Annotated in this window: 188 protein-coding genes, 6 tRNA genes, 5 pseudogenes and 1 other annotated feature (1 of these 200 only partly in view); of the genes and pseudogenes, 101 read left to right on the forward strand and 98 right to left on the reverse strand. The window is 55.9% G+C overall.

Features of this window, described 5'->3' with window-relative positions; translation table 11 throughout:
- A protein-coding gene (locus IM303_RS09005; RefSeq protein WP_045630889.1) for a LysR family transcriptional regulator crosses the window boundary here: on the reverse strand, positions 1 to 27 show its beginning. Its footprint begins 909 nt before the window's first position; 27 of the gene's 936 nt are visible here — the first part of the coding sequence; the start codon lies at positions 25 to 27; the stop codon falls past the left edge of the window.
- Between the two features lie 109 nt (positions 28 to 136).
- Between IM303_RS09005 and IM303_RS09010 the strand changes: the two genes are divergently transcribed.
- The 8 genes from IM303_RS09010 (at position 137) to IM303_RS09045 (ending at position 8,323) form a co-directional block, all read left to right on the forward strand.
- Positions 137 to 1,162: an NAD(P)-dependent alcohol dehydrogenase gene (locus tag IM303_RS09010; RefSeq protein WP_049001546.1), complete on the forward strand. Its 1,026-nt coding sequence runs from the start codon at positions 137 to 139 to the stop codon at positions 1,160 to 1,162.
- A 115-nt stretch (positions 1,163 to 1,277) separates the two neighbouring features.
- On the forward strand, positions 1,278 to 2,087 hold the full coding sequence (gene yidA / locus IM303_RS09015; protein ID WP_049001544.1) for a sugar-phosphatase: 810 nt from the start codon (positions 1,278 to 1,280) through the stop codon (positions 2,085 to 2,087).
- Between the two features lie 228 nt (positions 2,088 to 2,315).
- Positions 2,316 to 3,005, forward strand: coding sequence for a D-galactonate utilization transcriptional regulator DgoR (gene dgoR / locus IM303_RS09020; protein WP_003861109.1), 690 nt, complete (start codon positions 2,316 to 2,318; stop codon positions 3,003 to 3,005).
- Positions 3,002 to 3,880, forward strand: coding sequence for a 2-dehydro-3-deoxygalactonokinase (locus IM303_RS09025; RefSeq protein ID WP_192971856.1), 879 nt, complete (start codon positions 3,002 to 3,004; stop codon positions 3,878 to 3,880). The genes dgoR and IM303_RS09025 overlap by 4 nt, the downstream gene beginning before the upstream one ends.
- Complete coding sequence (locus IM303_RS09030) at positions 3,864 to 4,481, forward strand: 2-dehydro-3-deoxy-6-phosphogalactonate aldolase (RefSeq protein ID WP_028014939.1); 618 nt, start codon at positions 3,864 to 3,866, stop codon at positions 4,479 to 4,481. The genes IM303_RS09025 and IM303_RS09030 overlap by 17 nt, the downstream gene beginning before the upstream one ends.
- Positions 4,478 to 5,626 (forward strand): galactonate dehydratase, encoded by a 1,149-nt coding sequence (dgoD, locus tag IM303_RS09035; protein WP_028014940.1) that lies wholly within the window; start codon positions 4,478 to 4,480, stop codon positions 5,624 to 5,626. The genes IM303_RS09030 and dgoD overlap by 4 nt, the downstream gene beginning before the upstream one ends.
- A gap of 78 nt (positions 5,627 to 5,704) precedes the next feature.
- Positions 5,705 to 7,042, forward strand: coding sequence for an MFS transporter (locus IM303_RS09040; RefSeq protein WP_080351061.1), 1,338 nt, complete (start codon positions 5,705 to 5,707; stop codon positions 7,040 to 7,042).
- Positions 7,043 to 7,093: 51 nt separating this feature from the next.
- Positions 7,094 to 8,323, forward strand: coding sequence for a DUF3748 domain-containing protein (locus tag IM303_RS09045; protein WP_075206637.1), 1,230 nt, complete (start codon positions 7,094 to 7,096; stop codon positions 8,321 to 8,323).
- On the opposite strand, the gene IM303_RS09050 is transcribed toward IM303_RS09045, so the two are convergent.
- Positions 8,320 to 8,652 carry a YceK/YidQ family lipoprotein gene (locus tag IM303_RS09050; RefSeq protein WP_014881914.1) on the reverse strand — a complete coding sequence of 111 codons (333 nt, stop codon included), beginning with the start codon at positions 8,650 to 8,652 and terminating at the stop codon, positions 8,320 to 8,322. The genes IM303_RS09045 and IM303_RS09050 overlap by 4 nt on opposite strands.
- A 250-nt stretch (positions 8,653 to 8,902) precedes the next feature.
- Positions 8,903 to 8,974, forward strand: a sequence feature (ROSE (Repression Of Heat Shock gene Expression) occurs in the 5'-region of heat shock genes and acts as an RNA thermometer to modulate expression.).
- Between IM303_RS09050 and ibpA the strand changes: the two genes are divergently transcribed.
- The 3 genes from ibpA to IM303_RS09065 all read left to right on the forward strand — a co-directional run bounded on the left by ibpA (position 8,968) and on the right by IM303_RS09065 (position 11,734).
- Complete coding sequence (gene ibpA / locus IM303_RS09055) at positions 8,968 to 9,378, forward strand: small heat shock chaperone IbpA (RefSeq protein ID WP_008500162.1); 411 nt, start codon at positions 8,968 to 8,970, stop codon at positions 9,376 to 9,378. (Overlaps the previous feature by 7 nt.)
- 136 nt (positions 9,379 to 9,514) lie before the next feature.
- Positions 9,515 to 9,943: a small heat shock chaperone IbpB gene (gene ibpB, locus IM303_RS09060; RefSeq protein ID WP_048999173.1), complete on the forward strand. Its 429-nt coding sequence runs from the start codon at positions 9,515 to 9,517 to the stop codon at positions 9,941 to 9,943.
- A 129-nt stretch (positions 9,944 to 10,072) separates the two neighbouring features.
- A complete protein-coding gene (locus tag IM303_RS09065; protein ID WP_048999172.1) occupies positions 10,073 to 11,734 on the forward strand; it encodes a putative transporter in 1,662 nt (553 codons plus the stop codon).
- Here the strand turns inward: IM303_RS09065 and IM303_RS09070 are convergent.
- Complete coding sequence (locus IM303_RS09070; protein ID WP_028014945.1) at positions 11,702 to 12,448, reverse strand: GntR family transcriptional regulator; 747 nt, start codon at positions 12,446 to 12,448, stop codon at positions 11,702 to 11,704. The two genes, IM303_RS09065 and IM303_RS09070, sit on opposite strands and share 33 nt — an antisense overlap.
- A 221-nt stretch (positions 12,449 to 12,669) precedes the next feature.
- Here IM303_RS09070 and IM303_RS09075 point away from each other — a divergent pair, with 221 nt between their 5' ends.
- From IM303_RS09075 to IM303_RS09090, 4 genes are all read left to right on the forward strand, one after another.
- A complete protein-coding gene (locus IM303_RS09075; RefSeq protein WP_192987411.1) occupies positions 12,670 to 14,292 on the forward strand; it encodes an alpha-glucoside-specific PTS transporter subunit IIBC in 1,623 nt (540 codons plus the stop codon).
- A complete protein-coding gene (locus tag IM303_RS09080) occupies positions 14,289 to 15,611 on the forward strand; it encodes a 6-phospho-alpha-glucosidase (protein ID WP_045260840.1) in 1,323 nt (440 codons plus the stop codon). Before IM303_RS09075 ends, IM303_RS09080 begins: the two co-directional genes overlap by 4 nt.
- A gap of 92 nt (positions 15,612 to 15,703) precedes the next feature.
- Positions 15,704 to 16,051: a YidH family protein gene (locus IM303_RS09085; protein ID WP_063155237.1), complete on the forward strand. Its 348-nt coding sequence runs from the start codon at positions 15,704 to 15,706 to the stop codon at positions 16,049 to 16,051.
- Positions 16,041 to 16,388 (forward strand): DUF202 domain-containing protein, encoded by a 348-nt coding sequence (locus IM303_RS09090; RefSeq protein ID WP_023309822.1) that lies wholly within the window; start codon positions 16,041 to 16,043, stop codon positions 16,386 to 16,388. The genes IM303_RS09085 and IM303_RS09090 overlap by 11 nt, the downstream gene beginning before the upstream one ends.
- Before the next feature lie 17 nt (positions 16,389 to 16,405).
- Here the strand turns inward: IM303_RS09090 and dsdA are convergent, their stop codons facing one another.
- Positions 16,406 to 17,692, reverse strand: coding sequence for a D-serine ammonia-lyase (gene dsdA / locus IM303_RS09095; RefSeq protein ID WP_193359839.1), 1,287 nt, complete (start codon positions 17,690 to 17,692; stop codon positions 16,406 to 16,408).
- Between the two features lie 17 nt (positions 17,693 to 17,709).
- Positions 17,710 to 19,047, reverse strand: a complete 1,338-nt coding sequence (dsdX, locus tag IM303_RS09100) for a D-serine transporter DsdX (protein WP_193359840.1) — start codon at positions 19,045 to 19,047, stop codon at positions 17,710 to 17,712.
- Between the two features lie 203 nt (positions 19,048 to 19,250).
- Between dsdX and dsdC the strand changes: the two genes are divergently transcribed.
- Both dsdC and IM303_RS09110 read left to right on the forward strand, forming a co-directional pair.
- Positions 19,251 to 20,177, forward strand: a complete 927-nt coding sequence (gene dsdC, locus IM303_RS09105; protein WP_048999167.1) for a DNA-binding transcriptional regulator DsdC — start codon at positions 19,251 to 19,253, stop codon at positions 20,175 to 20,177.
- An 84-nt stretch (positions 20,178 to 20,261) separates the two neighbouring features.
- Positions 20,262 to 21,350: a glycoside hydrolase family 5 protein gene (locus IM303_RS09110; RefSeq protein WP_048999166.1), complete on the forward strand. Its 1,089-nt coding sequence runs from the start codon at positions 20,262 to 20,264 to the stop codon at positions 21,348 to 21,350.
- Here IM303_RS09110 and emrD read toward each other — a convergent pair.
- The 4 genes from emrD to tisB all read right to left on the reverse strand — a co-directional run bounded on the left by emrD (position 21,253) and on the right by tisB (position 24,109).
- Positions 21,253 to 22,437: a multidrug efflux MFS transporter EmrD gene (gene emrD / locus IM303_RS09115; protein WP_039024559.1), complete on the reverse strand. Its 1,185-nt coding sequence runs from the start codon at positions 22,435 to 22,437 to the stop codon at positions 21,253 to 21,255. The genes IM303_RS09110 and emrD overlap by 98 nt on opposite strands.
- A gap of 175 nt (positions 22,438 to 22,612) precedes the next feature.
- Positions 22,613 to 23,446: an EamA family transporter gene (locus IM303_RS09120; protein ID WP_048999165.1), complete on the reverse strand. Its 834-nt coding sequence runs from the start codon at positions 23,444 to 23,446 to the stop codon at positions 22,613 to 22,615.
- Between the two features lie 62 nt (positions 23,447 to 23,508).
- Complete coding sequence (locus tag IM303_RS09125) at positions 23,509 to 23,955, reverse strand: GNAT family N-acetyltransferase (RefSeq protein ID WP_028014956.1); 447 nt, start codon at positions 23,953 to 23,955, stop codon at positions 23,509 to 23,511.
- A gap of 64 nt (positions 23,956 to 24,019) precedes the next feature.
- The gene (gene tisB, locus IM303_RS09130) at positions 24,020 to 24,109 is read right to left on the reverse strand and encodes a type I toxin-antitoxin system toxin TisB (RefSeq protein ID WP_045260836.1); all 90 of its coding nucleotides are present in this window, start codon (positions 24,107 to 24,109) and stop codon (positions 24,020 to 24,022) included.
- Between the two features lie 488 nt (positions 24,110 to 24,597).
- Here tisB and IM303_RS09135 point away from each other — a divergent pair, with 488 nt between their 5' ends.
- The 9 genes from IM303_RS09135 (at position 24,598) to uhpT (ending at position 32,664) form a co-directional block, all read left to right on the forward strand.
- Entirely contained in the window at positions 24,598 to 24,912 is a 315-nt protein-coding gene (locus IM303_RS09135; protein WP_048961381.1) for a type II toxin-antitoxin system HigB family toxin, read from the forward strand.
- The gene (locus IM303_RS09140; RefSeq protein ID WP_127334638.1) at positions 24,909 to 25,328 is read left to right on the forward strand and encodes a type II toxin-antitoxin system HigA family antitoxin; all 420 of its coding nucleotides are present in this window, start codon (positions 24,909 to 24,911) and stop codon (positions 25,326 to 25,328) included. The genes IM303_RS09135 and IM303_RS09140 overlap by 4 nt, the downstream gene beginning before the upstream one ends.
- Before the next feature lie 146 nt (positions 25,329 to 25,474).
- The gene (gene ivbL / locus IM303_RS09145; RefSeq protein ID WP_057979964.1) at positions 25,475 to 25,573 is read left to right on the forward strand and encodes an ilvB operon leader peptide IvbL; all 99 of its coding nucleotides are present in this window, start codon (positions 25,475 to 25,477) and stop codon (positions 25,571 to 25,573) included.
- A gap of 106 nt (positions 25,574 to 25,679) precedes the next feature.
- Positions 25,680 to 27,368, forward strand: a complete 1,689-nt coding sequence (gene ilvB, locus IM303_RS09150) for an acetolactate synthase large subunit (RefSeq protein WP_192971849.1) — start codon at positions 25,680 to 25,682, stop codon at positions 27,366 to 27,368.
- 3 nt (positions 27,369 to 27,371) lie between these two features.
- Complete coding sequence (ilvN, locus tag IM303_RS09155) at positions 27,372 to 27,659, forward strand: acetolactate synthase small subunit (RefSeq protein ID WP_028014960.1); 288 nt, start codon at positions 27,372 to 27,374, stop codon at positions 27,657 to 27,659.
- 82 nt (positions 27,660 to 27,741) lie between these two features.
- Positions 27,742 to 28,335, forward strand: a complete 594-nt coding sequence (gene uhpA, locus IM303_RS09160; RefSeq protein ID WP_041911714.1) for a transcriptional regulator UhpA — start codon at positions 27,742 to 27,744, stop codon at positions 28,333 to 28,335.
- Complete coding sequence (gene uhpB / locus IM303_RS09165) at positions 28,332 to 29,837, forward strand: signal transduction histidine-protein kinase/phosphatase UhpB (RefSeq protein ID WP_192971848.1); 1,506 nt, start codon at positions 28,332 to 28,334, stop codon at positions 29,835 to 29,837. Before uhpA ends, uhpB begins: the two co-directional genes overlap by 4 nt.
- Entirely contained in the window at positions 29,830 to 31,140 is a 1,311-nt protein-coding gene (locus tag IM303_RS09170; RefSeq protein WP_041911712.1) for an MFS transporter, read from the forward strand. Before uhpB ends, IM303_RS09170 begins: the two co-directional genes overlap by 8 nt.
- Positions 31,141 to 31,272: 132 nt before the next feature.
- A complete protein-coding gene (gene uhpT / locus IM303_RS09175; protein WP_192987400.1) occupies positions 31,273 to 32,664 on the forward strand; it encodes a hexose-6-phosphate:phosphate antiporter in 1,392 nt (463 codons plus the stop codon).
- Positions 32,665 to 32,723: 59 nt separating this feature from the next.
- On the opposite strand, the gene IM303_RS09180 is transcribed toward uhpT, so the two are convergent.
- The 3 genes from IM303_RS09180 to IM303_RS09190 are packed head-to-tail and all read right to left on the reverse strand — an operon-like array spanning position 32,724 to position 37,534.
- A complete protein-coding gene (locus IM303_RS09180) occupies positions 32,724 to 33,794 on the reverse strand; it encodes a DUF6708 domain-containing protein (RefSeq protein WP_193359841.1) in 1,071 nt (356 codons plus the stop codon).
- Positions 33,787 to 34,890, reverse strand: coding sequence for a DUF6708 domain-containing protein (locus tag IM303_RS09185; RefSeq protein WP_192971846.1), 1,104 nt, complete (start codon positions 34,888 to 34,890; stop codon positions 33,787 to 33,789). Before IM303_RS09185 ends, IM303_RS09180 begins: the two co-directional genes overlap by 8 nt.
- Position 34,891: 1 nt before the next feature.
- Positions 34,892 to 37,534 carry a T6SS effector BTH_I2691 family protein gene (locus IM303_RS09190; RefSeq protein WP_192987395.1) on the reverse strand — a complete coding sequence of 881 codons (2,643 nt, stop codon included), beginning with the start codon at positions 37,532 to 37,534 and terminating at the stop codon, positions 34,892 to 34,894.
- Between the two features lie 324 nt (positions 37,535 to 37,858).
- On the opposite strand from IM303_RS09190, the gene IM303_RS09195 reads away from it, so the two are divergent.
- On the forward strand, positions 37,859 to 38,311 hold the full coding sequence (locus IM303_RS09195; RefSeq protein ID WP_045260830.1) for a DUF1198 domain-containing protein: 453 nt from the start codon (positions 37,859 to 37,861) through the stop codon (positions 38,309 to 38,311).
- Here the strand turns inward: IM303_RS09195 and IM303_RS09200 are convergent.
- Positions 38,308 to 39,228, reverse strand: a complete 921-nt coding sequence (locus IM303_RS09200; protein WP_049000249.1) for a LysR family transcriptional regulator — start codon at positions 39,226 to 39,228, stop codon at positions 38,308 to 38,310. The two genes, IM303_RS09195 and IM303_RS09200, sit on opposite strands and share 4 nt — an antisense overlap.
- Positions 39,229 to 39,415: 187 nt before the next feature.
- Here IM303_RS09200 and IM303_RS09205 point away from each other — a divergent pair, with 187 nt between their 5' ends.
- Genes IM303_RS09205 through IM303_RS09240 form a run of 8 tightly spaced genes read left to right on the forward strand, consistent with a single transcriptional unit; the run spans position 39,416 to position 45,340 of the window.
- Positions 39,416 to 40,027, forward strand: coding sequence for a hypothetical protein (locus IM303_RS09205; RefSeq protein ID WP_049000250.1), 612 nt, complete (start codon positions 39,416 to 39,418; stop codon positions 40,025 to 40,027).
- A 10-nt stretch (positions 40,028 to 40,037) separates the two neighbouring features.
- A complete protein-coding gene (locus IM303_RS09210) occupies positions 40,038 to 40,814 on the forward strand; it encodes an AfsA-related hotdog domain-containing protein (protein WP_028014968.1) in 777 nt (258 codons plus the stop codon).
- Positions 40,807 to 41,640: a hypothetical protein gene (locus IM303_RS09215; protein ID WP_049000252.1), complete on the forward strand. Its 834-nt coding sequence runs from the start codon at positions 40,807 to 40,809 to the stop codon at positions 41,638 to 41,640. Before IM303_RS09210 ends, IM303_RS09215 begins: the two co-directional genes overlap by 8 nt.
- Positions 41,641 to 41,647: 7 nt before the next feature.
- Complete coding sequence (locus IM303_RS09220) at positions 41,648 to 41,872, forward strand: 2-hydroxymuconate tautomerase (RefSeq protein WP_041911708.1); 225 nt, start codon at positions 41,648 to 41,650, stop codon at positions 41,870 to 41,872.
- A 3-nt stretch (positions 41,873 to 41,875) separates the two neighbouring features.
- Positions 41,876 to 42,526 (forward strand): HAD family phosphatase, encoded by a 651-nt coding sequence (locus IM303_RS09225; RefSeq protein WP_059357167.1) that lies wholly within the window; start codon positions 41,876 to 41,878, stop codon positions 42,524 to 42,526.
- A 21-nt stretch (positions 42,527 to 42,547) separates the two neighbouring features.
- Positions 42,548 to 43,768, forward strand: coding sequence for an MFS transporter (locus IM303_RS09230; protein ID WP_041911706.1), 1,221 nt, complete (start codon positions 42,548 to 42,550; stop codon positions 43,766 to 43,768).
- Entirely contained in the window at positions 43,755 to 44,168 is a 414-nt protein-coding gene (locus IM303_RS09235; protein WP_106105267.1) for a carboxymuconolactone decarboxylase family protein, read from the forward strand. The genes IM303_RS09230 and IM303_RS09235 overlap by 14 nt, the downstream gene beginning before the upstream one ends.
- On the forward strand, positions 44,165 to 45,340 hold the full coding sequence (locus IM303_RS09240; protein WP_193359842.1) for an acetyl-CoA C-acetyltransferase: 1,176 nt from the start codon (positions 44,165 to 44,167) through the stop codon (positions 45,338 to 45,340). Before IM303_RS09235 ends, IM303_RS09240 begins: the two co-directional genes overlap by 4 nt.
- Before the next feature lie 62 nt (positions 45,341 to 45,402).
- Here the strand turns inward: IM303_RS09240 and IM303_RS09245 are convergent, their stop codons facing one another.
- Entirely contained in the window at positions 45,403 to 46,401 is a 999-nt protein-coding gene (locus IM303_RS09245) for an aldo/keto reductase (RefSeq protein ID WP_049000259.1), read from the reverse strand.
- A 207-nt stretch (positions 46,402 to 46,608) separates the two neighbouring features.
- Here IM303_RS09245 and nepI point away from each other — a divergent pair, with 207 nt between their 5' ends.
- On the forward strand, positions 46,609 to 47,799 hold the full coding sequence (gene nepI, locus IM303_RS09250) for a purine ribonucleoside efflux pump NepI (protein ID WP_049000261.1): 1,191 nt from the start codon (positions 46,609 to 46,611) through the stop codon (positions 47,797 to 47,799).
- A 48-nt stretch (positions 47,800 to 47,847) separates the two neighbouring features.
- On the opposite strand, the gene IM303_RS09255 is transcribed toward nepI, so the two are convergent.
- The 6 genes from IM303_RS09255 to IM303_RS09280 all read right to left on the reverse strand — a co-directional run bounded on the left by IM303_RS09255 (position 47,848) and on the right by IM303_RS09280 (position 53,772).
- Positions 47,848 to 48,753: an EamA family transporter gene (locus IM303_RS09255; protein ID WP_028014977.1), complete on the reverse strand. Its 906-nt coding sequence runs from the start codon at positions 48,751 to 48,753 to the stop codon at positions 47,848 to 47,850.
- A 147-nt stretch (positions 48,754 to 48,900) separates the two neighbouring features.
- The gene (locus IM303_RS09260) at positions 48,901 to 50,280 is read right to left on the reverse strand and encodes a carbohydrate porin (RefSeq protein WP_049000263.1); all 1,380 of its coding nucleotides are present in this window, start codon (positions 50,278 to 50,280) and stop codon (positions 48,901 to 48,903) included.
- Between the two features lie 138 nt (positions 50,281 to 50,418).
- The gene (locus tag IM303_RS09265) at positions 50,419 to 50,721 is read right to left on the reverse strand and encodes a PTS lactose/cellobiose transporter subunit IIA (protein ID WP_028014979.1); all 303 of its coding nucleotides are present in this window, start codon (positions 50,719 to 50,721) and stop codon (positions 50,419 to 50,421) included.
- Positions 50,722 to 50,726: 5 nt separating this feature from the next.
- On the reverse strand, positions 50,727 to 52,103 hold the full coding sequence (locus IM303_RS09270) for a glycoside hydrolase family 1 protein (protein ID WP_192971842.1): 1,377 nt from the start codon (positions 52,101 to 52,103) through the stop codon (positions 50,727 to 50,729).
- 17 nt (positions 52,104 to 52,120) lie between these two features.
- Positions 52,121 to 53,446: a PTS sugar transporter subunit IIC gene (locus IM303_RS09275; protein WP_028014981.1), complete on the reverse strand. Its 1,326-nt coding sequence runs from the start codon at positions 53,444 to 53,446 to the stop codon at positions 52,121 to 52,123.
- An 11-nt stretch (positions 53,447 to 53,457) separates the two neighbouring features.
- Positions 53,458 to 53,772 carry a PTS sugar transporter subunit IIB gene (locus tag IM303_RS09280; protein ID WP_014830072.1) on the reverse strand — a complete coding sequence of 105 codons (315 nt, stop codon included), beginning with the start codon at positions 53,770 to 53,772 and terminating at the stop codon, positions 53,458 to 53,460.
- A gap of 293 nt (positions 53,773 to 54,065) precedes the next feature.
- Between IM303_RS09280 and IM303_RS09285 the strand changes: the two genes are divergently transcribed.
- The gene (locus IM303_RS09285; RefSeq protein WP_049000269.1) at positions 54,066 to 55,016 is read left to right on the forward strand and encodes a LacI family DNA-binding transcriptional regulator; all 951 of its coding nucleotides are present in this window, start codon (positions 54,066 to 54,068) and stop codon (positions 55,014 to 55,016) included.
- Positions 55,017 to 55,060: 44 nt separating this feature from the next.
- Here IM303_RS09285 and IM303_RS09290 read toward each other — a convergent pair whose 3' ends face one another.
- The 5 genes from IM303_RS09290 to IM303_RS09310 form a co-directional block, all read right to left on the reverse strand.
- Positions 55,061 to 55,357: a YicS family protein gene (locus tag IM303_RS09290; protein ID WP_032661999.1), complete on the reverse strand. Its 297-nt coding sequence runs from the start codon at positions 55,355 to 55,357 to the stop codon at positions 55,061 to 55,063.
- Between the two features lie 121 nt (positions 55,358 to 55,478).
- The gene (locus IM303_RS09295; RefSeq protein WP_193359843.1) at positions 55,479 to 56,843 is read right to left on the reverse strand and encodes an efflux transporter outer membrane subunit; all 1,365 of its coding nucleotides are present in this window, start codon (positions 56,841 to 56,843) and stop codon (positions 55,479 to 55,481) included.
- Positions 56,843 to 59,953: an efflux RND transporter permease subunit gene (locus IM303_RS09300; RefSeq protein ID WP_049000275.1), complete on the reverse strand. Its 3,111-nt coding sequence runs from the start codon at positions 59,951 to 59,953 to the stop codon at positions 56,843 to 56,845. The genes IM303_RS09295 and IM303_RS09300 overlap by 1 nt, the downstream gene beginning before the upstream one ends.
- Positions 59,953 to 61,074: an efflux RND transporter periplasmic adaptor subunit gene (locus tag IM303_RS09305; protein ID WP_049000277.1), complete on the reverse strand. Its 1,122-nt coding sequence runs from the start codon at positions 61,072 to 61,074 to the stop codon at positions 59,953 to 59,955. The genes IM303_RS09300 and IM303_RS09305 overlap by 1 nt, the downstream gene beginning before the upstream one ends.
- A 148-nt stretch (positions 61,075 to 61,222) precedes the next feature.
- Positions 61,223 to 61,792: a TetR/AcrR family transcriptional regulator gene (locus IM303_RS09310; RefSeq protein ID WP_048959756.1), complete on the reverse strand. Its 570-nt coding sequence runs from the start codon at positions 61,790 to 61,792 to the stop codon at positions 61,223 to 61,225.
- 186 nt (positions 61,793 to 61,978) lie between these two features.
- On the opposite strand from IM303_RS09310, the gene IM303_RS09315 reads away from it, so the two are divergent.
- The 5 genes from IM303_RS09315 to IM303_RS09335 all read left to right on the forward strand — a co-directional run bounded on the left by IM303_RS09315 (position 61,979) and on the right by IM303_RS09335 (position 65,798).
- Positions 61,979 to 62,398: a GNAT family N-acetyltransferase gene (locus IM303_RS09315; RefSeq protein WP_041911691.1), complete on the forward strand. Its 420-nt coding sequence runs from the start codon at positions 61,979 to 61,981 to the stop codon at positions 62,396 to 62,398.
- A 147-nt stretch (positions 62,399 to 62,545) separates the two neighbouring features.
- Positions 62,546 to 63,346: a lipoprotein NlpA gene (nlpA, locus tag IM303_RS09320; RefSeq protein ID WP_028014989.1), complete on the forward strand. Its 801-nt coding sequence runs from the start codon at positions 62,546 to 62,548 to the stop codon at positions 63,344 to 63,346.
- Between the two features lie 122 nt (positions 63,347 to 63,468).
- A complete protein-coding gene (locus IM303_RS09325) occupies positions 63,469 to 64,248 on the forward strand; it encodes an MBL fold metallo-hydrolase (protein WP_041911690.1) in 780 nt (259 codons plus the stop codon).
- Between the two features lie 26 nt (positions 64,249 to 64,274).
- Positions 64,275 to 65,234: a GlxA family transcriptional regulator gene (locus IM303_RS09330; RefSeq protein ID WP_049000282.1), complete on the forward strand. Its 960-nt coding sequence runs from the start codon at positions 64,275 to 64,277 to the stop codon at positions 65,232 to 65,234.
- Between the two features lie 234 nt (positions 65,235 to 65,468).
- Entirely contained in the window at positions 65,469 to 65,798 is a 330-nt protein-coding gene (locus IM303_RS09335) for a hypothetical protein (protein ID WP_049000283.1), read from the forward strand.
- Here IM303_RS09335 and IM303_RS09340 read toward each other — a convergent pair.
- The 5 genes from IM303_RS09340 to IM303_RS09360 all read right to left on the reverse strand — a co-directional run bounded on the left by IM303_RS09340 (position 65,776) and on the right by IM303_RS09360 (position 70,296).
- A complete protein-coding gene (locus IM303_RS09340; protein ID WP_041911687.1) occupies positions 65,776 to 66,579 on the reverse strand; it encodes a DUF4225 domain-containing protein in 804 nt (267 codons plus the stop codon). The two genes, IM303_RS09335 and IM303_RS09340, sit on opposite strands and share 23 nt — an antisense overlap.
- A 186-nt stretch (positions 66,580 to 66,765) precedes the next feature.
- Complete coding sequence (locus IM303_RS09345; protein WP_193359844.1) at positions 66,766 to 67,854, reverse strand: AAA family ATPase; 1,089 nt, start codon at positions 67,852 to 67,854, stop codon at positions 66,766 to 66,768.
- Between the two features lie 144 nt (positions 67,855 to 67,998).
- Positions 67,999 to 68,958, reverse strand: coding sequence for a DUF523 and DUF1722 domain-containing protein (locus tag IM303_RS09350; RefSeq protein WP_193359845.1), 960 nt, complete (start codon positions 68,956 to 68,958; stop codon positions 67,999 to 68,001).
- A gap of 102 nt (positions 68,959 to 69,060) precedes the next feature.
- Positions 69,061 to 69,471, reverse strand: a complete 411-nt coding sequence (gene uraH / locus IM303_RS09355) for a hydroxyisourate hydrolase (RefSeq protein ID WP_028014995.1) — start codon at positions 69,469 to 69,471, stop codon at positions 69,061 to 69,063.
- A gap of 99 nt (positions 69,472 to 69,570) precedes the next feature.
- The gene (locus IM303_RS09360; protein WP_192971835.1) at positions 69,571 to 70,296 is read right to left on the reverse strand and encodes a MerR family transcriptional regulator; all 726 of its coding nucleotides are present in this window, start codon (positions 70,294 to 70,296) and stop codon (positions 69,571 to 69,573) included.
- Positions 70,297 to 70,413: 117 nt separating this feature from the next.
- Between IM303_RS09360 and IM303_RS09365 the strand changes: the two genes are divergently transcribed.
- The 3 genes and pseudogenes from IM303_RS09365 (at position 70,414) to IM303_RS09375 (ending at position 71,640) form a co-directional block, all read left to right on the forward strand.
- Entirely contained in the window at positions 70,414 to 70,938 is a 525-nt protein-coding gene (locus IM303_RS09365; protein ID WP_028014997.1) for a lipocalin family protein, read from the forward strand.
- A gap of 113 nt (positions 70,939 to 71,051) precedes the next feature.
- Positions 71,052 to 71,165 (forward strand): annotated as a pseudogene (locus tag IM303_RS09370) (class I SAM-dependent methyltransferase); the annotation flags it as partial.
- Between the two features lie 31 nt (positions 71,166 to 71,196).
- Entirely contained in the window at positions 71,197 to 71,640 is a 444-nt protein-coding gene (locus tag IM303_RS09375; protein ID WP_028014998.1) for an acetyltransferase, read from the forward strand.
- A gap of 33 nt (positions 71,641 to 71,673) precedes the next feature.
- Here the strand turns inward: IM303_RS09375 and IM303_RS09380 are convergent, their stop codons facing one another.
- The 4 genes and pseudogenes from IM303_RS09380 to IM303_RS09395 form a co-directional block, all read right to left on the reverse strand.
- A complete protein-coding gene (locus tag IM303_RS09380; protein ID WP_227014141.1) occupies positions 71,674 to 72,258 on the reverse strand; it encodes a hypothetical protein in 585 nt (194 codons plus the stop codon).
- Positions 72,259 to 72,268: 10 nt separating this feature from the next.
- Positions 72,269 to 72,748, reverse strand: a complete 480-nt coding sequence (locus IM303_RS09385; RefSeq protein WP_041911682.1) for a type VI secretion system tube protein Hcp — start codon at positions 72,746 to 72,748, stop codon at positions 72,269 to 72,271.
- A gap of 211 nt (positions 72,749 to 72,959) precedes the next feature.
- Positions 72,960 to 73,655, reverse strand: coding sequence for a hypothetical protein (locus tag IM303_RS09390; RefSeq protein WP_193359846.1), 696 nt, complete (start codon positions 73,653 to 73,655; stop codon positions 72,960 to 72,962).
- Between the two features lie 417 nt (positions 73,656 to 74,072).
- A pseudogene (locus tag IM303_RS09395) lies at positions 74,073 to 74,338 on the reverse strand (SymE family type I addiction module toxin).
- Between the two features lie 128 nt (positions 74,339 to 74,466).
- On the opposite strand from IM303_RS09395, the gene IM303_RS09400 reads away from it, so the two are divergent.
- Positions 74,467 to 74,628: a YlcI/YnfO family protein gene (locus tag IM303_RS09400; RefSeq protein WP_192971831.1), complete on the forward strand. Its 162-nt coding sequence runs from the start codon at positions 74,467 to 74,469 to the stop codon at positions 74,626 to 74,628.
- A 478-nt stretch (positions 74,629 to 75,106) separates the two neighbouring features.
- Here the strand turns inward: IM303_RS09400 and IM303_RS09405 are convergent.
- Positions 75,107 to 75,201 (reverse strand) — tRNA-Sec (locus IM303_RS09405).
- 289 nt (positions 75,202 to 75,490) lie between these two features.
- On the opposite strand from IM303_RS09405, the gene IM303_RS09410 reads away from it, so the two are divergent.
- Positions 75,491 to 76,882, forward strand: a complete 1,392-nt coding sequence (locus IM303_RS09410) for a glycoside-pentoside-hexuronide family transporter (protein WP_193359847.1) — start codon at positions 75,491 to 75,493, stop codon at positions 76,880 to 76,882.
- A gap of 12 nt (positions 76,883 to 76,894) precedes the next feature.
- The gene (gene yicI, locus IM303_RS09415; RefSeq protein WP_193359848.1) at positions 76,895 to 79,213 is read left to right on the forward strand and encodes an alpha-xylosidase; all 2,319 of its coding nucleotides are present in this window, start codon (positions 76,895 to 76,897) and stop codon (positions 79,211 to 79,213) included.
- A gap of 110 nt (positions 79,214 to 79,323) precedes the next feature.
- Here the strand turns inward: yicI and IM303_RS09420 are convergent, their stop codons facing one another.
- A complete protein-coding gene (locus tag IM303_RS09420) occupies positions 79,324 to 81,012 on the reverse strand; it encodes an AsmA family protein (RefSeq protein WP_192971828.1) in 1,689 nt (562 codons plus the stop codon).
- A 119-nt stretch (positions 81,013 to 81,131) separates the two neighbouring features.
- Positions 81,132 to 82,523 (reverse strand): xanthine/proton symporter XanP, encoded by a 1,392-nt coding sequence (xanP, locus tag IM303_RS09425; RefSeq protein ID WP_014881972.1) that lies wholly within the window; start codon positions 82,521 to 82,523, stop codon positions 81,132 to 81,134.
- A 225-nt stretch (positions 82,524 to 82,748) separates the two neighbouring features.
- On the opposite strand from xanP, the gene gltS reads away from it, so the two are divergent.
- Entirely contained in the window at positions 82,749 to 83,951 is a 1,203-nt protein-coding gene (gltS, locus tag IM303_RS09430) for a sodium/glutamate symporter (RefSeq protein ID WP_047366905.1), read from the forward strand.
- A 2-nt stretch (positions 83,952 to 83,953) separates the two neighbouring features.
- Here gltS and recG read toward each other — a convergent pair whose 3' ends face one another.
- Genes recG through gmk form a run of 5 tightly spaced genes read right to left on the reverse strand, consistent with a single transcriptional unit; the run spans position 83,954 to position 89,820 of the window.
- A complete protein-coding gene (recG, locus tag IM303_RS09435; RefSeq protein WP_049001227.1) occupies positions 83,954 to 86,035 on the reverse strand; it encodes an ATP-dependent DNA helicase RecG in 2,082 nt (693 codons plus the stop codon).
- Positions 86,036 to 86,038: 3 nt separating this feature from the next.
- Positions 86,039 to 86,728 (reverse strand): tRNA (guanosine(18)-2'-O)-methyltransferase TrmH, encoded by a 690-nt coding sequence (gene trmH / locus IM303_RS09440; RefSeq protein WP_028015010.1) that lies wholly within the window; start codon positions 86,726 to 86,728, stop codon positions 86,039 to 86,041.
- Between the two features lie 4 nt (positions 86,729 to 86,732).
- Positions 86,733 to 88,847 carry a bifunctional GTP diphosphokinase/guanosine-3',5'-bis pyrophosphate 3'-pyrophosphohydrolase gene (gene spoT / locus IM303_RS09445; RefSeq protein ID WP_045630233.1) on the reverse strand — a complete coding sequence of 705 codons (2,115 nt, stop codon included), beginning with the start codon at positions 88,845 to 88,847 and terminating at the stop codon, positions 86,733 to 86,735.
- Between the two features lie 19 nt (positions 88,848 to 88,866).
- Positions 88,867 to 89,142, reverse strand: coding sequence for a DNA-directed RNA polymerase subunit omega (rpoZ, locus tag IM303_RS09450; RefSeq protein WP_000135058.1), 276 nt, complete (start codon positions 89,140 to 89,142; stop codon positions 88,867 to 88,869).
- A gap of 54 nt (positions 89,143 to 89,196) precedes the next feature.
- A complete protein-coding gene (gene gmk, locus IM303_RS09455) occupies positions 89,197 to 89,820 on the reverse strand; it encodes a guanylate kinase (protein WP_010426438.1) in 624 nt (207 codons plus the stop codon).
- Between the two features lie 251 nt (positions 89,821 to 90,071).
- Between gmk and ligB the strand changes: the two genes are divergently transcribed.
- Entirely contained in the window at positions 90,072 to 91,742 is a 1,671-nt protein-coding gene (ligB, locus tag IM303_RS09460) for an NAD-dependent DNA ligase LigB (RefSeq protein WP_049001232.1), read from the forward strand.
- Positions 91,743 to 91,744: 2 nt separating this feature from the next.
- Here ligB and IM303_RS09465 read toward each other — a convergent pair whose 3' ends face one another.
- A complete protein-coding gene (locus IM303_RS09465; RefSeq protein ID WP_023334014.1) occupies positions 91,745 to 92,362 on the reverse strand; it encodes a trimeric intracellular cation channel family protein in 618 nt (205 codons plus the stop codon).
- 206 nt (positions 92,363 to 92,568) lie between these two features.
- A complete protein-coding gene (locus IM303_RS09470) occupies positions 92,569 to 93,432 on the reverse strand; it encodes a YicC/YloC family endoribonuclease (protein ID WP_193359849.1) in 864 nt (287 codons plus the stop codon).
- Between the two features lie 125 nt (positions 93,433 to 93,557).
- Here IM303_RS09470 and rph point away from each other — a divergent pair, with 125 nt between their 5' ends.
- Positions 93,558 to 94,274 carry a ribonuclease PH gene (rph, locus tag IM303_RS09475; RefSeq protein ID WP_010426431.1) on the forward strand — a complete coding sequence of 239 codons (717 nt, stop codon included), beginning with the start codon at positions 93,558 to 93,560 and terminating at the stop codon, positions 94,272 to 94,274.
- A 68-nt stretch (positions 94,275 to 94,342) separates the two neighbouring features.
- Positions 94,343 to 94,984 carry an orotate phosphoribosyltransferase gene (gene pyrE, locus IM303_RS09480; RefSeq protein WP_041911672.1) on the forward strand — a complete coding sequence of 214 codons (642 nt, stop codon included), beginning with the start codon at positions 94,343 to 94,345 and terminating at the stop codon, positions 94,982 to 94,984.
- Between the two features lie 41 nt (positions 94,985 to 95,025).
- Here pyrE and slmA read toward each other — a convergent pair whose 3' ends face one another.
- From slmA to coaBC, 3 genes are all read right to left on the reverse strand, one after another.
- Positions 95,026 to 95,622 carry a nucleoid occlusion factor SlmA gene (slmA, locus tag IM303_RS09485; RefSeq protein WP_028015015.1) on the reverse strand — a complete coding sequence of 199 codons (597 nt, stop codon included), beginning with the start codon at positions 95,620 to 95,622 and terminating at the stop codon, positions 95,026 to 95,028.
- Positions 95,623 to 95,740: 118 nt separating this feature from the next.
- Positions 95,741 to 96,199 carry a dUTP diphosphatase gene (dut, locus tag IM303_RS09490; protein ID WP_015570042.1) on the reverse strand — a complete coding sequence of 153 codons (459 nt, stop codon included), beginning with the start codon at positions 96,197 to 96,199 and terminating at the stop codon, positions 95,741 to 95,743.
- Positions 96,177 to 97,388: a bifunctional phosphopantothenoylcysteine decarboxylase/phosphopantothenate--cysteine ligase CoaBC gene (gene coaBC / locus IM303_RS09495; protein WP_028015016.1), complete on the reverse strand. Its 1,212-nt coding sequence runs from the start codon at positions 97,386 to 97,388 to the stop codon at positions 96,177 to 96,179. The genes dut and coaBC overlap by 23 nt, the downstream gene beginning before the upstream one ends.
- Before the next feature lie 173 nt (positions 97,389 to 97,561).
- Here coaBC and radC point away from each other — a divergent pair, with 173 nt between their 5' ends.
- From radC to mutM, 4 genes are all read left to right on the forward strand, one after another.
- The gene (radC, locus tag IM303_RS09500; RefSeq protein ID WP_028015017.1) at positions 97,562 to 98,227 is read left to right on the forward strand and encodes a DNA repair protein RadC; all 666 of its coding nucleotides are present in this window, start codon (positions 97,562 to 97,564) and stop codon (positions 98,225 to 98,227) included.
- Between the two features lie 218 nt (positions 98,228 to 98,445).
- On the forward strand, positions 98,446 to 98,682 hold the full coding sequence (rpmB, locus tag IM303_RS09505) for a 50S ribosomal protein L28 (protein ID WP_002436699.1): 237 nt from the start codon (positions 98,446 to 98,448) through the stop codon (positions 98,680 to 98,682).
- Between the two features lie 22 nt (positions 98,683 to 98,704).
- Positions 98,705 to 98,872, forward strand: a complete 168-nt coding sequence (gene rpmG, locus IM303_RS09510) for a 50S ribosomal protein L33 (RefSeq protein ID WP_003024094.1) — start codon at positions 98,705 to 98,707, stop codon at positions 98,870 to 98,872.
- Between the two features lie 72 nt (positions 98,873 to 98,944).
- Positions 98,945 to 99,754, forward strand: coding sequence for a bifunctional DNA-formamidopyrimidine glycosylase/DNA-(apurinic or apyrimidinic site) lyase (mutM, locus tag IM303_RS09515; protein WP_028015018.1), 810 nt, complete (start codon positions 98,945 to 98,947; stop codon positions 99,752 to 99,754).
- Between the two features lie 2 nt (positions 99,755 to 99,756).
- Here the strand turns inward: mutM and coaD are convergent, their stop codons facing one another.
- The 7 genes from coaD to rfaQ all read right to left on the reverse strand — a co-directional run bounded on the left by coaD (position 99,757) and on the right by rfaQ (position 106,649).
- Positions 99,757 to 100,236, reverse strand: a complete 480-nt coding sequence (gene coaD, locus IM303_RS09520) for a pantetheine-phosphate adenylyltransferase (protein ID WP_045260067.1) — start codon at positions 100,234 to 100,236, stop codon at positions 99,757 to 99,759.
- 3 nt (positions 100,237 to 100,239) lie between these two features.
- The gene (locus IM303_RS09525; RefSeq protein WP_041911668.1) at positions 100,240 to 101,010 is read right to left on the reverse strand and encodes a glycosyltransferase family 2 protein; all 771 of its coding nucleotides are present in this window, start codon (positions 101,008 to 101,010) and stop codon (positions 100,240 to 100,242) included.
- Complete coding sequence (gene waaA, locus IM303_RS09530) at positions 101,010 to 102,284, reverse strand: lipid IV(A) 3-deoxy-D-manno-octulosonic acid transferase (RefSeq protein ID WP_028015020.1); 1,275 nt, start codon at positions 102,282 to 102,284, stop codon at positions 101,010 to 101,012. The genes IM303_RS09525 and waaA overlap by 1 nt, the downstream gene beginning before the upstream one ends.
- 66 nt (positions 102,285 to 102,350) lie before the next feature.
- Positions 102,351 to 103,340 (reverse strand): glycosyltransferase, encoded by a 990-nt coding sequence (locus IM303_RS09535; RefSeq protein WP_049001243.1) that lies wholly within the window; start codon positions 103,338 to 103,340, stop codon positions 102,351 to 102,353.
- Between the two features lie 11 nt (positions 103,341 to 103,351).
- On the reverse strand, positions 103,352 to 104,452 hold the full coding sequence (locus tag IM303_RS09540) for a glycosyltransferase (protein ID WP_041911667.1): 1,101 nt from the start codon (positions 104,450 to 104,452) through the stop codon (positions 103,352 to 103,354).
- A gap of 2 nt (positions 104,453 to 104,454) precedes the next feature.
- Positions 104,455 to 105,582 carry a glycosyltransferase family 4 protein gene (locus IM303_RS09545; protein ID WP_049001245.1) on the reverse strand — a complete coding sequence of 376 codons (1,128 nt, stop codon included), beginning with the start codon at positions 105,580 to 105,582 and terminating at the stop codon, positions 104,455 to 104,457.
- Positions 105,579 to 106,649, reverse strand: a complete 1,071-nt coding sequence (gene rfaQ / locus IM303_RS09550) for a putative lipopolysaccharide heptosyltransferase III (RefSeq protein WP_049001246.1) — start codon at positions 106,647 to 106,649, stop codon at positions 105,579 to 105,581. Before rfaQ ends, IM303_RS09545 begins: the two co-directional genes overlap by 4 nt.
- 150 nt (positions 106,650 to 106,799) lie before the next feature.
- Between rfaQ and IM303_RS09555 the strand changes: the two genes are divergently transcribed.
- On the forward strand, positions 106,800 to 107,756 hold the full coding sequence (locus IM303_RS09555; protein ID WP_049001249.1) for a polysaccharide deacetylase family protein: 957 nt from the start codon (positions 106,800 to 106,802) through the stop codon (positions 107,754 to 107,756).
- A 24-nt stretch (positions 107,757 to 107,780) separates the two neighbouring features.
- Here IM303_RS09555 and IM303_RS09560 read toward each other — a convergent pair whose 3' ends face one another.
- The 6 genes from IM303_RS09560 to rfaD are packed head-to-tail and all read right to left on the reverse strand — an operon-like array spanning position 107,781 to position 113,969.
- On the reverse strand, positions 107,781 to 108,995 hold the full coding sequence (locus IM303_RS09560) for an O-antigen ligase (protein ID WP_193359850.1): 1,215 nt from the start codon (positions 108,993 to 108,995) through the stop codon (positions 107,781 to 107,783).
- Positions 108,983 to 109,891, reverse strand: coding sequence for a glycosyltransferase family 2 protein (locus tag IM303_RS09565; RefSeq protein ID WP_049001253.1), 909 nt, complete (start codon positions 109,889 to 109,891; stop codon positions 108,983 to 108,985). Before IM303_RS09565 ends, IM303_RS09560 begins: the two co-directional genes overlap by 13 nt.
- Positions 109,892 to 109,896: 5 nt before the next feature.
- Positions 109,897 to 110,997, reverse strand: a complete 1,101-nt coding sequence (locus IM303_RS09570; RefSeq protein WP_049001255.1) for a glycosyltransferase family 9 protein — start codon at positions 110,995 to 110,997, stop codon at positions 109,897 to 109,899.
- A gap of 3 nt (positions 110,998 to 111,000) precedes the next feature.
- The gene (gene rfaC, locus IM303_RS09575; protein ID WP_049001258.1) at positions 111,001 to 111,984 is read right to left on the reverse strand and encodes a lipopolysaccharide heptosyltransferase RfaC; all 984 of its coding nucleotides are present in this window, start codon (positions 111,982 to 111,984) and stop codon (positions 111,001 to 111,003) included.
- Positions 111,985 to 111,987: 3 nt separating this feature from the next.
- On the reverse strand, positions 111,988 to 113,034 hold the full coding sequence (gene rfaF / locus IM303_RS09580) for an ADP-heptose--LPS heptosyltransferase RfaF (RefSeq protein ID WP_049001260.1): 1,047 nt from the start codon (positions 113,032 to 113,034) through the stop codon (positions 111,988 to 111,990).
- Between the two features lie 2 nt (positions 113,035 to 113,036).
- Complete coding sequence (gene rfaD, locus IM303_RS09585; protein WP_041911658.1) at positions 113,037 to 113,969, reverse strand: ADP-glyceromanno-heptose 6-epimerase; 933 nt, start codon at positions 113,967 to 113,969, stop codon at positions 113,037 to 113,039.
- Positions 113,970 to 114,184: 215 nt separating this feature from the next.
- Here rfaD and kbl point away from each other — a divergent pair, with 215 nt between their 5' ends.
- Positions 114,185 to 115,381 (forward strand): glycine C-acetyltransferase, encoded by a 1,197-nt coding sequence (gene kbl, locus IM303_RS09590; protein ID WP_045260056.1) that lies wholly within the window; start codon positions 114,185 to 114,187, stop codon positions 115,379 to 115,381.
- 9 nt (positions 115,382 to 115,390) lie between these two features.
- Positions 115,391 to 116,419, forward strand: coding sequence for an L-threonine 3-dehydrogenase (gene tdh, locus IM303_RS09595; RefSeq protein WP_006812404.1), 1,029 nt, complete (start codon positions 115,391 to 115,393; stop codon positions 116,417 to 116,419).
- Between the two features lie 26 nt (positions 116,420 to 116,445).
- On the opposite strand, the gene IM303_RS09600 is transcribed toward tdh, so the two are convergent.
- Genes IM303_RS09600 through gpmM form a run of 5 tightly spaced genes read right to left on the reverse strand, consistent with a single transcriptional unit; the run spans position 116,446 to position 122,393 of the window.
- Positions 116,446 to 117,360, reverse strand: a complete 915-nt coding sequence (locus IM303_RS09600) for a hypothetical protein (protein ID WP_045260055.1) — start codon at positions 117,358 to 117,360, stop codon at positions 116,446 to 116,448.
- A 15-nt stretch (positions 117,361 to 117,375) separates the two neighbouring features.
- The gene (locus IM303_RS09605) at positions 117,376 to 118,581 is read right to left on the reverse strand and encodes a glycosyltransferase (protein ID WP_047363319.1); all 1,206 of its coding nucleotides are present in this window, start codon (positions 118,579 to 118,581) and stop codon (positions 117,376 to 117,378) included.
- A 20-nt stretch (positions 118,582 to 118,601) separates the two neighbouring features.
- Complete coding sequence (locus tag IM303_RS09610) at positions 118,602 to 119,552, reverse strand: divergent polysaccharide deacetylase family protein (protein WP_047363321.1); 951 nt, start codon at positions 119,550 to 119,552, stop codon at positions 118,602 to 118,604.
- Between the two features lie 3 nt (positions 119,553 to 119,555).
- The gene (gene envC / locus IM303_RS09615; RefSeq protein WP_231940812.1) at positions 119,556 to 120,815 is read right to left on the reverse strand and encodes a murein hydrolase activator EnvC; all 1,260 of its coding nucleotides are present in this window, start codon (positions 120,813 to 120,815) and stop codon (positions 119,556 to 119,558) included.
- A gap of 33 nt (positions 120,816 to 120,848) precedes the next feature.
- Complete coding sequence (gene gpmM, locus IM303_RS09620) at positions 120,849 to 122,393, reverse strand: 2,3-bisphosphoglycerate-independent phosphoglycerate mutase (RefSeq protein ID WP_193359851.1); 1,545 nt, start codon at positions 122,391 to 122,393, stop codon at positions 120,849 to 120,851.
- Between the two features lie 246 nt (positions 122,394 to 122,639).
- Here gpmM and IM303_RS09625 point away from each other — a divergent pair, with 246 nt between their 5' ends.
- The 5 genes from IM303_RS09625 to cysE all read left to right on the forward strand — a co-directional run bounded on the left by IM303_RS09625 (position 122,640) and on the right by cysE (position 125,749).
- Positions 122,640 to 123,071 carry a rhodanese-like domain-containing protein gene (locus tag IM303_RS09625; protein WP_014882007.1) on the forward strand — a complete coding sequence of 144 codons (432 nt, stop codon included), beginning with the start codon at positions 122,640 to 122,642 and terminating at the stop codon, positions 123,069 to 123,071.
- Positions 123,072 to 123,082: 11 nt separating this feature from the next.
- A complete protein-coding gene (gene grxC / locus IM303_RS09630) occupies positions 123,083 to 123,334 on the forward strand; it encodes a glutaredoxin 3 (RefSeq protein WP_028015037.1) in 252 nt (83 codons plus the stop codon).
- Positions 123,335 to 123,366: 32 nt separating this feature from the next.
- Positions 123,367 to 123,834 carry a protein-export chaperone SecB gene (gene secB, locus IM303_RS09635; protein ID WP_003860835.1) on the forward strand — a complete coding sequence of 156 codons (468 nt, stop codon included), beginning with the start codon at positions 123,367 to 123,369 and terminating at the stop codon, positions 123,832 to 123,834.
- Positions 123,834 to 124,853 (forward strand): NAD(P)H-dependent glycerol-3-phosphate dehydrogenase, encoded by a 1,020-nt coding sequence (gene gpsA / locus IM303_RS09640; protein ID WP_045630251.1) that lies wholly within the window; start codon positions 123,834 to 123,836, stop codon positions 124,851 to 124,853. The genes secB and gpsA overlap by 1 nt, the downstream gene beginning before the upstream one ends.
- 74 nt (positions 124,854 to 124,927) lie before the next feature.
- Positions 124,928 to 125,749 (forward strand): serine O-acetyltransferase, encoded by an 822-nt coding sequence (cysE, locus tag IM303_RS09645; RefSeq protein ID WP_008502718.1) that lies wholly within the window; start codon positions 124,928 to 124,930, stop codon positions 125,747 to 125,749.
- Here the strand turns inward: cysE and trmL are convergent.
- The 9 genes from trmL to IM303_RS09690 all read right to left on the reverse strand — a co-directional run bounded on the left by trmL (position 125,746) and on the right by IM303_RS09690 (position 135,832).
- On the reverse strand, positions 125,746 to 126,219 hold the full coding sequence (trmL, locus tag IM303_RS09650) for a tRNA (uridine(34)/cytosine(34)/5-carboxymethylaminomethyluridine(34)-2'-O)-methyltransferase TrmL (protein WP_028015039.1): 474 nt from the start codon (positions 126,217 to 126,219) through the stop codon (positions 125,746 to 125,748). The genes cysE and trmL overlap by 4 nt on opposite strands.
- 45 nt (positions 126,220 to 126,264) lie before the next feature.
- Positions 126,265 to 127,605, reverse strand: coding sequence for an aromatic acid/H+ symport family MFS transporter (locus tag IM303_RS09655; RefSeq protein ID WP_028015040.1), 1,341 nt, complete (start codon positions 127,603 to 127,605; stop codon positions 126,265 to 126,267).
- Between the two features lie 180 nt (positions 127,606 to 127,785).
- Entirely contained in the window at positions 127,786 to 128,973 is a 1,188-nt protein-coding gene (gene lldD, locus IM303_RS09660; protein ID WP_049001275.1) for an FMN-dependent L-lactate dehydrogenase LldD, read from the reverse strand.
- Positions 128,970 to 129,743, reverse strand: coding sequence for a transcriptional regulator LldR (gene lldR, locus IM303_RS09665; RefSeq protein ID WP_049001277.1), 774 nt, complete (start codon positions 129,741 to 129,743; stop codon positions 128,970 to 128,972). The genes lldD and lldR overlap by 4 nt, the downstream gene beginning before the upstream one ends.
- Complete coding sequence (gene lldP, locus IM303_RS09670) at positions 129,740 to 131,395, reverse strand: L-lactate permease (protein WP_049001280.1); 1,656 nt, start codon at positions 131,393 to 131,395, stop codon at positions 129,740 to 129,742. Before lldP ends, lldR begins: the two co-directional genes overlap by 4 nt.
- Before the next feature lie 271 nt (positions 131,396 to 131,666).
- Positions 131,667 to 132,029 carry a YibL family ribosome-associated protein gene (locus IM303_RS09675; protein ID WP_193359852.1) on the reverse strand — a complete coding sequence of 121 codons (363 nt, stop codon included), beginning with the start codon at positions 132,027 to 132,029 and terminating at the stop codon, positions 131,667 to 131,669.
- Between the two features lie 57 nt (positions 132,030 to 132,086).
- Positions 132,087 to 132,677, reverse strand: a complete 591-nt coding sequence (gene mtlR / locus IM303_RS09680; protein ID WP_028015045.1) for a mannitol operon repressor MtlR — start codon at positions 132,675 to 132,677, stop codon at positions 132,087 to 132,089.
- On the reverse strand, positions 132,674 to 133,822 hold the full coding sequence (mtlD, locus tag IM303_RS09685; protein WP_045630257.1) for a mannitol-1-phosphate 5-dehydrogenase: 1,149 nt from the start codon (positions 133,820 to 133,822) through the stop codon (positions 132,674 to 132,676). Before mtlD ends, mtlR begins: the two co-directional genes overlap by 4 nt.
- A gap of 102 nt (positions 133,823 to 133,924) precedes the next feature.
- A complete protein-coding gene (locus tag IM303_RS09690) occupies positions 133,925 to 135,832 on the reverse strand; it encodes a PTS mannitol transporter subunit IICBA (RefSeq protein ID WP_028015047.1) in 1,908 nt (635 codons plus the stop codon).
- A 634-nt stretch (positions 135,833 to 136,466) separates the two neighbouring features.
- Here IM303_RS09690 and IM303_RS09695 point away from each other — a divergent pair.
- From IM303_RS09695 to selB, 5 genes are all read left to right on the forward strand, one after another.
- Positions 136,467 to 136,823: a DUF3302 domain-containing protein gene (locus IM303_RS09695; protein WP_028015048.1), complete on the forward strand. Its 357-nt coding sequence runs from the start codon at positions 136,467 to 136,469 to the stop codon at positions 136,821 to 136,823.
- Positions 136,824 to 136,825: 2 nt separating this feature from the next.
- Positions 136,826 to 137,962, forward strand: a complete 1,137-nt coding sequence (locus IM303_RS09700) for an HlyD family secretion protein (protein WP_028015049.1) — start codon at positions 136,826 to 136,828, stop codon at positions 137,960 to 137,962.
- A 90-nt stretch (positions 137,963 to 138,052) separates the two neighbouring features.
- Positions 138,053 to 138,661 carry a glutathione S-transferase gene (locus IM303_RS09705; protein ID WP_193051585.1) on the forward strand — a complete coding sequence of 203 codons (609 nt, stop codon included), beginning with the start codon at positions 138,053 to 138,055 and terminating at the stop codon, positions 138,659 to 138,661.
- 103 nt (positions 138,662 to 138,764) lie between these two features.
- The gene (gene selA / locus IM303_RS09710; protein WP_193359853.1) at positions 138,765 to 140,150 is read left to right on the forward strand and encodes an L-seryl-tRNA(Sec) selenium transferase; all 1,386 of its coding nucleotides are present in this window, start codon (positions 138,765 to 138,767) and stop codon (positions 140,148 to 140,150) included.
- The gene (selB, locus tag IM303_RS09715; RefSeq protein WP_045630261.1) at positions 140,147 to 141,985 is read left to right on the forward strand and encodes a selenocysteine-specific translation elongation factor; all 1,839 of its coding nucleotides are present in this window, start codon (positions 140,147 to 140,149) and stop codon (positions 141,983 to 141,985) included. Before selA ends, selB begins: the two co-directional genes overlap by 4 nt.
- Before the next feature lie 3 nt (positions 141,986 to 141,988).
- On the opposite strand, the gene IM303_RS09720 is transcribed toward selB, so the two are convergent.
- Positions 141,989 to 142,873 (reverse strand): ROK family protein, encoded by an 885-nt coding sequence (locus IM303_RS09720; protein ID WP_192987362.1) that lies wholly within the window; start codon positions 142,871 to 142,873, stop codon positions 141,989 to 141,991.
- A gap of 165 nt (positions 142,874 to 143,038) precedes the next feature.
- Between IM303_RS09720 and aldB the strand changes: the two genes are divergently transcribed.
- Positions 143,039 to 144,577, forward strand: coding sequence for an aldehyde dehydrogenase AldB (aldB, locus tag IM303_RS09725; protein WP_041911639.1), 1,539 nt, complete (start codon positions 143,039 to 143,041; stop codon positions 144,575 to 144,577).
- Here the strand turns inward: aldB and IM303_RS09730 are convergent.
- Positions 144,574 to 145,539, reverse strand: a complete 966-nt coding sequence (locus tag IM303_RS09730; protein WP_059357123.1) for a LysR family transcriptional regulator — start codon at positions 145,537 to 145,539, stop codon at positions 144,574 to 144,576. The genes aldB and IM303_RS09730 overlap by 4 nt on opposite strands.
- A gap of 117 nt (positions 145,540 to 145,656) precedes the next feature.
- Here IM303_RS09730 and IM303_RS09735 point away from each other — a divergent pair, with 117 nt between their 5' ends.
- The 3 genes from IM303_RS09735 (at position 145,657) to IM303_RS09745 (ending at position 147,211) form a co-directional block, all read left to right on the forward strand.
- A complete protein-coding gene (locus IM303_RS09735; RefSeq protein WP_193359854.1) occupies positions 145,657 to 146,397 on the forward strand; it encodes a MipA/OmpV family protein in 741 nt (246 codons plus the stop codon).
- Positions 146,398 to 146,606: 209 nt separating this feature from the next.
- Positions 146,607 to 146,792 (forward strand): type II toxin-antitoxin system HicA family toxin, encoded by a 186-nt coding sequence (locus IM303_RS09740; protein ID WP_041911637.1) that lies wholly within the window; start codon positions 146,607 to 146,609, stop codon positions 146,790 to 146,792.
- Between the two features lie 14 nt (positions 146,793 to 146,806).
- Positions 146,807 to 147,211 (forward strand): type II toxin-antitoxin system HicB family antitoxin, encoded by a 405-nt coding sequence (locus IM303_RS09745; protein ID WP_045260040.1) that lies wholly within the window; start codon positions 146,807 to 146,809, stop codon positions 147,209 to 147,211.
- A 43-nt stretch (positions 147,212 to 147,254) separates the two neighbouring features.
- On the opposite strand, the gene IM303_RS09750 is transcribed toward IM303_RS09745, so the two are convergent.
- Together IM303_RS09750 and IM303_RS09755 are read right to left on the reverse strand one after the other, a co-directional pair.
- Positions 147,255 to 149,204, reverse strand: coding sequence for a glycoside hydrolase family 127 protein (locus tag IM303_RS09750; protein WP_193359855.1), 1,950 nt, complete (start codon positions 149,202 to 149,204; stop codon positions 147,255 to 147,257).
- Between the two features lie 10 nt (positions 149,205 to 149,214).
- Complete coding sequence (locus tag IM303_RS09755) at positions 149,215 to 150,615, reverse strand: MFS transporter (protein ID WP_062935829.1); 1,401 nt, start codon at positions 150,613 to 150,615, stop codon at positions 149,215 to 149,217.
- A 225-nt stretch (positions 150,616 to 150,840) separates the two neighbouring features.
- Here IM303_RS09755 and IM303_RS09760 point away from each other — a divergent pair, with 225 nt between their 5' ends.
- Positions 150,841 to 151,659, forward strand: coding sequence for an AraC family transcriptional regulator (locus IM303_RS09760; protein ID WP_126300642.1), 819 nt, complete (start codon positions 150,841 to 150,843; stop codon positions 151,657 to 151,659).
- On the opposite strand, the pseudogene IM303_RS09765 reads toward IM303_RS09760, so the two are convergent.
- Positions 151,660 to 152,084 (reverse strand): annotated as a pseudogene (locus IM303_RS09765) (class II aldolase/adducin family protein); the annotation flags it as partial. It abuts the gene before it with no gap.
- On the opposite strand from IM303_RS09765, the pseudogene IM303_RS09770 reads away from it, so the two are divergent.
- Positions 152,064 to 152,204 (forward strand): annotated as a pseudogene (locus tag IM303_RS09770) (IclR family transcriptional regulator C-terminal domain-containing protein); the annotation flags it as partial. The pseudogenes IM303_RS09765 and IM303_RS09770 sit on opposite strands and share 21 nt — an antisense overlap.
- Before the next feature lie 4 nt (positions 152,205 to 152,208).
- Here IM303_RS09770 and avtA read toward each other — a convergent pair.
- Positions 152,209 to 153,465, reverse strand: coding sequence for a valine--pyruvate transaminase (gene avtA / locus IM303_RS09775; RefSeq protein WP_193359856.1), 1,257 nt, complete (start codon positions 153,463 to 153,465; stop codon positions 152,209 to 152,211).
- Positions 153,466 to 153,665: 200 nt separating this feature from the next.
- Positions 153,666 to 155,696, reverse strand: a complete 2,031-nt coding sequence (locus IM303_RS09780; RefSeq protein WP_193359857.1) for an alpha-amylase — start codon at positions 155,694 to 155,696, stop codon at positions 153,666 to 153,668.
- 314 nt (positions 155,697 to 156,010) lie between these two features.
- Here IM303_RS09780 and IM303_RS09785 point away from each other — a divergent pair, with 314 nt between their 5' ends.
- Positions 156,011 to 156,835: a protein bax gene (locus tag IM303_RS09785; RefSeq protein WP_045630274.1), complete on the forward strand. Its 825-nt coding sequence runs from the start codon at positions 156,011 to 156,013 to the stop codon at positions 156,833 to 156,835.
- A 38-nt stretch (positions 156,836 to 156,873) separates the two neighbouring features.
- Here IM303_RS09785 and xylR read toward each other — a convergent pair whose 3' ends face one another.
- From xylR to xylF, 4 genes are all read right to left on the reverse strand, one after another.
- Entirely contained in the window at positions 156,874 to 158,052 is a 1,179-nt protein-coding gene (gene xylR / locus IM303_RS09790) for a D-xylose utilization transcriptional activator XylR (protein WP_041911622.1), read from the reverse strand.
- A 33-nt stretch (positions 158,053 to 158,085) separates the two neighbouring features.
- On the reverse strand, positions 158,086 to 159,267 hold the full coding sequence (gene xylH / locus IM303_RS09795; protein WP_041911621.1) for a xylose ABC transporter permease XylH: 1,182 nt from the start codon (positions 159,265 to 159,267) through the stop codon (positions 158,086 to 158,088).
- Complete coding sequence (locus tag IM303_RS09800; RefSeq protein WP_192971805.1) at positions 159,245 to 160,786, reverse strand: xylose ABC transporter ATP-binding protein; 1,542 nt, start codon at positions 160,784 to 160,786, stop codon at positions 159,245 to 159,247. The genes xylH and IM303_RS09800 overlap by 23 nt, the downstream gene beginning before the upstream one ends.
- 72 nt (positions 160,787 to 160,858) lie before the next feature.
- On the reverse strand, positions 160,859 to 161,851 hold the full coding sequence (xylF, locus tag IM303_RS09805; protein WP_028015068.1) for a D-xylose ABC transporter substrate-binding protein: 993 nt from the start codon (positions 161,849 to 161,851) through the stop codon (positions 160,859 to 160,861).
- A 371-nt stretch (positions 161,852 to 162,222) separates the two neighbouring features.
- Here xylF and xylA point away from each other — a divergent pair, with 371 nt between their 5' ends.
- The 4 genes from xylA (at position 162,223) to IM303_RS09825 (ending at position 166,624) form a co-directional block, all read left to right on the forward strand.
- On the forward strand, positions 162,223 to 163,545 hold the full coding sequence (xylA, locus tag IM303_RS09810; RefSeq protein WP_088204493.1) for a xylose isomerase: 1,323 nt from the start codon (positions 162,223 to 162,225) through the stop codon (positions 163,543 to 163,545).
- A 61-nt stretch (positions 163,546 to 163,606) separates the two neighbouring features.
- Positions 163,607 to 165,061: a xylulokinase gene (gene xylB, locus IM303_RS09815; RefSeq protein ID WP_193359858.1), complete on the forward strand. Its 1,455-nt coding sequence runs from the start codon at positions 163,607 to 163,609 to the stop codon at positions 165,059 to 165,061.
- A 103-nt stretch (positions 165,062 to 165,164) separates the two neighbouring features.
- Positions 165,165 to 165,704: an isochorismatase family protein gene (locus IM303_RS09820; protein ID WP_028015071.1), complete on the forward strand. Its 540-nt coding sequence runs from the start codon at positions 165,165 to 165,167 to the stop codon at positions 165,702 to 165,704.
- A complete protein-coding gene (locus IM303_RS09825; RefSeq protein ID WP_193359859.1) occupies positions 165,704 to 166,624 on the forward strand; it encodes a GlxA family transcriptional regulator in 921 nt (306 codons plus the stop codon). Before IM303_RS09820 ends, IM303_RS09825 begins: the two co-directional genes overlap by 1 nt.
- On the opposite strand, the gene IM303_RS09830 is transcribed toward IM303_RS09825, so the two are convergent.
- Positions 166,617 to 167,612: an acyltransferase gene (locus IM303_RS09830; protein ID WP_193359860.1), complete on the reverse strand. Its 996-nt coding sequence runs from the start codon at positions 167,610 to 167,612 to the stop codon at positions 166,617 to 166,619. The genes IM303_RS09825 and IM303_RS09830 overlap by 8 nt on opposite strands.
- 182 nt (positions 167,613 to 167,794) lie before the next feature.
- On the opposite strand from IM303_RS09830, the gene IM303_RS09835 reads away from it, so the two are divergent.
- The 3 genes from IM303_RS09835 to glyS all read left to right on the forward strand — a co-directional run bounded on the left by IM303_RS09835 (position 167,795) and on the right by glyS (position 171,251).
- Entirely contained in the window at positions 167,795 to 168,100 is a 306-nt protein-coding gene (locus IM303_RS09835; protein WP_060572020.1) for a YsaB family lipoprotein, read from the forward strand.
- Between the two features lie 160 nt (positions 168,101 to 168,260).
- A complete protein-coding gene (glyQ, locus tag IM303_RS09840; protein ID WP_003860141.1) occupies positions 168,261 to 169,172 on the forward strand; it encodes a glycine--tRNA ligase subunit alpha in 912 nt (303 codons plus the stop codon).
- Between the two features lie 9 nt (positions 169,173 to 169,181).
- A complete protein-coding gene (gene glyS, locus IM303_RS09845; protein ID WP_028015075.1) occupies positions 169,182 to 171,251 on the forward strand; it encodes a glycine--tRNA ligase subunit beta in 2,070 nt (689 codons plus the stop codon).
- A 93-nt stretch (positions 171,252 to 171,344) separates the two neighbouring features.
- On the opposite strand, the gene IM303_RS09850 is transcribed toward glyS, so the two are convergent.
- A complete protein-coding gene (locus IM303_RS09850; RefSeq protein ID WP_285894856.1) occupies positions 171,345 to 171,755 on the reverse strand; it encodes a hypothetical protein in 411 nt (136 codons plus the stop codon).
- Positions 171,683 to 171,907 (reverse strand): annotated as a pseudogene (locus IM303_RS22340) (hypothetical protein); the annotation flags it as partial. The gene IM303_RS09850 and the pseudogene IM303_RS22340, both read right to left, overlap by 73 nt.
- A 795-nt stretch (positions 171,908 to 172,702) precedes the next feature.
- Between IM303_RS22340 and IM303_RS09860 the strand changes: the two are divergent.
- On the forward strand, positions 172,703 to 174,322 hold the full coding sequence (locus IM303_RS09860) for an ABC-F family ATP-binding cassette domain-containing protein (protein WP_192987344.1): 1,620 nt from the start codon (positions 172,703 to 172,705) through the stop codon (positions 174,320 to 174,322).
- 38 nt (positions 174,323 to 174,360) lie between these two features.
- Here the strand turns inward: IM303_RS09860 and IM303_RS09865 are convergent, their stop codons facing one another.
- Positions 174,361 to 174,648 carry an HTH-type transcriptional regulator gene (locus IM303_RS09865; protein WP_028015078.1) on the reverse strand — a complete coding sequence of 96 codons (288 nt, stop codon included), beginning with the start codon at positions 174,646 to 174,648 and terminating at the stop codon, positions 174,361 to 174,363.
- Positions 174,649 to 174,979: 331 nt separating this feature from the next.
- Here IM303_RS09865 and IM303_RS09870 point away from each other — a divergent pair, with 331 nt between their 5' ends.
- Positions 174,980 to 175,690 carry a DUF3053 domain-containing protein gene (locus IM303_RS09870; RefSeq protein WP_045260020.1) on the forward strand — a complete coding sequence of 237 codons (711 nt, stop codon included), beginning with the start codon at positions 174,980 to 174,982 and terminating at the stop codon, positions 175,688 to 175,690.
- A gap of 246 nt (positions 175,691 to 175,936) precedes the next feature.
- On the forward strand, positions 175,937 to 176,149 hold the full coding sequence (gene cspA / locus IM303_RS09875; RefSeq protein ID WP_003860775.1) for an RNA chaperone/antiterminator CspA: 213 nt from the start codon (positions 175,937 to 175,939) through the stop codon (positions 176,147 to 176,149).
- Between the two features lie 58 nt (positions 176,150 to 176,207).
- On the opposite strand, the gene ghrB is transcribed toward cspA, so the two are convergent.
- From ghrB to IM303_RS09905, 6 genes are all read right to left on the reverse strand, one after another.
- Entirely contained in the window at positions 176,208 to 177,182 is a 975-nt protein-coding gene (gene ghrB / locus IM303_RS09880; RefSeq protein WP_047366950.1) for a glyoxylate/hydroxypyruvate reductase GhrB, read from the reverse strand.
- Positions 177,183 to 177,208: 26 nt separating this feature from the next.
- The gene (locus IM303_RS09885; RefSeq protein WP_047366951.1) at positions 177,209 to 178,489 is read right to left on the reverse strand and encodes an MFS transporter; all 1,281 of its coding nucleotides are present in this window, start codon (positions 178,487 to 178,489) and stop codon (positions 177,209 to 177,211) included.
- 117 nt (positions 178,490 to 178,606) lie between these two features.
- Positions 178,607 to 179,545 carry a sugar kinase gene (locus tag IM303_RS09890; protein ID WP_193359861.1) on the reverse strand — a complete coding sequence of 313 codons (939 nt, stop codon included), beginning with the start codon at positions 179,543 to 179,545 and terminating at the stop codon, positions 178,607 to 178,609.
- Positions 179,546 to 179,548: 3 nt separating this feature from the next.
- Positions 179,549 to 180,298 (reverse strand): sugar phosphate isomerase/epimerase, encoded by a 750-nt coding sequence (locus IM303_RS09895; RefSeq protein WP_047363373.1) that lies wholly within the window; start codon positions 180,296 to 180,298, stop codon positions 179,549 to 179,551.
- A 103-nt stretch (positions 180,299 to 180,401) separates the two neighbouring features.
- Entirely contained in the window at positions 180,402 to 181,418 is a 1,017-nt protein-coding gene (locus IM303_RS09900) for a LacI family DNA-binding transcriptional regulator (RefSeq protein ID WP_192987342.1), read from the reverse strand.
- 114 nt (positions 181,419 to 181,532) lie between these two features.
- Entirely contained in the window at positions 181,533 to 182,195 is a 663-nt protein-coding gene (locus IM303_RS09905; RefSeq protein ID WP_008502762.1) for an OmpA family lipoprotein, read from the reverse strand.
- Between the two features lie 211 nt (positions 182,196 to 182,406).
- On the opposite strand from IM303_RS09905, the gene IM303_RS09910 reads away from it, so the two are divergent.
- The gene (locus IM303_RS09910) at positions 182,407 to 184,686 is read left to right on the forward strand and encodes a molybdopterin guanine dinucleotide-containing S/N-oxide reductase (protein ID WP_248111291.1); all 2,280 of its coding nucleotides are present in this window, start codon (positions 182,407 to 182,409) and stop codon (positions 184,684 to 184,686) included.
- Here the strand turns inward: IM303_RS09910 and IM303_RS09915 are convergent.
- Positions 184,649 to 185,095 (reverse strand): N-acetyltransferase, encoded by a 447-nt coding sequence (locus IM303_RS09915; protein ID WP_041911602.1) that lies wholly within the window; start codon positions 185,093 to 185,095, stop codon positions 184,649 to 184,651. The two genes, IM303_RS09910 and IM303_RS09915, sit on opposite strands and share 38 nt — an antisense overlap.
- Positions 185,073 to 185,654, reverse strand: a complete 582-nt coding sequence (gene tag, locus IM303_RS09920) for a DNA-3-methyladenine glycosylase I (protein WP_028015087.1) — start codon at positions 185,652 to 185,654, stop codon at positions 185,073 to 185,075. The genes IM303_RS09915 and tag overlap by 23 nt, the downstream gene beginning before the upstream one ends.
- A gap of 160 nt (positions 185,655 to 185,814) precedes the next feature.
- Between tag and IM303_RS09925 the strand changes: the two genes are divergently transcribed.
- The 9 genes from IM303_RS09925 to dppF all read left to right on the forward strand — a co-directional run bounded on the left by IM303_RS09925 (position 185,815) and on the right by dppF (position 196,237).
- Positions 185,815 to 186,357 carry a lipase gene (locus tag IM303_RS09925; protein WP_192971796.1) on the forward strand — a complete coding sequence of 181 codons (543 nt, stop codon included), beginning with the start codon at positions 185,815 to 185,817 and terminating at the stop codon, positions 186,355 to 186,357.
- A gap of 236 nt (positions 186,358 to 186,593) precedes the next feature.
- Positions 186,594 to 187,796, forward strand: coding sequence for an MFS transporter (locus IM303_RS09930; protein ID WP_041911599.1), 1,203 nt, complete (start codon positions 186,594 to 186,596; stop codon positions 187,794 to 187,796).
- A gap of 237 nt (positions 187,797 to 188,033) precedes the next feature.
- Positions 188,034 to 189,728, forward strand: a complete 1,695-nt coding sequence (gene eptB, locus IM303_RS09935) for a kdo(2)-lipid A phosphoethanolamine 7''-transferase (protein WP_028015090.1) — start codon at positions 188,034 to 188,036, stop codon at positions 189,726 to 189,728.
- A 91-nt stretch (positions 189,729 to 189,819) separates the two neighbouring features.
- Positions 189,820 to 189,896, forward strand: a tRNA-Pro gene (locus IM303_RS09940).
- Between the two features lie 620 nt (positions 189,897 to 190,516).
- Positions 190,517 to 192,124, forward strand: a complete 1,608-nt coding sequence (gene dppA / locus IM303_RS09945) for a dipeptide ABC transporter periplasmic-binding protein DppA (protein WP_028015091.1) — start codon at positions 190,517 to 190,519, stop codon at positions 192,122 to 192,124.
- Between the two features lie 177 nt (positions 192,125 to 192,301).
- On the forward strand, positions 192,302 to 193,321 hold the full coding sequence (dppB, locus tag IM303_RS09950) for a dipeptide ABC transporter permease DppB (protein WP_028015092.1): 1,020 nt from the start codon (positions 192,302 to 192,304) through the stop codon (positions 193,319 to 193,321).
- A gap of 9 nt (positions 193,322 to 193,330) precedes the next feature.
- Entirely contained in the window at positions 193,331 to 194,233 is a 903-nt protein-coding gene (gene dppC, locus IM303_RS09955) for a dipeptide ABC transporter permease DppC (RefSeq protein WP_028015093.1), read from the forward strand.
- Positions 194,234 to 194,243: 10 nt separating this feature from the next.
- Entirely contained in the window at positions 194,244 to 195,227 is a 984-nt protein-coding gene (gene dppD, locus IM303_RS09960; RefSeq protein WP_041911597.1) for a dipeptide ABC transporter ATP-binding protein, read from the forward strand.
- Complete coding sequence (gene dppF / locus IM303_RS09965) at positions 195,224 to 196,237, forward strand: dipeptide ABC transporter ATP-binding subunit DppF (protein ID WP_048960888.1); 1,014 nt, start codon at positions 195,224 to 195,226, stop codon at positions 196,235 to 196,237. The genes dppD and dppF overlap by 4 nt, the downstream gene beginning before the upstream one ends.
- Before the next feature lie 44 nt (positions 196,238 to 196,281).
- On the opposite strand, the gene coaA is transcribed toward dppF, so the two are convergent.
- Positions 196,282 to 197,232, reverse strand: coding sequence for a type I pantothenate kinase (gene coaA, locus IM303_RS09970; protein ID WP_032644951.1), 951 nt, complete (start codon positions 197,230 to 197,232; stop codon positions 196,282 to 196,284).
- A 317-nt stretch (positions 197,233 to 197,549) separates the two neighbouring features.
- On the opposite strand from coaA, the gene IM303_RS09975 reads away from it, so the two are divergent.
- From IM303_RS09975 to IM303_RS09995, 5 genes are all read left to right on the forward strand, one after another.
- Positions 197,550 to 197,625: transfer RNA gene (locus IM303_RS09975), tRNA-Thr, on the forward strand.
- A gap of 8 nt (positions 197,626 to 197,633) precedes the next feature.
- Positions 197,634 to 197,718, forward strand: a tRNA-Tyr gene (locus IM303_RS09980).
- A gap of 117 nt (positions 197,719 to 197,835) precedes the next feature.
- Positions 197,836 to 197,910: transfer RNA gene (locus tag IM303_RS09985), tRNA-Gly, on the forward strand.
- 6 nt (positions 197,911 to 197,916) lie between these two features.
- A tRNA-Thr gene (locus tag IM303_RS09990) sits at positions 197,917 to 197,992 on the forward strand.
- 118 nt (positions 197,993 to 198,110) lie between these two features.
- The coding region (locus IM303_RS09995; protein WP_193359862.1) for a GTP-binding protein at positions 198,111 to 198,734 on the forward strand (624 nt) is incomplete at its 3' end.

A 198,734-nucleotide genomic window follows, 5' to 3' on the forward strand; every position in this document is an offset into this window, starting at 1 on the left:
AGGAATATCTTTCAGCGTATCGGTCACGGTTTGTATCCATTCAGGCGTCAATGAAGAGAAAACTTATCGCCACTGGTGACGAGGAGTCAACGGTAGACTGTCATTACTGAAGCTTATCTGATGGCAGGAGAAAAAAATGACAGAGACAATGCAGCGCTGGTCAATGAACGCCCTCGGGCGCGAGAATCTCAAACTCATTCATGAATCGGTTCCACAGCCAGGCCCCGGTGAGGTTCGCGTACGGGTAAATGCCGTTGCGCTCAACTATCGCGATAAAATGGTCATCGAAGGCACGATGCCGATTCCGCTTTCCTTCCCGTTCACTCCGGCGTCTGACATGGCGGGCGTGGTGGACAGCGTAGGTGAAGGTGTCACGCGTTTCAAACCCGGCGCTCGCGTCATTTCAACCTTCTTCCCGGAGTGGATCGACGGCAAGCCGCAGGCAGACGCGCGTGATTTGCCCTACAAAACGTCCGGCGGCTATTTCCAGGGCATGCTGGCCGAATATGTGGTTGTAAATGAAAACGCGCTGGTGGCCTCTCCGGAAACTCTGAATGACGCAGAGGCCAGCACGTTATCCTGCGCAGGGCTTACCGCCTGGTTCGCGCTGGTGGAGCGGGGTCAGCTCCGCGCCGGGCAATCGGTGCTGGTACAGGGGACGGGCGGCGTGGCGATTTTCGCCCTGCAAATTGCAAAAGCGCACGGCGCAGAGGTTATTGTCACGTCCGGGAGCGATGAAAAGCTGGCGCTCGCCAAAAAACTGGGCGCCAGTCAGGGCGTCAACCGCCTGAAAAGTGACTGGGCTGAAGAAGCATTGGCGCTGACTCAGGATCGCGGCATCGACCATATTATCGAAACCGTAGGTGGGGAAAACCTGAAGCATTCCCTGCGTGCCGTTGCCGTTCACGGGCGTATCTCCGTCATTGGCGTGCTGGCCGGGACTGACATTTCACTGCCTGCTGGTGAGCTGCTGCTGAAATCCCCCGTCATTCAGGGGATTGGCGTGGGACACCGCCGGGCGCTGGAGGATTTCGTCCGCGCTGTTGACGTCACGGGACTGAAGCCGGTGATTGAGCATCGCTACCGTTTTAACGAGCTTGAACAGGCCCTTGAACATCTGGATCGCGGCGCATTCGGTAAAATCGTTCTCATCCGCGAGTAAGTCGTCGTTCCCCGGGATAAGCGTAAAAGGGGTGTTTCTGTTGCGCAATGTAGCTCTATTTTTGTGTGCTTAATCGCGTTAGCATGAGGTAGCACTCATTTATCCCGGGGAACTCATGGCTATCAAACTCATTGCAATCGATATGGACGGCACGCTGCTGCTGCCAGACCACACTATCTCTCCTGCCGTTAAAAACGCGATCGCCGCCGCACGAGCGAAGGGCGTGAATGTGGTTCTGACCACGGGGCGTCCATATGCGGGCGTACACAGCTACCTGAAAGAGCTGCACATGAATCAGCCGGGCGATTACTGCATCACCTATAACGGCGCGCTGGTGCAGAAAGCCGCAGACGGCAGCACGGTTGCGCAAACTGCGCTGAGCTATGATGACTACCTGTTCCTCGAAAAACTGTCCCGTGAAGTGGGCTCCCACTTCCACGCGCTCGATCGCAATACGCTCTACACCGCCAACCGCGATATCAGCTACTACACGGTGCATGAATCCTACGTTGCGACCATTCCGCTGGTATTCTGTGAAGCCGAGAAAATGGATCCGGCGACGCAGTTCCTGAAGGTGATGATGATCGACGAGCCGGAGATCCTGGATAAAGCCATCGCGCGCATTCCGGCGGAGGTAAAAGAGAAGTACACCGTGCTGAAAAGTGCGCCGTACTTCCTCGAAATCCTCGATAAACGCGTCAATAAGGGCACCGGCGTGAAATCACTTGCTGATGCGTTAGGGATTAAGCAGGAAGAAATCATGGCGCTCGGCGACCAGGAAAACGACATCGCGATGATTGAATTCGCGGGCGTTGGCGTGGCAATGGATAACGCCATTCCTTCGGTGAAAGAGGTGGCTGATTTCGTCACCAAATCCAACCTGGAAGACGGCGTTGCCTACGCGATCGAAAAGTTTGTGCTGTAGTAACGCTTATTTTCAATCATCAGCCCCGGTTATCAACCGGGGCTTTTTTTGCCCTGAATTTATCGAATTGTTCTTTTTGTGATCTTGATTGTAGTACAACATTAATTGATTGTACTACATTGTCACCACGGCAAAGACGAATGGCCTCACGTTTGTACTGCAAAAGTGAGGCGAAATTCAGCGGTCGCGGTAAAGTAGTGATGGACATACAGAGCACAAGGACTCTCCATGACACTCAATAAAACCGATCGCATCGTTATTACGTTGGGCACCCAGATTGTGGGCGGTAAATACGTTCCCGGTTCGCCGCTCCCCGCAGAGGCTGAACTGTGCGAGGAGTTTGAAACCTCGCGCAACATCATCCGGGAAGTGTTCCGCTCGCTGATGGCGAAGCGGCTGATTGAAATGAAGCGCTATCGCGGCGCGTTTGTTGCTCCGCGCAACCAGTGGAACTACCTCGATACCGACGTGCTGCAGTGGGTGCTGGAAAACGACTACGACCCGCGGCTTATCGGCGCGATGAGTGAAGTTCGAAACCTGGTGGAGCCGGCAATTGCGCGCTGGGCGGCGGAACGCGCGACCTCCGGTGATTTGGCCCAGATTGAATCGGCTTTAAACGACATGATCGCCAATAACCAGAACCGGGAGGCGTTCAACGAGGCGGACATTCGCTACCACGAAGCGGTGCTGCAGTCGGTGCATAACCCGGTTTTACAGCAGCTTAGCGTGGCGATCAGCTCGCTACAGCGAGCGGTATTTGAACGTACCTGGATGGGTGATGAGGCCAACATGCCAAAAACTCTCCAGGAACATAAAGCGCTGTTCGATGCGATACGGCATCAGGACGGCGATGCGGCAGAGCAGGCGGCGCTTACCATGATTGCCAGCTCGACACGAAGGCTGAAGGAAATCACATGACATCTCGCTACATCGCAATTGACTGGGGATCGACCAATCTGCGCGCCTGGCTTTATCAGGGCGAGCAGTGCCTGGAGAGCAGGCAATCAGAAGCAGGCGTGACGCGCCTGAACGGTAAATCCCCCGAGGCGGTGTTAGCAGAGGTCACACAAAACTGGCGCGACAGCGCCACGCCGGTGGTAATGGCGGGAATGGTGGGCAGTAACGTAGGCTGGAAAATTGCACCTTATCTGCCGGTTCCCGCCCATTTCTCTGCTATTGGCGAGCAGTTAACGTCCGTTGGCGACAATATCTGGATTATTCCCGGTTTGAGCGTCTCTCGCGACGATAACCACAACGTGATGCGCGGCGAAGAGACGCAGCTGCTTGGCGCGCGCGCTCTCTCTCCTTCTTCTGTCTACGTCATGCCCGGCACGCACTGTAAGTGGGTCCAGGCTGACGCTGAGCAAATCCACGAATTTCGCACCGTAATGACCGGCGAGCTGCACCATTTGCTGCTCAACCATTCGCTGGTCGGGGCCGGTTTACCTGAGCAGGAATCCTCGTCAGAGGCGTTTGCCGCCGGGCTTGAACGTGGGATCGCCTCCCCTGATGTGTTGCCGCAGCTTTTTGAGGTTCGCGCCTCGCACGTGCTGGGACTTCTCCCGCGCGAGCAGGTCAGCGAGTTTCTCTCCGGCCTGCTGATTGGCGCAGAGGTCGCCAGCATGCGTGAGTTCATCGCGCACGAGCAGGCCATTACGATTGTCGCAGGCGCATCGCTAACGTCGCGCTACGAACAGGCATTTCGCGCCGTTGGGCGTGATGTTTCGACGGTATCCGGCGACACGGCATTTCAGGCAGGAATAAGGAGCATCGCTCATGCAGTGGCAAACTGATCTTCCCCTTATCGCGATTTTGCGCGGCATCACGCCCGATGAGGCGTTAGACCACGTCGGCGCGGTTATCGACGCCGGATTCGACGCGGTAGAAATCCCGCTCAACTCGCCCGACTGGGAAAAAAGCATTCCGGCCGTGGTGGAGGTTTTCGGCGATAAGGCGCTGATTGGCGCAGGCACCGTGTTACAGCCTGAGCAGGTCGATCGGCTGGCAACGATGGGCTGCAGGCTTATCGTCACGCCGAATATTCAGCCTGAGGTGATCCGCCGCGCGGTGGGTTACGGCATGACGGTCTGCCCGGGCTGCGCCACCGCCACGGAAGCCTTTACTGCCCTTGATGCGGGCGCGCAGTCGCTCAAAATTTTCCCGTCATCGGCTTTTGGACCGGACTACATCAAGGCGTTGAAAGCGGTATTGCCCGCCAGCGTGCCGGTCTTTGCCGTGGGCGGCGTAACGCCAGAAAACCTGGGCCAGTGGATGAGCGCTGGCTGTGTGGGCGCAGGGTTGGGTAGCGATCTTTATCGTGCCGGACAGTCCGTGGAACGTACCGCACAGCAGGCGGCAGCATTTGTGAAAGCGTATCGAGAGGCAGTGAAATGAAAATAACCAAACTCACCACGTACCGTTTACCCCCGCGCTGGATGTTCCTGAAAATCGAAACCGATGAAGGGGTTGTAGGCTGGGGCGAACCGGTGATTGAAGGGCGCGCGCGCACCGTTGAAGCGGCAGTACACGAGCTGGGCGAATACCTGATTGGTCAGGATCCGGCGCGCATTAACGACCTGTGGCAGGTGATGTACCGCGCGGGCTTCTACCGCGGTGGTCCGATCCTGATGAGCGCCATCGCCGGTATCGACCAGGCGCTGTGGGATATCAAAGGTAAAGTGCTTAACGCGCCGGTATGGCAGCTTATGGGCGGCTTGGTGCGCGACAAAATCAAAGCCTACAGCTGGGTGGGCGGCGACCGCCCTGCGGAAGTGATCGACGGCATCACGCAGTTGCGCAATATCGGCTTTGACACCTTCAAGCTCAACGGCTGCGAAGAGATGGGCGTTATCGACAATTCGCGTGCGGTAGACCGGGCGGTCAATACCGTGGCGCAAATTCGTGAAGCCTTCGGCAACGAGATTGAGTTTGGCCTGGATTTCCACGGCCGCGTCAGCGCGCCGATGGCCAAAGTGCTGATCAAAGAGCTGGAGCCGTATCGCCCGCTGTTTATCGAAGAGCCGGTGCTGGCCGAGCAGGCGGAGTACTATCCGAAGCTGGCTGAACAGACCCACATTCCTATCGCGGCGGGTGAACGTATGTTCTCGCGCTTCGAGTTTAAACGCGTACTTGAAGCGGGCGGCATAGCGATCCTGCAGCCGGACCTTTCTCATGCGGGCGGCATCACCGAATGCTACAAAATTGCCGGGATGGCAGAAGCTTACGATGTGGCGCTGGCGCCGCACTGCCCGCTCGGCCCAATCGCGCTGGCGGCCTGCCTGCACGTCGACTTCGTCTCCCGCAATGCGGTGTTCCAGGAACAGAGCATGGGGATTCACTATAACAAGGGCGCGGAACTGCTCGATTTTGTGAAAAATAAAGAAGACTTCTGCATGGAAGGCGGTTTCTTTAAACCGCTTACGAAGCCGGGCCTTGGCGTGGAAATTGACGAAGCTAAAGTCATTGAGCTGAGTAAGAATGCGCCGGACTGGCGAAACCCGCTGTGGCGTCATGAGGACGGCAGCGTAGCGGAATGGTAATCGCCATCCCGTAGACCCGGTAAGCCTCCGGGCAAAAATCATACATACAAAAATATAACCCTCTGTAAATTACAGGGCATGGTGAGCGGCTTCGCTATGCCCAAAATCTGGAGACAGATTGCGATGGATATTCCAGTTACCGCTACAAAAATCGGGCGTCGCCGCTACCTGACGCTGATGATGATCTTTATTACCGTGGTCATTTGCTATGTTGACCGCGCCAACCTTGCCGTGGCATCGGCCCATATTCAGGAAGAGTTTGGCATCACCAAAGCGGAAATGGGCTACGTCTTCTCGGCGTTTGCCTGGTTGTATACCTTATGCCAGATCCCCGGCGGCTGGTTTCTTGACCGCGTGGGTTCACGTCTGACCTACTTTATCGCCATATTAGGCTGGTCCGTGGCGACCCTATTCCAGGGCTTCGCCACCGGGCTGATATCGCTGATTGGCCTGCGTGCCATCACCGGGGTTTTCGAAGCGCCCGCGTTTCCGACCAACAACCGTATGGTGACCAGCTGGTTCCCGGAACATGAGCGCGCGTCCGCCGTTGGTTTTTACACCTCTGGCCAGTTTGTCGGCCTGGCGTTCCTGACGCCGCTGCTGATCTGGATCCAGGAGCTGCTGAGCTGGCACTGGGTGTTCATCGTCACCGGCGGGATTGGCATTATCTGGTCGTTAATCTGGTTCAAGGTCTACCAGCCGCCGCGTCTGACCAAAAGTATCACCAGGGCCGAGCTGGACTACATCCGCGACGGTGGCGGTCTGGTGGATGGTGATGCGCCGGTGAAAAAAGAGGCGCGCCAGCCGCTGACCAAAGCGGACTGGAAGCTGGTCTTCCACCGTAAGCTGGTGGGCGTTTATCTGGGTCAGTTCGCGGTTACTTCTACGCTGTGGTTCTTCCTCACTTGGTTCCCGAACTACCTGACCCAGGAAAAGGGGATCGCGGCGCTAAAGGCGGGCTTTATGACCACCGTGCCGTTCCTCGCCGCATTTTTCGGCGTGCTGCTCTCCGGCTGGCTGGCCGATAAGCTGGTGAAAAAAGGATACTCGCTGGGCGTGGCGCGTAAAACGCCGATTATCTGCGGCTTGCTGATCTCAACCTGTATCATGGGTGCCAACTACACCAACGATCCGGTGTGGATTATGGCCCTGATGGCGGTGGCGTTCTTTGGTAACGGTTTCGCCTCTATCACCTGGTCGCTGGTGTCGTCCCTTGCGCCGATGCGGCTGATTGGCCTTACCGGCGGTGTGTTCAACTTTGTCGGCGGACTGGGCGGGATCACCGTACCGCTGGTTATCGGCTACCTGGCGCAGGACTACGGCTTCGGCCCGGCGCTGGTCTACATCTCTGCCGTGGCGCTGATCGGGGCACTCTCCTACATCCTGCTGGTGGGCGATGTGAAACGAGTAGGCTAATCCCTGCGGATGTTTTACCCTGATGCACTCACCGTGCATCAGGGTATCCTCATGAAACAAATCACCTTCGCTTCCCGCAACCACCAGCTGACCAACATCAATACCTGGACGCCGGACAGCCAGTGGCTGGTCTACGACGTGCGCCCGTCAGGCGCGTCATTTACCGGCGAAACCATTGAGCAGGTCAACGTCGTTACGGGTGAGGTGGAGGTGGTCTATCGCGCCACTGACGGCGCGCATGTCGGCGTGGTGACCGTTCATCCGGCACTGGACAAATACGTCTTTATCCACGGTCCGAAAAACCCGGATGCTGACTGGCACTACGATTTTCATCATCGTCAGGGTGTGATTGCGCATCACGGTCAGGTGAGCAACCTGGACGCGATGGATATCACCGCGCCTTATACCGCAGGCGCGCTGCGCGGCGGCAGCCACGTGCACGTCTTCAGCCCGAACGGGCTGCTCGTCAGCTTTACCTATAACGACCATGTTTTACATGAGCGCGATCCGAAGCTCGATTTACGCAACGTCGGCGTGGCGGCACCGTTTGGCCCGGTGAACCCGCAGGGGAACCATCCACGGGAATATTCAGGCACGTTCTGGAGCGTGCTGGTCAGCCGCACAACGCCCAACCCGCAACCGGACAGTGATGAAATCAACCGCGCCTACGAAGAGGGCTGGGTGGGCAACAACAGGCTGGCATTTATCGGCGACACCCTCTCCGCGCAGGGCGAAAAAGTGCCTGAACTGTTTATTGTTAACCTGCCAGAAGACGAGCAGGGCTGGAAACGAGCGGGCGATGCGCCGCTGCAGGGCACCCCAGACACCCTGCCAGCGCCGCCTGCCGGGGTGAAGCAGCGTCGTCTGACCTTTACCCACCAGAGGGCTTACCCGGGTCTGGTGAACGTGCCGCGTCACTGGGTGCGCAGTAACCCCCAGGGGACGCAAATCGCGTTTCTGATGCGGGATGATAACGGCATTGTGCAGCTGTGGCTGATCTCTCCTGAGGGCGGCGAGCCGCGCCAGTTGACGCGCACCGGGAGCGGTATTCAGTCTGCGTTTAACTGGCACCCTTCCGGGAACATGCTGGGATTTGTGCTTGAAAACCGAATCGCCTGCTGTGACGCGAAGACTGGAGAAGTGACGTTTTTGACGTCCGATCACGGCAATCCGCCGTCTGCTGATGCGGTCGTGTTTTCCCCGGACGGGCGCTTTATTGCGTGGATGCAAGAGACGGGCGGTTTCCGTCAGCTTTGGGTAACGGAAACCGCGAAGGACTAGCGCGGCGGCATCTCGGCGGGCGGGATAACGGCGTTTGTCGCCAGATTTTCCTGCTCGCTTTTCTCTACCCGTGAGCGCACGGAATCGTCTTTACGGAATACATCCCACGGCAGCAGAAGCGTATCCGCCACTGCTGTAAAGGGCATATCCAGGATAACCAGGGATTTGGTGCCCCAGTTCGTATCGTCATCGGAGATCATCGCCGCGCTGGCGCGCGTCCCCGGATATGTTCCTTCTTTACCGCCGGTGTGAGACATCACGCTCGAACACCCGCAAAGTAAAACCACCCCGCTGAACGTCGTCAGCTTTATCAGAACATTTTTCATCATCACTCAGTCATCGTTAATGGCACTGCATAGACCTGCAACTCAGGGTTATAGCGAGCCTTATCCGAAATGAATAGCCCGATAACCCCGCACTGTGGCAGCCATCGCAATTTAACCCTTTGTGCTGTTGTCCCAGAGTCTATGCGACAACCAGCAAAGTGCAAAAAAATCTCGATTAAATAGTCTTGAAAAGCCCGGTTCCAGACCCATTTTAAGAATGTGACCCGATAACGAACACGCCTGATGGGTGCTCGGGGGCGCAAAGGCCTGTCCATGGTGGAAGGCTACAATTTCTCGCTGATTTCAGGAGTATTATCTATGCGTAACTTCGATCTTTCTCCGCTATACCGTTCTGCAATTGGTTTTGACCGCCTGTTTAACCATTTAGAAAATAACCAAAGCCAGAGCAACGGCTACCCTCCATACAATGTTGAGCTGGTTGACGAAAACCACTACCGCATCGCCATTGCCGTCGCCGGTTTTGCAGAAAACGAGCTGGAAATCACCGCGCAGGACAACCTGCTGGTGGTGAAAGGTTCCCATACGGCCGAGCAGAAAGAACGTACCTACCTTTATCAGGGCATCGCCGAGCGCAACTTTGAACGCAAGTTCCAGTTAGCCGAGAACATTCACGTTAAAGGCGCGAACCTGGTTAACGGCCTGCTGTTTATCGAACTGGAACGCGTGATTCCGGAAGAGAAAAAACCGCGCCGTATCGAAATTAACTAATTACGCGGGTCGCGCGAGCGGCCCACCCGGACTTGCTTGCCGTAACGGGAGCATATGCGAATCCATCAGGATTTGCAGGAACAACTGTGCACAAAATTAAACTGTGCCGAACTCGCTTCTCAGAAGGAGATTTAGTATGCGTAACTACGATTTATCCCCCCTGATGCGTCAGTGGATTGGTTTTGACAAACTGGCTAATGCCCTGCAAAGCACCACCGAGCAACAGACATTTCCGCCGTACAACATTGAAAAAAGCGACGATAACCACTATCGCATCACCCTTGCGCTGGCCGGGTTCCGCCAGGAAGATCTGGATATCCAGCTTGAAGGCGCGCGCCTGACCGTGAAGGGTACGCCGGAAAAACAAGAGACCGAAACCCGGTGGCTGCATCAGGGTCTGGTTAATCAGCCGTTTAGCCTGAGCTTTACCCTGGCAGACCATATGGAAGTGTCCGGTGCGACGTTTACCAACGGGCTGCTGCATATCGACCTTATCCGTAACGTGCCGGAAGCCATCGCGCCGCAGCGTATCGCCATTAGCGAGCGGCCGGCGTTGAACAGCTAATCCGCTTTACTCACAGACTGCACAAAGCCCTGCCCCGGCAGGGCTTTTTTGTGCGCCATCGCCCATACAACCGCATCCGGCTCTGAGAAAATCCTTGTTATAACTAAGGTTATGCCAAGGATGTGGATCATGAGTGATATCGCGTTAACCGTAAGCGTGTTGGCCCTGGCCGCGGTTGTGGGGCTATGGATTGGCAATATCAAAATCCGTGGCGTCGGGTTTGGGATTGGCGGGGTGCTGTTTGGCGGCATTTTTGTCGGGCATTTTGCTGACAAGCTCGGGCTGGTTCTAAGCGCCGATATGCTCCACTTTATTCAGGAGTTCGGCCTGATCCTCTTTGTCTACACCATCGGGATTCAGGTAGGGCCGGGCTTTTTCGCTTCCCTGCGCGTCTCCGGGCTACGGCTCAATCTGTTTGCCCTCGGCATTGTGGTGATGGGCGGGCTGGTCACCGCGATCCTGCACAAAATCTTTGCTATCCCGCTTCCCGTGGTGCTGGGCATTTTTTCCGGGGCGGTTACCAACACGCCGGCGCTCGGAGCCGGGCAGCAAATCCTGCGCGATTTGGGCATTGAACCCGGCATTGTCGACCAGATGGGGATGAGCTACGCCATGGCCTATCCGTTTGGGATTTGCGGCATTCTGCTCTCCATGTGGCTGGTCCGCGTCCTGTTTCGCGTTAACGTCGACAAAGAGGCGAAGGATCACGAAACCACGCTCACCAATGGCCATATGCCGATCAAAACCATCAACATTCGCGTCGATAACCCCAACCTGAACAATATGGCGATTCAGGACGTACCGATCCTGAACAGCGCCAATATTATCTGCTCCCGCCTTAAGCGCGACGACGTGCTGATGGTGCCTGCGCCCGGCACGATGATCCAGCAGGGCGACCTGCTGCACCTGGTCGGCCAGCCGGGGGATTTGAACAACGCGCGGCTGGTGATTGGTCAGGAAGTGGATACCTCGCTTTCGACTCGCGGCACCGATATGCGCGTGGAGCGTGTTGTGGTGACCAACGAGCACGTTCTGGGCAAGAAAATACGCGATCTGCAGGTAAAAGAGCGCTACGACGTGGTCATCTCCCGCCTCAACCGTGCGGGCGTCGAACTGGTCGCCAGCCCGGAGGCCAGCCTGCAGTTCGGGGATATCCTCAACCTGGTCGGACGCCCGTCGTCCATCGACGCCGTGGCGGATATGGTGGGCAACGCCCAGCAAAAATTGCAGCAGGTGCAGATGCTGCCGGTGTTTATCGGCATCGGGCTTGGCGTGCTGCTCGGCTCTATTCCGCTGTACGTGCCGGGCTTCCCGGTGGCGCTCAAGCTCGGCCTGGCGGGCGGGCCGCTGATTATGGCGCTGATCCTCGGGCGTATCGGCTGTATCGGGAAGCTCTACTGGTTTATGCCGCCGAGCGCTAACCTGGCGCTGCGCGAGCTGGGCATCGTGCTGTTCCTGGCGGTTGTCGGACTGAAGTCCGGCGGGGATTTTGTCGATACCCTGGTCAAGGGCGAAGGGATGAGCTGGGTCGGCTACGGCATCTTTATCACGGCGATCCCGCTGCTGACGGTGGCATTCCTGGCGCGGATATTCGCCAAAATGAACTACCTGACGCTGTGCGGTATGCTGGCGGGCTCCATGACAGACCCGCCAGCGCTCGCTTTTGCCAACAACCTGCACGCCACCAGCGGCGCGGCCGCGCTCTCCTATGCCACCGTCTACCCGCTGGTGATGTTCCTGCGCATCATCACCCCGCAGCTACTGGCGGTGCTGTTCTGGGGGATGGGCTAACAGCTCTTCCGGGTGGATGCGCCGCAGATGGTAGTCCACCTGGTAATCGCTGGTATTTCGGAACATCACGGAATAATTGAGGAACTCGCCGCTGTCGCTGTAGGAGAGAGAGGTAATTCGCAGCAGCGGCGTCTGTTCCGGCAGATTCATATAACCGGCCAGCTGTTTATCTGCCAGCACCGGCGTCAGGCTCTCGTAGTTGCCGCTGATGGTGATCCCGCACTCCTTCTCAATGTAATCAAACTTAGACCCCTCAAGATGCGCCAGTGACAGGTTGCGGAACAGCTTCACCGGCATAAAGCTGTCCTCCAGCATCAGCGGCTTTCCGTCCACGTAGCGCACCCGCCGTGAAAAGTAGATCCGCTCATCCACCTGGATCCGCAGCTGGCTGGCGATGGCGGGCGGGGCGGGCATCACTTCGAACTGCAGCACCTTGCTCTGCACCTCTTTTCCCTGCTGACGCAGTACCTCCACCAGCCCGGTCAGGTTAGTGGTTTCGTGGTGAACGTCTTTGCGCGAAACAAACGTTCCGCTGCCGTGCCGGCGCTCAACCAGCCCCCAGCTCACCAGCAGATCCAGCGCCTTGCGGATGGTCATGCGCGCCACGCCAAACTCCTGCGCCAGCGCTTTTTCACCAGGCAGCGGGCTGCCGATGTTGTAGTCCGATGAATTCAGCCGCAGCCGCAACCTGTCAGCAATTGATTTGTAGATCACCAGTAGACCTCTCTGCCCTTATCAGGGCGTGGAATGCGTCCTGACATGTCCATATTTAACTCAAAAAGTAGACCTGACTGGTCAAAATAAAACCATGAATGCGATCACGAATCGCAGCGGCACGCCATGTTCGTACATCAGTAAGTTCTTATGCTCACCTCAGGCCAGCACAAAACCATAAAGGCCTCTACCCCTACAGGTTGTTACGTGAGGATTTAAAAATGCTCAGTCAAATACAACGTTTTGGCGGTGCCATGTTTACCCCGGTGTTGCTGTTTCCGTTTGCCGGGATCGTGGTGGGAATCGCCATCATGCTTCGCAACCCGCTGTTTGTCGGCGAAGCCTTAACCGCCCCCGATCATCTTTTCGCGCAGATCGTTCACATCATTGAAGAGGGCGGCTGGGCGGTGTTTCGCAATATGCCGCTGATTTTTGCCGTCGGCCTGCCGATTGGGCTGGCGAAGCAGGCCCAGGGCCGCGCCTGCCTGGCGGTGCTGATTAGCTTCCTGACCTGGAACTACTTCATTAACGCGATGGGGATGACCTGGGGCCACTTCTTTGGCGTCGACTTCTCCGCCGAACCAACGGCGGGAAGCGGGCTGGCGATGATTGCCGGGATCAAAACACTCGATACCAGCATCATCGGTGCCATCGTGATCTCAGGCATCGTCACCGCCATCCACAACCGCTATTTCGACAAGCCGCTGCCGGTCTTTCTGGGGATTTTCCAGGGCAGTTCGTTTGTCGTTATCCTCGCGTTCTTCGTGATGATCCCCTGTGCCTGGCTGACGCTGCTGGGCTGGCCGAAAGTGCAGATGGGCATCGAATCCCTGCAGGCGTTCCTGCGCTCTGCCGGTGCGCTGGGCGTGTGGGTGTATACCTTCCTGGAACGCATTCTGATCCCAACTGGCCTGCATCACTTCGTCTACGGTCCGTTCATCTTCGGCCCGGCGGCGGTGGAGGGCGGTATTCAGGTCTACTGGGCGCAGCATCTGCAGGAATTCAGCCAGAGCACCCTGCCGCTGAAGACCCTCTTCCCGGAAGGTGGCTTCGCGCTGCACGGCAACTCAAAAGTGTTTGGCTCGGTCGGGATTGCCTTCGCTATCTGGTACACCGCGTCGCCAGAAAATCGCGTCAAGGTGGCGGGCCTGCTGGTTCCGGCCACGCTCACCGCCGTGCTGGTGGGCATTACCGAACCGCTTGAGTTCACCTTCTTGTTTATCTCGCCGCTGCTGTTCGCCGTGCACGCCGTGCTGGCGGCCACCATGGCGACGGTGATGTACGCCTTCGGCGTCGTGGGGAATATGGGCGGCGGCCTGCTGGACCAGTTCCTGCCGCAAAACTGGATCCCGATGTTCCATAACCATGCCTCGATGGTGTTCACCCAGATCGGCATTGGCGTCTGCTTCACCGGCATCTACTTCGTGATCTTCAAAACGCTGATTGAGCGTCTGAACCTGAAAACGCCGGGCCGGGAAGAGAGCGAAATCAAACTCTACAGCAAGGCCGACTATAAGGCGGCGCGCGGGCAAACCACCGCCCCGGCGGCGGCCAGCCAGCAGGTTGGGCAAGCCGCCGGATTCCTGCAGGCGCTCGGCGGCGCGGCCAACATCGAAAGCATCAATAACTGCGCCACCCGCCTGCGTATCGCACTGGTGGATATGGCGAAAACCCAAAGCGACGACGTCTTCAAAGCCCTGGGCGCACACGGCGTAGTGCGACGCGGCAACGGCATTCAGGTGATTGTCGGCCTGCACGTTCCTCAGGTGCGTGACCAGCTGGAATCGCTGATGAAAACTCCTTTAACAAATGAACAAACCACCCTGACAGAGGCTATATCATGAAAAAATTCTCAGTTGTCATTGCAGGCGGCGGCAGCACCTTTACGCCTGGTATCGTCCTGATGCTGTTAGCCAACCGTGACCGTTTTCCGCTGCGCGCCCTGAAGTTCTATGACAACGACGGCGCGCGTCAGGAGACCATCGCCGAAGCGTGCAGAATCATCCTTAAGGAGCAGGCCCCGGAGATTGAATTCAGCTACACCACCGATCCAAAAGCGGCGTTTACCGATGTCGATTTCGTGATGGCGCACATCCGCGTGGGCAAATACCCGATGCGCGAAAAAGATGAAAAAATCCCGCTGCGCCACGGCGTGCTGGGCCAGGAAACCTGCGGACCGGGCGGTATCTCTTACGGCATGCGCTCTATCGGCGGCGTGCTGGAGCTGGTGGATTATATGGAGCAGTACTCCCCGAACGCGTGGATGCTGAACTACTCCAACCCGGCGGCGATTGTCGCGGAAGCCACGCGCCGCCTGCGTCCGAACGCTAAAATCCTCAACATCTGCGATATGCCGATCGGCATTGAAGGGCGCATGGCGCAGATTGTCGGCCTGAAGGACCGCAAAGAGATGCGCGTGCGCTACTACGGCCTGAACCACTTCGGCTGGTGGACGTCGATTGAAGACCTGAACGGCAACGATCTGATGCCGAAGCTGCGCGAATACGTGGCAAAAAACGGCTATGTTCCGCCTTCGGAAGATGCGCATACCGAAGCGAGCTGGAACGATACCTTTGCCAAAGCTAAAGACGTGCAGGCGCTGGATCCGGATACCATGCCGAACACCTACCTGAAGTATTACCTCTTCCCGGACTACGTGGTCGCGCATTCCAACCCGGAACGGACCCGCGCCAATGAAGTTATGGATCACCGTGAGAAGCATGTGTTCAGTTCCTGTCGGGCGATTATCGAAGCCGGCAACTCCGCCGCCGGTGAGCTGGAAATCGACGAACATGCGTCGTACATCGTCGATCTGGCGACTGCGATTGCCTTTAACACCCAGGAGCGGATGCTGCTGATAGTACCAAACAACGGTGCCATCCATAACTTTGACGCCGACGCGATGGTGGAGATCCCGTGCCTGGTGGGCCATAACGGACCGGAGCCGCTTACGGTGGGCGATATTCCGCACTTCCAGAAAGGGCTGATGAGCCAGCAGGTGGCGGTGGAAAAACTGGTGGTGGATGCCTGGGAGCAGCGCTCGTACCAGAAGCTCTGGCAGGCCATTACCCTGTCGAAAACCGTGCCGAGCGCCTCCGTCGCGAAAGCGATTCTGGATGACCTGATCGAGGCCAACAAAGAGTACTGGCCAGAGCTGCATTAATCGTCCTGACCGGCATCGCCCGATGCCGGTCTCCTTGTCCTTGTCGATTTACGCTATGCTGAAGCCTGCCCGTAGCACGACAAGGAATCTCCATGAAAATTTCCCGCCTCGGCGAAGCGCCGGACTACCGCTTCTCTCTGGCTAATGAACGCACGTTTTTAGCGTGGATCCGCACCGCACTGGGCTTTCTGGCCGCAGGTGTCGGCCTTGACCAGCTCGCCCCCGATTTTGCCACGCCGCTGATTCGTGAAGTGCTGGCGCTGCTGCTGTGCCTGTTCGCGGGCGTGCTGTCGATTTACGGCTACCTGCGATGGCTGCGCAATGAGAAGGCGATGCGCCTGAAGCAGGATCTGCCCTATACGCGCGGGTTACTCATCATCAGCGTGATTCTGCTGGCGGTGGCGGGCGTGGTGATGGGGCTGGTGTTCTATGGCGGATAGCCGCAAAGCGCGACGCGAAGCGGACCCCGGCCTGCAGCCGGAGCGGACGTCGCTGGCCTGGCTGCGCACGCTGCTGGGATATGGCGCGCTGATTGCCCTGGCGATTAAGCACAACTGGCACCGAACCGGGGTGCCATTCTGGATCTCTATTATTGTGCTGGCGCTGGTGGCCATCATTTTATGGCGCTATACCCGCAGCCGTAACCTGATGGACGTGGCGCAGAACGATTTTGTACAGCCGAAAGCGGTGCGGGATAAGTTCCTGATTGCGCTGGCTGTTCTCTCGCTGTCGCTGCTGTTTGCGGTAACCCATATTCAGCAAATTTTGAGCCTGTAAGCCCGGTGGCGGCTTAATTACTTCCCTTTAGCCAGATACTTCGCCATCTCGTCTTCCGGCACCATGCCGCCGCCGGTTGCCCACACAAGGTGGGTAACGTTGGTATGCGAATGAACGCGCAGCGGCCCGGCCATCCCCGCCAGCGCTGAAGGCTCAAGGCGGATCCCTTCCTCCTGCGCCAGCCAGCCGAGCATGTCGTACATGCTCCGATCGGAAAGGGTATAGAACCCGTCGAGCAGGCGCTCCATCGCGCGGCCCACGAAGCCGGACGCGCGCCCAACCGCCAGACCGTCCGCCGCCGTCACGTTATCAATGCCCAGATCCTGCACTGCAATCGCATCATGCAGGCCAGTGTAAACGCCCAGCAGCATGCACGGCGAGTGCGTTGGCTCCGCGAAGAAGCAGTGCACGTTATCACCAAAGGCCAGCTTCAGGCCAAACGCCACGCCGCCAGGCCCGCCGCCTACGCCGCACGGCAGATAGACGTACAGGGGATGATCCGCATCCACCACGCGGCCCTGTTCGGTGAACTGCGCTTTCAGGCGCTCGCCCGCCACCGCATAGCCCAGGAACAGGGTGCGGGAATTCTCATCGTCAATGAAGAAGCAGTTCGGATCGCTTTCCGCCGCTTTGCGCCCTTGCTCCACCGCCACGCCGTAATCCTGCTCATATTCCACGACGATGACGCCGTGGCTGCGCAGCCTGGCTTTCTTCCACTCGCGGGCGTCGGCGGACATATGGACCGTCACCTTAAAGCCGATGCGTGCGCTCATTATGCCAATGGATAACCCCAGGTTGCCGGTGGAGCCCACGGCAATGCTGTACTGGCTGAAGAAGGCCTTAAAGCGTGGCTCCAGCAGAATGCTGTAGTCGTCTTCGGTGGTCAGCAACCCGGCGTCCAGCGCCAGTTTTTCCGCATGGGTCAGCACTTCATAGATGCCGCCACGCGCTTTAATCGAGCCGGAAATCGGCAGGTGGCTGTCTTTTTTCAGCAGCAGCGTGCCGGGAATGGATTTGCCAGATTCTTTCTCCAGCCGCGCCTGCATTGCCGGAATGGCGACCAGTTCAGATTCAATAATCCCACCCGTTGCGGCCGTTTCCGGGAAGGCTTTCGCCAGATACGGCGCGAAGCGGTTGAGGCGCGCATGGGCATCGTCCACGTCGGCTTTGGTCAGCCCGACATAGGGCAGCCCTTCTTCAAGCGTGGTGGTGTTCGGGTTAAGCCAGGTGGTTTCTTTCAGGGCAATCAGATCCTCAACCAGAGGAAACTGTGCGGTTAAAGTGGTGATAGTTGCGTTTTCCATAATATGTCTCTTCGCGCTCAGATAATGAAAGAAAGCAGGAATGTGCCGCCAAGTGCAAGCACCGAGGCGATAAACGTCGCCGTCGTAAAGTATTTGAAGGTCTCATTCAGGGTCGCGCCGCAGTATTGCTTCACCAGCCAGAAGAGAGAATCGGTCACGATCGTGCAGCCAATGGCGCCGGAACCGATGGCAATGGTGATGATCTCCGGGCTGACGTTCGGGTAGAGCGGCAGCATCGGCGCGACGATGGCCGTGGCGCCCATCATCGCGACCGTGGCGGAGCCTACGGCGGCATGCAGCACCAGCGCCACCAGCCAGGCGAGCAGGATAGGGTGCATGTGCAGGTTCGAGAGAATTTGCGCCAGAGAGTCCGCCAGTCCGCTGGTTTTCAGGATGGCGTTGAACGCGCCGCCCGCGCCGATAATCAGCAAAATGTTGGCGATAGAGCCAAAGCCGTGCTCGGTGTGCGTCAGCATCGCGCCCATGCCCATGTGCTGGCGGATGCCCAGCAGGTAGTAGGCGACAAACACGGCGATAAACATGGCGGTGATCGGGTTGCCGATAAACTCCAGCAGCGTATACAGCGTGCCGTCTTTTGCCATATTCAGTTCAGCGATGGTCTTCACCAGCATCAGGGCAATCGGCAGCAGCACCGTAAACAGCGTGGCGCCCAGCGACGGCAGGGTATGCTCCTCCCGCACCTTCAGGTCTGAAAATTCCGCCGGAACCGGTTTAAATGGCAGACGATTGCCGAGCAGCTTCAGGAACAGCGGGCCGCCGACCAGAGAGGCCATCAGGCCGACCATCAAACCGGAGACAATGACCGTTCCAACGTCCGCCCCTAATTTATTGGTCACAAACAGCGCGGCCGGATGCGGCGGCACCACGCAGTGCACCGCCATCAGCGCGGTACAGAGCGGAATGGCCAGCTTGAGCAGCGACGTGTGGGTCTTTTTGGCGATGGAAAACGCCAGCGGTATCAGCAGGACCACGCCCACTTCCACGAACAGCGTAATGCCGCAGATCAGGCCCACCAGCACCATAATCACGTCTGCTGACAGCCAGCGGCAGCGCTGCAACGTAATCCCGATGCGCTCTGCCGCGCCGGAAACCTCCATCATCTTGCCGAGAATGGTCCCAAGACCAATCACGGCCGCCAGGAAGCCCAGCGTGCCGCCAATCCCACTCTCAATGGCGTTTACCATATCCAGCGGGCTCATTCCCATCATTGCGCCGACGAAAAAGCTCGCCAGCAGCAGCGCGAGGAACGGGTGAAACTTTAGCTTAACGATGGTTAAAACAATCAACACAATGCTGACCAGCAGCGTTGCCACAACCCAGACCTGAGATCCCATATCTCACCTCACCCTTATGTCATCTGGGGGTATTGGACGAAAAGCGGCGTGGGCTGACAAACGATATAAATTGGCGTTCAGGTGAGCCAGATTGAATCAACTGAGTGACTGCGCTCTAAAAAACGCACTTAAACCGCATTAGGTTCACATATATTCACCCTTAAACAGTATGCTGAGCGCAGAAACCACGCGTGAGAATTGTGATGACCGATGCAAATGAAGCCAGAAACCGGCTGCTCAACGGCTGGCAGCTGTCGAAAATGTACACCTTTGAAGTGGCGGCTCGACATGAATCCTTCGCGCTGGCGGCGGAGGAGCTGTCGCTCAGCCCCAGCGCGGTGAGCCACCGCATCAACCTGCTCGAAGAAGAGCTCGGTATTCAGCTGTTTGTCCGTTCGCACCGTAAAGTCGAGCTGACGCAGGAGGGAAAGCGCGTTTACTGGACGCTAAAATCGTCCCTCGACACCCTGAATCAGGAGATCCTGGACATCAAAAACCAGGCGCTGTCCGGCACGCTGACGGTCTACTCCCGGCCGTCGATCGCTCAGTGCTGGCTGGTACCCATGCTGGGCGACTTTACCCGCCGCTATCCGTCGATTTCGCTCACCGTCCTGACCGGCAATGATTACATCAATATGCAGCGAACGGGGGTCGATCTGGCGCTCTATTTCGACGATACGCCGCCAAACCATCTGTCTCATCACTTCCTGATGGACGAAGAGATTTTGCCCGTCTGCTCGCCGCAGTATGCCCGCGAGCATGAGCTGTTGAAAAACCCCGATAACCTTAGCCACTGCACGCTGCTGCACGACCGTCAGGCCTGGAGCAATGATTCCGGTACGGATGAGTGGCTGAGCTGGGGGCAGCACTTTGCGGTGAATATGCCGCCATCGTCGGGTATTGGTTTCGATCGTTCCGACTTAGCGATTATTGCGGCCATCAACCACGTCGGCGTCGCGATGGGGAGAAAGCGGCTGGTGCAAAAACGGCTTGAACGGGGCGAACTGATCGCCCCGTTTGGTGACAAGACCCTGAAATGCCATCAGCACTACTATGTTTCGACGCTTTCGGGCCGACAGTGGCCGAAAATAGACGCCTTTATCGGCTGGCTGAGAGAACTGGCAGGTTGAAGAATTATTACGCTTTCGCGCTACACCAAATGTGAAAAAGCATGCTAAATACAGGTAATGCTTTCGATTTATCCAGGGTAAACCGTGTTAAAGCCTCTTATAGCGACCGCGTTACTGATCTCTTCCGGCTGGGCCATTGCCGCTGAGCCGCCGCTGACGGCTGCCCGTTATGCGCAGCAGCTTGGCGTCGGGATGGATGTGGACTGGGCGCGCACCGAGCGCGGCATACGCGAGTTCGACCCGCTGGTGGTTCGCGATTTTCGCGCAAAAGGCATTACCCACGTGCGCATTCGCGTCGCCGATGAGCCGACGGAAGCGCGGCTGATCCACCTGCGCAAGCTGGTGGAAGCCTGCGAGCAGTATGGCGTGATCCCGATTATCGCTTATCAGGCCGATGAATATAAAAACGACCCCAAAGCCGATAACGAGAAAGAGACGATCAACTGGTGGATTGCCGTGGCGCACTATTTCGGCCAGAGCTATCCGCTGCTGGGTTTTGATCTCATCTATGAGCCGGCCGACAAGCTTAACCACAACCTCACGTCGTTAAACCGCGTGTATGAAAAAACCATTAAAGCGATCCACGACATCGACCCGCAGCGCATGATTTTCATTGCGCCGCGTCTGCGTGCCGCGCCGGAAGATTTATCCGGCCTGAAGCTGCCTGCGCACAGTCAAAACTACCTGCTGGCGGAGTGGCATATTTTCCCGTGGGGGCCGCTGAAAAATAGCGGTAAATACCCGTGGACGTCCGGCACGGCGGCTGAGAAGGCGGCTATCCGTAACCGCATTAGCACCGCGCTGCGCTGGCAGCAAAAAACCGGGCACGTCAGTTGGGTTGGGGGCTGGGGCGTGGGGGAGTCAAACCACCTCACGCCAACCGCTTCGCAAATGGCCTTCGCCACCTTTATGGCCTGCGAGCTGCAAAAGGCGAAAATCCCGTATGCGCTTAACGCGGATTTCCAGTTTTATGACGGGGAAGAGGGGGCCTGGCGGCCTGCGCCGGAGCCGTTATTGCAGGCGATGATTGCGCCCGTCTGTGAAAAGCCCGGCGAGAAGCCGGGCCATCATGCGGTTAAACCGGCTGCTCGTGATGCGGAACGCGCGACGACAGCGGCAGCCAGCATAGTAAAATCAGCAGCCCCATTAGCGTCATCAGCAGGCCCAAACTAGCCTGCCCGGTCTGCGGCATCATGGCGGAGAGCCAGGCCAGCGCGCCGGAACCGATGTTCTGCAAACCGCCCACCAGCGCGCCCGCCGTGCCTGCGAGGAACGGGAACGGCTCCATCGCGCCGCTGGTGGCGAGCGGGAACAGCATTCCCGCGCCGAAGAAGAACAGCGCCGCCGGAATCAGCAGCGTCCAGACGGTCATCACGCCAAACAGCCCCGGGATCCACATCATCAGACCCGCCAGCAGGCAGCTGATCACGGCCTGCCACATCAGGGTTGAAAAGCGCTTGTTCTGACGCCCGGCAAACCAGGCGCCAAAGAACGCCGCCGGGATTGGCAGAATAAACAGAATGCTCACCACCATGCTGCTCAGGCCAAGACCCGCGCCCAGCAGCACGCCGGAGCAGGCTTCGAACACTGCAATACCCGCCAGGCCGCCGATCAGCATCAGCAGGTAGCAGGTAAACGCGCCGTTGCCGAAAAGCGTCTTATAGCTTGTGAGAAGCTTCGTGCGCGGCGCGTCTTTTGGGCGGGTTTCCGGCATCCAGCGCGCCATGCTGAAGGTGACAATTACGCAGAGCACCAGCAGAAAGGCGTAACAGGCGCGCCAGGACCACATTGTGTCCAGCAGGCCGCCAATCAGCGGAGCGAGAAGCGGGCTGACCAGAATGCCCATGTTTAACAGGCTGTTGGCGTGGCGGAGCTGGGTGCCCTGATACATATCGCGCGGTAAGGTTCGCGCCATCACCCCGCCGACACCCGTCCCAACGCCCTGCAGGGCGCTGGCGGCAATCAGTACGGTCAGGCTGTGGGTGGTAATGGCAATCACCGTCGCTACCATGAAAATGCTCATGCCCACCAGAATCACCGGGCGACGCCCGACGCGGTCGGAGAGCGGGCCGTAGAAGAGCTGTGAAACGCCATAGGTCAGCAGGTAGGCTGCCATCACGCTCTGCACCGCGCCTTCGCGGACGTTCAGTTCCTTTGCCATGTCGGCAATCGCCGGAATGTAGATGGTTTGCGCCATCTGACCGACGGCCACCAGTAACACCAGCATCAACAATAAGTTAACGTTCCTTTGCTTTTTCATGTCGCTGAATACTTTTGCCAAAAGAGAGAAATGAAGAATAAGTGACTACACATTCCCATAAATGCGCGAGGAATCTACCACAGACAGATGACAATTTAAGCATTGTTGCGGTGAATGGAAAAACCGGGAAAGGCAGGATTTGTAAACAAGAACGGCAACTAATGTTGCCAGCGATTTACGCCAGACGCAGCAGAATTGCGCCGACAGCAATACCCAGCGCTGCCGCGATGCGCAGGCCCGCAACCTTCTCTTTTAAAAGGACAAAGGCGATCAGCGCCCCGAAAAGAATCGAGGTTTCACGCAGCGCGGCGACCACCGCCAGCGGTGCCTGCGTCATCGCCCAGAGGGCCAGACCGTAAGAGCCCATGGTCCCCACGCCGCCGAGCAGCCCCTTTTTCCAGTGCAGGCGCAGGTAGCTGGACGCCTCGCGCCGACGCGCCACCATCGCCCAGCCCAGCAGGCAGAAGCCGTTCATAAAGAAGGTCCAGAGCGTGTAGCCCAGCGCGGTGTCCGACAGCCGCACGCCGGTGCCGTCCACCAGCGTATACCCGGCGATAAAACAGGCGTTCAGCAGCGCCAGCCAGATCCCCCTGCGTGACTGCATGCGGCCATTCATCGCCATCGCCAGAATTGACAGGCAAATGACTCCGATACCGGACCAGGCGAGCCAGGAGAGATGGTCGCCGAGCGCCAGCACGCTGATCAGCGCCACCAGCAGCGGGGCGGTGCCGCGCATCAGCGGATAGGTCTGGCTCATGTCCGAGACCTGATAGGTTTTCGCCACCAGCACGGTGTAGACCACCTGTAAGGAGCAGGAGACGATCAAAAACGGCCAGCTTGCCGCAGAAGGCTGTGGTGAGAAGGGCAGTAAAATCAGGGCAATAATCGCGGCTGAGCCGCTAACGCCGATTGCAGAGTAGAGTTTATCCGTTCCGGCTTTAACGATAGCGTTCCAGCTGGCATGCAGCAGTGCGGCGAAAAGCAAAATGCAGAAAACGGTGATGGTCATGGCGTATTGGGTGATGAATTGTCACTCAACTGTAACATTCACATCCTGATGCCGCCAGCCGGTTACACCGCACAAAAAAGGCGGTGCGTCACCCGTGGTTCGTCTGAGACCAGCGTAAAACCGGCTCGATTGTAAAATCCGTACGCGCTGTCCGGCGCGTGAGTATTCAGAAAATCAAACCAGATGCTGGCATCCGCCATCACTACGGTTAAAAGCTGTTTTCCAATGCCCAGCCCGCGGCACTTCTCGCTGACGTAGAGATGGCGAATGCGTCCGGCACGCGGCTGCTGGCTGAACGGATCGCGGTTGAGGCCACACACGCCCACCAGCTTGCCGTTAAGAAACGCACCCAGCAGCTTTTCACCCGGCGCGTTAAAGCGGTTCTCACCCCGCAGCCAGTTCTCTTCCAGCCTGCGCAGCATGTTGAAATTCAGCGCGATACTTTCCGCCTTCAGGGCGATATACCCCGGCTCATCCGGTGTGACAGGCTCAATTAACAGACGCGACATAGCATTCCCTCGTTATTAAAGAGGGGCGGTTGCCCGCCCCTCTCAGGTGCGACTTGAACCTGAATTACCGAACGTATTTCAGGACAGCATCAAGCAGTTGCAGTACTGCAACAATGAGTTTGAGGATAAGTATCACCATATCCACTACGCTCATACGCGTCTCCTTTTGGTTAAAAGGAGCACGATGCTGGCGTACCTTTCCGCCGCCTGTTGCCAGCACCTGGATTGACGTAACACAGTGTGCTCACTTCAGGGGTTAAGGCACTGACGGCACCACCCGTTTCAGCCAGGACTTCGTTGCGCCGGTAGAACTGCGGCCCCCTCGCTCACTGCGAACACCCTCAGTATAGATAAATACTGTATGCATGAACAGTATTTTTTGGACAAAATTTGGAAGGTGATCCATACTCAAAAACGTCAAAATCCGTGCCGGAATTGCGCGTTCGAGTTCTATCGCGTATACTTTTCGCGTTGACGTAACACAGTGTGTTCTGCGGCGACCAACCGCAAAACCCTGATAAAAACCTCGCTCCGGCGGGGTTTTTTGTTTTCAGATGTTAGTCAGAAAAACGATACGTGTTGACACATTGGCAATGCATGATATTGTTGCCATAATGGCAACGGACGCAGCAGGCATGCAGTATGCATTTAATTTCTATGAAGGCAATTATTGATGCGGTAAAACAGTTCCCGCAGCACAAGGAAGAGCTCCTTTTTTTAGGTCGCACTATCGAAAAGAGCCATTGCCCGACACCTGCTGCGCTGAAACAAATTTTTCCGACGCTGGATAACTTTAAATATCTGGATAAGCATTATGTGATTGATATTGCAAATAACAATCTCAGAGTAGTGGCTCTCATATTCTTTGAAAGCCAAAAGTTCTATGTGCGCCATGTTTTTACTCATAAGGAATATGACCGTTTTACGGAGAAACATCGCACTAAGGGGAAGAAATGATGATCGTCGCTGATGCAATGAAAGCAACGCATGCTCTTGTCGAGGCTGTCCCTTTACTGGGTGAACATCCGAATGAGAAAGATTACCAGGATGCACTTGAGCTGGTTGAGTATCTGCTCATGAATGAACCTGGTAGTCCTTTGCTGGATATCGTATGTGCAAGAATAAGTCGTTATGAAGCGAATCGACCCGAGATTGTCGCCTTGCGTCAGGAGATGGAATCTGTTCCAGTGGGAATTGCGGTTTTAAGAACCCTTATGGATCAGTACAAACTGACCATTTCAGATTTTCAGGATGAAATTGGCAGTAAATCAATGGTTTCAAGGGTATTGAATGGACAGCGTCAGCTGACGTTAAACCATATAAAAAAACTGGCGGTGCGCTTTGGGGTATCGCCTGCACTGTTTATTGAATGAAATAAAACGGTCGACAGCCCTTTATCACTCAACAAACGAAACGTGATCCCTGACGCATTTTTGCGCAGATGAAAATATTTCCATTGTCACGCCCGAAAACCTGTGTTTGTATAAATTCAAGCAATGATTCCAAACACAGGTCCCCAATGACTTCATCCATCTTCACTTCGACCCTACTAAAAACTGCGCAACCAGCCGCAGTGGTCGTCGTGCGTGTGGTGGTGGTCGTCGGCAATGCGCCGTAGGGACTGGATCAACACACGAATCCAAAACCCCGCCGGCGCAAACCGGGCGGGGTTTTTCGTTTAGGACCCTCCCCGGAAAGTCGGCCCAGAAGAAAAGGACTGGAGCATGGCAAGTTCGGGCATAACATCCACAAAGACGCGTTTTACAGGCGCGCAGCTGATTGTTCATTTACTGGAACGACAGGGCATCACCACGGTTGCGGGTATCCCGGGTGGAACCGTGTTGCCGCTGTACGATGCGTTGAGCCAAAGCACGCAGATCCGCCACGTGCTGGCGCGTCACGAGCAGGGGGCAGGATTTATCGCTCAGGGCATGGCGCGTACGCAGGGCAAACCGGCGGTCTGTATGGCCTGCAGCGGCCCCGGCGCAACCAACCTGGTGACCGCCATCGCCGACGCGCGCCTCGACTCCATTCCGCTGATCTGCATTACCGGCCAGGTGCCGTCCTCGATGATCGGCACCGACGCGTTCCAGGAAGTGGACACCTACGGCATCTCTATCCCCATCACTAAACATAACTATTTAGTTCGCGATATCAGCGAGCTGCCTCAGGTTATCAGCGATGCGTTCCGCATTGCGCAGTCTGGCCGCCCGGGCCCGGTGTGGATAGACATTCCTAAGGATGTCCAGACCGCAGAGATCGAGATCGACGTGTTGCCGGAGCCGGGCGAGCGCGCCCCCGCGCCGGAATTCAGCGCTGAAAGCGTTCGCGACGCCGCCGCCATGATTAACGCCGCTAAACGCCCGGTGCTCTATCTGGGCGGCGGGGCGATTAACGCTGCGGATGAAATCCGCCAGTTTGCGGAAAAGGCCAACCTGCCGACCACCATGACCCTGATGGCGCTGGGTATGCTGCCTAAAGCGCATCCGTTGTCATTAGGCATGCTGGGCATGCACGGTGCGCGCAGCACCAACTACATCCTGCAAGAAGCGGATTTGCTGATTGTTATGGGCGCACGTTTTGATGACCGGGCGATTGGCAAAACCGAGCAGTTCTGCCCGAACGCCAAAATTATTCACGTGGATATCGACCGCGCCGAGCTGGGTAAAATCAAACAGCCGCACGTGGCGATTCAGGGCGACGTGGCCGAAGTGCTGGCGCAGCTGATCCCGCAGACTGACGCAACTGACCGGGCCGACTGGCGCCAGCTGGTGGCCGATCTGCAGCGCGAGTTCCCGGGTGCCATCCCAGCTGAGGGCGACCCGCTGAGCCACTACGGGCTGATCAACGCCGTGGCCGCCTGCGTGGACGACAGCGCGATTATCACCACCGACGTGGGCCAGCACCAGATGTGGGCCGCGCAGGCGTATCCGCTGAACCGTCCGCGCCAGTGGCTGACCTCCGGCGGCCTCGGCACCATGGGCTTCGGCCTGCCGGCGGCAGTAGGCGCGGCGCTCGCCAACCCGGACCGCAAGGTTATCTGCTTCTCCGGCGACGGCAGCCTGATGATGAATATTCAGGAGATGGCGACTGCGGCCGAAAACCAGTTAGACGTGAAAATCATCCTGATGAACAACGAGGCGCTGGGTCTGGTGCACCAGCAGCAGAGCCTGTTCTACAAGCAGGGCGTGTTTGCGGCGACCTATCCGGGAATGATTAACTTTATGCAGATTGCCGCCGGCTTTGGCCTGCACACCTGCGATCTGAACGCGGAAGAAGACGCCCACGCGGCGCTGCAGGCGGCGATCTCGCGTCCTGGCCCGGCGCTGATCCACGTGCGTATCGACCCTGAACAAAAAGTGTATCCGATGGTGCCGCCGGGTGCGGCCAATACTGAGATGGTGGGGGAATAAACCATGCAGAAACAACATGATAACGTCATTCTGGAACTCACCGTCCGCAACCACCCTGGCGTTATGACCCACGTCTGCGGGCTGTTTGCCCGCCGGGCGTTTAACGTGGAAGGTATTCTCTGCCTGCCGATTCAGGGCAGCGAGCACAGCCGCATCTGGCTACTGGTCAACGACGATCAGCGTCTGGAGCAGATGATAGCGCAGATCGACAAGCTGGAAGACGTCACCAAAGTGGCGCGCAACCAGTCCGATCCCACCATGTTTAACAAAATTGCGGTGTTTTTCGAGTAAATCGCTTAAGGTAAGCGTCTTTCGCTCTTGTAGGCCGGATAAGCGCAGCGTCATCCGGCTTTTTCAGACCGCAGGAACACACATGACCACCATCGCTCTCATCGACGACCACCTTATCGTCCGCTCCGGCTTTGCCCAGCTTCTTAACCTCGAACCGGATTTCCAGGTCGTGGCCGAGTTTGGCTCCGGTCACGAGGCGCTGGCGGGCCTGCCGGGGCGCGGGGTGCAGGTCTGTATCTGCGACATCTCGATGCCGGATCTCTCCGGGCTGGAGCTGTTGAGCCAGCTGCCGAAAGGGATGGCGACGATCATGCTCTCGGTCCACGACAGCCCGGCGCTGGTCGAGCAGGCGCTCAACGCGGGCGCACGCGGCTTCCTCTCCAAACGCTGTAGCCCGGACGAGCTGATCGCTGCCGTGCGCACCGTCTCCACCGGCGGCTGCTACCTGACGCCGGATATCGCCATCAAGCTGGCGGCCGGACGTCAGGATCCGCTCACCAGACGCGAGCGCCAGGTGGCGGAGAAGCTTGCCCAGGGCATGTCGGTGAAAGAGATTGCCGCCGAGCTGGATCTGTCGCCGAAAACCGTGCACGTCCACCGCGCCAACCTGATGGAAAAACTCAACGTCAGCAACGACGTCGAGCTGGCGCGCCGCATGTTCGACAGCTGGCAATGAGTCCCGTGTTTTCGCGGCTGATCGCCGTCGTCGCCAGTTTTTTTATCTTCTCCGCCGCGTGGTTTTGCCTGTGGAGCATCAGTCTGCATCTGGTGGAACGTCCTGAGCTGGCGGTGCTGCTGTTTCCCTTCGGCCTGCGTCTGGGGCTAATGCTCCAGTGCCCGCGCGGCTACTGGCCCGTTTTGCTCGGCGCGGAGTGGCTGATGCTGGTCTGGCTGGCGCAGGAAGTGGCCCTCGCACATCTTCCCTTATTGATGACCGGAAGCCTGCTCACGCTTCTCCCCGTTGCCCTGATTTCCCGCTACCGCCACCAGCGCGACTGGCGCACGCTGCTGCATCAGGGGGCGGCGCTGATTGCCGCCGCGCTGTTGCAGTCACTGCCGTGGTTAGGCGAGAAGGAGATGCTTAACGCCCTGCTTCTGACCCTTACCGGCGGCCTGACCCTCGCGCCGACCTGTCTGGTTTTCTGGCACTACCTCACCAGCACCGCCTGGCAGCCGCTCGGCCCCGCGCTGGTCTCCCAGCCGGTGAACTGGCGCGCCCGGCATCTCATCTGGTATTTGCTGCTGTTTATGGTGAGCCTGTGGCTGCAGCTTGGTCTGCCCGCCGAGCTTTCGCGCTTCACGCCGTTTTGCCTGGCGCTGCCGATCATCGCTCTGGCCTGGCACTACGGCTGGCAGGGGGCGCTGATCGCCACGCTGATGAACGCCATCGCGCTGATCGCCAGCCAGACCTGGCACGACCATCCGGTAGATCTGCTGCTCTCGCTGCTGGCCCAGAGCCTGACCGGACTGCTGCTCGGCGCGGGCATTCAGCGTCTTCGCGAGCTGAACCAGTCCCTGCAAGCCGAGCTGGCGCGCAACCGTCGTCTGGCGGAGCGTCTGCTGGAGACTGAGGAGAGCGTGCGTCAGGAGGTGGCTCGCGAGCTGCACGATGATATCGGCCAGACCATTACCGCCATCCGCACCCAGGCGGGCATTGTTCAGCGCCTGGCGGCGGATAACGCGGGCGTGAAGCAGGGCGGGGCGCATATCGAACAGCTTTCGCTGGGTGTCTATGACGCCGTTCGCCGCTTGCTGGGACGGCTGCGTCCGCGCCAGCTTGATGACCTGTCGCTGGAGCAGGCGATACGCTCCCTGATGCGCGAGATGGAGCTGGAAAGCCGCGGCATTGTCAGTCATCTCGACTGGCGCATTGATGAATCATTGCTCAGCGAAGGCCAGCGCGTGACGCTGTTCCGCGTCTGCCAGGAGGGGCTGAACAACATCGTCAAACACGCCAATGCCAGCGCGGTGACGCTCCAGGGCTGGCAGCAGGACGAGCGCCTGATGCTGGTGATTGAAGACGACGGCTGTGGCCTGCCGCCGGGCTCCGGCCAGCAGGGCTTTGGCCTGGCGGGCATGCGCGAGCGCGTGAAGGCGCTGGGCGGCACGCTGACCCTCTCCTGCACCCACGGGACGCGCGTCAGCGTCAGTTTGCCGTTAAGGACGTACCATGTTTAAAACCCCAACCAGCGCGGCTCCGTTGCGCGACAAGGCGGAAATCGACGCCCGCTATCGCTACTGGCGTCGCCATATCCTGATCACCATCTGGCTCGGCTACGCGCTGTTCTACTTCACCCGCAAAAGCTTCAACGCCGCCGCGCCGGAAATCCTCGCCAGCGGCGTGATGACGCGCACCGATATCGGCCTGCTGGCGACGCTGTTTTACATCAGCTACGGGCTGTCGAAGTTCTTCTCCGGCATCGTCAGCGACCGCTCCAACGCGCGCTATTTCATGGGCGTTGGGCTGATCGCCACCGGCGTGGTGAACATCCTGTTTGGCTTTTCCACCTCGCTGTGGGCCTTCGCCCTGCTGTGGGCGCTGAACGCCTTTTTCCAGGGCTGGGGCGCACCGGTCTGCGCCCGCCTGCTCACCGCCTGGTACTCGCGCAACGAGCGCGGCGGCTGGTGGGCGATCTGGAACACCGCGCATAACGTTGGCGGGGCGCTGATCCCGATGGTGGTGGGGGCTGCCGCGCTGCACTACGGCTGGCGCACGGGGATGATGATTGCCGGTGCCCTCGCGATTGTCGCCGGGCTGTTCCTCTGCTGGCGCCTGCGCGACAGGCCGCAAACCGTCGGCCTGCCGGCGGTGGGCGACTGGCGGCACGACGAGATGGAGATTGCCCAGCAGCAGGAGGGCGCCGGGCTGTCCCGCCAGGAAATCCTCACCAAATACGTGCTGAAAAACCCGTACATCTGGCTGCTGTCCCTCTGCTACGTGCTGGTCTACGTGGTGCGCGCGGCGATCAACGACTGGGGCAACCTGTATATGTCCGAGACGCTCGGCGTGGACCTGGTGACCGCCAACTCTGCGGTGACGATGTTTGAGCTGGGCGGGTTTATCGGCGCGCTGGTGGCGGGCTGGGGCTCGGACAAGCTGTTCAACGGCAACCGCGGCCCGATGAATCTGATTTTTGCCGCCGGGATTTTGCTCTCCGTGGGCTCGCTGTGGCTGATGCCGTTCGCCAGCTACGTGATGCAGGCGGCGTGCTTCTTCACCATCGGCTTTTTCGTGTTTGGTCCGCAGATGCTGATCGGCATGGCGGCGGCAGAGTGCTCGCACAAAGAGGCGGCAGGCGCGGCGACGGGCTTTGTCGGGCTGTTTGCCTACCTCGGCGCATCGCTCTCCGGCTGGCCGCTGGCACGGGTCATCGACGTCTGGCACTGGAGCGGATTCTTCGCGGCGATCGCCATCGCGGCGGGCATTTCCGCCCTGCTGCTGCTGCCGTTTTTGCACGCCCAGGCGCCGCGCGAAGCGTGACGTGCCTCACCTTTTGTTGCCGAATGGCGCAAAACTAAGAAATTTTCCCGGTTTCACCTGGACGCTGTCTCAGGCATCTCTCCCGGCTGATTTTTACAATGCTGCAAAAATCAGCTCAGGAGTAAACCAACCATGCTGGCCTTCTTAAACCAGGTGCGCAAGCCGACCCTGGATCTGCCGCTCGACGTGCGGCGCAAGATGTGGTTCAAACCGTTCATGCAGTCTTATCTGGTGGTCTTCATCGGCTACCTGACCATGTACCTGATCCGCAAAAACTTTAACATCGCGCAGAACGACATGATCTCCACCTACGGGCTGAGCATGACGCAGCTGGGGATGATTGGCCTGGGCTTCTCCATCACCTACGGGGTGGGGAAAACGGTTGTGTCCTACTACGCGGACGGCAAAAACACCAAGCAGTTCCTGCCGTTTATGCTGATCCTCTCCGCCATCTGTATGCTTGGCTTCAGCGCCAGCATGGGCGCGGGCTCCGTCAGCCTGTTCCTGATGATTGCCTTCTACGCCCTGAGCGGTTTCTTCCAGAGCACCGGCGGGTCGTGCAGCTACTCCACCATTACCAAATGGACGCCGCGCCGCAAGCGGGGTTCGTACCTCGGCATGTGGAACATCTCCCACAACCTCGGCGGGGCGGGGGCGGCAGGCGTGGCGCTGTTTGGCGCGAACTACCTGTTCGACGGCCACGTCATCGGCATGTTTATCTTCCCGTCGATTATCGCCCTGATCGTCGGCTTTATCGGCCTGCGCTTCGGCAGCGACTCCCCGGAATCGTACGGCCTCGGCAAAGCCGAAGAGCTGTTCGGGGAGGAGATCAGCGAAGAGGACAAAGAGACCGAAGAGAACGAGATGTCCAAATGGCAGATCTTTGTTGAGTACGTGCTGAAAAACAAAGTGATCTGGCTGCTGTGCTTCTCAAACATCTTCCTGTACGTGGTGCGCATCGGCATCGACCAGTGGTCAACGGTGTACGCCTTCCAGGAGTTGAAGCTCTCGAAAGAGGTGGCTATTCAGGGCTTCACCCTGTTCGAAGTGGGCGCGCTGGTCGGCACGCTGCTGTGGGGCTGGCTCTCGGATCTCGCCAATGGCCGCCGTGCGCTGGTGGCCTGCGTCGCGCTGGCGCTGATTATCGCCACGCTGGGCGTGTATCAGCACGCCAACAACCAGTACGTTTACCTGGCGTCCCTGTTTGCGCTCGGCTTCCTGGTGTTTGGCCCGCAGCTGCTGATTGGCGTGGCGGCCGTAGGGTTCGTGCCGAAAAAAGCGATCGGCGCCGCCGATGGGATTAAAGGCACCTTCGCCTACCTGATCGGCGACAGCTTCGCCAAGCTTGGCCTGGGGATGATCGCCGACGGTACGCCGATTTTCGGCCTTACCGGCTGGGCGGGCACCTTCGCGGCGCTGGATGCGGCAGCGATTGGCTGTATCGTCCTGATGGCGATGGTCGCGGTGCTGGAAGAACGTAAAATTCGCCGCGAGAACCGCGCGCAGAAATTAAAAGCGGCCTGAGTGTGCAGGTAACGTCTTTGCCCGGCTGGCCGCCGGGCTTTTTTGTTTAAGCGGTTCTATCATACAAATGAAGAATATTTCGCTTTCAGGCGGGCAATGATCCTGTCCATCGCGCCCCGCTCGCGGGCGTAATTTTCCTCATAGCGTTTTTTCCCCTGTACCGCCAGCATCGGGCGCCAAACCTGCGGCGGGTTGTGCTCTGCGCCTTTGTTGACCGGGTCGTTTTCATCCGGGCGGCAGGCCTCCTCCACTTCAGGCGGCCAGACGGGAATGCGGCAGGTGAGCATCACCAGCCAGCGCGTGATGCTGACAAAAAACACAAAAGGAAAGAGCGGGAGGTTAACCAGCCACCCCAGCCTGCTGGTCATTTTGCTGATATAGAGCAGCCCAAAAAACCAGCCTTCCTTCTGTTTTTCGACAGGGAGACAGTAAGTGACGATATCAGCGAGGTCTGCCACGCAGTCGTCCTCTTCCATGTAGCAGCGGATGTATTCCCAGAAAACCTCAAGGTATTCCGGGCCCCAGTTGTTGCTGACGGGGAGGGGAATGTAGTGTGTGACGGTTTCACCGTCATCTGCGAGCGTGCAGCCAACAATGGACCACGACTCGGGTTTGCCGCCGTTGGAGATACGGACGAACTCCAGGTCGTGCCACGGGACGACGAGCACGGGCTTACCGTTGCGAAAGAGATAGACGGTTTTATTTTTGCGGTTAAAGCGGATGGGGTAGTGGGTATAGTTAAAGACCTCCAGAACCAGGAATTTATAGGTCACCCAGGAAAGAGGGAGGATAAAAATAGCCCAGGCAAAAATCAGAGCCAACCAGGATGACGCTTTAATGTGATGACCAAGAAACAGAAACTGAAATATTGGCCAGAGAAAAGAAGCGATAAACATCATGCAAAACCCAAAGGCGGCAAGCAGCGTCCCGGAACCACGGGAAAAATAGAGCCGGTCAACCAGTTCCAGGCAGGTGGAGTTGATACGAATAACGCTGTCCATGGCGGATACGGCAGTGACGCCGGGGTTGCCTTTTCCACGGAAATAGCGCTGTAACACGGTCTTGTCCGTGATGCGGGTGAACGTGCCCATGTACATCCGGGACGGATCGAGGGGGAGTCGTTTAAACATGCTTTCTCTTCTCCCGGCGCTTTTTTGGCTGAACAGACGGTGGATATTTCGCTTTCAGCCGGGCAATGATCCTGTCCATCGCGCCCCGCTCGCGGGCGTAGTTTTCCTCATAACGCTTTTTTCCCTGTACCGCCAGCATCGGGCGCCATACCTGCGGCGGGTTGTGCTCTGCCCCTTTGTTGACCGGGTCGTTTTCATCCGGGCGGCAGGCCTCCTCCACTTCAGGCGGCCAGACGGGAACGCGGCAGGTGAGCATCACCAGCCAGCGCGTGATGCTGACAAAAAACACAAAAGGGAAGAGCGGGAGGTTAACCAGCCACCCCAGCCTGCTGGTCATTTTGCTGATATAGAGCAGCCCAAAAAACCAGCCTTCCTTCTGTTTTTCGACGGGGAGACAGTAAGTGACGATATCAGCGAGGTCTGCCACGCAGTCGTCCTCTTCCATGTAGCAGCGGATGTATTCCCAGTAAACCTCAAGGTATTCCGGCCCCCAGTTGTTGCTGACGGGGAGGGGAATGTAGTGTGTGACGGTTTCGCCGTCATCCGCGAGCGTGCAGCCGACAATGGACCATGACTCGGGTTTGCCGCCGTTGGATATGCGGACAAACTCCAGGTCGTGCCACGGTACGGCGAGTACGGGTTTACCGTTGCGAAAGAGATAGACGGTTTTATTTTTGCGGTTAAAGCGGATGGGGTAGTGGGTGTAGTTAAAGACCTCCAGAACCAGGAATTTATATGACAGCCAGGATAGAGGTAATACAAATATAATCCATATAATACTTAATACACCCCAGGGGGTATTCTCCCCTTGCCCCAAAAAAAATGCCTTAAAAACCAACCAAAGAAAGCACACGCCAAAAAATAAGCCAAAGAAAAAACTGGCAATTAATGTACCGGAACCACGGGAAAAATAGAGCCGGTCGACCAGCTCCAGACAGGTGGAGTTGATGCGGATCACGCTGTCCATGGCGGACACCGCAGTGACGCCGGGGTTGCCTTTTCCACGGAAATAGCGCTGTAACACGGTCTTATCCGTGATGCGGGTGAACGTGTTCATGTACATCCGGGACGGATCGAGGGGGATACGTTTAAACATATTATGCATTTCCTTTGCCCAAGGCTTTGAACGCGTCTTGTTCCAATAGACTATTTTGGTATTGTGTTGGAATAGTTGATTCGCCATCAGGAATGCGCCGCCATAAGGTGCTTGCCAGCCATCCCTGGATCTCATTACGCGTCTGGCTGACTAACCAGGCGTTCGCTCCTAAAATCAATAACACGCTGACAAAGATCCCCCAAGGGCCGAGGATCAGGGCAAACAGGCTACCTTCCGCCACGCTGGCACTTGAAAGACCTAGATAGGTTAGTAGAGGAAGAATGATGGATTTTCCGGTGGCCAGAGTCATAAGACCAACACCTAGAGAATTGACCAAATGAGCTATACCAATATCCGTTTTACCCTCAGATATCTTTATTATGCCATCTGTAAATTCAACACCGGTAAATACTAACCCTCCCAGAAATCCAAGCCGCTCCCACCATGGCCAACTGGCGATTTTTAGCACAAATCGAGCACCAAACGTCACCGTCGGAGAAAGCTCTAATCGGATAATTCCAGCGGAAGCGCGCTTCAGGGTATCCATTGCGGCTGCCCATGCCATAGCGCCATTTGACGAGAAGCGCGCCCATCCGTCGGGTGTTCCGGGCCATCCCTCTTTTTGAAAACCATTTAGCACGACCCATCCCTGAAACAGAGCTGAAAAGGTGCTTCCAGCAAAGGGGAAGGCATTATGACCGAGTTCTGAGAGTATGGTATTGCCTGATATCCCTTGGGCTTTTGCAAGCTGAAGGTGAGTGGAGAACGGAAACACGGCGTTGACGATCTCATCCTCTGTTTTCAGTACGGATCCAAGTTTCGCCAGACGTTCATGTTCAGAAAGGGCCTGTAGTTTCTTCACCTCATCAATATCTATCAGTGTGGGTAAATAGGTTTTTATCCTTGCTGTTTCAGATATGCCACGGGACATGTATTCAGCTTCTTTCTGCAGTGCCTGGTAAAGCCGCCCGCCTGTCTTACCACTCATTTCAAGAAGACCAGCCATACCCCGCGTGAGGGCGTTAAGGTATTGTTTTGTTCCTGTATCAACGGGTATTCGCAAAAACGCTTTTCCCTGTATAGCAAGAATAGAAATCGCAAAATTGACCTGTACGCCTTTGGCCATTTCGCCTGTCGCTTTCATGATTGCAGGCAGGTACAGGTAATGCAGCCTTTCAAGCGCGAGGTTTATTGCTGATGAATATTGTTGACTGATTTCCTTTACACCATCAGCCAACCTGTCCCAGCTGATACCTTTATCCCAGTCCCGACCGCCATGCGTATTCATTTCGGCTTCGAACTGCGAGATCCATGCATTATTGTTAAAAAACACCGCCCTTAAAAGATAGTTTTGCTCCTCCTTTTCAGACATATACAACTGTTGCTCAATAAACTTTATAACCCCGGCCTTATCCTCCATACCTACCAGACAATTAAATACGGTTTGAATGTAACGAGCACCACTGTGAGGCGAAGTTGGATCAAAATGTTGAATGAAGTAGGACTTCATTGCCGTGCTTTGTAACCAATTAAGAAACATTCTGGTCATCGGAACGATAATGCGTTCGTTATAGCTTGTAATGTGCTTAATCAGCTTGCTGGTAAATTCGTTTTGCTGATTTCTGTCGATATACTTTTCGTAGTGCTGCCAGACCTCGTTAACTCGCTCATTGCGTGTTTCTTCATCCAGCCTGTGAAGTTTTTCTGCTGATTCAGGATCGGGAAAATGTGGCCCGGCAGGGCTATCCCAACCGAAACGGGTTTTTTGTTCATTCCTGATATCACTGTCCTTCACCGTCTGGAACAGGCATTCCCGAACTGAGAGTTCCAGTCCGTTCAACATCGCACTTAATGCAATACCACGTTTAAATTCAGGGTTGTCGGTTATCGCCTGGTCAAAACGATATCGCGACAGTGATGAGATTTCCATGGCAGCAGCTACTGGGTCAGAAAGTAAAAGAAGTGCACCATGCTGAGCATCCAGGCTAGTTGCAGCTTTAATTAATTCACTGGCTGAATTCGCCGTTACTGGTTTAAATGGCGTAGGTGTCCAGTCTTTCATTTGACAAATACGGACCGAAGGGCTGTATTCCGCTACGGTCTGTGTGAGGAGATTGATAGACCTGGCCTGTTGACCTTGATGTGTCATCAACCATGCATCCATATCAAATTTTTGCATATACATTTGTTGCCATTCTGGCTTTTCATGTAACTGGCGGGTTTTATCAGTCCATTGCTCTTCAGACCAAATGAACCAGTAACTACCATTTTGTATACCCGGCGGCTTCATGGGGAGTGTGATAAGTGAAGCCGCCGCTAATTCTTGCGGTTGTGCGATACATGGCTTCAACTCCCCCTCAAACAATCGAGGCGGAACATTACCGTTTTGCGGAAGGGGATAAAAATAGCCATCATCAGTCACAAAGTAGTTTAACCAGTAACGGCATTGCTCGGACCAAATATACAAAAATCCCTTTCGTAATAGTCGCGCGGTATAGTCTGTTTCGCCTTCTGGTTGTATGGAAGGTGAAAAATCACTGGGGAGAGAAGGTAAGTCATCTCCCTTTGCCATGACTGCTGGGCGTATCGGTAGTAATGGCATACCCATACGTCGACAAAAATTGCATCCATGCGTCGTATTCATTCTATCCCTGTCTTATTGATATCTAAAAAGTATTGTAAGGGGATGATTATAACCATACAAAAAAAAAGGTTAAGATATGTCAGAGTCTAAATTACGGCAGCACGATATTTTAGGAAATTAACCTGTTTAATACGTATTACAGGTTTTGAGGATTGCGTCTACGGCGCTGCGCTCATCAAGCATTTTCAAAAGGTTAAGATCAGGCGCGCGCAGATCCGCTTTCATGCCGATTTTCCACCTGTTTTCCATTCACTATTATGTTTATGCCCGCTGTCGACACGCTGCGTTTCCCGCTATGATGAGCGGCTAGTCTAAGGAGAACGCATGGTCTGGATAATGCTGGCAACGCTTGCCGTGGTGTTTGTGGTGGGATTTCGCGTCCTGACCTCAGATTCCCGCCGCGCCATCAAACGTTTAAGCGAACGGCTGGGGATTACCCCGATGCCGATCGAGTCGATGATTGACCAGTTCGGTAAAACACCGGGCAATGAATTTATCCGCTACCTTGAGCGGCCTGACGAGGCGCATCTGCAAAACGCCGCGCAGGTGCTGCTCATCTGGCAGGTCTGTATTGTCGACGGTAGCGAAGAGAATCTGCATACCTGGCACCGTATGCTGCGTAAAGCCCGCCTTGCCGCACCCATTACCGACGCGCAAATTCGTCTGGCACTTGGCTTTATGCGCGAAATGGAGCCCGATCCGCAGGAGCTGAACGTCTTCCAGCTGCGCTATAACCAGCTATTTCTGCCGGAAGAAGGTGTGTTTTATCTGCATTAAGCCTTTTTCCCGCACAAGATATTCTGAGCGTTCAGGATCTCCTCTCTGTTTTCATTGAGGCGGGTTGCGGCATAGATATCAATATTTAATCTCTTTGCCTCATCGTCCGTTAGTTCGCGATAGCATAGCCCCTCCTGATTGAAGGTGCATTTTGACTGAGGCAGTAGCGCAAACCCTTTCCCTCTTGCGATACGGCTTAGCATCACGAGGGAATCATCCGGCTCTTTAATACGCTTCAGCGGCGTTTTCAGCGTGTCAAAGTAGCTTTCGCATTTATCATAGAATGACGGATTAGCGCTTCTCGAAAACCAAAAAAGTGGAAGATCGCTAATGTCTTCCAGCGAGACTTTCTCTTTCAGACTGGCAGGATGTAAAGAAGGCATTGCGATGAGCAACGGTTCCTGGCAGACCCAGCGGTATTGAACAATGTCTTCATGACCCGTTCCTTTTTCCCCGGTCAGCACCAGATCCAGCATATTTTTAGACAAGCTTTGCAGCAGCTGTGCTGACGTCAGGTCGGGCGTTTCAACGTCATCTCCGACGTTCATTTTTTGAAGCTGGGTATTTACAGGTTCAATATATTCAAAATTAAGCGTGCGCGTGAGACCGATGCGCAGACTCGTTTCTGAAGAGTGAGGATCTTCTTTTAAGCTGCTGATGTCTTTGAGTATTTTTTCTGCCTGAACGACCAGCGCTCGGCCTGCTTCAGTGAGGCTAACGTCATGCGTGCTGCGACTGAACAACTGACGTTTCAACACCGCTTCAAGGCATTTTATCTGACGCGTCAGAGGAGGTTGAGTCATGCGCAGACGTTCGGCAGCCTTACGAAAGTTCAGTTCATGTGCAACAGCGAGAAAGCATTGTAATTGTTTGATACTGGGCAGGTTATTGCTGATTAAATGTTCTGCTGTAGCCATACGTGGGTCCTAAATGCGAAAAGGTATTTCGTCTTTTTTCCATTTCGATATTACACGCTAAATGCTGGCAGCAAAACCCGTTTTAACAGTAATACAAAAAATATATTACAAATTTAACAATTCCAATAGTTTCCTGTATTGATAAATTTCTATCCGAATCCTCACTTAATCAATACTCGGAGTAATTATGTCGTCTAAATATGTACTGTTATCACGCTTCCCATTAAAAAACACTTTTTCTGAAAAAGAATTTACTTCCTTAAAAAGCAATGAAAACGTTCGCTACTATACCTGTGAAGAAAACGGCGTTAATGAATTGCTGGAATTACGCGCATTCAACGATATTAAAGAAATTGCATGGGTTGAAAGTGAAATGGAATCCATGTTCCATCGTTTCTCTGAAGTTCTTTCTGCCGATATCCGTCGCGAACTGCTTAAGTTTGTTGAATCCCCAATTGATAATAAAAATAGCTTGCCACAATCAAATTATATTCAACTCCGACACGTCGAAGTGCCTGCGCATAACTATCAGCAGTACCGTCAGTGGCGCGATGAAACCATTTTTAATGTTGTAAGAGATAACAAAGATAAGATTGAAAGTTTCGAAGCATTTCATTCACTGATCAGCGGCGTTCCGGGTGTAATGTTTATCTCCTCATTCAACGGCGATAAAGCAGCATATAAAGAAGCATTTACCAATGCGCGTTATCAGGAAATCATTCAACAGGCCGGCGATAACTTTATTACTGGCGGTAATGACGGCCTTTATACACGTATCTATCGTGCTTGCTGTTGTTGAGGGACAATGAATGAACTGTAAAAAGTTGGTAGTTGTTGGCGATAAATTTAATGAATTTGCCAATGGTAAAGATGTACTGACTATATCTCAGCTAGAATTATTGACTCAAATACCTGCGAATATCATTGATAAAGAACATGAAATTATTGTTGGGCAGGGCGTGCGCAAGGATTTTGCCGGAAAGGTAATTTCAAACCAGGCAAGAAATGCGATTCATGGTAATAAGTTAAAAATGTGCTCTCTGGAAAAACTGGTTAGCGACAAAAAAAATGCTTATTGCCATAAAAGACTGGAACAGAATGTACTTATAGGACCTGCGGAACAAGCTGAGCATAACCACGATCTTTATGCGATGCCGCTGTTAATTGATGAGCGTTGCGAATTGATGGCGGATCATCAGACGGGGCAGCATATTCAGGGAATGCTCCTGGTTGAAGCCAGCCGACAGGCCTTTATCGGTGTCACCGAAGAATTTATTTACCAGCAGGAAAGTGGACGCTATTACGTCATTAATAGCATGGCAATCAATTTCGCCAGTTTCCTGTTCCCTTTACCGGCGCTGGTCCACTTTGAATTTCTTGAAAAAGATATTAACGACCGCCGGGGGCGTTTCAAGGCTCAGGTTCGCGTCACTCAGCACCAAACGCTTTGCGCGACAATGGATGTCTCGTTCACCGTTTATCCTTCAGCCCTGATTACAGAGAAAGAGAAATCTCTGGCTGAGGTTGCCATGCAGGCGACCATTGTTGAGCAGCAAGGGGTGACTCAGGGGGTAACGCATGCCTGAATTACGTAGCCAGAAATACCGTCTGGCTGCGACCACGCAGGGGCCGCTTTACCCCCCTGCGGAGGTCATGGACGGGAAGGGTAATTTTGTCGTGGTGGGCATGGTGCCAGGGGATAACGGACTGCAGTGGCGAAGCGTCATTGTCTCTCCGGACAGCCCGCTTCCGGCATTTGGGGAAGTCGCACCCTATAACATTCTGTGCGATCTGGAAAAGATGCCTCAGGACGCGTTGAAGGACATCATTCTTCATACTCTTCCTTTACCCATTCCGATGAACAACTATCGGATGATTTTCGCACCAGAACAGCGGCCACAGGCCAATAATGAAATAAGGCCTGGCCTGCCACTTCATGAAGGCTATATCGCGGATTATCGCAGCAGCGATGGAAAGCGAGAGATCGAGCCAGTGACCCTCGCTGCCTGGCTCGAGGCAGAGGGCTCCTTTGAGGTCACATTGTCCGAAGATAAGAAACGAGCCCGGTTCACGTTTTCGTTCCGGAGCCTTGTTCCGGATAGCGTTTACACCGTGATGAGTCTCAGGGAAAACGATCTAGCCTCGGAGGATCCGAGCAGGCCAGGTCCGCTGGGAATACCCAACGTATTTATAACCGATAGCGAAGGTAATGCCGAATATTGGGCTGAGTTAACCGATCCTTTCCCGGCTCCGGCGAGGAAAGGAAACAGAATTATTAACGTAGTCGTACTTTATATGAGCTCGCGTCAGAGCTACGGCGGGGCAATTGGCTTTTATGGTCTTGGAGGCGATATCCATGCCCATTTAAAACTCAAAGGCCGTTCCTTCGATGAATTTACAACTATAGAGTGAGAAAAATATGCCATTTGTTCATGTTATGACCTGGCCTGCGAAAGATGAAAATCAAATCATAAGACTCCAGGAAGATATTACATTTGCCGTTCACAAAAACACGGGTGCGCCGCTGGATAAAATTTCCGTGGTGGTTTCTGAAATTGCGCCTTCTCGCTGGGCGGATGCAGGCGTGTCTGGTACGGATAGAGATTTTCCGGTTAAGAGTCGAAGAAAAAACTACGAGGAATAAAGTTTGCGTAAACATGCCGCTTTTTTTGATGTTGATGAAACGCTTATAAATATTAAAAGCATGTTTGATTTCTATGATTTCTGGTGCAGGGAAAATAATCAAAACGATCGTCTTCAACGCTATATGTCTCGTTTTCGCACCGACGTGAAAAACGGCGTGCCAAGGGAAGCCCTGAACAGAGATTATTATCGTCAGTTTAAAGGTGTGTCTTGTCGTTATCTGGAAGAAATGGGTGAGAAGTGGTTCAGGCGTAAGCTGGAAAGCGAGTTTTTTATTGAGAGTGCTGTTTCAGCCCTTAAAAAACATCAGAACCAGAACATGTATACCGTATTTATATCGGGCTCTATGCTTCCGATTCTTTCACCCATTGCAAAATATCTTGGAGTAACGGAAGTACTCTGTGCGCCGGTGATAATAAATGACGAAGGTGAGTTGACGGGTGAAATCGGCCTGCCTCAAACAATTGGAACAGGTAAAAAAGACGCGCTTATCGCCTTTTGCGATGATAAAGAGATTAACCCCGTGGATTGTTATGCCTACGGCGACGATCTTTCGGATATTCCAATGCTGGAAGCCACTGGCCATCCCGTCTGTGTGGGAGAGCATTCCGCGCTTACCAGATATGCAACTGAAAAAAATTGGCACATTATTTAAATCCTTATTGAGGTAAGTAGTATGACTTCAGAACTCACTCCGCAGAATATGACGTTAAGGTCATGGCTTGCTTTATTCATTCTGGCTATTTCAACCTTTACTATTGTCACCACCGAACTGGCGCCAGTCGGATTATTAACGCCAATCGCAGAGGGGCTACAGTCTTCGGAATCTGCGGTGGGCATGACCGTGTCGCTTTATGCCTGGGTGGGGGCGTTGAGTGCGCTGTTTGCCTCCGTCTTTTTAGGGAATGTGGCCAAGAAGCGGCTTTTACTTGTGCTTACCGTGGTACTTCTGGTCTCTAACGTTATGGCTGCGACGGTAAACGTCTATAGCATGCTGCTTAGCGCCCGCGTACTGGGTGCGCTCGCTCACGGCGCATTCTGGGCGATGATCGGCGCAACGGCGGTGGCTATGGTCCCTGCCAGATATATAGGGGCGGCGACGTCAATCGTATTTGGTGGTGTTTCCGCAGCAAGCGTTTTTGGCGTACCGGTATCCAACTATATTGGTATTCACTTCGGCTGGCGGCAGGCATTTTGGCTGATGGCCGCGCTGAGCGTAATTGCCTTTGTGGGTATTAGCGTTCTTGTTCCCAGGATTACCAGCAAAAGTGCGCTCGGGCTGGATGCGCTTAAAGGCGTGCTGAAATCGTCAACATTATGGAAAATTTACTCAGCAACCTTGCTGGCTGTGACGGCTCACTTTGCTGCCTTTACGTACATTGAACCCTGGCTACACACGCAGAGTTTACTGTCCACCACCATTATTCCTGCTGTGCTTTTTGTTTACGGCATCGCGGGTCTGGCAGGTAATTTCCTGACCGGCGTGTTGATTGATAAGTATCTCAAGCTGACGGTCTCTTTGTCTGTACTGCTGATCTGTGCAGTGCTGCTGTTCCTGGGCCTGTCTGGTTCCTCGCTCTCTGCTGCGTTGATATTTACCAGTATGGTTGTCTGGGGTGTCGCCGTATCAGGAATATTTGTCGGTTTCCAGACGTGGGTTTTACGTATGGCAGAGGATAAAGCCTTCCCGGCCTCCGCAATCTACGTTTCATTTTTCAATACCGCGATTGGTATCGGTGCGTCAGTCGGTGCCTGGATGGTTTCATCATTTTCAATGCCGCTCCTGTATATCGTCGCCGGTACGGCCATCGGTCTGTCCGTTCTGCTTGTCGCGGTTATTCCGGCAACGTTGACCGCAAAACAATCCCGTATGGAGAAATCTTATGAGTCAAATTAATGACCGCACGCGCTATGGCAGAGAGATTATGGACCGTCTTGAAGCGGGGCTCGCGGATAAAGTCACCCGCCGCCTGAGCGAGCTCGACCCGGGGCTGCCCGCCCTGATTACCGACTATGCGTTCGGGGATGTGGTGGGTCGTCCGGGACTGAATCTCAAAACGCGCGAAATGTTGACCGTCGCCTCGCTTGTGACGCTGGGTAATGCCATGCCGCAGCTAGAACTGCATATGCGAGGCGCGCTCAATACCGGCGTGACGCCGGAAGAGCTGCTTGAAATTGTAATACAGATGGCGGTATATGCTGGCGTTCCCGCCTGCATGAATGGTCTTACTGCATACCGCGCGGCAATGGCCGCGACGGGCCATACTTTGCCAGGACTGAAGGGAAGTGACGCATGAGCGAGATTGTTATTATTGCAGCCCGCCGCACGGCGACGGGCGCATTTCAGGGCGCGCTTGCGGAGCATTCAGCCTCTGATCTGGGAAGCCGCGTCATTCAGGCGCTCCTGAAAGAATCTGGCGTAGAAGCCAGTGATATCTCTCAGGTCATTATGGGACAGGTTCTTACTGCGGGGTGCGGCCAGAACCCGGCCCGACAGTCGGCACTGAATGCTGGATTGCCCGTAGATACGCAATGTCTGACGGTAAACAAAGTGTGCGGGTCCGGGCTTAAGGCGGTCCATCTTGGCATGCAGGCGCTGCAGACGGGTGAGGCTGAGTTTGTTATCGCCGGTGGTCAGGAGAGTATGTCCAACGCGCCGCATATCGCCACGACGTCGCGTAGCGGAACGCGGCTGGGTGATATTACTCTCAAAGATAGCCTGGTTTCTGACGGGCTCTGGGATGCCTTCAACGATTATCACATGGGTATCACTGCAGAGAATGTTGCGACGGAGTTTGGTATCAGCCGCGAAATGCAGGATGAATATGCCCTTGTCTCTCACCACAATGCGCTTGAAGCGCAGGCGCGTGGCATTTTTGAGCGTGAAATTGTCCCGGTTGAATGGCAGACGCGAAAAGGTGAAACGATCAGCGTGGAGAGGGATGAAGGACCCCGTGCAACCAGTATCGAAAAATTGACGAAACTGAAGCCTGTCTTCCGAAAAGAGGGTACGGTGACGGCGGGAAATGCTTCATCGTTGAATGACGGTGCCGCGGCGGTCCTGCTTTGTACGCGTGAGACTGCCGAAGCACGTAGTTTGCCGGTTCTGGCATCGCTGGGCGTATTTTCCAATTCCGGTATCCAGCCGGCATTAATGGGTGCAGCCCCGATTCAGGCCATTGCCGACTGTCTTTCCCGCTCGGGATGGAAGCCTGAGGATGTCGATCATCTCGAATCCAACGAAGCGTTTGCCGCCCAGGCGCTGGCCGTGATTCAGCAGGCCGGAATTTCCCCGGATCGTATCAATCCATACGGCGGGGCAATCGCGCTTGGGCATGCGATAGGTGCATCCGGCTGCCGAATTTTGGTGACGCTGGTTCATTCCCTGATCCGTAATGATGCCAGGCGTGGCGTTGCCGCACTGTGCGTTGGCGGCGGGGAAGGCGTCGCGTTGAGCGTTTATCGCTAACGGCGTATCTGTGGATATAAAAAAACCGGGGAAACCCGGTTTTTTATTTTCAAGATGCTGTATCAGGCATTCACGCCCTTCATACCCTCGGCAGAATAACGATCGCCTTTAATCGCTACCCGGCGATGAAGGTTGTTCAACGATTCGATATCGCTCTTCTCAAGCACAATATCGGCAGCGCGCGCGTTCTCGGCCAGATAGCTAACGTGCTTAGTACCCGGAATGGGAACCAGCCGATCGTATTGTGCTAACAGCCAGGCAAGCGCAATCTGACCTGCGGTACAGCCGTATTTTGCCGCCAGCGGGGTAATGATATCGAGCAACTGGCGATTATGATCGAGGCTGGACTGAACAAATCGTTCGTTATTCTTGCGGAAATCACCTTCTGCAAAATCGTTGTTGTTCAGGTATTTTCCCGTCAGGAAGCCTCTGCCAAGAGGTGAGTAGGGCACCAGGCCGATACCTAGCGCTTTCACGACCGGCAAAATGTTTTCCTCGATGTCTCGTGTCCACAGAGAATATTCTGTTTGCAATGCGGTGACCGGATGCACCGCATGAGCCCGTTGCAGCGTTGAAGCCGACACTTCGCAAAGGCCGATGTGGTTGATCTTGCCCTCTTTAACAAGGGTGCGCAGACAATCCATACTCTCTTCGATCGGGGTTGCGTTACTCACTCTGTGAAGATAAAAGAGGTCGATTCGCTCCACGCCAAGCCGCTTAAGGGATTCGTTACAGCAGCGGATGATATAGTCCGGCGTATTGTTGATGGTGCGGGCGTAGGACTCGTCAGGAGAGCGATCGATGCCGCACTTCGTGGCAATTTTGAACTGGTCGCGCGTGTTTTTATCCAGCCCGGCAAGAAAGTGACCGATTAGCCTTTCATTATGGCCACGGCCATATAAATTTGCGGTATCAATAAACGTCACGTTCAGATCGATGAGGTTATGCAATACCTGCAGTGAGCCTTTGTCATCAGTCTGGCCATAAAATTCACTCAGACCCATGGCACCGTAGCCGACGGCACTGACGGTAAGATTTTGAGATAAAGTACGTGTTTTCATAGTTTCTCCTTTTCAGACGCTATGATTGTTTCACCTCAATTGTGGTTACTGAATTTTCATTTTCGTTATGCTGAAAAGGTATCAGTCACCGCCGATCTGCCTTCCGAATCATTAAAAACGACAAAAGTTGTCTAAACGTTAAATTCGTCACACTTTTGATGATAAACTGCGCGACTTTTCCGCACGTTTTTATCTTCAGGTGACGCCATGACAGAACATATCCAGCCCACAACCAGACCGCAGACCAAAGAGGTGTCGCGCCCCAACTGGTCGGCGGTTTTCTCCGTGGCGTTCTGCGTCGCCTGCCTGATTACCGTTGAGTTTCTACCGGTGAGCCTGCTGACGCCGATGGCGCAGGATCTGGGCATTTCCGAAGGCGTGGCGGGGCAGTCCGTTACCGTCACCGCCTTTGTGGCGATGTTCGCCAGCCTGTTTATCACTCAGGTGATTGGCGCGATTGATCGCCGCAAAGTGGTCATTCTGTTCAGCGTGCTGCTGACGCTCTCCTGCCTGCTGGTCTCTTTCGCGGAAAGCTTCACTCTGCTGCTGCTCGGTCGCGCCTGTTTGGGGCTGGGATTAGGCGGCTTCTGGGCGATGTCGGCCTCGCTTACCATGCGCCTGGTGCCCGCGCGCACCGTGCCAAAAGCGCTGTCCGTTATCTTCGGCGCGGTCTCTATTGCGCTGGTGATTGCCGCGCCGCTAGGCAGCTTCCTTGGTGGGATTATCGGCTGGCGTAACGTCTTTAACGCGGCGGCAGTGATGGGTGTGCTCTGCATTATCTGGGTGTGGAAGGCGCTGCCGTCCCTGCCGGGCGAAGCGGCGCACCACAAACAGAACATGTTCGCGCTGCTCAAGCGTCCGGGCGTGCTGGCGGGGATGACCGCCATCTTTATGGCCTTTGCCGGGCAGTTTGCCTTTTTCACCTACATCCGCCCGGTGTTTATGACCATGGCGGGCTTTGACGTGGACGGCCTGACGCTGGTGCTGCTGAGCTTCGGTATCGCCAGCTTTATCGGCACGTCGCTGTCGTCCCAGTTCCTGAAGCGCTCCCTGAAGGTGGCGCTGGCGGGTGCGCCGTTGCTGCTGGCGGTGAGTGCCACGGTGCTGATTCTGTGGGGTAGCGACAAGTGGGTTGCCTCGGCGATTGCGATTATCTGGGGCTTTGCCTTTGCGCTGGTGCCGGTGGGCTGGTCGACGTGGATCACCCGAACGCTTGCCGATCAGGCGGAAAAAGCCGGGTCGATTCAGGTGGCGGTGATCCAGCTGGCGAACACCTGCGGTGCGGCCATTGGCGGCGTGGCGCTCGACCATCTGGGGCTGACGTCGCCGCTGGTGATTTCCGGCACGCTGATGCTGCTGACCGCGCTGCTGGTGGCGGGAAAGGTTAAGGCGAAGTAGTGTTTTTCTCCCTCTCCCGTGGGAGAGGGTTGGGGTGAGGGCATCAGGCTACGCCGATGCCTTAACCCTTCTACGCGAATCCATCGAAATCAGCACCACCGACGACACAATCAGCAGCGTCCCCAGCCAGTCCGGCAGCGTAAACGCCACGCCAAGCAACACCACCGACAGCAACGCGCTGCTCAGCGGCTCGGCGCAGCTCAGAATGCTCGCCTTCGGCCCGCCGATCATCTGCGCGCCCTTCAGGTACAGGCTGAACGTCAGCGCCGTGCCGATCACCACCAGGTAGAAAAACGCCAGCAGCAGGCCGCCGTCAATCACGAAAGTGGTGCCGCGCCCGGCGTAGAACGGCGTCAGCATTAACCCGGCAATCAACATGCTCCAGCCGACAATCGGCAGCGTGCCGTAGCGGGCAATCAGCGCTGACGGATAGGTTGTGTAAAACGCGGCGGCAAACGCCGAGGCGATGCCGAAGAACAGCGCGGCAGGGGAGATGGAGAGCGAGGTTGGGTCGCCGTGTGTCACCAGCAGGAAGGTGCCGATCAACGACGTAAAAATCGCTGACAGGACAAACACGCCGGGACGCGTTTTCCGCGCCAGGGCGAACCACGCCACAATGATGGTCGGCGACAGAAACTGGAGCACGGTCGCCGTAGCGGCGTTGGATTTTTCAATCGTCAGCAGGAAGGTGAGCTGCACGGTGAGCGCGCCGACCAGCGAGAAAAACAGCAGACTGAGCGCGTCTTTACGATGCTTGATGATCGAGAAAATCTTGTCGCCGTGAACGAAGGAGAGCGTCAGCAGGATCACGCCGGTAAACAGCAGGCGAACCATGGTCAGGTAAGGCGAAGAAATGTGGCTTTTCTCCATGATGTACTGCGCGCAAACTCCGGAACTGCCCCATAAAACGGCGGCGATCAGGACGTTCAGCATCCCTTTGCGTGTGGAACCCATTTTCTCCCCTGCTATGTTGTCGTTAATTGGCCAACAGCATAGCATGGTTGTGTGCGGCCTGATGCCCTCACCTCGGCCCTCTCCCACGGGGAGAGGGGGAAAACCGTAGGCCGGGTAAGCGTAGCGCCACCCGGCATGTTGTTGACCTTAGAACCACGCCTCCCACATCGCGCCGACGTTGAAGTCGTCGAGCGTCTCGTCTTTGGTATTGTTCACGCGCGCGGTGCGTTCATTATCCACCTTGCCGCCGGTGACGTAGAAGCGCAGCATCGGACGGAACTCAGGCCCCATGGCGATAGACATGTTCTGCGACAGGGTCAGCTTCCAGCCCTTGTTGTCGCCGCCGTTGTCGAAGTCAACGTGCTGCCAGCCTGCTTCCAGCCAGGTAGAGTGAACGTCGTTCCACCAGTGCATCGGGCGCACGATGGCGTTGTAGTTCTTGCGGTTGTCGGTCTTATCGTGGCTGTTGTCGTAGTCGTGGAAGGCGAGGATGTACTCCACCTGCGTGGCCTGGGTGAATTTATACAGCCCTTCGAAGCTGGCGTAGACCGTGGTCAGATCTTCGGTTTTGTTGAACACGCTGTTGTCCGCGTTATCGGAGTAGCGGGCGATCACCTTGTTCACGCCGCTGTCGTTGGTGTGGCTCAGCACCACGCCGCCCTGCCAGGCGTTCAGGCGTTCGTCGCTTTCAACCGCTTTCGAATCAAAGCCATAGTTGGCGTACAGCTCCATGTCGATCGGGCCGAGCTTCATGCCGTGGATTTTGGAGGTCGCGGCGTAGTTGCCCTTGTCGCCCGTGCCGGAACCGCCGGTACAGGTGATGCGCGACGGGTTTGCTTCGTCTTCCATCACTTCCGGACTACAGGATTCGACTGCCGCCACGGCAGCCACGTCAAACTGCACGCCGCCGATGTCGAAGTTCTTCACCCCTGCGCCCTGGCCGTCGTGGTTCATCCAGAAGTAATCGTTGATGCCCTGCTGCGGACGCTGGTGGAAGTCACGACCGGCCCAGAAGTAGGCATTTGGGTTGGAGGCCATAATGTTGGTCACCCCCGCGTAGGCTTTTTTCAGGTTAACCTCGTCGCCCCAGTGGTCGATCATCACGTTGATGTCCCAGATGGCGCCGTTGTCCCCTTTGAAGGCCTTGGAGAGCTGGAATTCCCCGCCGTTACCTTCGTTACCCAGACGACCAATCGCGGACGCGCCGTTGTAGGAGCCGTCCACCGCCACGTATTTCTGATCGGCGGCCTGGAAGTGCGCGCCGTAGCGGGCGTAGCCGGTAAATTTAATGCCGAACGGGATCGCCATATCCGGGGATTGTGCCGCGCTTTGCGGCTCGGTCACCACGTCCGCTTTTTTCGCAACCGCCGCATCCATTTTGGCCTGACGCTCGGCCAGAGCTTTATCTACCGCTTTCGCCACAATGGCGTCGATTTGCTCCTGGGTAAATTCTTGTGCGAGTACGGAAATTGGGCAAAGCGCGGCGATAACCGCCATGGTTAATGGAAGTTTTTTAATTGTATTCATGGTTATCTCAATATAGTTTAATTTTATTCAGACAATAACCATCCCGCTCCGATCTGACAGAGTATGTCGCTATCATCAGAACAAGTGGATCTCTATTTAGGGTACAGAGGTATTACATTAACTTTATTTCGCCATAGACTATCTCTGATATAAATGAATAATTTCTTCAGACAGTTCACGCGCTAATAAGGAATTCATTAAATGATCCTGCGCGTGCACCATGATTAACGTCATCGGCTGGCGGCCTTCGCCCGCATCCTGCTCGATCAGTTTGGTCTGCATCTTGTGCGCCTGGCGCGCGTAGCCGTCGGCTTCGTGCAGCAGGCTTTTGGCCTCGTCAAAGTTGCCCTGACGCGCTGCGTGCAGCGCTTCAAAGCACAGGCTGCGGGACTGTCCGGCGTTGACGATAATTTCCATTACGGCTTCTTCTAGTGCGATCATCATTATTACTCTTTTTCAAAACTATTATTTAAGGCGGTGGCGGCAAACCACTCTCCGCTTTTCTTAATGGTGCGCTGCTGCGTCTCTAAATCAAGCTGGATAAATCCGTAGCGGTTTTTATAGGCATTGCACCACGACCAGTTATCAATAAACGTCCACATATGGTAGCCAAGGCAATTGCACCCTTCGCTAATCCCTTTATGCAGCCACGTTAAATGCTCAGAAATAAACTCGATGCGGTAGTGATCGTTAATCTGGCCATTTTCAATAAAGCGCTGTTCATTTTCGACGCCCATGCCGTTTTCAGAAATAAAGCAGCGAGGGTTGCCGTAATTGTCGCGCAGGTTAACCAGAATATCGTAAATACCCGGCGCGTAGATTTCCCAGCCGCGGTACGGATTCATCTTGCGGCCCGGCATCTCGTAGTTATCAAAGAACCACTCCGGCATAAACGGCGCCTGCGGGTTCACCGCGCTGTCGCGACACTTCACGCGACGCGGCTGATAGTAGTTCACGCCGAGCAGGTCGATTTTTCCTTCCGCAATCAACGCGCTGTCTTCCGGCCTGCAGGCGGGCAACTGATCGTAGGATTTCAGCAATGCCACCAGGTCGGCCGGATACTCCCCGCGCAGTACCGGGTCAAGGAAGCTGCGGTTAAACATCAGGTCCGCGATGTGCGCCGCCTTCACGTCCGCCGGGTTCTGCGAGCGCGGGTAGGACGGCGTCAGGTTCAGCACGATGCCGATCTCACCCGCGTAATGTCCGGCGCGGTAAGCCTGAACGGCCTTCGCGTGGGCCAGCACGGTGTGATACGCCACGGTGGCGGCCCGGCGGAAATCCACCACGTTGGGATAGTGGAAGTCGTACAGATAACCGCCCTCCACCGGGACGATGGGCTCGTTGAAGGTAAACCAGTGCAGCACGCGGTCGCCAAACAGCTCGAAGCAGATCTGCGCATAGCGGGCGTAAGCGTCCACCACGTCACGGTTTTCCCAGCCGCCGATCTCTTGCATCGCCATCGGCATGTCGAAATGGAACAGGGTGATAAACGGCGTGATGCCCTGTTCATTCAGCTCATCAATGACCTGATTGTAAAAATCGACCGCTTCCGGGTTCACTTCACCGATACCGTCGGGGATCAGGCGCGCCCAGCTAATCGAGGTGCGAAAGCTGTTGTGGTTCAGCTGCTTTAACAGCTGAATGTCCGTTTTCCAGTTTTGATAAAACGTGGAGGTGTGCTGCGGCCCCACGCCGTTGTGAAAACGGTTCGGCTCGCGGGCAAACCAGTAATCCCATGTGGTTTCCCCCTCTCTTGCCCCTTCGGTCTGGAGAGCGGAGCTTGCGCTGCCCCACCAGAAGTTATCGGGAAATGCGTATTTCATGTCCTTTCCTCTTTGACTTAATTGCTTGCGGCTTCAGCGGTACCGACGGTTGCCTGGGCTTTCTGCTCTTCGTTTTTCATCAGCGTACGCTCATAGGCGCGCAGGAACGGCAGGTACATCAGCGCGGACATCACCATACAGACCAGGCACATTATCACCGGACTGAGCGCCCAGTTTGCCGCCCATGAGGCACCAATCGGCGCGGGGGTGGTCCACGGGGTTAATGACACCACCTGAGCCAGCCAGCCGAGCTTCGTTGCGCCGTACGCCAGGCAGGCATTGACCAGCGGAACAAACACGAACGGGATAAACAGCATCGGGTTCATGATGATCGGCGCACCGAACAGAATCGGCTCATTGATGTTAAAGAAGCTCGGCACAATGCCCATTTTGCCGATGGTGCGCAGGTGCGTGGCGCGGCTGCGCAGCAGCAGGAACGCCAGCGGCAGCGTGGAGCCTACGCCACCAATCAGCAGGTAGTGATCCCAGAAGCCCTGCAGGTAAACGTGCGGCAGCGCCGCGCCTGCGGCGAGCGCCGCCTGGTTTGCGGAGAGGTTCGCCATCCAGAATGGGTTCATGATGCCGGTGACAATCAGCGAGCCGTGAATACCGGCAAACCAGAAGATCTGGCACAGCAGCACGGAGAGCAGTATCGCGGGCAGGGAGTCGGATGCGGATACCAGCGGCTCCAGCAGGTGCATGATCGCCTGCGGGATGATCATTCCGGTCTGCGCTTCAATGAACAGGTTCAGCGGGTGCAGCGTACCGATTACCACCATCACCGGGATCAGGATCTCAAACGAACGCGCCACGCCGGTGGGCACTTCCTTCGGCAGGCGGATGGTCACGTTGTTCTGCTTCAGCCACGCATAGACACGTGTGGCGTAAATCGCGGTGATAAGCGCGGTAAAGATGCCCTGACCGGAGAGATACTGGGTCGAGATTTTACCGTCGGCATACGGCGCGGCGACCAGCAGGAAGGCCATAAAGGCCAGCAGGCCGGACATCACTGGGTCGAGGTTAAACTGACGCCCCAGGCTCGCCCCAATCCCCACCGAAATGAAGAAGGTCATCACACCCATGCTGAGGTTAAACGGCAGCATCAGTTGTTCGCGGTAGGTCTGGGAGAAATCCAGCCAGCCGCGGGCGAAGCTGTTGGTGGTATCCGCCGAGAACGGCGGGAAGATGAACACCAGCATAAACGAGCCGATGATCATAAACGGTAGCGCGGCGGTAAAGCCGTCGCGGATGGCAATCACATACTTTTGCTGACCCAGCTTTGCGGCCAGCGGGGTAATTGACTGCTCAATCACCGCGACCATGGATTGATATAACGAACTCATGTGAACACCTTTTAGTGTGCCGCTTCGATGAGCGACAGAGCATAGTCCAGTACTTTATCGCCACGCTGCATGCCGTAGTCCATCATGTCGATGGGCTGCACCGGAATGCCTTTCGTAGCCGCCTTGTCTGAGAGTGTCTGTAACATGTATTTCACTTGCGGTCCGAGAAGTACCACCTGGTATTGCGGAAACTGCGTATCAAATTCGGAAACACCGTACGCATCAATCTTCACCGGCAAACCACGTTCTTTCGCGACATCGACCATTTTGCTAACCAGCAGGCTGGTGGACATCCCGGCAGAACAACACAGCATAATCTTGAACATCGACAACCATCCTCTAAATGTAAATAGTTATTGCGAGAATGATTGGACATGATACGGAAACCGGTTTCCATTTATAAAAAGCAGAACTGTGATAACCATCAAGATCCAATGCTTATGAGGCTAATTAACCGGATGTGGGTCACATAATTTGGCTGTTTTGACATCATTTTGAGTGGAAACGGAAAATCGGTTTCCATGAAAAACGGAAACGGATATACTCCGTTCTGGCTATAATGTGAGCCGTAGCGGTTATGGAATTTGCAGGCGCGAGGTTAGCCTGCCAGGGGAAAGAGATGTCGACAATCAATGATGTATCACGTCTGGCCGGGGTGTCTAAAGCCACGGTATCGCGAGTGTTGAGTGGGTCACGTGGCGTTAAGGAAGCCAGCCGTCAGGCCGTGCTGAAGGCGGTGGATGAGCTGAACTACCGGCCTAACGTGATTGCCCAGTCGCTGCTGAGCCAGTCGACGGGCTGCATTGGGGTGATTTGCGCGCAGGAAAACATTAACCAGACCACCGGTTATCTTTACGCGCTGGAAAAACAGCTCAGCCAGCATCAAAAACACCTGCTGCTGCGCTTCGCCCATAGCAAAGCGGAAGTGATGAATGCTCTTGAAGAACTCTCCTGTGGCCTGTGTGACGACATTCTGGTGATTGGCGCCCGTTTCCCGCTGGACGTGGATATGGAAAACGTCATTCTGGTGGACTGCATGGAGGCTGATTACTCCAACAGCATTCAGTTCGATCACGCCTTTGCCGCCGAAACCGCCTGTAACTATCTGACCAGCCAGGGGCGTCGCCAGATTGCGCTGATCCACCCGCACGGCAGCGGGTTTGCCGACCAGGTGCTGCTTGGCTATAAGCACGCGCTGGAGAAAAATTTCCTGCCCTTTAATCGCAACCTCGTCTTTATGGACGCAACCTCCTCGTCCGTTGCGCTTCAGGAATTACTCAACAATGCGTCCACGCTGAACTTCAACGCGCTGCTGGTGGCGGATGAGCAGGAAGCCCAGCGGGTGATCCCGCAGCTGCAGGCGTTTAATAAATCCGTACCGGACGACATTATGGTCTTTAGCCTAGCCGGATCGCTGCACCTGCCGGGGATTCCGGTGATCCCGGCGATTGAATATTCAATGGATGCCATGGCGGCGCGTATCGTAAGCTGGCTGACGGAGAAAACGCAGATGCTCGGGTCCTATGTTCTGCGCGGGGATCTCATCATTCCGGACGTGCGGAAGCGTTAAAACATTTTCCAGGCCGGGTAAGCGCAGCGCCACCCGGCGAGAACTCAATAATCTTCCAGACAATCCACCTGACCAACCGCAGCCCAGTAGGCGTCCAGGTTGTCGCGCTTCACGGCGGTGATGGCGTTTTTGATCAGAAGCTGATTGGCCTCGGACGACAAAATCATCTCCTGCCAGGCCTTATCGCTCTGCTTTTTCTGAGGCGTACAGGTTTTCTTAATATCTTTCAGGACCTGTTGCTTAATCTGCGCCTCTTTCGCCGGATCCTCTTTTTCCTGAGCATGGACAAACGCGGCGAACAGCAGACAAACCAGCAGGCAGACCAGGTGCGCAGCTTTCATCAACAACCCCCTTTAGACGTCACAGGCTTCCCATGAAATATATCGTTACATTCAGTGTAGCGATTCCAGTCGAAAGTATGATTTTCTCTTTTCTGCGCATGAGAATCGCCCACCGATAAGGTTACTGGATCCCCCCGCCCAGCGACTGCCACAGCGTGATGCGGTTCTCCAGGTCGGTTTGCTGCAGCGCAATCAGCGATTCCTGCGCCGACCACAGCGACCGCTGCGCGGTCAGTACCGTCAGATAATCCCCCGCGCCCGCCTTATAGCTGCGCGTTGCCACATCCAACGTTTTTTGCTCGGCCGCCACGTATTCTCGCTGGGCATCAAGCTGCTCGCTGAGCGTTTCACGGCGCGCCAGCGCGTCGGCTACGTCTTTAAACGCGCTTTGGATGGCTTTTTCGTAGGTCGCAATTAACCCTTTTTTCTCGGCTTCTGCATAACGCAGCTGCGCCAGATTGTTGCCACCGCTGAACAGCGGCAGGGTGATGGACGGCGCGAATGACCAGACCTTCATCCCGTGGCTGAACAGGGAGGAGAGCGAGTCGCTGCCGACGCCCGCGCTGGCGGTCAGTGAAATGGTCGGGAAGAAGTTGGCGCGCGCCGCGCCGATATTGGCGTTGGCGCTCAGCAGGTTATGTTCCGCTTCCTGAATGTCCGGGCGGCGCAGCAGCGCGCTGGAGCTGACGCCCGCCGGGATCAGCGTGATGGCGTTATCGCTCAGGCTCTCCAGCGTGCCCGGCAGCAGGTTCTCCGGCACTGTATCGCCCGCCAGCAGATTGAGGGCATTTTTATCCTGCATTACCTGCGTCCGGTAGCTTGCTACGCTGGCGCGCGCCTGCTGGTAAACCGCCATCGCTTCACTGACGTCCGTAGCCGCCGCGACGCCCACTTCCTGCTGGCGCTTCACAATTTTCAGCGAGTTTGCCGCGCTCTCCATTGTGGATTTCGCCAGCGCCAGGTTGCTGTTATCCGCCGCCAGCGTCACCCAGGCCGTGGTCAGCTCGCTAACCATCGTCAGGCGCGTGTTCTGCGCGGTGAACTCGCTGGCAAGCCAGGTTTCACGCGCGGCGCGGGAGAGGCTCTGGTTGCGACCAAACAGATCCAGCTCAAAGGTGGAGACCGCGCTGTTGGCTTCGTCGCTTGTCGCAACACCGCTTGCCAGCGTGCGGCTGCGGGTGTGGCTCAGCTCGGCGTCCACCGTCGGAAACAGGGACGAGCGCGTTTCACCGTACTGTGCGCGGGCGGCGTCGATATCCGCGATCGCTTTTTGCACGTCGCGGTTGCTGTTCAGCGCCATCGTCACCACGCTTTTCAGCCTCGCGTCGTTCATCACCTGCTGCCACTGGCTCACCACGGCGGTGGCTTCGCCGTGCGCGCCGGGCAAGGTCGCCGGGACGGGAGCGTCCGGGCGTTGATAGGTAGGGTCTAACGACACACACCCTGCGCTCAGCAGGGCTAACGCTAAAACAGTGACACGAAACATTATGACCTCCGGTTCGCGTGTTTACCGGAGAACAGACGTTTCACCAGTACAAAGAATAAAGGGACGAAGAAGATCGCCAGCAGCGTCGCGGCCAGCGTTCCGCCGATAATGCCGGTACCAATTGCCACGCGGCTGTTGGCACCTGCGCCGGTTGCAACGGCCAGCGGCGTCACCCCTGCGATAAACGCCAGCGACGTCATGATGATGGGACGCAGACGCGTCTGGGCGGCACGCAGGGCGGCGCGCGTCAGGGAGTAACCTTCTGCGACTTTGGCTTCGGCAAACTCGACAATCAGGATGGCGTTCTTCGACGACAGGCCGATAGTGGTGAGTAGCGCCACCTGGAAGTAGACGTCATTACTCAGGCCGCGCAGGGAGGCGGCAAGCGCCGCACCCAGCACCCCAAGCGGGATCACCAGGATGACCGAAATCGGCACCGACCAGCTCTCATACAGCGCCGCCAGGCACAGGAACACCACGAGAATGGAAAGGGCATACAGGCTCATCGCCTGACCGCTTGCCAGTTTTTCCTGCAAAGACAAACCGCTCCACGCCCAGGTGCTGCCGGACGGCAGGCTGTTTGCCAGCTGCTCCATTTTGCTCATCGCCGTGCCGGAGCTCGCGCCGCTGGCGTTTTCGCCCTGTATCTCATACGCCGCCGAGCCGTTGTAGCGCACCAGGCTTTCCGGGCCATACTCCCAGCGCGTGGTGGCGAAGGCGGAGAACGGGGTCATGGTGCTGTCGCTGCCGCGCACATACCATTTGTTGAGATCGGACGGCACGGCGCGATAGTCGCTGTCACCCTGGATGTAGACCTTTTTCACACGGCCGCGATCGATAAAGTCGTTCACGTAGGTCCCGCCCCAGGCGCTGGAGAGGGTGTTGGTGACGTCGCTCAGGGACAGCCCCAGCGACACGGCCTTGTTGTTGTCGATATCCACCTGAAGCTGCGGCATCTGCGGCAGATCGTTGGCGCGCACGGCGTGCAGCGAGCTGTCCTGGTTGGCTTGGCCAATCAGCTGGTTACGCAGTTTCAGCAGCGCATCGCGGTCGGTGCCGCCGCTGGCCATCAGCTCAAAGGTAAAACCGTTGCTCTGGCCCAGGCCGTCCACCGCAGGCGGCGTCATCGCAAAGATGGTCGCATCGCGGATGGTGCTCAGTTCCTGCGTGGCACGCAGGGCGATGGCCTGAGCTGTGTTTGCATCGCCTTTACGCTCTGACCAGTTCTTCAGGGAGACAAACGCCATCCCGGCATTCTGGCCGCTGCCGCTGAAGCTGAAGCCTTCAATGGTGAAGATCACGTTGGTGTTGGCTTTCTCTTTGGTGAGGAACCACTCGCGCACCTGGCGGCTGACTTCGGCGGTACGTACCGTCGTCGCGCCAGCTGGCAGGGTGTACTGCACCATGATTTCGCCCTGGTCTTCCGTCGGCAGGAAGCTGCCCGGCAGCTTAAGCATGGCGAAGCCCATCGCGCCGCAGAGCAGGGCGTAGATGACCAGCATGCCGCCGGAACGGCGCAGAGCGCGCAGCACCTTGTTCTGATAACCGCGCTCGGTCCTGCTGTAGAAGCGGTTAAACGCGCCGAAGAAGCCCTTTTTGTGCGGCGTCGTGTGGCTCAGAATCGAGCCGCAGAGCGCGGGCGTCAGGGTCAGCGCCACCACCACGGAGAGGAACATCGCCGAAATAATGGTGACCGAGAACTGACGGTAAATCACCCCGGTCGAGCCGCCGAAGAAGGCCATCGGCAGGAATACCGCAGAGAGCACCAGCGCAATGGCGACCAGCGCGCCGGAGATTTCGCCCATCGATTTCTCGGTGGCTTCCCGGGCGGGCAGCCCCTCGTCGCGCATAATACGCTCGACGTTTTCCACCACCACGATGGCGTCATCCACCAAAAGCCCTATCGCCAGCACCATGGCAAACAGCGTCAGGGTATTGATGGAGTAGCCGAACAGCGCCAGCACGCCGAAGGTACCCAGCAGAACGACAGGTACCGCCAACGCGGGGATCAGCGTCGCGCGGATGTTTTGCAGGAACAGGTACATCACCACCACCACGAGGACAATGGCTTCGAACAGGGTCTGAATCACGTCCTCAACGGAGATCTTGATGAACTCGGTGCTGTCCTTCGGGTAGGCCACGTCGTAGCCTTCCGGCATCGACTTTTTGAACTCGGCAATCTTGTCTTTCACCGCCGTCGCAGTGTTGAGCGCGTTCGCACCCGGTGAGAGCATGACTGCCATACCCGCCGCCGGGTGGCCGTTGAGCTTCGCGGTGGCGGTATAATCTTCGCTGCCCATCTCCACGCGGGCGACATCGCTGATGCGCACCACCGCGCCGTTGGACTGGCTCTTCACAATGATGTTTTTAAACTGATCCACCGTCTGCAGGCGCGACTGGGCGCGGACGGTGGCGGTCAGCTGCTGGGCGTTCGACGAGGGTAGCGCGCCGATTTTACCGGCGGAGACCTGCACGTTCTGCGCTTCAATCGCGCTCTGCACGTCGGACGGCATCAGCGAGTAGGACGCCAGCTTCGCCGGATCGAGCCAGATGCGCATCGCGTATTCCGCCCCGAACACCTGCAGGCTCCCGACGCCTTCCACGCGCGCCAGCGGATCCTGCATATTACTCACCAGCCAGTCGGCAATATCCGAGCTGCTGGCGGTGTCGGTTTTATCGTACACGCCCATGATCAGCAGGAAGTTGCTCTGGGATTTTTCGACGGTGATCCCGGACTGCTGCACCTCGGTGGGCAGGCGCGATTCCGCCTGCTGGACTTTGTTCTGCACCTGCACCTGAGCGGTGTCCGGGTCAGTGCCCTGCTCGAAGGTGACGGTAATGCTCACCGATCCGTCCGAGCTGCTGGTGGAGGTGAAGTAGAGCAGGTTATCCAGCCCGGTCAGCTGCTGCTCGATCACCTGCGTCACGCTGTTTTCCAGCGTCTGCGCGGAGGCACCGGTATAGGTGGCGGAGATTTTGATCGACGGCGGCGCAACGTCCGGGTACTGCGCGACCGGCAGCGTGCGGATGGCCAGCATCCCGGCGAGCATGATAAGAATAGCGATAACCCAGGCAAAGACCGGGCGACGCACGAAGAAACGGGAAAACATCAGGCGTTTCCTCCGTTGGCTTTCATCTCTTCGGCCTTCACTTCCTGCCCGGCGGTGACTTTGTCAGTACCTTCCACAATCAGCCTGTCGCCCGCCTTCAGCCCGCTCAGCACTAGCCATTTGTCGCCGTAGGTGTCACCCGTTTCCAGCTGACGCTGCTCGACCTTGTTGCTGGCATTGACCACCAGAGCGGTGGCGGTGCCTTTGGCGTCACGGGTGATGCCCTGCTGCGGCGCGAGGATCGCGTCGCTCATGACGCCTTCATCCACCCTGGCGCGGACAAACATGCCCGGCAGGAGCTGATGCTGCGGGTTCGGGAAGACGGCGCGCAGCGTGACCGAGCCGGTTGATTCATCCACCGCCACTTCGGTTAACGCCAGGCGGCCTTTCTCGCTGTAGGTGCTGCCGTCTTCGAGGATTAACGACACGCTTAGCGTATCGCTATTGGTGGCAAGGGTTTGCTTGCGTAAACGCAGCAGATCGGCGCTGGAACGAGTTAAGTCGACGTACATGCTGTCCAGCCCGCGAATGGTGGCGAGCGCGGTATCCTGCTGGGCGGTGACCAGCGCGCCGGGGGTGACGGAGGAGATGCCGATGCGTCCGGCAATCGGCGCGGTGACGGTGGTCCAGTTGAGGTTAATGCGCGCGCTCTCCTGCGCGGCCTTCTTTGATTCAACGCTGGCCTTGTCCTGCGCGCAGGTGGACTTCGCGTCTTCTGCGTCCTGACGCGACACGCCGTCGTCTTTCACCAGTTGCGTATAGCGCTGGGCTTTCTGGCAGTCGGCCTGCACCAGCGCCTGGGCCTGTTTCAGCGCCGCGGCGGCTTCATCAAACGCCGCGCGGTAGCTGGAAGGGTCAATTTGATACAGCGCCTGTCCGGCCTTCACGGTATCGCCTTCGGTGAACAACCTCTTCTGAATAATGCCGCCCACCTGCGGGCGCACTTCGGCGCTCATGGCGGCGGTGGTGCGGCCCGTGAGCTCGCTGATGACGGAGACCGGCTGGCTCATGAGGGTGACAATCCCCACATCCGGAAGAGGATGCTGGGGAGCAGATGTTTGCGCATTATCGCACCCGGTCAGGAGGAGTAATGCCGCGATGGAGGTTGTTATGGTTTTCATAATCTTTTTCCAGGGTGAACGATGCCTGCCCTGTTAAAGGATCAACAGGGAGGGGGGCTATTTAAAGGCACAGCGATACCGCATCTCCGGCATGGCCGGAAATGTTAAGTTGGGAAATTACTTATTCCCGCTAATTATTCACATGCGATTACTTCGCAGAGAAAAGCATATTTAAAATATTCTGATAGATAGGCTCTAATTGTTCTGACGGTACTTTTAAAGGCGTGAGTCGACGGTAAATCGTGCCTTCGATCATCACCGCGGTAATTTCCACGCAGCAGCGAATATGTTCATCGCTCAGATGGGGAAATTGTTTTTTCAGGTGCGCACAGGCGTTGGTAAACATCCGGGCATCGGCTGCGATCAGCATGGCCGCCACCTGCGGGTTACGGGTCGCCTCGGCAGACATTTCGAGCATCAACGCATCATCGTCTTCGTTGAGCGTCTGACGCCAGGCGAGAGCCTGCGGCATCCCTTCCACCACCGTTTTGTCCTGCATCCCTTCGATGCGTGAGTCGATAATGCGGCGGATCATCTCTTCAATAATCGCGTCTTTGTTACTGAAATAACGGTAAATTTGCCCGACGCTAAGCTTCGCCTCACTGGCAATTTGCGACATGCTGGCGGCGTGAAATCCGCTGGCGCGAAAGCAGCGACGCGCGGCGGTGATGATTTCGTCCTGACGTTGTTTTTGTCGTTCTTCCAGCTTTGTGCTCATCGCCGTCTACCGTGTAAAAATGAGAATGATCGTTCTCAGTATACGTTTTGGGTGCGTATTGGAAAGGCTTTTTTTATTTAGTTATTGAGTGAATGTTTCTGTATTAAAAAAAAGGAGGAAATTAGGAGTTTTTATGAAGGTTAAGCTGTGAGATATTCAAATTGCGCGGAAAATAAGGAGAGAAATATGCACCTGAGCATTACTTATAATGTAACACCCGCAGAAAAAGAAGAGCTATTTGTGGGGTTAAGAGCCTATAACGGACAGTTTATCGATCTGACAAACTTTAGCGGCGACATTGGCGTTTATGTACGAGACGATAAAGGCGTCATGCTCGGCGGGCTCATTGGAGTGCGTAAAGGCGACTGGCTGAATATCGACTTTCTCTGGGTCAGCGACACCGTGCGGGGTACCGGCGTGGGCAGCCAGCTTATCAAAACGGCGGAAGAGGAAGCCAGACGCAAAGGCTGCAAGCATGCGCTGGTGGATACCGTCAGCTTCCAGGCGCGTCCGTTCTATGAAAAACAGGGGTACCAGCTGCAGATGTCTTTGCAGGATTATCCGTACCCGGGCATGCAGCGACATTACCTGGCGAAAGCCCTTTAAGCTTTGAATCCGTAGGCCGGGTAAGCGCAGCGTCACCCGGCCATACCCGCATATAACTTATCCTTCTTATTGATTCTTTTTCGTTTTTTATTTCACCGCCTCGTTGTCGATATAGTCACTACAACATTCAGCAAAAGGAACTTTCTCGTGAAACGTCGATTGGGTGCTCTGGTTCTCGCTGGCCTGCTGCTGGCAGGGTGCGATCAAAGTGGCAGCGATGCCAAACACATAAAAGTGGGCGTCATCAACGGCGCTGAACAGGACGTGGCGGAAGTCGCCAAAAAGGTGGCAAAAGAAAAATATGGCCTGGACGTGGAGCTGGTCGGCTTCAGCGGCTCGCTATTGCCCAACGATGCCACTAACCAGGGAGAGCTGGATGCCAACGTCTTCCAGCATCGCCCGTTCCTTGCAGAAGATAACAAGGCGCATGGCTACAAGCTGGTGGCCGTGGCGAACACCTTTGTTTTCCCGATGGCCGGCTATTCCCGCAAAATCAAATCCGTCTCTGACCTGAAGGACGGGGCGACTATCGCCATTCCAAACGACCCGACCAACCTTGGCCGCGCGCTGCTGCTGCTGCAAAAAGAGAAGCTCATCACCCTGAAGCCGGACACCGGGCTGCTGCCGACGGCGCTGGATATTACCGCCAACCCTAAGCAGCTGAAAATCATGGAACTGGAAGGGGCACAGCTGCCGCGCGTGCTGGACGACCCGAAAGTGGATGTCGCCATCATCAGCACTACCTATATTCAGCAAACCGGGCTATCGCCGGTGCATGACAGCGTCTTTATTGAAGATAAAAACTCGCCGTACGTGAACATCGTGGTGACGCGCGAAGACAATAAGGACGCGGAGAACGTGAAGGCGTTTATCCAGTCCTATCAGTCACCGGAAGTGGCGAAAGCGGCAGAGACGATCTTCAACGGCGGGGCGGTGCCGGGCTGGTAAAGGTGCCGGCAGAAAACGCGGTGATGAAAATGGCCCGATTCCATCGGTAATCGCCCTTTAGCCCACAGCACCAATTATGACGGCTGGCTATCCTCCTTATCACACCAACCGGAGGATAGCTCATGAACATTACCCAAATTCGCAATGCCACCCTGCTGATTACCTACGCCGGAAAACGCCTTTTAATCGACCCGATGCTGGCCCCGAAAGGTGCTTATCCGGGCTTTCCCGGTACGGCGCATGCCGAACGCCGTAACCCGACGGTCGAACTTCCCGTCGACGTCAATACGCTGCTGGACGCTGACGCGGTGATCGTCACCCATACCCATGACGATCACTGGGATCGCACCGCGGCAGAGCTGATCGCCAAAGACAAACCGATCTACGTTCAAAACGATCGTGACGCCGCGCTGCTGCGCAGCCAGGGATTTACCAACCTGACGATCATGACCGACGAGACCACCTTCGGGGAGGTTCGGATTGCGAAAACGTACGGCGGCCAGCACGGGACCGACCGCGCTTACGCCGTGCCAGAACTGGCGGAGCGGCTGGGCGAGGCCTGTGGCGTGGTGCTGCGTCATCCTGATGAGAAGACGCTCTATCTTGCCGGGGATACCATCTGGCGCGAAGAGGTGGCAGCCGATCTGCAAAAACACCAGCCAGATGTGGTGGTACTGAACGCCGGTTATGCCCACGTCATCGGCTTTGGGCCCATTATTATGGGACAGGAAGATGTGCTTAACGTCCATTTCCTGCTGCCGCAGGCTAAAATCGTCGCGAGCCACATGGAGGCGATTAACCACTGCCTGTTGACCCGCAGCGCGCTGCGTGAGTACGTCGAAGCCAACCAGGTGAGCGATGTGGTGAGCATTCCCCAGGATGGCGAAACCGTTATATTCTGAGTGCGTTAACGGGAAAGGAGAGACAGATGTCGCTAATCAACGTCGCGATTGTCGCGGTAGACGGGTTCAGCCCGTTCCACTACTCCGTTCCCTGCATTCTGTTTGGTGATTCGGTCTCCGGCGAAAAGCGCTTTAACGTGACGATCTGCGCCGAAACGCCGGGGTTTCTTACCTCAAAAGACGGGTTCGCCCTCAACGCCACGCAGGATTACACCGCCATCGGGCAGGCCGACATTGTTGTCGTTCCCTACTGGCAGCACGTCCTTGAACGGCCGCCTCAGGCGCTGCTCGACAGCCTGGTGTTGGCGAGAGACAACGGCGCGGAAATTGTCGGCCTGTGTCTGGGGTCGTTTGTGCTGGCCTGGGCGGGGATCCTCGACGGTAAACGGGCCGCCACCCACTGGGAGTTTGAACATCACTTCCAGTCGCTCTTTCCGAACGTCCAGCTGGATATCAATGCCCTCTACGTGGATGACGGCAATATCATCACCTCTGCCGGTACCGCGGCTGCGCTGGACTGCTGCCTGTACATCATTCGCCAGCGTTTTGGCAGCGTCGTCGCCAACCAGATTGCCCGTCGGATGATTGTACCGCCCCATCGCGAGGGCGGGCAGGCGCAGTTCATCGCCCAGCCGGTTCCGAAAGATACCCGTGACGCACGTATTAACTGCCTGATCGACTACCTGCAGCAGCACATCACCGAACCGCATAGTCTGGACTCGCTGGCGGAGGTGGTTTCGATGAGCCGCCGCACGCTGACTCGTCATTTTGTTAAAGCCACGGGGATGAGCGTCGCCGACTGGCTTACCGCCGAACGCCTGCGGCGCAGCCAGATTTTGCTTGAAGCCGGAAATATGCCCGTTGAGAGCGTGGCGGAGCTGGTGGGATTTAATTCCGCCGTCACCTGGCGACAGCAGTTTAAGGCGCGCTTTGGGGTGAGCCCAGCGGAGTGGCGAAAGACGTTTCGTGTTCATCCGTCTTTATAATTCTGTCGCGATGGAATAAAAAGGCGTGGGGGACATTTTCGGGGTGACGGCTACGAACGCCCCTAACGAGCGCGCTTTAAACACCGTGATCTATTATTTTCTACTTTAGCGCCAGTGTCTTTTTAGCGTGGTCCTGTTTTTTTGCTGAAAATGCTGATGTATCAGACGGGTTACAAGACGCATCTCTTCCGGTTAAGATATTGCACGTTACTTTCCAGAAGAAAAGGTAGTGGCATGAACAATATTGAAACGCAGTTACTTGAATCAGGTTTCACCGTAAAAGAGTTAGCGTATCTGAACCGAAACATCAGTCGTTATGGTTCATCCTTGCTCGAGGTCGTGCTTGAGTTAGGTAAGCGATTTATCATGGTTCTGTGTATTACTGCGACTGTGGCTCTGATTTTCCTGGCGCTTATTTTTTTCGCTGAACATTACAATCTTGTTTCCGGGGGCATCTCTCTTTTCATCGTGTTGGCGATTGTCTGGTTTTTTCAACCCCCGGTCATTACCTACAAAGCCTGGCGCTACAGAAAGAAATACATTAGTTCTGGCCAGACGCATTAGAAATTAAATCAAACGAGACTTTTGCAGAAACACCCCAGCCGACAATTTTCATAGTGAGCGCTGCGCGATTCATACCGTCTACCTTGCGGTAGAAATCCAGCGGGAGATAGCGAAACAGACGCCATGATTCGGGTTTTCGGATGGCGCCAAATACCGTATAGACGCTTGCTGCCAGGCTTACGCTGTTGAAGACTCCCAGTGCTGATTCACGTTTAAATCCCATAAACTGAGCGATATCCATGACGCCATCTGCCAGCATACCTTCAGAATTTGGTTGATGTTGAAGCGTTCTGTTAATTTCTTTTGAAATAGCATTTGCACCATCCATAACCAGAATCGCTCCTGCAAGCGCACCCACTGGATTCATTGTCATCATTGCACCAACGCCTGCAACAATCTGTAACCCGGAAAGTACAACCTTTATCGACGAGATAAAGTAACCGATGACTTTGTTATTTTCTTTAACCAGTTCAATCTGAGCAAAAAGCTGAGCTGTACGTGAGCGAAGCATTCTGCTTTGATCAAGAAGACTTTCGTTCTCAGCCCGGATGTTTTTCAGGCATTCCATGCACTCATCATGACTTCTGGCCGCCCGGGTAGCGCTAAACTGTTGCATTACAAATTGCCGAATATCATCCATAAATTTAATTCGTGCGAGTCCGTCGCTGAGATGTTGCCCTCCGACAATATTCGCAGTATTGATAAGCTTTCGGGCTTCAAGGTTAATCATTGTTTCAGCCCATGCACGGGTGTTCTGACCAGGGAAAAGTGCAATATCCATTTTAATTTTCTCATCTGATAACCAATGTTTACAGATTATCCAGCCAGCAGAAACTGACAACAATAAATTGGATAATGTATCGCGAGCCCTGAATTCGCTGAAGCATATACCTGCGGAAATCATCATCGTCGTTGATGGCGACCATGAGAGGGATGACTGGAGAAAAGTAATTAAGGAAACAAACACTTACCCCAGCCTCTCCACCCTCGTCTCCCCCTCCGCCATCGACAGCTGATACAGGGAAAACGATCTGTGCTTCTCAATCAACGTCGCCAGCTCCGGTGAGTGGCTGGTGAGCCAGATCTGCGAGTAGTGGCTGGCCTCGGCGATTAAGCTCGCCAGGGCGGGCAGCATCTGCGGGTGCAGGCTGTTTTCCGGTTCGTTCAATGCGATAAACGCCGGCGGGCGCGGGCTTAACAGCGCCACCGCCAGGCACAGAAAGCGCAGGGTGCCGTCGGAGAACTCCGCCGGTTCCAGCGGCCTGCTCAGCCCCTCGCGCTGCATCATCATGCGAAAATGTCCGCCGCTGTTGTCGCTGTAAAACACGCAGCCGGGGAAGGCCTGGTCAAGGATGCGCATCAGCAGCAGCTCGTCGCCAATCTCCACGATGGTCTGAAACGCCGCAGCCAGGTTGGCACCGTCGCTGGCCAGCACCGGGGAGCGGAAACCGACCTGCGGGGCGCGCATCGCCGAGCCGATTGATACAGAAAACTCATGATAAAAGCGCCAGTTACGCAGGGACTCGCGCATCTGCGACACTTCCGGGTAAAGGTGCGGTTCGCCAAGCTGCCCGAATACCGATTCGTTCTCGTACAGCGTGCCGCTGTGGGTCACTTTTTCATGATGCACGTTGTTCAGAAACACGGCCTGATTCCTGCGCTTCATCAGCTGTGACGATGGTCGACGGTGCTGGCCGCTCAGCCAGATGGACTCCTCCTTGATCACCGGGTCGAGCTGAAACTGTGAGGGATACGGCAGCTTCTCCACAAAACCGACCTGCAGTTCGTATTCGTAGGTCTCTGTTTCCACGGCCAGATTCATCCGCCGCAGTTGGTCGCTGCGGGTTTTGCCTGCCCAGAACACCTTCAGAATGCCGCCCTCGTTCGCCAGCGCCTGGGAAAACTGCCCTTGCGCGGCGCTGTGCATCAGGTGTATCGCCTTGTAAATATTGGATTTCCCGGTACCGTTCGGCCCGAAGACGATGTTGAGCTGCTCCAGCTCCAGCGACATCTCGCGGATGGAGCGGTAGTTTTGAATGTGCAGGGTGTTGATCACAGGCAGGCCCCTTTTGCAGGATAAGCCTGTATATAATCACAGTCTTTAGATGAAATGCAAAAAAGAGACGACAGTGAGGATGTCGTCTAAACGGGGTACTGCTTTGGGCCTCTATGGGTCAATGGGGCCTTCGCATTTTTTTCATCACTTGACTGCCAGACGCAGACCCAAATCATCAGGATAGGGATCAAAGTAGTTTTGCGTCATCAGATACCGGTCGGGGTATTCGGCCAGGTAGTGCTTCAGCAGCGTGATCGGCGCGAGGATAGGCAACTGTCCGTTGCGATAATGCAGGATCACATCGCGCAGCTCGCCGCGCTGGCGGGTGTTGAGCTGGTTACGAAAATAGCCCTGAATATGCATCAGCACGTTGGTGTGATTCTTCCGCGAGGCGGGTTTTTTCAGGATGGTCATCAGCTTTTCCCGGTACGCCACGAAGAAAGCGTCCAGGTCTTCCCACTCGTGCAGCGAGGCAACGAACGGGCCAATCTCACGGTAGCCCGCCTGGTGGTGCGCCAGCAGCTGAAGCTTATAGCGGCTGTGGAAGTCCAGCAGCGCGCGGCGCGTGAGGCCATTTTTACGTAGCGTGTTGAGTTCGTGCAGCGCAAAAACGCGCTCGACGAAGTTTTCCCGCAGCACCGGGTCGTGCAGGCGTCCGTCTTCTTCAACGGGCAGCCACGGCAAGGTTTCAAGGAGGGCGGCGGTGAACAGCCCGACCCCCTCCTTGCGGCCCCGGTTGCCGTTTTCATCATACAGCCGCACGCGTTCCATGCCGCAGCTTGGGGATTTTGCACAGACAACAAAGCCTGCGAGATCGCCGATTTTCGGCAAATAATCTGCCGCAAATTCAGCCATTTTCTGCGTAACGTCTTCGTTAGGCGCGTGGCTGAAGCGCATCTGCGTTTCTCCATCTGTCGTGACGATCAGACGCAGCGCCGGGCGAGGCGTCGGCAGGCCGATGGCCATCTCCGGGCAGACGGGCCTGAAATTCACCCACTGGGCCAGCTCATCCATGATGAAGCCCATGCGCTTATGTCCGCCGTCAAAGCGAACGGCGGATCCGGTCAAACATCCGCTAATACCGAGCACAGGTTTCGTTGTCATGGTGTAGTCCTCCCGTTCATATAACTAAAACTTACACAACATGACTAATTTGTCCAAGTATTCGCGGAACTATTTTTTATAATCCTTTAAAATCAATGCCTCTTAACTGCCCTTGTAGGTCGAGTAGCCGTACTGGCTAAGCAGAAGTGGAATGTGCAGCTTCTCGTTGGTGCGGGTCACGGTAAACAGCACCGGGATCTCCGGGAAGAAGGTATCCAGCTTTTTGCCGTGGAAATACTCTGCGGTTTTAAAGGTTACTTTGTACACGCCAGGCTGCATGTCCTGATCCTGCGGATAGAGCGATTTAATACGGCCATCCTGGTCGGTTTTACCGCTGGCAACCTGAGTCCATTTGTCCTGCTGCTGCTTCTCCAGCGTAACGGTAACGTCTGATGGCGGCATTCCGGTTTGCTGGTCAAGAATGTGGACGCTTAGCGTGCCGGCAGGGGCGCTAAAGGCGGCAGGGGCAAAGGCCATCGAGGCCAGGATCAGCAGAGGGGCAGTTTTTTTCATGGTGTTTTCCTGTTGAGTTATTCGTCACAGGAAAACGTTAGCATCTGCGGCGCGGGAAAATATTCAACTTTTCGTGAAGATTCCCGCAGGAGAAAATTATCAGAGGATAATCACTTCAAGCGATACCTGCTGCTGCCACTGCTCCACCTGCTTTTTCCGCCCGGCGGTGAGCTTGCCGCTGGTGACCAGCAGCCATTTCCGCTCCGGGAAAATCTCCGGTGCCAGCGCGTCAGGGGGAGCCGGCAGGATGTCGATGCGGTGGCCCTGCCCGGTGCGCGTTAGGGCTTCGAGCCAGATCTCGCATGGGTCGTTCAGGTGCCAGCCGCTGAGCAGAATATTGTCGCCCGGCGCTTTTTTATCGCCTTCGAGGCAAAACGAGGTGTAGGCGATGATGATGCCGTCGAGGATCGCGCGCAGGGTCATGGCGGCGGCGACGTTAGCCGAGACCTGGCTGCGCAGCGGACGCAGAACGTTCGCGACCAGTTCCGGCCTTGGGTACTCGCGCCCGGCGTCGTAAATCATCTGGCGCAGGGACTCGACTTTGCCGTCCTGCAGGCGTTGCAGCATGCTCTGCTGCAGCGTTTGCCAGTTGTTGGTCCGCCCCGGCGTCGGGCGTTCCAGCAGCGGTTTGACCTGGCCGATCGGGACGCCTTTTTTTACCCAGTCGAGGATTTTGAGCGCCTGCTGGACGTCCTCATCGCTGTACTGGCGGTGGCCGCCTTCCGTGCGCTGTGGCTTGAGTAAACCGTAGCGACGCTGCCACGCCCGCAGGGTGGTGGCGGTGATGCCGCTGAGTCTGGCGAATTCGCCGATGGAGTAAGCCATGTCCGTGTCCAGGGTGGAGGAATACTCTCAATATACTACGAATTTTCCCGAACGGGATGAAGCGCCGAAACGGTGCACTACACTTAACTTCCAACCGTGCAAATGAAAGGAATTCTCATGAAGCTATGGCCTGTTGTGACCGGTGTTGCGATTGCCCTGACGCTGGTCGCCTGTAAATCCCCCACGCCGCCGAAAGGCGTGCAGCCTATTACCCACTTTGACGCCAGCCGCTATCTCGGCAAATGGTACGAAGTCGCCCGTCTGGAAAACCGCTTTGAACGCGGTCTGGAACAGGTGACGGCGACCTACGGCGAGCGCAGCGACGGCGGCATCAGCGTGCTTAACCGGGGTTTTGATCCGGTGAAGAACAAGTGGAACGAGAGCGAGGGCAAAGCCTACTTTACCGGCGAGCCGACCACCGCCGCGCTGAAGGTATCGTTCTTCGGCCCGTTCTACGGCGGGTATAACGTGATCAGGCTGGACGATAAGTACCAGTACGCGCTGGTGAGCGGCCCGAACCGCGACTATCTGTGGATCCTGTCACGCACGCCGACCATCCCGGATGCGGTGAAGCAGGATTACCTGAACACCGCGCGCAGTCTGGGCTTCCGGGTTGATCAGCTGGTATGGGTGAAGCAGTAAAAATCGTGCTTTCTTCCTTGGGCATTACTGGCTCGCCTGGATAGACTTCCGTTAAAAGCCCAACGGAGAAAGACGGCATGAACGGGCGAGCGGAGCTGCCATCCCGGTGGGGAGCGTTACAGCAGCTACAGGATATTCACCTTGCGGCAGGCGTGCCGATGGAAAACGTCACCGTGGTGGTACCGAGGGATGGGGTGATGGGGAGCAGATCGCAAAGAGTGGATTGAAATAGTTCGGTTTTCTAATCATGATCCCCCCATGAAAATAGAAACCGCACTCCCCATACACTTTGAACGTCTGGTTGCGATCTGGGAATCTTCCGTTCGCGCCACCCATCACTTTTTACAGGAAAGCGATATTGCGGCGCTGCGCCCGTTATTGCTTAACGCCTATCTGCCTAACCTCAAGGTCGTGATAGCTCGCGATGACGCAGGCGTTATTCACGGCTTTTTGGGCGTGGATGAAAACCGCATTGAAATGCTTTTTGTGGATGACGCGAGCCGAGGGAAGGGCGTCGGGAAATTGCTGCTAAAACACGCCATCGCCGAGTTTGGCGTAAACGAAGTGGACGTGAATGAGCAGAACCCGCAGGGCGTCGCATTTTATCGCCATATGGGGTTTGAGCAGGTCGGACGCTCGGAACTGGACGGGCAGGGAAATCCGTTTCCGTTGTTGCATATGCGGTTGGGTGGACAGGCTTAACTCCCCGTTCCTGTGGAAGAGGGAGTCTGCGAACTAGTTGCTGGTAATTTGCCCGATGATTACACCACGCACTTTTTCGTCATCGAAGGAATAAGAGACTGTATTACTCTGGATGAATCCATCCTGCACTGGCGTCTCATGATAAAAGAGCATCGCTTTCTTTGTGGCGAGCTCCTTATTACCGAACAGTTTAACTAAATTCCCGTGAGTAGCATTCAACAATGGAACATTAGCGACTGAGACTCTGACTGGTTCCGTTGTTTTTGCACACTCTTTATGAATCCCATCCCTGGCTATGGCTAGTGCCGTTAGCAATCCTGCACCCATTTCGTTATCCGAGATGAACCAGTAATTCGTGCCATCGTCGTCATGGAGGCAGATCCAGCGCGCGGAACGGTCTTTCTCAACGGGTGAACCGGTGATGTCTGACAGGTGAGTAACCTTCATTTGTACGGTTTTCTTACCGATGGTAATAGTGGGATAGAGGGGCACTTCTGTGGGTTCTTCTGGTGTTGTTACATCATCCTGATAATACCTGGCTGCGAAGCCGGACATTTGGGCTGATGCTGCATTTTGAACAAGGAAAAGGAGTGCAGCCAAAATTAGCAGTACTTTCATTTTAGATACCCTAATACGTAGCACGGTTATTCCATTCGTCAGTGTAGAGAACGTTCCCGTCGCAATGCTTCCATGTAATCTTCTCGTACCTGAGTTGAATCTCTTCTAGATGCGTGCTCGTCAAGCCGGTGGGATGCAGCAGGGGTGATATTGAGGTGATCTTTACGTTCTCCATTATCATATTGAAATACTCACTCTCAATACCATGGTCAAGAATTCGATACATTTTCAAAACTGCTTTTTGGAATGTTCTTCCTTCACACATAGCACGGTACAAAACAGGCGTTGCAGCATCAAATTCCTTATGCAAGGTTAAGGGGGAATGAACTCTCGTGCCTGTCAAGCGACCAGTATTCGCGCTCTCAGGGATCCATACCTGATGGTTAACTGAACGGATTTCAAACGATCCTAATCTCGCTGGCAGTAATGATGGACCAACGATGGGCGAACCATTTTCATCAAACAACCACAGATGTGCGGGAATTGACATAATTTACTCCTGTTAAATAGTAATTATCTCTTTTTACGTAAAAGGATATAGAGGCCTACAATAACTACAATTGACCATATTGCATTCATTGCGATTTTTTCCGGTAACCAGGTTACGGCAAATAATGCAAATATTATGACGAATAGAAGTGGTATTGCGCCTCTCAGGAAGAATATGAATTGGCCTTTTAACCAGTCTTTAATAGCTTTAATCATCCCTTTATCATCCTTGAAATCGCATATGCAATGTCGCTGTCTGAAGCATAAACTTGGTTAAGCATGGGGGAGCTCGTTATTATGGGCTCAATCAAGAAAAACATCATTTCAAGTTCTTCCTGATAAAGTAGATTATAATAATAAGCATTATAGCTTTTTAGATGGTTTGCGCTTCTGGATGCCTGCTCAACGATGCCATAAACTTTTAAACCAAGAACAGCATAAGTAGAAAACGATGTAATCTTTTCTTTCATCCAAATGTTGGTATGAACACTACTACAGATTGCAATAGTTGCTGAATATATAAAAGCCTGGCTGGAGAGCATCGATGATGAAATTGATACACCTAAACGCATAAGATTTATTTGTATGTTATGTATTCTTTTTTCACTCTTGTTAATTAATAGGCTTTTAATATAAATATAAAGCATCTTATAGATAATGTCTCTGTGTTTTATTAACTGGACGATACCTGTCAAAAATCTTGAGTCTTCTTTGCGTAATCGTAAACATACATCCTGATAGTTTTCAGTAAAGCACGATAGCTGATAGCTTAATCGCGTTGCCCCATCATCTAACAGTTGCGCTTGCTTTAATACTTCATCTTTTACGCCTGTTAAGGCGTGATCTAACTTTTGTGCCAATATTTTATTCGCATCCATTGATGTTATTAATGAGTCGCTATAATACATATTGCATCTTTTAACAGTAAACATAGGTACAAGTTTCTATTAATATTGTATTTCTGCTGTGATGCATATCGCAATAGTTTATACGTAATGAAAAATTCAGATATTTTAATCTTCGCATTATATTTGTCGTGAATAATTGTTGGCTATTAATTTAGATATTATATGAGCGTGAGAATGAGGGCGTTAGATCCGTTGCATATTAGTTTAATAGCCGTATGGCCGCTAAAGGCGAAACTGGGAGCCATGAGCTGAGCGTAACTACGAGTGTAGCTTTGAGATTGTAGTGATCACTCAGTGGAAATCTGATGTCACCTTTCCGGGCCAACTATCCGGAATTTCCGGATAGTTGAATGCTGATCAATGTCGCCATCAGAAATTCTATTTATGAGATGTTAGTTGATGGTTCGAACAGGGAGCTTAAATCGCTGCAAGCGCGTCCTCTATCTCAATGAGCGTTTATCCTGCAACCGCTTCCTGCTCGTTATACGCCACCAGAATGATACATCCTTTCATGACCTTTACAGTGACATGCTGTCCGGTATCAAACCCCGCCGCGCGCAGCTACTTGCCAGAAAGGATGATTTTCAGCGTCGATTTGTCGAAAACATTTGGGCTGTATCCCATAATCAACGAACGCTCGGTTCCGGATTGGTCGGTGTCTGGATAGAATGTGAATCAGTTATAATCAACTCATTGATAGTTGGTATGGTAGACGCCCTTTAGTGCTCCAACACTGCTGGGCGTTGTCAGGAATTTATAATCCATGTGGTAGGTACCACATGCGGAAAAACTAACCGAAGTGGTACCTACCATGCAAGAGAAAAACAAACCAAATTTTGACCGCACAAAGAGCACGATGAAAAACATCCGGTTCGAGGATGACCTTTTGGGGCAGATTGAGAAGGCTGCGGGGAAAGGGAATTTTAGTAAGTGGGTTAAAGAAGCTTGTAGGCTTAGGCTTATGAATAAGTAGCTATCATGGTTTTTAATTTGGTGATGATAATAAGGGAATAAATGATAAGTTATAGAACTATAATAAAAAACTTATCATTTATGATTATCCTGAAGTTTGCGATTAAAAAATGATTAAAAAACTTTTAACCAAATCTACTCTTAAATTTTTGCGAACTAACTCGACGCTGCATTTTACCATTGCAGTTGGGGCATAGATGTTGTTTCTTTCCTTGGATTTTCCATGTGTAATATTTTTTCTTGAAATAAGTTTGGCAGATATCACACCGTCTGGGCTTGAATATGGTACAAATAATAGCCATTAGAATCACCGCACCAATAATCCATTCCATTACAGCTTCCCTTAAATATTTTTTGAATAAGTAAAAGGATAACACTCAATATTCAAATGAATAATTGATCAAGCTCACATAAGGTGGTTGCAATAAGCGGTTCTATTTACGAGTGACGTTTTTTATTATCGAGGTGAATGACATTTTTGGCGGAAGATCACAGGAGTCGAACCTGCCCGGGAACGCTGGCGCCCCCAACTGGATTTGAAGTCCAGCCACCTCACCGGAGATGACGATCTTCCGCGCCTCGATTGCTACATGGAGGCGGGGCGCATTATAGCTACTTTCAGGCATTTACCACATACCCCACACCACTTTTTTCACCTCTCTTTTGACCTGTACCCCCCTGTTTCAGCTAATTCCTAAGAAAATCCTCAGGTTAGCCTTTTGTGCTCTCCAACATTTATCGCGATCACAAAAAACAAGAAACGTAATCTGCTAACCAGAAAACGCAATACCCGCCGTTGAAACAATGGTTTAAAACCAATGCAACCGGTCTCAGCGCCCCCTACAGCGTGAAGGATAAAAAAGATGAGCGAAGTATTGTCAGTAAAAGAGAAGATTGGCTACGGTATGGGTGACGCCGCCAGCCACATCATTTTTGATAACGTCATGTTGTACATGATGTTTTTCTACACCGATATTTTCGGCATTCCCGCCGGGTTTGTCGGCACCATGTTCCTGCTGGCCCGCGCGCTGGATGCAATCTCTGACCCGTGCATGGGGCTGATTGCCGACCGCACCCGCAGCCGCTGGGGCAAGTTCCGCCCGTGGATTTTGTTCGGCGCCATCCCGTTCGGCATCGTCTGCGTGCTGGCCTACACCACACCGGACCTCAGCCTCAACGGCAAAATGATTTACGCCGCTATCACCTACACGCTGCTGACCCTGCTCTATACCGTGGTCAACATCCCGTACTGCGCGCTGGGCGGGGTAATCACCAGCGACCCGACGCAGCGTATCTCCCTTCAGTCCTGGCGCTTCGTGCTGGCGACGGCGGGTGGCATGCTCTCCACGGTGCTGATGATGCCGCTGGTGAAGCTGATTGGCGGCGAAGATAAGGCGTTCGGCTTCCAGGGCGGGATCGCCGTGCTGTCGGTGGTCGCGTTCCTGATGCTGGCATTCTGCTTCTTCACCACCAAAGAGCGCATCCAGGTGCCGCCGAGCACCACCTCCATGCGGGAAGACCTGCGCGATATCTGGCAAAACGACCAGTGGCGCATCGTCGGCGTGCTGACCATCCTCAATATCCTCGCCGTCTGCGTGCGCGGCGGGGCGATGATGTACTACTGCACCTGGATAATGGGCTCGCCGGAAGTGTTCGTCGCGTTCCTCACCACCTACTGCGTCGGCAATCTGATCGGCTCCGCGCTGGCGAAACCGCTCACCGACTGGAAGTGCAAGGTCAGCATCTTCTGGTGGACCAACGCCGCGCTGGCGGTGGTCAGCGTGGCGATGTTCTTCGTCCCGATGCACGCCACCGTGCTGATGTTCGTCTTTATCTTCGTTATCGGCGTGCTGCACCAGCTGGTGACGCCAATCCAGTGGGTAATGATGTCCGATACCGTCGACTACGGCGAATGGACCAACGGCAAACGCCTGACCGGCATCAGCTTTGCGGGCACGCTGTTCGTGCTGAAGCTCGGCCTGGCGCTGGGCGGGGCGATGATCGGCTGGATGCTGGCAGGCGGCGGCTACGACGCGGCGGCCAAAACCCAGAACAGCGCGACCATCAGCATCATTATCGGCCTGTTTACGCTGGCGCCGGCGATCTGCTACGTGCTGAGCGCCATTATCGCCAAACGCTACTACACGCTGAAAACCCCCTTCCTGACCAAAATCCTGCGCGAGCTGGCGCAGGGCGCGCGCCGCAATCAGCAGGATTTTGAAAACCTGCCGGTCAGCAAAGAATTGCAGAACTAAGAGGATGAAAGCATGAAAATCAGTGATGGAAACTGGCTTATTCAACCGGGCCTGAACGTGACCTATCCGGTTCAGGTGTTCGACGTGGAGCAGCAGGGCAATGACCTGGTGGTGTATGTTGCGCCGCGCGACGTGCGTGAGCGCACCTGGCAGCTCGACACGTTGATGTTCACGGTGCGCCTGTTTGCTCCACAGGAAGGGATTGTCGGGGTGCGCATCGAGCACTTCCAGGGCGCGCTGAACAACGGCCCGCACTATCCCCTGAACGTTCTGAAAGACGTGAAGGTCGAGATTGAAAACAACGCCGAATTTGCCGAGCTGAAAAGCGGCAGTGTCAGCGTGCGCGTCAACAAAGGCGAGTTCTGGGCGCTGGATTTCCTGCGCAACGGCCAGCGCATTACCGGCAGCCAGCTGAAAAACAACGGCTACGTGCAGGACAGTAACACCGACCGTAATTACGTGTTCGAGCGTCTGGATCTGGGCGTGGGGGAAACAGTCTACGGCCTGGGCGAGCGCTTTACCGCGCTGGTGCGCAACGGCCAGACGGTCGAAACCTGGAACCGCGACGGCGGCACCAGCACCGAGCAGTCCTACAAAAATATCCCGTTCTACCTGACCAACCGCGGCTACGGCGTGCTGGTGAATCACCCGGAAAACGTCTCGTTTGAAGTCGGCTCCGAGAAGGTCTCTAAAGTGCAGTTCAGCGTCGAAGGGGAATATCTCGAGTATTTCGTGATCGACGGCCCGACACCAAAAGAGGTGCTGAACCGCTATACGCAGTTCACCGGGCGCCCGGCGCTGCCGCCGGCGTGGTCGTTCGGCCTGTGGCTGACCACGTCGTTCACCACCAACTACGACGAAGCCACGGTGAACAGCTTTATCGACGGCATGGCCGAGCGCGACCTGCCTCTGCACGTGTTCCACTTCGACTGCTTCTGGATGAAGGCTTTCCAGTGGTGCGACTTCGAGTGGGACCCGGTGACCTTCCCGGACCCGGAAGGGATGATCCGCCGCCTGAAGGAGAAAGGGCTGAAGGTCTGCGTGTGGATCAACCCGTATATCGGCCAGAAATCCCCGATTTTCCGCGAGCTGAAAGAGAAGGGCTATCTGCTCAAGCGTCCGGACGGCTCCCTGTGGCAGTGGGACAAATGGCAGCCGGGGCTGGCGATTTACGACTTCACCAATCCGGACGCATGCCGGTGGTATGCCGACAAGCTGAAAGGCCTGGTGGATATCGGCGTTGACTGCTTCAAGACCGACTTCGGCGAGCGTATCCCGACGGACGTGCAGTGGTTCGACGGTTCCGATCCGCAGAAGATGCACAACCACTACGCCTACATTTATAACGAACTGGTGTGGAACGTGCTGAAAGAGACCGTCGGCGAAGAGGAGGCGGTGCTGTTTGCCCGCTCGGCGTCCGTCGGGGCGCAACAGTTCCCGGTACACTGGGGCGGCGACTGCTACGCCAACTACGAGTCGATGGCGGAAAGCCTGCGCGGTGGGCTGTCGATTGGCCTGTCCGGCTTCGGGTTCTGGAGCCACGATATTGGCGGGTTCGAAAACACCGCTCCGGCGCACGTCTATAAACGCTGGTGCGCGTTCGGGCTGTTCTCCAGCCACAGCCGTCTGCACGGCAGCAAATCCTACCGCGTGCCGTGGGCGTACGATGACGAGTCCTGCGACGTGGTGCGCCACTTCACGCAGCTGAAGTGTCAGCTGATGCCGTACCTGTACCGTCAGGCGGCGCTGGCCCGCGAGTTCGGCACGCCGATGCTGCGCGCGATGATGCTGGAGTTCCCGGACGATCCGGCGTGCGATTACCTCGACCGTCAATACATGCTGGGGGATGCCCTGATGGTCGCTCCGGTGTTCTCCGAGGCGGGGGACGTGCAGTTCTACCTGCCGGAAGGCCGCTGGACGCACCTGTGGCACAACGACGAAATCCATGGCAGCCGCTGGCATAAGCAGCAGCACGATTTTATGAGCCTGCCGGTCTACGTGCGCGACAACACCCTGCTGGCGCTGGGTAACAATAACCAGAAGCCGGACTACGCGTGGAACGCGGGGACGGCCTTCCAGCTGTTTAACCTGGAGGATGGCGCAGCGGCGGTGAGCGAAGTGCCTGCGGCGGACGGTTCCGTGGCGTTTACGTTGAAGGCGTCACGTCGGGGCGACATTGTGACCTTTACCGGCGCGGGTGACGCGCAAAACTGGTCGGTGTGCTTGCGCAACGTGCAGAAGGTGAGTGGCGTGAAAGGCGGCTCGCACGCGGGCAGCGAGTGGGGTGTGGTGGTGAAAGCGGAGGGGGATGAGGTGGTGGTTCAGCTCTGAGGTGGAAAATGCCCGGTGGCGCTTCGCTTACCGGGCCTAAGGTAATTATGCGCTCTGATGTCCTCACCCTGACCCTCTCCCAAAGGGAGAGGGAACAAACATCAAAAACTTTATTGCACAGGCGTTGCAACCACGCCGCCCGTCATCGTCTGCTCTACCTGCTGCTTATCCATATTCACCGCGTTCAGCTTCCCATTTACCGTTGGCTTCAGCGGCGCACCGGCCTGCACGCTGCCGCTGGCGGTCACCTGAATATTGCCGTCGCCCGTAATCGGTAACGCAGGCCAGCCCCACTGCTGCAGCACGTTGAGCGGTACGCCGCGCCCGTTCAGGCTTACCGTGGTCTGCCGCTGCGGGAGCTGTGAAACCGTCGCCGTGGCTTCCAGAATACCTTTCTCGGTAAAGGCGCTCAGGTCGCTAATGTTCACCGTGGCGGCGTTGGCATTCAGCGCCAGCGACGGACGGCGCACGTCGACGCGGTTAAAGGTCGCCGCCGCGCCGTTTAATGTTGCGCTGCCGCCCCAGACGCCCCACTGGCGATCTTTCGCCAGCTGCAGGTTTGCTCCGTAGCCGTCCAGGGAGGTGATCTGCCACGGGAAGGCGGGATCGATGTCGATCACCAGGTTGCGGCTCAGGCCGAATTTTTGCAGCGTGACGCTGTTCAGCCATTCCGGCAGCGGCTCCATCCACAGCGTTTTCCAGTTTTCAGGAAGGGTGTACTCCAGCCCGGCGATGGCAACATCGTCCAGAACCAGCGCTTTACCGTCGCGCAGCCAGTTGCCGGACGTGCGCACCATACCGCCTTCCCAGCGGGAGGTGAACTGACGCAGCGCTATGCCCTGCGGGGAAAACTCCGCATTCAGGATCGGGTCAAACAGATGCAGCGAGCCGAAGATAAACTCGCTGGCGTTCATGGACAGGCGACCTTCCTGGCTCTGCCAGTCGCCTTTGCTGAGAGTCAGGTTGCGCAGGCTTAAGTCGAGATCGGTCACCGCCCAGTCCGGGCCTTGCAGGCGGGCATCGGTGACCTCCAGACGGCCAATTTGCAGGGAGGGGATGGTAGCCAGCGGCGCGAAGAACGCCTTCAGCGTTTTGTCGCTCTGCAGGCGGATCTCGTTCAGGCGCATGGTGTCGATTATCCAGCTTCCGTCAGCGTTACGCAGGGCGGAGCCGGTGAGCGAGCCACGGGCCATATCGGCACCAATGGTGTTCAGCACCACCTCCTTGCCGTTCAACTGGCCGTCGATTAGCACGTTGGTGGCCGGTACGCCGTTCAGGGTCAGCGAGCCGGCGCTCATCTGAATCTTCGCGTTTTTACCCAGCACGTTCCCGGCTTCTGGCTGCCATGGGCTGACGCCGCCCGTGACCTTCTGTGCGCTCAGATCCCATTCAGTATTCGGGCTGTTAAAGGCCATGTTGTTCAGCTGCAGACGATCGGCCTGGAAGGGCAGCGGCGCTGTTTGAGGCGAGAGATTCAGCGTGCCGTCGAACAGGGTGATAGTGCCCATGTGCAGCGGAGCAGTGATCTGACGGCTGCTCAGGCCAATATCGACTTTTTTGGCAACTAATGTGGCGGGTTTACCGTCCCGCCCAAAGGTGACATTTTCCAGAATGAGGTGGGAAGGCGATGAAAAGCGGTGATTCATCTTGTCGAAACTGAGTTCGTAGTCGGTATTCACCGTAATCCAGCTGCTGACCTGCGCCGCGCCCCAACGGGTCTGCAGCAAAATATAGAACGCCAGCAGCACAATAAGCAGGGCTACCAGAAGATAGACGAGTAGCTTTCCAATAAATTTCATGGTCTTCCATCCCGCGAAACGAACATAAGGGAGTTATGCACGATTTATGCGCAATGCTCAAGGCGGGAATGGTGTAATTAGATGTCACGGCAGGCATTGACTGCCTGCCGTGAGGGAGATCAGTTCTTCTCAGGCGGGAAAACGAGGTTCAGCACGATAGCGGTGATACCGCCCGCGGCAATGCCGGAAGAGAGCAGGTTTTTAACCCAGTCCGGCGCAAACTGCAGGATCAGCGGCTGCTGGGAAACACCCAGACCAACGGCCAGCGACAGCGCGATAATCATGATTGCGCGGCGGTTCAGCGGCTCGCGGGAGACGATACGCACGCCTGAGGCCGCGATAGTCCCAAACATCACCAGCGTTGCGCCGCCCAGCACCGGCTCAGGAATGTGCTGCACAAAGCCGCTCACCGCCGGGAAGAGGCCGAGGACGATCAGCATCAGCGCCACCACGAAACCAACATAGCGGCTGGCCACGCCGGTCAGCTGGATCACACCGTTGTTCTGGCCGAAGCAGGAGTTCGGGAAGGTGTTGAATACCGCAGAGACAAACGAGTTCAGGCCGTTCGCCAGTACGCCGCCTTTCAGACGCTTCATGTACAGCGGGCCGGACACCGGCTGCTCGGAGACATCGGAGGTAGCGGTGATATCACCGATGGTCTCCAGAGAAGTAATCATAAAGACCAGCATCAGCGGCAGGAGCAGACCCCAGTCTATGCCCAGGCCGTAATAAAGCGGCGTTGGGACGGTGATCAGCGCGCTGTTGGTCGGCGCGGTGTTCTCCGGCAGCATCCCCAGCGCCCACGCCAGCAGATAGCCCGCCGCCATGGCGATCACCAGCGAGGCCACGCGCAGGTAAGGGTTACGCTGACGGTTAAGCAAAATAATGATCGCCAGCACCACGCCCGCCAGCAGCAGGTTTTTCGGCGCGCCGAAGGTGTGGTCGCTCATTGCCGCGTAGCCGCCACCGATGGAGGTGAGGCCCACCTGAATCAGCGACAGGCCGATAATCATCACCACCACGCCGGAAACCAGCGGGGTGATCACACGGCGAGCCAGGTGCAGCACGCGGGAGATGACCATCTCCGTGCAGCTTGCCAGCATCAGCGTGCCGAACAGCGCCGCCATCATGGTCGGAACATCCGCACCGCCGGTTTTCAGCGCCGTACCGCCCATGATCAGCGGCGCCACGAAGTTAAAGCTGGTGCCCTGAATCGACAGTAGCCCAGACCCCACCGGGCCCCAGGCTTTAATTTGAATAATGGAGGCCACACCGGAGGCGAACAGAGACATACTGATAATGTGCTGCGTGTCCTGCGCCGGTAAACCGAGCGCCTGGCAAATCAGCAGCGCCGGGGTGATCACCGCAACAAACATCGCCAGAAGATGCTGGCAGGCGGCAAAAAGCGTCTGCGGCAGCGGCGGTCGGTCTTCAAGGCGGTAAATCAGTTCGCTATTTTGCTTCTGCGCAATCGGTTGCGCATCTGGCGATTCTATGGTGTTAACGGACATCGGCGGCAATCCCACGGTGGAAAAGCGGGCATTTTATCTGACCACCTGGTAAAAGCAAACGATTGCCAGCAAAAAAAAGGAAGAAAATCTGCCGCTGTGAGCAGGTTTTTTACAACCTATCGGAAAAAAAAATTACACTTTTTGCGCCGGGGGCTCATGACGAGCGCAAACCGGCCCAGGATAACGCCGCGTGTGTATGGAATACGCGCATAACAGGAGCCTTTTATGATTCATCTCGATACGTTGTCGACCCTTGTTGCCGCAACGCTGGTTCTTCTGCTTGGTCGCAAGCTGGTCCACAGCGTTTCCTTTCTGAAAAAATACACTATTCCTGAACCTGTCGCCGGCGGTCTGCTGGTGGCGCTGGCCTTGCTGATACTGAAAAAAAGCATGGGCTGGGAAATTGATTTTGATATGTCCCTGAAAGACCCGCTGATGCTGGCTTTCTTTGCCACCATCGGCCTGAACGCCAACCTGGCAAGCCTGCGCTCGGGCGGTAAGGTGCTCGGCGTGTTTCTGATTGTGGTGGTGGGGCTGCTGCTGATGCAGAACGCCATTGGCATCGGTATGGCAACGCTGCTGGGGCTGGATCCGCTGATGGGGCTGCTGGCGGGGTCGATTACCCTTTCGGGCGGTCACGGCACCGGCGCGGCGTGGAGCAAGCTGTTCATCGAACGCTACGGTTTTGAAAACGCGACGGAAGTGGCGATGGCCTGCGCGACCTTTGGCCTGGTGCTGGGTGGCCTGATTGGCGGCCCGGTAGCGCGTTATCTGGTGAAGCACTCCACCACGCCGAACGGCAGGCCAGACGATGAAATGGTGCCGACCGCGTTCGAAAAGCCGGACGTTGGACGCAGCATCACCTCGCTGGTGATGATTGAAACCATCGCGATGATTGCCATCTGCCTGACCGTGGGCAAAGTGGTTGCGCAATGGCTGGCGGGAACGGCGTTTGAACTGCCGACCTTTGTCTGCGTGCTGTTTATCGGGGTGATCCTGAGCAACGGTCTGGCGCTGATGGGCTTCTACCGCGTGTTTGAACGGGCGGTATCGGTGCTCGGCAACGTCTGCCTGTCGCTGTTCCTGGCGATGGCGCTGATGAGCCTGAAGCTGTGGGAGCTGGCCTCGCTGGCGCTGCCGATGGTGGCGATTCTGGCGGTGCAGGCGCTGTTTATGGCGCTTTATGCCATGTTCGTGACCTGGCGCATGATGGGGAAAAACTATGATGCGGCGGTGCTGGCGGCCGGTCACTGCGGGTTTGGTCTGGGGGCTACCCCCACGGCTATCGCCAACATGCAGGCGATCACCGAACGGTTCGGGCCATCGCATATGGCGTTTCTGGTGGTCCCGATGGTCGGCGCATTCTTCATTGATATCGTCAACGCGCTGGTGATCAAGCTGTACCTGATGCTGCCGATATTTGCCTGAGATCAGGCGTTGGAATACCGTTCGGTTTCTGGCATCCAGCGCTCAATTAACGCTGCCGCCTGTTCGGGGTAGCGTTCATGAATATGGCGCGCAAGGCGCTGAACTTCCGGGATCATGGCCTGATCGCGCAGTAAATCCGCCACTTTGAATTCAGCATTTCCCGTCTGGCGCGTGCCCAGTAGTTCGCCCGGGCCGCGTATCTCCAGGTCTTTTTGCGCAATCACAAAACCGTCGTTGCTGTCGCGCAGCACCTGCAGTCGCATCTGGGCGGTTTTTGAAAGCGGTGCTTTGTAAAGCAGCACGCAGTGAGACGCTACCGCGCCGCGGCCAACGCGCCCGCGCAGCTGGTGGAGCTGGGCAAGCCCCAGACGCTCCGGGTTTTCGATGATCATCAAACTGGAGTTGGGTACGTCAACGCCCACTTCGATGACCGTCGTCGCGACCAGCAAATGCAGTTCCCCCTGTTTGAAAGATTGCATCACCGCCTGCTTCTCGGCAGGCTTCATGCGGCCGTGAACCAGGCCAACGTTCAGCTCGGGCAGTGCCAGCTTGAGCTCTTCCCACGTCGCTTCGGCGGCCTGGGCTTCCAGCAGTTCAGACTCTTCAATCAGGGTACAGACCCAGTAGGCCTGGCGCCCTTCATGGGTGCAGGCGTTGCGCACGCGGTCAATGATGTCGCTGCGGCGCGTATCCGGTATGGCGACCGTCGTCACCGGCGTTCGGCCCGGCGGCAGTTCGTCGATGGTAGAGGTATCCAGATCGGCGTAGGCGGTCATCGCCAGGGTACGCGGGATCGGCGTGGCGGTCATGATCAGCTGATGCGGGTGGAAGCCCTGCTGCAGCCCTTTTTCCCACAGCGCCAGACGCTGATGCACGCCGAAGCGGTGCTGTTCATCGATAATCACCAGCGCGAGGCCGTTAAACTGCACCTGCTCCTGAAAGATAGCGTGTGTGCCGACAATCATCTGCACCTGGCCGCTGGCAATGGCATCCTGCTGCGCAAGACGCGCTTTGCCTTTTTGCTTTCCGGCGAGCCAGCCCACCTCAATCCCGAGCGGTGCGAACCAGGCGCGGAAATTGTTAGCGTGTTGTTCAGCCAGCAGTTCGGTTGGTGCCATCAGCGCGACCTGTTTGCCGTGGGCGATGGCGCGCAAGGCGGCCAGGGCGGCAACCAGCGTTTTACCTGAACCTACGTCACCCTGCACCAGGCGCATCATCGGCACGTCGAGCGCCATATCGCGCTCAATCTCGGCGGTGACGCGCGCCTGCGCGCCGGTGGGCTTAAAGGGCAGCGAGGCCAGCAGCTTATTTTTGAGCACATCATTCGGGCTTAACGGCTGAGCGTGGAATCGCTGCGCGCCGGCGCGCAGCGCCAGCATGCTCAGGTTATGCGCCAGTAATTCCTCAAGGATAAGACGCCGTTGGGCGGGGTGTTTACCGCTTTCTAAATCGCTGAGCTGCAGCGTTGGCGGCGGGCGGTGCAGGGTGCGCAGCGCCTCGGGCAGGCTCATCATCCCCTGAGCCAGTTCTGGCGGCAGCAGCTCGGTAATGGCGCAGGTATCCAGCAGTTCCAGCGCCTGATCGGTGAGCTTACGCAGCGTCGCCTGCTTGATGCCTTCGGTCGTCGGGTAAACCGGGGTGAGTGTCTCCTGCAGTTCCGGCGTGCTGAGATCGCCCTGCACGCGGTACTCCGGGTGGATCATCTCTGCGCCGTATTTCCCGCGTTTGGCTTCGCCATAGGCCAGCACTCTGCGGCCTGTCGCCAGGCTGTTTTTCATTGCAGCGCTGAAGTTGAAGAAACGCATGGTGAGGATGCCGGTGCCGTCGCTGATCTGACAGGTCATCATCCGGCGTCCGCCGAAAGTGATATTGCAGTTCAGGACTTCGCCTTCAACGGTGGCGTAAATGGCGGGAAGCAGATCGCCAATCTTGTAGAGCTGAGTGCGGTCTTCGTAACGCAGGGGGAGGTGAAGCAGGAGATCCTGCACGGTGTGCAGGCCAATTTTTGCCAGCTTATTGCTTTGCGCCGCGCCCACGCCCGTCAGGCTGTTGAGCGGGATAGCATCCAGCAGGCGGCCTTTCATCGGTTACCCGGCGTACTGCATAGTGGCCCACCACTCGGCATCGGCTTCAATTTCGCCCTGCGCGTTGACGTGGGGGTAAGGCAATTTTTTCTGCTTCGCAACGCGTGCCAGCACCGGATAGCCACCTTCAAACAGCAGGCGCTGCTGTTCTTCTTCCGGCAGCATGCTGTTGCTGCGCTCGTACATCCCGGCGTTCTGACGCTGGCGCTGCGCTTCATACAGAATGAGCGCGGACGCCACGGAGACGTTAAGGGACTGGACCATGCCGATCATCGGAATGATGATGTCCCGATCCGCCAGATCCAGCGCTTCCTGGGAGATCCCGGTTTTCTCCTGACCCATCAAAATGCAGGTCGGGCGGGTATAGTCGATCTCGCGGAAATCCACGGCCTTATCGGACAGGTTTGTCGCCAGGATCTGCATCCCGCGTCCTTTCAGATGCGATACGGCATCGCCAATTGTCTGGTGAGATTTGACGGATACCCAGCTGTTACTGCCTGCCGCAGCAGAGACCATGGTTCGCATCCGGTGACCCGGCCAGACGGCGTGCACTTCATGCACGCCGACGGCATCTGCGGTACGGACGATGGCAGAGACGTTATGAGGTTTATGCACCTGCTCCATGCAGACCGTCAGGTCAGGCTGGCGTCTGGCAAGCATTTCGCAGATACGGGCATAACGTTGTGAATTCATAAACCTAGTTTCGGTTTCGGGTGACTTTAATCACGTCCGGCATGACGCGAATCTTGCGCATAATGTTCGCCAGATGCACGCGGTCGCGAGCGGTCAGACGAATAAAGGCGCTATAGACGCGGCCGTCTTTTTCTTCCGTATTCAGGCTCTGAATGTTGGACGAGGCCGTGTTGATGGCTGCCGTCAGGTTCGCCAGGGCACCCTGGTGGTTGAACATATCCACCTTAATTTCGGTGATAAATTCCTGCGCCGTCTCTTTATCCCACTCGACCGCCATAAACTTCTCGGCTTCTTTCTGGTAGCCGCGAATGTTACGACAGGATTCATGGTGGATAACCAGCCCTTTGCCCGGACTGACGTGCGCAATAATCGGGTCGCCAGGGATTGGACGGCAACATTTTGCGAAGGTGATCAGCACCCCGTCCGCGCCTTTGATCGGCAGATGAGCATGGCCGGATGCGCCTGGAGCAGATGGCGTCGCTTCGCCCTGCTGCAGGTTTTTCGCTACCACGACGCTCATCGCGTTACCCAGACCAATTTCCGCCAGCAGATCGTCCAGAGACGTGAGCTTCATACGGTCGAGTTCACGCTGAATATGCTCCGGTGGGATCTCAGCCAGCTTGCGGCTGCCGCCCAACGCGTGGTTGAGCAGGCGACGCCCCAGGCTGACGGAGTCATCGCGCTTGAGGTTTTTCAACAGCTGACGAATTTTGGCGCGCGCTTTGGAACTCACGACAAAGTTCAGCCAGGCCGCGTTCGGACGTGCACCCGGCGCGGTAATAATTTCTACCGTCTGTCCGCTGGAGAGCGGCTGAGACAGCGGGTAAGGCTGTCTGTCGACGCGCGCGCCCACGCAGGCGTGCCCGATATCGGTATGCACGGCGTAGGCGAAGTCGACCGGCGTTGCGCCCGCAGGCAGTTCGACAATGCGGCCTTCTGGGGTGAAAACGTAAATCTCATCCGGGAAGAGATCGGATTTAACGCTCTCGATAAATTCGAACGAGCTACCCGCACTCTGCTGAAGCTCCAGCAGGCTCTGCATCCAGCGCTGGGCGCGGATTTGCGCGGTGGTGCTGCTTTCGCCACCGTGCTCTTTGTAAGCCCAGTGCGCGGCTACACCCATCTCTGCCATCTGGTCCATGTCTTCGGTGCGGATCTGCACTTCAACAGGCACGCCGTGCGGACCGATCATCGAGGTATGCAAAGATTGATAGCCGTTCGCTTTCGGAATAGCGATGTAATCTTTCATGCGCCCCGGGCGCGGTTTATAGAGGCTGTGCATCTGCCCCAGCACGCGGTAGCAGGTGTCAGAGTCGTGGACGATTACGCGGAACGCGTAGATATCCATGATCGAGTGAAAACGCTGCTCTTTGAGCACCATTTTGCAGTAGATGGAGTAAAGATGTTTTTCGCGACCGCTGACGCGGCACGGGATTCCCGCTTCCTGCAAACGCCCTTCGATTTCAGAGAGGATCTTTTGAATCATCTCTTTACGGTTACCGCGTGCGGCTTTCACCACCTCTTTAATCACGCGATAGCGGTTCGGGTACAACGCTTCAAAGCCCAGCTCTTCCAGCTCGGTTTTGATGTGGTGGATACCTAAACGGTGCGCCAGCGGACTGTAAATTTCGAGGGTTTCACGGGCAATGCGGCGACGTTTATCCGGGCGAAGTGAGCCCAGCGTGCGCATGTTGTGGGTACGGTCAGCGAGTTTGATGAGAATGACGCGGATATCCTGCACCATCGCCATAATCATCTTGCGGAAGTTTTCGGCTTGCGCCTCTTTCTTGTCGCGGAATTTCAGCTTATCAAGCTTAGAGACCCCTTCCACCAGCTCGGCAACGCTTTTGCCAAACAGCTGTTCCATATCCTGGTAGGTGGCAGGGGTATCTTCGATCACGTCGTGCAGCAGGGCGGCCATCAGCGTTTCGTAGTCGAGTTTCATCTCGGCCAGAATACAGGCTACCGCAACCGGGTGCGTGATGTAGGGTTCACCGCTTGAACGTGTCTGGCCCTCGTGAGCGTCACGTGCAACGAGATACGCCTGCTGAAGACGCTTAATCTGGTCTTCAGGCAGGTAGATTTGAATCAGTTGATTCAGGCTTTCAAACAGATACAAGGGCGACCCGCAGGTTTAATTAACGACGACCTTCAGCAATGGCGGTTACGGCCTGCAGTTCTGCGGCTTCCTGCTCTTGCTGCTCCTGGCGCTCACGCACGTCGAGGATCTGGTTGTTGATCAGACCTTCTTCGATTTCGCGAAGTGCAATAACGGTGGTTTTATCGTTTTCTTCCGGTACCAGCGGATCTTTACCGCCTACCTGCATCTGACGAGCGCGACGCGCGGCGACCAGCACCAGGTCAAAACGGTTACCAATTTTCTCTACAGCGTCCTGAACAGTTACGCGTGCCATACTTAAAATGCTCCACAGGTGAAGAAATGACTGGGCATGATACTGAAAGTGGGTTCAGTCTGCCAACAGTTTGGTGATTAATGCGTCATGTCGCTGCTTCTGGCGGCTCATACGCAGTCGTTCTGCGCGAAGAATGGTTTTGAGATCGCTCAGCGCGGCATCAAAATCATCATTCACAATAAGGTAATCATATTCCGCGTAATGGCTCATTTCTGCAACTGCCTGTTCCATACGCTTTGCGATGACTTCTTCACTGTCCTGACCGCGGCCACGCAGGCGGCGATCCAGCTCATCCTTCGACGGCGGTAAAATAAAGATACTGCGCGAATCAGGCATTTTTTTGCGAATTTGCTGTGCGCCCTGCCAGTCGATGTCGAGGAACACATTTACACCCGTCGCCAGAACCTGCTCAATGGTTTCACGCGAGGTGCCGTAGTAGTTACCAAACACTTCTGCGTGTTCAAGAAACGCATCTCTGCCGATCATCGCTCTGAACTCGTCGTGATCCACAAAGAAATAGTGTTCACCGTGCACTTCACCCGGACGCGGCGCTCGCGTGGTGTGAGAAACAGAAACCTGTGTGTCGTACAACGGTTGGGTTTTTAACAGTGCCTGAATAAGGCTGGATTTACCCGCGCCGCTAGGGGCAGAAACAATATAAAGCGTGCCTTGAGCCATGAGAGTCTTTTGTATGTGTTAACGAAGAAGTCCTACATACGGGCTTATTATACACGTCGCCGCTGTGTGACGTAGCCTTTGTCACACTTTTTCCCCTGGATTATTGAATTTTGCGTACCGTTTTCAGGTTTTACCTGCGGTTTGCCGCAATAAAAATTAATGCTGGATAGCGCCTCGCAACGTGAAAGGTTGCTATTAGCGTCGTTTCTCACGTCAGGTTATACCTCCTGCATTGCAAAGGAGGGATAGCGATGTGGCGGTGGATAAGCGGGTTAATGCTGTTGTGGTGTGGTTACGGGGCGGCGGTATGCCCGGTGTGGTCACAGGCAAAAGCCGAAAAAGAGATTGCGTCATTAAGTGCACAAATCAAACGCTGGGATGAGGCTTACTGGAAGCTGGGGGTGAGCGAGGTCAGTGACGAAGTGTATGACCAGCTCAACGGCCGTTTAACCCAGTGGCAGCGCTGTTTCGGCAACGATTTTGCTGAGAGCGCCCTTCCTGCGCTGGAGGGAAACGTAAAACATCCTGTTGCCCATACGGGGGTACGTAAAGCAGCCAGCAAAAAAGCGCTGGGTCACTGGATGCACGGCCGGAAAAATCTCTGGATGCAGCCAAAAGTCGATGGCGTGGCGGTGACGCTGGTGTATCGCAACGGAAAGCTAGCGCGGGCCATCAGCCGTGGTAATGGGTTAAAAGGCGAGGACTGGACCGCCCGCGTGCGTTTGATCCCGTCCGTACCCAAGGAGGTATCCGGCGCGCTTGCAAACAGCGTCTTACAGGGGGAGCTTTTCTGGCTACGCGAAAACCACGTCCAGCAGCAGATGGGCGGAATGAATGCTCGCGCAAAAGTGGCGGGTGCGATGATGCGACAAAAGGACAACGCGCTTCTGAGCCAGACAGGAATATTTATCTGGGCCTGGCCGGATGGACCGAAGGGAATGGAAAACAGGCTTTCTGAGCTGTCCAGCGCAGGCTTTTCCCTGACGGCGCGCTATACGTTGCCCGTACAAGCGGTTGATGCTGTTGAAAAACAGCGTTTGGCCTGGCAAAACACGGCATTGCCCTTTGCCACGGATGGCATAGTGGTTCGGTCTGCGGAGCCACCTTCAGGGGAGAGTTGGCTGCCCGGCGAAGGCAACTGGATTATCGCGTGGAAATATTCGCCTGCGGCACAGGTCGCAGAGGTCAGGAATATTCTTTTTTCCGTGGGGCGCACGGGCAAAATTTCTGTCGTGGCGGCACTTGAGCCTGCGCAGTTGGACGATAAACGGGTGCAGCGAGTGAGTCTCGGTTCGGTTGGTCGCTGGCAGAGGCTGGATATTGCCCCGGGCGATCAGATCCAGGTCAGCCTGGCAGGGCAGGGTATCCCTCGGTTTGATAAGGTGGTCTGGCGAGGGGCGGACAGACAAAAACCTGAGCCTCCGGCCTCGCGTTATCACTCCCTGAGTTGCTTTTATGCCTCGCCGGAGTGTATGGAACAGTTCTTTGCCCGACTGACGTGGCTCAGTTCAAAGCAGGTATTCAACATTGAAGGATTAGGTGAGTCAGGCTGGCGCACACTCTGGCAGGCGCATCATTTTGAACATCTCTTTTCGTGGCTGCTATTAACGCAGGAGCAGCTGCAGTCGACGCCGGGATTCTCTGCCGCACGCGGGCTGGCGCTCTGGCATCGCTTTAATCAGGTGCATGAGCAGCCTTTTATCCGCTGGATTATGGCGCTGGGTGTTCCGCTGCCACAGGCCTCGCTGAAGGCGTTGGAAGAAGTGTCGTGGCAGAAGATGAGCGAACGCAGTGAAAAGGCCTGGCAGGCCTTGCCGGGTACGGGAGCGGAGAAGGCGCGGCAAATCGTTGCCTGGCTGCACGCGCCAGAGATCGATGTGTTGATCAGATGGCTTGCTCAGCAGCACATCAATGGGTTCTGAGATCAGTGGGCGCTGTGCTTATAGTGAAACACGGGCAATCCGAGTTTCAGACGCAGCGCCAGCATGCGGGCCGTAAAGCCAAACAGCAGCGTGGAGATGACCACCACGTCGTGGTTTGAAACGTAATGCTGCAGGGCAATGTAGAGCACCGCTGCGGCGAAGGAGATGCCGGCATACAGCTCTTTTTGGAAGACCAGAGGAATGCGTTTGCAGAACATATCGCGCAGCACGCCGCCGAATACGCCCGTGACCACGGCAGCAATGGTGGCGATAACCGGACCTTCCCCCATATCGAGCGCGATTTGCGCGCCGATGATAGAAAAGACGATCAGCCCCAGCGCGTCAAGCACCAGGAACAGGCGGCGAAGGTGCGGCATAACGGGTGCCACGATGGTGGTTAATACGGCAGCCGTTGCGACGATAATCACATACTCAGGATGTTTCACCCAGCCGAGCGGGTAATGGCCAAGCAGGATATCGCGCACGGAACCGCCGCCCAGCGCGGTTGCAGTGGCAATAATGATCACACCGAAGGTGTCCATCCGGCGACGCCCGGCGGCGAGAGCGCCAGTCATGGCTTCGGCGGTGATACCAATAAGATAAAGAATGTGAAGCAGCATATACCCTCCGGTGTGAACGCGGAAAGGTTAGCGATTTGTGCGCAAGATCACGATTGAGATTTTCTAAGGCGATTGGGTTTCACCTATAAAATTTAATCAATACATGTTGAATATCTTTGATTCTCGGCTGCTGAATTTGAAAAGAGACGGGAATTCGGATTAGAAATAATAATGGATGGCGTCAGCCGACGCCATCCAAAAAGCGATTACTCAATATTCTGGATCTGCTCGCGCATCTGCTCAATCAGAACCTTGAGTTCAATCGCTGAGTTGGTCACCTCAGCGTTGATAGACTTAGACGCCAAAGTGTTCGACTCGCGGTTGAACTCCTGCATCATAAAGTCCAGGCGGCGGCCTACAGCTTCCTTCTTCTTCAGGATGTTGTAGGTCTCTTTAACGTGCGCTTCCAGACGGTCCAGCTCTTCAGCAACATCGATACGCTGCGCCATCAGCACCAGCTCTTGTTCCAGACGGGTGTTTTCCAGCTGAACTTCCGCTTCTTCCAGCTTGGCGACCAGACGCTCGCGCTGCCACTGCAGCACTTCCGGCATGTGGGTGCGGACTTTGGCTACTTCAGCGCTGACGCCTTCAAGGCGCTGCTCAATCATCGCTTTCAGCGCCTGACCTTCGGTTTCGCGGGCAACGATAAAGTCATCCAGCGTGCCGTCGAGGGCTGCCAGAATTTCTGCGGCAATCGCGTCCAGATCCTGCTCGCCGGCGGCCATGACGCCAGGCCAGCGCAGAATATCAACCGGGTTGATTTCGCCTTCATCGCTCTGCATTTTGACCCAGTTCGCCGCATTCACGAGCTGTTTCGCCAGTTTTTCGTTGAGGATCAGCTCGCCCTGTGCGCTGGCATCTGGCTCAAAGCGCAGGTTGCATTCCACTTTCCCGCGGGTCAGACGCGCACGGATACGCTCGCGCACTACAGGTTCAAGGCTGCGGAACTGTTCCGGCATACGGAAATATGTTTCCAGATAGCGCTGGTTTACCGAACGCATTTCCCAGGTAGCGCTACCCCAGCTACCCTTGATTTCACGCCGGGCGTAGGCGGTCATACTGCGGATCATAGACATTCCCGTTTTTAAAGGAGAGATGGGGGGATTATAGCTTTCGGGGGCTTCTCAGGATAGGAATAAGCGTCCTTTATCCGTATAATGCGCAGCCACATTCGTTTCAAGCCGGAGAATCCATCATGCGTCCATCAGGTCGTAGCGCCAATCAGGTGCGTCCCGTCACCCTGACCCGTAACTATACAAAACACGCTGAAGGCTCCGTGCTGGTTGAGTTTGGTGACACCAAAGTGCTTTGCACCGCGTCCATCGAAGAAGGCGTTCCGCGCTTTCTGAAAGGTCAGGGCCAGGGCTGGATCACCGCCGAGTACGGCATGCTGCCGCGCGCGACCCATACCCGTAACGCCCGTGAAGCGGCAAAGGGTAAGCAGGGTGGACGTACCATGGAAATCCAGCGCCTGATCGCACGTGCGCTGCGCGCCGCCGTTGATCTGAAAATCCTCGGTGAATTCACTATTACCCTGGACTGCGACGTGATTCAGGCAGATGGCGGCACGCGTACCGCGTCCATTACCGGTGCCTGTGTGGCGCTGGCCGATGCCCTGAACAAGCTGGTTGCAGCCGGTAAGCTGAAAACCAACCCTATGAAAGGGATGGTCGCGGCGGTTTCCGTGGGGATCGTTAACGGTGAAGCGCTTTGCGATCTGGAATATGTTGAAGATTCTGCCGCCGAGACCGACATGAACGTGGTGATGACCGAAGATGGTCGCATCATTGAGGTGCAGGGGACGGCGGAAGGTGAGCCGTTCACCCATGAAGAACTTCTCTCCCTGCTGGCGTTGGCCCGAGGGGGAATCGAATCCATTGTAACGACGCAAAAAGCGGCGTTAGAAAATTGATTTTAAAGGCGACCAATGAGTCGCCTTTTTTTTGCCTGTAAGACAGAAAAAACCAAAGGAGCGAATCCATGAAATCGTATCAGCGCCAGTTTATTGAGTTTGCGATTAATAAACAGGTACTTAAGTTTGGCGAATTTACGCTGAAATCCGGGCGTAAGAGCCCGTATTTCTTCAACGCCGGGCTGTTTAATACCGGGCGCGATCTGGCACTGTTAGGCCGCTTCTATGCCGAAGCGCTGGTGGATTCCGGGATTGATTTCGACCTGCTGTTTGGCCCGGCGTACAAGGGCATTCCGATTGCAACCACCACGGCGGTGGCGCTGGCGGAGCACCATGACCGTGATGTGCCGTACTGCTTTAACCGCAAAGAGGCCAAAACCCACGGTGAAGGCGGTAATCTTGTGGGCAGCGCGCTGCAGGGCCGCGTGATGCTGGTCGACGACGTGATTACCGCAGGCACCGCGATCCGTGAATCTATGGAGATTATCCAGGCCAACGGTGCGACGCTGGCTGGCGTGCTGATTTCTCTTGATCGTCAGGAGCGCGGTCGCGGCGATATCTCTGCTATCCAGGAAGTAGAGCGTGATTACAGCTGCAAAGTGACCTCTATCATCACCCTGAAAGACCTGATTGCGTATCTGGAAGAGAAGCCAGAGATGGCGGATCACCTGGCGGCGGTGCGGGCGTATCGCGAAGAGTTTGGTGTGTAATTGAATTGCCCGGCGGCGCTACGCTTACCGGGCCTGCGGTGCTACTGCAGCTGTGCTGCCACTAACGGCCAGCGGGCGTCAAAATCGTCCGTTGGTCGGTATTTGAATTCGCTGCGCACAAAGCGGGAGAGCATGCCTTCACAAAACGCCAGAATCTGGCTTGCCAGCAATGTCTCATCCGTATTGTATCCTTCGCCTTCACGCATTTTCTTCTCGCGCAGCACCTGGCGCAGCTGTGCTTCAATACGCTCAAAAAGCTGATTGATGCGGCCCTGCAGCCTGTCCTGCTCAAACATCAGCGCGTGGCCGGTCAGGATACGGGTTAAACCCGGATTGCGCTCCCCAAAGCCCAGAATTAACAGCACAATCAGACGAAGACGCGCGGTGGTATCTTTTTCATCTTTCAGAATCAGGTTAATGCGCGTGATCAGACTGTCTTCAATAAACTCGATCAGGCTGTCGAACATTTTTGTTTTGCTGGGGAAATGACGATACAGCGCCGCCTCAGACACGCCCACAGAGGCGGCCAGTTTGGCGGTGGTGATGCGTTGACTGCCATCGCTGGATTCAAGCATCAGAGCCAGAGATTGAAGTATTTCTTCGCGACGATTCCTTTTCGCGGTTTGTTTTTCTGCCATGTTACAAAATACCCCTGAAAATAAGCACTTGCCAGGCTGGCATCCACACAGCGACCGCAAACTGACGTTTGCGGTTTGTTATTGCGTTATGGCGCTGCGAGATACGTGTGTCGGGCGGTTATTTGCGCCCGGAATGGCCGAAGCCGCCTTCGCCACGGTCGGTGGCATCAAAATCTGCCACCAGGTTAAATTCTGCCTGTACCACCGGTACAAAAACCATCTGCGCGATACGCTCGCCCGGTTCAATGGTGAAGCTGTCCTGACCACGATTCCAGACGGACACCATCAGCTGACCCTGGTAGTCGGAGTCGATCAGGCCGACCAGGTTACCCAGCACTACGCCGTGCTTATGGCCCAGACCCGAGCGCGGCAGGATCACTGCCGCCAGAGACGGGTCTGCAATGTGGATCGCCAGGCCAGTCGGGATCAGGGTAGTGGCACCGGGAGCCAGTTCTACGGCGTCATCGAGACAGGCGCGCAGGTCAAGTCCGGCAGAGCCGGAGGTGGCATAGGTTGGCAGCGGGAATTGCTCGCCAACACGCGGGTCCAGAATCTTAACGTCGATTTTTTTCATCATAACGGGTAACGATCTCGTCCAGTAATTGTTGGCCCAGGAGTTCCTTGCGCTCAAGCGGTAAGATTTTATCTCCATCCTGCCAGAAAAGGTGCAGTGCGTTGCTGTCGCTATTAAATCCTTGCGTGGCCAGCGATACGTCGTTCGCGCAAATTAAATCGAGGTTTTTGCGGGTACGTTTTTGCCGGGCATATTCTTCCACATTATTCGTTTCTGCGGCAAATCCAACAACGTAAGGACGATGGCTTTTTAATGCGGCGACACCGGCAACAATGTCCGGGTTTTTCACCATTTTCAGTGTTAATTCATCGCCTTGCTTTTTGATTTTAGACTCGGCGATGGTCTCGGCGCGATAGTCTGCCACGGCCGCACAGCCGATAAAAATCTGCTGGCGTTGCGCATGAGCCTGCACGGCGGCTTCCATCTCCAGCGCGGTGGTAACATTAATACGCTGTACAAAAGGTGGCGTAGGTAACGAGACCGGGCCGCTGACCAGCGTGACGTTAGCACCGCGTTTTGCCGCTGCGGCAGCAATCGCAAAGCCCATTTTGCCGGAGCTGTGGTTGGTGATGTAACGCACCGGGTCCAGCGGTTCGCGCGTCGGGCCCGCGGTAATCATGATGTTGAGATGTTGCAGGTCGTTGACAGGTGAAAAATGTGCGGCGGCCATATCCACAATCGTCAACGGGTCGAGCATACGCCCCGGGCCAACGTCGCCGCAGGCCTGGCTACCGCTGTCCGGGCCCCAGACAAGCAGGCCGCGCGAAGCCAGCGTCTCCAGATTATGCTGGGTGGCGGCATTGCGGTACATCTGCTGGTTCATGGCGGGCACAACGGCGACGGGGGCTGGCGTCGCGAGGCAAATGGTCGAAACCAGATCGTTCGCCATACCGGCCGCCACGCGGGCAATTAAATCTGCCGTGGCAGGGGCAAGAATCACCAGATCGGCCCATTTCCCAAGCTCAATATGCCCCATCGCGGCTTCGGCGGCCGGATCGAGCAGGCTGTCAGATACCGGGTATCCTGAAACCGCCTGCAGGCTCAGAGGGGTGATAAAGGCTTTACCGCCTTCGGTTATCGCGACCCGCACGTCCGCCCCGCGCTCACGCAGACGACGCACCAGCTCCGGCGCTTTATAAGCAGCAATGCCGCCGCTCACGCCAAGAACGATTTTTTTACCGGCCAGGCTCATCATGATTCTTTCCTGTTGGGTTTCACCAGAGAGCGGGCATTTTACCACAATCCCAAATAGGGGGTGATGAAGTCCTTTATGCACTTTGCGAGGCGCTACGCAAGAACGAAACCTCAGCGTCGAGCCCCGGATTTGCCTGTGGCAGCATAATGGCAAACAGAAGGAGGCCGGGCATGGAAGAGACTGAACTGCTGCTACCGCGCGAAAAAATGCTGCGTCATGGCGTCGCGTTATTAAAAGACGAGGAGCTGCTGGCGCTCTTTTTACGTACAGGTACGAAGGGAAAAACGGTATTTACGCTGGCGAAAAATCTGATAGACCATTTTGGTTCACTACATGGTTTGCTGACAGCCGAACTGGAGGCATTTACGCACGTAGAAGGCATTGGCGTCGCGAAGTATGCCCAGTTACGGGGTATTGCTGAACTTGCCCGGCGATTTTATAACGTACAGATGGAGGAGCAAGATCCGATCCTTACCCCTGACATGACCCGCGAATTTTTGCAAAGCCAGCTGTCCGGTCTGGAGCGGGAGATCTTTATGGTGATCTTTCTCGACAACAGGAACCGGGTACTGAAGCACAGCCGCCTGTTTTCGGGTACACTGAGCCACGTTGAGGTACATCCGCGTGAAATTGTGCGTGAAGCGATAAAAGTGAATGCAGCGGGGGTGATCCTCGCGCATAATCACCCCTCTGGCTGTGCAGAACCGAGCAGAGCTGACAAAGAAATCACCGAACGCATTATCAAATGCTGTCAATTCATGGACATTCGTGTTCTGGACCATCTGATAATTGGCCGCGGAGAGTACATTTCTTTTGCAGAACATGGCTGGATTTAGGCTATTTCTCGCGATCCATCGGGATCTTTGTCTGTTCGGGACTTGAGCACACCGCCGAGTCAGCGTATACTACGCCACCTTTGAGAATCTCGGGTTTGGCATTTGGGCCTGGCAATCGAGAGTTCACTTAGAACTACGCGATGACCGGGCTGTAAAGCCTGACGAGGCGCCGATACCCCATACGAAGCTCGAGCTAATTTGATTTTTGGAGAATAGACATGTCCCGAGTCTGCCAAGTTACTGGCAAGCGTCCGGTGACCGGTAATAACCGTTCCCACGCACTGAACGCGACTAAACGCCGTTTCCTGCCGAACCTGCACTCTCACCGTTTCTGGGTTGAGAGCGAGAAGCGTTTTGTCACCCTGCGTGTATCTGCTAAAGGTATGCGTGTAATCGATAAGAAAGGCATCGATACAGTTCTGTCTGAACTGCGTGCCCGTGGCGAAAAGTACTAAGTACTTAAAGAGGAAATAAATCATGGCTAAAGGTATTCGCGAGAAAATCAAGCTGGTTTCTTCTGCTGGTACAGGTCACTTCTACACCACCACGAAGAACAAACGTACTAAGCCGGAAAAACTGGAACTGAAAAAATTCGATCCAGTTGTACGCCAGCACGTACTGTACAAAGAAGCTAAAATCAAATAATTTTAGCCTCCTTGTATTGAAAAACCCCGCAACTGCGGGGTTTTTTGCATTCTGCATCTCAACGGAGGAACCATGCCTGAATTACCTGAGGTAGAGACCAGCCGTCGCGGCATTGAGCCCCATCTGGTCGGCGCGACTATTCTTCATGCCGTCGTTCGCAATGGACGACTGCGCTGGCCGGTGTCCGATGAGATCCACGCGTTAAGCGACAAACCCGTCCTTAGCGTGCAGCGCCGCGCGAAATACCTGCTGCTGGAGCTGCCTGACGGCTGGATCATTATCCATCTTGGAATGTCCGGGAGCCTGCGCATCCTGACCGAAGAACTGCCTGCGGAAAAACACGATCACGTTGACCTGGTAATGAGCAACGGCAAAGTGCTCCGCTACACCGATCCGCGGCGCTTTGGCGCGTGGCTGTGGACGAAGGAGCTGGAAGGACACAACGTGCTGGCGCATCTGGGCCCTGAGCCGCTTTCAGACGCGTTTAATGCGGACTACCTGAAAGAGAAGTGCGCGAAGAAAAAGACCCCGATCAAGCCCTGGCTGATGGATAATAAGCTGGTGGTCGGCGTGGGGAATATTTACGCCAGTGAATCGCTGTTCGCGGCCGGGATCCATCCCGATCGGCTGGCCTCGTCGCTGTCCGCGCAGGAGTGTGAGCTGCTGGTTCGGGTCATTAAAGCAGTGCTGCTGCGCTCGATTGAGCAAGGCGGGACCACCCTGAAGGATTTTCTGCAGAGCGACGGTAAACCAGGCTATTTTGCCCAGGAGCTGCAGGTGTATGGCCGTAAGGGCGAGCCATGCAGGGCATGCGGGACGCCGATTATTGCCACGAAGCACGCCCAACGCGCCACGTTCTACTGCCGCCAGTGTCAGAAATAGAACTACTTTAGCTTTTCCATCAGCGCCAGGTGGACGTTATCCGGCAGGAAATGGGTAACGTCCCCGTGATGGCGCGCCACCTCTTTTACCAGCGTGGACGAGATAAACGACCACTCTTTTGACGGCATCAGGAATACGCTTTCCAGCTCCGGCATCAGGTGGCGGTTCATGTGCGCCAGCTGCATCTCATACTCGAAGTCTGCCACCGCGCGCAGGCCACGAATCAGAATATTGGCCTGCTGGGCGCGGGCGAAGTTCGCCATCAGATCGCTGAACCCGACAACTTCAACATTCGGCAGGTGCGAAATGGCGTCGGTGGCAAGTTGCACGCGCTCGTTGAGATCAAACATCGGCTTTTTGCTGGGGCTGGCGGCAATCGCCAGGATCACCTTGTCGAACATGCACGCTGCACGGGTAATGATGTCAAGATGACCGTTAGTGATCGGATCGAAGGTACCCGGATAAATCGCTTTTGTGCTCATGGCTCACGTTTTCTCTGAGTAGCCGCGGCAGAGCGCCCACAGCTCGGTGTATTTGTTGAAAGTATACTGGGCATTCACTACCGCCAGTAACCAGCCCTGCTTACCATCCAGCACGCCGCCGCGCAGCAGCAGCGTTTTCAGAAACGCGCCCAGCGTGTGGGTGAAGATTCCTGTCAGCGAGGCCTTCTTGCCGCGCTGGTGGCGTTCCTGCGCCCATGCGGTGGCATAGTTGAGCTGCTTTTGCTGGAAGCTGGCGAAATCACGGCAGGTCAGATGCAGCAAATCACCCGTCAGGGGGATGACCTGGGCGCCGTCGCAGGCCAGTGACTCATGGACAAGATTGTCGTTGTACTGAAAGCGCCCGCGCTCGTAGAGGCGCATTACGCGATCCGGATACCAGCCGCTGTGGCGCATGAAGCGGCCAAGGAAGTAGTTACGACGCGCGATACTGTATACGGCGCCAGGCTGGGGTGAGGAAAGCACCGCCTGAATGGCCTGCTGGAGTTCCGGGGTGACGCGCTCGTCGGTGTCGATCATCAGCACATAATCGCCCGTGGCGTGACCCTGCGCGCGCTGGCGCTGAATGCCGTAGCCCTGCCAGTCGGTATCGGTAAAGACTTTTGCGCCCGCAGCCCGGGCGATGTCCACCGTGTTGTCCGTGCTTCCGGAGTCGAGGATAACAATTTCGTCAGCCCAGGCGACGGAGGCCAGGCAGTCCGGAAGCAGGTCGGCGGCGTTTTTGGCGATCATGACGACCGACAGACGCGTAGACATTAGTGGCTCCGCTGAGGCAGATAAGGTTGCAGAAGCTGCAGCAGACGGGTGAGTGCGCCCTGGTTCTGGTGCAGCACTTCGACGGCGTGGCGACCGTACCACAGGCGGTAATCTTCATCCGTCAGAAGGGTCGATACTTCTTTGACGACCGAGTCCGCATCGGTCACGGTAATTAAACCATCGGCTTGCTGCAATTTAGCGCAGATATCTTTGAAGTTAAACGTGTGTGGACCCATCAGCACAGGAATGGCGTGGGCTGCTGGCTCCAGCGGGTTATGGCCTCCGCGCTCCACCAGGCTGCCGCCAACAAAAGCGAGGTCAGCAATGCCGTAGAGCAGCATCAGTTCGCCCATCGTATCGCCAATCACCACCTGGGTACTGCCGGAAGGGATCTCTCCGCTGCTGCGCAGGGTGAAGCTGAAGCCGCCTTTCTGCACCATTTCGCGGGCATCTTTAAAACGTTCGGGGTGACGAGGCACCAGAATCAGCAGTAGGTCCGGGAAGGTTTCCAGCAGCTTACGGTGCGCCTGCAGGATGATCGCCTCTTCGCCCTCATGAGTACTGGTCGCTATCCAGACCTGGCGACGCGGAGCCCACTGGCGGCGCAGCGTGATGGCGCGGGCGGCCAGTTCAGGGGTAACGGAAATATCGAATTTCAGGCTGCCGGTCACGGCAAGCTGGTTGCGCTTCAGGCCCAGGGAGATAAAGCGCGCCGCGTCTTCTTCGTTCTGCGCGGCAATCAGCGTGATTTTGCTTAGCAGGCGGCGCATAAATTTGCCCAGCTTGCCGTAGCCTTTCGCCGAGCGCTCTGAAAGGCGCGCGTTGGCAATCACCAGCGGAATTTTACGGGCATGCAGAGCGGAAATCATGTTCGGCCACAGCTCGGTTTCCATCACGATCACCAGCTTCGGGCGAACGGTATTCAGGAAACGATTCATAGCGCAGGGCAGATCGTAAGGGAGGTAGACGTGATGAACGTCTTTGCCAAACGCGGATAACGCGCGCTCTGAGCCGGTTGGCGTCATGGTGGTGACGGTAATCGGCAGAGACGGGTAGCGGTGGCGCAGAGCGCGAACCAGCGGGATCGCCGCCAGCGTTTCACCGACAGAAACGGAATGCAGCAAAATACCGTCCGGGGCGACTTTATTGCGGCAAAAGCCATAGCGTTCAGCCCAGCGTTTACGATACGCAGGCGCTTTACGGCTACGAAGCAACAGTCTCAGCCACACCAGTGGCTGAATGATATAGAGCAGGGCGGTATACAACAATTCCAAGCGATTATCCGTCTTTTTAGTTTCGGCGGGCAAATTCTAAGCATTTAAGCCAGGTAAAGCTATCTCTTATGCCAGATACCGTTTTAAACGGAAGTAGCGTCGGCCCAGGCGCCAGCGCAAACGCGGGCTTTTGGCACTTTTCCAGATAAGCTTCCAGATCCCGGTGTCGAAGAACTCTTTGATAATCATTGTTTTCTTTGTCTCATCCTTCATGTTGTCGAAGGTATGAATGATCCCCAGCCCCTCTTTGGCGATTTGCCAGTGGCAGGCGGGGATATTTTTCACTTTATCCGGGTAACGCTGGTTAATGGCATCAAGCATCTGCAGGATTTTCATGTAGTGGCGCGCGGAGCGAATCAGCGTGTCGTCATTATCCGGCGTATGCGATACCGAGGCAGAGTGAATGTAGTAGTCATAAAAGCGTTCATTGGTGTACTGAACGCGCTCTGCGGCAAGCAGCACCTCGGTAGTCCATGGGATATCCTGATGGCGCAGGCCGGGTTCGAAATGGAAACTGTGTTTACGAATAAAATCGTGGCGATAGATATTAAGCCAGGTCACGTGCAGGAACTTACGTGAATCCAGCGCCATCTTTAACCATGCCGGGCCCGTCATAACGCCCGTTGAGGCGAGTTTATCCTCGGGGAAGATAGGTCGAGACGGTTTCTTATCATTTTCCCAGACGTAGTTGCCGTTGCAGGTGGCGACATCCAAATCCTGCGTGACGGCCATATCCAGCAGACGCTGGTACATGCCAGGTTTGAAGACGTCATCAATATCCGGGAAAGAGAGATACTGACCGGTTGCAACGGCCAGGCCGGTATTTCGCGCAATGGAAACGCCCTGGTTTTGCTGTTCAATCACCTGCATCTGCGGCAGTTTTTCACGCCAGCTTTCGACGATCTGCATCGAGCGGTCAGTTGAGCCATCATTGACAATAATGACTTCCATGCTGTCGATGCGTTGATTCACAAGGCAGGTAAAGAACTGATCCAGAAAAGCTTCGCCGTTATAAACGGCAACCACCACGCTTAACAATGGCGCTGAATTTTGCATAAGAAACCTGATTATTTTTGATTGTCGACCAAAGCAATGTACTGCTGGCAAATGGCATTGATACCGAACGACGCAATCGTTGCATCGCCAACAACCGGCGGGGCGGTATAAATATCTACCAGGGTTTTTGCCAGTGACGCGTCATTTAGCTCTGCCAGCCCGCGCGCTAAGGCGCCGGTGAGGATTTCTGCGGGGCCACCCGGACAATTGGTACTGACCGGTGGCGTCTGGCAGATAATGGATTCCACCAGCACATTACCAAAACCTTCGCAGTCAGAACTTAACACTAAGAGGCGTGCCCCTTTAATCCAGGGGTAGGGATTGGAGTCGAAGGGACGGAAAACCGTCTTGTCTTCAATACCCAGGTCGCGGGCAAGCTGTTTGAGCTTTTGAATTTTGGCTTCGGAGCCATTGCCCATCATGACAAGCGTAGTGTCGAGCTGGCTCTGTGCGAACGCGCGTAAAAGACGGTCGTGGCGTTTGTGTTCATGGAAGCGGCCGACATGGATGATGTAATCCTTCCCTTGCATCTCGAAGGGGGCATCCGCCAGACGCTGAATTTCAGGGATATCAAAAGGATTGTGGATAACCGCTTTACGCCGGAGTTTCAGAGCCAGGGTCTCGGAAAGGTCTTTCAGCACGGCGCCTGAGACGGCGACAACGTTTCGGTTTTCGTAGGTATGACGAATTTTAAGATGCTTAAACCAGCGCGAAAGCCCGCTGCGATGGCGAAGATAGGAGAAAGAGAACATGCCATGCACGCAGAACCAGACTTTTTCACGCTCCAGCGCGCGGCAGTGCGCCACAATGCGGTCAGTTTTGTGCAGATGAGAGAACACAACGTCAAATTTTCCGCTGCGCTCAGCCCGCTCAATTGCCTGATCCAGCAGGCGGGCTCGGCGTGGGATCTCCGTCAGCTTGCGCCACGGTTTTTTGCAGGTATCCTGAACCACCTGATAATCAATGCCTTCCGGGATGGCGTAATCACACACTTTCCGCAGGGAGAAAAGGGAGACCTGATGCCCCATTTCCGTTAATCCGCTGGAAAGTGTAAGAACTGTTTTTTCAGCTCCCCCACCGGGTAAACCATCAATAATCATTAGGATGCGCATTTTTAATCCAGTAATTTTTGATAAAGCGAAATAAGCTGACTTGACAGTTTTTCGGGGGTGGCGTCTTTTACCCGTTCACGTGCCGCTTGCCCCAGCGTGTTATTTTTTCCCAGAGAAGGAGTGGCTGCAATTGCCTCCTTCAATGTGTTGATATCCAGGGCGTCACAATAAAATCCGTTCTGGCCTTGCTGAATAAATTCAGCGCCTCCGCAACTCTCTGAAGTAATGACGGGCAAGCCGCAGGCCATCGCTTCAAGAATGACGTTTGGAAAGGGATCATACAGCGTTGGCAACAGTAAACCATCGGATAGCTGATAAAAAGGCAGCGTTTCTTTTTGCATCCCCAGGAAACGGATTTGCCCTTCGCAGCCCAATGAACGGGCGAGGTCACGATAACGATGTTCTGCTTTATCCTGTCCAACCACAATCAGCCAGGCTGAAGTTCCTGCGATAGCGCGTATGGCGCTGGCCAATCCTTTTCGTTCAAATCCCGATCCTACAAAACAGAACACCACGGCATCGGCTGGCAAACCAAATTGCTGACGCAGCGCGGCACGCTGTGCTTCCTGGGCCGGAACGAAGCGGCTGGAATCAATTGAATTATAAATCACATGTATCTTTTTTGCGTCAAGATCAAAGTCTTCGACGATTTCGCGTTTGATCATCTCCGCATTACAGATAACCGCTTTCAGCTCTGGCGCCTGGTACATTTCACGCTCGGCGTGCATCACGTAGCGGTGATAGCGGTCGACCATCAGCATTTTCGCGCGCCAGGCGGGCAGGATGCGCGCACGCTGTAGCAGCCAACGGCGATGAACGCCATCGCCAGCGCGGTAGATATCACAGCCCGGAATCCGCTCGTGGCTTTGCACAATATCAAACTGCTGTTGCTGCCACAGCGCGCGGGCAGCATGGGCAAACCCGCGTTCGCGGCTAATTCGGCCCCATTTGCGCGGGTCGCAAATATGGATATGCCAGTCGTCCTGTCTCTCGCCCTGCCATTCACGCGTAATGACGTTGAGTTCAAGATTCTGATTGCTCAGCGCGGTGAGCGCACGTGAAACGAAGCGCTCCGCTCCGCCATCAGGGCGATACTTTTGGCGAACAATCGCCAGACGATGGTGTTTCATGACAAATATCTCCTTGCAGCGGAGACGACAGCATCAACAGGAATGGCGTCGAGATAGCGTTCTTTCGTTTTGGTATCAATAGCGTCGGGATCGGGAAGGGGACCGTAGTCGCCAGCCCAGATGACTTCACCGTTGACTTGCCATGGAGACCAAAACGTCAGTTTGGAAGGGCCAAACAGCGCCACGCAGGGCGTCTGCAGCGCGGCGGCCATGTGCATCGGAACGGAGTCAACGCCAATAAAAAGACACGCGTGGTCGATGAGTGAGGCCAGCTGGCGCAACGTTAGCTGTCCCGCCAGCGAGACGACCCCCGTTTTCGGTGAGGCGGCGAGTATGCGATCTATCATCGCCAGCTCTTTTTTATCCGGCCCGGCCGTGAGTACAACGGTATGCCCATCCTGCTGCAGCGCGGTGATGGTTTGCGCCATTTTGCTTTCATCCCAGCATTTGAAGAACCAGCGTGATGTCGGCTGAATGACGATGTAGTTATCGCCCACTCCTTTTTGCACCAGCTGCTGGCGGGCGTGGTGCCAGTCTTCTGCGCTGTAGGCCATGGTAACAGCTGGCTCAGGCGCGACCTGTAATGGTGACAGAATGGAGAGATTTTGTTCGACGGTGTGCAGGGATTTGTGGTTTGCAACAGAGACTAAATCGCTATGACAGAAACGCCAGAATGGATTGTTGCGTTTGTTAAAGGCGAATCCGAGGCGAACCGGCGCACCGGTGAAACGGGTGACGATAGCGCTACGCCACTGATCGGCAAGATTTATCACCAGATGATAATGTTGCTTTCGTAACGCGCAGAGCAGCTGCCACTCCTTTTGAAGGTGCTTTAGCGTGCCCAGCTGCTTCCATTTACGATCGATTCCATAAATAGTGCCAATCGTCGGGTGAGCGGCGAGCATATCGCGCGTTTCTTCATACAACAGCACGTCAATTTGCGCTTGTGGCCATTTTTGACGTAATGAATCAATGACGGGGGTGGTCAATAACATATCGCCATGATGGCGGAGTTTGATCAGTAGAATGCGCAAATCAGGCGTGTCAGGTAAGTTATTCATCATCATCTTATCGGCGTTGTACTGTTGGCAATTCTAATAGACCTGGTAGCGACTTGCACTCTTTCTCCATAATCTCAGGAATTTCCCAGGAAGGGTTTACTCAGGCTTTGGAGAGTGCGTAACATAGCGCTAACTTCCCTGTCATGCGGACTCATTATGAAAAAACCAGCGTTTATCATCACGATTGATACTGAGGGCGATAATCTCTGGCAGAATCACCGCGTCATTAAAACGGAAAATGCGCGCTATCTGGCCCGGTTCCAGGCCCTCTGTGAGCGTTTTGGTTTTAAGCCCGTATGGCTGACAAACTATGAGATGGCAATCGAGCCCGTTTTCATTGAATTCGCCAGGGACGCGATCGCTCGCGGTCAGGGGGAGGTGGGTATGCACCTTCACGCATGGAATAGCCCACCTGAGCACGATCTCACGGGAGATGACTGGCGCTGGCAACCGTATCTGATTGAATTTTCAGACGAGGTGATGCGTGAGAAAGTGCTGTTCATGACCCGTCTGCTGGAAGAGACATTCCAGACCAAAATGCTGAGCCACCGCGCCGGGCGTTGGGCATTTGATAGCCGCTATGCAAAATTGCTCGTTGAACTGGGCTACCAGGTTGATTGCTCCGTGACGCCACGCGTGAACTGGCGCAATGCGAAAGGTGCTCCGCAGGGCAATGGCGGAACGGATTATCAGCATTTCCCCGACCACGCCTATTTTATGGATTTAGATACTATTTCCCGGGCGGGAAATAGTCCCTTACTCGAAGTGCCGATGAGCATTCAGTATAAACATCCGGCCTGGTTGAACACGATCAAGCAAGGCTATGATCGTCTGCGCGGGAAATACCGCTCTCCGTCCGTAAACTGGTTGCGACCGTCCGGCGGCAATGCGGCGCAGATGATTCAGGTCGCGCAGCAGTGCCTGTCGCGGGGAAATGACTATGTGGAGTTTATGCTTCACTCGTCTGAATTTATGCCAGGCGGAAGTCCGACCTTTAAAGATGAGGCGGCGATTGAAGGTTTATATCAGGATTTAGAAGCGCTTTTTAGCTGGCTATCCGATAAGACGGTGGGGATGACGCTGGCGGAGTTTTATCAATACAAGAAAAAATAATGCCCGGCTGGCGGGCATTATCTCTTATTGATGTTGTCTGGTTTGCGAGAAGGGAGTACTCAATGCAAACAGAGTAACAAAGAATATTAGGGCTTCTGAGCTCAATAAAATGACGTCCGTCAGGCCATAGAGTAATAAAAGAAGCATCGTTGTCAGCAGCAGGCCATTTCGGTTTTTAAGCGCGTAAGCGATCATCGAAACGAAGAAATAGAGTAATATCGCCAGACCCGGAAGCCCCTGCAGAGAGTATTTTTCGATAAATTCATTGTGCAGATGTATCCTGATATACTCGAGTGCGGATACGAGGTGCGGGTGCCCCTCTTGAACATAATGCTGTGACCATACCGCGCGATCTTCGATTGACTGTCCCAGTGGGTGGGCCAGACCGTTCTGAAGACCCACTGTCCACATGGAAAAACGCGCCCCGAGTGACGTGGCGTCGATGCCTTGTTGGTAGATTGCAAATTCCCTTTGCGTTTGATCTATCTTAGGCGAGATCAACGGTTTGTAGCTAACGATAATAATGCCCGCCACAACACATAAGAAAATCAGCATTGATTTAAGGTGAATTCTTCTGAAATGGTAAAGGGTCAGCACAATCGCCATAAGCAAATACAGCCCCATGGCAGCACGCGTCCCTGTCAAAAGAATAACGAACCAGGAAATTAATACGGTGAGACCCGCTACAACATACAATTTTCTGTTTTTCTGAAGATAAAGACTGTATATGAGCGCCAGCGACAGTACAGAGTATACATAGGCTGACACGGTCGCACGATTTATGGCCATCTCGATACGCCCCATTCCCTGGCAGGCCTGCCATAAGCCATAGACCGTGGCAAGGATGAGTCCCGCGCCAGAGGCGTATAAGAAGTATTTCTGAAATGATTCTTTATCAATATACGATTTGAACAGATCAAGATAAAAAACGAGAATGCTCGCTAATATCAGTTTCTTACTGGCACCCAGATAATCGCTGTAAGTGTTTAAACCTTCGCTATGGTATTCGTACACCATATACCAGACAAGATTGAGTAGCCCAATCAGCAATATGGGGAGCGCGATTGAAAAGGGGCGCAGGGTGATTTTTTTATATTCGCAAGCTAAGCCGATAATGCTGGCATAAACCGCAATATAGAAAAATTCGCGTTGTTTACCTGAGCTCAGCAGCACCAGTGCAAACGAAATGAGGCTCAAAATCAGCGTCAGCTGATAGAGCCGCAGTTTTACTTTTTCCATAATGCCTCAATGACCCTTTTTTTGTAGCTGAAACGTACATCTCTGGAGAAGAAAAAAGAGAAAGAATAAAGTGCGTTTACCCGCGCCTTAACCTGTTTGAGTTGCTGGTCGGTCAAATGTTTTCGATGGTTACTGTAAATATCAAACCAGTGGCAATTAACCAGATGCCTGAATGATTGCGGGAAGGTGTTTTCCATCTGTAAGGTGCATTCAACCAGCGTAGCGATTTTGCTGGCGTCAAGACGGCTCGACAAACTGTCGCTGCGTTTGATGTAAAAATAGTGTCCCTGACGCTGAAAGAAGATTTTACGCGATTGCATCAGCATACCGGGAAATACCGCGAAATCTTCATAGCAGACCATAGACGGGATCGGGTTGCTTGCATACAGCTTGCGGTGGATGAATTGCCCGATCAGATGCGCCTGAAAATCTTTGTGCTGCAGGAAACGCTTTATTGCATCATTTTGCGATAATGAGACGGGCGTGAATCCCTGCCAGGCGGAGGTGATTTTCCGCATATCGCGTATTTCCAGCAGGCGCGTCAGCAACATATCAGGACGCTCTGCTTTCAGGAAGGCGACGGCATCCCGGATGCTACCCGGCTTTAACAGATCGTCGCTATCAAGCATCGTGATGTAATCGCCTGACGCCAGCGAGACTGCGCTGTTTCGAACATGCCCTACGTTACGGTACTCAACGTATTGGCATTGCGCATGCGGAAGCTTTGGCAACCACGCCTCAATAATATCCTGTGTGGAATCGTTGGAACTGTCATTAATGATAATAACTTCTACATCATCGCCTGCATTCTCAATCGCGTTTTGCAGACTTTCCAGCGTGGCGTGAAGCGTGTTTTCGGCATTATGTGCGGCAATAATGATGCTGAGAAAAGCCATAGTAATTAGTTCCCCTGAGCATCAAAGGCAGATTTTGCTGTTGGTAGCCCGCAAATGAAATGTTTGAGTTCGTCCAGCGATTCATCTGTTACCGCGAAGAGTTCTTCCCGGCCTTGCGGGAAATAATAACGAGTTTCAAAAACATACGAGCAAATATTATCATCGTTGCCAATCAGCAACACGTTGCCAAGCGGGCGCTGCTCGTAGTGACAGCACGGACCGAACAGTAAGACGACCGGCACGCCAACCGCATCGGCGATGTAGACATTCCCCGAGTCGGAGGCGATATAACAATCCATTTTAGAAATTGACCACGGAAGCTCTTCAAGCGAGATCTTGCCAATCAGATTAATAAAGTTGGGTAGTTCACCGTAAGCGCGGGTGATGTCATCCATCCAGGACTGTTCATTTGGGGCGCCAAAGACATAAAACTCGCAGGGCAGGTCGGCGAGACGATCGGCAATTTGCTTCCAGATGACAGGCGGAACGGTTTTGGCTTTATTCCCGGCGGCGATACTGATGCCAATGCGGACCGCGCCGGGTTTATCAAGGATCGCCGGATAAGTCGCGGGTTTAAATAGTGGCTTTGTGGCGTGCTTTGGAGAGTCTTGCCAGGTCAGAGCGCGGTCGGCCAGCTTAAGATAGTCAGTGACTGTTAACGTTTTTCTACCGTGGTTAACCGTACCATCGGCCGTTGAATAGAAAATCCCGTGATACCACCTGCGCGTGTAAGTGCTTAAGAATTGCTTGTTTTTGGCGTTACAAACGGAGGCGAAAAAAAGATTCACGCTGTTAGGCTGCAGAAGGTAGACGTTGTCATAGCGGTTCATGATCCTGCAGGCGAAACAGAGCTTACGCCACAGGTTACGCTTATGCTGCTCGATAAAATAAATCTCTTCGACCGTCTCGTCGTGCTTCGCCAGCGCACCCACGCTGCGGCTGATGAGCACGTCGCTTTTTTGCAGCCAGGCCAGAAGAGGCGTTGCATTAACAAAATCACCGATTTTGGCTGTCTGAATGACCAGGTTTTTCCCTGTCTCTTTGCGAAACAGCTTCCGGATAAGCTTCACCGGAAAGAGTAAAATCAGCAGAAATACGTAACTCATGGGTTAAATATCCCTGTTGGAAAGCCAACGGCTACCCTGTAAAAATGAAAAAATCGCATCTGCGCTGATATCCTTCGTTTGCTGAGTCGGGCTGACCATCTGATGCTGGTTTTTGCCATAGCCCCCGATCAGGCCGGGATCGGTCGGGCCAAAAAGGGTGATATTTGGGCGATCCAGCGCCGCGGTTAAATGGCTTAAACCCGTATCCACGGAAACAACGGCGTTAGCGCCTGCCAGCTCTGCGGCAACCTGCGCCAGCGTGAGTTTGGGTAACACCTCGACGTGGGAAAAGCCTACTGCCAGACGCGCCGCACGCTGCCGCTCATGCTCAGCGCCCCACGGGAGTTTAATATGGATACCGGAGGGTTGCATTAGTTCAATCAGCCTTCGCCAGTGTGTTTCCGGCCAGTGCTTATCGTCGCGCGTTGTGGCATGCAGAAAGACAAGATAAGGCTGAGCACAGGGATCTGTATTGCGCAAAAAGTGCTGCGCAATGGCGTAGTCGCCCTGCGCTTCCGGTTTCGCATAGCCGAGGCTTTTCGCAAACAGCTCGCGGGTGCGTTCTACGGCGTGCTGCTGCTTTGCGATGTGGTGGCGACGGTTATAGAACAGACTCGCCAGCGGTTCGCGGGCGGTGTGCCAGTCCATGCCGTGCTTTACGCCGTGCGCCAGACGCGTGACCAGCGCCGCGCTTTTCACCAGCCCCTGCGCGTCGATAATCGCGTCGTAACGCTGCGCCTGCACCGTTTCACGGAAGGCTTTACGCTCGGCTTTAATCGGCGCGGAGAACCACGCTTTGCGCCAGCGGCGAATCGCGACCGGGATCACGCGGTCAACCGCTTCATGCCAGGTGGGGATCTGCGCGAAGCCTTCTTCTACCACCCAGTCAAAACGGATGCCGGGAATGGTCCGCATCGCGTCCGTCAGCGACGGTAGCGTATGCAGAACATCACCCATTGAGGAGGTTTTAACGATCAATACCCGCATCCGTTATCCTTCTTCGCTCAACAACAGTTCGTTGAGCTCTTCGAGAACGCGCTGCGGCGTTATGTCGATCAGGCTTTGATGGTAACCTTCAGCGGCATCGCCTTTGCGTACCTTGTGGTAGCCGGTGATCAAACGGATTACGCGCGCTTTGTGCGACAGCGGCGGCGTGAAGTCCGGGCTGCTTGGGCCATACAGCGCAACCAGCGGACGATCCAGCGCGGCGGCGACGTGCATCAGGCCAGAGTCATTGCTGACCACGGCCTTACAGGCGGCAATCAGGATAACGGCCTGCTCAAGCTGCGTTTCTCCAGCCAGGTTGCGGCACCAGGCCTGTTGCTCGGTGCTCAGCGTGGCGAGAATTTCGTTGCCCGCCTCGTGATCCTTCGCCGAGCCAAACAGCACAATCTGGTAGCCCTCGTCGATCAGCTGTTTCGACAGTTCGGCGTAGTGGTAGTGCGGCCAGCGTTTTGCCGGGCCAAACTCGGCGCCGGGGCAGAAGCCAATCATTGGGCGTTCGGACGAAAGGGCAAACGCGTTGCAGGTGTGGGATTTCTCCCCCTCGTTCACCTGAAGCTGCGGCCACAGCAGCGGCTGCGGCAGGTCTTTCGCGCTGCGCATCACCCCTTTGTCGTAGGCCAGCGCCACGTAGCGCTCCACCATCAGCGGCCAGGCCGCTTTATCCAGCACCCGCGCGTCGTTCAGCAGACCGTAGCGCATTTCGCCGCGCCAGCCGGTACGGTGCGGAATGCCCGCAAAGAAAGGTACGAGGGCGGATTTAAAGGAGTTTGGCAACACGTACGCACGGTCATAGCGCTTCTCGCGCAGGCTATGACCGAGCTTGCGGCGTTCGCCGATTTCCAGCGCCCCGTGGCCGAGTGGCATCGGGATCGCCTCGTTTACTTCCGGCATACGCGATAACAGCGGACGGCACCATGCGGGTGCCATCACGTCGATTATCGCCTGGGGATAACGCGCCTTGAGCGTGCGATAGAGACTTTGCGACATCATCATGTCGCCCACCCATGACGGGCCGATCACCAGAATCTTCATACTTATGCGTCGCGGTTCAGCCAGGCCATATATTCCGTTACGCCTTCGGCAACGGTCTTGAACGGCTTGTCATAACCTGCTGCGCGCAGGTTGGTCAGGTCGGCCTGCGTGAACGCCTGGTAACGGCCCTTCAGCTTATCCGGGAACGGAATGTACTCGATGCTGCCTTTCTTATGGTATGCCAGCGTCGCGTCTGCCACCGCCTGGAAGGATTCCGCGCGGCCCGTGCCCAGGTTGAAAATGCCGGAGACGCCGTTTTCCAGGAACCACAGGTTTACGGCTGCAACGTCGCCTACGTAGACGAAGTCACGCTTGAAGCCGTCGCTGCCTTCGAACAGTTTCGGGCTTTCACCGTTATTCAACTGGGTGTTCAGGTGGAACGCCACGCTCGCCATGCTGCCTTTGTGGCCTTCGCGCGGCCCATAGACGTTGAAGTAGCGGAAGCCGACGATCTGTGAGTTCGCTTCCGGCAGGATCTGACGCACGTACTCGTCAAACAGGAACTTGGAGTAGCCGTAGACGTTCAGCGGCTGCTCGTATTCGCGGGATTCGATGAAGTCCGAGGTGCGCCCGCCGTAGGTTGCCGCGGAAGAGGCGTACAGGAACGGAATTTCACGCTCCAGGCAGTAGTGCAGGATCTCTTTAGAGTACTGATAGTTGTTATCCATCATGTACTTGCCGTCCCACTCGGTGGTGGAAGAGCACGCGCCTTCGTGGAAGATGGCTTCGATCTCGCCGAACTCTTCACCCGCCATAATCTGGATAAGGAAGTCTTCTTTATCCATGTAGTCAGCGATGTTCAGATCCACCAGGTTAACGAACTTGGTGCCGTCTTTCAGGTTGTCCACCACCAGAATGTCGGTGATGCCCTTATCATTGAGGGCCTTAATAATGTTGCTGCCGATAAAGCCCGCGCCGCCGGTAACGATGATCATAACTGTAACCTTTGAAGTGTTGAGCCCGGGGACAATCCCGGACGCTAATATTCATATCATATCATCACAATGCCCGGTCTTCAGCCATTCACCGATATGCAGCAGGGGTACACGTGATTTATGCTGCAAAAACGAGAAGAGATACGGCGTCATCTCGTCATGAACTATAGGTTTGGGTAATATGTGCCAAAATTTGCCGAGTCTGGAGAATTGCAATGCGTGGTGATTTTTACAAACAGTTAAACAGCGACCTCGACACCGCACGTGCGGAAGGGTTGTTCAAAGAAGAGCGTATTATCACGTCTGCCCAGCAGGCGGACATCACCGTTGCCGACGGCAGCCATGTGATCAACTTTTGCGCGAACAACTACTTAGGTCTTGCGAATCACCCTGAGCTGATTGCCGCCGCGAAAAACGGCATGGACACCCACGGCTTCGGCATGGCCTCCGTGCGCTTCATCTGCGGTACCCAGGATAGCCACAAGCAGCTTGAGCAAAAGCTGGCAAACTTCCTCGGAATGGAAGACGCGATTCTGTACTCCTCCTGCTTCGACGCCAACGGCGGTCTGTTTGAAACCCTGCTCGGCGCAGAAGATGCGATTATCTCCGACGCCCTGAACCACGCCTCCATCATCGACGGTGTTCGCCTGTGTAAAGCGAAGCGTTTCCGCTACGCCAACAATGACATGGTTGAGCTGGAAGCGCGGCTCAAAGAGGCACGCGAAGCGGGTGCCCGCCACGTACTGATCGCGACCGACGGCGTGTTCTCCATGGACGGCGTGATCGCCAACCTGAAGGGCGTGTGCGACCTGGCGGATAAATACGACGCGCTGGTGATGGTCGATGACTCCCACGCGGTCGGTTTTGTCGGTGAAAACGGCCGCGGCTCCCATGAATACTGTGACGTGATGGGCCGCGTGGACATCATCACCGGTACGCTGGGCAAGGCGCTCGGCGGCGCGTCCGGCGGCTATACCGCTGCGCGCAAAGAGGTGGTTGAGTGGCTGCGTCAGCGTTCCCGTCCGTATCTGTTCTCCAACTCCCTGGCGCCGGCAATTGTTGCCGCCTCCATCAAAGTGCTGGAGATGGTGGAGTCCGGCGCCGAGCTGCGCGACCGCCTGTGGGCAAACGCCCGTCTGTTCCGCGAAAAAATGAGCGCCGCAGGGTTCACCCTGGCCGGCGCTGATCACGCGATCATTCCGGTGATGCTGGGCGACGCAGTTGTGGCGCAGCAGTTTGCCCGTGAGCTGCAGAAAGAAGGGATTTACGTCACCGGGTTCTTCTTCCCGGTGGTACCAAAAGGTCAGGCGCGTATCCGCACCCAGATGTCTGCGGCGCATTCGCCTGAACAAATTGAGCGTGCGGTGGAAGCCTTTACCCGCATCGGCAAACAGCTGGGCGTAATTGCCTGAGGACGTGTGATGAAAGCGTTATCCAAACTGAAAGCGGAAGAAGGGATTTGGATGACCGACGTGCCGGAGCCGGAAGTCGGTCATAACGATCTGCTGATCAAAATTCGTAAAACCGCCATCTGCGGTACTGACGTTCACATCTACAACTGGGATCAGTGGTCGCAAAAAACCATTCCTGTCCCAATGGTTGTCGGTCACGAATATGTTGGTGAAGTGGTCGGCATCGGCCAGGAAGTCAAAGGCTTTAGCATTGGCGATCGCGTCTCTGGTGAAGGCCATATTACCTGCGGTCACTGCCGCAACTGCCGTGGCGGTCGCACCCACCTGTGCCGCAACACCGTCGGCGTGGGCGTAAACCGTCCGGGCTGCTTCGCGGAATACCTGGTGATCCCGGCGTTTAACGCCTTCAAAATCCCGGATAATATCTCTGACGATCTGGCCTCCATCTTCGACCCGTTCGGCAACGCGGTACACACCGCGCTCTCCTTCGACCTGGTCGGTGAAGACGTGCTGGTCTCCGGCGCCGGCCCAATCGGCATTATGGCGGCAGCCGTGGCGAAGCACGTGGGCGCGCGCAACGTGGTGATCACCGACGTGAACGAATACCGCCTGTCGCTGGCGCGCAAAATGGGCGTCACCCGTGCGGTGGATGTTTCGAAAGAGAGCCTGACCGACGTGATGGAAGAGTTGGGTATGACCGAAGGCTTTGACGTAGGCCTGGAGATGTCCGGCGCGCCGCCGGCGTTCCGCACCATGCTGGACACTATGAACCACGGTGGCCGTATCGCGATGCTGGGCATTCCGCCGTCAGATATGTCCATCGACTGGAACAAAGTCATCTTCAAAGGGCTGTTCATCAAGGGCATCTATGGCCGCGAGATGTTCGAAACCTGGTACAAGATGGCAGCGCTGATCCAGTCCGGCCTGGATCTGTCCCCGATTATCACTCACCGTTTCTCCATCGATGAGTTCCAGCAGGGCTTCGACGCGATGCGTTCCGGCCAGTCAGGGAAAGTGATCCTGAGCTGGGATAAGTAAACAAAAAGGGGCCAGCGGCCCCTTTTTTACTGATTCTTTTTCTCTTCGTCCGTCAGGTAGCGCACCTTGCGGGTATAGTCCTGCCCTTTGAACAGCAATTTGTTATCCGGCGATTCCAGATACTTCTGCCATTCGGAAAGCGGGAAACCCCCGTGCGCGCCAATCACCTCTTTCGGCACAACGGCTTCCTGACCGCCGATCTTCTTGGAGACCGGCCAGTTCATCCAGTCGCCCAGGTTAACCGTTTTAACATCCAGCATGTCCAGCAGCGCAGCGAGCGGCAGCTGATCGGTCGGCGGCTGCGTGTCGTCCATCAGCTCCCAGGTATCTTGGAACAGCGTCAGCCACAGCGGGCAGATGCGACGCCAGGTCTTTTTGGTTGCGGCAAGAAACGCGCCGTTAACGTGATCGACCAGATACGGGCGCACCGTTTCTTTGTAATATGCCGGCACTTTTTCTGCGGGGGCGCCGTCCAGCTTGGCAATCATTTTGCCCTGACGGAAGCTGGAGTAGATGTGCATATCGGCCATGTTGATCTGGGGCATCTTCAGCAGGTTGAGATCGGAGTCGATCATCAATACGCCTTCTCCGCGCGCCTGAAGCGGAGCGTTAAGCTTCACCAGACGGCTGAGGTAGATTTGCTTATAGCGGTACCCCTCTTCACGTTTTGGCAGCGTGAGGGTCACAACGCGGGTTTTTGGCGGCAGCTCGCCGAAAGCGGATTCAGGCTGATCGCTGACGATAACAATCTCGCTGACGTCGGTGGCGTAACGCTCTGCAAAGGTCGCTGATAATAACGCCTCTTCGACGAAATCCGCGCCCGTACAAGGGATCACGATGGAATCAACCGCAACGAGATCGCGCGTGACCGGAAGGGAAGCGTACGGAATGTTATGACGCCCGGTAATGTGGCGGTAGCGAGCATTCAGGAATTTAAACATGTTCTTCTCGTTTGGTTATTGCGCGCCAAGAACGGCCTCGACACCGTTAACATAGCTTTCAATGGCATACACGTTGCAGACATTCTGGTGCGCGGCTGCGGCGAGCCGGGCGCGCAGAGCAGGATCCTGCCAGATATTATCCAGATGTTGAGCAAGTTGCGACACATCGCTCCACGGGAACAGCAGCCCGGTCGACTCATGGTCGATCAATTCTGCCGTGCCGGTTACCTTTGAGCCAATCACCGGAATATTCAGCAACATTGCCTCCAGCACGACGCGGGGCAAACCTTCGCTCTTCGAAGCCAGAATAAACGCGTCAAAGGTGGCGAGATAGTCAAAAGGCGTGTTCTGGAAACCGGTAAAAATGATGTGCTCAGCAATCCCCAGCGCGTCAGCCTGCGCCGTCAGCGCGCCGCGTTCAGCCCCTTCACCGACCAGCACCATCTTCCATTTTGCCTGCGGGTGCTTCTGGCTGAACTGGGCCAGCGCCTCCAGAGTATGGTGGTTGGACTTGCGAGGGATAAGCGACCCAATGCTGCCGAACACAAAGGTGTCGTCATCAATGTTCAGACGCTGGCGCATGGCGCGTCGGTCGGGTAAAGGCTGGTGGATGTCGATGGCGTTGTTGACCGTGGTACACAGCTCGGGCCGGACGCCATGCTGAAGAAGCACGCGTTCAACGCCGTGCGAGACGGCGATGATTTTTGTGGCGTGGGCATTCACCAGCTTCACCAGCGGCGGGGTCAGCACCGGTTCAATCCGGCAATGCTGAATTATCCGCGCATGCAGGTTCGCGCCCGCCAGATAACCCTCTTCGTTAGAGCCCGGCTGATTGTTCATGTACAGCGTATCGAAACCGCCTTCCCTGAAAATCGTCTCGATCTTGCTGACGTTGGGCCGGATGCGCCAGAGCGTATCAATATGTCGGGTAAATGCCTTGCGGGCGCTGCGCGAGAAAAATAGCAGGCTGCGGCCCAGCTCTTTCGCAACCTTCGCCCATCCGGGCTGCTTTTGCTGCGGAATGACAATTAACGGGATGCCAATGCCGTTCAACACCTGGCCGATGGTTTGTCCTTCGGCCCGGCTGTAATCACTGTAAAAACAACAGGTAATATCGAACTTCTCGCGGTTAATCCGCTTCAGAAGCTCGAGCATGCTGTTGGTGCCTCCTCCCCACTCTTTACCGGTATCGAGGAGCAGAATTTTGTGTCGCTGTGGCATCTTTCTACCTTAATCGCCTGTCACTGGGATTGGTTCGCTGAGACTTTTTTACCCCATCCCTGCCACTGGTGCTGGAAGTACTGCACCAGCGTACTCTGGCCCACGCTTTCGCTGATGACCGCAAAGAAGCGGGTTGCATGCACCGGCTCGAGCGGCTTTTTCAGCGCGCAGTTCTTCACGCCGCGGAACGGATTACGCGGCTGCGTTGCCGGAGGTTGAGCGCTTTCCGGACGAGACGTGTCAACCTGCGGTTCATTGAGCAGATCGCTCGGGCGTACCAGCGTGATATCGGCGGGTAAGGTCGGCAGCATTTGCTGCAAAACGCGAACGGTAGACGGATGCGGGTGCCCGATGGCAATCGCCGAACCGTTACGGCGCGCAAGCGCTACCGCGCGGTTGAACTGCACGCGGATATCCGCTTCGTTCTGGGAGTCGTCCAGGAAGACTTTGCGCTTGATGACCTTCACCCCCGTACCCTGAGCGGCACGCATCGCCTGGCTGTTGCCAATGGTCATGCTGTCGAGGAAATAGAGATTGTAACGCTCCAGCGCCTGCATCACCTTCAGCATACCGTACAGGCTGGAGGTCATCGCGCTACCCATATGGTTGTTCAGACCCACGGCATACGGCACCTTGTTGTAGGCGTCGCGGATGATGCGTTCGATCTCATCGCTGCTCATATCCGGGCGCAGGGTGTCTTTTTCCAGCGGCTGCTTGCTGAGCGGTGCCATCGGAAGATGGATGAGGACCTGGTGGCCGCTATTGTGCGCTTTGGTCGCCATTTCATGCGCGTGAGGCGCATTCGGCAGGACGGCGACGGAGATGGCTGACGGCATCGCCAGCACCTGATTTTCATAGTGTGGTCGATAACCGAAGTCATCAATCACGATGGCGAGTTTACCTGCATATACCGGTGCAGCCAGCGCCAGTGCGCTGACGACGGAGAGAACCATTCGACGAAATTGAAGCAAAACTTATCTTCCCAACCACGGCTGTGGATTGACCGCCTGACCCTGACGACGAATTTCGAAATAGAGTGACGGGCGGCCCTGACCGCCACTGCTGCCCACAAGGGCGATGGGTTGGCCGGCGCGCACCTGGGTGCCGACGCTGACCAGCGCGCTCTGGTTGTAGCCGTAAAGACTCATGTCGCCTTTACCGTGTTCGACCACCACCACCAGTCCGTAACCCTGCAGCCAGTCGGCCAGGATCACGCGGCCATCGGCGATGGCTTTCACTTCGCTACCTTCAGACGCACCGATAACGATCCCTTTCCAACGTAGCTCACCCTGCAGCTGTTCGCCATAGCGATGCAGAATAGTGCCGCGAACGGGCCAGTAGGCCTGACCGCGCGGGGAACCCAGACCGCCGGTACGCGACATCAGGGAGCGTTCGCTTTCGCTTGGCTTGTAGGTGGTCCCTTTGCGGGAGGCTTCCTGCTGCTTGTCGCGAACCGCCTGCGCCTCGCGGGCCTCTTTTTCGGCGCGCGCCTTCGCTGCGGCTTCCGCACGGGCAATGCTGTTACGCAGTTTTGATTCGTTGGCGCGCATTTCGCTCAGCTGGCTCTGTCCTGCCTGAATGGAGGACTCAAGACCCGACAGCGTTTTCTTGCGTTCGTTACGGGCCTGCTCAAGTTTCGCCTGCTGCGCTTTTTGTTCGTAGAGCAACGTCTGCTGCTGGCTCTGCTTCTCTTCCAGCTCCGCTTTTTGGGTGGAGACCTCTTCACGCGTCTGCTTCAGCTGTGCAATGGTCTCCTGACGCGCCTGGTTCAGATAGCCGAAATAGGCCTGCAGACGCTGGCCGCGCTGGCTCTCTTCACCGCTGAGGATCAGCTGGAGTCCGGTATGTTCACCCTGGCGGAATGCGGCATCCAGCTGTGCTGCGAGGTTGCGCTCCTGCGCATCACGCTGGCGCTCCAGTTTGGCAATCGACGCATTCATCTCGTCGATCTGTTTGTTCAACTGGGTGAGGGTGTTTTGCGTTTCACGGAGTTTACGTGCGGCAGCGGAGATGGCCTCTTCCTGCTGCTTAAGCTGGGCGAGCAGGGTGGCGCGCTGCTGTTGCTGCTGGCGTACCGCACGCTCTTTGGCGGCGATATCGGCCTGAATGGATTTCAGCTGGTCGCGGTCATCCGCGTGGGCGGATGCGGCGCACAGCAATACGCCAGCGCTGAGTGCGCTGGCGCAAAGCAGAGGTCTGACTGATAGCCTAAGCGGCTTCACGACCCATGTGATTGAAAAAATCGCCTTTCCCCTCATGGGGAGCGATTATTCCACGATGAACAGCGGCTTACCAGTCATCTCTTCAGGGATCGGCATACCCATCAGCGACAACATGGTTGGCGCGATGTCGGAAAGCTTGCCGCCTTCTACTGCTTTCAGTGATTTATCACCCACATAAATCAGTGGAACAGGCAGGTTGGTATGGGCGGTGTGCGCCTGACCGGTTGCCGGGTCGCGCATCTGCTCGGCGTTACCGTGGTCAGCGGTGATCAGCAGCTGGCCGCCAACGGACTCAACCGCTTTCGCAACCTGCTCAACGCAGTGGTCCAGCGCTTCAACCGCCTTCACTGCCGCTTCCATTACGCCGGTATGGCCGACCATGTCGCCGTTCGGGTAGTTACAAATGATGGTGTCGTACTTGCCGCTTTCGATGGCCGCGACCAGTTTTTCAGTCAATTCCGCAGAGCTCATCTCTGGCTGCAGATCGTAAGTCGCAACTTTCGGCGAGTTGATCAGAATGCGCTCTTCGCCTTTGAACGGCTCTTCAACGCCGCCGTTAAAGAAGAAGGTCACGTGCGCATACTTCTCAGTTTCGGAGATACGCAGCTGGGTTTTGTCGTTCTTCGCCATCCACTCGCCGAAGGTGTTAGCCAGCGAGGCTGGTGGGTAAGCGCACGGCGCTTTGATATCTGCCGCGTATTCGGTCAGCTGGATGAAGTCGATGTTCACCACTTTTTTACGGGCGAAACCGTCGAAGTCGCTGTTGACGAACGCACGGGTGATTTCGCGCGCGCGGTCAGCGCGGAAGTTCATGAAGATCAGCGCGTCGCCATCTTCCATTGCGGCATCGGCCTGGCCTTCCGCGCGAATCACGGACGCTTTTACGAATTCATCGTTTTCATCACGCGCGTAAGCGGCTTCAAGTGCTTCAACCGCAGTCGGGAACTGGAATTCCCCTTTTGCCAGGGTCATCAGGTCATAGGCCTGTTCAACGCGATCCCAGCGGTTGTCGCGGTCCATAGCGTAGTAACGGCCAATGATGGAGGCCACGCGGCCTTTGCCCAGCGCAGTGAATTTGTCTTCGAAAGCTTTCAGGGACCCTTCTGCGCTGCGCGGTGGCGTGTCGCGACCGTCCAGGAAGGCGTGCAGGTAGATTTTTTCCGCACCGCGTTCAGCGGCCAGTTCAACCATCGCCATGATGTAATCTTCGTGGCTGTGCACGCCGCCTGCGGAGAGCAGACCCATGATGTGCACCGCTTTACCTGCCGCAACGGCTTTATCTACCGCACCGCAGAGAACCGGGTTAGCGAAGAAGGTGCGTTCTTTGATTTCGACGTCCAGACGGGTCAGATCCTGATACACGATACGACCCGCGCCGAGGTTAACGTGGCCAACTTCGGAGTTGCCCATCTGGCGATCCGGCAGGCCCACTTCCAGACCGGATGCGTCAATCAGGGTATGCGGACGTTTTGCCCACAGTGCATCCATGACCGGGGTTTTTGCGTTGAAAATAGCGTTATCCTGGCTATCTTCACGGTAGCCATAGCCATCCAGAATCACCAGTACCATAGGTTTTTTAGAAACCGACATTGCAATAACCTCATGCTCAAGAGTCAAAATTTGCGTAATTTTACTACAGCTGAATCGATCAAATAGCCGCAGAAGATCAAAGAAAACGCGGGGGCAAGATGCTGACCGGACCATTTTGAGGCATTTTTTTAGGTGGCATGCCGCAGAAAATGGATTAGGTTATGGTCGCTGGCTGTATTTGCCAGAACGCACAGGTATACTCCTGTCCTGGTTTTTTTATCACTTAGTCGGGAGTAGTTACCCTCCATGCAAGAAATTATGCAATTCGTTAGCCGCCATCCGGTACTGAGCATCGCGTGGATTGGCCTGCTGGCTGCTGTGCTGTTCACCACATTTAAGAGCCTGACGTCTAAGATTAAGGTTATCACCCGTGGTGAAGCGACGCGTCTGATTAACAAAGAAGATGCCGTCGTTGTCGATCTGCGTCAGCGTGACGATTTCCGTAAAGGTCACATTGCCGGCGCAATCAACCTGTTGCCAGCTGAAATCAAAGCCAACAACGTTGGTGAGCTTGAGAAACACAAAGCCCAGCCCATTATCGTTGTGGATGCGACCGGTATGCAGGCGCAGGAATCTGCCAGCGCGCTTTACAAAGCGGGCTTCGAAAACGTAACGGTACTGAAAGAAGGGATTTCCGGCTGGAGCGGGGAAAATCTTCCTTTGGTTCGCGGTAAATAAGGAGTTCAGTCATGGCCAATATTGAGATCTACACCAAAGCGACGTGCCCGTTCTGCCACCGTGCGAAAGCGCTGCTGAGCAGCAAAGGCGTCACGTTCCAGGAACTGCCGATTGACGGTGACGCGATCAAACGCGAAGAGATGATCCAACGTAGTGGTCGTACGACGGTTCCGCAGATTTTTATTGATGCGCAGCACATTGGCGGCTGTGATGACTTGTATGCGCTCGACGCCCGTGGTGGACTCGATCCGCTGCTGAGCTAAGAGACTTTAGGACAATTAAAAAGGGTATTTCCATGTCAGAACAAAACAACACCGAAATGACTTTCCAGATCCAGCGTATCTACACCAAGGATGTCTCTTTCGAAGCGCCAAATGCGCCGCACGTTTTCCAGAAAGACTGGCAGCCAGAGGTTAAACTTGATCTGGATACCGCATCCACCCAGCTGGCGGATGACGTGTATGAAGTCGTACTGCGTGTGACCGTGACCGCCTCTCTGGGCGAAGAAACTGCATTCCTGTGCGAAGTACAGCAGGGCGGTATCTTCTCCATCGGCGGCATCGAAGGCAACCAGATGGCGCATTGCCTGGGTGCATACTGCCCGAACATCCTGTTCCCGTATGCCCGTGAATGCATCACCAGCCTGGTTTCTCGCGGTACATTCCCGCAACTGAACCTTGCGCCAGTGAACTTTGATGCGCTGTTCATGAACTATCTGCAGCAGCAGGCTGGCGAAGGTGCCGAACAACATCAGGATGCCTGATGAGCACTGTTAATGCGTCAATGACTGTGATCGGTGCCGGCTCATACGGCACCGCTCTTGCCATCACGCTGGCAAGAAATGGTCACGACGTGGTCCTGTGGGGCCACGATCCAAAACATATCGCCACGCTGCAGCGCGACCGTTGCAATGTGGCGTTTCTCCCGGACGTTCCGTTCCCTGACACCCTGCACCTGGAAAGCGATCTTGCAACCGCGCTGGCGGCCAGCCGCAACATTTTGATTGTGGTGCCAAGCCATGTCTTTGGCGACGTGCTGAATCAGATCAAGCCGCTGATGCGCCCGGATGCGCGTATCGTCTGGGCGACCAAAGGGCTGGAAGCGGAAACCGGACGTCTGCTGCAGGACGTTGCCCGCGAAGCGCTGGGGGATGAGATCCCGCTGGCGGTCATCTCCGGGCCGACCTTTGCCAAAGAGCTGGCTGCGGGCCTGCCGACGGCGATCTCGCTGGCATCCACCGATCAGGCCTTCTCCGACGATCTCCAGCAACTGCTGCACTGCGGCAAGAGCTTCCGCGTCTACAGCAACCCCGATTTTATCGGCGTGCAGCTGGGTGGCGCGGTGAAGAACGTGATTGCCATCGGGGCCGGGATGTCTGACGGTATTGGCTTTGGCGCCAACGCGCGTACGGCGTTGATTACCCGCGGCTTAACCGAGATGTCCCGTCTGGGCGAAGCGCTGGGTGCCGATCCGGCCACCTTTATGGGTATGGCTGGGCTGGGGGATCTGGTGCTGACCTGTACCGATAACCAGTCGCGTAACCGCCGCTTTGGCATGATGCTCGGACAGGGCAGCGATGTAAAAAGCGCGCAAGAGAAGATTGGACAGGTGGTGGAAGGCTACCGCAATACCAAAGAAGTCCGCGAGTTGGCGCACCGTTTCGGTGTCGAAATGCCAATAACCGAGGAAATTTATCAGGTATTGTATTGCGGAAAAAATGCGCGCGAGGCAGCATTGACCTTATTAGGTCGTGCGCGCAAGGACGAGCGCAGCAGTAACTAGTCGGAACCGTTGTCACCTGAATGACCCAGCCAGCGCAGAACTGGCTGGTCATTAACTATCGTCTGGAGTAAGCAATGCCGTGTGAAGAACTGGATATCGTCTGGAATAACATTAAAGCCGAAGCCCGGGCGCTGGCCGACTGTGAGCCTATGCTGGCCAGTTTCTATCACGCGACGCTACTCAAGCACGAAAATCTCGGCAGCGCGCTGAGCTATATGCTCGCCAATAAGCTGGCTTCCTCCATCATGCCTGCTATCGCCATTCGTGAGGTAGTGGAAGAGGCCTACGCCGCCGACCCGGAAATGATCGCCTCTGCCGCCTGTGATATCCAGGCCGTGCGCACCCGTGACCCGGCGGTGGATAAATACTCTACGCCGCTGCTGTACCTGAAAGGCTTCCACGCGCTGCAGGCGTACCGCATTGGCCACTGGCTGTGGAATGAAGGCCGCCGCGCGCTGGCGATCTTCCTGCAAAACCAGGTTTCCGTGACGTTTCAGGTTGATATTCACCCGGCGGCGAAGATTGGCCGCGGGATCATGCTCGACCACGCCACCGGGATCGTTGTCGGGGAAACGGCGGTGATTGAAGACGATGTGTCGATCCTGCAATCCGTTACCCTGGGCGGTACCGGGAAAACCAGCGGCGATCGCCACCCGAAAATTCGTGAAGGGGTGATGATTGGCGCGGGGGCTAAAATCCTCGGCAATATCGAAGTCGGGCGCGGCGCGAAGATTGGCGCGGGGTCGGTTGTGCTCCAGCCCGTGCCGCCGCACACCACCGCCGCTGGCGTACCGGCGCGCATCGTTGGTAAGCCAGACAGCGATAAGCCGTCGATGGATATGGATCAGCACTTCAACGGCATTCACCATACCTTCGAGTATGGTGACGGCATTTAACTTCTGAGAATGGCGCCCGGGTAACCCAGCTGGCGCCAGGCTTCATACACCACCACCGACACCGCGTTCGACAGGTTCATGCTGCGGCTGTCCGGCATCATCGGAATACGGATTTTCTGCTCAGCGGGCAGGGCATCCAGGATCGTGGCCGGCAGGCCGCGGGTTTCCGGGCCAAACATCAGATAGTCACCCTCCTGATAGCTCACGGCGCTGTGCGCTGGCGTGCCTTTGGTGGTCAGGGCGAACATGCGCTGCGGCTTCTCTGCTTCCAGAAACGCGGCGTAATCGTGATGGCGAACCACGGCGGTAAATTCATGGTAATCCAGCCCCGCGCGGCGCAGGCGTTTGTCGTCCCACGTAAAGCCCATCGGCTCGATGATGTGCAGACGAAAACCGGTGTTGGCGCACAGGCGGATGATATTGCCGGTGTTCGGCGGAATTTCTGGTTCGAATAAAACGATGTTAAGCATGCTGCCCCCTTAATTGCGGGGGCAGAATAGCAGAAAAGAGAGGAACTACGCGACGCCGGGTTCCTGCGAGCGGCTGTACAGCATTTTGTAGACGGTTGCCGCAGCGGCCACCAGAGCGGGCACGCTGAGGATCATTAAAATACTGTCTGCCTGCCACTGCATGGAAAGAAGCTGGGCGCTGGTCATGGTGCCCGCCACGCCGCCAAAGCGGCCGATCCCCTGCATCCAGGCGATGCCCGTCGCGCGGCACTCGGTAGGGTAAAAGGTGGCCGCGAGGGTTTGCATGCCCGACTGCGCGCCGTTCATCGCGATCCCCATCAGGAAAATCAGCCCGCCAAACAGGGCGATATGGTTATGCTCAAGGCCAAGCAAAAGAATCAGGCCCATCGTCAGCACAAAACCACCTGCGACCACCTTGTGCGCTTCCCAGCGGTCCATCATCCAGCCCGCGAGCAGAATGCCTGCGGTGCCGCCGAAGGTAAACAGCGAGGTGAGCCAGGCGGATTCCGCAAGGGCATAACCCATCCCCTGCATCAGCGTCGGCATCCAGCTAAGCAGGACGTAGTAAATCACCAGCCCCATAAAATAAGTCACCCACAGCATCAGGGTGCCGGGTAGCCAGGGCATGGAAAACAGCTGCCCCACGCTCCCTTTTTTAGACGCGGCTTTCTCTTCCGCCAGGAAAAAGCCCGTAACGCTCTCCAGCGTGCTGCGGCTGAACCGGCTGGCAATGCGGCGAACCTGCGCGACGTCTTTCCCGCGCTGCACCAGAAACTTCACCGATTCCGGCAGCAGCAGCGCCAGCAGCACGGTTAAAATCAGCGGCGCAATCGCGCCGGTCAGCAGCACGCTTCGCCAACCGTGGTGGGGAATAAGCCAGGAAGAGATTGCGCCGCCGCCCGCCGCACCCAGAGGGAAGCCGCAGTACATGGTATTAATCGCCATGGCGCGGCAGCGCTGGGGGGCAAACTCTGAGATCAGCGTGATGGCGTTTGGCATGGCGGCGCCGAGCCCGAGACCCGTCAGAAAGCGCCACAGCGTCAGGGTATTCAGGCTTTGCGCCCAGGCCGTCCCCAGGCTCGCCAGGCCGAAGAACAGGCACGAAAAGACCAGCACGCGCTTGCGTCCCATCCGGTCCGATACCGGACCTGCAATAAGGGCTCCCAGCGACAGCCCCAGCAGCGCCGCACTCAGCACCGGCCCCAAATCCTGTTTGTGTATTCCCCACTCCGCCGACAGCGTAGGCGCGATGTAGCCCATCGCTGCCGTATCAAAACCATCGATCGCCAGAACCAGAAAGCCCAGCACGATAAGAAGCCAGTGAAACCCTGAAAAAGGACTCTCGTCGATCACCTGCTGAATATCCACCTTACCTGAATAGGTCATACGCTCCCCTCCGATGTGATGTTGTTTTTGTGTTCTTGTATTTGCTTGTCTATACAATTGCGAACGGGAGGGGTGTGTCAAATTTTCTTATCCAGAATGTTACGCAGGTGTTATTTTCGACAAAAAAAGCGCCCGAGGGGGAAATCGGACGCATGGGAAAGGTGGGGTAACGGGAGAGGATCAGGCCGCGTCGCCATGTGACAGCGGAGCCAGCGCCGCCGGTAGTTTGCTCAACTCCTGCACCAGTGAATCCTTGCTGATTTCACTGATCGACTTCGCGCCGGTCAGGGTCATCGCCACCTTCATCTCTTTCTCGATCAGGTTCAGCAGATTTGCCACGCCCGCCTGGCCGCTGGTGGCCAGCGCGTACAGGTACGCGCGGCCCAGCAGCACGCTGTCGGCACCCAGCGCAATCATGCGCACCACGTCCAGCCCGTTGCGGATGCCGCTGTCGGCCAGAATGGCAATATCGCCTTTCACCGCATCGGCAATGGCCGGCAGGGCGCGGGCGGAAGAGAGCACGCCGTCGAGCTGGCGTCCGCCGTGGTTAGAGACCACAATTCCATCCGCGCCAAAACGCACCGCGTCGCGGGCATCTTCCGGATCGAGGATCCCTTTGATCACCATCGGTCCATCCCAGAACTCGCGGATCCACTCCAGGTCTTTCCACGAGATCGACGGATCGAAGTTGTTCGCCAGCCAGCCGATATAGTCCTCCAGCCCGGTCGGTTTGCCGAGATAGGCCGAGATATTCCCCAGATCGTGCGGTCGGCCGTTCAGACCCACATCCCACGCCCACTGTGGATGCGTTACCGCCTGCCAGTAGCGGCGCAGGGCGGCATTCGGGCCGCTCATGCCGGAGTGGGCATCACGGTAGCGCGCGCCGGGCGTGGGCATATCAACGGTAAAGACCAGCGTTGAGCAGCCTGCCGCTTTGGCACGCTCCAGGGCGTTACGCATAAAGCCGCGATCGCGCAGGACGTACAGCTGGAACCACATCGGGCGCTTGAGGGTCGGGGCGACCTCTTCAATCGGGCAGACGGACACGGTAGAGAGGGTAAACGGAATGCCTTTGGCATCTGCCGCGGCGGCGGCCTGCACTTCACCGCGACGGGCGTACATGCCGCATAAGCCGACAGGCGCGAGCGCTACCGGCATGGAGAGCGTTTCGTTGAACAGCTTCGTCTCAAGGCTCAGGTCAGACATATTCTTCAGCACGCGCTGGCGCAGGGCCACTTCTGACAGATCCTCTACGTTGCGGCGCAGGGTGTATTCGGCATACGCCCCACCGTCGATGTAGTGGAACAGGAACGGCGGCAAAATGCGCTGCGCCGCGGCGCGGTAGTCACTGGCTGCTGAAATAATCATGCTTTGTTCTCCCTGGAAATATCACTGTCGCCAGGCAGACGGGTAATACGCGCCTGTCGGGCCTGGTCTTCATCAAATCGTTTAATGGTGGTGTGCACGAAGCCGAGATGCGCCATCATCGCCTTGCGCGCGGCTTCGGCATCGCCGGCCAGAATGGCGTTGAGCACCGCCTCGTGCTGTTCGGTCAGCTGGGCAAAGACCGGCGGGACCAGATACATGCGCTGGCGGCTCTGCTTCACGGAGGATTGCAGCAGGTCGAAGAACCCGCGCATGGTCTGGAGCAGCACCACGTTGTGCGACGCCTCGGCGATTGCCAGATGGAAACGCACGTCCGCCTGGGAGGCGATGTCCGGGTCGCTGCTTAGCGTGGTCTCGAAGCAGGCTTTGAGCTTCTCTTTGTCGGCTTCGGTTGCCCGCATCGCTGCGTGCCATGCGGTACTGGTTTCGATGGCGTGACGCGCTTCAAGAATGTCGAAGCTGTAGTCCGGGTCGTTTTCCAGCAGCGTCTTCAGCGGCTGCACGATGTTTTGCTCGGACCAGTCATCATGCTGCCAGCGCACAAAGGTGCCGCCGCCGCGACGGCTCACCAGTACGCCTTCGCTGACCAGCGTCGCCAGCGCCTCGCGAAGTGAGTTACGCGATACGCCAAGCCGGGCGGCAAGCTGGCGCTCGGCGGGCAATTTCATGCCCGCTTCCAGCTGTTGTTCTTCAATCAGCGCCCGCACGCGAGAGGCAATCTCGTCGGATAGGCGTCTGGGCATCACTATCATGGGATCATCCAGGTTAAGACATAGGCCTGCAGGGTGGTGATCACGCCCACCATGCAGGTGAATATCAGGCTGTGTTTCACGGTAAAGCGGAACAGGTCCGACTCTTTGCCCACCAGTCCCACCGCCGCACAGGCAATGGCGATGGACTGCGGGGAGATCATTTTGCCGGTCACGCCGCCGGTGGTGTTCGCGGCGACCAGCAGCACGTCCGACACGCCAATCTGCTGCGCAGCCGTCGCCTGCAGGGCAGCAAACAGGGCGTTAGACGAGGTATCTGAACCCGTCAGGAACACCCCCAGCCAGCCGAGGAACGGCGAGAAGAAGGTGAACGCGTGTCCGGTGTGGGCCAGCGCTAATGCCAGCGTCGACGACAGGCCGGAGTAGTTCGAGATAAACGCGAACGCCAGCACCATGCCGATGGAGTAGATCGGCAGCATCAGCTCTTTAATCGTTGCCGCAAAAGTCTGCACCGCGGCGGCAGGCTTCATGCGCAGCCACACCACGGAAAGGAGTGCCGCAAACAGGATGGCCGTACCGGTGGCGGAGAACCAGTCAAACTTAAACACTGCCGCATACGGGGTGGCGTCGTGCACGACCGGCGGCATACGGGCAACCATCTTGTCGAGGAACGGCACGGAGATGTTAATCACCATGTCGTACAGCGCGCCGCTGGGAGCGAACAGCGCTTTAAACGGCGGTATGCTCCACAGCGTCACGGTGGCGGTCAGGAACAGGAACGGCGACCAGGCGCGGACGATCTGTCCTGCGGTATAGCCCGTGCGGGCGAGGGTCTGATCCACATGCGACGCGCCCATGTCCGCAAAGCGGAAGATACGCACCGGCTGCCAGCGTTTCAGGAACAGCGTCAGACAGACCAGCGACACCAGCGAAGAGATGATGTCCGGCAGCTCCGGGCCAAGGAAGTTCGAGCTGAGGTACTGGGCAATCGCGAACGAGCCGCCTGCCACCATCACCGCAGGCCAGGTCTCCTTCACGCCGCGCCAGCCGTCCATAATCGCCATGATCCAGAACAGCACGATAATGGTCAGGAACGGCAGCTGGCGGCCAACCATCTGGCCGATCTCAAAGCTGTCCAGCCCGGTCACCTGTCCGGCCACCAGAATCGGAATCCCCATCGCGCCAAACGCCACCGGTGCGGTGTTCACAATCAGACACAGGCCAGCGGCGTACAGCGGGTTAAAGCCCAACCCGACCAGCAGCGCGGCGGTGATCGCCACCGGTGCGCCGAATCCTGCCGCGCCTTCAAGGAACGCCCCGAAGGAGAAGCCGACAATCAGCATCTGCAAGCGCTGGTCCGGGGTGATGGAGAGAATCGACGAACGAATGATGTCGAACTGCCCGGTCTTTACCGAGATTTTATAGACAAAGACCGCGGCGATGATGATCCACGCAATCGGCCACAGGCCGTAGAAGAAACCGTAGACAACGGAGGCCAGCGCGCGATCGACCGGCATCTTATAGAAGAACAGCGCCACCAGTAGGGCGATGGCAACGGTATACGTCGCGGCGAGGTAGCCCTTCAGCTTGAGCTTAATCAGCGCAAAGAAGAAGAACAGGATCGGTAGCGATGCGATCAGGCTCGACAGCCAGATATTGCCGGCCGGGTCGTAGTTTTGTTGCCAGAGGCTCATGCAGGTCTCCTGGGGACCAGACAGCCTGTGCTGCGGGTGAGTCTCCGCTCAACTCTGCGTCACAAGCTGTGTAAAAGTGGTCCTGCCAATATTGTGTTGTAGGGTTAATGACAATGAATGGTTAACCAGATGTTATGGAGTGGCAATGGTTTTGTGAGCGCAAATAATGAAATTGTGAACCGGGGGAGGATTGATTGCGCTATTGGTTGGACCAATTCACGCGAAGGGGAAAAGAGTAGGCCGGGTAAGCGCAGCGCCACCCGGCATGAAATCAGAATGCGGTCTTACAAAAACCCGTCATCTCTTTCAGGCCCATTTCGCGGCCAAGCTCGGTCATCGGGTGCACCACCACCAGACCACGGACGCTTTTCTTCAGCTTGCCCATGTCGGCCTGCTCTTTTTTGGTGATCGCGCGGCGGTGCGGCATTTTCATCAGTTTCTGCGCTTCTTTGCTCAGCTTCTGGCCTTTCACTTCGCGCAGGCGCTCGATTTCCGCTTCCAGCTTCACGGACTCTTTTTCCAGCTCGGCATATTTCTCGGCGGAATCAACCAGAGACAGGCCAGCCATCTGGTGACGGATCAGATCCAGACGGTCGCTCAGGCGTTTAATTTCGTTCTTTTCGACTTCTTTCATGACAATTGACTCTAAATCGGGGGAATTACAGGGAAGGATACACCAATGTGAACGGGCTTACTTCTGAAACGCTTTTTTTAAGCTGATTTTAGAAATCAGCTCAGTCAGGGAGAGGACCATCGTGGAACGGACAACCTGTTGATAGCGCAGCTTTTGCATCGCGTACAGTTCAGGGTCGCTGTTATCAAAATGGGGAGCAGGAGGCAGGGCGGTGACGCAGTGCAGCTCGCCGAACGGCCCCAGGATCTCATCATCGGTAAAAGTGTACTCATTACCGTCATGATTGAGTTCTTCGCGCAGCGCCATTAACAGTTCAGCGTCTTCATACTCCTGGCGGTTGAGCACGCCAAGACCATAAATCAGCTTCAGACGCACCGACAGATCGCCCAGCGGTCCGTCTCCGTCCAGTAACGGTTCTACAGCGTACTTTACCGCGTAGTCGTCTTTGCGAAACACCTGAAGCACCAGAATGTTCACCGCCTCGGTTAACAGCTCGACGGCGGCAATCAGGAAACTTCGTACGGTTTTGCCAGCATTCAGACGCTCAAGCACACGATTTTCAAAGGCCTGGGTTTGTTCCATTATTGCCTGCATATCTGACAATCTGTTATTCGGGCGCAGGCTTACCTGCGCCGGATTCTGCATCATTTGGTTGCGTTGTATGCGTTAACCGCCTCCGCAACCACGTCGCTGCTGGCGTCCAGACCGGAAATCTGCGCCAGCGCAGCCTGCGCGCCTTTGTCATCAATCAGCTGAGCCAGCTCAATCGCCTGCGGGTCCTGCTCGCTGCGGTAGTGCATCGCGGCAGCAATTCCTTTCACCAGGTTGGCGTGCGGCAGACCGTATTCCAGCGTGCCCAGCAGCGGCTTAATCAGGCGGTCGCCCGCGCTCAGCTTACGCAGCGGCTGACGGCCCACGCGCTCAACGTCATCTTTCAGATACGGGTTTTCAAAACGACCGAGGATTTTCTGGATGTATGCTGCGTGTTTATCAGCATCAAAACCGTAGCGTTTGATCAGCACCGCGCCGCTCTCTTCCATTGCCCCTTTCACCACCGCGCGGATCTGCTCATCGAGGATCGCGTCGCGAATGGTCTGATGACCGGCCAACTTTCCGAGGTACGCGGTTATAGCATGCCCGGTGTTCAGCGTGAAGAGTTTGCGTTCGACAAATGCCATCAGGTTATCAGTGAGTTCCATTCCCGGAATGGTCGGCAGCGCGCCCTTGAACTGAGTTTTATCGACGATCCACTCGCTGAAGGTTTCAACAGTGACTTCCAGCGGATCGTTGGTGGCGGATTCGGACGGCGGAACGATGCGGTCTACAGCGGAATCCACAAACCCGACGTGCGCTTCAACCCAGGCTTTATCTTCCTCAGCCACGGCCGCCATAACGTGGCCTTTCAGCTGCGTGGTGCCGCGCACCATGTTTTCACAGGCGATGATGTTCAGCGGTGTTTCAATGCCCTGTGCTTTACGCTTCTTCAGGCCTTTCGCGACCGCAGGAGCAATACGTTCAAGCACCACCGGACCCACGGCGGTGGTCACCAGATCAACGCTGGCGATCAGGTCAATCACGTCGTCGCCGATGCTGCTGACCGCGTTGACGCCAGAGACGGTTTCAACCTGTTCGTTTTCACCCACCACATGAACCTGATAGCTATGACGGGCATTCAGGGCATCCAGAACCACCTGATTCACATCGGCGAATGTCAGGGTAATGCCCGCGTCTGCCAGCAGTTTACCGATAAAGCCACGACCGATATTACCTGCGCCAAAATGTAATGCTTTCATAGTGTTAACCTTCATCAATGTTTTTACCCGAGAGGGCTGGGGTGAGGAACGTTTCCCCCTCACCCTAGCCCTCTCCCCGAAGGGGAGAGGGAAGAGGCGCTGCTATTTGTTGAGCAGGGCCAGAACTTCTTCAACGCTTTCAGTTTGTGCCAGGCGCTCGATGACGGACTCATCATCCAGCGCGTTGGTCAGGCTGGTAATCACCTGAATATGCTCGTTGTTGCGAGCTGCGATACCAATCACCAGACGGGCGATGTCGTCCTCTTCTTCACCGAAGCGCACGCCGTCAGGATACTGACAGAACACCACGCCGGTTTTCAGCACGCGGTCTTTTGCTTCAACCGTACCGTGCGGAACCGCGATGGATTCACCCAGGTAGGTTGGCGTCAGTTTTTCACGTTCCAGCATCGCGTCAACGTATTCTGGCTGAACGTAGCCGCCCTTCACCAGCTGTTCACCGGCAAAGCGAATCGCCTCTTCTTTGGTGCTCGCGGTACGGCCGAGGAAGATGTTCTCCGCGCCCAGCTTAAACAGGTGAGCGTTGCTCTCGTCAAAGCTGTCCTGCAGGCTGGTGCGCACCTTCACTTCGTTGTCTTCGTGGCGCTGCGCGGCAACCAGACGTTCGGTCAGGCTGGTGTACAGGCCGCTGTCCAGGAAGTTGGTCAGCGAGATGTGCTGTGCCTGCGGTACCTGACGCATAGCGCGCTCGGTCAGATCGCGGTGCGTGATAACCAGGTCAACGTCCGGCGGCAGGTTGTTAATCGCGCTGTTGGTTACGGAGATGTTGGTCAGGCCCGCATCCTGCACTTTCTTACGCAGCACGCCTGCACCCATTGCGCTGGAACCCATACCGGCGTCGCAGGCAACGATGATTTTACGCACGTGGCTCAGGTCGTTAGAAACATCGCCAGCCGCCAGCGGGGTCGCACCTTTGGATTCGGCTTTCATGTCGTGCATACGACGGGTTGCCGCTTCGATATCGTCGTCTTCTTTCACCTTGCTGGTTTTCAGCAGGATAGAAGAGACCACGAAGGAGACCGCCATCGCCGCACAGATCGCCGCGATGTTCGCGAAGTACGCGCCTTTCGGCGTCATCGCCAGCACCGCCAGGATAGAGCCTGGAGAAGCAGGGGAGACCAGACCGCCGCCCAGCACGCTCAGGGTGAACACACCAGTCATACCGCCGAGGATAACGGCCAGGATCAGACGTGGGTTCATCAGCACGTACGGGAAGTAAATTTCGTGGATACCGCCCAGGAAGTGGATGATAGCCGCGCCGCCAGCAGACTGCTTCGCGCTGCCGCGACCAAAGAACATGTACGCCAGCAGAACGCCCATACCCGGACCCGGGTTCGCTTCAATCAGGAAGAAGATGGACTTGCCGAGATCGTGAGACTGCTGAATACCCAGCGGCGAGAAGATACCGTGGTTAATGGCGTTGTTCAGGAACAGGATTTTCGCCGGTTCAACGAAGATAGACGCCAGTGGCAGCATGTCGTGCGCCACCATGAAGTTAACGCCCGCTGCCAGCAGTTTGGACAGCACTTCAACAGCCGGACCAATGCCGAGGAACGCCAGAATCGCGAGGATCATCCCGATGATGCCCGCAGAGAAGTTGTTCACCAGCATTTCGAAGCCGGACTTGATCTTGCCATCAACCCAGACGTCGAATTTCTTAATCGCCCAGCCGCCCAGAGGACCGGCAATCATCGCACCGAGGAACATCGGCATATCCGCACCGACGATCACGCCCATGGTTGTGATGGCACCCACGACGCCACCACGGTCACCGCCCACCAGACGACCACCGGTATAACCGATGAGCAGCGGCAGGAGATAAGTAATCATTGGGCCAACAAGTTTCGCCAGCGTTTCGTTAGGCAACCACCCTGTCGGAATGAACAATGCGGTGATAATACCCCACGCGATAAACGCGCCGATATTTGGCATCACCATGTTGCTGAGGAAACGACCAAAGCTTTGAACTTTGATCTTGAAATCGGATGACATAAAACACCCCTTCTTCTGTTTACGCTTAGGCTTGCGGCCCGAGGTTTATTGTTAATGAGGCGGCAGAGGTAGCCGGACCCTGTTCTGATGCTGTGAAATCTGGCACTGAATCGTTCAACTGTCCAGATAGCGGAATTTTGTGTGATGTATGTCACGTAAATGTAGGGGGTGTGGCGTTGAATGAAGTGATCTGAGTCACAAAATAGGCGAGTAAAAAAAATACGATGGCGAAAAATAGAGCAAAAACCACCTCTTTATGTGATTGATGTCACATTTTGTTTTTGCGTGTTTGTTTCCGGATTGTGACTGGTTTCACAAAATATTTTTATGCGGATTTCTCCGACTGCGATCGGCGTCAGGACGGCCTCGAGTAACACGGAAAGCTAATAAAACAGTTTACATATGTAGTATGGCGGAAAGTTGAAACCTGAATTACGCTCATAATGTAAGGTTGAGTATATTATTATTCAGGATATATTTTGACACGCTTATAAACTTGCGTGGAGATATTATAAAAACCGATACTTCCCGGCTCTGAAATAATCAGTGTGCCTTTTAAATTTAAAAATAAATTAATTAGGTTGCGTGCTGTTTTATTAATGTAATGAGTTGACGTTGTTTAAGTGAGGAGACTATGTTTCTCAACTATTTCGCGCTGGGCGTGTTGATTTTTGTATTTCTGGTTCTTTTTTACGGAATCATCGCCATCCATGACATCCCCTATAATATGGCTAAAAAGCGTAATCATCCCCATGCCGATGCTATTCATACGGCAGGCTGGATCAGCCTGTTTACGCTCCATGCCATCTGGCCGTTCCTGTGGATTTGGGCCACGCTGTACCGCGAAGATCGCGGCTGGGGCATGCAGAACCACATTACTAAGCCTGATGAGGTTCCGGGGATGGATGCGCTGGCCAAACGCGTGGCCGAGTTAGAACACAAGCTGGCAGCGGTTCAGCCCTCTGATGATAAAAACACGCTGGAGCGCTAATCATGGATCTGTTGATTATTCTGACCTATGTGGCATTTGCCTGGGCAATCTTTAAAATATTCCGTATTCCGGTAAATCAGTGGACGCTTGCTACCGCGACGTTAGGCGGGGTGTTTATTGTTGCCGGACTCATTCTACTAATGAACTATAACCATCCGTATACCTTTACGGCGCAAAAAGCGGTAATTTCCATTCCGATTACGCCGCAGGTCACGGGGGTGGTTACTGAAGTGACCGATAAAAATAACCAGCTCATTAAAAAAGGCGAAGTGTTATTTAAACTGGATCCGGGCCGCTATCAGGCGCGCGTCGACAGACTGAAGGCGGACCTGGTGACCGCGACGCACAATATCGACACTCTGAAAGCGCAGCTTTCGGAAGCGGTTGCCAATACGACACGCGTCTCCGCTGAGCGCGATCGACTATATAAAGATTATCAGCGCTACCTCAAAGGCAGCCAGGCGAAGGTGAATCCGTTCTCTGAAAGCGATATTGATAACGCGCGGCAGAACTATCTGGCGCAGGATGCCATGGTGAAAGGCTCCGTTGCTGAACAGACGCAGATTCAAAGCCAGCTGGACAGCATGGTGAACGGCGAGCAGTCGCAGATTGCCTCGTTACGCGCCCAGCTTGCTGAAGCGAAATACAACCTCGATCAGACCGTGGTGCGCGCGCCGAGCAATGGCTACATCACTCAGGTGCTGATTCGTCCGGGAACCTATGCCGCCGCGCTGCCGCTGCGCCCGGTGATGGTCTTCATTCCTGAACAGAAGCGCCAGATTGTGGCCCAGTTCCGTCAGAACTCGCTGCTGCGTCTGAAGCCGGGTGATGAAGCGGAAGTGGTATTTAACGCGCTGCCGGGCCAGGTGTTCACCGGTAAGCTCACCAGCGTTCTGCCGGTAGTGCCGGGCGGGTCGTATCAGGCGCAGGGTGCCTTGCAGGCACTGACCGTTGCGCCGGGTACGGATGGCGTACAGGCGCTGATTGAACTGGAGCCTAACGCCGACGTCGATGCTTTGCCGGACGGTATTTATGCCCAGGTGGCGGTCTATTCGGATCATTTCGCCCACGTCTCGGTGATGCGTAAAGTGCTGCTGCGTATGACCAGCTGGATGCACTACCTCTATCTCGATCACTAATCCTTCCGGGGCGGGAATGCGACACGCATATCTGCCCTTTTTTCATCGCTTGATCCATACTGACTTTTTCCCGGCATCAAGGATCAGGCAATGAAACTCATCGGTAGCTACACCAGTCCCTTCGTGCGAAAAATCTCGATTCTCCTGCTGGAGAAAGGGATTGAATTTGAATTCGTTAATGAACAGCCCTACAACGCCGAAAACGGCGTCGCGCAGTATAACCCGCTGGGGAAAGTTCCGGCGCTGGTGACGGACGAGGGCGAATACTGGTTCGATTCCCCCATTATTGCGGAGTATATCGAACAGCTGGGCATTGCCCCGTCAATGCTGCCGTCTGACCCTAAAGCGGCGCTGGCGGTGAAGCAAATTGAAGCCCTGGCCGACGGCATTATGGATGCAGCACTCACCTCCGTTCGCGAGCAGGCAAGGCCCGCCGCCCAGCAGTCAGAAAACGAGCTGCTGCGCCAGCGGGAAAAAATCAGCCGCAGTCTGGATATGTGCGAAAAGCTTATACGGGAGGGCAAGATCCACACCGACAGCCTGGACCTGGCAACCATCGCCATCGCCTGCGCCATCGGCTATCTCAACTTCCGCCGGGTGTCCCCTGGCTGGTGCGTTGACCGTCCGCTGCTGGTGAAACTCGCAGAAACGCTCTTTAGCCGCGAGAGCTTTGCCCGCACCGAACCGCCAAAGGCTTGACGCGGGTTATAACACTTCGGCGTCGGAGGCGGTACAATCCCTCCATATGTTAACTCCCTCTCCCGTCGGGAGGGGGGAAGATATTTACTCGCCAGGCGCTTTCATGACTACTCATCATTCGCTGTACAGCCAGATCCCCGCGACCGACCGACTTCTTCGCGAGCCCCGCATTCACGCTGCCGTTGAGCGCTTCGGCCATACCGCGACGGTGGAGATGTTACGTCTGCTTCAGGATGAAGCCCGAGGCCATATCCAGGCCGAAAACGCCTTGCCCGACTGGTGCACAGCGTGGGAGCAGGAAGTTGAGCATCGGCTGGGTGAGAAGGCGCAAAGCGCGTTACGCCCGGTAGTCAACCTGACAGGGACCGTGCTGCACACCAACCTGGGACGCGCCCAGCAGGCGGAAGAGGCGGTGGATGCGGTCGTGCAGGCCATGCGCTCGCCGGTGACGCTGGAGTACGATCTGGACGGCGCCGGGCGCGGGCATCGCGATCGCGCGCTGGCGGATCTGCTCTGCCAGCTAACCGGCGCGGAAGATGCCTGCATTGTTAATAACAACGCGGCGGCGGTGCTGCTGATGCTGGCGGCGACCGCGAGCGGCAGAGAGGTGGTGGTGTCCCGCGGCGAGCTGGTGGAGATTGGCGGGGCGTTTCGCATCCCGGACGTGATGCGCCAGGCGGGCTGCACGCTGCATGAAGTGGGTACGACTAACCGTACCCATGCGAAAGATTATCGCGCGGCGGTGAATGAAAACACCGCCCTGCTGATGAAGGTCCACACCAGCAATTATCATATTGAAGGCTTCACCAAAACGGTTGAAGAGGCCGAGCTGGCGGCGATTGGGCTCGAGCTGAATATTCCGGTGATTGCCGATCTCGGCAGCGGTTCGCTGGTGGATCTCAGCCAGTACGGGCTGCCTAAAGAGCCGATGCCGCAAGAGATGATTGCCGCGGGCGTGAGCCTGGTCAGCTTTTCCGGCGATAAACTACTGGGCGGGCCGCAGGCCGGAATTATCGTCGGCAAGCGCGAGCTGATTGCGCAGCTGCAGCAGCACCCGCTCAAACGCGCCCTGCGGGCCGATAAAATGACCCTTGCCGCGCTGGACGCGACGCTGCGGCTCTATCTCCATCCGGAAAAACTGGCTGACCGCCTGCCCACGCTGCGCCTGTTAAGCCGGGATGCCGCCTCGATTCGCGCCCAGGCCGAACGGCTGCTGCCGCGCGTTGCCCCGCACTACCCCGATTTTGACGTTCGCATTGAGCCCTGCCAGTCGCAAATTGGCAGCGGTTCGCTGCCGGTGGACAGGCTGCCGAGTCAAGCGCTCACCTTCACCCCGCGTGACGGGCGCGGTAGCCGCCTGGAGGCCCTGTCGTTGCGCTGGCGTGCCCTGCCGACGCCGGTTATCGGACGGATTTACGACGGCCGCATGTGGCTGGATCTGCGCTGCCTTGAAGATGAAGAGCGATTTCTGGAGATGTTGTTGAAATGATTATTGCCACCGCCGGTCACGTCGACCACGGAAAAACCACGTTACTGCAGGCAATTACCGGCATAAACGCCGATCGTCTGCCGGAAGAGAAAAAGCGCGGCATGACCATCGATCTTGGCTATGCCTACTGGCCCCAGCCCGATGGCCGCGTGCTGGGCTTTATTGATGTTCCGGGGCATGAAAAATTTCTTTCCAACATGCTGGCGGGCGTGGGGGGCATCGATCATGCCCTGCTTGTGGTGGCCTGCGATGACGGCGTGATGGCGCAAACCCGTGAGCATCTGGCGATCCTCCAGCTGACAGGCAACCCGCAGTTGACCGTGGCGCTGACTAAAGCCGATCGCGTTGACGACGCGCGCGTCAGCGAGGTGCGCGAAGCGGTGCAGGCGACCTTACGGGAATATGGTTTTGCCGATGCACCGCTTTTTGTCACCGTAGCGACAGAAGGGCGCGGTATCGGCGAACTTCGCCACCATTTGCAGCAGCTTTCGTCGCGAGACCACGCCAGCCATCACCGCTTCCGTCTGGCGATTGACCGGGCGTTTACCGTCAAAGGCGCGGGGCTGGTGGTCACCGGTACGGCGTTAAGCGGTGAAGTGAAGGTGGGCGATAGCCTATGGCTGACGGGCGTTAATAAACCGATGCGCGTGCGCGGCTTACATGCGCAAAATCAGCCTGCGGAGCACGCCCACGCCGGGCAGCGGATCGCGCTCAACATTGCCGGGGATGCGGAAAAAGAGCAGCTTAACCGCGGCGACTGGCTGCTGGCCGACGCCCCGCCCGAGCCGTCTGAACGCGTCATCGTCTCCCTGCAGACAAACGTCCCGCTGACCCAATGGCAGCCGCTGCATATTCACCACGCGGCCAGCCATATCACCGGGCGCGTGTCCCTGCTGGAAAACGATCTTGCCGAACTGGTTTTTGATTCGCCGCTCTGGCTGGCGGATAACGACCGTCTGGTACTGCGGGACATTTCCGCACGGGAAACGCTGGCCGGGGCGCGGGTAGTGACGCTGAACCCGCCGCGACGCGGCAAGCGTAAGCCTGAATACCTGCAATGGCTGGCTGCGCTTGCGCAGGCTCAGGATGATAACGCCGCGCTGCGGGTTCATCTTGAGCGCGGGGCCGTGAGCCTGAGTGATTTTGCATGGGCACGCCAGCTGAGCGGCGAAGGGTTGCATCAGCTGACCCAACAGCCGGGCTTTATTCAGGCCGGCAACAGCCTGCTCGATGCGCCGGTTGCGGCAAACTGGCAGCGTAAGATCCTGAACACGCTCGCCACTTACCATGAACAGCATCAGGATGAACCCGGTCCTGGTCGCGAGCGCCTGCGACGCATGGCGCTGCCGATGGAAGACGATGCGCTGGTGCTGCTGCTGATTGAAAACATGCGCGAAAGCGGGGTGATTAAAAGCCATCACGGCTGGCTGCACCTGCCGGATCACAAAGCCGGGTTCACCGCAGAGCAGGAGGCAATCTGGCAAAAAGTGGCCTCGCTGTTTGGCGATGAACCCTGGTGGGTTCGCGATCTGGCTCGTGAAACGAACACCGACGAGCAGGTGATGCGTCAGGTATTGCGCCATGCGGCGCAGCAGGGGCTGATAGTCGCGATAGTGAAAGATCGTTATTACCGTAACGATCGCATTGTGGCGTTTGCTAACCTGATCCGCGAACTGGATCAGGCGCGCGGCTCCACCTGCGCAGCCGATTTCCGCGACCGGCTGAACGTTGGCCGCAAGCTGGCGATCCAGATCCTGGAATATTTCAACCGCATCGGGTTTACGCGTCGCCGGGGTAATGACCATCTGCTTCGCGACGCGCAGCTGTTCCCCTGAGCGCTACGTGCGGCGGGAGAGTTTTTGCTTAGCCAGCCATACCGCGCCCAGCCTCCCCGCCTGGTTACCCAGCTCGCAGGGCAGAATGGGCACCTTGAGCGCCTCCCACTCCTCGAATCGCTGCAGGTACTTATCGAGCAGGAGATAGATTTTCTCCTGCTCGCTTACCCCGCCGCCAATCAGCACTGCCTGTGGATCGAACATTGAGATTACGCTGTAAACGCCGCGCGAGAGGCAATGGGCCCACTCCTCAATGGCCTCACGCAGATGCACGTCGCTCTCCATGCGTTTAAACAGCTCCTCGCCGTGAGGCATCTCTTCTTCTGATACGGCCAGCGCGCGACGACAGGCTTTCATCAGGCCGCTGGCCGACGCCACTTCATGCATGGGTTCGCCGTTATTACCCACGGGCAGCACGCCAAATTCGCCGGCGCGGTAATGCGACCCGCGATAAAGATCGCCTTCCATCACAATCCCGCCACCGATGCCCGTGCCGATGGTGATGCAGACGAAATGCTCGTAGTCCTTACCCGCGCCCTGCCAGCGCTCGCCCAGCGCCGCACAGTTGGCGTCGTTTTCCACGGTGACGGGAAGATCGGTCAGCCCGGCGAAGAGTGCGCACAGGTTTTCACCGTCGAGATAGTCGAGCGCGCCCGCTTTTGCCGCTTCGCCGCTGTGGTGGTTAATATGGCCGGGAAAGCTCACGCCGATACCGACGATGCCGTGTTCGTCCTGATACGCTTCAACTACCGCTTTCCACTTCTTTTTGAAGGTGTTTTTATCCTCAGGAGTATCGTACTCGTCCGTCGTCAGCTCCTTGCCATTTTCATCAATCACGCCGTGTTTGATGTGGGTTCCGCCTACGTCAAAACCGATAAACAGCTGCATCGCATCGTTCCTCATGAGCCCTTGAGCTGTTAAGTATGGCTCAGTGGCAGGAACGAAACGTAAAGTACGGTAATCCGTGATACGGCTCGTAAACCCGTCACCCACTGGCGAGAAAACCGCCAGCCGGGACTACCCTTGTTGTACACCAACAGCAAGGAGACGGTCATGACAAACAATCCTCCCTCTTCGCGTATCCAGCCCGGCGAGTATGGTTTTCCCCTCAAGCTGAAGCCCCGTTATGACAATTTTATCGGCGGCGACTGGGTGGCCCCCGTCGACGGCGAATACTATTCCAACCTGACGCCCGTTACCGGCCAGCCGCTGTGCGAGATTGCCAGCTCCGGCAAGCGGGATATCGATTTGGCGCTGGATGCGGCGCACAAAGCGAAAGATAAATGGGGCCATACCTCCGTTCAGGAGCGCGCGGCCATTTTGTTCAAAATCGCCGACCGGATGGAGCAGAATCTGGAGCTGCTGGCGACGGCGGAAACCTGGGATAACGGCAAGCCGATCCGGGAAACGATGGCGGCAGACGTGCCGCTGGCTATCGACCACTTCCGCTATTTTGCCTCCTGTATTCGCGCGCAGGAGGGCGGAATAAGCGAGGTAGATAGCGACACCGTGGCGTACCACTTCCACGAGCCGCTGGGGGTCGTCGGGCAAATTATTCCGTGGAACTTCCCGCTGCTGATGGCGAGCTGGAAAATGGCGCCCGCGCTGGCCGCCGGGAACTGCATTGTGCTTAAACCGGCGCGTTTAACCCCGCTCTCTGTCCTGCTGCTGATGGAAATTGTTGCCGATCTTCTGCCGCCGGGGGTGATTAACGTGGTGAACGGCGCGGGCGGTGAGATAGGGGAATATCTGGCCACCTCAAAACGGATCGCTAAAGTGGCGTTTACCGGGTCGACGGAAGTGGGCCAGCAGATTATGCAGTACGCCACGCAAAACATTATTCCGGTGACCCTGGAGCTGGGCGGGAAGTCCCCGAACATCTTCTTCGCGGACGTGATGGAGGAAGAGGACGCTTTCTTCGACAAGGCGCTGGAAGGGTTTGCGCTGTTTGCCTTTAACCAGGGCGAAGTCTGCACCTGCCCAAGCCGCGCGCTGGTGCAGGAGTCCATCTACGAGCGCTTTATGGAGCGGGCCATTCGCCGCGTCGAGTCTATCCGCAGTGGTAACCCGCTCGATAACGTTACGCAGATGGGGGCGCAGGTCTCGCATGGCCAGCTGGAGACTATCCTCAACTACATCGATATCGGCAAGAAGGAAGGGGCGGATATCCTGACCGGCGGTCGCCGTAAGGTGCTCGGCGGAGATCTGCAGGAAGGGTATTACCTTGAGCCGACGATCCTGTTCGGGCAGAACAACATGCGCGTCTTCCAGGAGGAGATTTTCGGACCGGTGCTGGCGGTGACTACCTTCAAAACGATGGAGGAGGCGCTGGAGATTGCCAACGACACGCCGTATGGCCTGGGGGCGGGAGTCTGGAGCCGCAACGGCAACCTGGCCTATAAAATGGGCAGAGGCATTCAGGCGGGACGCGTATGGACCAACTGCTACCACGCCTATCCGGCTCACGCGGCATTTGGCGGGTATAAGCAGTCGGGCATCGGGCGTGAAACGCACAAGATGATGCTGGAGCATTACCAGCAGACGAAATGTCTGCTTGTCAGCTACTCCGATAAACCGCTGGGGCTGTTCTAATCGCCCAGTTCAGGCCGTCCATGGACGGCCTGAGCAATTTGCTGGCGCAGGCAGTTGAGGACGCCATCCAGAACATATTGTACGCGCCAGGGCTGATATTCGCGCTTGCGGAAGATGGCGGTCAGATCGAGCCACCACTCTTCCTGATGCGGGAAACAGGGGACCAGCGTGCCTTGCGTTAATTCCTTCTTCAGGCTTTCTTTCGGCGCGAACACAATGCCAAGGTTATTTCTTGCCAGCTCCAGAGCCGTCTGGGTATTGTCGCAAATATAGTTTCCGGTTACCCGATAATCATGCACATCATCACTGCCATGCATGCGAAAACGCCAGATGTTGGCGTCATCGACCAGCATGGAGTCGATCAGAATACAGGAGTGATTAATTAAATCTTCAGGTCCGGTTAAAGGATGTTTATTTAAATATTCCTGGGTTGCGAATGCAGTGACGGAATATTTTGCTAACACGCTGGCGACCAGACTTTCATCTTTCGGTTGCGCATAGGTAATTAAAATATCACAGTCATCCGGGAAGGACACACCTTCTGAATATTCGTTGCGGTCCAGGTTGTAGGTTTTCAGGGAAATGCGAATATCCCCGATGTCCTTTATCTGGTGGATCACGTGGCGCGCGAGATAGGTCACGATGCCCGTTGGGGCGTAAATCGTGACTTTTCCACGCTTTTCATGCTTATAATCGGCAATGAAATTAATAAGTTGCGTGTTTTTGTCCAGCGTGGCGTCGACATAGGGGAGCAACGCCTCACCGAACTGCGTCAGAGCGAGTTGGCGGGTGGTGCGCTCAAAAACCTTAAGCCCAACCCGCGTTTCAAAATCCGAGAGATATTTACTGACGTTGGCCTGCGCCATGCCCAGCAGGGCGGCGGCATCACCAATGCTGTGGGTGGCTGCGATGACGGAGATTATTTTCAACTCGCGTGGCTTTAGCTGTAATTTATTCATCATGCGCACCCATCTATATGATTTTATATATAATATTATATAAACTGCAGCGTTGCACCGGCAAATTTGTAAACATTATTATTCGCCCCGCTTATTTGGCGTATAAATGGATTACTTCACATGACTATTAAATACAATTTACTGATCGCTGCCACGTTATTTGCAACCTCTTCTGCAATGGCCGGTGACTTTTCACTTGGCGCGGGGGCCGTATTTAATGAGTCTCCTTATAAAGGCTATAACGAAAATACCACCGCGGTGCCGTTAATTAGCTATGAGGGTGATCGCTTCTATGTTCGCCAGACCACGGGCGGATGGATCCTGTGGAAAGACGCAAAAAATGAACTCAGCCTGACCGCATCCTGGATGCCGCTGCATTTTGATCCGGATGATAACGACGACCACCAGATGAAGCAGCTTGATGAGCGTAAAGCCTCTGCGTTCCTCGGCGGTGCGTACTACCACCACGAAAGCTGGGGTTCTCTGAAAGTGGCGGTTTCAGGCGATGCCACGGATGAAAGCGGCGGCGTGGTGGGCGAGGTATCCTACTTCCGTCCAATCAGGATGGAGCGTTTGACCCTGACGCCTTCTGTCGGTGTTTTTTACAGCGACGAGAGCCATAACGACTACTACTACGGCGTATCCGGCAGCGAGTCACGCCGCTCAGGGCTGGATCAATACACCGCCGGCGACAGCTGGACGCCCTACGTTGGTCTGGCAGCTAAATATCAGTTAACCCAGAAGCTGTACCTCAACGCCAGCGCGGTCTACACCGTGTTGCCTGATGACGTGAAGAACAGCCCGATGATCGACCGCGATGATAGCTTCGCGCTAATGACCGGCCTGACCTGGCGCTTCTGATGCGGTAAAGCCGGGCGACGGCGTTGCCTTGCCCGGCCTACGATCTTGCCTGCATTTTTATCTGCAATACAACGTATTCCTTTTTCATTTCTCGATGCTTCTTCCTGTTCCGCCAAAACACGGCTGCACTGATGTTCCTTATGCGCTAATGTGATTCGACCCGATAGCAATGGTGTGTATCATGTGTATAATCATGGAAGGACTGGGATGTGAAAAGTGCGGATGTCATTACCGTTCTGATCGGCCACGGCTGGAAATGTGTCAGAACGAAAGGAAGCCATCATCAGTTTCGCCATCCCGAACAGAAAGGGCTGGTTACTGTCCCACATCCTAAGAAGGATATTAAACCGGGCACGCTCGCGCAGATATGGCGGCAGGCGGGAATTAAACACTGATATCAGGAGTAGTTATGTTTTATCCGGCTTACATTCATTCTGACACCGACGGTAGCGCCAGCGGCTTTTTTCCTGACGTTCCAGGCTGTTTTTTTGCAGGTGATTCCCTGGACGACGCTTTTCAGGATGCACGTGAGGCGCTCACCGCGCACTTCGAAGCGCTGTTTGAAATGGATGAAGCATTGCCTCTTCCGGGAAATGTCGAAGTGCACCTTGAAAATCACCCTGACGACTTCACGGGCGGGCAATGGTTGCTGGTGGATATTAATATGAAGCAGTTTGACGGCAGAGCCGAGCGTATTAACATCACGATGCCTCGACGTTTGCTGGTAAAGATTGATTCCTTTGTCAGCGAGCATCCTCAGTTCGGTAATCGAAGCGCATTTCTGGCTGAGGCAGCACGTCGCGTGCTGCCATAGCGTTCAACCTCTCCCGTGGGTGAGGGCAACAGACCGCCGCTATTCAGCCTTCATCCACCCATATCCGCATTTCCCCTTCTCCCCGGTTAGCCCAGCTAAACCACGGAATAAAGGTCAACGTCCGGGGCTGGCGCAGTACCGGCGAGCGGTCGTACTGCCACAGCGCATCCGTTTCCTTCATGTGACACCCAATCCCTTCTGTCTGTATCAGCATCTTATGCGCGAAAATGCCTTTGCCTTCATATACCCGGAACTCGCTATCTCGGGGCAAGGAGAGGTTATGCAGGTTGGCGCCGTTATCAGCTTCTTCCAGGCAGTAAACCAGCGGCCCGCGCTGTAGCGCGACTTTACCCGCCTGCTGGCGCACCTGGGGGTTACCGTACACGCGGCGGACCGGCATCGGTAGCGTCAGGGTCAGGGTGTCGCCTTCCTGCCAGCAGCGGGAGAGGTAGAGATATCCGCGTGACACTTCACCGGTAATGGCTTCGCCATTCAGCGAAACGGCAGGCTCCGCGCACCAGTCCGGCAGCCTGAGTGCCAGCGTGTGGGTGACCGGAACCGGCGAGGTGATTTCAATCTTCACCTGCTCCTGCCACGGATAGTTACCGCTAATGCGCAGCTGTAGGGCGTTATCGCCCACCGGAATGGCGACGTCGTTCCCCACGTACAGGTTTATCAGCAGCGCATCCGGGCGAACGGTATAAATGTAGTGCCCCAGCGAGGTCAGCACGCGGGCGATATTCGGCGGGCAGCAGGCGCAGCCGAACCAGCGCTGACGCACCGGCTTCACGTGGTCATAGATATGGTTAAAGGCCAGCGTTTTCGGATGCACTTCCAGTGGATTGACATAAAAGAAATGCTTACCGTCCAGCGCCATCCCGCCCAGCACCGTGTTGTACAGCGCGCGCTCCATCACGTCGGCGTAGTGGCCGTCTGCCTCCATCTCCAGCATCCGGCGGGCGAACATCATCAGGCCGATTGAGGCGCAGCTTTCGGCGTACACCGTATCGTTGGGCAGATCGTAATCGCTGCTGAACGCCTCCCCGCTGCTCTGCGAGCCAATCCCGCCGGTAATGTACAGCTGGCGCTGCGCCATGTTGTTCCACAGACGCAGACAGTCCTGACGTTTCCCCTCGTCGTTGCTCAGGCGCGCCAGATGCGCCATGCCCGTCATCAGATAGACGAAACGCACGGCATGGCCGATGGCCGTTTGTTGTTCCGCAAGGGGCAGATGCGCCTGGCTGTAGGCTTTGTCCTTGACCATCCACGCCGGACCATAGGTGTTCCAGTAAGATGTTTTGCCGCGCTTCTCGTATTCGCTATCGTAGAAGTGAGACTGCGCGCCGCGTTCTTCAATAAAGTATTTCACCAGATTGAGATAACGCGGCTCCTGCGTGACGTCGTACAGCCGCATCAGCGCCAGCTCGATTTCCGGGTGACCAGGGTAACCGTGTAGCTGTGTTTCTCCCGGGCCAAACACGCTGTCGATATGGTCCGCCAGCCTGCACACCACGTCCAGCAGGCGACGTTTTCCGGTTCCCTGGAAATACGCCACGCCCGCTTCAATCATATGCCCGGCGCAGTACAGCTCGTGGCATTCGGCCAGATTTGTCCAGCGTTCCTCGGGGGCTTTTACCGTAAAGTAGGTGTTGAGGTAACCATCTTCACACTGCGCTGCCGCGACCAGCTCAATCACCTCGTCGGCGGTTTTTTCCAGTGCTGCATCCGGTTTCTGGCACAGCGACCACGCCACGGCTTCGAGCCATTTCGCTACGTCGCTGTCCTGAAACACCATCCCGTAAAACTCCCCCTGTTCCAGCCCGGCCGCGATGCGGAAGTTGGCGATGGCGTGGCTGGGTTCGGCCTCCGCCACGCGGTCGTTAAGCGCATCCCACTGGTAAGGGATCACCACGTCACGGACCAGCCGTTGATATTGCCCGAGAAACGGATCGTTGATTTTCAGCTGGTGCAGGTCGGGTTCCATTATGGACATAGCGTTCTCCTCAGGACGGTACGTGACGCTGGCGCAGGTCGGTGGAAATGCGCGACATCATTGGGTTATTAAGCCTGCACCAGCGGATAGCGACCGCCAGCAGCAGATGGAAAAGGGCAGGCAGCAGCGTCTCCATGGCGGTGATGCCGTGCAGTGAGGCTGGCGTCTGGTTGCCCGCGCCTGGCTGATAGGCCACGGCAATAAACACCAGGCTGATAATCCCGGCGCTGGACGCCCACGCAAGCTTGATGAAAAACAGGTTGAAGGCGAAGTTCATGCCCGACGAACGCACGCCGGTTTTCCACTCGCCGTAGTCATCGGCAAAGGCCATTAGCGAGAAGTGCAGCGGCAGGGTGAAGCCCAGGATCACGCCGTTGCTTAAAATGACGATCAGCCATAGCGTCTGGTGCGCCGGACCACCCGGCAGAAACCACATGCCCACCGCAAGCGCAGCGAGCACCAGGTTGGTGTAGTAGTAGAGTTTGACGGTATCAATACGGCGCGACAGCGGGCTGACGATAACTGCGCCCAGAATAGCGGCAAAGGTCACCATGGTGAAAAACAGCGAGGTGTACGCCGTGCTGCCCTGAAGCACGTAGGTGATAAAGTACATATATCCACCGCCGCGAATGTTGAAGACGTTGATCAGCAGAAACGACATCAACAACATCAGCAGCAGCTGATCGTTTTTACGCAGGCCCGCCAGGTGCTCGCGCAGGGTGAATTTGCCCATCAGCGCCAGCGGAACGCGTTCACGAACCCAGAAGAAGCAGCACAAGAACATCACCACGGCGATAGCGCACAGCACGCCAACGCCCAGTTGATAACCCTTCGCGGCATCGCCCTGACCCAGCTCCGCTACCAGCCACGGCAGGCCAACGGAGACCAAAAAGCCCGCCACGCCGCACAGCACAAAGCGCCAGGACTGGCAGGCGATCACCTCGTTGTGGCGGGTGGTCATGGTGTTGATCAGCGCGCAGTAGGGCACGTTGATGGCGGTATAGCCCACGGATAACAGCAAATAGGTGCCGAACGCCCAGGCGATTTTCACGCCCATGCTGGCTTCCGGAACGGTGAAGGTCATTACGCCGATAATGCCTATCGGGACGGCGACCCACAGCTGCCAGGGACGAAATCGGCCCCAGCGGCTCTGCGTGCGGTCAGCAATGACGCCCATCACCGGATCGGAAATGGCGTCAAACACGCGAAGGGCAATAAACAGCGTGCCCACCAGCGCAGGGGTGAGACCAAATACATCGGTATAGAAAAAGGTCAGAAAGTTCATGATCAGGCAGGTAATTACCGTGCCGCCCGCATCGCCCAGGCCGTAGCCCATTTTCTCGCGGACGGACAGCCGGTCATCGACTTTCTGTTTTGCAGCGTCTGCGTCTGTAATCGGTGTGGAAGTCATGAAGTAACTCCTCGGAGATCGAATTTATTATCGTATTTATGCTGGGTACCTCTTTATTCTGCATCGAACGGGAAGGCCAACAAGGGAAGGGAAAAGTATAAAAAGGTGACGATTCCGACCTGATGATAAAAATGTGATTCCGATCGGACAGATATTTTAATATTGATTAATAATCAACGGGTAAGTCGAATATTAACGACAATAAAAGCGGAATGGTGAATATCCATGCTCGAATTATCCATAGCGCTTCCGGTTAAGGTTCAAAATGGCGGGCTATTTATCTCCCGCGGAGTGGGCCGCCACCCTGCGCGAAAATTAACATCGTGGGAGATTATTTTTGTCGAAAAAGGGACTTTAACGATCCAGGAAGAAAATCATGTTTTTGATGTTAATGCGGGAGAGAGTTTATTGCTCTGGCCGCAGCGTCGGCATGTGGGCGTGGAGGATTTCCCGGCGGACCTGCGCTTTTACTGGCTGCATTTTGAGGTGGAGCCGCAAGATCCAACGTTACCCAACGCTGCTCCTCTGGCAATAGAACAACACTGCCGCGTAAGGGATGCGGAATATGTGATTGCGCTCTTTCGTCAATTCCTCAGCGAGCAGGAGAAATTACGGCGTAGCATGGCGCTGGAGATGATTTTATTATTGATTTTACAGCAGGTGTCGAACTCTTCAGGATATGAAGACAGCGCAGATCAGGCCGGCGCGGCGATGGCATGGAAGGCAAAACAGCTTATTCGCACGCAGTTTCATTTACCGATATCCACCTCGCAGCTGGCAAAAGCGTTGCACTGTAATGCAGATTATCTCGGGCGCGTCTTTCGCCGGACTTTCCATTTAACCCTGACGGAGGCGATACATCGCCAGCGCGTCAGGGCGGCGGAAAAACTCCTGCTCAACGACGCTGCGTCATTAACCGAGGTCGCAGCGCGCTGCGGCTTTAACGACGTGGGATATTTCCGGCAGATATTCTCGAAGCATACCGGGTTAACCCCCGCCGTCTGGAAACGGCGGTACTGTAAGGAGCATATTAATTCCGGTTGATTACTGCCCGTAATAGGCGTTCGCCCCGTGCTTGCGCAGATAATGCTTGTCCAGCAGCGCCTGCTGCATAGCCGGTAACTGTGGTGCGAGCTGGCGTGAGAACAGGCCCATATAGGCGCACTCTTCATCAGCCGCGTGCAGGGGATCGCTCCGTAGAAATAGTCTGCGTGTGTCGTGCCCCAGGCGGGTAAATCCTGTCCCGCCTGCGACCAGATGGTGGCGTGGCGGGAATGGGTATGTACGATGCCGCCAATCTCCGGATAACGGCGATACAGTGCCAGATGGGTTGGTGTATCAGAGGAGGGTTTTTTACTGCCTTCGACCACCAGACCGGTGGCAATGTTCACCACCACCATATCCTCCGCCGTCATCACGTCGTACTCCACGCCGGACGGCTTGATGACCATCATGCCGCTTTCGCGATCTCCATTTCGTTGTCGACGTCCCGCATGAAGCAGGTTGGCGAGAAAAACCTGCTCAAGCCTCTGCGCGAAACGGCAGAGGCGATATCAAAAGAGCTGGGTTTTAACGTGCGTGAGGGGTAGCGTGTTACTGGCTGCCTTCGTGCCACGCTTTTTCAATTTCTTCGGCGAGAATTTTGACGCCCGCTTCGATTTTTGCCGGATCGGGCACGTAGTTCATGCGCATGCACTGGTGCGTGTGCGGCCATGGCTTATCCAGACCCGGGAAGAAGTAATCGCCCGGCACCATCAGCACGCCACGCTTTTTCAGTCGCTGATAGAGCAGTTCTGTAGTGATCGGCAAATCCTTAAACCACAGCCACAGGAAAATCGCGCCTTCAGGTTTGTGGATCAGGCAGCGTTCTTCCGGTAAGTAGCGGCGAAGCGTCGCAATCGTCTCCTGAACGCGCTGGTAATAGAACGGTTTGATGACTTCATTAGACAGACGCAGCAGGTCGTTGCGTTTGATCATTTCGCACATCATCGCCGGGCCGATACCGCCTGGTGAAAGGCTGATAATGCCGTTCATATTGGTAATGGCGGTGATGATTTTCTCGTTGGCGATGATGATGCCGCAGCGGCTGCCCGGCAGACCCAGCTTGGAGAGGCTCATGCACAGGACAATGTTCGGGTTCCACAGCGGACGTGCTTCGCTGAAGATAATGCCCGGGAACGGTACGCCGTAGGCGTTATCGATCACCAGCGGAATGCCGTGCTGATTTGCCAGCGCATCCAGCTTCATCAGTTCGTCATCGGTGATCACGTTGCCCGTTGGGTTAGTCGGGCGTGATACGCAGATCATGCCCGTCTCTTCGCCAATATGCAGGTGTTCAAAATCGACGTGATACTTGAACTGGCCTTCCGGCAGCAGCTCAATGTTCGGACGCGCGGAGACGAACAGATCCTCTTCCAGGCCGGAATCGGCGTAGCCGATATACTCCGGCGCCAGCGGGAACAGCACTTTTTTGGTGGTGCCGTCGGCGCGACGCCCTGCGAACAGGTTAAACAAGTAGAAAAACGCGCTCTGGCTGCCGTTTGTTAGTGCAATATTCTGTGGTTCGATATCCCAGCCCAGCTCTTCACGCAGCATTTTGGCAAGGAGAGTCAGTAGCTCGGTTTTACCCTGCGGACCGTCGTAATTGCAGAGCGCATCGGTCGCTTTGCCGTTTTCCAGCATCTGCGCGAGCAGCATCTGGAAATAGGTTGTCATCTCCGGAATTTGCGCCGGGTTTCCGCCGCCGAGCATGATGGCGCCCGGTGTGCGCAGCCCGTCGTTGAGGTCCTCCATCAGGCGAGTAATGCCTGAATGGCGGGTGAATTTGTCGCCAAAAAGTGAAAACGTCATAGCAGGTGTTCTATCGAGCTTATTTTGAAAGTGGGTAACCATAACGCTAGCACTGTGCTGGTGCAAATCGGGAGATGTGGTCGGATTTGTTGTTTTGTATGGTCGAGAGGGATTTGTGTAGTGAATAGTTCTGTTGGGTTTCACCCCTCACCCCGGCCTTCTCCCAATGCGGGGAGAGGGCCAGGGTGAGGGGGGGATAATTATTGATTACCCGCCCATACCACCATCACCTTATCGCCCTTGTGCTCGCGCACGAAGCCGTACCCCTCTTTCAGCGACAGCGTGGTTTGCTTGCCTTCACCGATCGCCGGATGGCGGGCGCGGAACTGGCCCAGCGTTTGCCAGTGGGCGACGGTTAAGGCCTGCTTGCCCGTCACGTCCTGCCAGTTCATATCCGAGCGGGTACCCTGCAGCGGGTCAGACCCCGTCGGGCCAAACGGACGCTCGGATTCATCACCGTAATAGATTTGTACGCTGCCCGGTGCCAGCAGGAGCAGCTCCGCAGCGCGCTGGCCTCCTTCGCGGAACAGGCGTGTGTCATGGGAGGAGAGATAGCTCAGCACGTTGAAGCTTTGCAGCTTTTCCGCCATCTGCTGCCAGGTGAGATCCATATCGGCCAGGCAATCCACCGCTTTTGCCGCCTGCTCCTGATAATCAAAGTTGATCATCGCGTCGAAACCGTGGCGGTAATAGTCGCTTTGCATCACTCCGTGACCCCAGGACTCGCCGGTCATCCAGAACGGTGCGTTATCGAGCTTTTTGTCCGGGTTGGCCCCTTTCCACGCGGCCAGCGCCTGACTAGCCTGGTCCTTTAACTGCTGCCAGGCCGCAAGCTCGACGTGCTTCGCGGTATCCACCCGGAAACCGTCAATGCCGTAGTCGCGCACCCACTGGCTGAGCCAGTGGGTGAGATAGTCGCGCGGGGTAAATCCCGGGATGGCTTTCGCGTGGGTATCGGGCTTGTGCTGATAAAAGTTGGGTAATCCGGAAGGGGCGGTGGATTCCGTTTTCAGATCCGGTAGGAACGCCAGCGACATGGTTAAATCGTCGAAGCCGGGGTTGTCGTAATCACCAATGTCGGTGCGGATCCATTTCTTGCCCCACCATTTTTCCCATGCGGCTTTGTCGCTAAAGTTGATGTAATCGTTGAAGCTATGCCAGCTTTGGCCCGCGCCCGGCTTCCAGTCCGTCCAGCGGTCGCCCAGGGTCTTTTTCAGCTCATCACCCTGCAGATACAGCGCGCCAAACTGGTACTCCTGCATGTCCGCAAGCGTCGCGTAGCCCGCGTGGTTCATGACGATATCGAACAGGATGCGAATGCCGCGCCTGTGCGCTTCATCAACAAGATGGCGCAGATCATCCTCGGTGCCCATGTTGGCATCGAGCTTCGTCCAGTCCTGGGTGTAGTAGCCGTGATAGGCATAGTGTGGGAAGTCCCCTTTGGTACCACCGCCTACCCAGCCGTGGATCTGCTCAAGCGGGGAACTTATCCAGAGCGCGTTCACCCCCAGCTGCTGTAAATAGTCGAGCCTGCTGGCGAGCCCTTTGAGATCGCCACCGTGGAAGGTGCCAATCTCCTGCATGCCGTCTTTGTGACGACCGTAGCTGTTGTCGTTGCCCGGGTCGCCATTCACAAAGCGGTCGGTTAGCACAAAATAGACGGTGGCGTTCTGCCAGCTAAACGGCGCTGGTTTGTCGGTTTCGGCGCGCTCAAGCAGCAGCAGGCCACCACTGCTGGCGGCTGGCTGCAGGGTTATGTTTCCGTTCTGCACCGTCGCGGTCTGTTTGCTGTAGAAATCACGCACCACGGTGCCTTCCGGGAAGGTATGGCTGACGTCCAGCGTCAGCGGTTTACCGTCCCACTTCGGGCACTGGCGGATAACGCTTGCAACCGGCTGTTCTGCGGTGCTCTGAATTGTCAGCAGCAGCGTGGGCGTGCCGGATCGGGTATCAATCCGCATCTGGTATTGACCGTCGCGGAAAAGGCGCCACTGCGGCGGAGACCCGTCGCAGGGCTTGAGCGACAGCATCTCATTGAGTTTTATCGCCTCCGAAGGCTGCCAGCACGTCTTGTCAAAACCCAGCGTCAGAGGACGCGTACCCTTCGTAAGCTTTGCCTGGCTGGTGAAAACCCCGGTGCCTTCGGCGCGAAATGCGTTAAACCCCGGCGATGACCAGTCGGCATGTGCCAGAGCGGGTAACATCAGAAAAGCTAATGCGGTGCGTTTCATTCCATTTTCCTGTCGCGGCATTTTTGACCAGTGTGCCATCAGGTTGTGGTTAAAAACTCATCCCCCATCGCTTTCTGTCGGGAGGATCTGTGAGGATGAGTGATCCCGCGCGAAATGAGACAGTTATCTGCGATATCGCACACATTTTTTCAGGAATGATGTTTTTATGAGCAAGTTTCAGGTGACATAGTTTCGGATTTGGACTATTTCTATACGTGCTCTTGAAGTCTATTTTTGATATGATTTGAGATTCCGCTCTCAAATTTGTGAAAAAAATAAGGTGTTGGGATGATTACATCCGACCAGGAGACCTAATGATATCGACTCCCATTCGACGATATGGGGCCGCGATACTCATGTTACTCACCACGACATTTTCGGGTGGGGTGCTTGCGAAGACGCACACGGATACAACGAGTAAGAAAGCCCACGTAATAAAGACGACAAGTAGTAAGGTTAGCAGTAAACAAGAGTATTCTCGCAATAGTGCAAAGAGTAGTTCACTTCCTGATTTGCGAAAATACCCTTCCGGAACACCAAGAAAAAAAGCGTTTCTCCGGACGGTAATGCCTTACATAACAAGTCAAAATGCCGCGATTACGGCGGATCGTAACTGGTTAATTTCAAAACAGTACGATAGCCGCTGGTCGCCGTCTGAACGCGCGCGTCTGAAAGACATCACGAAGCGCTACAAACTGAGCTGGAACGGTAACACGCGTCGCGTACCGTGGAATGCTCTCCTTGAGCGTGTGGACATTATCCCAGGCAGCATGGTAGCGACCATGGCAGCAGCCGAAAGCGGCTGGGGAACGTCTAAGCTGGCGCGTAATAACAACAACCTGTTCGGCATGAAATGTGCGAAAGGGCGTTGTAATAATGCGCCCGGCAAAGTGAAGGGCTATTCTCAGTTTGAATCAGTAAAAGATTCCGTGAATGCTTACGCGGTGAATCTTAATACGCACCCGGCCTACTCATCGTTCCGTAAATCACGCGCTCAGCTGCGTAAAGCGGATCAGGAAGTAACGGCCAGCGCAATGATTCACAAGCTAAAAGGTTATTCGACGAAGGGAAATAGCTATAACAACTATCTGTTCGCTATGTACCAGGATAACCAGCGCTTAATTGCCGCCCATATGTAATCTCAAAAAACGCCTTCCACTGGAAGGCGTTTCCTTTTCTATATCAGCACCTCGCTGTGGCGATCCCGGTACTCTTTCGGCGTGGTGTCATACTCTTTGCGAAACACTGAATAGAAATACTGCAGCGACGGATAGCCGCACATCTGCGAGATTTCGTTGATCGACAGTGACGTAGAGACAAGCAGGCTGCGGGCCTTCTCCAGCTTCTCCGCATGAATGACGGCATGAATGGTTTCGCCCACTTCTTCTTTGAATCGCTTCTCCAGATTCGAGCGGGAAATGCCCACCGAGTCCAGGACCTGATCGACCTTAATCCCTTTGCAGGCGTGGTTGCGGATATAGTGCATGGCCTGAATGACGGCCGGGTCGCTTAGGGAGCGATAATCGGTTGAGCGACGCTCAACGACGCGGACGGGGGGAACCAGCAGGCGCTGAAGCGGCAGAGCCTCTTTATCCAGCAGACGGTGCAACAGCTTTGCCGCCTGATAGCCCATCTGACGTGTGCCCTGTGCTACGGAGGAGAGCGCCACGCGGGACAGGTAGCGGGTCAGTTCTTCGTTATCAATGCCAATCACGCACAGTTTTTCGGGCACCGGGATATGCAAATGTTCGCAGACCTGCAGCACGTGTCGGGCCCGGGCGTCCGTAACGGCAATAATACCGGTTTGCGGTGGCAGCGTTTGCAGCCAGTCCGCCAGGCGGTTTTGCGCGTGCTGCCAGTTTTCCGGTGCGGTTTCCAGCCCCTGATAGACCACGCCGCGGTACTTCTCCTGTGCGACCAGCTGGCAAAACGCATGTTCACGCTCCACGGCCCAGCGCTTGCCGCTGGTGGCGGGTAAACCATAAAACGCGAAGCGATGGACGCCTTTCTCCTTTAAATGGAGAAAGGCGGCCTCGACCAGGGCATGATTATCGGTGGCGATGTAGTGGACCGGCGGATAGTGTTCGGGTGAATGATACGAGCCGCCGACGCCCACAATCGGCACGTCGACGTCGGTCAGCAACTGCTCGATGATGGGATCGTCATAGTCGGCGATAACGCCATCACCCAGCCAGTCTTTGATGTTCTCCAGACGGGTGCGGAAATCTTCTTCAATAAAAATATCCCATTCGGATTGCGACGCCTGCAAATATTCACCCACGCCTTCTACCACCTGACGGTCGTAGGCTTTGTTGGCATTGAATAACAACGTAATGCGGTGACGCTTTTCAAACATGGCTCGCTTCCCAATTAAGTCACAATGCGGTTATCAGGCTCGTCGCTTGGTGGCAGAGTCCATCCAGACTGCCAGTAAAAGAATGGCCCCCTTGACGATATACTGCCAAAACGTCGGGACGTCCATCATACTCATCCCGTTATCCAACGACGCCATGATAAATGCCCCCATGACCGCGCCCGCCACGCTACCGATACCGCCTGCGAGGCTGGTGCCACCGATGACGCAGGCAGCGATAGCATCCAGCTCGGCGATGTTACCGGCGGAAGGAGAGCCTGCCCCCAGACGCGAGCTGAGGATCAACCCGGCGATAGCGACCATCAGGCCGTTAATGGCGAAAACCGCCAGCTTGGTACGTTCGACGTTAATACCCGACAGGCGAGCAGCTTCAAGGTTGCCGCCGATGGCATAAATACGACGGCCAAACGCGGTGCGCGTCGCCATAAACATGCCGCCGAGCAGTAACAGCGCCAGCAGCAGTACCGGCGTCGGAACGCCGCGATAGTCGTTAAGAAGCCAGATGGCGCCCAGCACAATGACCGCCGTCAGCGCCTGACGTCCGACCACGGACGTTGACGCTGGCGACGCAAGACCCAGCGCCTGACGGCGCATACGTCCACGCCACTGCCACGCGACAAACGCCAGCAGTCCCACCACGCCGATCGTAAAGCCTATGCTGTCCGAGAGGTAACTCTGGCCAATTTGCGACATCGCCGCGCTGGTCGGGGAGACGGTCGTGCCGTTGGTGATACCGATCAAGATCCCGCGGAAGGCCAGCATTCCCGCCAGGGTGACGATAAACGATGGCACCTTCCGATAGGCAACCCACCAGCCGTTCCAGGCCCCTAAAACCAGCCCCAGTACCAGCGTCACCGCCACGGTCAGCGGCAGCGGCCAGCCGAGCCAGACGTCAAAAATGGCCGCCACGCCACCGAGAAGACCCATCATCGACCCGACCGACAGGTCGATTTCCGCAGAGATGATCACGAACACCATGCCCACGGCCAGGATGCCGGTGATGGCGGTCTGGCGGAGCAGGTTTGAGACGTTACGCGCGCTTAAGTACGAGCCATCCGTCATCCACGTGAAGAACAGCATGATGACGATAATCGCCGCGATCATCACGAAAACCTGCAGGTTCAGCGCTTTTAGCCCCGCGAACGCGCCGGGCGTCGGAACAGCGACTTTGATATCAGACGGATTGCTTTTCGACATGACGTTCGCTCCTTAAAGCGGCTTCCATCACCTGCTCCTGCGTCAGGTTCTGGTTAATCAGGTTGGCTTTCAGTTTCCCCTCGTGCATGACCAGCACGCGGTCGCTCAGGCCGAGCACTTCGGGTAACTCAGACGAGATGACAATGACGGCAATCCCTTGCTGTACAAGCTGATTAATCAGTTTGTAGATTTCGTATTTGGCACCGATATCGATCCCGCGCGTCGGCTCATCAAGGATTAATATGCGTGGATTGAGGAGCAGACAGCGCGCCAGAATCGCCTTCTGCTGGTTACCACCGCTCAGTCGGCCAATCGCCAGTTCCGGCGAGGAGGTTTTGACCTTCAGCCGGGCAAGTGACTGAAGGATGCACTGCTGCTCGGCGGCATCATCCAGGCTGCTCAGCGCGCCGGAGAACCGATCGAGTGCCGCAAGGGTGATGTTTTTACCCACCGCCATGACCGGTACGATGCCGTCTTTTTTGCGGTCTTCCGGCACCATGGCAATGCCGCGGTCAATCGCCTGCTGGCAGTTGTCGATTCTCACGGGCTGGCCGTCTATATATATCGTGCCCTCCCAGCGCCCTGGCCACACGCCAAACAGGCACTGCACGGCTTCGGTGCGCCCGGCACCGACGAGCCCAGCAATCCCAAGAATTTCGCCGCTGTGAAGGGAAAACGAAACGTTATTGACCCGCTTAATGTGGCTGTTAACGGGGTGCCACGCGGTCAGGTTTTCCACGCGCAGCACTTCATCGCCCTGACTGTGGGGCTCATTCGGGTAGAGCGCGGTCAGCTCGCGGCCCACCATCATGGTGATGATGTCATCTTCACTCATGCCCGCAGCTTCACGCGTGCCGATGTGTTGCCCGTCGCGGATCACGCAGATGGTGTCCGAAATGGCTTTTACCTCGTTCAGCTTGTGCGAAATGTAGATGCAGGCGATGCCGTGGTTTTGCAGATCGCGGATGATATTGAGCAGAACCGCAGTTTCCTGTTCGGTGAGCGACGCCGTTGGCTCATCGAGGATCAGCAGCCTGACCTGTTTATTCAGCGCCTTCGCAATTTCGACCAGCTGCTGTTGCCCCAGACCCAGGTCGCCCACGCGGGTATCCGGTGAAATGTTGAGGCTCACCTGCGCCAGCAGCTTTTCACAGCGGAGCGTCATGGTGTCGTAATCCAGCACGCCGTGGCGGGAAATCTCGGCTCCGAGGAAGATGTTCTCCAGCACGGTGAGATGTTTCACCAGCGCCAGCTCCTGGTGGATGATGGCGATGCCTTTACGTTCGGTGTCGCGAATGTGCGTCGCCTGGATGACTTCACCGGCAAAGACAATTTCGCCTTCGTAACTGCCGTGCGGGTAGATCCCACACAGGACTTTCATCAGCGTTGATTTGCCCGAACCGTTCTCGCCACACAGCGAAACCACTTCGCCAGGGTTCAACCGGAGACTGACGTTGTCGACGGCTTTCACCGCGCCGAAGCGCTTGGTGATGCTTTTCATTTCAAGTAAATAAGGCATAACTGCTCCACATAACCCGAGGGAAGAACAGTACAACGTCATGCGCCCCCGCAGAGCAGGGGCAGCGCCGGATTACAGTTCGCTCTTCTTGTGGAAACCGTCTTTAATAACGGTGGCGTCAATGTTCTCTTTATTGACTTCAATTGGCGTGAGCAGGCGAGCCGGAACGTCTTTCAGGCCGTTATTGAGCGTTGCATCTGCTTTAGGTTGCTTACCGTTGCCCAGCTCAACGGCAATTTCCGCCGCCGTATTGGCAAGTTCGGTAATCGGTTTGTAGACCGTCATGGTCTGAGTTCCTGCAATAATGCGTTTTACGCCCGCCAGGTCGGCATCCTGACCAGAAATCGCGACTTTACCGGCCAGTCCCTGGGCACTCAGAGCCTGAATAGCCCCGCCTGCTGTGGCATCGTTGGAGGCCACGACAGCATCAATTTTGTTGTTATTGGCCGTCAGCGCATTTTCCATAATCTTCAGGGCATTTTCTGGTAACCATCCGTCGGCCCACTGATCGCCGACCACCTTAATTTTGCCGCTGTCGATGTACGGCTTAAGGACCTTCATTTGCCCTTCGCGGAACAGTTTGGCGTTGTTATCCACCGGCGAACCGCCCATCAGGAAATAATTGCCTTGAGGCACTTTGTCGATCAGGCTTTGCGCCTGTAATTCGCCCACCTTTTCATTGTCGAAGGAAATATAATAATCAATATCGGCGTTATTAATCATGCGGTCATAAGCGAGAACTTTTATGCCTTCCTGCTTCGCTTCTTTCACCACGTTACTTAATACCTGGCCGTTATAAGGGATAATGACCAGAACATCGACTCCCCGGTTGATCATATTCTCGATCTGCGACATTTGCGTTTCTTCATTGCCGTTAGCCGACTGAACAAACACATTCGCACCGAGTGATTCCGCTTTTTTCACAAAAATATCGCGATCTTTTTGCCAGCGCTCCAGACGCAGGTCATCAATCGCCATACCAATTTTGACCTCCTTGGCATGACCTGCAAAGCTTGCAAGGAGGAGCGTAGTGCAGAGCGTTAGGGTCAGGTTCTTTATCTTCATAATTATTAGGCCTTTTTGTAGGGGTATGTGTTGCTGAGATAAAAGAAACATTCACTGCTGGGTCGCAGCAAATTTTTAACGCGGAAAGGCGGGCTGGCAATTACAGATTTTTATCTTCTCATTACGATATTTGGTTTATTTCTGAATTTATGACCGCGATCGGATTTTAAAATTCGTAACGCCTTAATTACATTTGATTCTGGAATGTGCGCCGAAAAATAGTTTGTCTGCGCATTATTTTGCGAGCCAGCGCACAGTTGTGCATTCTCTCAATAGCAGTGTGAAATAACGTAATTGAGCAACCCAAAATGTCTATTCACTATTACTCCTGAATCAACGACTCGCCGCATACCCTGATTATGGAGCTCAATATGCAAGCTTATTTCGACCAACTCGATCGCGTTCGTTACGAAGGCCCAAAAACGACCAATCCTTTAGCATTTCGTCACTACAATCCGGATGAGCTGGTGCTGGGTAAGCGCATGGAAGATCATCTGCGCTTTGCCGCCTGTTACTGGCATACCTTCTGCTGGAACGGCGCCGATATGTTCGGCGTGGGTTCTTTTGACCGTCCGTGGCAACAGCCGGGTGAGGCCATCGAGCTGGCGAAACGCAAAGCCGATGTGGCGTTTGAGTTCTTCCACAAGCTGAACGTGCCGTACTACTGCTTCCATGATGTTGACGTATCGCCGGAAGGGGCGTCGCTGAAAGAGTACCTGAACAATTTTGCGCAGATGGTGGACGTGCTGGCAGAAAAACAGCAGCAAAGCGGCGTGAAGCTGCTCTGGGGTACGGCAAACTGCTTCACCAACCCACGCTACGGTGCGGGTGCGGCCACCAACCCGGATCCGGAAGTGTTTAGCTGGGCGGCTACGCAGGTGGTGACGGCAATGAACGCTACGCATCAGCTGGGCGGCGAAAACTATGTCCTGTGGGGCGGCCGTGAAGGCTATGAAACCCTGCTCAATACCGACCTGCGCCAGGAGCGCGAGCAGATTGGCCGCTTTATGCAGATGGTTGTCGACCATAAGCACAAAATCGGCTTCCGCGGCACGCTGCTGATCGAGCCTAAACCGCAGGAACCAACCAAGCATCAGTACGACTATGATGTCGCCACCGTGTATGGCTTCCTGAAGCAGTTTGGTCTGGAAAAAGAGATCAAAGTGAATATTGAGGCTAACCACGCTACCCTGGCGGGCCACTCATTCCATCACGAAATTGCCTCTGCGATTGCGCTGGGCATCTTCGGATCGGTAGATGCGAACCGCGGCGATCCGCAGCTGGGCTGGGATACCGACCAGTTCCCGAACAGCGTGGAAGAGAATGCGCTGGTGATGTACGAGATCGTCAAAGCGGGCGGTTTCACCACCGGCGGCCTTAACTTTGACGCCAAGGTGCGTCGCCAGAGCACCGACAAATACGATCTGTTCTACGGCCACATTGGCGCGATGGACACCATGGCGCTGGCGCTGAAAGTGGCGGCGCGTATGATTGAAGACGGCGAGCTGGATAAGCGCGTGGCGAAGCGCTACAGCGGCTGGAACAGTGAGCTGGGCCAGCAAATTTTGAAGGGTCAGTTATCGCTTGCGGACATCGCGAAGTACGCTGAACAACAGCAGCTGGCGCCGCAGCACCAGAGCGGGCATCAGGAATTGCTGGAAAACCTGGTTAATCACTACCTGTTCGATAAATAACAGCATCCAGGCCCGGTAAGCGGAAGCGCCACCGGGCATTTCTGTCAAAGGAGTCACCACAATGTATATCGGGATCGATCTTGGCACATCGGGTGTGAAAGCCATCCTGTTAAGCGAGCAGGGCGACGTGTTAGCAACGCAGACTGAAAAGCTGCAGGTTTCACGCCCGCATCCGCTGTGGTCGGAGCAGGACCCGGAGCAGTGGTGGCAGGCGACGGATCGCGCGATAAAAGCCTTAGGCGAGCAGCACAGCCTGCGCGACGTGAAAGCGCTGGGCATTGCCGGACAAATGCATGGTGCAACGTTGCTGGATAGCCAGCATCGCGTTCTGCGCCCGGCTATTCTCTGGAACGATGGCCGCTGTGCGGAAGAGTGCGCAATCCTTGAAGCGCGTGTGCCCACGTCCCGCGAGATTACGGGCAACCTGATGATGCCGGGCTTCACCGCACCAAAACTTTTGTGGGTACAGCGCCACGAGCCGGAGATTTTCCGTCAGGTGGCGAAAGTCCTGCTGCCGAAAGACTATCTGCGCTTTCGTATGACGGGCGATTTCGCCAGCGACATGTCCGATGCCGCGGGCACCATGTGGCTCGACGTGGCGAAGCGCGACTGGAGCGAGGCGATGCTGGATGCCTGCCATCTGACCCGGGAACATATGCCCGCGCTGTTCGAAGGCTGTGAGGTGACGGGTACGCTGCTGCCAGACGTTGCGGAACGCTGGAATATGCCTGCCGTACCGGTGGTGGCCGGGGGCGGTGATAACGCGGCGGGCGCTGTCGGCGTCGGGATGGTTGAGGCGGGGCAGGCGATGCTGTCGCTGGGAACCTCTGGGGTCTATTTTGCCGTCAGCGACGGCTATCGCAGTAATCCCGAAAGCGCTGTGCACAGTTTCTGTCATGCGCTTCCGGGAAAATGGCATTTGATGTCGGTGATGCTGAGCGCGGCATCCTGCCTGGACTGGGCGGCGAAGCTTACCGGCATGGCGGACGTTCCGGCACTCATTTCGGCGGCGCAGCAGGCGGATGACGCGGCGAGTACCGTCTGGTTTTTACCCTATCTTTCTGGCGAGCGTACGCCGCACAACAACCCGGAAGCGAAAGGGGTATTCTTTGGCCTAACCCATCAGCACGGCCCGGCAGAACTGGCGCGTGCGGTTCTGGAAGGTGTGGGGTATGCGCTGGCCGACGGAATGGATGTGGTGCACGACAGCGGCCTGAAACCGGCGAGCGTCACCCTGATTGGCGGCGGCGCGCGAAGCCCTTACTGGCGACAGATGCTGGCGGATATCAGCGGGTTGCAGCTGGATTTCCGCACGGGAGGGGATGTTGGCCCCGCGCTCGGCGCCGCGCGTCTGGCGCAGATTGCTATGAACCCGGAAAAGCCGTTTTCGCAGCTGCTGCCGCAGCTTACGCTTGAACAGGCGCATGTGCCTAACGCGGCAGGACATGCCCGTTATGCAGAAAGGCGCGAGGTGTTCCGCAAAATCTATCAGCAGCTGCTGCCGCTGATGTCATAAACTCGCTTGTCCGACAGAGGCACGAGGTTGTCCTTTTTTGGTCTGTGCGTGCCTCTCTTTCCTTGCCAGTATGGTGACACACCCACTGGCGAGGAGATTTATCATGTCACGCATTGCACTCATCAATATTGATACTCAGCAGTCCTTCCATCATCGCCCTTACTGGCAGGAGGGCGACATTCCTGCCTTTCAGCAGGCGATGCTGGGGCTGATTGAAGGCTGCCAGGCGCGCGGTATTCCAGTCGTTGATATTTTTCATGTGGATGAAGACGGCCCCTTCACGCTGCAAAGCGGCTATGTCAAACCGATGGCCTTTTTGCGTCATCAGCCGGATGTGGTTTTCCAGAAACACGTCCATAATGCCTTCACGGATACCGGGCTTGACCGCTGGCTGCGCGAGCGTGATATCAACCAGCTGATTATCTGCGGCATTCGCACGGAACAATGCTGTGAAACCACCGCTCGGGTAGCATCCGATCTGGGTTATGCTGTGACGTTTGTGAGCGAGGCAACACTGACGTTTCCCATGATGTACAAGGGCATTACCCTGAGCGCAGCGGAAATTCGCCATCGTACCGAGACGGTACTGGCCGGGCGTTTTGCCGAAATTAAAACGGTAGCGGAGACGCTGGAGTCACTGTAATGCGCATCGACGTCTGGTTCGTGATGTTACCCGGGGTACTGGCACTGGATATGTCAGGCCCGGCGGAGACCTTTGTGCTGGCTGGCGACGCGTTTCGTCTGCATTACATTGGGCCGCAACCGGACGTGCCGACGTCGATAGGCCTGACGATGGGCGACATCCAGCCGTTGCCGGAAAGTCTGCCTCCGGGGAGTCTGCTGGTCCTGCCGGGGGTGAGCGACTCCCGCGTTCAGTTCTCAACGCCGCAGGCGCAGCAGATCCAGCACTGGCTAATGCGCCTGCAGCCGGTCATTCAGCGCCGGGATATCACGGTGATGTGCGTCTGTTCTGGTGCGCTGCTGGCGGCGAAATCGGGCCTGCTGAATAACAAACAGTGCACAACCCACCATGACGTTATCAGCCGTTTACGCACTGTGGCTCCCACGGCGACGATTAAAGAAAACCGCATCTTTGTACAGGACGAGAATATCTGGACCAGCGCGGGGATCACGTCGGGCATCGATCTGGCGCTGCATATGATTAACCGCCTGTGCGGTCCCGAAAAGGCGCTGGCCGTGGCGCGCGAGATGGTGGTCTGGTTCCGCCGTTCCGGTGACGATCCCCAGCTTTCACCGTGGCTGCGCTACCGCAATCATCTTCATCCGGCGATCCATCGGGCGCAGGATGCGCTCACCGCCGAGCCGCAAAAAACGTGGAGCTTGCCTGATATCGCCGCACTGGCGCACGTCAGCCCGCGCCATCTCACCCGGCTTTTCCAGACGCATTTAGGAATTAGCGTCCGTGATTATCTGGAGCAGCTGCGTCTGGCGGTGGCGGAGCAGTGGCTGATGCAGGGGCGCGGCGTGGAACAGGCCTCGCTGGCGGCAGGGTTTTCCTCCCCGCGCCAGTACCACCGCGCCCGGCAGCGCAGCGTTAGCTGACGAAGCGGCGCGCGTCGATTTTTTGCAGCAGCATCGACAGCAGCAGGCTGATAACCAGCGTAGCGGCAAAAATCCAGACGATATCCAGCACCGGCCAGCTTTTGAGCTCAACGCCCCTTGTTCGCAGGGCGTGGATCACCAGCGCGTGAAAACCGTAAATTCCCAGCGAGTGCCGCGAGATAAAGCCCAGCACGGGAAGGGGACGCGCATTCAGGGTGTTTTTAACGAGCGTGAGCAGCGATACGGCACAGATAAAGACCATCGGCCCGCAATACAGATACCAGGTATCGGCAAAATTGCCGCGCCACTGAAGCTCATGTAGCGTCCCGCGTGAAATCACCGCCACGCCGGCGATAAACAGCGCTCCGCAGAGCCAGTTCAGACCGCGCTTTTGCGTGTCCATCATCCCGATGGCGCGCCCCAGCATGCCGTAAAGCACGTAGTAGAAGGTGTCGCCGTTGATATAGAGGTTTACCGGCAACCATTCGAAACCGTCGATTTTCTGCGAGATCGTGTTCGGGTTGGCGACAATGCCAATCACCACCATCAGGGCCAGAAGCATTTTCCCGCTGACGTTTTTCACCTGAATGAGCGGAGAGACCAGATAAATAACGATGATGGCGAGGAAGAACCACAGGTGGTAGAAAACCGGTTTTTGCAGCAAATATTTGAGGGATAACCCGGCGTTAATGGAGGTAAACAGGGTGATATAGAGCAGGGCAACGGCGCTGTAGAACCCCAGACAGGCCGCGATGCGGATGAAGTGCCTCGGCTGCGCGCTACGCTCGCCAAAAAAGAGAAAGCCGGAAATCATAAAAAACAGCGGCACGCTGACGCGCGACGCGGAGTTGAGGATATTGGCAATATCCCAGTTAACGGGGCTGATGCTGTGGGCATTCGTGACATACCAGGTCGTCGTGTGGATCATGACCACCATCAGACACGCTATTCCGCGCAGGTTATCAATCCAGTTAATTTTTGACGGCATCAGTTCCTCGTATTCCCTTTAAAGTGAGTGGGACTCCCATTGTCCAAAAGTCTTCGTTTGGAAAATTCTGAGTTTTATGCACAGGCTTGCCGGGAGACCGCGAGATTCGCAGAATGGCAGACCTTAATCTATAAAAGTGTTGATACTAAAAATAACAGCCGCTGACCAGGACGGTAATAAAAATGATGATGAAGCGTGTGGCATCACTCTTTCTGCTATTCATGCTGGCAGGATGCAGTACGTCACAGGAAGTCCCCGTGCAAAAAGCGCAGCAGGGAAAAATAAGCCCGGAGCGTTCGCTGAATATGGAAGCGCTCTGTAAAGAGCGGGCCGCCCGGCGCTATAACTCGGACGTTCAGAAAATTAACGTCATCGGATTCGAGCGCTTTCAGGGCAGCTATGAGCTTAGAGGGTATACTGCGCGTAAAGAGGGCTTTGTCTGCTCGTTTGATGCGGACGGTCAGTTTTTACATCTCTCCATGCGCTAGCCTGCTCGCATAATCAACAACCAGACGCCGCCAGCGTTCTGGCCGGAAGGCTTATTTCCCAATTTTCCCTAAACAACCCCGTTTCGTACTGTATATCTTGCAGCCAGCGGGTATACTGGTCCCTTCCATTTAAAACCACACGTATCCAGCACGAAATACTATGCAAAAGTTTGATACCAAGACCTTCCAGGGCCTGATCCTGACCTTACAGGATTACTGGGCTCGTCAGGGCTGTACCATTGTTCAACCTTTGGACATGGAGGTCGGCGCCGGCACTTCACACCCGATGACCAGCCTGCGCGCGTTGGGGCCAGAGCCAATGGCGACCGCGTATGTGCAGCCTTCCCGTCGTCCGACCGATGGTCGTTACGGTGAAAACCCGAACCGTCTGCAGCATTACTATCAGTTCCAGGTGGTGATTAAGCCATCACCCGACAACATTCAGGAACTGTATCTCGGGTCGCTGAAAGAGCTGGGTATGGATCCAACCATCCACGACATCCGTTTCGTGGAAGATAACTGGGAAAACCCAACGCTGGGTGCCTGGGGTCTCGGTTGGGAAGTGTGGCTGAACGGCATGGAAGTGACCCAGTTCACCTACTTCCAGCAGGTTGGCGGTCTGGAATGTAAGCCAATCACCGGTGAAATCACCTACGGTCTGGAACGTCTGGCCATGTACATTCAGGGCGTAGACAGCGTTTACGACCTGGTCTGGAGCGACGGCCCGCTGGGTAAAACCACCTACGGCGACGTGTTCCATCAGAACGAAGTGGAGCAATCCACCTATAACTTCGAATACGCGGACGTGGATTTCCTGTTCACCTGCTTCGAGCAGTACGAGAAAGAGGCTCAGCAGCTGCTGGCGCTGGAAACTCCGCTGCCGCTGCCTGCTTACGAGCGTATTCTGAAGGCCGCCCACAGCTTCAACCTGCTGGACGCCCGCAAAGCGATCTCCGTGACTGAACGTCAGCGCTACATTCTGCGTATTCGTACCCTGACCAAAGCCGTTGCAGAAGCTTACTACGCGTCCCGTGAAGCCCTTGGCTTCCCGATGTGCAACCGAAACAAATAAGAGGCGGCCATGTCTGAGAAAACTTTCCTGGTGGAAATCGGCACCGAAGAGCTGCCACCAAAAGCCCTGCGCAGCCTGGCTGAATCTTTTGCTGCGAACGTGACCGCCGAGCTGGATAACGCTGGCCTGGCGCACGGTAAAATTGAGTGGTTTGCTGCACCGCGTCGTCTGGCGCTGAAAGTGGCAAATCTGGCGGCGTCTCAGCCGGATCGTGAAGTCGAAAAACGTGGCCCGGCGATTGCCCAGGCGTTTGACGCGGAAGGCAAGCCAAGCAAGGCTGCCGAAGGCTGGGCGCGCGGCTGCGGCATCACCGTCGATCAGGCCGAGCGTCTGACCACGGATAAAGGCGAATGGCTGCTGTATCGTGCCCACGTGAAAGGCGAAAGCGCGGAAGCGCTGCTGCCAAACATGATCGCCACTTCTCTGGCGAAGCTGCCGATTCCTAAGCTGATGCGCTGGGGCGCGTCTGACGTACACTTCGTGCGTCCGGTACACACCGTGACCCTGCTGCTGGGCGACACCGTTATCCCGGCGACCATTCTGGGCGTGGCGTCCGATCGCGTGATCCGCGGCCACCGCTTTATGGGCGAGCCAGAGTTCACCATCGACAATGCCGACCAGTACCCGCAGATCCTGCTGGAACGCGGTAAAGTGATTGCCGACTACGAACAGCGTAAAGCCAAAATTAAAGCGGACGCGGAAGAAGCGGCGCGTAAGATTGGCGGTAATGCCGACCTGAGCGACAGCCTGCTGGAAGAGGTCACTTCTCTGGTGGAATGGCCGGTTGTGCTGACCGCGAAATTCGAAGAGAAATTCCTGGCCGTTCCGGCAGAAGCGCTGGTTTACACCATGAAGGGTGACCAGAAGTACTTCCCGGTTTACGCCAACGACGGCAAGCTGCTGCCAAACTTCATCTTCGTGGCGAACATCGAATCGAAAGATCCGAGCCAGATTATCTCCGGTAACGAGAAAGTGGTGCGCCCGCGTCTGGCGGATGCCGAGTTCTTCTTCAATACCGACCGTAAAAAGCGTCTGGAAGATAACCTGCCGCGCCTGCAGACCGTGCTGTTCCAGCAGCAACTGGGTACGCTGCGCGACAAAACCGACCGTATCGCGGAGCTGTCCGGCTGGATCGCCCGTGAAATCGGTGCCGACGTTAACCACGCGACCCGCGCGGGCCTGCTCTCCAAATGCGACCTGATGACCAACATGGTGTTCGAATTCACCGACACCCAGGGCGTAATGGGCATGCACTACGCGCGTCACGATGGCGAAGCGGAAGACGTGGCCGTAGCTCTGAACGAGCAGTATCAGCCGCGCTTTGCGGGCGACGATCTGCCGTCCAACCCGGTTGCCTGCGCTGTAGCGATTGCCGATAAGATGGACACCCTGGCGGGTATCTTCGGCATTGGCCAGCATCCTAAAGGCGATAAAGACCCGTTTGCGCTGCGTCGTGCCGCGCTGGGCGTGCTGCGCATCATCGTTGAGAAGAACCTGAACCTTGATCTGCAGACCCTGACCGAAGAAGCGGTGCGTCTGTACGGCGACAAGCTGACCAACGCGAACGTGGTGGATGACGTGATCGACTTTATGCTCGGCCGTTTCCGCGCGTGGTATCAGGACGAAGGTTACACTGTCGACACCATTCAGGCGGTGCTGGCGCGTCGTCCAACCCGTCCGGCTGATTTCGATGCGCGTATGAAGGCGGTTTCCCACTTCCGTACGCTGGAAGCGGCATCTGCCCTGGCGGCGGCCAACAAGCGTGTATCCAACATCCTGGCGAAATCCGACGAGACGCTGAACGAGCGCGTAAACGCCGCGACGCTGAAAGAGCCGGAAGAGATTGCTCTGGCGATGCAGGTTGTGGTGCTGCGCGACAAGCTCGAACCGTACTTCGCGGAAGGTCGTTACCAGGAAGCGCTGGTGGAGCTGGCGGAGCTGCGTGACGTGATCGACGCCTTCTTCGAGAAAGTGATGGTGAACGTAGAAGATAAAGAACTGCGTATTAACCGTCTCTCCATGCTCGAAAAACTGCGCGAGCTGTTCCTGCGCGTGGCGGATATTTCGCTGTTGCAGTAATGTGCCCGTTGTAACACATGCTAAAAACCCGCTTCGGCGGGTTTTTTTATGGGTCTTTTGTAGACCGGATAAGCGCAGCGCCATCCGGCAGGTTTAGCCGATCGCGATTGTGCCTTCGTCTGTCTGCAGCCAGCGCGGTGCCTTCAGCGTATCAGCAAAGTAGCTGACCAGCTCGCACAGCAAATCTTCCATCACGATTTCAGATTGTCGCGGCAGTGAGCCGTTCATCAGCATCTGCGTAAGCTCCTGACAGTAGCGCCCCAGCTGATCGCATTCGGGTTCGAAAGCCGGAACGCGTGACGGGAGTTCCTTCACGGTCAGGCTGGCTTTTAAAGCGTCCGGAACAGGTTCCAGAAGCGTGGGTTGCAGAAGATTCAGACAGGCATAAAGTCTGCCGTAAAGCGCCATTTTTGGGGCGGGTTCTTCGCAATCTACCAGTGCGTCGGTAAAACGTTCGCAGTTATCCGCCAGTTCGGTGAAGTCGGTGGCGTGGTTAAAGGGCAGGGTGAATAAAGAATGAGCTTGGGTTGGGGTAGTAGCCATATTGGCAGCCTCCGATAAGTGATAAAGCTTCCACCACCGGAAATGCTAACTTCGCTGGTGGTGGACTGAACAGAGTTAGCATTACCGGCCTTATCGGATACCGGCGCATCTTTCGATGCCCCTGCTCAGCCCACCATTGAGATGTAGCAAAGCATGCTGCACATAATGTGCCGCCGATAAGATAAGCCAGGATGCTAAACCCGGCACCTGATTTTGCAGGTGCAAAGAGAACTTACTGCTCATCAAAACAGGCGGCAATAGATTTGAGCTATGCCACTGAGGATATTACCATTTCTGGAAAGAGACTCGCAAAATTACCGCAATGAAAAGCATACTGCGGGCAGAGGTCTTACAGCGACGCTATGGTCCGGCTGTAAATCGCTGAGGCGTTTCCTGCAGGCCGGGGCGAGGCGCATGGATGCGCCGAGAGGGCGGGCTTTACAGGGATGTTACCTCCGCCCGTCCCCGATAAGCCGGAAGGAATAAGCCGAAGGTACCGCGTAGCGGCGATTTACCGCCGGGAGCCCGGGTAGCCAGGGTGGTGGCGACTGAGCCACCCTGGCACGTTCACGGGTATTGTCGTTACAGAGTAGCAAGGAACATAAAGTGAACGGAATGACCACCAGAGTCGTATGCTTCCCCTCACCCCAGCCCTCTCCCTCAAGGGAGAGGGGGCCGTCTGTGCAAGCAATATTTGGTGGGGATCCCTCAGCCCAAAGGGAGAGGGAGTACAAATCGTCCAAAATTTAACCTTGAAATGGTCAACCCATTACCGCTATCCTTATCTCCGTTAAATTTCTCGCTCTGGAGCGCCCCCCAAAAATGAACAAACACGACTGATGAATTTCGATCCTTGCTAAACGCCACCGCGTGGGCAGGGGATATTTTGATTTCATTCAGGAGTGCTTATGGCTCATTTTGCGCAGTCCCCTTCTTTTATTTTGCATCAGGTCACCTGTCAGTTTGCGACGGGCGATACCCTTTTTGGTCCGCTGAGTTTTTCTCTGGAGCCGTCTCTGTGCGCTCTGGTTGGCCGTAACGGTAGCGGGAAAACGCGTCTGCTGCGTCTGCTGGCGGGGCTTGATGAGCCTGCAAGTGGGCATATTGAACGTACCGGAACACATGTCTATGTGGCTCAGCAGCAGGACATTTTGCCGCACACGACGCTGGCTGAGCTGCTCGGGTACGAGGCCATCTTCGCGGCGCGAGCGCGTATCGACAGCGGCGATTACCAGCCTGACGATCTGGAAATGCTTGATGGATTCTGGGATTTAGCTGAACGTCTTGGCGAGGCGTTTGCCCGGGCGAAACTTCCGCCGTTTGATCCAGATAAGCCAGCCGGTGAGCTCAGCGGCGGCGAGCGTATTCGCGCGCTGCTGTGCGGGGCATTTACGGCTGAAGCGGATTTCCTGCTGCTGGACGAACCGACTAACCATCTGGATCGACAAGGACGGGCGTGGTTCTACGACCAGCTTGCCCGTTATCAGGGCGGCGTGCTCGTCGCCTCCCATGACCGTGAGCTGCTGGCGCAGGTGCCGCGTATTCTTGAGCTAAGCAGCGGCGGGCTGCGCAGCTACGGCGGGAATTATGCGGATTATCAAACCCAGCGCGATGCCGAACAGCAGGCGGCCCGCGCGGCGCTGGAACATGCGGCCACGGAGCGCAAACGCACCCGCGCACGTATGCAAAAAGAGCATGACGACAGCCAGCGGCGCTCGGCGAAAACATTACGCACCGTCGATACCCTGAATATCGCGTCGTTTGAACGCGTCAAATACAAAGGCGCGGCAAAGGAACGTATTGGCTCCTGGAAAAAACAGCACAGCGAGCAAAATGAAGCCCTGAATGCCGCGGTAAACAAGGCGCGTGAGCGGGTTGAAGAAGATAACCCGGTGATGTTTACCCTGCCGGGGAGTCAGATCCCGGAAGGTAAACAGGTGCTGGTGCTGGAAGATCTGGTGCTGCCGCATGTGCCTGTTCCTCCGCTTAGCTGGCGGATGGACGGGCCAATGCGCGTGGCGCTAAAAGGTCCGAACGGCTGCGGGAAATCGACGCTGTTGAAAGCCATCCTCGGCGACATTAGTCCACGCTCAGGAACCTGCAAGGTGTCGGTCAGCTGTGCTTATCTCGATCAGCATCTTTCCCGGCTCGATCTGTCGCAGTCGGTCATGACGCACCTCAACCTGGGCAATACGCCCCTGGAAGAGGGTATGTTACGCACCCGTTTAGCCCAGCTTCAGCTGGGGGCCGACAAAGTCTCGCTCCCGCTGGCGGAACTGAGCGGCGGTGAGCGTCTGAAGGCTGCGCTGGCCTGCGTGCTTTGGCGCGGGGAGGCCACGCAGCTCCTGTTGCTGGATGAACCGACCAACCATCTGGATCTGGCTTCAGTGCAGGCTATTGAAGCGGCGCTGGCTGGTTTCCCCGGCGCGCTGCTGGTGGTGTCACACGATGATGCGTTTTTAAAAGGGTTAACGTTGACGCACGAGATGGTGTGGGAAGAGACGGGCTGGCGTTTCGAGAGCCTTTAAACACAAGCCCCCGCAGAGGCGGGGGCGTTCAAACTTTACTACGCTATCTGTTTGCTGAGTGCAGGGTTGGCCTGAATCAGGCGCATCAGCTTTAACTCGGTTGGGGTGGGTTTCTCTCGTTTTGACTCCCACTCCAGCACCATAGCCACGCTGACACCCATCGCTCTGGCGAATTCTTCAGTTTTCAGTCCTGTCCCTTTGCGCAATTGCTCATATTCTGTAAAGGGATTGGATTTTTGTTGCAGGGTAATGGCCTGCGGTACATCTTTAAAAACGATCTGTTCCAGACTGCTCAGCAGCTCAAACTCAGGATCTTTATATTCCATTGAGAACTCCTCTTAAATCTCACATCGTGATCAAGAACATCAGAGAGCCAATTAAGAATAGTCCCTAATACAAACCAAGGATCGTCACGGCTGTGATTAATCGTGCGGTAACGATCGCTTTACGCGATTCAGCTATCTGGATAGTTATGCTAATTCCCTGATTAACCATATGTCGGCTTCGCCAGGTATTTTTTTGTAAATAGTAAGAAATAAATCGGCAATAGTCGTTTTACATGAAAAGAGTATCTTGCAAGGCTGACCTGGACTATCCTTGTCAGCGTCGGGCACGCGTGTGCCGGTGTGCGCTTTTTTGGGTGAAAGGAGTAATAAAATGGCGACAGGAAAGTCCTGCTCTCGCTGGTTTGCGCCTATTGCGGCGTTGTTGATGGTTGTTAGCCTGAGTGGGTGTTTTGATAAAGAAGGCGATCAGCGCAAAGCGTTTATCGATTTTCTGCAGAATACAGTGATGCGCAGCGGCGAGCGGTTGCCGACGCTGACTGCGGATCAGAAAAAACAGTTTGGCCCCTTTGTGTCCGATTACGCCATTCTTTATGGGTATTCACAGCAGGTGAGCCAGGCGATGGACTCCGGTATCCGCCCGGTAGTGGATAGCGTGAACGCCATCCGTGTTCCCCAGGATTATATGACTCAGCGCGAGCCGCTGCGCCAGTCCAACGGTGCGCTCGGCGTGCTGAGCCAGCAGCTGCAAAATGCGAAAATGCAGGCTGACGCGTCACGTTCTGCGCTGAAGCAGGGCGAGGATCTCAAACCGGTCTTCGATAAAGTGTATGAGAAAGTAGTGACGAAACCGTCTGAAGCGATACAACCGCTGATTCCGGCCGCGCAGGTCTTCACTCAGCAGCTGGTTCAGGTCGGGGATTTCATCTCGCAGCAGGGGACACAGGTGAGCTTTGTTGCCAACGGCATTCAGTTCCCAACCTCGCAGCAGGCAAGTCAGTACAATACGCTGATTGGGCCGCTGGCTGCCCAGCACCAGGCCTTTAGCCAGGCGTGGGGCGCAGCAGTCGCTGCTACAGAGTAAACAGAAAAACCCCGCCTCAGGCGGGGTTTTTTTCGGCATTCAGAAAATAACGCTTGTCATTCCTCTACCACATCGGTATAACTGTTCGCGTCGGTTTGTTACACAGACCTAAAGCAGTTTAGTAAAGCAGTCCAGATTGTTATCCATAGATACCCTTCGTAGTGACCCTTCCTTCATCGCTTAAAAATCTGTAACGCAATCCATCAAGCCGGAAGGCACAATATATTTGTTAATAAGGTAATTTCTATGTCTGCTAAAATGACTGGTCTGGTTAAATGGTTCAACGCTGATAAAGGTTTCGGCTTCATCACTCCTGACGATGGCTCTAAAGACGTGTTCGTACACTTCTCTGCTATCCAGAACGATGGCTACAAATCTCTGGACGAAGGTCAGAAAGTTTCCTTCACCATCGAAAGCGGCGCTAAAGGCCCAGCAGCTGGTAACGTTGTAAGCCTGTAAGCTTCCAACCCAGTAGCACAAAATTCAAAAACCCGCCTTCTGGCGGGTTTTTTCGTTTCTACTGTTGGATCTGCGGGTTAACGCAGTTCCTGTCTACTTTTCCAGCAAGCGCGGCTATCAGGTTATCTACCGCCGTCGCCGCCATATTGTAGCGCGTCTCGTGGGTAGCAGAGCCGATGTGTGGCAGGGCGACGACGTTTGGCATGCTCAGCAGCGGGGAATCCACCGGAAGCGGCTCCTGCTCAAACACGTCCAGACCCGCGGCGTGGATCTCGCCGTTTTGCAGCGCTTCAATCAGCGCCTGCTCATCCACCACCGGGCCGCGACCCGCGTTGATGAAGATGGCGGACTTCTTCATTTTTTCAAACGCGGATTTGCCAATCAGATGGCGCGTTTCATCCGTCAGCGGCAGGATCAGGCAAACAAAATCGGCTTCCTGCAGCAGCGTATCCAGCTCGCAGTAACGCGCGTTGAAGCGTTCTTCTGCTTCACTGTGATGACGGCGCGCGTTATACAGTATCGGCATGTTGAAGCCGAAATGCGCGCGCTGCGCCAGCGCCAGCCCGATACGCCCCATACCCACGATGCCCAGCGTTTTGCCATGCACATCCACGCCGAACCAGTCCGGCCCAATGCTTTTCGTCCATTCGCCGGCTTTCACACGCTCGGCCACTTCCACCACGCGACGGGCCGTGCTGAGCACCAGCGCCATCAGCGTATCTGCCACGGTTTCCGTCAGGGCATGTGGCGTGTGCATCAGCAGGATTTTACGGGCGTTCAGGGCATCCACGTCGAAATTGTCATAACCCACGGAAACGGTTGAGGTAGCACGAAGCTTCGGCATTTTCTCCAGCAGGGCGACATCCACTTTTTCGCTTGAACCCAGCAGGCCTTCGGCGCTGGCGAACGCATCGGCGTGCTGCGCCACGGTCTCCGGGCTCAGGTTCTTCACCTGCGTAACGGTGAAGTGTTCTTCCAGGCGTTTCTGCAGATCTTCCGGCAGAGCTTTGTACAAAATGACGGACGGCTTCATGCTAATCTCCGTTGATTTTTAAGGGTTCAGGCGTGGCGTGCGCCGACGAGGTGCTGTTGATTATTAGCAGGCTTAACAATCAAAGTAAGCCACACGGAGGCGAAAAGCGCTACCCCCATAAAGATGTACGACGCGGATGGGCTGCCGGTCACACCGTTCAGATAGCCGACGAACCAGGATCCGCAGAACGACCCCAGCGCGCCCATACTGTTTATCAATGCCATTGCACCACCCGCGACGTTACGCGGCAGCATTTCCGGGATGATGGCAAAAAACGGACCGTACGGGGCGTACATGGCGGCACCGGCAACCACCAGCAGGGTATAAGAGGCCCAGAAGTGATTCGCGCCCACCGCCCAAGAGCCGATGAAGGCGAAAGCGGCAATCAGCAGCAGCGGCCAGACAAACAGCTTGCGGTTTTGCAGCTTGTCCGACGCCCAGGAGACAACGATCATCGCGATGGTCGCCGCGAGATACGGTACGGAAGAGAGCCAGCCCACTTCCACCATGCCAAGGTTCTCGCCGCCGCTGCGGATAATCGACGGCAGCCACAGCACAAACCCGTACACGCCGATACTCCAGGTAAAGTACTGCGCGCAGAGCAGGATAACGTTGCGGGAGCGGAACGCTTCGCCGTAGTTGCGTACCGCCTTCAGCCCCTGCTGCTCTTTATCCAGTTGCGCCTGTAGCGCGGCTTTTTCATCTTCGGAAAGCCACTTCGCCTGGGCAGGCTTATCTTTTACCAGCACCCACCAGCAGAATGCCCAGATAATTGCGGGTACCCCTTCGATGATAAACATCTCGCGCCAGCCGAAGGACTGGATCAGGTAGCCGGAGACGACCGACATCCACAGTACGGTGACCGGGTTACCGAGGATCAGGAAGGTATTCGCGCGTGAACGTTCAGATTTGGTAAACCAGTTGCTTATGTAAATCAGCATCGCCGGCATGACCGCTGCCTCAACGACGCCGAGAATAAAGCGAATGGCGGCCAGGGCAGGAATATTGTTCACCACGCCGGTCAGTGACGCGCAGGCGCCCCACAGGATCAGACAGATGAAGATCAGCTTACGCACGCTGCGGCGTTCCGCGTAAATCGCGCCGGGGATCTGGAAGAAGAAGTAGCCCAGGAAGAAAAGGGCACCCAGCAGGGATGAAATACCTTTGGTGATGCCGAGGTCTTCGGTGATCCCCGCTGCGGATGCGAAACTGAAGTTGGCACGATCGAGGTACGCCAGGCTGTACGTGATAAACACGATTGGCATGATGTACCACCAGCGTTTTACTGCATTGGTCGAACTGTTCATAGGCTTGCCTCTGTTGTTGAGGTTGTTACCGCCGTTGTCTGTAGGGTACACGGTGGCTTAATTATTTGGTGTGGCATGCTGCCCTCACCCTGGCCCTCTCCCTGTGGGAGAGGGAATTTAAACGCCGAGCTCTGCTCGCGTTGGCAATCCTTCGCTGTCGCCCTGCACCTGAATCGCCAGCGAGCCAATCTTATTGCCCCGCGCGACGGCCTGCTGCAGCGGTTTGCCTTCCAGCAGGGCGCTAATGACGCCTACGGCAAAGCCATCGCCCGCGCCGACGGTGTCGACAACGTTCTCAACCTTCACCGCCGCGACCGCGCCCTGTTCGCCGTCTGCCGTTTTGAACCATGCACCATCGGCACCGGTCTTCAGCACCACCGCTTTTACCCCTTGATTCAGATAGAAATCAGCAATGCCTTCCGGCGTATTTTCACCCGTCAGAATCATCCCCTCTTTCAGGCCCGGCAGAACCCAGTCAGCCTGGAACGCCAGGCGGTTCAGCTTCTCGACCATTTCCGCTTCGCTTTTCCACAGCACCGGGCGCAAATTCGGATCGAAAGAGATCGTTTTGCCCAGCGACTTCATGGTCGTTGCCACATGGTCCAGCAGTTCATAGGAACTGTCAGAGAGCGCCGCCGCCACGCCGCTCAGGTGCAGATGGCGCGCGGAGGCAAAATAGCCGGCGTGGTAATCTTCCGTTGAGAGATGGCTTGCCGCCGAACCTTTGCGGAAATACTCCACGATGGGATCGGTTCCATTTTCGACTTTAGATTTAAGCTGAAAGCCGGTAGGAAAGCGTCCGTCCAGGGTGACGCCTGCGGCATCAATATTCTCTTTTTTCAGCGAGTCGAGAACGAAATGGCCAAAGCTGTCATCCCCCACGCGGCTGACCCAGCCGACGTTCAGACCGAGACGCGCCAGGCCGGTCGCGACGTTCAGCTCTGCGCCCGCTACGCGTTTGATAAAGTGCTCTACCGCGCTCAGTTCGCCCGTTTCGGTCGCGACAAACATCGCCATAGCCTCGCCGATCGTGATGGCATCCAGCGTTTTGTGCATGATTTACTCCTCGCGCAGCAGGTTGACATAATGACGGGTAACGGCGGTTAAATCCGCCCCTTCCAGCGGGAACTCAATACCGCGCGGAGCATCTGCAGGCAGCTGGCCGAGCAGATCCAGCCAGCGCGCGTCTGCGCGGTCCGGCGCCACGGCGCGGAAGTTATCTTTATGCGGCACTGCGGCTTTAACGTGGATATAGCTCACCGCAGGGGCCAGGTGACGCGCGGCCTCTTCGGGAGAGTCGCCGACCCACAGCCAGTTGCCCATGTCGAAGGTCAGCGTGACGGGCAACGCCATTTCCCGACAGGCGGCCTGGAAGCGCCGCATGGGCGCGAGCTGCCCGCAGTCGGTCTGATCGTTCTCCACAACAAGCGCCATACCGCTGGCATTCAGCAGGGCGCGCAGGGCGTCGAGAGGCTGTGTGTCGCTGAAATGGCCGAGGGAAACCTTCAGCCACAGGGCGTTAAGAGTGTTGGCCTCAGAGAGATAGCGGGGCAGGTCCGGGTTAAGGGTGCCGTCGGCCATAAACAGGGCGGCGGGCGCGGAGTAGCACGCCAGCAGACCCATTAGCTCGATGGATTCGCTCAGTGCAGGCAGCGCCAGCAGCTCTTCGCTGTTAAACAGTTCGCGGCGGATCTCCACGCCGTCTGCCCCTGCGCCTGCAATAACGGGGAGCATCGCCCGCTGACCGCCTGCCTGTCGCACCTGTTCCGCGCCATACGCGGCGGTGACCACCATGATTTTCCTGCCCATCTTCGGACTCCATCGCAACATATCAATACTATTACGCTAGATGGAACCGGTTCCAAAGAAAAGATCAGGATGTCGAATTTATGATCGCTATCACAAGGGGGAATTAACGGGCGGTGGAGCCGCGAACGATCAGCTCGCCGGAGAAGACCTGCTCGCGTACGGCATCGCGGGTGCCTTCAATACGACGAATCACTTGTTCTACAGCGGCATAGCCAATCTGCCAGGTGGGTTGTTTAAGGGTCGTAATACCCACGCCAGCCAGCTCCGCCCACTCCAGCTCATCAAAGCCCAGCAGACCGATATCGCTGCCCCAGTGCAGGCCAATGCGCTTGAGCGAGCGGGCGACCTGAAGCGTCAGCGCCCCGTTGGCGGAGATAACGGCTTTGCGCATCCCGCGATGGCGGGTATGGAACTGGCGCAGGGTGTTGTCGATCTGGTCGGCTTCGTGAAGCGGCGTTTCGGCATTTTCGGCGATCGTACCGGGATAACGCGCAAGCGTGGCGCGAAATGCCGCCAGGCGGTCGCGTCGGGTATTTACCATGCCCAGCGGTTCGCTCAGGAAAAGAATCGCTTCGAAGCCCTGTTCGATCAGGTGCTCGGTCGCGGTTGTGGCTGCCTGGGTGTTATCCAGCCCGACGACATCGCAGGCGAATTCCGGGATTTTACGGTCGATGAGGACCATGGGCAGGGAGGACTGCTGCAGGCGGTTCAGGCCCTCTTCACGCATGCCTACTGCGTTAACCACAATCCCTTCCACCTGGTAGCTGCGCAGCAGATCGAGGTAGTGCAGCTCCTGGTCGACTTCGTTGTTGGTATTACAGACCAGCGGCGTGAAGCCCTTCTCGCGGCAGGCGGCCTCGATACCGCTGAGGACGTTGACGGAGTAGGGGTTGGTGATATCGGCGATAATAAGGCCGATCAAACGGGTGCGACCGCGTTTGAGCCCGCGCGCCATCAGGCTGGGACGATAGTCGAGATCGGCAATGGCCTGTTCAATACGCGCCAGCAATGCGTCGGACAGCAGATGTTTCTCGCCGTTGAGGTAGCGCGAAATGCTGGTTTTACCGGTTTTGGCGGCTTTCGCCACGTCGCTGATGGTGGCCCGGGCTGGTTTGCTCATCGCTGATTTCCCTGAATTTAGTGAGAATACCTTAGCGGGAAAATCAACGATGGCAAGTGGTTCATGCCGGGGTGTGCGGTCTGTTGCCCTCACCCCGGCCCTCTCCCTCGGGGATTACTGAATCGGACTCAACGTAATCTCTACGCGACGGTTTTGCGCTTTACCTTCCGCCGTGCTGTTGCTGGCGATAGGGTTGGCAGGGCCCATGCCGCTGGTGCGGATGCGGTTTGCTTCAACGCCCTGGGTTATCAGGGAGCTGGCCACGGAATCGGCACGCTGCTGAGACAGACGCATGTTCAGATCCTGGCTGCCGGTGCTGTCGGTGTAGCCAATCACGTTCACGGCGGTCTTGTTGTACTCTTTCAGCACCATCGCCACGCCGGTCAGGGTGTTCGCGCCCGCAGGTTTCAGCGTGGCGCTGCTGCTGTCAAAGGTCACGTTGTTCGGCATGTTCAGGATGATGTTATCGCCGCTGCGGGTGACGCTCACGCCGGTTCCCTTCATTTTGTCGCGCAGTTTCGCTTCCTGCACGTCCATGTAATAACCGACGCCGCCGCCCAGCGCCGCACCTGCCGCTGCGCCAATCAGCGCACCTTTGCCGCGGTCTTTCTTGGAGGAGGAGAGTGCCCCAACGCCTGCGCCGACCAGCGAGCCGATACCTGCGCCAATGCCGGATTTACCCGCTTCGCGCTCACCGGTGTAAGGGTTGGTTGTGCAGCCAGAAACAGCCAGTGCACCGCTCACCAGAGCGGCAATAACGAGTACGCGTTTTTTCATCTTCTTTCCTTAATCCTTTTTATTCTTTGCCACGGCGAGCGTGGCAGTTGATTATGACGTCCAGATACGGAGAAAATTCCGGGTATAACTCTGAAATTTGTGACAAACCATAAACGACCTCAACGAGAAGGCCGTAAACCTGCACGCAACCAGGAGCGCACGCTTGAGCACCTCAACAAAAACCATTCTGACCGCCGCCCACTGGGGGCCGATGCTGGTCGAAACCGATGGCGAAAATGTTCTGTCGTCCCGTGGGGCACTGCCAACACAACATCCCAATTCGTTACAGACCGTCGTACGCGATCAGGTGCACAGCAAAACGCGCGTGCGCTGGCCGATGGTGCGCAAAGGTTTTCTGGCCTCGCCGGATAAGCCGCAGGGGATCCGTGGTCAGGATGAGTTTGTTCGCGTGAGCTGGGACGATGCGCTGGCGCTGATCCATACGCAGCATAAGCGCATTCGCGACAGCTATGGCCCATCGTCCATTTTTGCCGGCTCCTATGGCTGGCGCTCGAACGGCGTGCTGCACAAGGCCTCGACCCTGCTGCAGCGCTACATGAGCCTGGCCGGGGGCTATACCGGTCATCTCGGGGATTACTCCACCGGTGCGGCGCAGGCGATCATGCCATACGTCGTGGGAGGAAACGAAGTGTACCAGCAGCAGACCAGCTGGCCGCTGGTGCTGCAGCACACCGACGTGGTGGTGCTGTGGAGCGCCAACCCGCTGAACACGCTGAAAATTGCCTGGAATGCCAGCGACGAGCAGGGGATGGGGTATTTCGACGCGCTGCGCAAAAGCGGCAAACGCATCATCTGCATTGATCCGATGCGTTCTGAAACCATGGACTTCTTCGGCGACTGCGCCGAGTGGATTGCTCCGCATATGGGCACCGACGTGGCGATGATGCTGGGTATCGCCCATACGCTGGTGGAGAACGGCTGGCACGACCGCGATTTCCTCGCCCGGTGCACCTCCGGCTTCGACAAATTCGCCGACTACCTGACGGGCCAATCTGATGGGGTAGTGAAAACGGCAGAGTGGGCCGCGGAAATTTGTGGCGTTCCAGCCGCTAAAATCCGCGAACTGGCGGCACTGTTCCATAAAAATACCACGATGTTAATGTCCGGCTGGGGGATGCAGCGCCAGCAGTTTGGCGAGCAGAAACACTGGATGCTGGTGACCCTTGCCGCGATGCTAGGACAGATTGGTACGCCGGGCGGCGGTTTTGGTCTTTCCTATCATTTTGCGAACGGCGGTAACCCAACGCGTAAAGCGGCGGTGCTGGCGTCCCTGCAAGGCTCGGTGCAGGGCGGCGTGGATGCCGTGGATAAAATCCCGGTGGCGCGAATCGTTGAAGCCCTGGAAAACCCGGGCGGTTTTTATCAGCATAACGGTCTGGACCGCCACTTCCCGGACATTAAGTTTGTCTGGTGGGCGGGCGGGGCAAACTTCACGCACCATCAGGATACCAATCGCCTGATCCGCGCCTGGCAAAAGCCGGAGCTGGTGGTGATTTCCGAGTGCTTCTGGACCGCCTCGGCCAAACATGCCGATATCGTGCTGCCGGCGACCACGTCGTTTGAGCGTAACGATCTCACCATGACCGGCGATTACAGCAACCAGCATATGGTGCCGATGAAGCGCGTGGTGGCCCCGCGTGATGAAGCGCGTGATGATTTTGACGTGTTTGCTGAACTGAGCGAGCTCTGGGAAGCGGGCGGTCGCGAACGCTTTACCGAAGGGAAAAATGACCTTCAGTGGCTGGAGAGTTTCTACCAGATCGCCGGACAGCGTGGTGCGGCGCAGGGCGTGACGCTTCCGCCATTTGCTGAATTCTGGGAGGCGAACCAGATTCTCGAAATGCCGGAAAGCGAACAGAACGCCCGATTTGTCCGTTTCGCCGATTTCCGTCGCGACCCGGAAAACCATCCGCTGAAAACCGAGAGCGGCAAGATTGTGATCTACAGCGAGCGCATCGCCAGCTTTGGATATGCCGATTGTCCGCCACACCCTTCGTGGCTGGAGCCGGACGAGTGGCACGGCAACGCTCAGCCGGCGCAGCTGCAGGTGCTGTCTGCCCATCCGGCGCATCGTCTGCACAGTCAGCTTAACTACACCTCTCTGCGCGAGCAGTATGCGGTCGCCGGGCGGGAGCCAATTACGCTGAATACTTTAGACGCCAAAGCGCGTGGGATTGCGGACGGTGACGTGGTGCGCGTCTGGAACCAGCGTGGACAGGTGCTGGCAGGGGCGGTGGTCAGCGACGGGATTAAGCCAGGCGTGATCTGTATTCATCAGGGAGCCTGGCCCGACCTTGAGCCCACCGAAGGTGGGATCTGTAAAAACGGGGCGGTTAACGTGCTGACCAAAGATCTCCCCAGCTCGAAGCTGGGGAATGGTTGCGCAGGGAACACGGCGCTGGCCTGGGTCGAGAAATATGAGGGGCCCGAGCTTACCTTAACGGCGTTTGATCCGCCTGCCAGCTCATGATCCATGTCGGGTGTTGGGTGTCATCCTGCCAGGCGCTGTCTTCAATGCGAAAGCCCTGAGCATGGTAGAAATTCACCGCCCGGACGTTTTTCTGATACACCTCCAGGGTTAAGTGCGGGAAGCGCTGTTGAACATGGTTCAGCAGCGCGCGCCCGATGCCTTTTCCGATATACGCTGGCGTAACGAACAGCGCCCCCACAAACTGCGACTGTATGACGCTGATAAAACCGCGCGGCGTGCCGTTCTCCTCCCAGACCCAGGTTTCGGCGGCGGGAAGGTATTCATCCCGCACCAGCGCTTCGTTCGCTTTCCAGTAGGCGGCGTCGATAAACGGATGCGCCTCGGTGGTGCTCTCAAGCCACAGTCTCAGGAGCTGAGCGGTATTCTCACTGTGCCATTTGCGGATCATGGTTGCCCTCCGGGTGGCAGATGCAGCCCGTAATATGGTCATTGACCAGCCCGCAGGCTTGCATAAAGGAGTAACAGATGGTGGTGCCCACAAACTTGAAGCCGCGTTTTTTCAGCGCTTTCGACAGGGCATCCGAGGCAGGGGTCGAGGTTGGGATCTCTGCAAGCGTGGCGGCCCGCGTCACCTTCGGCTCGTTATCCACAAACGACCAGACAAATGCTGAGAAGGGTTCGCCGTTTTGCTCCATCGCCAGATAAGCCCTCGCGTTACCGATAATGGCCTGAATTTTACCGCGATGGCGGATGATACCGGGATTCAGAACCAGCCTTTCCACGTCGTCGTCGGTCATGGCGGCCACCGCAGCCGGATTGAACCGGTGGAAGGCATTGCGGTAGTTCTCACGCTTTTTCAGAACGGTGATCCACGACAGACCGGCCTGCTGGCCTTCAAGGCAAATCATTTCAAACAGTTTTTCACCGTCGGTTTCCGGTACGCCCCATTCCTTGTCGTGATAATCGATATAAAGCTGATCCTGGCTTACCCAACCGCAACGTTGCATAGGTCATCTCCCTTCCTGATACGATAAACGCAAAAATTTCAATCTGCCCGGCTTGACGTGTCTGCTAAAGAGACAATAGTTAATACAGGGCTATATGCCCTAATACCTCTTCGAACAATGACATATATCGCCGAACTCGGCTCTTTCTGGAGTCGCTTTGATGATGATAAAAAAAATCAGTGGTCGCCATGCTGCTTCTGGCCTGGTGGGCGTTTCAGCCTGCCTGCTTATATGTAACACCGTTTTTGCGTGGCAACAGGAATATATCGTTTCAGATGCACAAAGTAATACGACAGAACGCTATACATGGGACGCCGATCACCAACCTCGTTATGAAGATATTCTCGCGGAGCGTATTAACCATTCGCAGAATGCTGCGGGCTTTTCGCTGAACGACCCATCCGGTTCGGATGCGGAAACCGTTCTGAGCGTTGGCTGGAATTTTCCCGTGGCGGGGCATATCACAACCGGGCCGGTCATGGCGTGGCGCACAGAGGGCACTCCACCCTCAACGGTAAATACGTTTAGTGATACAACCACCGCGCAGTCGCTTACCGAACCCCTCTGGCATGCCAGCGTGAACTCGCTGGGGTGGCGTGTTGATACCCAGTACGGCGATTTACACCCCTGGGCGAAGATCAGCTACAACCAGCAGTCGGAAGAAGAATATTTGTATACCCTGGGCTTAAGCGCCAAATTTTAGGGTTGTTACTTTTTTAAACGCTGCGGTAACATATTTAATACAATAACGGCGAGGGGTGTGGTGATAGTGGTCACTCACCTTTAAACGTTTTCTTCTCTGGCAAGGTCGTTCATTCCCGCTTCCAGGCATTTCATTCCGTTTCTCCTGCATTTCATGCCGTTTTACCCCTGGCGTTTAGGGGTTTTGTTTATCGTGTCCTCAGCGAATTTCCTTAATTTCTCTTGCAGGATACTGCCATGAACACCTCAACCTATAACCGCACGCGCTGGCTGACGCTATTCGGCACCATCATTACCCAGTTCGCACTGGGTTCGGTCTATACCTGGAGTCTGTTTAACAGCGCCTTGTCTGATAAGCTCGGCGCGCCGATAAGCCAGGTGGCATTCTCTTTCGGCTTGCTGAGTCTTGGATTAGCGATTTCCTCTTCCGTGGCGGGCAAACTTCAGGAACGCTTCGGCGTGAAGCGCGTGACCATGGCCTCCGGCATTCTGCTGGGCCTGGGCTTTTTCCTGACGGCGCATTCCAGCAACCTGATGATGCTGTGGCTGAGCGCCGGCGTGCTGGTGGGGCTGGCGGACGGCGCAGGTTACCTGCTGACGCTGTCGAACTGCGTGAAGTGGTTCCCGGAGCGTAAAGGCTTGATCTCCGCGTTTGCTATCGGCTCCTATGGCCTGGGCAGCCTTGGCTTTAAATTTATCGACTCTCAACTGCTGGCGTCCGTTGGCCTCGAAAAAACGTTCATGATCTGGGGGGCAATTGTCCTGGTGATGATTCTGTTTGGCGCCACGCTGATGAAAGATGCCCCGCAGCAGGAAGTGAAAACCGTTAACGGCGTGGTGGAGAATGATTTCACCCTCGCGCAGTCCATGCGTAAACCGCAGTACTGGATGCTGGCGGTGATGTTCCTGACGGCCTGCATGAGCGGTCTGTATGTCATCGGTGTGGCAAAGGATATCGCGCAGGGGATGGTAAAACTGGATGCCGCGACGGCGGCGAATGCGGTGACGGTCATCTCCATTGCTAACCTCTCGGGTCGTCTGGTGCTCGGTATCCTGTCTGACAAAATCGCCCGCATCCGCGTGATTACGCTGGGGCAGGTCATCTCTCTGGTAGGCATGGCGGCGCTGCTGTTTGCACCGCTGAACGAGGCGACCTTCTTTGCGGCGATTGCCTGCGTCGCCTTTAACTTCGGCGGCACCATTACCGTTTTCCCGTCGCTGGTGAGCGAGTTCTTTGGCCTCAACAATCTGGCGAAAAACTACGGCGTCATTTATCTCGGCTTCGGTATCGGCAGTATCTGCGGGTCGCTGATTGCCTCGCTGTTCGGTGGCTTCTACGTAACCTTCTGCGTGATATTTGCCTTGCTGATTATCTCGCTGGCGCTGTCCACAACGATTCGTCAGCCGCAGCGCGAGGTGTATAAAGAAGCGCATGCATGATTCGATGAAAAGGGGCCTCAGGGCCTCTTTTTTTATCTCAACATCACTTTCGGACTTGTTATTTTGTAAAAAATTTCCTCGATCACACTCTCTGCTGCCACTTTTCTTTCCCGCTGTGGTCTACTTATCGCGCTTGTAGACGTTTCTGATAACGGTTTCGCTCGCATCTACTTACTCTGTCAGCTTTCTCACTGAGATTCGGCGGATCTTTATACCCCTTCCCCCAGGGTTGTTTGCATGAAATATATTAGGTCTCTTACCCAGCAAAGATTGTGTCTGATGCTGGCTGTCTATATCGGTTTGTTTCTGAATGGCGCGGTACTGTTCAGACGTGTGGAAGGTTATTTCGAACACCTCAGCGTAAGAAATGGAATTTTTGCCGTCATTGAAGTGTTTGGCTCTATCCTGGCAACCTTCTTCCTGTTACGCCTGCTCTCACTTTTTGGCCGACGTACATGGCAAATTCTGGCCTCGCTGGTGGTGATTATCTCTGCCGCCGCAAGCTATTACATGACATTCATGAACGTGGTCATTGGCTACGGTATTGTCGCCTCGGTGATGACCACGGACATCGACCTCTCGAAAGAGGTGGTGGGTCAAGGGTTCATCATATGGACGATTTTGACCTGCCTGATCCCGCTCTTCTTTATCTGGAGTAATACCTGCCGTTATACCCTGTTACGCCAGCTGCGTACCCGGGGACAGCGTATCCGCAACGTCGCCGTCGTTCTGCTGGCGGGCCTGCTGGTGTGGGCGCCGATTCGCCTGATGGAAAAACAGCAAAAACGGATCGAAAAAGCGACGGGTGTGGATATGCCGAGCTATGGCGGCGTGGTGGCTAACTCGTATCTGCCGTCCAACTGGCTGTCCGCGTTAGGTCTTTACGCCTGGGCACAGGCGGACGAATCCAGCGATGTGAAATCGCTGATTAACCCGACCAAAAAGTTCACCTACCAGGCGCCGGCTGACGGGCTGGATGATACTTACGTAGTCTTTGTCATCGGTGAAACGACGCGCTGGGATCATATGGGTATCCTCGGTTATGACCGCGATACCACGCCGAAACTGGCGCAGGAGAAGAATCTGGTGGCTTACCGCGGCTATTCCTGCGATACCGCCACGAAGCTCTCGTTGCGCTGTATGTTTGTGCGTGAAGGCGGGGCGAGCGATAACCCGCAGCGTACCCTCAAAGAGCAAAACGTCTTTGCCGTGCTGAAGCAGCTTGGATTTAGCTCCGATCTGTTCGCCATGCAAAGTGAGATGTGGTTCTACACCAACACGCTGGCAGATAACATCGCGTATCGTGAGCAGATAGGTGCCGAGCCTCGCAACCGCGGGAAAAACGTTGACGACATGCTGCTGCTTGAGGAGATGTCCCAGTCTCTGAAGAATCACCCGCAGGGCAAACATCTCGTCATTCTGCATACCAAAGGGTCGCATTACAGTTATTACCAGCGTTACACGCGTGATTTCGCGAAATGGCAGCCTGAGTGCGTAGGCATTAATAAAGACTGCAGCAAGCAGGAGCTGATCAACGCCTACGATAACTCCGTTCTGTATGTGGATACCTTCCTGAGCCGCGTGATTGACCAGCTGCGTGATAAAAAAGCGATTGTTATCTACGCCGCAGACCACGGTGAGTCCATTAATGAGAAAGAGCACCTGCACGGTACGCCGCGCAAGCTGGCACCGCCGGAGCAGTTCCGCGTGCCGATGATCATGTGGATGTCGGATAAGTATCTTGAAAATCCGGAGAAAGCGAAGATGTTTGCGCAGCTTAAGAAAGAGGCGGAAATGAAGGTGCCGCGCCGTCACGTTGAGCTGTACGACACCATTATGGGTTGCCTCGGCTATACCTCACCGAACGGTGGGATTAACGAAAACAACAACTGGTGTAAACTCCCTGATAACACCGCAAAAGCCGCGCAGTAGCTGCTCTGGCGAGAATATCGCCAGTTGAATGGCTTTTTGAAAATAAGGGATTGACGGGGGCGCACCTCAGCAGTAAGATGCGCTCCGCATTCGGCGAGTAGCGCAGCTTGGTAGCGCAACTGGTTTGGGACCAGTGGGTCGGAGGTTCGAATCCTCTCTCGCCGACCACATTCTGAAAAGGGCTAACCGCAAGGTTAGCCCTTTTTGCATTAACGGCTTACTTATCCTGATTCAGTAAAATGCCCCTTATCCCCGCTTCTTCCTGCCTGTTAACGATTTTGTGACATAATCCATTGTATTTTTTTATATATAGATTGATCTTTTTTCGCGTTGCTTATGGATAACCTCAGCATTTTTCGCTGTGCGTTTTAACGTTCGCGGTATTTAGTGCTCAGATAATCACCATTCTGCAAGAAAATTTACCCATTCTGAATAAAAGTTAATCACTGATTGTTGCGAAATATGAAGATATTTGTGCTGCAAGTTGGCGAGTAGCATAAATTTCCCTGCTGAAAACTGGCGTTCAGGGTTTTTTTAATCTTTGTTTGCGGTTTCTCACACTCGGCGCAAATCCCCGTCACCTGTATTGACGTTTTCACATTCTGTTGACAGATTGTAGGGCATGAGGGGCATTTCAGGGACGATCTGCGCTGCAACTCAAACGCTCTTCTGAAAGGATTCTCCATCCCTTTAACGCCTTCGGGCACCTCCGACCGGACCGGGTAAAAAATAAATAAAGGTCTGGCGGCGTAACACAACAAAGCAAAACATCACATTGGAGCAGAATAATGAGTATTTCCTTGAAGAAGTCAGGGATGCTGAAGCTTGGTCTGAGCCTGGTGGCTATGACCGTGGCAGCAAGCGTACAGGCAAAAACCCTGGTTTACTGTTCTGAAGGCTCGCCGGAAGGCTTTAACCCACAGCTCTTTACCTCTGGTACGACTTACGACGCAAGCTCTGTACCGATCTATAACCGTCTGGTTGAATTCAAAACCGGCACCACGGAAGTGATTCCGGGTCTGGCCGAGAAGTGGGACATCAGCGAAGACGGCAAAACCTATACCTTCCACCTGCGCCAGGGCGTGAAGTGGCAGGACAGCAAAGAATTCAAACCAACGCGCGACTTTAACGCCGACGACGTTGTGTTCTCCTTCGACCGTCAGAAAAACGCCCAGAACCCGTACCACAAAGTGTCTGGCGGCAGCTACGAATACTTCGAAGGGATGGGTCTGCCGGACCTGATCGCCGAAGTGAAAAAAGTAGACGATAAAACCGTTCAGTTCGTGCTGACCCGTCCGGAAGCGCCATTCCTGGCTGACCTGGCCATGGACTTCGCCTCTATTCTCTCTAAAGAGTATGCGGACAACATGCTGAAAGCCGGCACGCCGGAAAAAGTGGACCTGAACCCAATCGGTACCGGCCCGTTCCAGCTGCTGCAGTACCAGAAAGACTCCCGTATTCTGTATAAAGCCTTCCCGGGCTACTGGGGCACCAAGCCGCAGATCGACCGTCTGGTCTTCTCCATCACGCCTGACGCATCCGTACGTTACGCTAAACTGCAGAAAAATGAATGCCAGGTGATGCCGTACCCGAACCCGGCAGACATCGCGCGCATGAAGCAGGACAAGAACATCAACCTGATGGAGCAGGCGGGCCTGAACGTGGGCTATCTCTCCTTCAACACCGAGAAGAAACCGTTTGATGACGTGAAAGTACGTCAGGCGCTGACCTACGCGGTGAACAAAGAAGCGATCATCAAGGCCGTTTACCAGGGCGCGGGCGTTGCTGCCAAGAACCTGATCCCACCAACCATGTGGGGCTATAACGACGACGTTAAGGACTACAGTTACGATCCTGAGAAAGCGAAAGCGCTGCTGAAAGAAGCGGGCCAGGACAAAGGCTTTACCGTCGAGCTGTGGGCGATGCCGGTACAGCGTCCGTACAACCCGAACGCACGCCGTATGGCGGAAATGGTCCAGGCTGACTGGGCGAAAATTGGCGTTCAGGCCAAGATTGTGACCTACGAGTGGGGCGAGTATCTGAAGCGCGCCAAAGCGGGTGAGCACCAGGCGGTAATGATGGGCTGGACCGGTGACAACGGGGATCCGGACAACTTCTTCGCCACCCTGTTCAGCTGTGCGGCAGCGAAAGACGGCTCTAACTACTCTCGCTGGTGCTACAAGCCGTTTGAAGACCTGATCCAGCCGGCGCGTGCGACCGACGATCACAACAAACGTATTGAACTCTACAAGCAGGCTCAGGTTGTTATGCACGATCAGGCTCCGGCGCTGATTGTTGCTCACTCCACCGTGTATGAGCCAGTACGTAAAGAAGTGAAGGGCTACGTGGTTGATCCACTGGGCAAACACCACTTCGAAAACGTATCGGTTGAATAATTAAAAGCAACGCCAGGCGGCGTTGCGCTTGCACTGGCCTACGGTATGTAGGCCGGGTAAGCGTAGCGCCACCCGGCAGCAGTGCTTTATTGCCTCTCTGAAAGGGGAGGGAATAAGATTTGTGAGCAATACAGACGTCACGCCACTGGCCGTGCGTCATCAGAGAGAATCCGGGTTATGTTGCAGTTCATCCTCCGACGTCTGGGACTTGTTATCCCGACGTTTATCGGTATCACCCTTCTCACTTTTGCCTTCGTCCATATGATCCCCGGCGACCCGGTAATGATTATGGCGGGCGAGCGTGGTATCTCCCCTGAACGTCATGCGCAGCTGCTGGCTGAACTCGGCCTCGATAAGCCGATGTGGCAGCAGTACCTCCACTATATCTGGGGCGTGATGCACGGTGACTTAGGGATTTCGTTAAAAAGCCGTCTTCCGGTGTGGGACGAGTTCGTGCCGCGTTTTAAAGCGACGCTGGAGCTTGGCATCTGCGCCATGATTTTCGCCACTGCGGTGGGTATTCCTGTTGGGGTACTGGCTGCCGTTAAGCGTGGCTCTATTTTCGACCATACCGCCGTGGGTCTGGCGCTGACCGGTTACTCCATGCCTATCTTCTGGTGGGGCATGATGCTGATCATGCTGGTCTCGGTGCAATTGAACCTGACGCCGGTCTCCGGACGCGTCAGCGATATGGTCTTCCTTGATGATACCAATCCGTTAACCGGCTTTATGCTGATCGACACGGCCATCTGGGGCGAGGAGGGCAACTTCATTGATGCCGTTGCGCACATGATCCTGCCTGCCATGGTGCTGGGCACCATTCCTCTGGCGGTGATCGTGCGTATGACCCGTTCCTCCATGCTGGAAGTGCTGGGTGAAGATTACATCCGTACCGCGCGCGCCAAAGGTTTAACCCGCATGCGCGTCATCATCGTCCACGCGCTGCGTAACGCCATGCTGCCGGTGGTGACCGTTATCGGCCTCCAGGTGGGTACGCTGCTGGCGGGGGCGATCCTGACGGAAACCATCTTCTCCTGGCCGGGCCTCGGACGCTGGCTCATTGATGCGCTGCAACGCCGTGACTATCCGGTGGTGCAGGGTGGGGTGCTGCTGGTCGCGACGATGATTATCCTCGTCAACCTGCTGGTCGATTTGCTGTACGGCGTGGTGAACCCGCGTATTCGTCATAAGAAGTAAGGGGCCATCATGTCACAGGTTTCTGAAAACAAAGCTGTTGCTGCACCGGTTCCAATGACGCCGCTGCAGGAGTTCTGGCACTACTTCAAGCGCAATAAAGGCGCGGTAGTCGGGCTGGTGTATGTCGCTATCATGATCCTGATTGCGGTGTTTGCGAACTTTCTGGCGCCGTATAACCCGGCGGATCAGTTCCGCGATGCGCTGCTGGCACCTCCTGCCTGGCAGGACGGCGGTAGTCTGGCGCACCTGCTGGGTACCGATGATGTGGGCCGCGATGTGCTGTCGCGTCTGATGTACGGCGCGCGTTTGTCGCTGCTGGTTGGCTGTCTGGTGGTGGTGCTCTCCCTGATTATGGGGATCATCCTCGGCCTGGTTGCCGGTTACTTCGGCGGCATCGTTGATAACATCATTATGCGTATCGTCGACATCATGCTGGCACTGCCAAGCCTGCTGCTGGCTCTGGTGCTGGTGGCGATCTTCGGCCCGTCGATCGGTAACGCCGCCCTGGCGCTGACCTTCGTGGCGCTTCCTCACTACGTGCGATTAACACGCGCGGCGGTGCTGGTGGAAGTGAACCGCGACTACGTCACCGCCTCTCGCGTGGCGGGTGCCGGTGCGATGCGCCAGATGTTCGTTAATATCTTCCCTAACTGCCTTGCGCCGCTGATCGTTCAGGCGTCGCTCGGTTTCTCTAACGCCATTCTTGATATGGCCGCTCTTGGCTTCCTGGGCATGGGTGCGCAGCCGCCAACACCGGAGTGGGGCACCATGCTCTCCGACGTGTTGCAGTTCGCACAAAGCGCCTGGTGGGTTGTCACCTTCCCGGGTCTGGCAATCCTGCTGACGGTGCTGGCATTTAACCTGATGGGTGATGGCCTGCGTGATGCGCTTGATCCCAAACTGAAGCAGTAAGAGGCACGAGATGGCGTTATTAAATGTAGATAAATTATCGGTGCACTTCGGCGACGAAGGCACCCCGTTTCGCGCCGTGGACCGCATCAGCTACAGCGTCAACCAGGGCGAAGTGGTTGGTATCGTCGGGGAGTCCGGTTCCGGTAAGTCGGTGAGTTCACTGGCAATCATGGGGCTGATTGATTACCCGGGCCGCGTGATGGCGGAAAACCTGCAGTTCAACGGTCAGGACCTTAAGCGCATTTCTGAGAAACAGCGCCGCCAGCTGGTGGGCGCCGAAGTGGCGATGATCTTCCAGGACCCGATGACCAGCCTGAACCCGTGCTACACGGTCGGCTTCCAGATTATGGAAGCGATTAAGGTGCACCAGGGTGGTAACAAGAAAACCCGTCGCCAGCGCGCGATCGACCTGCTGAACCAGGTGGGTATTCCTGACCCGGCATCGCGGCTGGACGTATACCCGCACCAGCTTTCCGGTGGGATGAGCCAGCGCGTGATGATCGCCATGGCGATTGCCTGTCGACCAAAGCTGCTGATTGCGGATGAACCGACAACGGCGCTGGATGTGACCATCCAGGCGCAAATCATCGAGCTGCTGCTGGAGTTGCAACAGAAAGAGAACATGGCGCTGGTGCTGATTACGCACGATCTGGCGCTGGTGGCCGAAGCCGCACACAAGATCATCGTGATGTACGCGGGCCAGGTGGTTGAGACCGGAAATTCGCACGATATCTTCCGCGCGCCGCGTCATCCGTATACGCAGGCACTGCTGCGCGCGCTGCCGGAGTTTGCCCAGGACAAAGCGCGTCTGGCGTCGCTGCCGGGCGTGGTTCCGGGCAAATACGACCGTCCGCAGGGCTGTCTGCTTAATCCGCGCTGCCCGTATGCCACGGACAAATGCCGCGTTGAGGAGCCAGAGCTGAATCTGCTGGCCGACGGTCGACAGTCAAAATGCCACTACCCACTCGATGATGCCGGGAGGCCAACACTATGAGTACGCAACAGGCCACCACGCAGCAGCCGCTGTTGCAGGCCATCGACCTGAAAAAACACTACCCGGTGAAAAAGGGGATTTTTGCCCCCGAGCGCCTGGTGAAAGCGCTGGACGGCGTCTCCTTTAACCTCGAACGCGGTAAAACGCTGGCGGTGGTGGGGGAGTCAGGCTGCGGGAAATCGACGCTGGGCCGTCTGCTGACGATGATTGAAGTCCCGACCGGCGGTGAGCTTTATTATCAGGGCCAGGATCTGCTCAAGCACGATCCGCAGGCGCAGAAGCTGCGCCGCCAGAAAATCCAGATTGTGTTCCAGAATCCGTACGGTTCTTTGAACCCGCGTAAAAAAGTGGGACAGATCCTGGAAGAGCCCCTGCTGATTAACAGCAATCTGAGCAAAGAGCAGCGCCGTGAAAAAGCGCTGGCAATGATGGCGAAGGTCGGCCTCAAAACCGAGCATTACGATCGCTACCCGCACATGTTCTCCGGCGGCCAGCGTCAGCGTATCGCCATCGCCCGCGGGCTGATGCTCGATCCGGATGTGGTGATTGCCGATGAGCCGGTTTCGGCGCTCGACGTGTCCGTGCGCGCGCAGGTGCTGAACCTGATGATGGATCTCCAGCAGGATCTGGGGCTGTCTTATGTGTTCATCTCTCACGACCTGTCGGTGGTGGAGCATATTGCCGATGAAGTGATGGTGATGTATCTGGGGCGCTGCGTGGAGAAGGGGACCAAAGAGCAGATCTTTAATAATCCTCGTCATCCGTACACCCAGGCGCTGCTGTCTGCGACGCCGCGTCTGAACCCGGACGATCGTCGCGAGCGCATTAAGCTGACGGGTGAACTGCCAAGTCCGCTGAATCCGCCGCCGGGGTGTGCCTTCAACGCGCGCTGCAGCCGCCGCTTTGGCCCGTGCACCCAGCTTCAGCCGCAGCTGAAGGATTATGGCGGTCAGCTGGTCGCCTGCTTTGCGGTCGATCAGGATGAAAATGGCGAGAAGCCGCACGCATAACGAAAAAAAACCGGCGCTAAGCCGGTTTTTTTATGTCTGCCTGACTATTTTCGCAGGCGAATCTGGTCGACGGCGTGCTTCTCGCTCTTGGTGAGGATCAGGCTCGCACGCTCGCGCGTCGGGAGGATGTTCTCTTTGAGGTTCACGTAGTTGATCTCATTCCACAGCCCCCTGGCCACATTAATCGCCTCTTCTTCAGAAAGCTGGGCGTAGTGGTGGAAATAGGAGTCCGGGTCGGTGAATGCCCCTTCGCGGAACTTCAGGAAGCGGTTGATATACCAGTTCTGCAGCAGATCTTCCGGCGCATCAACATAAATAGAGAAATCGACGAAATCCGAAACGAATACATGATGCGGGTCATGAGGATAGTCCATGCCGCTTTGCAGCACGTTCAAACCTTCAAGGATCAGGATATCCGGCTGGACTACCGTTTTATCCCCATCCGGGATGCGGTCGTAAATCAGGTGTGAATAGACCGGCGCCGTGACGTGCGGCACGCCAGATTTCAGGTCAGAGACAAATTTTACCAGACGGTGCATATCATAAGAGAGCGGGAAGCCCTTCTTCTTCATCAGCCCGCGTTCTTTTAAGACCTCGTTCGGGTGCAGGAAGCCGTCGGTGGTGATCAACTCAACGCTGCGGTGTTCCGGCCAGCGGCTCAGCAGCGCCTGCAGCACGCGTGCGGTAGTGCTTTTACCCACGGCCACGCTGCCCGCAATACTAATGATATAAGGAATGCGCTGACCATTGGTTCCGAGGAACTGCTCCAGCACCGCCTGACGGCGCAGGTTGGAGCTGATATAGAAGTTAAGCAAGCGAGAGAGGGGGAGATAAATTTCTGCCACCTCTTCCAGGGACAGATCTTCGTTTATCCCTTTTAACCGTGCGATTTCACCTTCCGTCAGCGTCATAGGGACGGAATCACGCAGGGCAGCCCACTGGCTGCGGTTAAAGTGAAGATAAGGCGTCATTAACGTTTGCTCTTTTTTGCTCATAAGCATGCTTCAGTGAGCCAGCGCTATGCTGCCGGGACGTGGCTCATCACACAGTTAATTTTGGACAATGGGCAGGAGGTTAACACCAGATGGCGGGAATAATAAGAAAAAAGATGGAAAGCGCTGCGTTACGCGGAAGCCGTCACGCTACGGTGTATGCGATGTAAATCATGCCTGTATGTTGATTATTTGACCCGCAATGGCTACTTTTACATCGCTTAGCGCTGCGTTCGCATAAAATGTGAGCGAAAGAACGTTTTATGCAAATTTTTAGTTGCATGACCGCGCAGGTATCCATAGAATGCGCGCTACTTGATGCCGACTTAGCTCAGTAGGTAGAGCAACTGACTTGTAATCAGTAGGTCACCAGTTCGATTCCGGTAGTCGGCACCATCAAGTCCGGTGGGGTTCCCGAGCGGCCAAAGGGAGCAGACTGTAAATCTGCCGTCACAGACTTCGAAGGTTCGAATCCTTCCCCCACCACCACTTTCTGGCAGCGTAAATGCCGCCGGAGCTGGTTGGAAAAATTAGCCAGCTCAAACTGAAAAAGAGAGAAATCTCTTTTTTTGTTACAGAAAGAACTGGGTAGCCGAGTTTCAGGATGCGGGCATCGTATAATGGCTATTACCTCAGCCTTCCAAGCTGATGATGCGGGTTCGATTCCCGCTGCCCGCTCCAATACGTGCTGATATGGCTCAGTTGGTAGAGCGCACCCTTGGTAAGGGTGAGGTCCCCAGTTCGACTCTGGGTATCAGCACCACTTCACTTCTCCTTCCCGTTTCTCTCTGTTTCAATTTTACTGTATTCAACAATTCAGGCATTTCGCCTGGTTGATGTGGTGATATCACCGATTTATCCGTGTCTTAGAGGGACAATCGATGTCTAAAGAAAAGTTTGAACGTACAAAACCGCACGTTAACGTCGGTACTATCGGCCACGTTGACCATGGTAAAACAACGCTGACCGCTGCAATCACTACCGTTCTGGCTAAAACCTACGGTGGTTCTGCTCGTGCATTCGACCAGATCGATAACGCACCAGAAGAAAAAGCTCGTGGTATCACCATCAACACCTCTCACGTTGAGTACGACACCCCGACTCGCCACTACGCACACGTAGACTGCCCAGGCCACGCCGACTATGTTAAAAACATGATCACCGGTGCTGCGCAGATGGACGGCGCGATCCTGGTTGTTGCTGCGACTGACGGCCCAATGCCTCAGACTCGTGAGCACATCCTGCTGGGTCGTCAGGTAGGCGTTCCTTTCATCATCGTGTTCCTGAACAAATGCGACATGGTTGATGACGAAGAGCTGCTGGAACTGGTAGAGATGGAAGTTCGTGAACTGCTGTCTCAGTACGATTTCCCGGGCGACGACACTCCAATCGTTCGTGGTTCCGCGCTGAAAGCGCTGGAAGGCGACGCTGAGTGGGAAGCGAAAATCATCGAACTGGCTGGCTTCCTGGATTCTTACATCCCAGAACCAGAGCGTGCGATTGAC

It is taken from the genome of Enterobacter cloacae complex sp. P38RS (assembly GCF_014930775.1).
Taxonomy (GTDB): Bacteria; Pseudomonadota; Gammaproteobacteria; order Enterobacterales; family Enterobacteriaceae; genus Enterobacter; species Enterobacter bugandensis.

What these genes read in the sequence shown, in the direction of transcription:
- trmL (WP_028015039.1), bottom strand. Translation starts at nt 126,219, where the DNA reads ATGCTTAACATCGTTTTATTCGAACCAGAAATTCCGCCGAACACCGGC.
- tag (WP_028015087.1), bottom strand. Translation starts at nt 185,654, where the DNA reads ATGCAACGTTGCGGTTGGGTAAGCCAGGATCAGCTTTATATCGATTAT.
- IM303_RS09735 (WP_193359854.1), top strand. Translation starts at nt 145,657, where the DNA reads ATGACTATTAAATACAATTTACTGATCGCTGCCACGTTATTTGCAACC.
- secB (WP_003860835.1), top strand. Translation starts at nt 123,367, where the DNA reads ATGTCAGAACAAAACAACACCGAAATGACTTTCCAGATCCAGCGTATC.
- IM303_RS09200 (WP_049000249.1), bottom strand. Translation starts at nt 39,228, where the DNA reads ATGGCTACAGCAGAACATTTAATCAGCAATAACCTGCCCAGTATCAAA.
- trmH (WP_028015010.1), bottom strand. Translation starts at nt 86,728, where the DNA reads ATGAATTCACAACGTTATGCCCGTATCTGCGAAATGCTTGCCAGACGC.
- IM303_RS09190 (WP_192987395.1), bottom strand. Translation starts at nt 37,534, where the DNA reads ATGAATACGACGCATGGATGCAATTTTTGTCGACGTATGGGTATGCCA.
- xylR (WP_041911622.1), bottom strand. Translation starts at nt 158,052, where the DNA reads ATGTTTGAAAAGCGTCACCGCATTACGTTGTTATTCAATGCCAACAAA.
- mutM (WP_028015018.1), top strand. Translation starts at nt 98,945, where the DNA reads ATGCCTGAATTACCTGAGGTAGAGACCAGCCGTCGCGGCATTGAGCCC.
- cspA (WP_003860775.1), top strand. Translation starts at nt 175,937, where the DNA reads ATGTCTGCTAAAATGACTGGTCTGGTTAAATGGTTCAACGCTGATAAA.
- dppC (WP_028015093.1), top strand. Translation starts at nt 193,331, where the DNA reads ATGTCACAGGTTTCTGAAAACAAAGCTGTTGCTGCACCGGTTCCAATG.
- IM303_RS09135 (WP_048961381.1), top strand. Translation starts at nt 24,598, where the DNA reads ATGCATTTAATTTCTATGAAGGCAATTATTGATGCGGTAAAACAGTTC.
- IM303_RS09835 (WP_060572020.1), top strand. Translation starts at nt 167,795, where the DNA reads ATGATGATGAAGCGTGTGGCATCACTCTTTCTGCTATTCATGCTGGCA.
- IM303_RS09205 (WP_049000250.1), top strand. Translation starts at nt 39,416, where the DNA reads ATGTCGTCTAAATATGTACTGTTATCACGCTTCCCATTAAAAAACACT.
- IM303_RS09240 (WP_193359842.1), top strand. Translation starts at nt 44,165, where the DNA reads ATGAGCGAGATTGTTATTATTGCAGCCCGCCGCACGGCGACGGGCGCA.
- IM303_RS09525 (WP_041911668.1), bottom strand. Translation starts at nt 101,010, where the DNA reads ATGTCTACGCGTCTGTCGGTCGTCATGATCGCCAAAAACGCCGCCGAC.
- IM303_RS09605 (WP_047363319.1), bottom strand. Translation starts at nt 118,581, where the DNA reads ATGCCACAGCGACACAAAATTCTGCTCCTCGATACCGGTAAAGAGTGG.
- dsdC (WP_048999167.1), top strand. Translation starts at nt 19,251, where the DNA reads ATGACCGATGCAAATGAAGCCAGAAACCGGCTGCTCAACGGCTGGCAG.
- dppA (WP_028015091.1), top strand. Translation starts at nt 190,517, where the DNA reads ATGAGTATTTCCTTGAAGAAGTCAGGGATGCTGAAGCTTGGTCTGAGC.
- gpsA (WP_045630251.1), top strand. Translation starts at nt 123,834, where the DNA reads ATGAGCACTGTTAATGCGTCAATGACTGTGATCGGTGCCGGCTCATAC.
- radC (WP_028015017.1), top strand. Translation starts at nt 97,562, where the DNA reads ATGGAAGAGACTGAACTGCTGCTACCGCGCGAAAAAATGCTGCGTCAT.
- IM303_RS09465 (WP_023334014.1), bottom strand. Translation starts at nt 92,362, where the DNA reads ATGCTGCTTCACATTCTTTATCTTATTGGTATCACCGCCGAAGCCATG.
- IM303_RS09400 (WP_192971831.1), top strand. Translation starts at nt 74,467, where the DNA reads ATGCAAGAGAAAAACAAACCAAATTTTGACCGCACAAAGAGCACGATG.
- IM303_RS09365 (WP_028014997.1), top strand. Translation starts at nt 70,414, where the DNA reads ATGAAGCTATGGCCTGTTGTGACCGGTGTTGCGATTGCCCTGACGCTG.
- kbl (WP_045260056.1), top strand. Translation starts at nt 114,185, where the DNA reads ATGCGTGGTGATTTTTACAAACAGTTAAACAGCGACCTCGACACCGCA.
- IM303_RS09690 (WP_028015047.1), bottom strand. Translation starts at nt 135,832, where the DNA reads ATGTCATCCGATTTCAAGATCAAAGTTCAAAGCTTTGGTCGTTTCCTC.
- IM303_RS09310 (WP_048959756.1), bottom strand. Translation starts at nt 61,792, where the DNA reads ATGAGCACAAAGCTGGAAGAACGACAAAAACAACGTCAGGACGAAATC.
- ghrB (WP_047366950.1), bottom strand. Translation starts at nt 177,182, where the DNA reads ATGAAGCCGTCCGTCATTTTGTACAAAGCTCTGCCGGAAGATCTGCAG.
- IM303_RS09750 (WP_193359855.1), bottom strand. Translation starts at nt 149,204, where the DNA reads ATGTCCATAATGGAACCCGACCTGCACCAGCTGAAAATCAACGATCCG.
- xylH (WP_041911621.1), bottom strand. Translation starts at nt 159,267, where the DNA reads ATGTCGAAAAGCAATCCGTCTGATATCAAAGTCGCTGTTCCGACGCCC.
- rfaF (WP_049001260.1), bottom strand. Translation starts at nt 113,034, where the DNA reads ATGAAGATTCTGGTGATCGGCCCGTCATGGGTGGGCGACATGATGATG.
- IM303_RS09325 (WP_041911690.1), top strand. Translation starts at nt 63,469, where the DNA reads ATGAACATTACCCAAATTCGCAATGCCACCCTGCTGATTACCTACGCC.
- ivbL (WP_057979964.1), top strand. Translation starts at nt 25,475, where the DNA reads ATGACTTCATCCATCTTCACTTCGACCCTACTAAAAACTGCGCAACCA.
- dppF (WP_048960888.1), top strand. Translation starts at nt 195,224, where the DNA reads ATGAGTACGCAACAGGCCACCACGCAGCAGCCGCTGTTGCAGGCCATC.
- rfaQ (WP_049001246.1), bottom strand. Translation starts at nt 106,649, where the DNA reads ATGATGATGAATAACTTACCTGACACGCCTGATTTGCGCATTCTACTG.
- IM303_RS09785 (WP_045630274.1), top strand. Translation starts at nt 156,011, where the DNA reads ATGATATCGACTCCCATTCGACGATATGGGGCCGCGATACTCATGTTA.
- uhpB (WP_192971848.1), top strand. Translation starts at nt 28,332, where the DNA reads ATGAGTCCCGTGTTTTCGCGGCTGATCGCCGTCGTCGCCAGTTTTTTT.
- IM303_RS09230 (WP_041911706.1), top strand. Translation starts at nt 42,548, where the DNA reads ATGACTTCAGAACTCACTCCGCAGAATATGACGTTAAGGTCATGGCTT.
- coaA (WP_032644951.1), bottom strand. Translation starts at nt 197,232, where the DNA reads ATGAGCAAAAAAGAGCAAACGTTAATGACGCCTTATCTTCACTTTAAC.
- eptB (WP_028015090.1), top strand. Translation starts at nt 188,034, where the DNA reads ATGAAATATATTAGGTCTCTTACCCAGCAAAGATTGTGTCTGATGCTG.
- IM303_RS09675 (WP_193359852.1), bottom strand. Translation starts at nt 132,029, where the DNA reads ATGAAAGAAGTCGAAAAGAACGAAATTAAACGCCTGAGCGACCGTCTG.
- mtlD (WP_045630257.1), bottom strand. Translation starts at nt 133,822, where the DNA reads ATGAAAGCATTACATTTTGGCGCAGGTAATATCGGTCGTGGCTTTATC.
- gpmM (WP_193359851.1), bottom strand. Translation starts at nt 122,393, where the DNA reads ATGTCGGTTTCTAAAAAACCTATGGTACTGGTGATTCTGGATGGCTAT.
- IM303_RS09245 (WP_049000259.1), bottom strand. Translation starts at nt 46,401, where the DNA reads ATGAAAACACGTACTTTATCTCAAAATCTTACCGTCAGTGCCGTCGGC.
- IM303_RS09290 (WP_032661999.1), bottom strand. Translation starts at nt 55,357, where the DNA reads ATGAAAGCTGCGCACCTGGTCTGCCTGCTGGTTTGTCTGCTGTTCGCC.
- IM303_RS09655 (WP_028015040.1), bottom strand. Translation starts at nt 127,605, where the DNA reads ATGACCTATTCAGGTAAGGTGGATATTCAGCAGGTGATCGACGAGAGT.
- ilvN (WP_028014960.1), top strand. Translation starts at nt 27,372, where the DNA reads ATGCAGAAACAACATGATAACGTCATTCTGGAACTCACCGTCCGCAAC.
- IM303_RS09195 (WP_045260830.1), top strand. Translation starts at nt 37,859, where the DNA reads ATGGTCTGGATAATGCTGGCAACGCTTGCCGTGGTGTTTGTGGTGGGA.
- IM303_RS09870 (WP_045260020.1), top strand. Translation starts at nt 174,980, where the DNA reads ATGGCGACAGGAAAGTCCTGCTCTCGCTGGTTTGCGCCTATTGCGGCG.
- lldP (WP_049001280.1), bottom strand. Translation starts at nt 131,395, where the DNA reads ATGAGCCTCTGGCAACAAAACTACGACCCGGCCGGCAATATCTGGCTG.
- gmk (WP_010426438.1), bottom strand. Translation starts at nt 89,820, where the DNA reads ATGGCTCAAGGCACGCTTTATATTGTTTCTGCCCCTAGCGGCGCGGGT.
- IM303_RS09080 (WP_045260840.1), top strand. Translation starts at nt 14,289, where the DNA reads ATGAAAAAATTCTCAGTTGTCATTGCAGGCGGCGGCAGCACCTTTACG.
- IM303_RS09210 (WP_028014968.1), top strand. Translation starts at nt 40,038, where the DNA reads ATGAACTGTAAAAAGTTGGTAGTTGTTGGCGATAAATTTAATGAATTT.
- IM303_RS09860 (WP_192987344.1), top strand. Translation starts at nt 172,703, where the DNA reads ATGGCTCATTTTGCGCAGTCCCCTTCTTTTATTTTGCATCAGGTCACC.
- gltS (WP_047366905.1), top strand. Translation starts at nt 82,749, where the DNA reads ATGATTCATCTCGATACGTTGTCGACCCTTGTTGCCGCAACGCTGGTT.
- IM303_RS09275 (WP_028014981.1), bottom strand. Translation starts at nt 53,446, where the DNA reads ATGAGTTCGTTATATCAATCCATGGTCGCGGTGATTGAGCAGTCAATT.
- IM303_RS09555 (WP_049001249.1), top strand. Translation starts at nt 106,800, where the DNA reads ATGAAAAAACCAGCGTTTATCATCACGATTGATACTGAGGGCGATAAT.
- selB (WP_045630261.1), top strand. Translation starts at nt 140,147, where the DNA reads ATGATTATTGCCACCGCCGGTCACGTCGACCACGGAAAAACCACGTTA.
- dsdA (WP_193359839.1), bottom strand. Translation starts at nt 17,692, where the DNA reads ATGGAAAACGCAACTATCACCACTTTAACCGCACAGTTTCCTCTGGTT.
- IM303_RS09065 (WP_048999172.1), top strand. Translation starts at nt 10,073, where the DNA reads ATGAGTGATATCGCGTTAACCGTAAGCGTGTTGGCCCTGGCCGCGGTT.
- xylF (WP_028015068.1), bottom strand. Translation starts at nt 161,851, where the DNA reads ATGAAGATAAAGAACCTGACCCTAACGCTCTGCACTACGCTCCTCCTT.
- IM303_RS09215 (WP_049000252.1), top strand. Translation starts at nt 40,807, where the DNA reads ATGCCTGAATTACGTAGCCAGAAATACCGTCTGGCTGCGACCACGCAG.
- IM303_RS09910 (WP_248111291.1), top strand. Translation starts at nt 182,407, where the DNA reads ATGCTGGTCGAAACCGATGGCGAAAATGTTCTGTCGTCCCGTGGGGCA.
- mtlR (WP_028015045.1), bottom strand. Translation starts at nt 132,677, where the DNA reads ATGATGCAGAATCCGGCGCAGGTAAGCCTGCGCCCGAATAACAGATTG.
- dsdX (WP_193359840.1), bottom strand. Translation starts at nt 19,047, where the DNA reads ATGGGATCTCAGGTCTGGGTTGTGGCAACGCTGCTGGTCAGCATTGTG.
- IM303_RS09255 (WP_028014977.1), bottom strand. Translation starts at nt 48,753, where the DNA reads ATGGGTTCCACACGCAAAGGGATGCTGAACGTCCTGATCGCCGCCGTT.
- IM303_RS09300 (WP_049000275.1), bottom strand. Translation starts at nt 59,953, where the DNA reads ATGTTTTCCCGTTTCTTCGTGCGTCGCCCGGTCTTTGCCTGGGTTATC.
- IM303_RS09185 (WP_192971846.1), bottom strand. Translation starts at nt 34,890, where the DNA reads ATGTTTAAACGTATCCCCCTCGATCCGTCCCGGATGTACATGAACACG.
- xylA (WP_088204493.1), top strand. Translation starts at nt 162,223, where the DNA reads ATGCAAGCTTATTTCGACCAACTCGATCGCGTTCGTTACGAAGGCCCA.
- rph (WP_010426431.1), top strand. Translation starts at nt 93,558, where the DNA reads ATGCGTCCATCAGGTCGTAGCGCCAATCAGGTGCGTCCCGTCACCCTG.
- glyS (WP_028015075.1), top strand. Translation starts at nt 169,182, where the DNA reads ATGTCTGAGAAAACTTTCCTGGTGGAAATCGGCACCGAAGAGCTGCCA.
- IM303_RS09280 (WP_014830072.1), bottom strand. Translation starts at nt 53,772, where the DNA reads ATGTTCAAGATTATGCTGTGTTGTTCTGCCGGGATGTCCACCAGCCTG.
- IM303_RS09470 (WP_193359849.1), bottom strand. Translation starts at nt 93,432, where the DNA reads ATGATCCGCAGTATGACCGCCTACGCCCGGCGTGAAATCAAGGGTAGC.
- IM303_RS09780 (WP_193359857.1), bottom strand. Translation starts at nt 155,696, where the DNA reads ATGAAACGCACCGCATTAGCTTTTCTGATGTTACCCGCTCTGGCACAT.
- IM303_RS09865 (WP_028015078.1), bottom strand. Translation starts at nt 174,648, where the DNA reads ATGGAATATAAAGATCCTGAGTTTGAGCTGCTGAGCAGTCTGGAACAG.
- uraH (WP_028014995.1), bottom strand. Translation starts at nt 69,471, where the DNA reads ATGAAAAAAACTGCCCCTCTGCTGATCCTGGCCTCGATGGCCTTTGCC.
- IM303_RS09915 (WP_041911602.1), bottom strand. Translation starts at nt 185,095, where the DNA reads ATGATCCGCAAATGGCACAGTGAGAATACCGCTCAGCTCCTGAGACTG.
- rpoZ (WP_000135058.1), bottom strand. Translation starts at nt 89,142, where the DNA reads ATGGCACGCGTAACTGTTCAGGACGCTGTAGAGAAAATTGGTAACCGT.
- IM303_RS09030 (WP_028014939.1), top strand. Translation starts at nt 3,864, where the DNA reads ATGCAGTGGCAAACTGATCTTCCCCTTATCGCGATTTTGCGCGGCATC.
- IM303_RS09895 (WP_047363373.1), bottom strand. Translation starts at nt 180,298, where the DNA reads ATGGGCAGGAAAATCATGGTGGTCACCGCCGCGTATGGCGCGGAACAG.
- IM303_RS09045 (WP_075206637.1), top strand. Translation starts at nt 7,094, where the DNA reads ATGAAACAAATCACCTTCGCTTCCCGCAACCACCAGCTGACCAACATC.
- IM303_RS09140 (WP_127334638.1), top strand. Translation starts at nt 24,909, where the DNA reads ATGATGATCGTCGCTGATGCAATGAAAGCAACGCATGCTCTTGTCGAG.
- IM303_RS09350 (WP_193359845.1), bottom strand. Translation starts at nt 68,958, where the DNA reads ATGACAACGAAACCTGTGCTCGGTATTAGCGGATGTTTGACCGGATCC.
- avtA (WP_193359856.1), bottom strand. Translation starts at nt 153,465, where the DNA reads ATGACGTTTTCACTTTTTGGCGACAAATTCACCCGCCATTCAGGCATT.
- IM303_RS09695 (WP_028015048.1), top strand. Translation starts at nt 136,467, where the DNA reads ATGTTTCTCAACTATTTCGCGCTGGGCGTGTTGATTTTTGTATTTCTG.
- IM303_RS09220 (WP_041911708.1), top strand. Translation starts at nt 41,648, where the DNA reads ATGCCATTTGTTCATGTTATGACCTGGCCTGCGAAAGATGAAAATCAA.
- IM303_RS09340 (WP_041911687.1), bottom strand. Translation starts at nt 66,579, where the DNA reads ATGGATATTGCACTTTTCCCTGGTCAGAACACCCGTGCATGGGCTGAA.
- IM303_RS09760 (WP_126300642.1), top strand. Translation starts at nt 150,841, where the DNA reads ATGCTCGAATTATCCATAGCGCTTCCGGTTAAGGTTCAAAATGGCGGG.
- IM303_RS09235 (WP_106105267.1), top strand. Translation starts at nt 43,755, where the DNA reads ATGAGTCAAATTAATGACCGCACGCGCTATGGCAGAGAGATTATGGAC.
- dgoR (WP_003861109.1), top strand. Translation starts at nt 2,316, where the DNA reads ATGACACTCAATAAAACCGATCGCATCGTTATTACGTTGGGCACCCAG.
- IM303_RS09385 (WP_041911682.1), bottom strand. Translation starts at nt 72,748, where the DNA reads ATGTCAATTCCCGCACATCTGTGGTTGTTTGATGAAAATGGTTCGCCC.
- IM303_RS09360 (WP_192971835.1), bottom strand. Translation starts at nt 70,296, where the DNA reads ATGGCTTACTCCATCGGCGAATTCGCCAGACTCAGCGGCATCACCGCC.
- IM303_RS09830 (WP_193359860.1), bottom strand. Translation starts at nt 167,612, where the DNA reads ATGCCGTCAAAAATTAACTGGATTGATAACCTGCGCGGAATAGCGTGT.
- IM303_RS09090 (WP_023309822.1), top strand. Translation starts at nt 16,041, where the DNA reads ATGGCGGATAGCCGCAAAGCGCGACGCGAAGCGGACCCCGGCCTGCAG.
- IM303_RS09010 (WP_049001546.1), top strand. Translation starts at nt 137, where the DNA reads ATGACAGAGACAATGCAGCGCTGGTCAATGAACGCCCTCGGGCGCGAG.
- uhpT (WP_192987400.1), top strand. Translation starts at nt 31,273, where the DNA reads ATGCTGGCCTTCTTAAACCAGGTGCGCAAGCCGACCCTGGATCTGCCG.
- IM303_RS09265 (WP_028014979.1), bottom strand. Translation starts at nt 50,721, where the DNA reads ATGATCGCACTAGAAGAAGCCGTAATGGAAATTATCGTCAACGCCGGA.
- dgoD (WP_028014940.1), top strand. Translation starts at nt 4,478, where the DNA reads ATGAAAATAACCAAACTCACCACGTACCGTTTACCCCCGCGCTGGATG.
- emrD (WP_039024559.1), bottom strand. Translation starts at nt 22,437, where the DNA reads ATGAAAAAGCAAAGGAACGTTAACTTATTGTTGATGCTGGTGTTACTG.
- IM303_RS09705 (WP_193051585.1), top strand. Translation starts at nt 138,053, where the DNA reads ATGAAACTCATCGGTAGCTACACCAGTCCCTTCGTGCGAAAAATCTCG.
- IM303_RS09535 (WP_049001243.1), bottom strand. Translation starts at nt 103,340, where the DNA reads ATGCAAAATTCAGCGCCATTGTTAAGCGTGGTGGTTGCCGTTTATAAC.
- IM303_RS09375 (WP_028014998.1), top strand. Translation starts at nt 71,197, where the DNA reads ATGAAAATAGAAACCGCACTCCCCATACACTTTGAACGTCTGGTTGCG.
- IM303_RS09820 (WP_028015071.1), top strand. Translation starts at nt 165,165, where the DNA reads ATGTCACGCATTGCACTCATCAATATTGATACTCAGCAGTCCTTCCAT.
- IM303_RS09295 (WP_193359843.1), bottom strand. Translation starts at nt 56,843, where the DNA reads ATGTTTCGTGTCACTGTTTTAGCGTTAGCCCTGCTGAGCGCAGGGTGT.
- IM303_RS09570 (WP_049001255.1), bottom strand. Translation starts at nt 110,997, where the DNA reads ATGAGTTACGTATTTCTGCTGATTTTACTCTTTCCGGTGAAGCTTATC.
- IM303_RS09315 (WP_041911691.1), top strand. Translation starts at nt 61,979, where the DNA reads ATGCACCTGAGCATTACTTATAATGTAACACCCGCAGAAAAAGAAGAG.
- IM303_RS09905 (WP_008502762.1), bottom strand. Translation starts at nt 182,195, where the DNA reads ATGAAAAAACGCGTACTCGTTATTGCCGCTCTGGTGAGCGGTGCACTG.
- lldD (WP_049001275.1), bottom strand. Translation starts at nt 128,973, where the DNA reads ATGATTATTTCAGCAGCCAGTGACTACCGCGCCGCGGCGCAGCGCATT.
- IM303_RS09720 (WP_192987362.1), bottom strand. Translation starts at nt 142,873, where the DNA reads ATGCAGCTGTTTATCGGTTTTGACGTAGGCGGAACCCACATCAAACAC.
- IM303_RS09545 (WP_049001245.1), bottom strand. Translation starts at nt 105,582, where the DNA reads ATGAAACACCATCGTCTGGCGATTGTTCGCCAAAAGTATCGCCCTGAT.
- uhpA (WP_041911714.1), top strand. Translation starts at nt 27,742, where the DNA reads ATGACCACCATCGCTCTCATCGACGACCACCTTATCGTCCGCTCCGGC.
- rpmG (WP_003024094.1), top strand. Translation starts at nt 98,705, where the DNA reads ATGGCTAAAGGTATTCGCGAGAAAATCAAGCTGGTTTCTTCTGCTGGT.
- slmA (WP_028015015.1), bottom strand. Translation starts at nt 95,622, where the DNA reads ATGGCAGAAAAACAAACCGCGAAAAGGAATCGTCGCGAAGAAATACTT.
- IM303_RS09625 (WP_014882007.1), top strand. Translation starts at nt 122,640, where the DNA reads ATGCAAGAAATTATGCAATTCGTTAGCCGCCATCCGGTACTGAGCATC.
- IM303_RS09305 (WP_049000277.1), bottom strand. Translation starts at nt 61,074, where the DNA reads ATGAAAACCATAACAACCTCCATCGCGGCATTACTCCTCCTGACCGGG.
- dppB (WP_028015092.1), top strand. Translation starts at nt 192,302, where the DNA reads ATGTTGCAGTTCATCCTCCGACGTCTGGGACTTGTTATCCCGACGTTT.
- IM303_RS09330 (WP_049000282.1), top strand. Translation starts at nt 64,275, where the DNA reads ATGTCGCTAATCAACGTCGCGATTGTCGCGGTAGACGGGTTCAGCCCG.
- ibpA (WP_008500162.1), top strand. Translation starts at nt 8,968, where the DNA reads ATGCGTAACTTCGATCTTTCTCCGCTATACCGTTCTGCAATTGGTTTT.
- IM303_RS09335 (WP_049000283.1), top strand. Translation starts at nt 65,469, where the DNA reads ATGAACAATATTGAAACGCAGTTACTTGAATCAGGTTTCACCGTAAAA.
- IM303_RS09540 (WP_041911667.1), bottom strand. Translation starts at nt 104,452, where the DNA reads ATGCGCATCCTAATGATTATTGATGGTTTACCCGGTGGGGGAGCTGAA.
- dut (WP_015570042.1), bottom strand. Translation starts at nt 96,199, where the DNA reads ATGATGAAAAAAATCGACGTTAAGATTCTGGACCCGCGTGTTGGCGAG.
- IM303_RS09925 (WP_192971796.1), top strand. Translation starts at nt 185,815, where the DNA reads ATGATGATAAAAAAAATCAGTGGTCGCCATGCTGCTTCTGGCCTGGTG.
- coaD (WP_045260067.1), bottom strand. Translation starts at nt 100,236, where the DNA reads ATGAGCACAAAAGCGATTTATCCGGGTACCTTCGATCCGATCACTAAC.
- nepI (WP_049000261.1), top strand. Translation starts at nt 46,609, where the DNA reads ATGACAGAACATATCCAGCCCACAACCAGACCGCAGACCAAAGAGGTG.
- IM303_RS09380 (WP_227014141.1), bottom strand. Translation starts at nt 72,258, where the DNA reads ATGAAAGTACTGCTAATTTTGGCTGCACTCCTTTTCCTTGTTCAAAAT.
- IM303_RS09730 (WP_059357123.1), bottom strand. Translation starts at nt 145,539, where the DNA reads ATGATGAATAAATTACAGCTAAAGCCACGCGAGTTGAAAATAATCTCC.
- yicI (WP_193359848.1), top strand. Translation starts at nt 76,895, where the DNA reads ATGAAAATCAGTGATGGAAACTGGCTTATTCAACCGGGCCTGAACGTG.
- glyQ (WP_003860141.1), top strand. Translation starts at nt 168,261, where the DNA reads ATGCAAAAGTTTGATACCAAGACCTTCCAGGGCCTGATCCTGACCTTA.
- rfaC (WP_049001258.1), bottom strand. Translation starts at nt 111,984, where the DNA reads ATGCGGGTATTGATCGTTAAAACCTCCTCAATGGGTGATGTTCTGCAT.
- IM303_RS09170 (WP_041911712.1), top strand. Translation starts at nt 29,830, where the DNA reads ATGTTTAAAACCCCAACCAGCGCGGCTCCGTTGCGCGACAAGGCGGAA.
- IM303_RS09565 (WP_049001253.1), bottom strand. Translation starts at nt 109,891, where the DNA reads ATGGCTTTTCTCAGCATCATTATTGCCGCACATAATGCCGAAAACACG.
- IM303_RS09025 (WP_192971856.1), top strand. Translation starts at nt 3,002, where the DNA reads ATGACATCTCGCTACATCGCAATTGACTGGGGATCGACCAATCTGCGC.
- IM303_RS09410 (WP_193359847.1), top strand. Translation starts at nt 75,491, where the DNA reads ATGAGCGAAGTATTGTCAGTAAAAGAGAAGATTGGCTACGGTATGGGT.
- IM303_RS09800 (WP_192971805.1), bottom strand. Translation starts at nt 160,786, where the DNA reads ATGCCTTATTTACTTGAAATGAAAAGCATCACCAAGCGCTTCGGCGCG.
- IM303_RS09560 (WP_193359850.1), bottom strand. Translation starts at nt 108,995, where the DNA reads ATGGAAAAAGTAAAACTGCGGCTCTATCAGCTGACGCTGATTTTGAGC.
- IM303_RS09285 (WP_049000269.1), top strand. Translation starts at nt 54,066, where the DNA reads ATGTCGACAATCAATGATGTATCACGTCTGGCCGGGGTGTCTAAAGCC.
- IM303_RS09420 (WP_192971828.1), bottom strand. Translation starts at nt 81,012, where the DNA reads ATGAAATTTATTGGAAAGCTACTCGTCTATCTTCTGGTAGCCCTGCTT.
- ligB (WP_049001232.1), top strand. Translation starts at nt 90,072, where the DNA reads ATGTGGCGGTGGATAAGCGGGTTAATGCTGTTGTGGTGTGGTTACGGG.
- yidA (WP_049001544.1), top strand. Translation starts at nt 1,278, where the DNA reads ATGGCTATCAAACTCATTGCAATCGATATGGACGGCACGCTGCTGCTG.
- aldB (WP_041911639.1), top strand. Translation starts at nt 143,039, where the DNA reads ATGACAAACAATCCTCCCTCTTCGCGTATCCAGCCCGGCGAGTATGGT.
- selA (WP_193359853.1), top strand. Translation starts at nt 138,765, where the DNA reads ATGACTACTCATCATTCGCTGTACAGCCAGATCCCCGCGACCGACCGA.
- IM303_RS09180 (WP_193359841.1), bottom strand. Translation starts at nt 33,794, where the DNA reads ATGTTTAAACGACTCCCCCTCGATCCGTCCCGGATGTACATGGGCACG.
- IM303_RS09260 (WP_049000263.1), bottom strand. Translation starts at nt 50,280, where the DNA reads ATGAATACAATTAAAAAACTTCCATTAACCATGGCGGTTATCGCCGCG.
- IM303_RS09600 (WP_045260055.1), bottom strand. Translation starts at nt 117,360, where the DNA reads ATGTTTAAATTCCTGAATGCTCGCTACCGCCACATTACCGGGCGTCAT.
- IM303_RS09745 (WP_045260040.1), top strand. Translation starts at nt 146,807, where the DNA reads ATGTTTTATCCGGCTTACATTCATTCTGACACCGACGGTAGCGCCAGC.
- xylB (WP_193359858.1), top strand. Translation starts at nt 163,607, where the DNA reads ATGTATATCGGGATCGATCTTGGCACATCGGGTGTGAAAGCCATCCTG.
- IM303_RS09270 (WP_192971842.1), bottom strand. Translation starts at nt 52,103, where the DNA reads ATGAAATACGCATTTCCCGATAACTTCTGGTGGGGCAGCGCAAGCTCC.
- IM303_RS09390 (WP_193359846.1), bottom strand. Translation starts at nt 73,655, where the DNA reads ATGTATTATAGCGACTCATTAATAACATCAATGGATGCGAATAAAATA.
- IM303_RS09050 (WP_014881914.1), bottom strand. Translation starts at nt 8,652, where the DNA reads ATGATGAAAAATGTTCTGATAAAGCTGACGACGTTCAGCGGGGTGGTT.
- IM303_RS09900 (WP_192987342.1), bottom strand. Translation starts at nt 181,418, where the DNA reads ATGAGCAAACCAGCCCGGGCCACCATCAGCGACGTGGCGAAAGCCGCC.
- ilvB (WP_192971849.1), top strand. Translation starts at nt 25,680, where the DNA reads ATGGCAAGTTCGGGCATAACATCCACAAAGACGCGTTTTACAGGCGCG.
- xanP (WP_014881972.1), bottom strand. Translation starts at nt 82,523, where the DNA reads ATGTCCGTTAACACCATAGAATCGCCAGATGCGCAACCGATTGCGCAG.
- IM303_RS09885 (WP_047366951.1), bottom strand. Translation starts at nt 178,489, where the DNA reads ATGAACAGTTCGACCAATGCAGTAAAACGCTGGTGGTACATCATGCCA.
- IM303_RS09040 (WP_080351061.1), top strand. Translation starts at nt 5,705, where the DNA reads ATGGTGAGCGGCTTCGCTATGCCCAAAATCTGGAGACAGATTGCGATG.
- lldR (WP_049001277.1), bottom strand. Translation starts at nt 129,743, where the DNA reads ATGATAGTGATGCCCAGACGCCTATCCGACGAGATTGCCTCTCGCGTG.
- IM303_RS09825 (WP_193359859.1), top strand. Translation starts at nt 165,704, where the DNA reads ATGCGCATCGACGTCTGGTTCGTGATGTTACCCGGGGTACTGGCACTG.
- recG (WP_049001227.1), bottom strand. Translation starts at nt 86,035, where the DNA reads ATGAAAGGCCGCCTGCTGGATGCTATCCCGCTCAACAGCCTGACGGGC.
- grxC (WP_028015037.1), top strand. Translation starts at nt 123,083, where the DNA reads ATGGCCAATATTGAGATCTACACCAAAGCGACGTGCCCGTTCTGCCAC.
- rfaD (WP_041911658.1), bottom strand. Translation starts at nt 113,969, where the DNA reads ATGATCATCGTTACCGGCGGCGCGGGCTTTATCGGCAGCAACATTATT.
- IM303_RS09700 (WP_028015049.1), top strand. Translation starts at nt 136,826, where the DNA reads ATGGATCTGTTGATTATTCTGACCTATGTGGCATTTGCCTGGGCAATC.
- IM303_RS09085 (WP_063155237.1), top strand. Translation starts at nt 15,704, where the DNA reads ATGAAAATTTCCCGCCTCGGCGAAGCGCCGGACTACCGCTTCTCTCTG.
- IM303_RS09930 (WP_041911599.1), top strand. Translation starts at nt 186,594, where the DNA reads ATGAACACCTCAACCTATAACCGCACGCGCTGGCTGACGCTATTCGGC.
- dppD (WP_041911597.1), top strand. Translation starts at nt 194,244, where the DNA reads ATGGCGTTATTAAATGTAGATAAATTATCGGTGCACTTCGGCGACGAA.
- tdh (WP_006812404.1), top strand. Translation starts at nt 115,391, where the DNA reads ATGAAAGCGTTATCCAAACTGAAAGCGGAAGAAGGGATTTGGATGACC.
- IM303_RS09755 (WP_062935829.1), bottom strand. Translation starts at nt 150,615, where the DNA reads ATGACTTCCACACCGATTACAGACGCAGACGCTGCAAAACAGAAAGTC.
- IM303_RS09125 (WP_028014956.1), bottom strand. Translation starts at nt 23,955, where the DNA reads ATGTCGCGTCTGTTAATTGAGCCTGTCACACCGGATGAGCCGGGGTAT.
- pyrE (WP_041911672.1), top strand. Translation starts at nt 94,343, where the DNA reads ATGAAATCGTATCAGCGCCAGTTTATTGAGTTTGCGATTAATAAACAG.
- IM303_RS09120 (WP_048999165.1), bottom strand. Translation starts at nt 23,446, where the DNA reads ATGACCATCACCGTTTTCTGCATTTTGCTTTTCGCCGCACTGCTGCAT.
- IM303_RS09890 (WP_193359861.1), bottom strand. Translation starts at nt 179,545, where the DNA reads ATGCACAAAACGCTGGATGCCATCACGATCGGCGAGGCTATGGCGATG.
- coaBC (WP_028015016.1), bottom strand. Translation starts at nt 97,388, where the DNA reads ATGAGCCTGGCCGGTAAAAAAATCGTTCTTGGCGTGAGCGGCGGCATT.
- rpmB (WP_002436699.1), top strand. Translation starts at nt 98,446, where the DNA reads ATGTCCCGAGTCTGCCAAGTTACTGGCAAGCGTCCGGTGACCGGTAAT.
- IM303_RS09075 (WP_192987411.1), top strand. Translation starts at nt 12,670, where the DNA reads ATGCTCAGTCAAATACAACGTTTTGGCGGTGCCATGTTTACCCCGGTG.
- tisB (WP_045260836.1), bottom strand. Translation starts at nt 24,109, where the DNA reads ATGAGCGTAGTGGATATGGTGATACTTATCCTCAAACTCATTGTTGCA.
- cysE (WP_008502718.1), top strand. Translation starts at nt 124,928, where the DNA reads ATGCCGTGTGAAGAACTGGATATCGTCTGGAATAACATTAAAGCCGAA.
- ibpB (WP_048999173.1), top strand. Translation starts at nt 9,515, where the DNA reads ATGCGTAACTACGATTTATCCCCCCTGATGCGTCAGTGGATTGGTTTT.